This window comes from Streptomyces doebereineriae, from assembly GCF_031845645.1.
GTDB classification, from domain to species: domain Bacteria; phylum Actinomycetota; class Actinomycetes; order Streptomycetales; family Streptomycetaceae; genus Streptomyces; species Streptomyces canus.
On the sequence record NZ_JAVREZ010000001.1, the window covers coordinates 111,321 to 335,427 of the forward strand.

The following is a 224,107-nucleotide window of genomic DNA, read 5'->3' on the forward strand; positions in this document are numbered from 1 at the left end:
CTCGGCGCGCGCGGCACGGTGGTCGTCGTGGGCGCACCGCCGTTCGGCACCGAGGTTGCCCTCGACGTCAACGGGCTCCTCGGCGGCAAGCGGGTCGTCGGCCTCACCCTCGGCGACGCCGAGACCCAGAGCTTCATCCCCGCGCTGGTCCGTCTGGTGAAGGAGGGGCGCCTCCCGCTGCACCGCCTGATCAGCACCTATCCGTTCGCGGACATCGACCAGGCGGTGCGGGACATGGGCGCGGGCAAGGCGATCAAGCCCGTGCTGACGTTCTGACGGGTCAGTCGACCACCAGAACCAGCTTCCCCTTCGTACGGCCGGTGTCGCCCAGCGCATGCGCCTCGGCGGCATCGGCCAGCGGGAAGGTCCCCGCGATCGTGGCCCGCAGCTCGCCCTTCTCCACCAGCTCCGCGATCGCGTTCATCCCGGCGCGGTCGGCGTCCACGAGCATCCGCACGGCCCTGACGCCCAGCCGCTCGGCCTCCTTGCCGAACTCGTCCGAGCCGACCGGGAGGATCGACACCACGATCCCGCCCGGCCGCAGCACCCGCAGCGAGCGCACGGACGTGTCGCCGCCCAGCGTGTCCAGCACCACGTCGACGTCCTGCACCGCCTCGGTGAAGTCCGTGTCCCGGTAGTCGATCACCTCGTCCGCGCCCAGCTCGCGCAGGAAGTGGTGCTTGCCCGCGCTCGCGGTCCCGATCACATACGCGCCCCGCGCCTTGGCGATCTGCACGGCCACATGACCCACCCCGCCGGCCGCCGCGTGGATCAGCACCCGCTGGCCCGGCCGGAGTTCCGCGTTCTCGACCAGCGCCTGCCACGCGGTCAGGGACACCAGCGGCAGCGCGCCGGCCTGCGTGTGGTCGATCGACGACGGCTTGTGCGTGAGGGCCCGCACCGGCGCGACGACGTACTCGGCGTGCGAACCGTGGCCCCACGGGTACGGCAGCATGCCGAACACCTCGTCACCGGGCTGGAAGGTGGCGACCCCGATGCCGACCGCCTCGACCACGCCGGAGACGTCCCAGCCGAGGACGAACGGCGGCTCGCCGAGGAAGCCGCCGGTGGCGCGGTGCTTCCAGTCGGTGGGGTTCAGGCCGGCCGCCCGCACCCGGACCAGTACCTGGTTGGGACGCGGCGCGGGGCGCTCGACCTCGATCTCCTCGAGGACCTCGGGACCGCCGAGGGTGGTCTGGCTGATGGCTCGCATGGTGTTCACAGTGCTCATGGTCGTCCAGCCTGCCCGGCCCCGCCCGTCCGGGAAATGGCATGATTGCCAAGCTTCGATAGGATCGTGCCATGCGACATGTGGAGCGGACCGAGCGGGTCGTGGTGCTGGCCCTGGACGGCGTGTACCCCTTCGAGCTGGGCATCCCCAGCCGGATCCTCGGCGCCGCCGACGGCCGGTACGAGGTGCTGACCTGTTCGGTCGACGGCCGACCGGTGCGCAGCAACGCCGACTTCACCATCGGCGTCGAGCACGGGCCCGAGATCCTGGCCGGCGCCGGCACCGTGGTGATCACCCCCGTCTCGCCGGAGCGGATGCCCGCCGAGCTCCCGGAGGAGGTGCGCGAGGCCCTCGCGTACGTCCGCCCCGAGGCCCGGATCGTCTCCATCTGCACCGGCGCCTTCGTCCTCGCCGCGGCCGGTCTCCTGGACGGCCGCCGGGCGACCACCCACTGGCAGCTCGCCGGCCGCTTCCGGAGCATGTTCCCGCACATCGACCTCGACCCCGATGTGCTCTTCGTCGACGACGACCGCATTCTCACCTCGGCCGGAGCCGCCTCCGGCGTGGACGTCTGCCTGCACCTCGTCCGCAAGGACCACGGCAGCGAACTCGCCAACGCCGTCGCCCGCCGCTGTGTGGTCCCGCCGTTCCGGGACGGTGGCCAGGCCCAGTACATCGAGCAGCCGGTCCCGGAACAGGGCGCCGCGAGTACCGCCGGGACCCGCGCCTGGGCGCTGGAGCGCCTCGACGAGCCCCTGACCCTGGCCGACCTCGCCGCGCACGCCCGGATGAGCCTGCGCACCTTCGCCCGCCGCTTCAACGACGAGGTGGGCATGAGCCCCGGCCGCTGGCTCATCCAGCAGCGCGTCGCCCGGGCCCGGCACCTCCTGGAGTCCAGCGACCTGGCGGTCGACCAGATCGCCGGCCGCGTCGGTTTCGCCACGGGCGCCTCCCTGCGACAGCACCTGCACGCGGCGATCGGGGTGTCACCGCAGGTGTACCGGCGGACGTTCCAGACGGCGGCGCGCTGAACGTTCCGGTGCCCCGCGGCGTCGAAGGATCATGAGAGCGGGCGGAGCAACGGGGGTCGGGATGCGCAGAAGGCTGTCGGCGGCGCTGGGGGCGGCGCTGGTCATGGTGGTCGTGGGGTGTGACTCCGGGGACGACGTGGTCGTCGACGGTACGGCGCCGAGCTCGCCCTACGGCGGGCCGCTGAACGTCCCCACGAAGGAACTGGACGAGTACACCCCGCAGGCGCTGCGGCTCGCCTCAGGGGCCGCGGGCCGGGCCCTGGAGTGCGCCGGGGAGATCTACCTCGGCAACGGCCCCGACGGCTGGAACAGGGACGACGGCGGGGACAGCCCGGAGGAAGGACTGAAGCTGTACTTCCACCTGTTCGACCCGGGCGACCCCCGGTCCGGCTACCGAGTCGAGCGCCGCGAGACGGACCGCGTGCTGTACTCGTACGACGTCGACGGGCGGACCAAGGTGGCGGTCGTCGTCGCCAAGGACCAGCAGGACAGGCCCGGTTGGGGCCCGGAGTCCAGCGCGTCCTGCGATCCGTCCGAACTCCCGGCCGACTGGACCGACTCCCACGGCTACGAGATCTGGACCGACCGCGCGGGAGAGCGGGTGCCCACCACCGAGGTGAGCAGCGGTCCCGGGGACGACCACTGCGACTGGGATGAGGTGCACTTCCTGGACCTCGGAGAACGGAGGTACGCCCGCGACCCCGAGGGCCTGCTCGAACCCGGCATGCTCACCGCGGCCTACGACGGTTCGACCGACCTGCCGGCGGACGCACGCGACACCGGATACCGGTACGAGGACAGGCAGTTGTGGCTGACCGACGACCGACGCACGGCGTACGTCCGCACAGCCGACGGCGTGGAGGCCTGGCCCCTGCTCAGGGAACACCTGGCCTGCAAGTGATCCGGCCTCACCGGCTCGCGTGCAGCGCGACCAGCAACTGCCAGACCTGGTCGGCGATGTCGGCCGCGGTGGCGTCGAGCAGGCCGTGCAGCCAGTCGGCCAGTACACCGGCGAAGGTGGCCGCGACCGCCGAGGCGACCAGAGGGGCGTCCGCCGCGCCCGCGAGCTCGCGCTCCCGCAGGCTGTAGGCCCTCAGGTCCCGGTGCAGGACCCTGCCGAGGGGGCCGCCGCCGCCCGGTGCGAGCAGGGACCGGTACAGGGCGGTGTGCGGGGTGAGCGAGCCGAAGAACTCCGCGAGCGCGGGCGGCGCGTGCACCGGGTCGGGCCGCCCGCGCCAGGCGTGCAGCGCCTCCACGGCGTCCCGTACGACGTCCGCGCAGGCATCGACGGCGAGCGCCTCCAGACCGTCGTAGTGCACGTAGAAGGTCGCCCGGCCGACCCCGGCCCGCCGCACCAGCGCGGCCACGCCGACCTCCTCCAGCGGCCGCTCGGCGCACTCCGCGAGCAGCGCCTCCCGCAGCCGCGTCCGGGTGCGGGCCGCCCGCGGGTCCTCGGGTGCGGCGCGGGTCACCGCGCTGCGAGCACGGCCGCCAGGGCGAGCGCGCCGGGCAGGGCCTGGGCGGCGAGGATCCGGACGTTGGCGGTGACAGCGCCGTACACACCCGCGACGATCACGCACACCAGGAAGAACACCTGCGCCCGGAACCCGGTCGGATCCCCTGCCACGAGCCCCCACACCAGCCCCGCCGCGAGGAAGCCGTTGTACAGGCCCTGGTTGCCGGCCATGGCGGCGGTGGCCCGGGCCATCTCCCGGTCGAAGCCGTGAAAGGACATCCCCGGCTTCTTCTGCCACAGGAACATCTCCATCACCAGGATGTACACGTGCAGCGCCGCCACCAGGGCGACGAGCACATTGGCCAGGATCTCCATCAGCTTCCCCTACTTTTGGACGTGTGTCCACTATAGCTGGACAACCGTCCAGGAAGTCCACTGTCAGTGTCGGCGGCTAGCGTGAGCGCCATGACCACCGAGGAAGACCTGACCGTGCGCCGTGCCCGCCCCGACGACATCCCGGGGCTCGTCGCCTCCAGCGCGGGCCTGTTCGCCGAGGACGCCGGAACCAGGGACCCGAGCGTCGACGTCGGCTGGCCGCGCGAGCACGGAGCCGCCTCGTTCACGGCGGCCCTGGCGGACTCGGCACGGCTCGTCCTGGTGGTGGCGTACGACGGTGAGGTGGTCGGGCACCTGTCCGGATCCCTGGCCGAACCCTCGGCCGTGCGACCCGTGAAGTCGGCCACGCTGAACGGCCTGTACGTCCGCCCGGCCCATCGGCGCGCGCGGGTCGGCGCCCGCTTGGTGGAGGAGTTCCTGGCCTGGGCCGGGGCGCAGGGGGCCGTGCAGGCGGAGGTCGCCGCCTACGCGGCCAACCCGGAGGCGATCCGTTTCTACGAGCGCCAGGGATTCGGGGCCCACGCCGTGACGCTGCGACACGTCCTAGGCCGAAAGGCGGAGGTGGAAGCCGGTCCGAACGGCCAGACTGATGCCGTCACTTGATGATCCAGCAGGAGGACGCACGCCGATGGCCCCGCAGCCGCCACGCCCCGCGAAGCAGCGTAAACAGGACACCCTGAACCGACTGGAGCACGACGAGGACGTCTGGGTCGCCACGGCCCCGGACGACGGCTCGGGTGTGCCGTACCTCGTCCCGCTCTCATTCCTCTGGGACGGCTCCACCATCCTCCTGGCCACCCCGGCCAACAGCCCCACCGGGCGGAACCTCAAGACGACCGGCAGAGTGCGCCTCGGCCTCGGGCCCACCCGGGACGTCGTGATGATCGAGGGCACCGTCGACACCCTCACCCAGGCCCAGCTGACCGGCGAGGAGGGGGACCGCTTCGCCGCGGTGACCGGCTTCGACCCCCGCCAACTCACCACGCCCTACCTGTACTTCAGGGTCCACCCGCAGCGGGTGCAGGCCTGGCGGGAGGCCAATGAGCTCACCGGGCGTGAACTGATGCGGGACGGACAGTGGCTGGTCGCCGACTGAATCGGCCGTGCCGGGATATCCGCAAGGTAGAAGGCCGCGGGGCGCCAACACCCCGTGGCCGAACCCTTCGGAGGAGACATGGCACTGGTGAAAGCGGGGGTCGTCGTGCTCGACTGTGCCGAGCCCGAGAAGCTCGCCGTGTTCTACAAGGACCTGCTGGACGCCGAGGAGACGGACGCGACCGCCAACCGCGTGGAGATCAGGGGCGCCGACGGCTTCCGGCTGGCGTTCCGCCGTGATGTGAACGCCACGCCGCCGAGCTGGCCCCGCCCCGAGAACTCCCTCCAGGCCCACATCGACTTCGTGGTGGAGGACCTGGACGCGGTCGAGCGCAAGGTGGTGGAGCTCGGCGGCCGCCCGCTGGAGGCGAAGGACGTCGCCGGGCCGTTCGAGGAGCGCGGCTACGCCGACCCCGCCGGCCACTCCTTCACCCTGCGCATGGTCACCCCGACCGCGCCCAAACAGGGCTGAGTCAGTCGCGGCCGCCCTTCTCGTCGGTCGGCCAGACTCCGGTGGAGCGTTCGATGGCTGTGGCGCCCGCGCGGTCCACCGCGCTGCGAACCACGGCGAAGATGGCGCCCTGGACCGCCGCAGCCAGCAGGATCTCTCCCCAGCGGCGGTCACGGTCCAGGGCGTCGGGCGCGTCGTCCTCGTGCCGGATGGCCTTCCAGGTCTTCTGGAAGGCCAGTCCCGCCAGCGTTCCGCTCGTCCAGCCGAGTACGAAGCCGAGGGGCTTGTAGGCGAGGGGCAGCTTCTTCTTCTTTGCCACGTCAATCTCCTTGCTCAGTGGTGGGTCGGTGGTGCGCCGGGACCGCCTCGGCCGTCGGCACCGGCCCCGGCGGGGTCCCGTCGCCGAACGGGCGGCCGCCGAGCTCCGCACGGTGATGCGGCGTCAGCCAGCCCGCCAGGTCCGGCCCGAGCGGGACGATGCCGGTCGGATTGACGCCGGTGTGCACCTGGTAGTAGTGCCGCTTGATGTGGTCGAAGTCGACGGTGTCACCGAAGCCCGGTGTCTGGTAGAGGTCGCGGACGTACGCCCACAGCACCTCGTTCTCCGCCAGCTTCCAGCGGTTGCACTTGAAGTGACCGTGGTAGACGGCGTCGAAACGCACCAGTGTGGTGAACAGCCGGATGTCCGCCTCGGTGAGGGTGTCCCCGACGAGATACCGCTGCCGGGCTAGGCGCGAGGTCAGCAGGTCGAGCCGGCGGAACACGCCCGCGCAGGCCTCCTCGTACTCCTCCTGGCCGGTGGCGAAACCCGCCCGGTACACACCGTTGTTGACGTCCTCATACACCTCCGCCATCACCGTGTCGATCTCGTCGCGCAGCGCCCGCGGATACAGATCGGGCGCGCCCTGACGGTGCAGGGCCGTCCACTCGGTGGCCAGGTCCAGGGTGAGCTGCTGGTAGTCGTTGGTGACGAGCTTCCCGCTGGGCACGTCCACGAGCGCGGGCACGCTCACCCCGCCCGGATAGTCGCGCTCCCGCTTGTCGTAGGCCTCGCTGAGGTAGCGGATGCCGAGCACCGGGTCGCGGTCGTCCGGGTCCAGGGTGAAACGCCAGCTGCGGTCGTCCTGGATCGGGTCGGCGATCGCCATGGACAGCGCGTCCTCCAGTCCGAGCAGCCGTCGCGAGATCACCGCCCGGCTCGCCCAGGGACACGCACGGCTGACCACCAGCCGGTAGCGGCCGGCCTCCACCGGCCAGCCGTCCCGGCCGTCGGCGGTGACCCGGTCCGCGAAATGGCTCTTGGACCGCTTGAACGCCTTCTGGCCGTACGAGCTGTTGCCGTCGTCGGCGCTGTCCATGGTTCCTCCCGGAGTACACCTGTCCTGGTGGACGCGTTCCCCGTTTTCGGGAGTCGGCACGGTGTGAGTGCCGGGGAGCCGGGCAGTCGGCGAAGGTGAGCGGGACATCGACGAACAACACAGCGGACCGGAAAACACGCGTCACCGTGCTGGTGGCGCTCGCGGCGAACCTGGTGATCGCGGTCGCCAAGGCCGTCGGAGGCCTCCTCGCGGGCTCTCCCGCGCTGCTGTCGGAGGCGGCGCACTCCGTCGCGGACAGCCTCAACGAGGTCTTCCTGCTGGCCGCGCTGCGCCGCAGCCGTCGCCCCGCCGACCAACGACATCCCTTCGGCTACGGCAAGGAGCGGTTCTTCTGGTCGCTCATCGCGGCCGTCGGGATCTTCGTGATGGGCGGCTGCTTCTCCGTCTTCCAGGGTATCGAGGCGCTGCGCAACGGAGCCGAGGAAAAGCTCAGCGGCTATGTGGCGGGCCTGATCGTGCTGGGCGTGGCCTTCGTCGCCGAGGGGATCTCGCTCGTGCGGGCGCTGCACCAGGTGCACAAGCAGGGCGGGGCCGCCCAGGGCATGCGCGACCCCGCCCTGCGCACGGTCGTCGCCGAGGACGGCACGGCGGTGCTCGGTGTGACCCTCGCCATGGCCGGAATGGCGCTGCACATGGTCACCGGGCAGGTCGTCTGGGAGGCGTCGGCCTCACTGGCCATCGGTGCGCTGCTCGTCTACGTGGCCTACCGGCTCGGACGCGAGGCCAAGGGACAGCTGATCGGTGAGGCCGCCGACCCGGAGGCCAGTGCCCGGATCCGGGCACTGCTGGACGCACAGCCCGAGATCGACAGCGTGGAGGCGCTGTTCACCATGAAGATGGGGCTGGACTCGGTCCTGGTGGCCGCCCGTGTGGACCTGGTGCCGGGCCTGGACAGCGAACGGGTCGAGGAGGTCGCCGTACGCATCAAGCGGTCCGTCGCCCGGACCGTGTCCGAGGCGGACCAGATCTTCCTCGACGTGACCGACCGGCCGGCCGAGGAGGCACGAGAAAGCCCCGCCGCGACGGGGGAACGCGGCGGGGCCTGAGGCACGGGTGCCCGGCCGAAATCGGTTCATGCGTCTTCGGCGGAAGAATTTCTCGAAGTCGCTCAGTCCTCTTCGGCGGGCTCCAGGACGAAGACCGGGATCACCCGGTCCGTCTTCTTCTGGTAGTCGGCGTACGGCGGGTACGCGGCGACGGCCCGCTCCCACCACTCGTCCTTCTCCGCGCCGGTGATCTCGCGGGCCGTGAAGTCCCGCTTGACCGAGCCGTCCTGGAGCTCGACATGCGGGTCGGCCTTGACATTGTGGTACCAGACCGGGTGCTTGGGCGCGCCGCCCAGCGACGCCACCGCCGCGTAACGCCCGTCGTGCTCCACACGCATCAGCGGTGTCTTGCGGATGTTGCCGCTCTTCGCGCCCCGGGTGGTCAGCACGATGACCGGCATCCCCGTGTCCATGAGCGTGTTCCCCTTGGTGCCGCCGGAGCTCTCGTACAGCTCCACCTGCTCACGCACCCACTGGGTCGGGCTGGGCTCGTACTCGCCCTCAAGAGGCATGGTTTCCGTCTCCTCGTCGTCTGCTACGGGGTTCTCGTACGGACTGCAACACCGTCCTGAACGGTAATCATCCCCCCGCACATGGTGGTACACCCGGGACCGCCACGGCGTCGATCTCCGGCCAGATTGCCCCCGCCACCGATCTGGCCGAACTTCTCGTCGCCCTATAGATGCCCCGAGCATCTAATGAAGATCTGCACGACGCACCCTTCGTCTGCGAGGTCTTCCATGACGGAAACGGAACCTGTCGCCTTCCCCCAGGACCGGACCTGCCCCTACCACCCGCCCACCGGCTACGAACCCCTGCGCGCCGCCCGCCCGCTGTCCCGGATCACGCTCTTCGACGGCCGTCCGGCCTGGCTGGTGACCGGACACGAGACCGCTCGCGCCCTGCTCGCCGACCCCCGGCTCTCCACCGACCGCACCCGCGACGGCTTTCCCGCGCCCACGGCACGCTTCGCGGCGATCAAGAACCGGAGGGCCGCACTGCTGGGCGTCGACGACCCGGAACACCGGGTCCAGCGACGCATGATGGTCCCCAGCTTCACGCTCCGGCGGGCCACCGAACTGCGTCCCCGCATCCAGCGGATCGTCGACGAACGCATCGACGCCATGATCGCCCAGGGACCGCCCGCCGAGCTGGTGAGCGCCTTCGCGCTGCCCGTCCCGTCGACGGTGATCTGCGCCCTGCTCGGCGTGCCCTACACCGACCACGACTTCTTCGAAGGGCAGTCCCGACGGCTGCTGCGCGGCCCCGCGGCCGCGGACGTCATGGACGCCCGCGATCAACTGAAGGAGTACTTCGACGAGTTGATCGACCGTAAGCAGAAACAGCCGAAGCCCGGCGACGGCGTACTCGACGAACTCGTCCACCGGCAGCTGCGGGACGGAGAGCTGACCCGCGAGGAACTGATCGCGCTGGCGATCATCCTGCTGGTCGCCGGCCACGAGACGACCGCCAACATGATCTCGCTCGGCACCTACACCCTCCTCCAACACCCCGACCGGCTGGCCGAGTTGCGCACCGATCCCGGGCTGATCCCGAACGCCGTCGAGGAACTGATGCGCATGCTGTCGATCGCCGACGGACTGCTGCGGATGGCCCTGGAGGACATCGACGTGGCCGGGGCGACGATCCGGGCGGGCGAGGGAGTCGTCTTCGCGACCTCGGTCGTCAACCGCGACGAGGACGTCTACGCCGATCCGGACAGCCTGGACTGGCACCGCCCCGCCCGGCACCACATCGCGTTCGGCTTCGGCATTCACCAGTGCCTCGGCCAGAACCTCGCCCGCGCCGAACTGGAGATCGCCCTGCGCACCCTCTTCGACCGGCTGCCCACCCTCCGCCTCGCCGCCCCCGCCGACGAGATCCCCTTCAAACCCGGCGACACGATCCAGGGGATGCTGGAACTCCCCGTGACCTGGTAAGAGGCCCGCCCATGCACATCGACATCGACAAGGACGCCTGTATCGGGGCGGGCCAGTGCGCTCTGGCCGCACCGGGCGTCTTCACCCAGGACGACGACGGCTTCAGCACACTCCTGCCCGGCCGGGAGGACGGCGGCGGCGACCCGATGGTCCGGGAGGCGGCCCGGGCATGCCCCGTCGCCGCCATCACCGTGTCGGAGACGGTGAGCTGATCCGGCCAGGCGGGTCGAGCACCCCCAGCTCGACCCGCCGCAGCCGGGCGGGCTCGATGACGACGTCGTGCGAAGTGATCCGCCCACCCTCGACCGTGACGGTGAGCGCGAACAGCAGCCGCCCGCGCGGGGCGACGACGAGGCCGACGGTCGCGAACCGGGACCGCTCGCGCAGCGCCACGGTCCCTTCGGCCACCGTGCGGGCGCCCCGCAGCTCCACCGGCACCCCGGGCGGCAGCGCGGCCGGGTCCGCCCGGCGCACCACGTACGGGGCCGGCATGTCCAGCAGCCCGCCCGGGTCACCACCGCGCGCGGTGCGATCAGGAACGCCGACGGCACTTGCCGCCGCCTGACCTCAGCGCGGCTCCAGCAGCATCCGGGCCGCCTCCCGCGCCTGCGCCGCGGGCCGTGTGCTGCGCGTGATGCCCGCGGTCACCATGGCCCCCTCGGCGAGCAGGAAGAGCGGCCCGGCCAGCGCCGCGGGCCGCCCGGCGGCGGCCACCAGTGAGGCGAGGTAGTCCCCGAACGCCCCCTTGTGGGCGCGGACCTGGGCCGCCACCCGGTCCGAGGTCGCGCCCAGTTCGCCGTACGAGTTGATCCACGCGCACCCGCGGAAGCCCTCCTCGCCGAACCACTGCTCCAGCCAGTCGAAGACGGCGAGGATCCGTCCCTCAGGGGCCGACCGGAGTGCCACGAACTCGGCCAGCCGCCCCCGCCACCGGCCGTCCCGCCGCTCCAGATAGGCCTCCACCAGTTGCTCCTTCGCCGGGAACAGCTGGTAGAGCCGCTTGAGGGAAACGCCGGACGCGCCCCGTATGTCGTCCATGCCGACGGATTGGATGCCCCGCCCGTAGAACAGCTCCTCGGCGGCGTCCAGCACCCGCTCGCGGGCCACTGCGCTGTCCATGGACGACCACTCCTTGACGTGAGAACGAGCGTTCTCCTACGGTAGCAGCACCCTGGAGAACGCACGTTCTCCCCTGTCCCGGCCGCCTCGGCCACGGAGGATGACATGACCGATCGCCCGCCCCTGCCGCCCTTCACCCGCGAGAGTGCCGCCCAGAAGGTGCAGGCCGCCGAGGACGCCTGGAACACCCGCGATCCACAGCGGGTGGCCCTCGCCTACTCCGAGGACTCCGTGTGGCGCAACCGCGGGACCTTCGTCACCGGGCGCGCCGAGATCGTCGAGTTCCTCACCGCGAAGTGGGCGCGCGAGCGGGAGTACGCGCTGCGCAAGGACCTGTGGGCCTACGACGGCAACCGCATCGCGGTCCGCTTCCAGTACGAGTGCCAGGACACCGAAGGGCAGTGGTGGCGGTCGTACGGCAACGAGCTGTGGGAGTTCGGCGAGCACGGGCTGATGACCCGGCGCGAGGCGAGCATCAACGACGTGCCGATCGAGGAGAAGGAGCGCCGGATCCACGGGCCCCGCCCCGAAACCGAGCGGGGGCTGTCCTTCCCGCTTCAGTAGGGTTCCGCCGTGACCGAACAGGACGAGATACCGCCCTTCTTGTACGTCGTCGTGTGCGCCGCCGGTATCGCGGCGGATGTCGGCAAGCTGATCACCGCCGCGCAGGAGCGGGAGTGGCAGGTCGGCGTCATCGCCACGCCCACCGCGATGAACGGCTTCTTCGACACGGCGGCCGTCGAGGCGGCCACCGGCCACCCGATCCGCTTCGCGTGGCGTCGGCCGGGGGAGCCGCGGCCCTTCCCGGACCCGGACGCGGTCGTGGTGGCCCCGGCCACCTTCAACACGATCAACAAGTGGGCGGCCGGTATCGCCGACACCCTCGCGGTGGGCACGCTGTGCGAGGTGGCCGGCCGGGGCGTCCCGATCGGCGTCCTGACCTGTGTCTCCGACGACCTCGCCGGTCACCCCGCCTACCAGGACAGCCTGATCCGGCTGCGGGGGATGGGCGTGCGCTTCGGGCACCCCTACCAGGGCGCCGAGGGCGAGGAGTTCGGATGGGAACGGGCGCTGGATCTGGTCGAGCCGGGAAGACGCTGAAGCGCGAAGTCGTACGCTCCACTTCGGACCTCTCTCGACGTCAGGAGCAGCAACGATGCAGTACGTGAAGCTCGGTTCGACGGGCCTGGACGTCTCGCGGATCTGTCTGGGCTGCATGTCCTACGGCCTGCCGGACCGCGGCGTGCACGAGTGGACCCTCGACGAGGAGGCGTCGCGGCCACTGATCCGGCAGGCCCTGGACGCGGGCATCAACTTCTTCGACACGGCGAACGTCTACTCCGACGGCACCAGTGAGGAGATCGTCGGCAAGGCCCTCACGGACTTCGCGAACCGCGACGAGATCGTGCTCGCGACCAAGGTGAACGGCCCGATGCGGTCCGGGCAGAACGCCGCCGGACTGTCCCGCAAGGCGATCATGACGGAGATCGACCACAGCCTGCGGCGCCTCGGCACCGACTACGTCGACCTCTACCAGATCCACCGCTTCGACCCGCACACCCCGGTCGAGGAGACGATGGAGGCGCTGCACGACCTGGTGAAGGCGGGCAAGGTGCGTTATATCGGGGCCAGTTCGATGTACGCCTGGCAGTTCTCCAAGATGCAGTACACGGCCGAGCGGCACGGCTGGACGAAGTTCGTGTCCATGCAGAACCACTACAACCTCCTCTACCGCGAGGAGGAGCGCGAGATGCTGCCCCTCTGCGCCGACCAGGGCGTCAGCGCGCTGCCGTGGAGCCCGCTGGCCCGCGGCCGCCTGACCCGGGACTGGGGCACGGTCACCGACCGCAGCTCCACCGACAACTTCGGCAGCCGCCTCTACCAGGAGGGCGACCGCACCATCGTCGAGGCCGTCACCCGTATCGCCGGTGACCGGGGCGTCCCGCGCGCCCAGGTGGCCCTGGCCTGGCTCCTGGCCCAGGACACGGTGGCCGCCCCGATCGTGGGAGCGGGCAAGCCGCACCACATCGAGGACGCCGTGGCGGCGGCCGAACTGGAGCTCAGCGAGAAGGAGATCGAGGAACTGGAGGGGCCGTACACGACCCGTCCGATCGTCGGCCACAGCTGACTAGTGCGGCCCGTGCGGTGCGAACTCCGTGCCGCACGGCCCCGCCCCCTCGCTCTCCGGCAACGGCACCCGCGCACCGCTCATCGACAACGTCCGGTAGTAGTGCCCGATCCGCTCGGTGGAAGCCCCCACGTAGTGCCCGATGAACGACCGACGGAACCGGTCGGCCGTGCGGTTCGGCTGCGAGCCGTGCACCAGGCTTCCGTTGAAGAACAGGACATCCCCCGGCGCCATGTCGACGGGAACCGCGGCGAGCCCCGGTGGCGGTGCCACGTACTCCCGCGCGAACGACACCTCGGAGTCCGCGAGTTCCGGGCAGAACAGGTCCATCCGGTGCGTGCCCGGGACGACCTCCAGCCCTCCGTTGTCCCGGTCGATCACATCGCAGGCCACCCAGGCCGCGACACAGGTGCCCGGTTCGACCCGCAGATAGAAGTTGTCCTGGTGCAGCGCCTGCCCCCGCGCTCCTGGCGGCTTGAAGTAGAACATGCTCTGCGCGGCCAGCGCCTCCTCCCCGAGCAGCGTCTCCAGCACCTCCCGCAGCCGGGCGTCCAGCAGGAAGCGCAGTGCGAGGTCGTTGATCTCGTGCGGCTGCATCACCCGCGGATACCTCCGCAGCGGATCCGTCGACTCGCTCGGCGCACTCGGCTCGAAATGCCCCGGCACCGGGCCGCCGGAGTGCAGTGCCGTGAACTCGCCGCACAGCCGGTCGATCTCGTCGCGTGCGAACAGCCCGCGAACGACCATGAAGCCGTTCTCCTGGAACTGCCGGAGCCCCGTCTCGATGCCTGTGACTGTCATCCGTCCCCTCCTTCGTGCGATGTGTTCCACTCGTCACGCTAGGCCGCAGCCCGCCCGAGGAGGATGCCCGTGACCGCCGACGGATTGCCCGAGACTGCCGCCCACGGCGACCCCGGCCCGCCACCCGGTCTCGTGGTCGTCGGCCGCTACGACGAACTCCCGGGCTACGCCGTCCAGCGACCGCGGGGCGCCGACAGCTGGCTGCTCACCTGGACGGTGGGCGGCCGGGGCACCCTGCGCCAGGGACGGACCGAGACCGGGGCGGGTGCCGGGGACCTGGTGGTGCTCGCCCCCGGCACCCCGCACCGCTACGGCGTCCAACAGGGCGCCGACCACTGGCGGTTCTGGTGGGCGCACTGCGGAGCCAGGCCGTCCTGGACCGCCTGGCTCGGGCCGCACGGCAGGGGCGACGGCATGTACGTCGTCACCCCGGGCCCCGGAGGCGACGGCCCGCACGCCCGCATCGAGGCGGCCTTCCACCGGATGCTCGCCGACGCCCGCTGGACCGGCACCGGCACCCCGCCCGTAACCGCCCCGCCCGCGTCCGCACCGGCCGACGACCGGGTCGCCGTCGCCGTGGCCCACGGCACCACCGCCCGCGAACTCGCCCTGTGCGCGCTGGAGGAGGTCGTCCTGCTCACCGCGGGCGCCGCGCTCGGGGCCCGGACCGGGGCCGGCGTCGACCCCCGGGTGCGGCGCGCCCAGGAGCTGATCGCGGCCGATCCCGGCGCCCCGCACACCGTGCGGTCGCTCGCCGCCGAAGTGTCGCTGTCGCCCTCCCGGTTCGCCCACCTCTTCACCCGGCAGCTGGGCCGGTCACCGATGCGGGAGCTGCGCGAGGCGCGCCTGAACCATGCCGCCCGACTGCTGGAGAGCACCGACCTGTCCGTGGAACGCGTCGCCGCCGCTTCCGGTTTCGCCAGCCCTTTCCACTTCAACCGGGTCTTCCGTGCCCGCTACGGGACTCCGCCCGGGGCATACCGGGCCGCAGGCCCAATGGTTGAGGCATGACATCATGGGGCCACTCGGATGCGCTGTGTAGTGGAGGTTCAATGGTTTCCTGGAACTCTTCGCGGAGTTAACTGAATCCTGTTTCCAATTGCGAAATCAGGAGAACGGCAATCCTTGAGGCGCCGGTGCTGACGAATCGTCTATCTGTGCCGGGCGAACGGGATGCGCAAAACCGTGGGATCACTTGTTGGGCGTCCCTGACCTGTGTAAAGGTGTGCCTTGTCAGCGCACGGACAATGGATATTTCCCCCGTGTGCTCTTGACCCCCTCTGTACGCCTTTCACGCTTCAAAAGAGCTGTCCCAGGCGGACGTACCCATTGGTATGGACTTTATGCAACGCAGCATGCCCTCGGGAGGAAATGCCGCCGTGAGTGACGCAGGCCTGTCGAATTCCCCGTCTCCGGTTCGCCCGTACGACGTCACGGACGAGCAGCTGAGCGCCGAGCTCAAGAAGTGGAGCGGCACGACGCCGGCCCTGCAGCCCGTCGGTGAACTCCTCGACCGGCACTGGGAAGCCGCCTTCGCCTACGCGCGGCTGTGCACCGACGGTCCCCGCCCCGCGGGCATGCTCACCACGGCCGCGTTCACGCGCCTGTTCGGCGAATCTCTGCGCCACACGGGTCCGACCGCCGCCTGGCGGCCCCATCTGCTCGTCACCGTCCGCCGGATCGCGGCCGAGTGGGACTCCGACGGCCGACGGGAGATGCTCCACCCCGCGCTGAGAACCGAGGCGGGCGGCGACAGAGCCGCGGCCCGCCTGTTGCCCCCCGCCGAGCGGCGTCTGCTGTCCGGTGCCTTCCAGCGGCTGCAGCAGTCGGCCCGCTGTCTGCTGTGGCACACCGAGGTCGAGGCCGAGCCGCTCGGCGTCCCCGCGGCCCTCCTCGGCCTGGACGAGGAGGACGCCGGCGTCGAACTCCGCCGGGCCCGCGAGCGGCTGCGCGAGGAGTGCCTCCAGGTTCACCGCGAACTCGCCCCCGAGCAGGAGTGCCGGCACTATCTGCGGCTGCTCGACGTGACGTTCCGGCGCGGCGGTGCCGAGCTCGACCCCGATCTGCGTGAGCACCTGCAGCGGTGCCGGCACTGCATGCACACCGCCGACCAGCTGCACCAGTTCAACGGGCAGCTCGGCCTCGCCCTCGCCGAGGCCGTGCTCGGCTGGGGCGCCGCCGCCTACGTGGAATCACGGATGAGCGTCGACGACGCGGGAGCCGCAGAGGAGGCGCAGCGACACGCGCCGAGCGGACCGTTCGCGGGTGAGGCCTTCGGCGTTCCGATGCCGCCCGCCGCCCCGGGCCAGGGCCCCGCCCCCACGGGTACGGCGCCCGCCGCCCCCGGCCCCCGTGGCCGTGCGCGCTCCGCCTCCCGTCACTCCGCCCGCAGGGCCCCTCGCCGTACCTCCCGCCGCAACCTCACCGCGGCCGTCCTGACGGTGAGCGGGCTCGTCGTCCTCCCCCTGGTCATGTGGTCCTCGTTCCACTCGGACGGCAGCGGCCCGGCCGAGGCGGCCCCCTCCGAGGCGCCCGGCGCCGACACGGCCTCCTCGACCACGGACCCGTCCCGGGCCGGGGCGAGCGAGGCGCGCCAGGGCGACCTGCGCGGACGCCTGCACAACGTCGAGTCCGGGCTGTGCGTCGGCGTCGTCGGCAAGAAGATCGCCCAGGGCGTCGAGACCGGGCTCGCCGAGTGCTCCGGGGCCGAGGGCCAGCAGTGGACGTACGAAACGGACGGACTGCTGCGCAGCGCCGCCGACCCCGACCTGTGCCTGGACTCCCACCTCGGCTTCTCGGTGCGGCTCGCGCCCTGCACGGGCGCCTCCGCGTCCGGCGCCAAGAACGTCCGCTACGACTTCACCCTCCAGGGCACGCTCGTACCGCGCTGGGACCAGGACCTCGCGCTGACCCCGGCCGCCACCGACGGGTCCGGCGCGCTGGTCCTGAAGAACCGCGACGACGGCCCCGCCCAGCGCTGGGTCTTCGACACCTCGAAACCCGACCCTCAGATGGAGGCGGTCAACTGGGACGCGGACAGCAGTCCCACGCCGACCCCGAAGTCCGCCCCCGCGCCCTCCAGGACGCCCACACCGACCCCGACGGCGTCCGCCACGCCGACGGCCACGCCGACACCGCCGAGCAGCCCGTCCCCCGGTGACAACTGCTCCACCAATCCGTACTACTGCAACTGGGGCGGCCAGCCCGGCGGCTACGGCGGTGGCTACGGCTACGGCGGCGGCTATGGGTACGGCGGTGGCTACGGGTACGGAGGCGGGCGCTGACCCCGCTCAGGCTCCCACGAGCTGCAGCGAGCCCCACAGGGCCACCACCGCGGCGGCGAGCGCGGTCGGCACGGTCAGCAGGCCGAGCCGCGTGAACTCCCCGAGCTCCACCTCGTGGTCGTCCCGGTGCAGGATGCGCCGCCACAGCAGCGTGGCCAGGGACCCTGCGTAGGTGAGGTTCGGGCCGATGTTCACCCCGAGCAGCACCGCGAGGACCGCCCCGGGCCCGGCCGCGGCGGTGAGCGGCAGCAGGACCAGGACCGCGGGCAGATTGTTGATGAGGTTCGCCAGTACGGCGGCCAGCGCGGCGATCCCGAGCAGCGCGACGAGTCCCGTCCCGTCGGGCAGGACGTGGTGCAGGGCGTCGGCGAGCCCGTTGTCGACGACCGCGCGCACCACGACGCCGAGCGCGAGCACGAACGCCAGGAAGGCCGGTGCCGCCGCTCGCACCACGGTGACGGGGCTGGCCTTCCCGCGGGCGAGAGCGCGGCCCGCCAGGACGAGCGCGCCCGCGCAGGCGACCCAGGCGGGATCGACGCCGAACGCGGAGGCCACCACGAACCCGGCCAGCGTGCAGCCGACCGTGACCAGCGCGAACAGCGGCAGCGCGGGCTCCTCGGACGGCTCGGGGGAGTGGTCCACGACGGTGAGGTCGGCGTCGAAGAAACGCCGGAACACCGCGTACTCGACGGTGATCGCGGCCAGCCAGGGCAGCGCCATCAGCAGCGCGAACCGGGTGAAGCTCACCCCGCTCGCCTCGAACGCCAGCAGGTTGGTGAGGTTCGACACCGGCAGCAGCAGCGAGGCCGTGTTCGACAGATGCGCGCACGCGTAGACGTGCGGCTTCGCGCGGGCCCCCATCCGGGAGGCGGTGACGAGTACCACCGGCGTCAGCAGCACCACGGTGGCGTCCAGGCTGAGCACCGCCGTGATCGCCGACGCCAGCCCGAACACACCGGTCAGCAGCCTTCCGGGCGAGCCCGCCGCCCGCCGGGCCAGCCAGGCCCCGCAGGCCTGGAACAGCCCCTCCACGTCACAGAAGTGCGCGAGCACCAGCACCGCCGCCAGGAACCCGACCACCGGTCCCAACCTCTCGGCCTCCGCCCAGGCATGGTTCGGGGAGATCGCCCCGGTGAGGACCGCGAGCCCCGCCGCCGGGACCGCGACCACGGCCTCCGGCCAGCCGAAGGGGCGCAGGACCGCCCACACGAGTACGGCGACGAGCAGGGCGACGGACAGGGCTTCGGCGAGCGGGGTGTTCAGGGCAAATCCTTCGGGACGCGAGCAGATCGTGCCCGGTCATGAAATCAGGCCGGGGTAAGAACCCGGTCAGTGCCCCCGACCGCGGCCGCGCCCGCTCAGGCTCCGGTGCCGGGGCTGAAGGGGATCAGCCGCACCGACGACTCGTTGCCGGACACCGGGACCTCCCCGGACTTCCATGCCACCTTCAGCGGGTCCTCCTCGTCCGGCGGGGTCACCACAAGAGCGGCAGGGGTGGCCGTTCCCGCCCCGCTGACCTCGGGGTTGGCGAAGGACAATCCGGCCCAGGCGCTCTGACCCGGCGCCAGCTTCACCGTCTCGGGCTCGGCGGAGGAGCGCTTCGGGTCCGGTCCCAGCTGCTTGCCGGACGCGTCGACGAAGGCGGTGCCCGGATAGCCGTACAGAGTGCAGGTGCGGCTCGACTCGTTCGTCAGCACGACCGGGAAGTTCTCCTGCCCGGCCCCCGGGTTGTTGCGGCCGACGGAGGCGCTCAGTTCGGAGGTGTGGCAGCGGGTTCCGCCGGCCGGGGACTGCGGTGCGGACGGGGTGAGGGAGTTGCTCACCGCGTCGGTCGGCACACCACTCGGCGCGCTGCTGGTGCCGTCGGACGGTGACGTGGTGCCGGACTCCGTGCGCGGGGCGCTCGCCGTGTCGTCGCCGCTGCCGCAGCCCGCCGACAGACAGACCATCGCGGCCGAACTCGCGAGCAGGGCCGCCCGCCGCACACCCAGGGACCTGATCGTCATGTCTCCACACTCCCGGAGAATTCACGCAACACGCGCGTACGGCGCCTTGTGCCCCGTCATGAAGGCCCGATGCGGAACGGCCCGGAAAAGTTCGCTCACTCCTCGTCGAGGAGTCCGATCTCCGCCCAGATCGTCTTGCCCTCGGCCGTGTGCCGGCTGCCCCAGCGCTGGGTGAGCTGCGCGACCAGGAGCAGACCCCGGCCGCCCTCGTCCCAGGTCTTGGCGCGCCGCAGGTGCGGGGCGGTGTGGTTGGTGTCGGAGACCTCGCAGATCAGCGTGGTCTCGTCATGGATGAGCCGCAGCCGGATGGGACGGGCGCCGTACCGGATCGCGTTCGTCACCAGCTCGCTCACCACCAGCTCCGCCGTGAACGACGCCTCGCTCAGGTCCCAGCGATCCAGCTGCTGGACGACCTGCTTGCGGACGGGCGCCACCAGCGCCGGGTCGGCCGGGATGTCCCAGGTCGCCACCTGGGAGGCGGGCAGGCCCAGCGTGCGGGCCAGCAGCAGGGCCACGTCGTCCGAGGAGCCGCCCGGCGGGAGCAGCGCGTGCAGCAGCCGGTCGCAGGTCTCGTCCAGGGAGTCGGAGGGAACGGCCAGGGCCTCGCACAGCAGCGCGTGACTGGCGTCCACGTCCCGCTCCCGGGACTCGATCAGACCGTCCGTGAACAGGGAGAGCACGCTGCCCTCGGGCAGTGCCAGCTCGGCGGACTCGAACGGCAGCCCGCCCAGGCCCAGCGGCGGCCCCGCGGGCAGATCCACCTCGCGTGCCGTCCCTCCCGGCGTCAGCATCACGGGCGCCGGATGCCCGGCCCGGGCCAGCGTGCAGCGCCTCGACACCGGGTCGTAGACCGCGTAGAGACAGGTGGCCCCGACCTCGCCGGGGCTGCCCTCGTTGCCGGCCTCCGCGGACAGCCGTACGACGAGGTCGTCGAGGTGGGTGAGGAGTTCGTCCGGGGCCAGGTCGATGTCGGCGAGGGTGCGGACGGCGGTGCGCAGCCGGCCCATCGTCGCCGAGGCCTGGATGCCGTGCCCGACCACGTCCCCGACGACCATCGCGACCCGCATCCCGGACAGCGGGATCACGTCGAACCAGTCGCCGCCCACCCCGGCCCGCGCCGCCGGAAGATAACGCGACGCCGCCTCCACGGCGGCCGTGCGCGGCAGGGAGCGGGGCAGCAGACTGCGCTGCAGGGCGAGGGCGGTCTCGCGCTCGCGGGAGAACCGACGGGCGTTGTCGATGCAGACCGCGGCCCGCGCGGTGATCTCCTCGGCCAGCAGCACATCGTCCGGGGTGAAGGGGTCGGGCCGCCGGTAGCGGGTGAGGACCGCGACCCCGAGGGTCTGGCCGCGGGCCTGGATCGGTACGGACATCGTGGAGTGGACGCCGAACTCCTTGACCCGCTCGCCGCGGGTTCTGTTCCAGTTGAGCCACTGGTCCAGGCGCCCGGACGCCACCGTGGCGACGATGGTGCGGCCCGCCACCAGAGAGTCGGCCTGCGGTGAGGTGGCGGGATACACCTCGGTGTGCCCGGGCTTCATCACGGCCATCGGATTGCCGGGGTCCACGGAATGGTGGGCGGCGCGCCGCAGTTCGACCGGCGCCGCGAGCTCGGTCGGGGCCTCGCCGCTCTCCTGCGGGTCCAGCAGGTCGACGCTCACGAAGTCGGCGAGCGACGGAATGCACACGTCCGCCAGCTCCTGGGCCGTACGGGTGACGTCGAGGGTGGTGCCGATACGCACGCTCGCCTCGTTGACCAGCTGGAGCCGCTCCCGGGCGAGGTAGTGCTCGGTGAAGTCGTGTCCGGTCAGACAGGCTCCCCGCACCCGTCCCGAGCCGTCGGTGAGCGGCGCGATCCGGGTCAGCATCCCGGCCCCGCGGTCGAGGCCGCTGGGACGGACGTACCCCTCGATGTCGCGTGCCCGCCCGGTGGCGAGCACATCGGCGAGGAGTTCCTCGACCTCCGTGTTCTCCCGGCGGACGCCGATGTCCGTGATCCTCAGTCCCCTGACCTCGTGGTCGGGCAGATCGATCAGTTCGGCCATCCGGCCGTTGATCCACCGCAGGCGCAGCCGCTCGTCGCAGACCAGCATGGGACAGGGAGACTGGTCCAACGCGGCCGCGGTCACCACGTCGTCCGGCGGGTCGAGCTCCGCGTGGTCGGGCCGGACGACGACCCGCCAGTCGGCCCGGTCCCCTCGCGGCGGCCTGCGGAGGGCGAGCAGGTGGACAGGGACCGTGCGACCGTCCCGGTGCAGCAGAGCGAGATCGCCACTCCAGCGCGGGCCGACGAGAGCGGCCAGGGCATCCGGCTCGGCCAGCAGGGCCGCCGCGGGGCGGCCCAGCACCTCGTGGGCCTCGTACCCCAGCAGCCGCCGGGCACCGACGCCCCATCTGGCCACGGCGCCCCGGTCGTCGATGACGGCCCGCGCGGTCGAGGCATCGTCGAACGGATCCACCGGCCTCATCGTCGCCACTCCATCGCGCCTACGCACAGTGAACAAGTGCGTAAATCGAGTCCCAGCCTAGTGCGTCCCGCCCGCCGGTGAACGCCGATCCGACCGGTACGGGGCGGCGGCCCGCGGCGGCGAATGGACCGTCCGAGAGGACGGCCGGGGCAGAAGGCGCTTTCCGCACCCTTGACGGACCTGAGTGGCGCGTCGTCAGATTCTGTGTGTTCACGATCAGTTGTGAGTACTTCTGGGCCCTGATGAGGGAGAGCCGCCATGACCGTCACTCGCAGATCGGTTCTGCTCGCGTCCACGGCCGCCCCGGCCGCGGGCGCGCTCCTGGCCGCCCCGGTGGCCCAGGCCGCCGAGTCCGCCGGGAACGCGTCCGGCCGCCGTACCGTCGCGCTGCGCGACGGCTGGCGCTTCGCGCTGGTCGACCCGGGCGGGATCACCGACCCGACGGGGGAGTACACGGACGCCGCGGCCCCGGGGTACGACGACTCGGGGTGGCGCGAGGTCGCGGTGCCGCACGACTGGAGCATCGAGCTCGCCCCGACCACGGAGAACGGCACCACCAGCGGCACCGGCTTCTTCCCCGGCGGCCTGGGCTGGTACCGCCTCGCCTTCACCCTGCCACCCGCCTTCGCCGGCAAGCGGATCTCGGTGGAGTTCGACGGCGTCTACATGGACTCGTACGTCTACTGCAACGGCACCGAGGCCGGCCGTCACCCCTACGGCTACACCGGCTTCGCCCTCGACCTCACCGACCTGCTCCACACCGACGGCACCACCGAGAACGTGATCGCGGTCAAGGTGCAGAACCGGCTCCCCAGCAGCCGCTGGTACTCGGGCAGCGGAATCTACCGCGAGGCCCGCCTGGTCGTCACCGATCCGGTGCACGTGGAGCGCTGGGGCACCTATGTCACCACGCCGGAGATCACCGCCGAGCGTGCCCGCGTCAGGGTGCGGACCTCGGTGGTCGACGAGTCCGGCACGGCGGGGCCGGTCGAGATCCGCTCGCGGATCAAGGACCCCCGGGGCCGGACCGTGGCCCGCACGGCCACCACGATCACCGTCGGCACGAAGGCGACGGAGACCCATGAACTCACCGTCCCCGAACCCCGGTTGTGGGACATCTCGGCGCCCCACCGCTACACCCTGGAGACCGAACTCCGCCGCGGCGGCAAGCTCGTCGACACCTACCGCACCCCGTTCGGCCTGCGCACCTTCCGCTTCGACCCGGACGAGGGCTTCCATCTCAACGGCACCCACCACAAGATCAAGGGCGTCGACCTCCACCACGACCTGGGCGCCCTCGGCGCGGCCGTCAGCATCGACGCGATCCGCAGACAGATGACCATCATGAAGTCGATGGGCGTCAACGCCTTCCGCACCTCCCACAACCCGCCCTCCCCGGAGATGATCCAGGTCTGTGAGGAACTGGGCATCGTGATGCTGGTGGAGGCGTTCGACTGCTGGCGCACCGGCAAGACGCGCTACGACTACGGCCGGTTCTTCGACGAGTGGTGCGAGAGGGACGCGACCGAGATGGTCCTCGCGGCCCGCAACTCGCCCGCGGTGCTGCTGTGGTCGATCGGCAACGAGATCCCCGACTCGACGTCCAGTGCCGGACTCGCCATGGCCGACCGGATCATCGCCGCGATCAGGGCCGTCGACGACACCCGCCCGCTGATCATCGGCTCCGACAAGTACCGCCGCCTGCCCGCCAAGGGCTCGGCGGCCGACCTGATGCTGGCCAAACTGGACGGGCTCGGACTCAACTACAACACGGCCAAGTCGGTGGACCAGCTGCACGCCGCCTACCCGCACCTCTTCCTCTTCGAGTCCGAGTCGTCCTCCGAGACCTCGACCCGCGGCACCTACCAGGAACCCGAGCACCTCAACACCGGCGAGAACCACACGCCGGGCAGGCGGGACACCTCGTCGTACGACAACAACCTCGCCTCCTGGACCATGAGCGGCGAGTACGGGCACAAGAAGGACCGGGACCGGAAGTGGTTCGCCGGGCAGTTCCTCTGGTCCGGCATCGACTACATCGGGGAGCCCACGCCGTACGACGTCTTCCCGGTGAAGGCGTCCTTCTTCGGCGCGGTCGACACCGCCGGGTTCCCGAAGGACATGTACCACCTCTTCCGCAGTCAGTGGGTCGACGAACCGATGGTCCATCTCGTCCCGATGACCTGGAACCACGCGGAGGGCGACACGGTCGAGGTGTGGGCGTACGCCAACGTCGCCACCGTCGAGCTGTTCCTCAACGGCACATCCCTCGGCACCCGGGCCTTCGACACCAAGAAGACCACCGACGGCCGGGTGTACCTGGAGACCACGGAAGCCACCGGCGACGACAAGACCTTCACCGACGGCCCCTATCCCGGCAGCTACACCAGTCCGAACGGCAGCGCGGGCAAGCTCCACCTGACCTGGAAAGTGCCCTACCTGCCAGGTGAGTTGAAGGCCGTGGCCCGCAGGAACGGCACGGTGGTCGCCACCGACGTGCTGCGCACGGCCGGCAAGCCCCATGCCGTACGCCTCACCGCCGACCGCACCTCGCTCGCCGCGGACGGCCGTTCGCTCGTCTTCGTCACGGCGGACGTCGTCGACTCCCGGGGTGTGGTGGTGCCGGACGCCGAGCACCTGATCTCCTTCGCGGTGAGAGGCGGCTCCCTCGCCGGTCTCGACAACGGCCGCGAGGAGAGCGCCGAGCGCTACCAGGCCACCACCCGGACCGCCTTCCACGGAAAGGCCCTCGCGATCGTGCGCTCCGGTACCGAGCCGGGGGTCCTGAAGGTCACGGCGAGCGCGGAGGGCCTTCGGGCGGGCAGCGCGAAGGTGCGTACCACGCCGTCCCGGTCGGTCGCCGTCACCGAGCCGGCCGTCTTCACCCCCGACCATCCGGCGCCCCCGAACTACCCGCAGGCGGACGCGAGTTACTCCGGCCGACCGGACACCCTTCCGGCCGCCATGCTGGACGGGGACCCGGCCACCGGCTGGTCCAACGCCTTCAGCAAGGCCGCCACCGCGCTGCTGCCCGCCTTCAGCGGGGCGAGGGCGAAGGACTGGGTCTCCGTGGACTTCGGGCGGACCAGGACCTTCGAGCGGGCGGAGGTCTCCTTCACGCTGAGCGCGACCCACGGTCTGCCCGCCTCCGTCGAGCCCGAGGTGTGGGACGGCAAGCGATATGTGCCCGCCGACGGTGTCTCCGTGGCGTGGGCCACCGCCTCCGACGAGCCGACGGTGATCACCTTCGCCTCCGTGCGGGGCTCACGTGTCCGGCTGACGATGACCAGTGCCTCGCCGGGCGGGCCCAAGGGGGCCGTGCGGATCAGCAAGTTGGAGATACCGGCCGTCTGAGAGAACGGTCCGGGCGGGATTCCGTCCCGTCCGGACCGTTGACGGAGTGTCATGCCTGCAACAAGCATGGCTGCGTCCGCATCTGGGAGCGCTCCCATCGCGAGCGTCACCCGCACCTCACTGGAGGAGCCCAGGCGTGAAACGACGCAGAACCACCTTGCTGTGCCTGACGGCCTTACTGGGAACGGCACTTGTGGCCACACCCTCGTCCCCGGCCGCCGCCGACGAGGTCGAGCAGCTCAAGAACGGCACCTTCGACACCACCACCGAGCCCTGGTGGACGACCAGCAACGTCACCGCGGGCCTGTCCGGCGGACAGCTGTGCGCGGACGTGCCGGGCGGCACCGCCAACCGCTGGGACGCCGCTGTCGGCCAGAACGACGTCACCCTCGTGAAGGGGCAGTCGTACAAGTTCTCCTTCACCGCGAACGGTTCGCCCGAAGGGCACGTCCTGCGGGCGATCGTGGGGCTGCAAGTGGCGCCCTACGACACCTACTTCGAGGTGAGCCCCCAGCTGAGCGTCTCGGGGAACTCCTACTCCTACACGTTCACCTCGCCCGTCGACACCGCCCAGGGCCAGGTCGGCCTCCAACTCGGCGGCAGCGCCGACCCGTTCCGCTTCTGCATGGACGACGTGTCCCTGCTGGGCGGGGTCCCGCCCGAGGTGTACGAGCCCGACACCGGCCCGCGCGTGCGCGTCAACCAGGTCGCCTATCTGCCCGCCGGGCCGAAGAACGCCACCCTGGTCACCGACGCCACGGCGAAGCTGCCCTGGCAGCTGAAGAGCGCCTCCGGCACCATCGTCGCCCACGGCTGGACCGTCCCGCGCGGCACCGACGTCTCCTCCGGGCAGAACGTCCACTCCATCGACTTCGGCGCCTACAAGAAGCGCGGCGCGGGCCTCACCCTGGTCGCGGACGGCGAGGCCAGCCGGCCCTTCGACATCGGCACGGGCGCCTACGAACAGCTCCGGCTCGACGCGGCGAAGTACTACTACACCCAGCGCAGCGGCATCGCGATCCGCGACGACCTGCGCCCGGGCTACGGACGCGCCGCCGGGCACGTGAACACGGCCCCCAACCAGGGCGACAAGGACGTGCCCTGTCAGCCGGGGGTGTGCGACTACACCCTCGACGTCACCGGCGGCTGGTACGACGCAGGCGACCACGGCAAGTACGTGGTGAACGGCGGCATCTCCACCTGGGAGGTGCTGAGCACGTACGAACGCGAGCTGCTGGCCCGTACCGGTCAGCCCGCGAAGCTCGGCGACGGCAGCCTCGCCATCCCCGAGAGCGGCAACAAGGTGCCCGACATCCTCGACGAGGCCCGCTGGGAGCTGGAGTTCCTGCTCAAGATGCAGGTACCGGACGGGCAGCCGCTGGCCGGGATGGCCCACCACAAGATCCACGACGAGCAGTGGACCGGCCTGCCGCTCATGCCGAGCGACGACCCGCAGAAGCGTGAACTGCACCCGGCGTCCACCGCGGCGACCCTGAACCTGGCCGCGACCGCCGCGCAGGCCGCCCGCCTGTACAAGCCGTACGACAAGGCGTTCGCGGCGAAGGCCCTGGCGGCCGCCCGCAAGGCCTGGACCGCGGCACTCGCCCACCCCGACCTGTATGCCTCGGAGAGCGACGGCACCGGAGGCGGCACCTACGCCGACAACAACGTCACCGACGAGTTCTACTGGGCGGCGGCCGAGCTGTATCTCACCACGGGGGAGAAGGCGTTCCAGGACCACGTGCTCGCCTCGCCGGTCCACACCGCCGACATCTTCACCCCCGTCGGCTACGACTGGGCGCGCACCGCCGCGGCGGCCCGCCTGGACCTGGCGACGGTGCCGAGCAGGCTGCCCGGCCGGGACAAGGTGCGGCAGTCGGTCGTCAAGGGCGCCGACCGCTACCTGGCCACGCTGACGGCCCACCCGTACGGCATGCCGTACGCCCCGGAAGGCAACCTCTACGACTGGGGCTCCAACCACCAGATCCTGCACAACGGGATCGTCATCGCCACCGCCTACGACATCACCGGCGCCACGAAGTACCGTGACGGCGCTCTCCAGGGCATCGACTACATCTTCGGGCGCAACGCGCTGAACATCTCGTACGTGACCGGCTACGGCGAGGTCAACTCCCACAACCAGCACGCCCGTTGGTACGCCCACCAGCTGGACCCGAGCATGCCGAACCCGCCGAAGGGCACCCTCGCCGGCGGGCCGAACTCGGGCATCCAGGACCCCTACGCACAGAGCAAACTCCAGGGCTGCGTCGGCCAGTTCTGCTACATCGACGACATCCAGTCCTGGTCGACCAACGAGCACACCATCAACTGGAACTCCGCTCTGACCCGGATGGCGTCCTTCGTGGCGGATCAAGGCTGACGTTCGCGTGCTCCACCAGCTCACCGGGCCGCTCGTGCGCGGTGAGCGTGTGGAGCCGGGCCTGATCGAGCGGCTGGTGCACCTCGACGTACTCACCGTGCGGCAGCCGCTTGATCACACCGGTCTCCCGGCCGTGCAACACCAGCTCCCGGTCCCGGAGCTGAAGACCCAGGCAGATCCGCCGGGTGGCGACGAAGACGACCACCGGGACGACGAACATCCCGATCCGCACGGCCCAGGTGACCGTGTTGATCGACAGGTGCAGCCGGGTCGCCACGATGTCGTTGCCGCCGCCCGCCAGCAGGATCAGGTACAGGCTGATCCAGGACGCGCCGATCGCCGTACGGACCGGCCTGTTGCGCGGGCGGTCGAGGAGGTGGTGTTCCCGCTTGTCCTTGGTGAACCGGGCCTCCAGGAACGGGTAGACGCCGATGAAGACCAGCAGCAGCGGGAAGATCACGACCGGGATCAGGACTCCGAGGATCAGCGTGTGCCCCCACAGGGTGACCTCCCAGCCAGGCATCACCCGCACCAGTCCCTCCGCGAACCCCAGGTACCAGTCGGGCTGGGCGCCCGTGGAGACCTGGTCGGCGCGGTAGGGGCCGTACGACCAGACCGGATTGATGCTCGCCACCGCCGCGATGAGCGTGAGCGCCCCGAACACCAGGAAGAAGAACCCGCCCGCCTTCGCCAGGTACACCGGGAAGAACGGCGTCCCGACCACGTTGCGTTCGGTCTTTCCGGGGCCCGCGAACTGGGTGTGCTTGTGGTAGACGACCAGGATCAGATGGGCCACCACGAGCGCCGCCATGATGCCGGGGATGACCAGGATGTGCAGCGAGTAGAAGCGGGCCACGATGTCATGGCCGGGGAACTCGCCGCCGAACAGGAACATCGCCAGATACGTCCCGACGATCGGCACCGACAGGGTGGCGCCGTAGACGAACCTCAGGCCCGTGCCCGACAGCAGGTCGTCCGGCAGCGAGTAGCCGAAGAGGCCCTCGAACAGGCCCAGGAACAGCAGTGACCAGCCGAACAGCCAGTTGACCTCGCGCGGCTTGCGGAACGAGCCCGTGAAGAAGTGCCGCATCATGTGCGTGAGCATCGCGGCGACGAAGATCAGGGCCGACCAGTGGTGCAGCTGCCGGATCAGCAGCCCGCCGCGCACGTCGAAGCTGATGTCCAGCGTCGACGCGTACGCCTCCGACATGCGCACGCCGTTCAGCGGCGTGTAACTGCCGTGGTACGTCACCTCGTTCATCGACGGATGGAAGAACAGGGTCAGCCACACCCCGGTCAGGATCAGTACGACGAAGCTGTACAGACAGATCTCGCCGAGCAGGAAGGACCAGTGGTCCGGGAAGACCTTGCGCAGGTACTTCGCGCCGAGTGTGCGGGTGCCGAGCCGTCCGTCGAGCCAGCCGGACAGCCGCTCGCCCTTCCCCGGCTCCGCCGGGCGTTCCACGGCAGTCACGCCTCCTCCTTCCGCACATGCGTGAGCTTGTCGGGATTGGTGACGACGAAGAGGTTCGAGACCCGGTCGCCCTCCGGTGTGAGGTCCAGGACGATCACCGCGTACGGCGAGTCGTGCTCGAACAGCACGGCCGCGTCGTCGCCGTTGACGCGCCGGTAGCGCAACTCCAGGCCCAGGGCCCGCGCCCCGCCCCGCTTCGCGTACCCGTTGAGCAGCCGGGCCGCCTTCTCCCGGCCGTGCACCGGACGAAGGGCCTGCTTGCGCATGCCGCCGCCGTCCGTCCACACCGTCACGTCGGGCGCGAGGATCTCCATCAGCTCCGCTATGTCCCCGCCGACGGCGGCCCGCACGAACCGCTCGGTCGCCTCCCGGCGGACCCGGGGATGCGCCTCGTACAGCGGGCGGCGGGCGTGCACATGGGCCCGCGCGCGGTGCGCCAACTGCCGTACGGCGGCCGGGGTGCGGTCGATGATCTCCGCGATCTCGGTGTGGGCGTAACCGAACACCTCGTGCAGCACGAACACCGCGCGTTCCAGCGGGGACAGCGACTCCAGGACCACCAGCATCGCCAGCGACACGGACTCGGTGCGCAGCGCGGGGTCGTCGGCGCTCGCCTCGTCGGTCACCAGGGGCTCGGGCAGCCATGGGCCGACATACGTCTCGCGGCGGCGGTTGACCACGGCCCGCCGCTGGAGCGCGTGGTTGACGGCGATCCGGACCAGATAGGCACGTGGGTTGTCGATCCCGCCGGCGCCCCGGCGTGACCACGACAGCCAGGTGTCCTGGAGCACGTCCTCGGTGTCGGTGACGCTGCCCAGCATGTTGTAGACGACGCCGAACAACAGCTCCCGCTGCTCGACGAAGACACCGGTCGCCTGTTCGGTGTCGGGAACGGAGATCTCGGACATCTCGTGTGGCCTCCCAGTAGCGCGCTCACTACTGCGAGGCCTTCGGGGCGCCGGAATGTGACATCCGACGGCCGGAATGTGACCCACGCCTCACTGAGGCCGGGGCGGGCCTGGCGGCTAGGACGCGTCGTGGAAGACGATCCCGAGTGCGTGCCGCCGGCCGGAGCGCACGACGCTCACCCCGTGCCGCATCGCCCCGGCCGACCAGCCACGCTTGCCGCGCACCGGCCGGTCCCGGGTCGTGAAGACCACGCCGTGGCCCCGGGGGAGGATGGTCGCCGTGCCCCGGGACTGGGCCCGGGGACGCTGCTCGACCATCAGGAACTCGCCGCCGGTGTAGTCGGTGCCGTACTCGTCGAGGCCGACCACCACCTGCAGCGGGAAGACCAGGTCGCCGAAGACGTCCCGGTGCAGCGCGTTCCAGTCGCCCTGCGTGTAGTGCAGCAGGATCTGCGCCGAACGGTCCTGCCCGGCCGCGTGACAGCGCTCCAGCCACTCCTCCAGGGAGTCCGGCCAGGGTGCCGGGCGTCCGAGCCGGGCCGCCCAGTCACGGGCGACGGGCAGCAGGCGGGGGTAGAGCGCGGCGCGCAGGGCGGACACCGGGGCGGGCAGGTCGTGGGTGAAGTAGCGGTACTCGCCCGATCCGAAGCGGTGGCGTGCCATGTCCACGGTGGTCCGGAAGAGCTCCGGCTTCTCGTAGAGCGCTGTCAGGTCCCGGCACTCGGCGGGCGTCAGCAGCGGTGCCGTCGGGGCGCAGCCGTGCGCGTCCAACTCGGCGGCGAGGGCGGCCCACTCGGTCTCGGCGACCCGGGCGGCGGCCAGGTCGGGGGTGACGGTCATGTCGTTTCCTCCTCGCCTTCGAGTGTGGGACGCCCGTCGTCGTGCGTCCGGCGGGAATCGGACACCGTGCTCGCACCCTTTCGGTACCGCTCGGCGGGTCACTTGAGCTGCGGATATTTACGATTGAGTACCCGCGCGGTACCGTGAAGGCATGCCAGCTCTCAACGTGGAGTTCAGCGATCGCGAGCTAGAGGACCTGCGGCAGATCGCCAAGGAGCGCGGTACGTCGATGAAGGCCCTCGTGCGGGAGGCCGCCGCGGCCGACATCGCCCGGCACCGGGCCCTGAAGGAAGGCGCGGAAGCGTTCCGGCGGTTCTTCTCCGCCCACGCCGACGAGTTCGCCGCCGCCTTCCCGGAGGACGAACCGGCTGCCAGGGGCGCGGGGCGGGTCGGCTGACCGATGGCTTCCGTCGTTCACATCGACGTGCCCTGGCTGCTTCAGCGGCACGAAGAGGTCCTGCCCGACCAGCCCACGATCAACGACTTCTCGGCCCTCGTCGCCGCCGTCGCCCGGCATCGCGTCGACCCGCCCCGACTGGGCGTCGACTCCGACCCGGCCTGGCGCGCCGCCGCCCTTCTGCACACCCTGGCCCTGCTCAAGCCCTTACCGTCGGCCAACGCCCGCTTCGCCTGTGCCACCGCCGTGGCCTACATGTTCGTCAGCGGAGTCGGTATCGACCCGCCCTACGGCGCCCTCGTCGACCTTGCCCGCGATCTGATCTCCGGCAAGACCGATGTGTACGGGGCGGCGGACCGGCTGCGCTCCTGGCAGATCTGAGGCCGCCCGGCCGTCCCGCCCCCGGGGCCGCCGACCGAGGGCGGGAGGAACGGGGTCGGCGGCCGGGGTTTCGCGCGGGAGAGCCGCCGTCCTGCGCGGGGCCTCCGAGAAGGGCCGCCTCCAGTGGACTACTGGTCGCCGCCCGGGGGGAGCGTGCGTCGCGCTCCGGCGCGTGCGCGTGTTTCACACGGGGCGCATGGAATGTCGAAAGCCGGTGCGAGCGCACGCAGTTGCGAGTCCATCTGACTATCTTTCAATTGGCGCGGATGTTGCTCAGGTGCCCTTGTTGGCCGTGAGTGACTTGTGCAAGGGTGAACCACCTGTGTGGGGGGCAAGGGCCGGGTCGCATTCGTCCCGTGGGGAACCGGGGTGGAGGGGCGTCGGCGAATTCGTGCTTCCCACGCCCGCGCCCAAAAGGGATGCCCCGTTCGGCACTTCTTTTCGGCAACGAGAACTTCTGTGAGTCCCATGTCCGTGGGAAGGAATCCGCTCAGTGCCAACCCCCCACCCACCGCTCCCTCCTTACCCGCCGCCCGGCGGTGCCTCCGGAGAATCCGACGAGGATCTCGCCGCCCGGCTCAGGGGCCGTCCCGACGGCGAGGCCGCCCAGTCCGTCGCCCTCCTCATGGCGCGCCACTGGAAACCGGCGCACGAGTACGCGGTCATCTGTCTCGCCTCCCCGTCCGAGACCGCCTCCATGGTGGCCGCGGCCGCCTTCCACCAGGTCCTGGACCGGCTGGCGCTCGGCGAACCGGCTCTCGCGCTGCGCCCCAGAACCCTCGTGGCCGTGCGGGACACGGTCAGGGAGTGGACGGCCGAGGACCGGATCCCCGATGTTCTGCCGGACCTGGTGAAACCGAACGGCGGCCGCGGTATGCGGGCCGCGAAGTCCATGACCCCCGAAAACCGCAAGCTCGCCGAGCGGTCATTCCAGTCCCTTCCCGGACTCGCCCGCTGCCTGCTGTGGCACACCGAGGTGGAGGCGGAGTCGATTGTCGTGCCCGCCGCACTCCTCGGCATGGCCACCGACACCGCGTCGGCGGCGCTCGAACAGGCGCGTGAAAAATTCCGGGAAGGATGTGTACATGCCCATCGGGAACTCGCGCCGACGAAGGATTGCCGCTTCTACAACCGGCTCCTCGACGTTCCGATTCGCCGCGGCGGAGCCCTGCTGCCGGATGTCCAGCAGCATCTCGCGGAGTGCCGCTACTGCCGTTCCGCCGCGGAACAGCTGAGTCATTTCGAGGGCGGTTTGGGCGTGCTGATCGCCGAGGCGGTGCTCGGCTGGGGTGCCCGTCGCTATCTCGAACTGCGCGCCGGGCGTACGCCCCGGACGGAGGCCCGCAGCCGAGGCACCGGCCGGCACGGCGCGGAACGCCGCCGCATCCTGGCGCGCATACCCACCCCCGGCCGCCGCGCTCCCGGCGAGGGCGGGGGCCTGCGGTCCTCACGGACGCTGCTCACCGGAGTGGGCCTCACCTCCGCCGGGCTCCTCGCGGCCATGCTCGCCGCCGGGCTGTGGTCGTACGACGGTGGCGCCGACCCGGCCGCCTCCACCAGCGCCACCGGCGGCAACTCGGCCCCGGGCGCCGACACGCAGACGCCGGGCACCGCCCAGCTGCCCACCGCACCGGCGGTGACCCGGCTGCGCAACGCCGCCGCCGACCTCTGCCTGGACGTCCGGGGCACGGTGAAGGAGGGCGCCGGCACCGTACTGGCGGCCTGCTCGACCGAGCGGACCCAGCAGTGGTCGTACGAGAAGGACGGTCTGCTGCGCAGCGAGGCGGATCCGGAGCTGTGCCTGGACTCGCGCGGGGACGCGGGCGTGGTCATCCTCGGCACCTGCGCGGGGGAGAAGACGAAGCGGGCCGACGACGTGCGCTACGACCTCACCGTGCAGGGGGAGTTACTGCCCCGCTGGGACGAGCAGCTCGCCCTCGCCTCCACCACCGAGGATCCGGGCGCCGACGTCGTCGTCAAGGTTCGCGACCACTCGGACCAGCAGCGCTGGCTGACCGACCCGACCTCCAGCGCCGGCCCCGGCTCGCTGTCGGTCACCGGGAGCGAGGCCCCGCAGGCCCGGCCCGCGGAGCTCACGGACCGGATCTAGGAACCAGGGGGCCTCCGCTCACGGAGGCCTCCTGCCTCCCTCAGGCGGGGCCCTCCAAGAGGTCGTCGGGGCCGACCGTCGCCGGTGTCGCGTGTCCGCAGAGCGCGAGCGTGAGGTCCAGCTCCGCGAGCAGACAGCGGATCACGTGCTCGACGCCCGGCTGTCCGTCCAGGCCGAGGCCGTAGACGTACGGCCGCCCGAGGAGCACCGCGCGGGCCCCGAGTGCGAGGGCCTTGAAGACGTCGTCCCCGGTGCGGATTCCGCTGTCGAAGAGCACCGCGAGCCGGTCACCGACCGCCTCCACCACCCGCGGCAGCGCGTCGGCCGCCGCGACCGACCCGGCCACCTGGCGGCCGCCGTGGTTGGACACCACGACCCCGTCCATCCCGGCGTCGGCGGCGAGGCGGGCGTCGTCCGGGTGCAGTACGCCCTTGAGGACGATCGGCCCCTCCCAGTTCTCCCGCAGGAACGCGAGGTCGGGCCAGGTCTTGCCGGGATCCGCGAACATGCCGACGAAGTGCAGCACGGCCGCGTTGGGATCCTCGTGCACCGGCTTGGCCAGGCCCGCCTGGAAGGCCGGGTCGGAGAAGTAGTTGGCGGTGCCCACGCCGTGCAGGAACGGCAGATACGCCTGGTCGAGATCGCGGGGCCGCCAGGACAGCAGCGGCGTGTCCAGGGTGACGACCAGGGCCGTGAACCCGGCGGCCTTGGCCCGGTTCAGGAAGCTCAGCGCCACCTGCGGGTCCTTCGGCCAGTACAGCTGGAACCAGCGCTCGGCGTCCCCCATCGCCTCGGCGACCTGCTCCATCGGCGTGCTGGAGGCGGACGACAGGATGTACGGCACGCCCTGGGCCGCCGCTGCCCGGGCCGCCGCCGACTCCGCGTCCGGGTGCATGATCGACAGGACGCCGACCGGGGCCAGGGCCAGCGGGGCGGGCAGGGCACGCCCCAACACCTCGACGGACAGGTCGCGTTCGTGGACGTCCCGCAACATGCGCGGGACGATCCGGCGCCGCTCCAGCGCCGCCCGGTTCGCCCGCGCCGTACTGCCGTCGCCCGCACTGCCCGCCACATAGCCCACCGGCCCGGGACCGAGGCGCTGCTCGGTGAGTTCCTCCAGCCGGGTCAGGTCGGTGGGCAACCGGGGCACCGCACCCGACATCCCGCTCAGATAGATCTCGTACTGGAAGTCCGCCCAGTGCTTGGCCATCCGTCCGAACCGCCTCTCGTCGTCGGGTGCGCTGACGATATCCGCGGGCGGGCGCCGGTCAGGAGGGGAGGGCCGAGGTCGCAACGGACTCGGCGAGGATCCGGGCCAGTTCGCGCGGCTGGGAGAACATCGGCCAGTGGCCGGTGTCCATCTCGACCAGTTCCCAGCTCTCGCTCTTGAGCAGCTCGGCCACGACGGGCATCGGCTCCTCGTCGTCGAGGAGGCACTTGATGTACGTCGCCGGAAGCTCGCCCAGGGGACGCGTGAGGACGGCGGGCTCGGTGAGCGTAGCGCCCGGGTGCGGGGACGAGAGGTCGATGATCCGGGCGATCTGCTCGTCCGTCAGGCCCTGCCCTGCGTAGTGCTCCGGGCCCACCGGCCGCCAGAAGCCGTCGTTCTCCTCGATCGCCTTGCGGACATGTCCGCTCGGCCATCCCGACAGGAACGACTCCCCGTCGACGGGCACGCTCGAGTCCACGAACACCACCCGCGCGAGCCGGTCGCCGATCCTCTCGGCGGCCTGACCCACGGGTATGCCGGAGTAGCTGTGCCCGACCAGCACCACCTCGCGCAGGTCCAGCCGCTCCACCTCGTCGACGATGTCCCGCACATGTGTCTGCTGTCCCGCGGCCACGCCCCGCATCTCGGCGAGGCCCGACAACGTCAGCGGACGGGGTTCGTGCCCGGCCGCTCGCAGCTCGGCCGCGACCTCGTCCCACGCCGACGCTCCGAGCCTCGCGCCCGCCACCAGTACGAAGTTGGTCATGCCCGCAATGTAGCCGAGGCCACCGAAAGGCCCGCAGCAGCGTCGGGAACAGCACCGCGGACACCCACCACGCGGTCATGCCCCGCCGGTTCCAGCCGTGCGGTCATCCATCTTCCGGGTCCCGGGTGGAGGAATCGGCCACCTCCTCGCTGTCCGGACCCCGCTCCCGCACCCGCTGGACGTGTTCCAGGGAGTCCCGCAGCTCGGCGAGCCAGTCGTCGGTGTGCCGCTGGACCAGCCGGACGCACCAGGCGAGGGCGTCGCTGCGGCTGCGGGCGACGCCGCCGGCGATCAGGGTGTCCAGGACCTGGCGTTCGGGCTGGCGCAGCCGGGTCATGACGGGCGCGGCCACATGCGTGAACAGGACGCGTTCGCCGTCGCACTCCACGCCCCAGGACACCTTCCGGCGGAACTTGTGCTCGGCCTCGCGGGCGACCTCGATCCGGTCCTCCCGGGTGCGCTCCCGGAACTCCTGGATCCTGCCCTGCACGGCCGCCTCCCGCTCGGCCGCCGAGACGTCCTCGGTGAGCCGGGGGCCGGGGATGCGGCCGATCACGGTGATCTCCTCGCGGTCGACGACCACCTCGGCCAGGGCCTCGAAGAGGTCGTCGGGCAACCGGCCGGTGAACCAGCCGCGCAGCTTCTCTCGTTGCTCGTCAGTAATCATGTAATGACGATTACTCCGTTGCTCCAGGAACGCAAGAGGCTGTGACGGTGTGCGCTGACGGCTGAAGCGGAATGTTTCAGGCCTATTGCCCAGGCGGGGTATTCAGGCCATCCGGCCGGATCGGGCGATCAAGAACCGCCCGGTTGCGGGGCTCGACTGTTCGGATGATGTGACTTCGCGCCACTGATTCAACACGCAAGGTTACTGAAAGTTGTGGGGTCGATGTGAAGTTCGGGCCAGGACTCGGCAGACTCGCGCTCGCCGCTCCGGCACCGACCGAGTCGGAGGGCACACCCTCGAATCCAGCGGAAGGATGCACACAATGCGGAACACCGCGCGCTGGGCAGCGACCCTCGGCCTCACGGCCACCGCCGTCTGCGGACCCCTGACCGGGGCCGCTCTCGCGGAACCGGCCGCCGCCTCGGGCCTCTACGCTCCCTCGGCCCTCGTGCTCACCCTCGGCCACGGCGACAGTGCCGCCACCGTCACCCCGGAACGTGCCGTGACCCTGACCTGCGCCCCGACCTCCTCGGGCACCCATCCGGCAGCGCCCCAGGCCTGCGCCGAACTGCGGGCCACGGGAGGGGACTTCGATGCTCTCGGGGCCAGATCCGACGCCCTGTGCACCAGGGAGTACGACCCCGTGGTGGTCACGGTCGACGGCGTATGGCGGGGCAAGCGGGTCTCCTATGAGCGCACCTTCGCCAACGAGTGCGTGAAGAGCTCCTACGGGACGAGCGTCTTCGCGTTCTGAGAGACCGGGGTCGCGTGGTGCCCGTGACCTGCCCGAGGGGCCCGCAGTTGGGGAGTGCCGCCCCTCTCGCGGGAACCCCGTGATCCCGCACCGAGGGCCGGCGGACGGAGTGGGGCCGTCCGCCGGACCCTCGGGTCACGCCTTCTCCGGGAATCCCGGGCACTCCGGGGACTCGAGGAGTGGTGGGAAGCGGCGCCACAGGCCGCAGGCCCGCAGCAGCCGGTGCAGGCGCGGTGCGTCGGTGACCACGCGCAGCCGCCCGCCCCGCTCCCGCGCCCGGGACTCGGCGCGGCACAGCACCCGCAGGCCAGAGCAGTCGAAGAACTCCACCTGCCGCAGGTCGACCAGTACATCGGGCCGATCGGCCGCGGTCGCCGCATCCAGATGCTCCGCGAGGAAGCCCGCCGTCGCGAGGTCGATCTCGCCGACCGCCTCCACCACCGTGAACCCGGCGTTCAACCGGGTGCGGGCGTACGGGTTCGCCGCGGGCCTTTGGGGGGCGCGGTCGTCGGACTCCGGCGTCATGGCCGCTCCACCTCGGCGAGGGACGCATTCGATCTCGGTAGGTACCCCGCAGTGGCCTGGAACATCCATGCAGCGGGGTCCGCAAGATCTGGTTCACTCAACCCGGTGAATTTCTGTCAATTACATTGACTTCTTGTCTAAGAGCGGGTCCGCTCCCGATGACTGGTGTCGCACCACGGATAGCGGCGACTGCGTCGACAGGTGCACAGGGCCACCCGGAAGCGGTCGGAGGCGACGGTGCTGCCGTCCTCCAGTTCCACTTCCACGGGGCCCTCCACGAGCAGTGGGCCCCGGTGCTGGACCCGGATGCGGCGCGGTCGGTCGGAGTCAGAGGGGGAGTTCGGCACGGACGACCACCAGCTCTTCCTTTTCGTCGTGGGCGGCGCCGGCGGGCAGCAGACCGCGCTCGCGCAGCCATGCCTCCCGGGTACGCAGCACCGGTCCGAACGCGATGCGGCGACGGCGGGTCACGGCGGCCTTGAGGCCCGCCTCGCGCAGATGCCCCACCGTCCGCCCGGAGTCGCTCAGTTCGGAGTGCACGATCAGCAGCACCCCTCCGGGGCGCAGCAGGGCGGGCGCCTCACGGCAGACGCGGTCCAGCACGAACCGTCCGTCGTGGCCCGCGTCCCAGGCCCGCGCCCTTCCGCGCGGCGGCCGGACGTCCAGGGGTGCCGGCACATACGGCGGATTGGTCAGGATGAGGTCGAACGACTGGTCCCGCACGGGGTGGAAGAGGTTCCCGCGCCGGACCCGGACCCGCGCGCCGGTCAGCCAGGCGTTCGCCCGGGCCGTGCACACCGCCCGCCACGACACGTCGACCGCGGTCACCCGGCTGCCCCGGCGCGCCGCCTGGAGAGCGAGGGCACCGGTCCCGGTGCCCACGTCCAGGACGTCCGCGCCCGGCGGCAGCGGTTCTTCGTACAGAGCCCCGGCCAGCAGCGCGGTGTCTTCCTGAGGAGTGTAGACACCGGGAAGAGTCAGAGGGGGAATCAGTGATCTCACGCTGCCCAAGTACCCCGACATTCAGGAAATATGGTGAATTTCGGAAAGCGCGGGCGTACGCAGCGACGAGCGTCCGTCCGTCCAGTGGCGCAGAAGGCGCTCGGCGAGGCGGTCCTCGACGAGTCCGGTGACGTCGATACCGAAGGCGACGTCGGGGGCGAGGTGCGGTTCCTCGGCCAGCAGACCGCCGATGACCTCGTGGCGTACGACCTGTTCGTGGACGGCGTCGGCCTCGACGTGCTCGTCGTAGAAGTGCTCGGCGGCCGGTCCCGCGCCGGTGCGGCGCATCGCCTCGGCGAGTCGCCGGGAGCCGGGCGAGGAGGTGATCTCGACCGCGGCGAAGTGGCCCACGAGAGCGCCGCGCAGGCTGCGGTGCAGGCCCAGCAGGGACATGAGGTTCACCGTCGCGAGCATCTCCGCGCAGGCCGCCTCCAGGTAGTACCCGTACGTCGTGTCCAGGCCCAGGTCCGTCATCAGGTCGGCGAACAGCCGGGCGTGGACGCGGTCGGGGCGGCCGCCGCCGAACTCGTCGAACTCCACCGCCGCCATGCCCGCCTTGGCCCGGCCCCACAGCCGCGGCAGCACCCACGCGTGCGGGTCGGCCTCCTTGAGGTGGTAGAGCGAGCGCTGGGCGGCGTATTCGCGCACGTGCCACAGTTCGCCCTCCTTGCTCAGGAAATGGCTGAGTCCCGTGCCGTCGACCGGCTCCACGAGGAGCCCGGCGAGCGCGTCCTCGACGCTGTCGTGGACCGGGGTGTCCGTGCGCAGGGCCGACAGGAAGCGGTGTTCCAGGACCGCCCTGGTGCGCAGCAGCCCGGGGTCCCACTCATGCTCGGAGGAGACGCCCGAGAAGCCGCGGTAGTGCAGTTCGTAGCAGATGTAGAGGGCGAGCTGGAGGTCGTCGCCGTACACGTCCGCGCCCGCGACGGTCTCGTGACGCGGCAGCGGTCCCGCACCGAGCAGATACTCCTGGACGGCGGCGGAGACCGGGCCCCGGGCCGGCGGCAGCGGCGGTTCTCGGCGGTCGTGATCCATGCGCCCCGGGTACCCGTGAAGTGGGAGGTCACCCGCCTGCCGGGAGTGGGGCCGGGGGTGTCGTCGCCGGCGGCACGCCCGCCGGGCGCGCCGCCGGTGGGTCACTCGCCCTCGGACTCCTCCTGGGCCCGGGTGTTGGGGGTGGTGGCGTCAGCGGCCTCACCCTTGTGCCCGCGCTTCCCGTCGGGTTCCTGGACTCGCTTCTCGGCGTCCTCGAACTCGCGCAGGACCTCGTCCAGGGCGGTGTCCGGCTTCTGCTTCTTCTCCGGCACGGCTGTCTCCTCCTTCTTCCTTCTCTTCGTTCAGGTCGTGGCCGTGGCGATGCGCAGGGGGACCGGCTCCGGGGGAGAGGTGTGCTCCTCGTTGCGGCGGGCGATCTCGGCCCACCAGGAGGCGCCGTCCTCGATGTGCCGCAGCAGGACTCCCTCTCGGATCGCCCAGGGGCAGATGGTGACGGTCCTGACGCCGGTGAGTTTCATCGCCGTGTGCCCGACCACCGCACCGGCCAGGCTCTGCGCGGAGCGCGGCGCGGAGATGCCGGGGAGTTCGGCCCGCCGCGCGGCCGGGAGGGCGGCCAGAGCCTCGATGGCCTCCCGCAGGTCGGCGCGGTGCATCCGCCGCTCCACGAACGGGCCGCGCCGGCCGGGCGGGGTTCCGCACAGCCGCCCCAGCTGCTCGAAGGTGCGCGAGGTGGCCACCGCGGTGCGCGGTCCCTCCCAGCGGATCCTCGACGCCACGTCCCGCAGCTGGTGGCGGACCTTGCGGCGCAGTGCCCGCACCGCCTCCGGGGGCGGCGGGTCCTGCCCCTCGAAGAACTCATGGGTCAGCCGGCCGGCGCCCAACGGCAGCGAGGCCACGTAGTCCGGCAACCGGCCGCGTCCGAAGGCGACTTCGAGCGACCCGCCGCCGATGTCGAACAGCGCGAGCGGCCCCGAGCGCCAGCCCATCCAGCGCCGCGCCCCGAGGAAGGTGAGCTCCGCCTCCACCTCGCCCGGCAGGGTGTACAGCCCGACGCCGGTCCGGGTACGGACGGTGCGCAGCACCTCCTGCCGGTTCGGCGCGGACCGCACGACGGCGGTCGCGAAGGCCAGCGGCCCGGCCGCACCCCACTTGGCGGCGGTCCGGCTCGCCCCTTCCACCGCCTCCACCAGCCGCTCCACGGCTTCCTCGGGCACCGGGCCGCCCGGCCGTACATGATCGGAGAGTCTCAGCCGCCACTTCGCCGTGTGCACCGGCAGTGGCACCCCGCCCTCGGCGTCCGCCACCACCAGCCGAACCGTGTTCGATCCCACATCCACCACGCTTATCCGCATGGACCCGTGGGTACCCACGGACGACCGCCTCCAACGCCGGCCGTCCGGTCGGGGCGTCGCTCTCGGCCACCGGCCCAGCACACCGCGTCGCTGTCGCCTGGCTGAGAACGCGAGAGGGGCCGCCGTCTCCCTGCTGACGGCGGCCCCTCGGACCAAGCGGCTCCTGCTGCGGTTGCTACATGTGTACGACCGGTGCGGCGTCCGCGTCCTGCTCCGGCACCCCGCGCCGGAAGAGCAGGAAGGTGATCAGCGCGCCGACGGCGAAGAGGCCGGCCGACCACCAGAAGGCGGTGGTGTAGCTCTCGATCGTGGCCCCGGCCTGGACCAGCTTGTTCGTCGGGTCCTTGCCGACCAGGTAGTCGGTGGCGGCGCTCGCAGCCAGGGTGTTCAGCAGCGCGGTGCCGATCGAACCGCCCACCTGCTGCATGGCGTTGACGGTGGCCGAGGCGACTCCGGCGTCCTCGGCCGCGACCCCGCCGGTGGCCAGCTGCATGGCCGGCGGCATGACCAGGCCGAGGCCGAATCCGGTCACGATCAGCTGCGGCAGTACGGCGGACAGGTAGCTGGAGCCGACGCCGATCCCGGTCAGCCAGGCCATGCCGACCGCGGCGACCGCGAAGCCCAGCGGGATGACCACCTTCGGTCCGATCCGCGGGACCAGTGTCGTGGTGCTGACCTGCGCCGCCACCATCAGCGCGGCGACCATCGGCAGGAAGGCCACACCCGTCTTGGTCGGGCTGAAGCTCAGGTTCAGCTGGAGGTAGTAGGTGAGGAAGAGGAAGACACCGAACATGCCGCCGCCGGAGATCAGCACGGCCAGGAAGGAGGCCGCCCGGTTGCGGTCCAGCAGGATGCGCAGGGGCAGCAGCGGGTGCGCGGCACGGGTCTGCCACCAGGTGAAGGCGGCCAGCAGCGCACCGCCCGCGACCAGGAAGCCCCAGGTCTCGGGAGAACTCCAGTCGTGCGTCTCGGCGTTGGAGAAGCCGTACACCAGGGAGAAGAGACCGGCGGCGACCAGCAGCGTGCCGGGCACGTCCAGCTTGGAGTTCGCCGCGTCACGGTGGTTGTGCAGCAGCAGCCAGCCGCCCGCGAAGGCGACAACGGCGATGACGACGTTGACGTACAGCGTCCAGCGCCAGTCGAGCGCGTCGGTCAGGACGCCGCCGAGCAGCAGACCGACCGCACCGCCGGCACCGGCGATGGCGCCGTACACGCTGAACGCCCGGGCCCGCTCGCGGGCGTCGGTGAACGTCGTGTTGAGCAGGGACAGCGCGGCCGGCGCGAGGAGTGCGCCGAAGGCGCCCTGCAGCGCGCGGGCGGTGACCAGCATCTCGAAGTTGGTGGCGGCACCGCCGAGCGCCGAGACGGCCGCGAAGCCGACGACACCGATGAGGAAGGCCGTCTTGCGGCCGAAGAGGTCGGCTATCCGTCCGCCGAGCAGGAGCAGGGAGGCGAACGCCAGCGCGTAGGCCGTGACGATCCACTGCCGGTTGCCGTCGGAGAAACCGAGGTCGGCCTGTGCCGACGGCAGGGCGATGTTCACGATGGTGGCGTCCAGGACCACCATCAGCTGGGCGAGCGCGACGACGGCGAGAATCCACCACCGCTTGGCCGAAGCGGCGGCAGGCGCCTCGACGGCGCCCTCCTGTCCGCTCTCGGTCAGAGTCTTCTGGGACATGGCACAACTCCAGGGAAAGTCGGCTGGGCTCTTCCGGCTCATAAACGAAACCGTTTCGTACACGTAGAGGTTAGACCACTGCGAGCGAAACGGCAACGTTTCGCTGAGGAGGGGAGGCCGGGCATGCGTAATCTGGGTTCCAGGTACGGCAGGACGCGCGACGAAACCGCTCCGAAGGACTGATCCACCATGGCCGCAGACCTCACCGGCACCTATCTGACCCTGGACGACGCCCGCCCGGCCGTCCGCTTCAGCCGCACCTACGACCACCCCGTCGCGCGCGTGTGGCAGTTCGTGACCGATGCCGACGAACTCGCCCACTGGTTCCCGTCCCGCGCCGAGATCGAGCTGCGGCCCGGCGGCACGATCAAGTTCAGCGGCGACCCCCACATGGAGGACTCCACGGGCCGGGTCATCGACCTCGACGAGCCCCGGCGCCTCTCCTTCGAGTGGGGCGGCGACGAGCTGCACTTCGACCTGGAGCCGCTCGACGAGAAGCGGACACGCCTCACGCTCACCAACGTGCTGAGCGCCGCCGACACCGCTGCCCGCAACGGCGCCGGCTGGGACGTGTGCCTCGCCGCCCTCGACGCGCGGGCCCACGGCCTGCGCCCCGAGGCGCCGCAGTGGAAGGAGCTCTACCAGGCGTACGTCGACGCCGGCGTCCCCTCCGGCGCACCGGTCCCCGGCATGGACTGACCGGGGACGGACCGACCCTTACGCCATCTGCCGCCGCACCAGCTCGTGCAGCCGGCCGCCCGTGTCCGCGAGGAGCTGCGCGGGCGGCCCCTGCTGGGCGACCTTGCCGTTCTCCATCACGATCACCCGGTCGGCGTCCAGCACCGTCGACAGCCGGTGGGCGATGACGATGCGGGTGGCGTTGAGGGCCTTGGTGGACTCGATGACCGTGCGCTGGGTGTCGTTGTCCAGGGCGCTGGTCGCCTCGTCGAAGAAGAGGATCCGCGGCCGCCGGATCAACGCCTGGGCGATCATGAGCCGTTGACGCTGGCCGCCGGAGATCGCCCCGCTGCCCGAGACGATGGTGTGCAGCCCCATCGGCATCCGCTGGATGTCCTCCGCGAGCCCCGCCATCGCGGCCGCCGCCAGCGCCTCCTCGGGCGTGTAGGGCTCGGTGCCGCAGATGACGTCCAGGATGGAGCCGGTGAACGGCTGGGCGTGCTGGAGGACGACACCGCACTGCCGGCGCACCGCCGACTGGTCGAGGGCGGCTAGGTCCTGGCCGTCGTAGAGGACACTCCCGGAGAGCGGCCGGTCGAAGCCGATCAGCAGCCGGAGCAGGGTCGACTTGCCGCAGCCGCTCGGGCCGACGATCGCCACGAACTCACCCGGCCGGATCTCGAAGGACACGTCGTCCAGGATCAGGGGACCGTCCTCGGAGTAGCGGAAGGAGAGCCGGCGGGCCTCCATCGCGCCGGTGAGCGGCCCCGGCCGGGTGCTCGCGGTGCGCACCTCCGGCTGCGCCTCCAGGACCGGCTTGATCTCCTCGAACAACGGCAGCGCGGCCACCGCCGAGACGAAGGCGCCGGTGAGCTGGGTGACCGCGGTCAGCAGCATCGTCACCGAGGTGTTGAAGGTGAGGAACTCGGCCGCCGACATCGACCCGCGCGCCGGGCCCGCGAGCAGCATGAACATCAGCAGGGTGCACAGCGGGAGATAGACCGAGCCCATCACCGACGTGAGGTTCTTGATCCGGCCGACCTTCTGCTGGAGCTCGCGGCTGCGGGCGAACTCCGAGGCCCAGGCCGCGTACGCGTAGTTCTCCGCGGCCGCCACCCTCAGCTTGGGCAGACCGCGCAGGGTCTGGAAGGCCTGGTTGTTCAGTTTGTTGCTCAGCACGACCAGTCGCCGCTGCCAGCGCACCTGCCAGAGCCCGAGGCCGAGGAAGCCGGCGGCGATGACGACCAGCATGCCGATCGCCGCCATCGCCATCGGGGCGCTGTACCAGAACAGCAGGCCCAGGTTCATCGCGCCGATGGTCACCGACTGGGCGACGGTGGGGCCGATGCCCGCCATCATCCGGCGGATCGAGCTGATGCCCATCGCCTGGCTGGCCAGTTCGCCGGTCGAGCGCTCGGTGAAGAACTTCGTCGGCAGCCTCAGCAGCCGGTCCCAGACGGCCGGTTGGAGGGTCGCCTCGATACGGCCCTCCAGACGGAGCATGGTGAGGTTCTGCAACAGCATGAAGGCCGCCGTCACCACCCCGCTGACCATCACGGCCAGACACACCTGCACGATCAGAGCGGTCTGGGCCTTCGGCACGAACTCGCCGAGCACCTTGCCGGTGGCGATCGGGACCAGCGCGCCGATCGCCACCGTCACCAGACCGCTGAGCAGCAGGTTCGTGACATCGCCGCCCGTGCCGCGCATGCTGAACCGCAGCAGCCCGAGCGGGCTGAGCCCCCGGTCGGGCAGCGGGCGGTAGAACATCACCGCGCGCGGCTCGAACTCCTCCGCGTTGTCCTTCTCGATCGGCGTCTCGCGTCCCGTCGCCGGATGCACGGCCACATAGCCGCCGCGCCGCCACAGCAGCGCGACCGGCGCACCCGACAGTGCCCGATGGCCCACCAGCGGACCGACGTTGTCGCGCCACCAGCTGCCGTCCAGGCGCACCGACCTGATCCGGACGCGGGAGGCCAGGGCGATCCGCTCGACCGGGTCGAGACGGTCGCTCTCGGTGCCGCTGTGCGCGTTCTCGGCGAGCGGGATCCCGGCGGCGTCGGCGGCCAGCTTGCAGGCCGCGTAACTCGCGTCGGCGTCGGCCGTCGTCGTGCGCTGCTTCGACTTGCCGATGGACGCCAGCAAGGTCCGGTCGGCCTGGGCGCGCACGGCCTCACCCGCCTTGATACCGGCGGCCGTCCGGGTCTCGTGGGTGCGCTCCAGCTGCTCGATCCAGCGGTCCAGCGTGGTCAGCAGCCGGTACTGCTGGTCGACCATGGACTGCCAGACCGCCGGGTCCATCAGCAGATCGGCGGCCGCCTCGGCGCCGTAGAGCGAGCCGTACTGCACGCTGCCCGGCGGCACCTGCATCCAGAACACGTCGTCGTCGGTCGGGGCGGCGGCCCGCTCGTCGGCCATCGGCGCCTGGAAGAGGATGGACAGGCTCCGGCCCACACCGAGCGCGAGGGCGTACTCCAGCGGGCTCGTCGTCGGCGGCACGTACTGGGGGTTGCCGTACTCGTCGTACGACCACGTCTGGGTGTTCGCGGGCTCGTACAGCTCGCGCAGGCCGATGCGGTGCACCACGCAGTCCCTGAGGGGCCGCGCCACCAGGGTGTGTTGCGGCCCCGCCACCGGCCCGAGCAGCAGCGCGCCCGGCTCCAGACGGCCCAGGTGGTGCCAGTGGCCCTGCTGTCCGGCGTCGACCGCGAACAGGTCCACCGCGCCCGACACGACCAGCCAGAGCACCTGCGGCCCCTCGAGGTCGATACGGCTGAAACCGGCGCAGTCGACCCGCGTGCCCATCTGCCCGAGCGCGTTGAGGACGAGGTCACCGTCCTGGGGGGAGGCGATGTCTGGGGAGGTCATGTCACCGTTCCTTGACCAGCGCCGCGTACGCGCCACCGCGCGCCACCAGCTCCTCGTGCCGCCCGCGTTCCACGATCGTGCCGTGTTGCAGTACGACGATCTCGTCGCTGTCGCGCACGGTGCTCAGCCGGTGCGCGATCACCACACAGGCGCAGCCGCGCTTGCGCAGGTTGTCCATGACGACCAGCTCGGTCTCCGCGTCCAGCGCGCTGGTCACCTCGTCGAGGACCAGGATGCTGGGCCGGCGCACCAACGCCCGTGCGATCTCCAGGCGTTGGCGCTGCCCGCCGGAGAAGTTGCGGCCGTCCTGCTCGACCCTGCTGTGGATGCCGCCCGGGCGGCGCATCACCACGTCGTACAGGGCCGCGTCCCGCAGCGCGTCCACCACGGCGTCGTCCGGGATCGACGGGTCCCACAGCGCCACGTTGTCGCGGACCGAGCCCTCGAAGAGGAAGACGTCCTGGTCGACGAAGGACACCGAGGACGCGAGCGCGCCGCGCGGAATGTCGTCCAGGCGCTGTCCGTCGATGCGGATCACGCCCTCCCAGGGCGCGTACAGCCCCGAGATCAGCCGGGAGACGGTCGACTTGCCGCTGCCGGAGCCGCCGACCAGCGCCACCTGCTGGCCGGGGCCGACGGTCAGGTCGAAGCCGGTCAGCAGGGGCTTGTCGAGCGGGTTGTAGCCGAAGGTGATGTTCTGCAGCTCGACATGGCCGTGCAGCCTGCGCGTCGAGTCGCCGGCGCCGGGGCGGCCGTAGAGCGGGTCGGCCTTGAAGTTCTCCACGTCCTTCAGCCGGGCCACGTCCGCCGCGAAGTCCTGGATGCGGCCGGCCACGCCGTTCAGGCGGGTGATCGGCGCGGTGAACCGGGTGACCAGTGCCTGGAAGGCGACCAGCAGACCGACGGAGATACCGCCCTCGATCGCCCGCATGCCGCCGATCCAGAGGATGAGGGCGCTGTTGAAGGTGGCCAGCATCGGGGCGACCACGCCCAGCCAGGCGCTCGGCACACCGAGCCTTTGCTGCTCCTCCAGCGTGGTGGCGTGCTGCCCGGCCCACTTGCGGAAGTAGCCGTCCTCGCCGCCGGTCGCCTTCATCGTCTCGATCAACTGCAGGCCGGTATAGGCGGTGTTGGTGAGCCGGGCGCTGTCGGCGCGCAGCTTGGCCGTACGCGTGGCGCGCAGTCGGATGACGACCCGCATGGCCACCACGTTCAGCAGGGCCACGCCGATGCCGACGTAGGTGAGCTGGGGGTCGTAGGTGTAGAGCAGGATCGCGTAGAGGACGACGACCACGGCGTCGACGCCCGCCGCCGCGAGGTCACGGGCCAGGGTCTCGGCCACCTGGTCGTTGGACTGCAGGCGCTGCACCAGGTCGGCCGGGCTGCGCTGGGAGAAGAACGTCACCGGAAGGCGCAGCAGATGGCGCAGGAAGCGGGCGCTGGACAGCGTCGAGGAGATGATGCGGCCGTGCAGCAGGTTCGCCTGCTGGAGCCAGGTCAGGGCCAGGGTGAGGGCCACACAGGCGCCCATCGACGCGAACAGCACGCCGAGCAGCGAGGTCTGCCCCCCGATCAGGAACATGTCGATGTAGGTGCGGCTCAGCGCGGGAGTGGCCGCGCCGACCAGCACCAGCAGCAGGCTCGCCAGCACCGCCGTCGGCATGGTGCCCGCGGTGCCGCGCAGCCGGGCCGGCATCGCGCCGAGAACACCCGGCTTGCGGCCGCCCCTGGTGAAGCCCTCGCCGGGCTCCATCACCAGCACGACGCCGGTGAAGCTGCCGTCGAAGTCCTCCATCGGGACGAAACGGCGGCCCTTGCCGGGGTCGTTGATGTAGACACCGCGGCGGCCGAAGCGGCGGCCCATGCCGTCGTAGACGACGTAGTGGTTGAACTCCCAGAACAGCACCGCCGGCGTCTTCACCTCGGCGAGTGCGGCCGTGTCCATCTGCATGCCCTTGGCCGTCAGGCCGTAACTGCGGGCCGCCTTGAGGAGGTTGCTGGCGCGTGAGCCGTCCCGGGAGACACCGCAGGCGATGCGCAGCTCCTCGAGCGGGACGTGCTTGCCGTAGTGGCCGAGCACCATCGCGAGGGAGGCCGCGCCGCATTCCACGGCCTCCATCTGGAGGACGGTGGGCGTACGGACCGTCTTCGCCTTCCCCTTGGGGACCGGGCGTCTGGGCGGGGCGGAGCGGCGCCTGCTCCGGGTGTCCTGTGCGGTGCTCACGGCAGCAGCCAATCGACGGGACGCTGATCGGCCAGCCGGATCGAACCCGAGGCCACGGTCATGGAGGTGAGGGTGAAGGGCGGGCCCTCGGCGGAGGACCACCGGTAACCGCTCTTCGTGCCCTTGGACTTGTCCAGCCTCACGAGCACGGCGACCGGCCGGCCGTCCTTGGTGAACTGCTCGCCGAGCTGGCTGTCCCCGAGGAACGCGGCGATCTGCTGCGCCGACTGGGCCGAGCGGTCCACCGACTTCACATGGCCGCGCAGCACGCCGTACTCCTGGGTGGGCACCGAGGAGACGGTCAGGTCCACGGCGGCGTTCTCGGGGATGGCGGCCGCGTTCTCGGCGGGTACGTAGACCGTGGCGTACATCGGATCGGAGGTGTGGGCGACCTTCTCCACGGCGGCGACGTTCGCGCCGGTCGAGATGATCTGCCCGATGGTGGCCGCCAGGGCGGTGAGCCGGCCCGCGGCGACCGTGCGGACGACGGTGTCGCCGTCGGGCGTACGGACCTTCAGTACGGGGGAGTTGGCGGGCAGCTGGGTGCCCTCCTTGGCGATCACCTGCGTGACCTGTCCGGCGACCGGGCTCTGCAGGATGTAACTGCCCTGCCCGTGCGTGAGGATGGCGGGCGCGCTCACGGTGGAGGCCACCGAGCCGGTCACCGCCCACACGGAGGCGGCGGCCATCACGACCACCGTCACGGACATCACCAGCCAGCCCTGCGGACGGGCGAAGCGCACCGGAAGGTCGAGCTCCTCCGGTGACTGGAGCTTGGCGAGGGCCTGTTGGCGGAACTGCACGGGTCTTCCCTCACCTGCGAAAGCTGAATGCTGCCAATGAGAAAGGACCGACTCGCGCGAGCCGGCCGGATTACGGCACCCAAGAGTCCCGGAACCGCCGGTTTGCGGCTCCGGGACGGGTCGACCACAAAATAGTGATCAGATCACAAAGAATGTGATCAGAGGCCGGCGACCAGGCCGGTGACCGCGCCGGTGTTCAGGCCGGTCGCACCCTCGACCGTGCCGACGACCGTGTTGACCAGGCCGGAAACCGGGGCAACGCCGTCCACCAGGCCGGTGACGGTGCCGAGGGCGTTCAGCTGCAGGCCGCCGGAGACGTTGTCGAGGTCGGCGTCCGAGATCTCGACGGTCTCAACCTGGGGGGTGGAGTTCATGATGGAACTTCCCTTCGTATGGGTATTTCGCAAGGGGGGAGCGGCCCCCTCTGGGGACAGATGACGGCCGCAATCGCATGGCGCCGGATCCCGTTTCCGGGAACCCCAGCTGCCCTGCGGTGCGATGGATCAAAGCACGCGGCAGCTCCGCCCTTCCAATTAACCACCCGTCTCACCAGGGAACTTGAGTCACAGAAGCCTCCATCCGTGCAGGCTTGCGCACGCCTTGGTGCCGAGTTCTTCACAGGTGATGTTGCGGTGGCGTGAAGGGGCCCTTGCCGTCGTAGTGGCGAAAGCGACACTCCTCGCCAATGACATGCGCGCCGGTCCGCGCTTGTGCAGAACTTCCGCTCGCGGTGACTTGGTTGCGCATTCGATGTGCAGATTCATGGGAGAGGGGATTCGGGGCGCTCTTCACAACGGACCGTCGCTGACCGTTCGCTGAGCGTGTCAGCCCAGAAGTGCGTAGACCGTGCTCGCGCGGGCCGCGAGATCACCCGATGCGGAGTCGGTCATCGTGATGTCGGCGAACGCCATGCGGCGGCCCAGCTTGGTGACGACCGCCTTGATCAGGACATCCGAACCGGACACCGCCCGCTGGAAGCTGGTCGACTGCTGCACCGTCGTCATCGGTCCGTAGGCGCCTCTGGCCGCCGAGACGGCGATCACGGTGGCGGTGTCCGCGGCGGCCATCAGGGCCTGGCCCGACAATGCGCCGCCCTCCCGCGCCAACCGCTGTGACCAGGGAAGTCGCAGGACCGCATGGTCGTCGCCGAGCGTCTCGACCGACAGGCCGAGGTCGAGGACCCAAGGGGCGAAGTTGTCGGCGAGGATCTTGTCGGCTTCGGCGGGCGTCATCGTCATATGGGGGATTGTTCCCGCCCGCGGCCCGCCCGGCACGGCCCGTGGCCGAATCGGCGTGGCAATCGGGGCGTAAAGAAACGGCATTGAACGCACCGCGTGCACCGTGCGTACCCATGGCCATCCAGGCGCCCCGAACAACCAACTGCCATACGGCGGTTACAGACTCCGGTCCCCCAGGAGGTCGAGAAGTTTGAGTCACAAGCGAATTCCGAAGCGCAAGGCCGCGTTCGCGGCAGGCACCGTGGTGGCGCTCGGAGCTGCCGCGATTCTGCTGCCCAACGCCAACGCGTCCCAGGACGGTTCGTCGAATGACGCGGCGGCCATCGCGCCGAAGACTCTGAAGGCGACGGACGCCTCGGACCTCGCCTCGCAGCTCGAGGAGTTGCTCGGCGACGCCTTCGCCGGGTCCTACTACGACTCCGACAGCCAGCAGCTCGTCGTGAACGTCATATCCGGTGACAACAACAACGTCGTCGTGCAGGCGAAGAAGGCCGGTGCGAAGGTCCGCGAGGTCGACAACAGCCTCACCGAGCTGGCGGCCGGCGCGAAGACCCTGAAGGAGGAGGCGACCATCCCGGGCACGTCCTGGGCGGTCGACCCGCGCACCAACAAGATTCTCGTGACCGCCGACAGCACGGTCACCGGCGACAAGTGGAACACCATCGAGTCGACCGTGAAGAGCCTCGGCTCCGACATGGCGACCATCAAGAAGTCGGCCGGCACCTTCAAGACCTTCGTGTCCGGCGGTGACGCGATCTTCGGCGGCGGCGCCCGCTGCTCGCTCGGCTTCAACGTCACCGCGGGCGACGGCAGCCCCGCCTTCCTGACCGCAGGTCACTGCGGGGTCGCGGCCGAGCAGTGGGCGGACGCCGAGGACGGTCAGCCGATCGCCACCGTCGACCAGGCCACCTTCCCCGGTGACGGCGACTTCGCCCTGGTCAAGTACGACGACCCGGCGACCGAGGCACCCAGCGAGGTCAACGTCGGCGGCGGCCAGACCGTCGCGATCAGCCAGGCCGCGGACGCCGAGGTCGGCGCCCAGGTCTTCCGGATGGGCTCCACCACGGGCCTCGCCGACGGCCAGGTCCTCGGACTCGACGCCACCGTCAACTACCCGGAGGGCACCGTCACCGGGCTCATCCAGACCGACGTCTGCGCCGAACCCGGCGACAGCGGCGGTTCGCTGTTCACCCAGGACGGCTCGGCGATCGGTCTGACCTCCGGCGGCAGCGGCGACTGCACCGTCGGCGGCGAGACCTTCTTCCAGCCGGTGACCACCGCCCTGACGGCGGTCGGCGCCACGCTCGGCGCGGGTGACGCGGCCGGCGGCGCGGGCGCGGGCGACGACCAGGCCGGCGGCGAGGAGGCTGGTGCCGGCGCCGGTGACGAGGCGGGCGCCGGTGGCGACGCCGGGGCCGGTGCGGGCGAAGAGGCCGGTGCGGGCGAGGAGGCCGGTGCCGGTGGCGACGCGAGCGCGAGCCCCGGTGAGGAGGTCGGCGCCGGTCAGGAAGTCGGCGGCGAGGAGGCCGGCGGTGACGTGATCGGCGGCGAGGAGACCGGCAACGGCGCGGGCGATGCGGCGGGCGATGCCGCGGGCCAGACGCACAACTGACCCGTCGGTCCGAAGCCACACCGTGAACCGGCCGCGTCGGCAGCGGCCCATCCCCCCACCCTCCGCTGCCGACGCCGGCCCGCACGACCACCTCCCGGCCACACCGCGGTTCCGGCCCGGGAGGTGCAACGGTCCGGCCCTCCGGCGGGAGGGCCGGACCGGCGTGTTTCCACCGGGTGGGCCGTCGGCTCTCCGCCCGGGTCAGTCGCGGGCCCGTAGCAACAGCAACGCCACGTCGTCGATCCGCTCCCTCGCGGCGGCGCTGCGCCGGACGAGTTCGTCGGCCAGCTCGTCGAGCGGACGGTCACCGGCCTCGGCGAGTTGCCGTCCCAGATCGGTGAGCGCGTCCTCGATGTCGACACCGGGGGACTCGATCAGGCCGTCGGTGTAAAGGGCGAGGACGGAACCGGGCGCGAGGTCCACCTCCGTCGTCGGGTAGACGGCCGAGCCGTCGATGCCCAGCAGCGGGCCCCCGGCCAGGTCCAGCACCCGCACCCGGCCGTCCGGCCGCCGGAGCAGCGGGGGCGGATGCCCGGCCCGGGCCATGACGGCCCGACCCCGCCGCGGATCGAGCCGCAGGTACAGGCAACTCGCGAACAGCTCGGCGCCGAGATCGATCAGCAGCCGGTTCGTCGAGCGCATGACCTCCGCCGGTGTCTGGCCGACGGTCGTGTACGCCCGTACCGCCGTCCGGATCTGCCCCATCAGCCCGGCCGCCGTCACGTTGTGTCCCTGCACGTCCCCGATCACCGCCGCCGCCATCCCGTCCACCGGCACCAGGTCGTAGAAGTCGCCGCCGATGTCCATGCCCTGCGTGGCCGGCAGATAGCGGGCCGCCGCGTCGATGCCGGGCAGCGAAGGCAGGCTGTGCGGCAGCAGGGCCGCCTGCAGGCCGTGCGCCAACTGGTGCTTGGCGTCGTACAGGACGGCCCGCTCCAGGGCCTGCGCGATCAGCCCGCCGAGACTCGTCAGCACCGCCCGCTCGTCCGCGGGGAAGGGATGCCGTTCGGTGTAGGCCAGCACACAGGTGCCCACCGGGCGCCCGGAGGCGATCAGCGGCAGATAGGCCCAGGCCTCGAACCCGTCGGGGGTGGCGTGCCGCCTCGGATACAGGCGCTCCAACTGCTCCCGGGAGTCGAAGAACGCCGGCACCCCGGTGGTCAGGGCATGCGTACCCGGCGTCGGTTCCGACAGCGGCAGCCCGTCGAACCGCTCCACGACGTGCGCGTCCGCATACCCGCGATGCCCGAGCACGCGCAGCCGCCCCGCCCGGGAACCGAGCACCACCAGTGCCTGGCTCCCCACCGCGGGGGCGATCTCGTCCGCCACCAGCTGCACCACGTCCTGCACGCCCACCGCCTCGGTCAGAGCCCCGGCCAGGCTCAGCAGCTGCGAGATCGTGACCAGCCGGGGCGGCGAGTCGCCGGGCTGCGGACCGGACCGGTTCATGTCCGTCACCGCCCGGGCCCGGCTGACCCGGACGCTCAGCCCGCTCGTGCTCGGGTACAGCCGGAACGACAGCCAGTCCACGGGCGGCCGCAGCGCCACGAACGACGTGCTGTGCTGGCTGAGCAGCGCGGCCCGGTAGCGGTCCTCGTAGACCGGGTCGTTGAGCCAGGGCACCGCCGCCCACAGCTGCGAGCCCAGCAACTGGGAGACCGGTACACCGATCAGCTCGGCCGCCGCGGCGTTGGCGAAGGAGATCCGGCCGTGCAGATCGAGCGAACACAGTCCGTACGGCAGCCTCGCCACCATCCGCGCCGCCTCCACCGTGCCCAGCGTCCCGGCCGGGCTTCCGACCTGGGCCGCGCCCAGCAGATCCGGTTCGGCGTGCGGTGACACGTTGTCCTCCACCGCCCGCTCCAGCCGCACCGCGAGCCGCCCGCAGGCCGCGATCAGGTGCTCCCGCTCCCGGTCGGACAGGTCCGGGGGGTGCGAACCGGGCCAGGTCACGAAGACGGCGCCGTACACCTTGGACGAGGTCGCCACCGGCACCGCGGCCAGCGCGAAGGGATACGGCAGCACCACGGCGATCCGCGGAAAGCGGCGCGCCATCTCGTGCTCGCCGCCCACCCACACCAGCCGCCGCTCCCGCGCCGCCTCCGCGACCGGGATCGGCGCGCTCAGTCCCACCCGCTCCCAGGGCGCCGCGAACGCCCGTGGCAGGCCCGCCATCACCGCCATCTCCAGCACGGGTTCGTCGGCGGCCACGAGATACACCGCGCCGGAGTGGGCGTGCACCTCGTCCATCATCGACGCCAGGGCGAGGGACAGCAGCGGCCGTCCCACCCGGGTCCGTGCGCTCGCCGGCGCCTGGGCGGACCTATGCCCGTCGGACACGCCGACCACCTCCTCGCACGGGCGCGTCCCGGAAGGGGCGCGGGCCGCTGTCGCGTGCCGGGCCCCAGGGATCAAATCTGCCCCCTCTCGGCAGGTCCCGCACGGCGAGCGTTCCCCTGCGCGGGCACACGGGTGCCCGCGCGACGGCGAGAGCGACCGCGTACCCCCTCGGCCCCGGGCCATGCCCCCACAGTGGAAGCGCGCGACGGCACACGGGCGCCCTCTGTGCGCCCCCGCGCACCTTGATGGCCAGTTCTTCGCGCCCGAGGGCGGTCCAGGACCCGAACAATGGGGCACGCGTTCATGCCACGGAAACAAGTGCAGTGAGTCGAGGGGGACGAGCGGTGATCCGGGTGCTTCTGGTGCACGACGCGTGTCTGGTGAGATCGGCCCTGGCGGAGTGGCTCAGCCGGGAACCGGACCTCGGGGTGTTCGACACCCCTTGGCACAGCGCGCCCGGCCGTCTGCGAGCCGTACGTCCCGACGTCTGCGCGGCCGACCTCGACTGCTCCGACGCGTACGGCATCCCGCCGCTGGGGGAGTTGTCCGTGCGCGAGCCGGACCGGAGTCCGCCGCGCCTTCTCGTGATGGCCAGCGCCAACCGGCCGGGACTGCTGAAGCGGGCCGTCGAGGCGGGAGCGCTCGGGTACGTCGACAAGGAGGGGGCGGCACCGGAGCGGCTCGCGCGCGGGATCCGGAGGGTCGCCGAAGGGAAACGTTTCGTCGACGACTCGCTGGGCTTCGGCTTCCTCCAGGCCGCCGAGATGCCGCTGACCAGACGGGAGCTGAGCGTGTTATCCCTCGCGGCCGAGGGGGCCTCCATCGCGGAGATCGCGGGAAGCCTGTGCCTGTCCCACGGGACCGTGCGCAACTACATGGCCGCGATCACCCGAAAGACCGGGGCCCGCAACCGCATCGACGCGATCCGGATCTCCCAGGGACAGGGCTGGCTCTGACCGCTTCGGGACCACGGCCGTCCAGCCGCCCACCAGTTCGCGGTACGCCCGCGAGTCGCGCACCAGCTCCTCGTGGGTGCCGTACGCCGTGCGCGGGCCGTCCATCAGCAGCACGCGCCCGGCGCGGCGGGCGGAGCTGATCCGGTGGGCGACGACGACCAGCGTGGTGCCCGGCCGGCTCGCGAAGGCCCGCTCGGCGCGTTCCTCGGCCTGCGGGTCGAGGTGGCAGGTGGCCTCGTCGAGCAGGACGAGGGGGGCGTACGACAGATACGCCCGGGTCAGCGCGACGAGTTGCCGCTCACCGGCGGAGAGTGCGGCCGGGTCGACGGTCGCCCGGGATCCGCCGAGGGCTTCGAGCAGCGGGGTGAGACCGACCGCCTCGGCAGCCGCGAGCAGCTCCGGCTCGGGCACCGGGTCCGGCCGCAGATGCCCGAGGTTCTCGGCGAGGGTGCCGGTGTGGACGTAGGCCTCCTGCGGAATGAGCACGCGCAGCGCGGCCGCGTCGGGGGAGGGGACGGGGAGCCCGCAGAGCCGGATTCTGCCGCCCGTGGGGTGGAGGAGCCCTGCGATCAGGGCCGTGAGCGTGGACTTCCCGATCCCGCTGGGGCCTACGACGGCCAGATGGGCGCCGGGTGGGAGGTCGAGGTCGAGTCGGTCGACGACGGGGGTGGCGGCGGGGCCGTAGGCGAAGGAGACGGAGGCGAGGGAGAGGACGGCGGCGCGCGTGGAGTTGCGGTCTGTCGTGTGCGGTGCGGTGCTGTGCGGGGTGTCGGCTTTGGTGGGGCTGGTGCCGGGGTCGTGCGGTGCCTCGCGTGCGGGGGTGTGTGCGGTGGCGGCCTCGGTGGGGCTGCTGTCGCACTCGTGGTCCGCCGCCCGTGCCCCGGCGTGCGGGGCGAGGCGGTGGCCCGGCTCGGCGTGCCGGTCGGCGGGCCTCGCCTCGGTGAGGTCGTCGTCGCGCGCGTCCGACTCCGCGGGAGCGCCCGCGGCCACAGCGAGGTCGTGGGCCACGGGACGCCTCCCGGGCAGCGGATTCGCGCCGTGTGACCCCGTCCGCACGACCGACTGCTCGGCGCCCGGTTCGGCTGCGGGCTCCCGGACCAGTCGCCGCAGGACCACCACCAGCCGGGAGCCGCTCGTCCCCAGCCCGTGGACCAGGTTGCGCAGGGCGGGGAGCAGCGACTGGGTGACGTAGGCGAGGGCGCCGACCAGGGCGCCCGTGGTGACGCCCCGGGCCAGGAGCCAGGGCGCGCAGGCGAGGAGGAGGACGATCGGGAGCTGGCCGCCGAGGGCCAGGGAGACCACGCGCAGGACGGACCAGCGGGCGAGGGAGTACGCGGCCCGCTGCTCGGTGTCGACAAGTCGGCCCGTGTCGGCGGCGACCCGGTCCTCCGCACCGGCCGCCGTGATGTCCCGCAGCCCCGGGCAGACCCTGCCGAGACCCTCGGCCAGCGCCTCGTCGGCGACGAGGAACTCCTCCTGACGGCGGGCCAGCGGACCCAGCGTGGCCGCGAACAGGCCGAGGCCCGCGACGAGCGGCGGCACCACGACCAGCAGGAGCAGCGGGTCGAGCGAGGCCAGTCCGGCGACGGCGCCGACGGCCGTGAACACGAACGAACGCGACACCATGACCAGCCCGGCGAACGTGTCCCGCGCGATCTCCACCTGCTGGGTCAGCCCGGACAGCGCCCCCGCGTCCGCCTCCCGCACCCCGCGCTCGACCACCCGCCCGACCAGGACGTCCCGGAGCGGCTCGACCAACGCGGCGACGGCGGCGTACACCCGTACCGTCCCCCAGGCGCCCACGAGCACCCCGATCCCGGCCACCCCGAGCCACGCGAGTCCGACGCCGGGCCGCCCGGCCAGAAACCCCTCGTCCAGGGCACGTGCGGGCGCGTACCCGGTGAGGAAGGTCTGCCCGGTCTCCAGCACGGACCAGCCACCGAGCCGGACGAGAACCCGCCACCGGGCCCCCAGGAACCGGAGACCGCGCGCGTAGATCCCGTCGGTCACGGTGCCCTGGCTCATGACGGCCCCCCGTCCCAGCTGTCCGCCCCCTCCGGCCCGCTCCCGAACACCGCCCGGTACTCCGCCGCCCGCCACAGCTCCTCGTGCGGCCCCACCGCCCGCACCCGCCCCCCGTCCAGCCAGGCCACCGCATCCGCGCGGGCCGCCGTCGCGGTGCGGTGGGCGACGAGCAGGCGGGTGCCGCCGGCCCCGCCGTTCACCAGGGCCTCGGCGATGCGGGCCTCCGTCACCGTGTCGAGGCTGGAGAGGGCGTCGTCGAGGATGAGCAGGCGGCCGCCGTGCGCGAACGCCCGGGCGAGACCGAGCCGTTGGGACTCCCCGCCGGAGCGTGGGGCGTCGGCGACGAGGGTGTCGTAACCGTCGGGCAGCCGGCGCACGAAGTCGTCCGCGTGGGCCGTACGGGCGGCCTCCCGGACACGGGCGGGGGAGGGGGAGCCGAGGGCGAGGCCGATCTCCTCCTCGACGGTGCCGCCCAGCAGAGCGGGGCGCTCGAAGGCGTACCCGATCGCACGGCGCAGTTCGTCGTGGGTGAGCTCGCGCAGCGGCACCCCGTCGAGCAGCACCTCCCCGGCGTCCGGTTCGGCGAGCCGCCCGGCGACCGCGGCGAGCAGTGACTTGCCCGCCCCCGACCGGCCCACCACCGCGAGCGTCGTCCCGCCCGGTACGACGAGGTCGACCCCGTCGAGCACGGCACGTCCGCCGCGCAGGGCGGTGACGCCGCGCAGTTCCAGCCGCCCCGGACCGGGCGGCAGCCGGCGCTCGCCGTGTCCGACGGGGGACTCCGCCAGGACCTCGTCCAGCCGTCCCGCCGCGGCCCGGGCCCTGGCCAGGCCGGCGAGTTGTCCCACCAGCACGCCGATCCCGGTGGCGAGGACCGCGTACCGGGAGGCGGCGAGGACCTCGCCCACCGTGACCCGGTGCCGGGCGAGCAGCACTCCGGCCACGGCGACGACACCGAGCTGCAGCAGCGGGGCCACGGCGACGGACTGGCCCGAGGCCCGGCCCTGCACCTGCCACATGCGGTGACCGGCCTCGGACAGCTCGGGCAGCGGGCGCAGAACGCGGGCCGTCTCCCGGTCCTCCGTGCCCGCGGCCCGGATGGTGCGGTGTCCGCCGACGGCCTCCGAGAGCGCCTGCGCGATCCGGCCCTGCACCTCCTGGTAGCGCGTCACGCATTCCCGGGTGTCGCGCGCGAAGGCGCGCAGCAGCAGGGCGAGCACCGGCGCTCCGGCCAGGAACACGGCCGCGAGCCAGGGGGAGACGAGGCCGAGGGCCACCACGGCGCCGACCGGTCCGGCGAGCGCGGCGAGCAGTGCCGCGCGGGCGGTCGGTGCCGTGCCGGCCTGCGCGGCGTTGCCGACGAGGCGGGCGACGAGGTCACCGGGCCCGAAACGGGCGGTGGCGCGCGGGCCGACGGCCAGGACGTGTCCGGTGAGGCGGCGGCGCAGCCAGGCGGTGGTGCGGGCGTCGACGGTGCCGCCGAGAACGGTCTCCGCCGCGTCGAGCAGGGCGATGAGGAGGACCAGCGCGGCGCAGTACAGCACCCAGCGGGCCGCCGGCGCCTGCGCCAGCAGCAGGTCCAGGGTGCGGCCGAGCGCGGCCGGCAGCAGCAGTCCGGCGCCGGTGGCGGCCGTGCTCACCAGGCACAGGACCAGACAACGGGCGGGGGCCGGACCCAGGAGGCCGTGCGTGGCGGGCGGCGAGGTGCGAGTCGTCATACGGCGCCTTCCGGAGCTGTGCAGAACCCCGGGCGGCCCCTCCCTCGCGGGAGTGGACCGCCCGGAGTCATGGGCGCACGATGCCTGTCAGAGACAGAGCGTGACGCTCGCCGCGCTGACGCAGGACAGCAGGCTCAGGGTGCTGTTGCCGCCGCCGGTGTGCTCGTCGGACTCCATCGTCTGCAGGTCGAGAAGTGCCATCTCGGTTTCCTTTCTTCGGTGTCGTCCACCCGTGGGGACGGGGTTGGGTCACGGCTCCGTCAGGTCGCGGAACCGCGTATGGGGGGCCGCCGGAGTGGCGGCAGGAACGGCAGGTGCGCGGTGACCGGATCGCCGGGGGCCGTGTGGGCCGCGCCGAGCGCGAGCAGGCACCCTGCCGTTCCGGTGCCCAGGTCCATCGACAGGCGCATCATCTGGTGACCGGGGAAGGCCAGTTGGCCCTGGTAGTCCATCGAGAACCAGCCGAGCCCGTCGATCTGTTCGGCGAGCCGCTCGCGGGTCGCGCCGGGGGTGTCCGTGCGCGCCAGGTGCAGGATCATCCCGGCGCGGCCCTGGAAGAGACCGGGCTGTACGTAGAAGCGGCTGGTGGCGGCGGTCAGGACCCCGGCGCGCGCCCGCTCGAACTCCCCCTCGGTGTCGGCGCCCAGGGCGAGGTAGTCGTCCAGGACCATCCCGATGCCGGCGCTTCCCTCACCGAGGTAGGGCAGGGTCCGCCAGCCCTCGTCGACCTCCAGCGAGCCCCTCGGGTGCGTCACGCAGCACTCCAGGTCCCGCCGCAGCGCCACCTCCGCCGCCCTCAGCAGCAGCGGCTCACCGGTGCGTTCGTACTGCCGCAGAAGGAAGAGCGCGGGCCCGGTCCATCCCCGCAGCAGCCCGGCCCGGCGCCGCTTGGCAGTGTCGGCGAGGGGCTGCGCGAGTCGTCGTACGAGGATGTCGGCGGCCTCGGCGGCCCGCTCCCGCAGCTCCGACTCACCTGTGGTGCCGGCCAGTTCACCGAGAACCAGACCGAGACCGGCGAGGCCGCCGTGCAGGTCGGAGGACAGGTTCTGCCAGCGTTCCGCGAGGACGCGCTCGACCAGGTCGAGGGCACGCTGCCGGTGGCCGAGCCGGTCCAGGACGTGGGCGATGCCCGCGAGACCGTCGCAGAGCCCGAGCGGTGTGCCCGTCGGCGGTGGCGCGGTGCGGGCCAGGAGCCAGCGCTCGCCCTCCTCGTACCGCTGGGCGCCGACCGCGCCCAGGGCGTACAGGACCCCGGCCGTGCCGTGTGCGAGCCCGAGGCCGCCGCCGTCGTTGAACTGCGTGATGTCACCGGGGAAAAGCCGGTCCTCGCGCTCCGGAGTGGCCGAGGCGAGGAGCGCCTTCACCATGGAGTCACGGCTGTAGGGCCAGTCGCCCGGCTCGACGAAGGACGGCGCGATCCCGGCGTGGACGGCCGCACGCTCGCCGCCGATGTCCCCCGGGCCCCGCGTGGCGGTGTCCCGGGTGATCTCCGCGACCGCCTCGTCGAGGAACTCCTTCGGTACGTCCGGGAACTGACGCAGGATCACCTCGGCCAGATGGGCCGCCTTGCCCCGGTCGACCACGAACAGCGTGGTCACCGGCAGGAACAGGGCGAGCCTGAGACAGGCCAGGGCGTAGCGGTCGACGTCGATGCCCGTGCGGTCCGGCGGGGCGAAGAAGCCGGGGTGGGCGACCACCTGGCGGCCGTTCTCCTCGACCGGCGCCGCCGCCTCGAAGTCGAGCAGGGAGACCGACTCCTCGTCGGGGCCGACCATGATGTTGAAGACGTGCAGGTCGTTGAAGACGATCCCGCGCGCGTGCACCGCCTCCACCGCCCGTTCCACCGCCCCGTGGATCCGCACCGCCCACGCCGTGTAGTCGGCCACGGCCCGCGGATCGGGGTCCGGGGTGAGCAGCGGATGCCGCTCGGCGAAGAACGAGTTCAGCGGGCGCCCCTCCAGGAAGTCCATGACCAGGAAGCGGTGGTCGCCGAGCGCGAACCAGTCCCGCACCTCGGGCACCACGCCGGTCCCCGCGACCTGCTCCAGGGCGGCCTTCTCCCGCTCCAGCCGGGCGATCGCGTCCGCCCCGTCGGCGGCCAGGCCCGCGTGCGGCCGGCCCTCCTTGAGGACGACCTTGCGCCCGTTGCGGGTGTCGGTGCCCGTGTAGACCCCGCCGCCGTTGGAGAAGTGCAGAGCCTTCTCGATGCGATACGGCAGCTCGCCGACCGTGGTGGTGTTGCGCGCCTCCAGGTGGGGCTCCAGGAAGGCGGGCAGCGTCACCCACTCGGGCACCTGGAAGGACGGCGCCCGGCGATCCGGCACCAGCTTGCCCTCGCCGTCCCGTACCGCCGGCACCAGCGAGCCCCGGTCGTCGACGACGAAGGTGCGCGCGAACGCGCCGTAGCGGACGTACAGCGGGCCCTCGGACCAGCGCAGATCGGTGAGGATGTACGGCCCCTCGAAGCCCTCCAGGAGCTCGCCCAGCTCCCGCAGCACGTCGTGCAGCTGCTTCTCGTCGGAGGGGTAGACGGTGACGAACTTGCCACTGGTGTCGCGGGCCGCGTACTTGGTGTTGCGCAGGTGCAGCAGATGCGGACCCGGCACGAACTTGAACGAGATGCGCCGGGGCACGCAGTAGTCCCACACGATCGCGGCGATCTGTTCCGCGTCCGCCCGGGTGGCCGAGGCGTGGATCTTCCAGCCCTGGGACGGGCCCGGCACCGGCTTCCCGTCCGGGCCGAGCGGCGTGAGCGTCAGCCAGTCGCCGATGCGTGCCGCGTCCCAGCCGTCCGGCACCGCGCGGCGCGCCGTCTCGTAGAGGGGCGCCTCGCCGGCCGAGATCCGGTCGGGCGTCTCGTAGAAGTGCCTGTCGGCGAGCGCGTACACCTCGTACCGCTTGTCCATGCGTCCCCTTCCGTGGCCCGCCGACGAGCCTTCCAGCGGGGCGGTGGCCACGGACAGTCACGGCTGTCACGAGATCACCGTGCGGAACGCATGCGTCAAGAAGTGTTCGAAGGGTTTCGAGCGCGTCTGCGCGCAGAGGCTCCACGGAACGCTCACAGGGGCTGCGCACGTGCCGTATAAGCGCTGTAATGGCGAAGTGGTGAGTGAGGGCGCTGCGGGACGCAGAACGGGAGCGTTGCGTGCCGAAAATGCCCTGACATCGGTCACGGACGGTCCCGGATCGCCCGAAAGGCTGCGCCGTGTCCTCGAACAGGCGCTCGTCTTCGCCGGGGCCACCCTCGCCGCCGTGTACACCCCCGGCGAGGACGGGGACCTGCTGGGTCTCGTCGAGTCGGCCGGCGTCCCCCGAACGGTCTACGGGCTGCGCGACAGCTATCCGAGCTCCGGCGACTCCCCGCCCGCCGACGCGCACCGCTCGGGCCGGCCGGTCTTCCTCGGCCCGGAGGGAGTCGCCGCCTGCTCGGAGCCCCGCAGGGCGGGCCGGCGCGACTTCCACCTGGCCGTCCTGCCCGCGCACGGCGACGACGGCCGAGCCTGTCTCGTCGCCGTCAGCGAGGACCCGCACGGTTTCGACGACGAGGACCGCAAAGCCCTCGAACTGATCGCCGACGCGATCGTCTGCCCCGCCCCCGTGGTCGCCACGGACGGCGCGGAACTGCAACCCAACGCCTTCAGCCTCGCCATGGACACCGGCCGCATCGAGGTCGGCGACGGGATCCTGGAGCTGTTCGGCATGAGCCGGGCCGCCTTCGACGGCAAGGTCGAGACCCTGCTCGGCCTGACCGTCCCCGAGGACCTGCCCTCGCTGATGTCGCTGTTCGAGGCCGGCCACATGTCCATCGGCGACCGTGAGCTGGAGTTCCGCATCCTCCAGCTGTCGGGGCCACCCAAGTGGCTCAGGCTGCGCGGCCGCATGCTGCCCGGCGGCGAGGGCAGTCCCTCCCAGCTCGTGGGCACCGTCGCCGACGCCTCCACCCTGCGCTCCGACGTCACCGACGTGTCCCGCGTGCAACGCCTGGCCGCCGCCCTCTCCATGGCCGGCACCGTCCGCGACGTCAGCCAGGCCGTCGTCTCCGCCCTCCGCGCCCCGCTGAGGGCCGACCGGATCGCCCTCGCCGAGCTGGAGAACGACCGGCTCGTCGTCACCGTTCTCGACCCGCCCGAACCGGAGTCCTGGCCCGAGCTGTGGCGCCTGGAGTGGCGCAGCGAGTGGCCCGAGGCGCCGGTGCGGGCCATGCCCACCCTGGCCACGGCCCTGCGTGAGGGCCGCGCCCAGATCTGGCCCGCCGGCACCGTCCTCGAACCCGCCCTCGCCGACGTCGGCCCCGGCGGCCTCGCGGTCCTTCCGCTGCCCGCCGCGGGCCGCATGGCCGGGGCCTGCCTCATCGGCTGGGACACCCCGCACCACTTCGGCCCCGACGAACGCGCCCTGCTCACGGCCTCCGCAGGCCTCGCCGGACAGGCCCTGATGCGCGCCCACGCCCTCGACGCCGAGCACGAACTCGTCGGCATGCTCCAGCGCCAGCTGCTGCCCCGCCGCCTGCCCAAACTGCCCGGCGCGATCGCCGTCGCCCGCTATCTGCCCAGCACCGCGGGCCTGGAGCTGGGCGGCGACTGGTACGACGTGATCCCGCTGCTCGACAACCACGTCGCCCTGGTCATCGGGGATGTCCAGGGCCACAGCGCCGCCGCCGCGACCCTCATGGGCCAGATGCGCACCGCCCTGCGCGCCTACGCCGTCGAGGGTCACTCCCCGGACGTCGTCGTCGCCCGCGCCAACCGCCTCCTGATGGACCTGGAGACCGACCTCTTCGTCACCTGCGTCTATCTGGACCTCGACCTGGAGGAGGGCACCGCCTGGTGCGTGCGCGCCGGACATCTGCCGCCGGTGCTGCGCCACCCCGACGGCACCACGGAGATCGCCGAGGCGGACGGCGGCCCCCCGCTCGGCGTGGTGGCCCAGGCCGACTTCCCGATGACCCCGCTGCGGCTGCGGCCCGGCACCCTGATCGCCCTGACCACCGACGGCCTGGTCGAATCCACCGAGGCCGACATCGACGAGGGCATGAACCGCCTCGCCCACGGGCTGGCCGTCTCCGACCCCGACCACCTCGGCCTCGTCGCCGACGCCCTGCTCGGAGGCGCCCGCCGCAGCGACGACGTCGCCCTGCTCCTGCTGCGCTACGACGGCATGGCCACCCATCCGCTCCGGGAGAGCTGGACCGTCTGGCGGGTCCCCGAGGCCGCCCGGCACGCCCGCCGCTTCACCCGGCGCACGCTGCGCGTCTGGGGCGTCCCGGAGGACGCGATGGACACCGCCCTGCTCGTCGTCTCCGAGCTCGTCACCAACGCCCTCGTGCACACCGGCGGCCAGGTCCGCCTCGCCCTCACCCTCGTCGGCCGCCGGCTGCGCGTCTCCGTCGCCGACGCCTCGCCCCGCACCCCCGTCAAGCCCACCAACATCGGCTGGGAGGCCACCGGCGGCCGCGGCATCCTCCTCGTGGAGGCCGTGTCGGCGGCCTGGGGGAGCGTCCCCGTCAGCGGCGGCAAGCAGGTGTGGAGCGAAATCGCACTGGACGCCTGAGGAGGGGTACCCGGAGCGCACCACCCGCAGAAGAGAGGTACGTCATGACTCAGCACGTCAGCGACATCATGACCAGCGCCCCGGTCACCGTGGAACCGCAGACCTCCGTGACAGCCGTCGCCAGGATCATGCGCGACCAGGACCTCGGCGCCGTCCTGGTCACCGACGGCGACGAACTGCGCGGTCTGGTCACCGACCGTGACCTCGTGGTGCGCTCGCTCGCCGGCGGCGGCGATCCGGAGCAGACCACCGTGGCCGGCGCGTGCAGTGACGATCTGGTGACCGTCACGCCCGAGGACGACCTGGACCACGCCATCGAGCTCATGCGCGAACACGCCGTGCGCCGGATCCCGGTCGTCGACCACGGCCACCCCATCGGCATCGTCGCCCTCGGCGACGCGGCCATGGAACGCGATCCGGGATCGGCCCTCGGCGACATCAGCGTCGCTCGGCCCAACACCTGAGCCGGGCAGGCCGGTTCGGCCCGGCCGTCAAGTTCCGGTGCGCCCGATCCCCGGCGAATGTGTGTGCGGCGGCGAGGGGCTGACGGGTCTCCCGGCCCGTTTGTCCCGAGCCTCCCGGGGGACCCGGAGGGGCAGCATGGAAGGACGGTGAACCGCCGTGATCTCGCAGACCGTTGAGAAACCCGTCGCACGCCGGCCCGAGACGGGCTGGTCCAGGACCCGCCGCCTGCACGGCAAGGGAGACCTGCGGACCTGCCTGCCCGCGATCGAGGACCGGGGCGCGACCACCACGGCGAGCACCGGGGAGGGCAACATCTTCCGCGGCGAGGACTGAGCGTCCACGCCGCACTCCCGAGTCAGCCCTCGGCCTGGACCGGTTCCTCCGGATTCGGGCTAGGGTGACGCAAATGAAGGCTCTCGTGCTGTCCGGCGGGGCCGGTACACGGTTACGGCCGATCACGCACACCTCGGCCGTACAACTGGTGCCCGTCGCCGACAAGGCCGTCCTGTTCCACGGCCTCGAATCCATCGCCGACGCGGGGCGCTGGCTCGGCGACCACGACTTCGTCGACGACGTCGACATGTCGGCGGTCAACGACTCCTCCGTCGGCCCCGTCACCTCCGTCGCGGAGAACTGCCGGATCGTGGACACCGAGGTGGAGTTCCCCATCGAGCTGCGGGACACCTCCCTCGGGGACCACAGCAAGGTGCAGATCCATTCATGAGGCTCCTCGCCGCCGATCACGTCCGCTCGGGCGAGTTGAGCACCGCGTTCCCGTTCCGGCACCTCGGTCGGCCCCTGCCGGGCCGACCCCACCAGCAGCGTGGCCCTCGACGGGCCCGCACCACGCCCCACCATCGTCGCCCTCGGGGCACGACTGGTGGACGGGGGCCCGCGCCGGCCTTGCGCCGGGACCGGCGGTCCGCCCTGCATGAAGCACTGCCACACATCCGCAAGGAGATTTCCCAGTGAAACGTCACGAGTTCCTGCGGGGGCTCCACAAAGCCAGCGCGAACCGCAACTACCTGGAGATCGGCGTCAACGACGGCCGCAGCCTGACGTTCTCCCGGGTACCGAGCATCGCGATCGACCCGGCGTTCAAGGTGGTCTCCGAGATCCGCTGCGACGTCCATCTGGCCAAGGCCACCAGCGACGACTTCTTCGCGCGCGACAACCCGCTGCAGCACCTGAAGGGCGGCCGTCACCCGCTGCGCAACATCGTGCGCAACCGCAGCCCGTTCGGCTACTGGCAGGACGTCACGCTCGACCTGTCGTTCATCGACGGCATGCACCTGTTCGAGTACGCGCTCCGCGACTTCATCAACGTCGAGAAGCACTCGGACTGGGCCAGCGTGATCGTCTTCGACGACATGCTGCCGCGCAACGTGGACGAGGCGGCCCGCGACCGGCACACCAACGCCTGGACCGGTGACGTCTACAAGATGATCGAGGTTCTCAACCGCTACCGGCCCGACCTGGAGACGGTCCTCGTCGACACCGAGCCCACCGGCCAGCTCGTGGTCTTCGGCGCGGACCCGAGCAACACGGTGCTCAAGGACAAGTACGACGAGATCATCGCGGAGTACGTGGTCCCCGACCCGCAGAAGGTGCCGGAGACGGTCCTGGAGCGGACCGTGGCGATCCAGCCGGAGACGCTGATCGACGCGGCCTTCTGGAAGCCCCTGGTGAACGCCCGCAACCGCGGCAGCAGGCGTGACCGCAGCTGGGAGCGCCTGCGCACCAGCCTGAAGCAGCTCAGCGACGCCGGCTGAGCGACTGGCGGTGATCCGGGGAGGACGCGTCGGCGTCCTCCCCGGATCTGTTTCTACCTGCCGCGTGCCCGGAGCCTGGCGACCAGCCTCCCGGCCAGCCGCCGCGCCCTGCGGACCAGTCGCTTCCCGGCAGTGGGCCGGGGCGGGCGCACGGTCACGACCTGAACCCTGCCCGCCTTCACCCGCAGCGCGAACGGCAGCGGATGGAAGCGGGGCTCCGGCGCGTCGGGCGCCGGGCTCAGCGCGACCCGCCAGGGCCCTCCGGCCAGGTCGGCGACCGGCAAGTCAGCCTCCAGGAGGGCCGCGGAGCCCCGGGGACGCAGGGTGCCGGGCACCTTCGCGGGCGCGGCGCCGGAACCACGGGTGAGCTCGAGCAGCAGCGGCGTGTCACAGGGCACGTGGAACGGTACCGGCACCTCGACACGGTCACCGGTGATCGTCACCTCGCCGCACGTGACCCGGCCGAGGTTCAGGCGCTTGCTCGCGGTGTCCACATCCAGGGCGAGGGTGCCCTCCTTCGTGGTCCAGTACGGCAGTACGACCCGGCCGCCCGCCACACCGGCGTCCGCGGCGGTACGCCCCTTGAGGGGGACCGGGCCCAGCCGGGACTCCTTGGTCCAGCCGGAGAGCTTGACGCGGACGAACACGTCCCACAGCCCGGCGCCGAGCGGGCTGCCGTCGGCCGCGGTGGCCGGGTCCAGGGCTGCCGTGCCCCGCAGCACCAGCCGCACCCGGCCGTCCTCACCCGGGACGGTCTCCCGGGAGAACTCCACCGGCTGGAAGTACTGGGCGGAGCTGGCGCGCTCCCGCAGCAGCAGATCGACCGTGGCGCGCTGGAAGCCGGCCACGCTTTGGGCGCCGACCCAGTCCACGGCTTCCTCGACGGAGGCCGGCGGCTCGGTGAGCGGGGCGGCGCTGCCCTCGGCGGGGAAGGTCATCGGCGTACCGCGGGAGGCGAGTTCGGCGGACAGGCCGACCCGCAGCACACCGCCGTCCCACTCGACGCCGTCCGGCTCGGCTCGCGAGGCGATGGAGGCCTCCCACTCGGCGAACGCGACCAGGTCGTCCAGCCGGCCGTCGGCGATCAGGGCGGCGACGACCTGCTGGGTGGGCTGGAGGCCGGCCGCGACACCGGGCCCGAAGCGCTCGAGGACCACCCCGCGGATCTCGGTGAAGAGCTCCTTGCGGTAGTCCTCGGGCGCGGCGAGCAGCCGCCTGCCGCGCATCCGCTCGACCATCTCGTTGCGCAGCCAGCGACGGAACAACCGGTCGCGGGTCGGCCCCGGCTCGGTGTACTTCTCGACGACGTCGAGCGCCTCACGCAGGTTCTGGAAGTAGCCCACCGGGTCGAAGCGCTGGAAGCCCGCGTTGGTCCCGTCGTCGCGCTTGAGGTGGTAGTAGCAGACGTAGTCGCTGAGCACGGAGACGTTGTCCGCGCGCAGATACGCCTCCGTGACGAAGACGTGGTCCTCCAGCCGGCGCCTGCCCTCGGGGAAGCGCAGGCCGATCCGGTCCAGGAAGGCCCGCCGGAACATCTTGTGCGGTGTCAGGCTGTCGATCAGCGGGGCGTTGTCGACGGTGGCACGGGGGTGGTTGCGGCGGAACAGCTCCACCGGCACACCTCGCCCCTTGCCGGCCATCTTGCCCACCACCACGTCGGCGCCGTTGGCGACCGCGTAGTCGTACATGCGCTCCAGGGCCTCGTCGCCGAGGTAGTCGTCGTTGTCGACGAACATGACGAACTCGCCCTGGGAGGCGGCCATTCCGACGTTGCGGGGCTTGCCCGACCAGCCCGAGGCGTCCTGGTGGATGACCGTCACGTTGGCGACCTCGGCGGCCAGCGCGTCGAGCCGGGCCGGCGTGTCGTCGGTCGAACCGTCGTCGACGAAGATCGCCTCGAACTCCTCCGGGGGCAGGGACTGCCTGCGCAGCGAGGCGATGCAGTCCTCGATGTGGTTCCCCGGGTTGTAGACGGGGATGACGACGCTGACCTTGACCGGCATCGGTGTCCGGACTCCTTGGGTGGTTTGTGGCTTGCGTCACGGATCGACGCTTTGTGGCGCGATGTTAACTCCGCTGAGTGAGTGAAAAGTCACAGACCGTCGCGGCGGGTGGATCAAGGAGTCGGCCGCCCAACCGAGACGCCGGACCACAGCAGGTGAGGGGCGCGGAAGGCCCCGGTGGAACGGTCCTGCTGAAGAACGTGTGCGGAGGGGCACAGCGTGGACGCCGGCTGACGGACGGCGGGGCCGCAAGCTCCTCTAGGGTGATCCTGTGCGCCTGCTGCTGACGTCCGACACCCACCTGCCCAAGCGCGCCAAGCAGCTTCCGTCCCCGCTGCTTGCCGAGCTCCCGCGCGCCGACGTCGTCTTCCACGCCGGCGACTGGGTGGACACCGCCACCCTCGACCTGCTGGAGAGCCGCAGTGCACGGCTCGTCGGGGTCTACGGCAACAACGACGGACCCGAACTGCGCGCACGGCTGCCCGAGGTGGCGTACGCCGACCTCGGCGGCCTGCGCTTCGCCGTCGTCCACGAGACCGGCGCCGCCCAGGGCCGCGAGGCCCGCTGCGCCGCCCGCTACCCCGACGCCGACGTCCTGGTCTTCGGCCACAGCCACATCCCCTGGGACACCACCGCCCCCGGCGGACTGCGACTGCTCAACCCCGGCTCGCCGACCGACCGCCGCCGCCAGCCCCACTGCACCTACATGACGGCGACCGTGGCCGACGGCCGCCTCACGGACGTCACGCTGCACCGCCTGCCGCCGCGGATCGTTTCGCCGTAGGACTCACAGGCACCCGGGGCTGTCAGTGCCGCCTGATACACCGGCACTCATGAAGGTCCGGGCCGCTCCGAATGCAGGGGAGCGGCCCGGACGCTGCGAGTGTGCGTTCTCACGGACCTCCTTCCCGATCGGAGGTGGGGCGAGGGTTTCGGACGCCCTCTCCCGTTGTTCGTCGCCTACCCCTTCGAGGGCGGCTCACACCCGTCGATTCCACATTCGCCGTATCCGGATGGTCGCGATCACCGCGACGGCAGCCGCCACCAGTGCCGCCGCGGCCCGCTTGGCGACCGGTACGCCGATCGCACGCAGCAGGTCGAGCGGCTCGTCGTCGGGCTCCTGGGCGGGGCGGACCGGCTCCGGAGCCGTCTCCGGCTCGCCCACCGGGCCCGGAACCCTCTCCGGCCCGCCCAGCCGCTCCGCCAGACACCGGGCGAACTGGCCGACCAGCCGGTCGCCGACCTCCGCCATCACACCTCGCCCGAACTGCGCCGGCCGCCCGGTCACCGCCAGATCCGTCCGCACCGACACGGCCGTACCGCCGTCCTGCCCGGTGAGCGTGCCGGTCACCGTGGCCCGTGCGGTGCCCTGGCCGCGGGTCTCCCGGCCGCCGGCGATCAGCACCATGCGGTGCGCGGACTCGTCCTGCTCCTCGAAGACGGCGGTTCCCCGGTACGTCACGGTGATCGGTCCGACCTTGACCTTCACGGAGCCGGTCACGGTCTTGCCGTCGTAGTCCTCGACGCTCGCCCCGGGCATGCAGGGCGCGACCCGCTCGATGTCGAGGAGCGCACGCCAGGCCTCGTCGACCGGGACCGGCACGGTGAACTCGTGGTGCAGTTCCATGACTTCCTCCAGGCAGGCTTCACGAAGACGGATGGATCGCCCCCGCCGTCGCCGTCAGCGGGGCACCGCTGCCGCCCCAGCGCAGCGCGACGATCTCGGCGGCCACGGACACGGCGACCTCCTCCGGTGTACGGGCACCGAGGTCGAGGCCGACCGGGGAGCGCAGCCGGGACAACTCGGCCTCGGTCAGCCCCGATTCGGTCAGCCGCTTCATCCGGTCGTCGTGGGTGCGCCGGCTGCCCATCGCCCCGATGTACGCCGCAGGCCGGCGCAGCGCCTCCTCCAGCAGGGGCACGTCGAACTTCGGGTCGTGGGTCAGGACGCAGATCACGGTGCGTTCGTCGGTGTCGGTGCCGCCGAGGTAGCGGTGCGGCCAGTCCACGACGACCTCCACGCCCTCCGGGAAGCGCTTCGGCGTGGCAAAGACCGGGCGGGCGTCGCAGACCGTGACCCGGTAGCCCAGGAAGGCGCCGATCCGGGCGACCGCGGCCGCGTAGTCGATCGCGCCGAAGACCAGCATGCGGGGCGGCGGGGCGAAGGAGTGCAGGAAGACGGTGACTGCGTCCTCGCGCCGCTCACCGTGCGGGCCGTAGTGCCTCAACCCCGTCGCGCCCAGGGCGAGTTCGCCGCGCGCGTCGGCGGTGACCGCCACGTCGAGGCCGGTGGTGCCGAGGGTGCCCGCGACCCGGTCCGGCCACACGGCGAGCGTGGCACCGCGGGGTGCCGGGCCGTCGGTCACCGTCGCCACGGTCACCGGGCGGGCCGCCACGACCGACTCCGCGATCTCGCCGAACGCGGGATCGAGGGCGGCGGACACGGGACGTACGAGAAGCGTGAGCTCCCCGCCGCAGGTGAGGCCCACCGCGAACGCGTCCTCGTCGCTGTACCCGAAGGTCTCCAGGCGGGCCTCGCCGCTCGCCACGACCTCCTGGGCCAGCTCGAACACGGCCCCCTCGACACAGCCGCCGGACACACTGCCGACGACCTCGTCGTCCGGGCCCACGGCCATGGCCGCGCCCGGATCGCGCGGCGCGCTGCGGCTCGTCGAGACCACCGTGGCCAGTCCGAACGGCACCCCTGCCGTGTACCAGCCGTTCAGCACCGGGAGGATGTCACGCATCGTCGGCTCCTTTCACCACCGCCGCCAGACGCTCCAGCGCGGCCAGGCTGTGCCCCTCGACGAACGCGTCCACGCTCGGCAGAGCGGCCGCCATCCCGGCGGCCAGGGGCGCGTAACCGGGACGCGCCTTGCGCGGATTGGCCCAGATCACCCGGTGCGCCAGCCGCTGCAAGCGTCGCATCTGCGCCGCGAGCAGCTCCGGATCGCCACGCTCCCAGCCGTCCGACAGCACCACCACGACCGCCCCGCGTGCCGTGCCCCGCTGCCCCCAGCGGTTGAGGAACTCCCGCAGCAGCTCACCGAGCCGGGTACCCCCGCGCCAGTCCGGCACGGCGGCGGCCAGGGCGGCCATCGCCAGGTTCGGGTCGCGGTGCGAGAGCTCGCGGGTGACGCGGGTCAGCCGGGTGGCGATCGTGAACACGTCGGTGCGGGTACCGCGGGCGCCATGGGCCGCCGCGTGGGCGAAGCGCAGCAGCGCGTCGGCGTACGGCGCCATCGAGCCGCTGACGTCCACGAGCAGCACGACCCGGCGGGGCCGCTCGGCCCGTGCACGGTGCCGGAGGCGGGCCGGTTCCCCACCCTGCCGCAACAGCTCCCGCACGGTCCGGCGCGGATCCACGGCACCGCGCCTCGCCGGGCGGCGACGGGCCGTACGCCGTGCCTGGCCGTGCAGGGCGAAGGCGGCCAGCAGGCGACGCAGGGCCGCGCGTTCGGCGGCGTCCAGATCGGCGATGTCGCGGTGGCGCAGGACTTCGGCGGAACCGGCGAGGGCGGCCGAGGGTGGGAGTGCGGGTTCGTCGGGTGCCCGGGTGCGGGGCTCGGCCTGCGTGTCCCGTACGGCGAGCCACTGCCCGGGAGGGGCCGCCCGCCGACCGGCCTCGGCCGACTCGCCGCCGAAGCGAGCCGCGAACACCTGGTCGTAGAGCTCCAGGTCCTCGTGGCTCCCGCACAGGGTCAGCCGCCCCGCCCAGTACACCTGCGCCGGCCCCAGCTCGGCCACCGCCCGCAGAAAGGCGTGCACCCGCTCGGCGCTCGCGTCCACTCCTGCCACGCGAAGGGCGCGGGCAAAGGCGAGGAAGACACCATCGGCCGTCCCGGACATGGTGATCACGCACCTCGCAGAGCCGCCGGAAGCAACCCCCGCGCCCGTTCCGCGTCCTCCCGGTACTTCAGCACCGACCCCAGCGTGGCCAGCCCCAGCTCCGCGTCCACCTCGCGCGCCCCCAGCGCGTCGAGTGCCTCGGCCCAGTCGATCGTCTCGGCCACGCCCGGCGGCTTGAGCAGGTCCGCGGAGCGCAGTGTCTGCACCAGCGAGGTCACCTGCTCGGCCAGCTTTTCCGACACACCGGGCAACCGCCGCCGCACGATGGCGAGTTCCCGGGCGAAGTCGGGATGGTCGAACCAGTGGTAGAGGCAGCGCCGCTTCAGGGCGTCGTGCACCTCGCGGGTCCGGTTGGAGGTGAGGACGACCACCGGCGGCACCTGCGCCCGCACCGTGCCCAGCTCCGGGACCGTCACCGAGAACTCGGACAGCAGTTCCAGCAGGAACGCCTCGAACTCGTCGTCGGCGCGGTCGATCTCGTCGATCAGCAGCACTGACGGGCAGGTCTCCAGGGCGCGCAGCAGCGGCCGGGCGATCAGGAACCGGCGGTCGTACAGCTCGCTCTCCAGCCGGTCGGCGTCCACGGTGCCGGCCGCCTCGACGGCCCGCAGATGCAGCAGTTGACGTGGGAAGTCCCAGTCGTACAGGGCCTGCGAGGCGTCGATGCCCTCGTGGCACTGGAGCCGGATCAGCGGGGCGCCGAGCGCCTCGGCGAGGGCGGCCGCGAGCGCGGTCTTGCCGACGCCCGCGTCGCCCTCGCAGAACAGCGGCCGGTGCAGCCGGAGGGCCAGGAAGCAGGCGACGGCCAGCCCGTCGTCGACGAGATACCCCGTCTCCTCCAGGCGGGCCCGCACCTCTTCCGGGCCGTTCACGGTCCCGCTCGCCCCATCCCGGCGGCGGCCAGCACCGCCCGCCTGGTCAGCACCCGCGCCAGATGCGCCCGGTACTCGGGCGACCCGGACAGGTCCCGGGAGGGCTGGGTCCCCTCCGCCGCCGACTCCGCGGCCCGCGCCACGGCCCGCTCGTCCGCGCTGCCGGCCAGAGCCTCCTCGGCCGCCGGGGCGCGCAGCGGAGTGGACCCCATGTTGGTCAGCCCGACCCTGGCCTCGGCGATGTGCCCGTCGTCCCGTCGCACCAGCGCGGCCACGCCGACGATCGCCCAGGACTGGGCCACCCGGTGGAACTTCTCGTAGTGGAAACCCCAGCCGTCTGTCTTCGGTATCCGGATCTCCACCAGGAGTTCGTCGGGCTCCAGCGCGGTCTGGAGATAGTCGACGAAGAACTCCCGCGCGGGAATCGCGCGCCTGCCGCCCGGCCCGGTGGCGATCAGCTCCGCGTCCAGGGCGAGCACCACGGCGGGCAGGTCACCGGCCGGGTCGGCGTGCGCGAGCGAGCCGCCGAGGGTGCCCCGGTGCCGTACGGCGGGATCCCCGACCCCGGCCGTGGCGGCGGCCAGGAGACCCGCGTGCCGGCGGACCAGCGGGTCGCGGATCACGTCGTGGTGGGTGGTCAGCGCGCCGACGACGAGGGTCTCGCCCTCCTCGCGCACCCCGGTCAGTCCCGGGACGCGCCCGACGTCCACCACCAGTTCGGGAAAGGCCAGCCGAAGCCTCAGCAGCGGCAGCAGACTCTGCCCGCCGGCCAGCACCTTGGCGTCCTCGCCGCCCTCGGAGAGCGCGCGCACCGCCTCCTCGACGCTGCTCGGGCGGCTGTAGTCGAAGCTGGGAGGAATCATGCCGAGGCCTCCTTCAGGGCCTGCCAGACCCGCTCGGGCGTACAGGGCATCCGCAGGTCGCGCACACCGAGCGGCCGCAGCGCGTCCACGATCGCCCCCACCACGGCCGGTGTGGAGGCGATGGTGCCCGCCTCGCCGACTCCCTTGACGCCCAGCGGATTCGTGGTCGCGGGCGTCTCCGTCCGGTCCGTCACGAACTCGGGCAGGTCCGGCGCCGAGGGCACCAGATAGTCGGCCATCGTGCCGGAGACCAGGTTGCCCTGGTCGTCGTAGACCGCCTCCTCGTACAGGGCCTGCGCGATGCCCTGCGCGAGCCCGCCGTGCACCTGGCCCTCGACGATCATCGGGTTGATCACCCGGCCGACGTCGTCCACGGCGACGTACGACCTGATCCGCGTCCGCCCGGTCTCGGTGTCGACCTCCACCGCGCACAGGTGCGTGCCGTGCGGATAGGAGAAGTTGTCCGGGTCGGTCAGGTGACCGGCGTTGATGCTGGGCTCCACGCCGTCGGGCAGGTCGTGCGAGGTGAACGTCTCGAAGGCGATCTCCTGGATCGTCCTGCGGGCGTCCGGCGACCCCTTCACGGAGAAGACGCCGTCGGTGAACTCCAGGTCCTGCTCGCTCGCTTCGAGCAGATGCGCGGCGACCCTCCGGGCCTTGTCCACCACCTTGGTCGCGGCGTGAAGCACGGCCGTGCCGCCGACCACCAGCGACCGCGAGCCGTAGGTGTCCATCCCTTGCGGAGCCGCCTTGGTGTCCCCGTGCACCACCTGGACATCGTCGAAGGGCACCCCGAGCACATCGGCGGCGATCTGGCTCCAACTGGTCACGTGCCCCTGTCCGTGCGGGCTGGTCCCCGTGACGACCTCGACCTTGCCGGTCGGCAGCATGCGCACGCTCGCCGCCTCCCAGCCGCCGGCCGCATACCGCAGATCCCTCAGCACCCGGCTCGGCGCGAGCCCGCACATCTCGGTGTACGTCGACACCCCGATCCCGAGACGTACGGTGTCGCCGCGCTGGTTGCGGTCCGCCTGCTCGGCGCGCAGCTTGTCGTAGTCGAACAGCGCGAGCGCCTTGTCGGTCGCGGCCTCGTAGTTGCCGCTGTCGTATGTGAGGCCCGCGATCGTCGTGTAGGGGAACTCGTCGTGCCGGATCCAGTTCCGGCGCCTCAACTCCACCGGATCCAGGCCGAGTTCGTCGGCCAGCTCGTCCATGATCCGTTCGATGGCGTACGTCGCCTCCGGCCGACCGGCGCCGCGGTAGGCGTCCGTCGGCGTCCTGGTCGTGAAGACGCCGGTGACGTTGAGTTCGTAGGAGCCCATCTTGTAGATGCCCGGGTACATGAACGCGCCCAGGATCGGGATGCCCGGGGTGACCAGCATCAGATAGGCGCCCATGTCGACCAGCAGGTCCGCCTTGAGGCCGAGCAGGGTGCCGTCGCGGTTCGCGGCGATCTCGACGTCCTGGATCATGCCCCGGCCGTGATGGGTGGCGAGGTATCCCTCGGAGCGGGACTCGGTCCACTTCACGGGCCGTCCGAGGCGGCGTGCGACCGCGAGGGTGAGCGCCTCCTCGCCGTAGACCTGGAGCTTGGAGCCGAAGCCGCCGCCCACGTCCGGGGCGACCACCCGCAGCTTGTGCTCGGGGACGCCGGTGACCACGGCGAGCATGACCCGCAGGATGTGCGGGATCTGGGTGGAGGAGTAGACCGTGTACTCGCCGGACGAGGCGATCGGGGTGACGACGACCGCGCGCGGCTCCATGGCGTTGGGGATCAGCCGCTGCTGGTGGTAGCGGCGCTTGAGGGTCACGTCGGCGCGTTGGCGTACGGCGGCGAAGTCCTCGCCGGTGCGCAGCGGCCAGTCGTAGCAGCGGTTGGTGCCCTTGTCGGAGTGGACGAGGGGGGCCTCCGGCTCCAGTGCGGCCTCCAGGTCGAGGACCGGGGGCAGCGGTGCGTAGTCGACCTCGATCGCTTCCAGTGCGTCGGCGGCCGTGTACCGGTCGCGGGCCACCACCACCGCCACCGGGTCCCCCGCGTAGCGCACCTCGGCGGTCGCGATCGGCGGGTGGTCGGGCAGCACGATGTCCTCGGTCACGGGCCAGGCGCAGGGGAGGGAGCCCATGCCCTCCGCGAGATCGGCGCCGCTGAACGCAGCGACCACGCCCGGGCGTTCGAGCGCGGGGGAGACGTCGACCCGGTCGATCCGGGCGTGCGCCATGGGGCTGCGCAGGACCGCCAGGTGCAGCATCCCCGTGGCGTCGATGTTGTCGGTCCAACGGGTCTGTCCGGTGAGCAGCCGGGCGTCCTCCTTGCGGAGCCGGGCGATGCCGACCTCGGTCATGTCGTCACCCCCTGCTCGGCGGATTCGGCGGCGTCCAGCACGGCCCGCACGATGTTCTGGTAGCCCGTGCAGCGGCAGAGGTTGCCCTCCAGGGCGTGACGCACCTCGTCCGAGGTCGGGTGCGGGTTCTCGCGCAGCAGATCGCGCGACGCCATGAGCATGCCCGGGGTGCAGTAGCCGCACTGGAGCGCGTGCCGCTCGTGGAAGGCACGCTGGAGGCCGGTCCACTCCCCGTTCCGGGCCAGTCCCTCCACCGTGGTCACTTCGCTCCCGTCCGCCTGGACGGCGAGCACCGAGCAGCTCTTGACGCTCGCACCGTCGAGGTCGACGGTGCAGGCCCCGCAGTTGGAGGTGTCGCAGCCGATCGGGGTGCCGGTCAGGCCCAGCCGGTCACGCAGGTAGTGGATCAGCAGAAGACGAGGCTCCACCTCGTCCTGATACACCGTGCCGTCCACCTTCACCGAGATACGGGTCATGTGCCCTCCCAGGACCACGGACGTGATGTGCGTCACTCTAGGACCGCTCCGGGGAGGGGGCGAGGGTCGGGACACGACTGGTTGAGCGTTAATCCGTTGCCGCAGGGGGCTCGCGCCTGCTGCACTTCTCGGGTCTTTGCCGTCGCACGATCCAGGAGCCGTAATGCGCACTGCGTCCATGTCCAACCCGGAAGGAATCTCCCTCTCTCCAAAGGACATGACGCTTCGTGCACTTGCTCAATCTCGGGATCCTCGCCCACGTCGACGCCGGTAAGACCAGCCTGACCGAGCGGCTCCTCCACTCGATCGGAGTCATCGACGAGATCGGCAGCGTCGACGCCGGCAGCACACAGACCGACACGCTGGCCCTCGAGCGCCGGCGCGGCATCACCATCAAGTCCGCCGTCGTCTCCTTCGCGGTCGACGACGTGACCGTCAACCTCATCGACACCCCCGGCCACCCCGACTTCATCGCCGAGGTGGAGCGCGTCCTCGGCGTGCTCGACGGCGCCGTGCTCGTCGTCTCGGCCGTCGAGGGCGTCCAGGCGCAGACCCGCGTCCTGATGCGGACCCTGCAGCGGCTGCGCATCCCGACCCTCGTCTTCGTCAACAAGATCGACCGGAGGGGCGCCCGCTACGACGGTGTCCTGCGGGCCATCGCCGAGCGACTCACCCCGGCGGTCGTGCCGATGGGAACGGTGGGCGGACTCGGCGGCCGGGAGGCCCGCTTCCTCCCCGAGATCGGTGCCTACGACGTTCTCGCCGACCATGACGACGACCTGCTGTCGGCCTATGTCGAGGGGCGGGTCGGTGCGGACCTGCTGCGCAGGGCACTGGTCGCGCAGACCCGGCAGGCCCTGGTGCACCCGGTGTACTTCGGGTCGGCGGTCACCGGTGCGGGAGTGCCCGAACTGATCACCGGCATCAAGGAGTTGCTGCCCGCCGCCGACGGCGACCCCGACGGGCCCGTCTCCGGCACGGTGTTCAAGGTCGACCGGGGTCCGGCGGGGGAGAAGGTCGCGTACGCGCGCCTGTTCTCCGGCACGCTCGGCATCCGCGACCGGGTGCCGTTCGGTGAGGCGCGCACCGAGGGCCGTATCACCGCGATCAGTGTTTTCGACGGCGGCACCGAGACCCGTCGGGAGGCGGTCCCGGCGAACCGGATCGCCAAGCTCTGGGGCCTGGCCGACATCCGCATCGGCGACGCCCTCGGCGAACCCCGCAAGGCCCACGGCCACTTCTTCGCCCCGCCATCCCTCGAGACGGTCGTCGTCCCGGGCCCGGACACGGACGCCAGGTCCCTCCATCTCGCCCTCACCCAGCTCGCCGAGCAGGACCCGCTGATCGACCTGCGCCACGACGAGGTCCGCCAGGAGACCTCGGTCTCCCTCTACGGGGAGGTCCAGAAGGAGGTCGTCCAGGCCACGCTCGCCGAGGAGTTCGGTCTCGACGTCACCTTCCGCGAGACCACCCCCCTGTGCATCGAGCGCCCGGCCGGGTCGGGCACCGCCGCCGAGTTCATCAAGAAGGACGCAAACCCCTTCCTCGCCACCGTCGGTCTGCGCGTCGACCCGGCACCGGTCGGCTCAGGCGTGGCGTTCCGGCTGGAGGTGGAGCTCGGCGCCATGCCGTACGCCTTCTTCAAGGCCGTCGAGGACACCGTGCGCGAAACCCTCCACCAGGGGCTGGAGGGCTGGCAGGTCACCGACTGCACGGTCACCATGACCCACTCCGGCTACTGGCCCCGCCAGAGCCATGCCCACCAGGGCTTCGACAAGAGCATGTCCACCACCGGCGCCGACTTCCGGGGCCTGACCCCGCTGGTCCTCGTCGAGGCGCTGCGCCGGGCGGGCACCCAGGTGTACGAACCGATGCACCGGTTCCGCATCGAGGCCCCGGCCGACACCCTAGGGGCCCTGCTGCCGGTGCTGGCCGCGCTGCGGGCCGTACCGCAGACCACCGAGACGCGCGGCGACCGCTGTGTCCTGGAGGGTGCGGTGCCGGCCGCCCGGGTGCACGGACTGGAGCAGCGGCTGCCCGGACTCACCCGTGGCGAGGGGGAGTTGGAGAGCGGCTTCGACCACTACGCGCCGGTCTCCCACGGAACCGTTCCGCGTCGCCCACGCAGTGATCACAACCCCCTCAACCGGAAGGAGTATCTGTTGAACGTGACGCGTCGGGTCGGCGGGTGAGGCGTCAGATGCGACGAAAGTGAAACTTACTCATCAGTCAGATGGTGTTGACGTTGTCCCGAAATGGTCGGACTGTAATGGACATGCCGAATAAACGCGCACGTCTGCTCGTTGTTCTGGTTGTCCTCTGTGGATTCCTGACGGTTGCGGGCGTCCGACCCGCCCCCGCCGACGCCCTGACCGGTTCCCTCTCCTTCGACGACACCCCCCTGACCGTCCAGAACGGACGGTTCGTCGACGGCAACGGCCGCGAGGTCGTGCTGCGTGGCTACAACGTCTCCGGCGAGACCAAGCTCGCCGAGAACAAGGGCCTGCCCTTCGCCTCGGTCGCCGACGCCAAGAAGTCGGCGACCGCGCTGAGAGCCCTCGGCGGCGGCAACTCCGTCCGCTTCCTGCTGTCCTGGGCCTACGCGGAACCGGTGAAGGGCCAGGTCGACACCACGTATCTGGCGAACGCCACCGCGCAGATGCGCGCGTTCCTCGACGCTGGCATCCGGGTCTACCCCGACTTCCACCAGGACCTGTACTCCCGCTGGCTGTTCAACTCGGGCAGCTGGTACACCGGCGACGGCGCCCCCGCGTGGGCCGTGGCGCTCGGCAACTACCCCGCCGAGTCCTGCGGCATCTGCTTGCTGTGGGGCCAGAACATCACGCAGAACGGCGCGGTCAAGGCCGCCCAGTACGACTTCTGGCACAACAATTACGGCCTCCAGGACTCCTTCCTGGCCACGGCCCAGAAGACCATGGCGTACCTCAAGGCGAACCTCGCCACCGAGGAGTTCGCCGGCGTGGTCGGCTTCGACCCCTACAACGAGCCCTACGCCGGCACCTACGACTCCGGCCAGAACAGCCGCACCTGGGAACGCGACCTGCTCTGGCCCTTCTACGTGAAGTTCCGGGCCCGGATGGACGCGGCGGGCTGGACGGACAAGCCCGCCATGGTCGAGCCGAACCTCTTCTGGAACGGCAACGTCAGCAAGGAGGAGGGCGGCCTTCTCGACGCGGGCACGCTCGGCTCCCGGTATGTCTTCAACACCCATTTCTACGATCAGAAGGCCATCTCCGGCATCCTGATGTGGGGCAACGCCTCCGACGGCCAGTACGTCACCGACTTCGGCACGGTGCGGGACCGCGCGGCGGCCGCCGGGACGACGGCCGTGGTCAGCGAGTTCGGGCACCCGCTGAACGGCTCGACCGCCGGCAAGGCGCCGACCGTCCTCAAGGCCATGTACCAGGCCCTCGACTCCCGGGTGAAGGGCGCCAACTGGTGGTCCGCGCCCGCCGGTTCGGGGCCGGTCCTCTCCGGCACCCAATGGCAGTGGGACATCTACAACGGCCGCCACCACGAGTTGATGAACGACAACCCCGACAAGGTCCTCACCTCGGGCGACGCCTGGAACGACGAGGACCTGTCGGCCGTGAAGCTCGACGACTCGGGCACGGCGGTGCTCCGCCAGGACGCCCGGCTCCTCGACCGGATCTACCCGAGCGCCACCGCGGGGACGACCCTCGCCTTCACCTACGAGGACCGCTCACGCGACGGCTCCACGACCCTGACCTGGAACCCGGTGCCGAGCAGCCTGCCGAACGTGTCGTCGCTGGTCGGGTCGGGCCAGTACTCGGTGCTGGTCTGGCGCTCGGGAAGCGGCTCCGCACCCACCGAACTCCACCTGCCCGTGTCCTTCCCGAACTCGACGACCGCGGTGGTCTCCGACCTCGGCACGGTCTACGGCCCTCCGGCATACAGCTCGTCGACCCCGGTCGGGGCGGCCCCCGAACCGGGCGGCACGGGGAGCCGACGGCTGCTGCTCACCGACTCGGACTCCGGTGTCCTGCACTACGCGCTGGTGACGAACCGGGCGACCGCGCCCTCCGCGTCACTGCTGAGCGCGGCCAAGTCGGAGCTCGCGACCTGGGTGGCGCAGAAGTTCGGCTGACACCGCTCAGCTCGGACAGCCGGCCCGGCCTCCAGAAGGAGGCCGGGCCGGCTGCATCATCCGTCAGGACCGCGCGGGTCGCGTTCCGGCTATGAGGAGGGGCTCGTCCAGTCGGCGGCCACATGCCCGAGGCGCACCCGCTGCGGATGGTCGCCCACCGGCACCGACACCGTCTTCTGCCCGGTCGCGAAGTCGATCGCGGTGACCTGGTCGGCACCGCTCTCCGAGACGACACAGCTCTTGCCGTCACCGCTGACGGTGGCCCAGTAGGGCTTCGAGGCGGGGACGAGCGGGCCCTCCTGGAGGGTGGTGCGGTTCACGACGGTCGCGTAGTCGTCCATCGTGCCCGCCACGCACAGCTTGCTGCCGTCCGGGCTCATCGAGATGCCGTGGTGGCGCGAGTCGTTGACCATGGTGGTGCGGTCGTCGCTGGTCGCGGGGTTCTTCGGCAGGGTCTTCGTCCGGGTGATCTTGTCGGTGGCGACGTCGTACTCGAAGAAGCCGTTGAAGAACGACACCTGGAAGTACAGCTTGGACTCGTCCGGCGAGAACACGGCGGGCCGGACGGCGTCGGAGTAGTCCGTGAGGCCGATCGCGTTCAGCTTGTCCCGCATGTCGATCGTCTTGACCTGCTTGTAGGTGGTCGCGTCCACCACCGTGATGTGCCGGTCGCCCTTCGTCCAGTCCAGCCAGGGCGCGTCGGAGTCGGTGTTCACGTCACCGATCCCCATGTTCCAGATGTACTTGCCGTCCTTGGTGAAGATGTTCTCGTGCGGCTTGTCGCCGGTCGCGAACGAGCCGAGTTGCTTGCCCGTGTTGATGTTCAGCACGTGCACGGTGTTCGCGGTGGAGGCCGACACCGCGACCCGGGTGCCGTCGGGGGAGACCGCCATGTGGTCCGCGCGGTAACCCGACACCGGGAAGCGCCAGTTGACGCTCCCGGTGGCCAGGTCGATCGACACCACGTCCGCGAAGCTGGGCCGTGAGACGACCACCGACTTGCCGTCCGGCGTGGAGTACATGTCGTCGGCGAACTGGTCGTGGCCTTCGCCGACGCTGTTGCGGATCGCCATGAAGTAGATCCACTTGATCGGATCGGCGTTGATCGCCGCCATCCGGGCGTCCTTGTCGGGGATGACGTTGACCCGGCCGATCTTCGCCAGGTCGCCGGAGGACTTGATGACGTCGGCCGTGCCGTCCCAGTTGTTGGCCACGAACAGCACCTCGCGCAGGGCGGCGGCGTCCGCGGCGGAGGCGCTGGTCGCGGGGGCGGTGACGGTCAGGACGACGGCTGCGGCCATGGCCCACAGGTGTCTGGTTCTCAGAACAGGCATGACGGGTCTCCCTCGGGCGGCTCGTGACGGGGGCATGCCAAGGTGGCAAAACTGAAGATGTGTGCTTTCAGATTGAACTTACTGCAAAGTAAGGAAGGGGGGCCCTTCTCCACAAGACTGCGTACGCGACAAAATTGGTGCTCATACGGGAGGCCGGACGCTCCGGCCCGGGTGGGAGGTGCGGTGACGGGCAGGCTCAGGGCCCCGACCGGTCGCTACGGCGGCAAGACAGCCGAGGAGCGGCAGGCCGAGCGGCGCCGCCGTTTCCTGGACGCGGCACTCCAGCTCTTCGGGGACACCCCCGGCTACCGGGCCACGACCGTCGCGGCTCTCAGTGAGGCCGCGGGCCTTTCCACCCGCCAGTTCTACGAGGAGTTCCGCACCCTCGAGGACGTCCTGGCGGAGCTGCACCTCGAGGTCAACGACTGGGCGACGGGTGCCGTGCTGGCCGCGGTGGCCGACGCGGACCATCTGCCGCTCGCGGAGCGCGCGGCCGCGATCTTCCGCGCCTACGCGGCGAACGTCACCTCCGATCCGCGGCGAGTGCGGATCACGTTCGTGGAGATCATCGGCGTCAGCGCGCGATTGGAGGAGCAGCGGCTGGCCCGTCGGGCGCTCTGGGTCGATCTGGTGTGCGCCGAGGCGAACCGGGCCGTGGTCAGGGGGGAGGCGGCGCTGCGGGACTATCGGCTCGCGGCGACCGGGTTCATCGGCAGTGTGAACGGGCTGCTGCACGACTGGAGTGCGGGGTGGGTGGACGCGACCCTGGACGAGGTCGTGGAGGAGTTGGTGCGGCAGTTGCTGGGGATTCTGCAGCCGCCCGGGTGGGAGTCCGCTCGAGGGTGAGAACGGCGTCGCAACGCGCCTCCGCAGGCGCGCGGTCGTCAGCTTCCCAGCCGGTTCACCGCCTCCACCACGGGGGCAGCGCCGTCCTCCGCTCGGATGTGCGCGCCCACCGTCCGCGCCCGCTCCCGGCACCCGGCGTCCCTTGTCGCCCGGATGAGGGCCGCCCCCAGCGTGTCGGCGGTCAGGCGCCGCAACGGCAGGGCGCGCGGGGCCACGCCCAGCGCGACCAGCCTGGCCGCCCAGAAACTCTCGTCGAACTGGATCGGGACCGGTACCGCCGGCACCCCGGCGCGCAGGCCGGCCGCCGTCGTGCCCGCGCCCGCGTGGTGGACCACGGCCGCCATGTGGGGGAAGAGTGCGGAGTGCGGCACCTCGTCGATGGTCAGCATGTCGTCGCCGGTCGCCGTCAGGCCCGCCCAGCCGCGCTGGATCACACCGCGCAGCCCGGCCCGGCGCAGAGCGCGCACGATCTCGGCGCTGACCCGGGCGGGGTCGGGCACGGTCGCACTGCCCAGGCCCACGAAGACCGGGGGCGGGCCGGCCTCGAGGAAGTCCCGTAGGTCGTCGGGGAGCGGTGCGTCGCCGTCGTACGGCCACCAGTAGCCCGCCACGTCGAGCCCGGACCGCCAGTCGCGAGGCCGGGCGACCACGCGCGGGCTGAATCCGTGCAGCACCGGCCAGCCCTGCCGTTCGCGGGCGCGCAGTGCCGCGGCCGTGCCCGTCGGAGGCAGGCCCAGCCGGGCCCGGACCGGCGGGAGGGCCGCGGCGAAGACCTGTTCCACCGCCAGGTTCAGGCCCACCCCGGCGATCCGGTTGCCGAGGGTGCCCCACGAGCCGACGCCCAGCATGGGCGGTGCGAACTCCCTGGTGGCCGCGAGGGGTTGGAGGTTGAGTCCCAGGCTGGGCAGGCTCAGGCCCTCGGCGATGGCGTGGCCCAGTGGGGCCACCGACCCGGAGAGGAGGAGCGCGTCGCTCGCCCGGGCGGCGGCCACGAGGTCGTCGGTCATCTCCACGGCCAGCGTCCGCGCCATCGCGATCACGCGCGCCAGCTTGCCCACGCCGGTCGTACTGCGGTGCAGGGCCCGCCCGCGCGAGGACTCCAGCTCTGCCCGGGGGTCGACCGGCAGTGCGTGGAAGCCGATGCCGGCCCGCGCCGCCAGCGGTTCGAAGCGGCCGTGGGTCACCAGGGTGACCTCGTGTCCGGCCCGCGCCAGGCCGTGCCCCAGGCCGGTGAACGGAGCCACATCGCCCCGGGAACCCGCTGTCATGATCGCTACCCGCACGACGGACAGTATGGCGCCGGGGCCGTCGTCCCGCGCGAACGACCAGTGCACACCGGCCAGTTCACCCCTGTCGCAGCCGTTGACTTCACCCTCTGGGGACTCTAACTTCGGCGCGCACGATGTTCGAATCGCCGATCCTTGTTCGACATTTCGATCATCTTCGGTGCCCCCCCGCCAGAAGGAGCCGCATGTATCCCCCACCGCGAACGACCCGCAGAGGTCTCGCAGGACGTTGCAGAGCCGCCGCCGTCCGTGCCCTCGTCCTCGCCCTGACCGCCACCGCCGCGCTGCTCTTCGCCCAGCCGACCCCCGCACAGGCTGCGACCACCCGGCAGACAGCGGTCCCCTCGGCGCCGATGGGCTGGGCGTCCTGGAACAGCTTCGCCGCGAAGATCGACTACACCGTGATCAAGGCGCAGGTCGACGCGTTCGTCGCGTCCGGTCTCCCAGCGGCGGGATACAAGTACATCAACATCGACGAGGGCTGGTGGCAGGGCACTCGCGACAGCGCCGGGAACATCACCGTCGACGAGTCCGAGTGGCCCGGCGGCATGAAGGCCATCGCCGACTACATCCACAGCAAGGGCCTCAAGGCCGGCATCTACACCGACGCGGGCAAGGACGGCTGCGGCTACTACTACCCGACGGGCCGGCCCGCCGCCCCCGGCTCCGGCAGCGAGGGCCACTACGACCAGGACATGCTCCAGTTCTCCCAGTGGGGCTTCGACTTCGTGAAGGTCGACTGGTGCGGCGGTGACGCGGAGGGACTCGACGCGAAGACGACGTACCAGTCGATCAGCGACGCGATCGGAAGGGCCACCGCCACCACGGGCCGTCCGATGACCCTGTCGCTGTGCAACTGGGGCAGGCAGAACCCGTGGAACTGGGCCCCGGGGCAGGGCGCGATGTGGCGGACCAACGACGACATCATCCTCTACGGCAACAAGCCGTCGATGACGAACCTGCTGACCAACTTCGACCGCAACCTCCACCCCACGGCCCAGCACACCGGCTACTACAACGACCCGGACATGCTGATGGTCGGCATGGACGGCTTCAGCGCCGCACAGAACCGCACCCACATGAACCTGTGGGCCATCTCCGGAGCCCCGCTGCTGGCCGGCAACAACCTGGCCACCATGACCACCGAGACCGCGAACATCCTCAAGAACCCCGAGGTCATCGGCGTCGACCAGGACCCACGCGGGCTCCAGGGCGTCAAGGTCGCCGAGGACACCACAGGACTTCAGGTCTACGGCAAGGTCCTGTCCGGCAACGGAAACCGTGCCGTCGCCCTCCTCAACCGCACCTCCTCCGCCCAGAACATCACCGTCCGCTGGTCCGACCTCGGTCTGACCAACGCCAACGCGACCGTCCGTGACCTGTGGGCGCGCTCCGACGTCGGCTCGTACGGCACGGGTTACACCACGAGCGTCCCGGCCGGCGGTTCGGTGATGCTCACGGTCACCGGCGGCACGGAGGCGGCGAGCAGCACGTACACAGGCACCTCGAGCTTCACCGGCGTGGTCGCCGGAAACACCGGGATCAAGACCGTCGACGTCGCCTACACCAACAACACCTCGACGGCCCGCACCGCGACCCTCAAGGTCAACGGCCAGGGCCCGACCACGGTCTCCTTCCCGCCCACCGGCTCCTCCCAGGGCACCGTCTCGGTCCAGGTCGGCCTGTCCAAGGGCTCCTCGAACACGCTGACCTTCACCGGCGCACCGACCCTGGCCGACATCACGGTCCGCCCGCTGCCCGGCACCAACGGCACCCTCGCCGTCGGCACCCAGTCCGGTCGCTGCCTGGACATCTACGACAACACCCTCACCAACGGCACCCAGGCCGAGCTGTGGGACTGCAACGGCGGCCAGAACCAGCAGTGGACGCACACCTCGCGCAAGGAACTCGTGGTGTACGGCAACAAGTGTCTGGACGCCTACAACCTCGGCACGACCAACGGCACCAAGGTCGTGATCTGGGACTGCAACGGCCAGAACAACCAGAAGTGGAACGTGAACAGCGACGGCACGATCACCAACGTCAACGCCGGTCTCTGCCTGGACGCCTACGGTGCGGGCACGGCCAACGGCACCCAGATGGTCCTGTGGTCGTGCGGCGGCCAGGCCAACCAGAAGTGGACGCTGAACTGATCTAGCTCTGCCGGGCGGCGGTCACCGCCGCGTCGACGGTCTGCTCCAGCAGCGTGGCGATGGTCATCGGACCGACCCCGCCCGGCACCGGCGTGATCAGCGAGGCCCGCTCCACCGCGGAGTCGAAGTCGACGTCACCGACGTTCCCGGCGTTGTACCCGGCGTCGACGACGACCGCGCCGGGCTTGATGTCCTGGCCCCGGATCAGCCGGGACCGGCCCACCGCGGCGACCACGATGTCCGCCTCCCGTACGGCCGCCGACAGGTCCGCCGTACGGGAGTGGCAGTAGGTGACCGTGGCGTCCCGGGCGAGCAGCAGCATGCCGGCCGGCTTGCCGAGGATCGCGCTGCGGCCGACGACCACCGCCCGCTTGCCTGCCGGGTCGACGTCGTACTCGTCGAGCAGCCGCATGATGCCGCCGGGTGTGCACGACACGAAGCCCGGAAGTCCGAAGCTCATCGTCGCGAAGGACGAGAAGGTGACGCCGTCGACGTCCTTCTCCGGAGCGATCGCCTCGAACGCAGCCCGCTCGTCGATGTGCGGGCCCATCGGGTGCTGGAGCAGGATGCCGTGCACGGTGGGGTCGGCCGACAACTCCCGCAGTGTGCCGACGAGTTCCTCGGTGGTCGTGGCCGCGGGCAGCTCCACGTGCCGCGATTCGATACCCGCCTTGCGGCAGCGGTTCCGCTTCATCCGGACGTAGGTGACGGAGGCGGGATCCTCGCCGACCAGCACCGTCGCGAGACAGGGCGCCTGTCCGGTGCGCTCGGTGAGGTCGGCCGCCCGCTTGGCGGTCTCCTCGAGAATGCGCCCGGCGAGCGCGGTGCCGTCCATGAGCCGTGCCTGAGACATGATCCACTCCTGAGTCGATCGAAGGAATCGCCCAGGCGCACGGCATCGAGTGTGCAGACCGCTCCCCGGTGGTGCTCCACCTCAGCGCCAGTCACGGTCCGTACCTCAGATTAGCCGACGCGCTACGGCGGTCACGCCCCGCTCTCCTGCGGTGGAGCCGTCGGATCGGCCCCCGCGAGGAAGCCGGCCGCCTGGGCATGGACGTGGTCGGCGCCGATCGCCCCGGCCCAGCGGGCGATCTCCCGTGCCAGCGCGGTCGCCCCGGCTTCGTCACCCATGCCGCGGGCGAGGACCGCGAGGAGCATCTGCTGGGTGAGCACACCGGGGACCATCCCGGCCCGGGCGCCCAGGGCGGTGGCCCGCCGCCAGCGCTCCAGGGCGCCCTCGTGATCGCCGGCGTCGTGGTCGTGGTCGCCGAGATGCCGCAGCGCCTCCCGGACCAGCAGATCGTCGCCGCCCGACTCACCGGCGCTCAGGGCGGCCTCGTAGTGGGCGGGGGCGGCCGTGCGCTCGGCGAAGAGGTTGTCGGCGATCAGCCCCAGGTACATCGAGGCCCAGCCGCGCCGCACCTCGTCCGGGGCGCCCTCGCGCAGGTCGTGCGCGTCGCGCCGGAGGCCGGCGAGTGCCTCGGGGTCCTTGCCCTCGGGGCCGGGCCGGAAAGTGCCCTCGCTGCGCAGCAGCCGGAAGTAGTCGTGCCGCACCCGGACGAAGGCCAGATCCCAGTCGGCGCCCGACGACATCTTCTCCGCCTGCTCGGTACGGCCGGCCGTGAGGTCCGTACCGCCGAACCAGTCGCTCTGAAGGGCGACTTCGGCCGCCGCGAGAGCGAGCCGTGAGCGGTCCCCGGCGGTGTCACAGATCGTCGCGTCCAGGAGGCGCAGTGCCCGGTCCCACCGTCCCGCCAGCGACAACTCGCGTGCGGAGGCGAGGAGTTCGTCGAATTCGACGGTTGTGCCCGTGGTGTTCGTCATGACAGGGGAAGGTAGTCAGACGAAAAACCATCCACAAGAAAACCATTGCAGGGGGCGGGTAATGCGGGACTCGGTCGACCGGCACGTCGAGGTGTGGGCGAAGGAACTCGACTGGATGGACCCCGTGAAGGAGGCGATCTTCGCGCGGCTGGCCATCCTCGCCCGGTACGCCTCCCAGGCCCGCCGCGACACCCTCGACTCCGACGGACTGCGGAACTGGCAGTACAAGGTGCTGCTGACCCTGCGCCGGCTCGGCCCGCCGTACACCGGGAGCCCCTCGCTCCTCGCCGACCATCTCGGACTGACCCGGGGAGCCCTGTCGGCCCGGCTGGCGCCGCTGGAGGACGCCGGGCTGATCGTCCGGACGCACGAGGACGACGACCGGCGACGGGTGCGGGTCCGGCTCACCGAAGCCGGGCACGCCGCGTTCGAACAGCAGGTCGCCTCGGAGGAAGCCGGTGAGCTCGCGCTGCTCTCGGCGCTCACCCCGGCCGAGCGGCGAACACTCGCGGACCTGCTGCGGAAACTGGTCGTGGCCGCCGAGTCCTGACCCAACGAGCCGAGAAGGCCCAGGTCAGCAGTGATGTGACGGGGGCCTCTCGGCTCTGGTTCCTACTCGTCCCATGCCTCGACGATGATCTGCTCGGAGATCTTGCCGTCGCGCAGGGTGACCATCGACTCCGACAGGACGCGCATGCCGTCCGAGTACTGGCAGGACTCGCTGTAGGCCGCGCGATCGCCCTGGACCACGCACCCTTCCAGCTTGTGGGTCATGTCGCGGCTGTAGACGTCGCTCAGCATCGCGCCGATCTCGTCATGGCCGTGCAGGACCTTGGGGTTGCTGGGTGTGGCGTTCCGGTTGACGAGGCGTATTTCCGCGTCGTCCGCGTACAGAGACAGAAGCGTCTCCGGGGTCTGTCCTTCGATGCCCTGGCGCAGGATGTCGGTGTCGAAGCCGGGTCGTGCCGCGGTGCCCATGATGACCTCCTTCGAAGGCCCCGGCCGACAAGGAGCGGGCCGTAGGGCCTCTTTCTTCGAGACTCCTCCGCCCCGGCGGCCACGGCAAGCGCAGGCGGGCGCTCCGCCTGACGGGTGAGCGGCGCTGGGCGGCCGTGTCGGCGAGGACCTCGCCCGCGTTGCTGCAGACATGATCTCAACTCGACGTATCGTCGCCGCCGTCGGTCTCGCCGTCGGCGTCACCGGCCTCACCGCCCCCCTCGCGAACGCGGCCGGCGCGGGCGCCCCGGACGCCGGGCAGCTCAGCCCGATCGCCGTGATCGACTCGCTCGCGGTGAGTGACATCCCCGCGGAGCACCAGGACGAGATCCCGCGCGTCTCCGAGCAGCTGGCGGCGCTCAACCAGGTCAAGAAGCTCAACGAGCTGCACCAGGTCACCGACCTCGTCGCCCCCGTCACCGGGCTGCTGCCGGGTATCGGGGGCTGACTCTCCCGCACGGACACCGAGGGCCGCCCGGACGACCAGGGCGGCCCTCGACGCGTGCGCCTGGCCGCGGCGCCGCGGACGTCTCTCAGCCGGCGGTCGCCAGGAACTGGGTAGCGGCCAGCTCCGCGTACAACGGATCTCCGGCGACCAGTTCCCGGTGCGTCCCCACCGCGCGGACGCGTCCCGCGTCCATGACCACGATCCGGTCCGCCATGGTCACCGTGGACAGCCGATGCGCGACCACCAGCACCGTGGTCGTACGCGCCACGTCCGCCACGGTGTCCCGCAGCGCCGCCTCGTTCACCGCGTCCAACTGGGACGTGGCCTCGTCGAGCAGCAACAGCCGAGGCCGCCGCAGCAACGCCCGAGCGATCGCCACCCGCTGCCGCTCCCCACCCGACAACTTGGTCCCCCGATGCCCGACCAGCGTCTCCAACCCCTTGGGCAGCCTGGCCACCAGACCGTCGAGCCGGGTCGTCTTCAGCACGCGGCCCACCGCATCCTCGTCCGCCTCGGGATTCCCGAGCAGCAGATTCTCCCGCAGCGACCCCGACAGCACGGGCGCGTCCTGCTCCACGTAGCCGATCGCGGACCGGAGTTGCGGAAGATCCCACTCCGAGAGGTCCCGTCCGTCCAGCGTGACGGCCCCGGCCTCGGGATCGTAGAACCGCTCGATCAACGAGAACACCGTCGTCTTCCCCGCCCCTGACGGCCCGACGAACGCCGTCATCCCCCGCGCGGGCACATCGAAGGTCACCCCGTGGTGGACGTACGGCAGATCGTCGGCATACCGGAACCGGACGTCCGAGAAGGCGACGGAAGCCGGCTCCGCCCCGTCGGTGGGCAACGGCGCGGGCTGAGCGGCCGGTTCGGCGGGCAACCGTAGCGCCTCCTGGATACGGGCGAGAGCCGCGGCCCCCGTCTGGTACTGCGTGATCGCCCCGACGACCTGCTGGATCGGCGACATCAGATAGAAGACGTACAGCAGGAACGCGACCAGCGTGCCGACGTCGATCGCCCCGGTCGCGACCCGTGCCCCGCCCACCGCGAGCACCGTGATGAACGCGATCTGCATCGCGAGCCCGGCCGTATTGCCCGCCGCCGCCGACCACTTGGCGGCCCGCACGCTCTGCCGCCACGACTCCTCGGCCGCCGCGTGCAGAGTCCGTTCCTCGCGGTGCTCGGCGCCGGACGCCTTGACCGTGCGCAGCGCGCCGAGGATGCGTTCCAGCGAGGCACCCATCACACCGACCGCGTCCTGCGCCTGCCGGCTCGCCCGGTTGATGCGGGGCACGATCACCCCGAGGACCGTGCCCGCGGCCAGGATCACCGCCAGCGTGACGCCCAGCAGCACCGGATCGACGAGGCCCATCATCACGACGGTCGCGACCAGCGTGAGCCCGCCGGTGCCCAGGCCCACGAGCGAGTCGGTGGTGACCTCGCGCAGCAGGGTGGTGTCCGAGGTGATCCGGGCCATCAGGTCGCCGGGTTCGGTGCGGTCCACGGCCGCGATGCGCAGTCGCAGCAGATACGACGACAGCGCGCGTCGCGCGCCGAGCACCACGGACTCCGCGGTGCGCCGCAGCACGTACGAACCCAGTCCGCCCACCGCCGCGTTGGTGATCACCAGTCCCGACATGACGAACAACGCGCCGGTGATCGTGCGGTCGTGGGACAGGTCGTCGATCAACTCCCTGGCCACCAGCGGCAGCAGCAGACCGGTGGCCCCCGTCAGCAGCGAGAGAACGGCACCCGCCAGCAGGGTCCACCGGTGCGGCCGTACGTATCCGAGGAGCAGCCGCCAGGTCGGCGGGCCGGTCTCCGTCTCGGTGATGCTCACGGTGCTCCTTCGGGGCCCGACGGCGTGCGGAGAGTTCAGGCTACGTCGGTGAGTGCGGCCAGGGTCGCGTCGAGGTCGGTGGCCTGTGGCCGGTGGTGCGGCCGTTTCTCCGACAGGGTGGCCATGCCGCAGGAGTTGGTGAGTGCCGAGAAGACCAGGCCCGCCCGCGATTCTGGTCACGGAGGTGAGGATGACGACGACGAGCGTGGGCACGGCGGGGATGCTGCCACCACCACCGCCGATCGCGCCGAGCGCCAGACGGGGTGCCGGGTGCCACGGGGCGCGGCGCGGGGGAGGGGCCGCCGGGGGGCGGAGCCGTTCGCCGAGGAGTGGGCGCGAGACGTACCCGGCGAGCCGTCCGCCCCGGTATGCCTGTCGGAGTCGCTCTCAGCGGCGGGCGAGCCGTCCGTCGCCCCAAGTGTGCCGTGGCCGCCGTGCTCCTCTCCCCGCGAGAAACCCGAGGTCAATTACCCCCGGGGCGTATTTGCGCCTTGGGAATCGCTGCCGTTACTGATCAGTCGCGCGTAGGGTCGGAGGGACGTACACCGGGCGACAGAAGGGGTCAGGCCATGGCGCAGGAGGTACGCGGAGTGATCGCACCCGGCAAGGACGAGCCGGTGCGGGTGGAGACGATCGTGGTGCCCGACCCGGGGCCGGGCGAGGCCGTCGTCCAGGTGCAGGCCTGCGGGGTCTGTCACACCGACCTGCACTACAAGCAGGGCGGGATCAACGACGACTTCCCCTTCCTGCTGGGCCACGAGGCCGCCGGTGTGGTGGAGTCGGTCGGCGAGGGGGTGACCGATGTCGCGCCCGGCGACTTCGTGATCCTCAACTGGCGTGCCGTGTGCGGCAACTGCCGCGCCTGTCTGCGCGGGCGGCCCTGGTACTGCTTCAACACGCACAACGCCGGGCAGAAGATGACCCTCACCGACGGCACCGAGCTCTCGCCCGCCCTCGGCATCGGCGCCTTCGCGGAGAAGACGCTGGTCGCCGCGGGACAGTGCACCAAGGTCGACCCCTCCGTCTCGGCGGCGGTCGCGGGGCTGCTGGGCTGCGGAGTGATGGCCGGTATCGGTGCCGCGATCAACACCGGGCAGGTCGGCCGGGGCGACACCGTCGCCGTCATCGGCTGCGGTGGCGTCGGCGACGCGGCGATCGCCGGATCGAACCTCGCGGGCGCGGCGAAGATCATCGCCGTCGACATCGACGACCGGAAGCTGGAGAAGGCCCGCACGATGGGCGCGACCCACACCGTCAACTCGAAGGACGCGGATCCGGTCGAGGCGATCCGTGAACTGACCGGCGGCTTCGGCGCCGACGTCGTCATCGAGGCGGTCGGCCGCCCCGAGACGTACAAGCAGGCCTTCTACGCCCGCGACCTCGCCGGCACTGTCGTCCTCGTCGGAGTGCCCACCCCCGAGATGAAGCTGGAACTGCCGCTCCTCGACGTCTTCGGCCGCGGTGGCTCGCTCAAGTCTTCCTGGTACGGCGACTGCCTGCCCTCCCGCGACTTCCCCATGCTGATCGACCTGCATCTGCAAGGCCGCCTGGACCTGGAGGCGTTCGTGACCGAGACCATCCAACTCGACGAGGTGGAGAAGGCGTTCGAGCGCATGCACCACGGCGACGTCCTGCGCTCGGTGGTGGTGCTCTGATGGCCGTCCGCATCGAACGCCTCGTCACCTCCGGGCAGTTCAGCCTCGACGGCGGCACCTGGGACGTCGACAACAACGTCTGGATCGTCGGCGACGACCACGAGGCGATCGTCATCGACGCCGCCCACGACGCCGACGCCATCGTCGAAGCCGTGGGCGACCGCAGGCTGACCGCGATCGTCTGCACCCACGCCCACAACGACCACATCGACGCCGCTCCCGCCCTCGCCGACCGCACCGGCGCAACGATCTGGCTGCACCCCGACGACCTGCCGCTGTGGAAGCAGACCCACCCCGACCGCGACCCCGACGCCCACCTGCGCGACGGCCAGGTCATCGAGGCCGCGGGCGCCGACCTCCGGGTGCTGCACACCCCCGGGCACGCACCGGGCGCGGTCTGCCTCTACGACCCGGGCCTCGCCACCGTCTTCACCGGCGACACCCTCTTCCAGGGCGGCCCCGGCGCCACCGGCCGCTCCTACTCCCACTTCCCGACGATCATCGACTCGATCCGCGACCGCCTGCTGGCCCTGCCACCCGAGACGAAGGTCCTCACCGGCCACGGAGACCCCACGACGATCGGCGCCGAGGCCCCGCACCTCCAGGAATGGATCGACCGCGGCCACTGACGCCGAACGGGTGACCCGCCCGTAAATCACGACAGAGGTTGTCCGGCTTCCCGGTCATGCTCGAAGAGACATCGGGCACAACGAGAGGTCGGACATGTCACAGCCGCTGCAGGGCAAGGTCGCGCTGGTCGCCGGAGCGACCCGGGGAGCGGGACGCGGGATCGCCGTGGAACTCGGAGCGGCGGGCGCCACCGTGTACGTCACCGGACGCAGCACCCGCGCCCGCCGCTCCGAGTACGACCGCCCCGAGACCGTCGAGGACACCGCCGACCTCGTCACCGCGGCCGGCGGCCAGGGCATCGCCGTACCCACCGACCACCTGGACCCGTCGCAGGTCCGCACGCTCGTCGACCGGATCGCCGACGAGCAGGGCCGTCTCGACATCCTCGTCAACGACATCTGGGGCGGCGAGCACCTCTTCGAGTGGGACAGCCCGGTGTGGGAGCACGACCTCAACAACGGCCTGCGCCTGCTCAGGCTCGCGATCGAGACCCACGCGATCACCAGCCATCACGCCCTGCCCCTGCTGCTGCGCCGGCCCGGCGGCCTGGTCGTCGAGATGACCGACGGAACCGACGCCTACAACCGCGTGAACTACCGCCTCTCCTTCTTCTACGACCTCGCCAAGACGTCCGTCATCCGCATGGCCTTCGCCCTGGGACACGAACTCGGCCCGCGCGGCGCGACGGCCGTCGCGCTCACTCCGGGCTGGCTGCGCTCGGAGATGATGCTCGACAACTTCGGGGTGCGGGAGGACAACTGGCGCGACGCCCTCGACCGCGTCCCCCACTTCGCCATCTCGGAGACCCCGCACTACGTGGGCCGGGCCGTCGCCGCGCTGGCCGCCGACCCCGACGTCGCCCGCTGGAACGGCGCGTCCCTCGACAGCGGCTCGCTCGCCCGGACGTACGGTTTCACCGACCTCGACGGCAGCCGTCCCGACGCCTGGCGGTACATGGTCGACGTCCAGGACGCGGGGAAGCCGGCGGACGTGACCGGCTACCGCTGATCCGGCAGCGCCAGATCCTCCCGTACAGGTTGCTGCATGAACTCCGCGATGGGCGCCCGGTATCTGCCCTGTTGATCAGTGAGGGACTACCTTCGGCCTCATGACGCACACCAAGCGCTTTGAGGGACACGGGGTTCTCGTCACGGGCGCCGCCCGCGGCATCGGTGCGGCGACGGCCCGTCGTCTCGCCGAGGAGGGAGCCGCGGTCCTGCTGACCGACCGGGACGGGACGGTCGTCGAGAGGACGGCCGCGCGCCTGCGTGGAGAGGGTCTTCCCGCGCAGGCCCTGGAGTGCGACGTGGCGGATCGCCCGGCCGTCGAGGCGGCCGTCGCCCACGCCGTCGACGCGTTCGGCTCGCTCGATGTCCTGGTCAACTGTGCCGCCCGCTGCACCCCGGAGACCCCGCTCTTCGAGGACGACTCCGACGAGGAGTGGGCGCGTGACCTTGACATCACGCTGAGTGGTCCCTACCGCTGCTCGCGTGCCGCACTGCCGCATCTGGTCGCCTCCGGGCGCGGCGCGATCGTCAACATCGGCTCCGTCAACGGCCTGCAGGACTTCGGCAACCACGCCTACAGCGCCGCGAAGGCGGGCCTCGGCTCCCTGACCCGCACCCTCGCCGGGCACGCGGCCGGCCGCGGGGTGCGCGTCAACCTGGTCGTCCCGGGCACGGTCCGCACCTCCGCATGGGAAGGGCGCGAGGCCGAGCTCACCGAGATGCAACGGCTGTATCCCCTCGGCCGGGTCGGTGACCCCCAGGACATCGCGGCAGCCGTCGCCTTCCTCGCCTCCCGCGACGCGGCGTGGATCACCGGCACCACGCTGGTCGTCGACGGCGGCCTCACCGCGGTCAACACCGGCTTCCACGCGGCGATCCACCCGGACCGGGGCACTCCGTCGTGAGCTTTGTCACCGTTTCGTCCCAGCGCGCCACGCGGTACAACGGTCAGGCGCGCACACCCGTCTAGATGGCAGGGATCGCAGGACCTATGAAGGGGACAGGACCATGGGGGACATACGCAGACGGGGTGCCGTCGCACTCGGGATCACCGGCCTCGTCGCGCCGCTGACCATCGCGCTGGGCGCCGCGCCCGCGCAGGCGGCGAGCTGCACCACACAGGCGGGGCCGTACCAGAAGAAGGTGGAGAAGTTCCTGGGCCGCCCGGTCGACGGCAGGCAGTCCGCCGCCGACTGCAAGGCGATCAAGGCCTTCCAGACCAAGCACGGCATCTCGCCGAACATCGGCTACGCCGGATCCGTCACCTGGGGCGTGATGGACCTGATGAACAAGCAGAAGGCCGTCGGCTCGGACCCCAACAAGGACGGCAAGTGCCCGGTGAACAAGGGCCGGATCGCCTGCGTGAACCTCACCCTCCAGCTGAGCTGGATCCAGGACGGCGACACGCTCGTCTACGGTCCCGTCCCGGTCCGCACCGGCCGCAACGGCTACGAGACCCGCACCGGCCTGAAGAAGATCTACTGGCGCGACAAGAACCACGTTTCGTCGATCTACAACGTCCCCATGCCCTACAGCCAGTTCTTCGACGGCGGCCAGGCCTTCCACTCGGTGAACCTCAGCATGTGGAACCCGCCGGGCTCCCACGGCTGCACCAACATGACCCCCAAGGACGCCAAGAAGTACTGGTCCCTGCTGAAGAAGGGCGACGACGTCTTCGTGTACGGCCGCAAGCCGGGCACCTGAGACACCAGGCGCCCGGCGCGGCGACAGCGTCACGCGTCAGGCGCGTCCCCGAAGTCCGGGATCTCCAGCCTGGCCCCGCCCTGCCGCGCGGAGTCGTGCGCGATGACGCCCGGCAGGGTGTAACGGGCCGCCACCCAGGCGTTCACCGACGGCAGGGTGCGGGTGTTCACGGCGGTCACGAAGTCGTCCACCAGGAAGTGGTGGCTGCCCTCGTGGCCGTTGTGCAGGTTGTCGAACTCCCGCGGCAGCCGCGCCCGGTCGTGCACCGGCGCCGACCCGGACGTGAACGCGGCCCGGAGGTCCGGCGCGATGTGCTGGAGTGACGGATCGTCAGGAGCCATGGTCGGCTTGGGCTCCAAGAGCTCGCTGATGTCCTGCACGCCCTTCTTGTCCTGCCAGAGGGCGACCGTGGCGAGCTGCTCCATGCTCGCCTCGGTCCCGAAGAACCGGAAACGCGACTCCCGGATGTGGGAGGGGTAGCCCACCCGCCGGAACTCGTTCGTACGGAACGACCCGCCGCCCGCCACCTCGAACAGCGCGCTCGCGTTGGAGAAGTCGTTGCCGAACTGACTGACCTCCTTGTCGAACACCCCGTCCCCGCGGTCGTCGACGACACCGATCGCCGACACGCTCACCGCGTGCGTCTGCCAGGCACCGAGCACCCCGCCCACCGCGTGCGTCGGGTAGAGCAGCGGGGGATAGCTGGCGGTCTCCTTCCACTTCTCGCCACCGCTGTACTGGTACGCCTCGTAGAACCCGAGGTCCATGTCGTGGACGTAGTCGCCCTCGGCGTAGAAGAGCCGCCCGAAGGCGCCCTCGGCTATCTGGTTGCGGGCGTGCACGGTCGCCGGGTTGTACTGGCTGGTCTCGCCCATCATGTACGTCAGCCCGGTCGCCCGGACCGCTTCGATGATCGCCGAGATCTCCTCGGTGGTGATGGCCATGGGCACCGCGGAGTACACGTGCTTGCCGGCGTTCAGGCCCTGGAGCACCAGGGGGCCGTGCGTCCAGCGCTGGGTGAAGATCGCGACCGCGTCGACCTCCTTCGACTCCAGCATGGCCTCGTACGTGGGGAAGGTGCCGGCCAGTCCCTGCGCCGTGGCGAGCTGCTCGGCCCGTTCGGGCAGCAGATCGGTGACGTAGACGTCGCCGACACCGGGGTGGGCCTGGAACAGCGTGGCGAACTGGCCGGAGAACTGGCCGGCGCCGACGATGCCGAGGGAGAACGTCATGAAGTGCGTGCCCTTCACTGGTCGCGGTATCACTGCGAGAGGATCAGGTTGATCTGGTCATTGGTCTGGTCGAGACTGGTCACGGACTTGCCGTTGCCGAAGATGTCCTGCATGGCGGGATGCATCAACGCGAACACGTCCGCGGCGTAGTTGGTGATGGGGTAGGAGAAGGTCGTGAAGTCCTTCTTGTCGGCGACCGGCTCGGTGAAGGCCGAGACGTCGATCCCCTTCTTCTTGTAGGCGGCCACGGCGGCCGCTGTACCGTCAGGGGTGGCGGGGAACACGATGCCGTAACTGCCCACTGTCTTCTGGCACTCGTTCGAGGACAGGTACTTCACCCACTTGCGGGCGCCGTCCTTGTTGCGGGCGTTCTTGGTGATGGAGTCGGCGAGGCCGTTCATCATGGTGGCGCGCTTGCCGGTGGGGCCCTCGGGGGTGACGGCGGTGCGCATGTCGAGGCCCTTGAACCCGGCGTACGTCGAGATCATCCAGGCCCCGTCGAAGGCCGTGGCCGCCTTTCCTGCCGCGACCTGGGTGTTGGCCTGGTTGGACTGGGAGTTGTAGTCGGTGAAGGGCGCCATGTAGCCCTTCTTCGCCAGTCCGAAGTACCACTTGATGGCGGACTGGAAGGCGGGGCTGTCGTACCGGTACTTCGTGCCCCACCGCTTCTTGTCGGTGTAGCTCCAGCCGGCGGAGGCGGTGAAGTTGCTCCACTGGGTCTGGCCGTCGCCGTCTCCGCCGCCGTTGGTGGCGAGGCCGTACACCTTGACGTTGTTCTTGTCGAAGCCCGGCTCGTCGCCCCGCTTGCCGTTCTTGTCGACGGTGAGGTGGGCGACGGCCTTCTCGAAGGTGCCGCCGTCCTTGGGGTTCCAGGCCAGCTCGTTCAGCTGGGCCGGTGTGAGCCCGGCCGCGTCGGTCATCTTCTTGTTGTAGAAGAGGGCGACGGTGTCCCAGTCCTTGGGGGCGCCGTAGCGGTGGCCGTCCTGGCCCATCCAGTTGGCCGCGAGCCCGGGCTGGTAGGCGGAATCGTCGACGCCCAGGTCGTCGAGGGGTTCGAGGACCTTCAGATCGGCGAACTGGCCGAACTTCTGGATGTGGTCGGTGAACACGTCCGGCTCGGTGCCCGCGATGAAGCTCGCGGTGAGCTTGGTCCAGTAGTCGTCCCAGCCCAACTGGGTGATCTTCACGTGCAGTCCGGGGTTCTGCTGCTCGAAGTCCTTGGCGCAGGCCTGGTAGGCGGGCTGCTGGTTGGAGTCCCACAGCCAGTACGTCACCGTCTTCGAGGAGGACCCGGCGGAGCCGCCCTCCGCGCACCCCGTCAGACAGAGGGCCAGTGCGCCGGCCAGCGCGGTCAGCGTACGAAGTCGCATCACGAGTCCCTCACTTGATCCCGGTGAAGCTGATGGTGGACACGATGCGGCGCGCGAAGAAGCCGAACAGCAGCAGCATCGGCAGCGCGGCGATGAGCGTCGCCGCCATGAGACCCGACCAGTCGACGCCGGACTGCGGGGTCTGCGCGCGGAAGATGGCCAGTGCGACGGTCAGCACGCGGGAGTTGTCGCTGTAGGACACCATCAGCGGCCAGAAGTAGTCGTTCCAGGACGTGATGTATGTCAGCACGGCCAGGGTGAGGACCGGTGTGGAGGCCATCGGAAGCAGCACCCGGAAGAAGATCCGCACCTTCCCGGCGCCGTCCAGCAGGGCCGCCTCCTCGACCTCACGGGGCACGTTCATGAAGAACTGCCGGAGGAAGAACACCGCGAACGGCGTCATGAACATCGTCGGCAGCGCGATGCCCAACAGGTTGTCGATCAGGCCGAGTTCCTTGATGAGCACGAAGTTCGGCAGCAGCGTGAAGATGGTGGGCACCATCAGCCCGGCCAGGAACAGCGCGAACACCTTGTCGCGACCCCGCCAGCGCAGTCGGGCGAAGGCGTACGCGGCCATCGCGGAGAAGAAGATCTGGCAGACGGTCACCAGGGTGGAGACGATCACCGAGTTGAGCAGATAGCGCCAGAACTTCAGTCCGCCGCCCGCGCCGCCCTGCGCGATGGCGTCCTTCGTGGACTCCAGGCCCAAGGCGCGAGCGAACCCGGTGCCGGTCGGGTTCACCGGCAGGGGGTCGGACGCGTGGGCGGCGAGGCCGGAGTTGGTGGACAGCGCGGTGCGCAGGATCCAGTAGAACGGCAGCAGGGTCACGAGCACGATCGCGCCCATCGCCGTCCAGGCCAGGATGCGGCCGGGGGAGAGGGGGCGGCGCCCGGTGGGCCGTACGCGTGTCGTCGTGGTGGTGGTCACGGCAGCCATGTCGACTCCTTCCGGGTCAGCCGAGATCGGTCTGGCCGGCCCTGGTGAGCCGGTACTGCAGGACGGTGATCGCGCTCAGCACCACCAGGAGGGCGACGGACATCGCGGACGCGTAGCCGAACTGGAAGCGGCCGAAGGCCGATTGGTAGATGTAGAACTGGAGCACGTTCGTCGCGTTCGCCGGGCCGCCCCCGGTCGTCACGGCGACCGTGTCGAACACCTGGAACGAACCGATCACCGTCATGATCAGAACCACCGCCAGGACCGGCCGCAGCAACGGCATGGTGATCCGCCAGAACATCCGCCACTCGCTCGCGCCGTCCACCTTCGCCGCCTCGTACATGTCGTTCGGGATGGCCATGAGCCCCGCGAACAGCAGCAGCGCGGTGTAGCCGACGTGCCGCCACACGTTGATGAGGGCGATCGTCGGGATCGCCCAGGTCTCGTCCGCGAGGAAGGGGATGCGGTCGAAGCCGAGCCCGGCGATGATCTCGTTGCCGATGCCGAGCTGGTTGTCGAGGATCCACAGCCAGACCAGGCCCGCGACGACGTTCGACATCAGATACGGCGTGAGCACGATGCCGCGCAGCACCGCCGACTGGGTCAGACGCTGCAACAGGACGGCGATGGCGAGGGCCGACACCGTCTGGACCCCGATGTTGATGACCACGTACTCGACGGTGACCTTCAGCGACTCCCAGAAGATGGGGTCGTGGATCATCCGGTCGTAGTTGGCGAGGCCCACCCACTCCGCCGGGGTCAGCAGGTTGAAGCGGGTGAAGCTCAGATAGATGCCCCGCAGCGTCGGCCAGAGCAGGAAGACGACGAAGCCCACCAGGGCCGGGGCGATGAACACCGCGGCCAGGCGCCCGTCGCCCCCGCTCGACCCGCCTGAAGCCCGTTTCGTGGCCGGTTTGGTCCGTGCCCCCTCGGCGCCGCTGAGCGGCAGACGCGACGGAGGGCTGCTGGAGGCGATGGTCATCGGGAGACTCCCTCGTCTTCGGTGGCTCGTCCTCGGCCACTTACTTTTGTCGCGGAATAATCCATGCGTCAAGGGGCCTGCAAACATCTTTTCAGGGCCCTCATGGACGCCCTAACATGGTCATGTTGCTTTTATGGTGAAAGAAATCATGTGGGAGTCTGACCTTCATGACCGCAGTTGCCGCCAGCTGGCTACCCCTGAGCACCGGCGAGCGCTCGGTGGCGATCGAGGTGCTCGTCCACGGCCCGCTGTCGCGCACCGAACTCGCCCGCCGCCTCGACCTCTCCGCGGGCAGCCTCACCCGGCTGACCAAACCGCTCATCGAGTCGGGCCTGCTGATCGAGGTCCCCGAGGCGGGCACCCCGGCCGAAGTGCGCCAGGGGCGCCCCTCGCAACCCCTCGACGTGGTCGCGGAGTCCCGGTCCTTCATCGGATTCAAGATCACCGAGGACATGGTCTACGGCGTCGTCACCACCCTCAGGAGTGAGATCGTCGCCCGCCACGACCGGCCCCTGGCCAGCCACGACCCCGCCGAAGTCGCCGACCTGCTCGCGGAGATGACCACCGAACTGGCCCGCGGGTACCCGAGTCTCGCCGGCATCGGCATCGGGGTCGGCGGCTTCGTCCAGGAGCGTGCCGTGGTCGGCGAGTCCCCGTTCCTGCACTGGCGGGACGTCCCCCTCGGCGAACTCGTCGAGGACCGCACGGGGTTGCCGGTGGTCGTCGAGAACGACGTCGCCGCCCTCGTCGAGGCCGAGACCTGGTTCGGCGCCGGCCGCGGCCTCGACCGCTTCGTCGTCCTCACCATCGGTGCCGGTATCGGCTACGGCCTGGTCCTGGGCGGCCGGCGCGTCCCCTACGCCGAGGAGGACCGGGGCTTCGGGCGGCACTGGATCATCGACCCCAACGGGCCCCTCACGCCCGACGGCCACCGCGGCAGCGCCGTGTCCCTGCTCACCATCCCCAACATCCGCTACCAAGTGCATGCCGCCACCGGCCGCGACCACACCTACGAGGAGATCCTCGCCCTCGCCGCGGCCGGCGACCCCATGCCCGCCCGCGTCATCGACGAGGCCGGGCGCGCCCTCGGTGTCCTGGTCGCCCAGATCGCCAACTTCGCCATGCCGCAGAAGATCATGCTCGCCGGAGAGGGCGTCGGCCTGATGGACGTGGCGGGCAAGACCGTGGAGGACACGATCCGCGCCCACCGCCACCCCCTGGCAAGCCCGGTCGGCCTGGAGACCAGGGTGTCCGACTTCCACGACTGGGCCCGCGGAGCCGCTGTGCTGGCGATCCAGGTGCTGGTCCTGGGTGTGGCCGAAGTGTGAACCGGGTCACGCCCCTTGACAGCGCGGGCCTTGACAGATGGACGTGATCAGTAACACGGTCCGCTATGCCCGTTTCTGATGCGATTACTCACGGCGCCTTCACTTCCGCGGCCGTATGCTTCACACCATGTCCACCACTGTTGAACCCGTGACCGATCGATCGGCCGACGAGGTCAACGAGGAGATCCGGGCCCTGTGGCGCCGGGCGGGCGGGACACTGAGCGGCGAGCAGCGTGAGGAGTATCAGCGCCTCGTCCTGGAGTGGGCCGCCGCCGCTCCGCAGCCGGTCCGGGCGGCCTGACCCCGACGATCGACGCGGGGCATCACCGCCCCGTCCCTGGGCACCCCTGACGGGATGGGCCCTCTCCTCGCACTGGCCTCAGCGGTCTGCTACGGCATCGTCGACTTCACCGGCGGTCTGCTGTCCCGCCGCGCCCACTTCGCCGCCGTCACCTTCCTCGGGCAGGTCGGCGGCCTGCTCCTGGCCACCTCTGCCGCGCTCTTCCTCTCCGCCGACGCCGTACGCCCCGTCGACCTCCTGTGGGGCGCGCTCTCCGGTGTCGGAAGCGGCGCCGCCATGCACTTCCTCAACCGCGGCCTCAGCCACGGCGCGATGAGCGTGGTCGTGCCCGTCAGCGCCGTCACCGGGGTCGGCCTCTCCGTCGTGTGCGGAGTGCTGCTCGGTGACCGGCCGACCGCCGTGGCCTGGCTGGGGATCGTCCTGTCGGTGCCCGCCCTCTGGATGGTCTGCGGCGGCGGTACGGACGACGGCGCAGGAGTCCCCGACGGGTTGCTGGCCAGTGCCGGCGTCGCGCTCCAGTACATCGCCCTCGCCCAGGCCGGTGCCGCCGGCGGACTGTGGCCGGTGGCCGCGGGACGGGTGGCGGCCGTACTCGTCCTGCTGCCCGCGGCGGCACGAAACCCTCGACGCCTGCGTCTGCCTCCTGTGCGAGCGCTTCAAGCGGTGCTGGTCGGAGCGGGCGCCGCCCTCGGACTCATCCTCTATCTGCTCGCCGCCCAGCGGCAGTTGCTGGCCGTCGCCGTCGTCCTGGCCTCCCTCTATCCGGCCCTCCCCGTGATCCTCGGACTCGCCCTGCTGCACGAGCGGCTGAGCCGGAAGCAGGTGGTGGGCCTCGCCGGGGCGGGGGTCGCCACGGTTTTACTGAGTCTGGGATGAAGAACCCGGCGGCTCAGCCCCAAGTCGCCGAGTAGTACCGCTGATACGCCTTGCGGTCCTGCTCCGAGCGGATGTACCGCGTCGCCACCAGCGCGATCAGACTCCCCCCGACGACCAGCAGACCGGGCCCGACGTTCCGGGTGTCCGTGAGCCGGCTCAGCAAGGGCGTGCCCTGGGCACCCTCCACCGCCGCCGAGGAACCGGGAGAGGCCGCACCGGGAGCGATCGAGCCCTGCGCCTGCGACGAGGTGGCCGACGGAGAAGGAGACGCCCCTCCGGCGGCGGCCGGGTTCGACACGATCAACTGCATACCGAGGTCCGTCAGCGCCTTCGTCACCGGCTGGAAGAACGTCGTGCCGCCCTGGGTGCAGTCACCGCTGCCACCCGAGGTGATGCCGAGTGCGATCCCCTCGGAGAACATCGGACCGCCGCTGTCCCCGGGCTCGGCGCACACGTTCGTCTCGATCAGCCCGGTGACCGTCCCCTCCGGGTAGTTCACCGTCGCGTTGACCGCCGTCACCTGACCGTCGCGCAGCCCGCTCGTGCTGCCGCTGCGGAACACCCGCTGCCCGATGGACGGATCGCCCGCGCCGGTGATCTGCACGCCCTTGCCGTTGCCGATGAACACGACACCGGCTCCGTCGCCCGCCTTCCCGTCGGCGTACTGCACCAGCGAGAAGTCGTTGCCCGGGAAGCTCTGGGTGACCGTCTTGCCGAGCTGGTTGTTGCCCCCGGTGTCCGCGAACCAGATCGAACCGGTGGGACCGCAGTGGCCGGCCGTGAGGATGAAGTCGCTCTGACCGTTGGTCACGTTGAAGCCCGCCGAACAGCGTCCACCGGTCGACAGGATCGGCTGCGCCCCGTTCAGGCGGGGAGTGAAGGTGCCCTCGGTGCGCTCCATGCGGACGAAGCCGCCGATACCGTCCGCGACCTCGGTCATGTCGGACCAGTCGGACGCCGAGACCGTGCTGTCCCCCTGCACCACCACCTCGTTGGTCCGGTAGTCCATGGACCAGGCGGTCCCGGCGACCCGGGGCGCGGAACGCAGCGTCTTCGTCGCCGACTTGAGCTCGTCCATGCTGTGCCCGACGACCTTCGCCCTGGCGCCCGCCGCGCGCACCTCGGCGGCCGCCTGCTCGTCGGTGACCGCGACGACCGGCTTGCCGTCGGTGCCGATCCAGGTGCCGGCCGTACGGGAGGAGCCGAGCCGCGACACCAGATCCGCCCCCGTCTGCCCGGCCTCCATGGCGTAGGTGTGCGGCACGGCGGTGAGGGGGGGAGTCTCGCTCGCGACGGCGCGCGTGACCATCGCACCTCCCAGGAGGAGTCCGCCGACTGCCGCCAGCCGTGTCACTCGCCGGACGACCCGTCGTCGTGCGTGCCTCATGCATGGCTCCCGAACCCGAAAAAGCGGTGTCTGCACCGCAGGGCCCTCCGGTCGTTGAGTGCCCTCCTTGCATACGTGGCCGGGGCCGGGCGCGTTCACGACAGCCGGTGATCCTGTGCCGCAGGATCCTCCTGAGGGGTCTCAACCAGCCACGCGCAGAGCCGTGTTGGCCGCATTCCCACGCATCCGAGCCCAGCTGGGCGCGTCGCCCCACACCGATTCCGTGTCGATGTACGGGCGCAGCAGCGCGGTGAGCCGTGCGTCGCCGCAGCCGTTGAGCTCGTCGGAGGCCACCTTCCTGGCGATTCCGGCGAGGATGTCGGCCGACTGCACCCGCACGTCCAGCCTGGCCTCCACCAGCCGCCACTCGACCCGGCCCGCACCGGCCGGCCAGACCGACTTCGCGACCCAGGCCATGCGCTGTGGCGTCAGCATGTTCTGCCGGTCGTGCACCAGCCGGACCGGCCCCGGACCGCCCGCACTCCAGTGCCGGACCGTGGCGACCACCGCGGGCAGCAGCGGATCGAGCAGGGGAACCAGCGGCGGGCCCGTGGCCGCGATCCGCGCCCGGTAGTCCTCCGCCGCGGGTCGGGCCGCCGCGAGCCGGTCGAGGACCGCCGATACGGTCGTACGGCCGGCTGCGCGTCGTAGCCCGTCGACCACTCGGAAGAACGCGTCCACGGGGGCCGAAGGACCGTGGTCGGTCCTGACGCGCAGCAGCTGGTGGGCCGCCGTGAGGAAGTCCTGCCACTCTTCGTCGCCGAAGGCGTGCGGCCCCGCGCGGTACAGGGTGACGGCGCCGAGCGCGCGGTGGCCGTCGCCGCCGTCGAGCAGCAGGCCGACGGTACGGTCCACGACGAAGAACGCCTTGTCGATGAGATGGACGTGGGCATGCCCGTGGACCGGCCCGCCGGGCGCCAGCAGCCACTCCAGCACCGCCCGGTGCTTCTCCCGCAGCAGATGGTTCGCCTTGTACTCCTCGGCGGGGGAGCGGATCCGATGCCGCAGCTCCCGGAAGCATTCCGCGGCGACGTCCGTCGGCAGCCGTACGCTCCCGTGTGCGAACACGTCCGTGTTCCCGGCCAGGAGGTTCTCGCCGTCCGAGCCGGACTCGTCGCACGCGATCTCTTCGTCGCCACGGCTGCAGGTCACGCCCCAGGCCCCCTGTCTCGTGCTCCACGACCAGCATCGCGTACCGCGTCTGCGCGGGTCGAACGCGTTTTGCCTAGACTTCCGTCATGGACGACAAGCAGCTGGAGCGGCTCGGCGCGGGCAAGTACCTGCTGCTCACCAGCTTTCGCAAGAACGGCACCCCGGTCGCCACTCCCGTGTGGGTGGTCCGCGACGAGGACACACTCGGCGTGTGGTCGGCCGCCGACGCCTGGAAGGTGAAGCGGATCCGGGCCCGCGCGGACGTCCTCGTCGGCCCCTGCGACCTGCGCGGCAACCCGACCGGCGACCAGATCCCGGCCACGGCGGAGATCTGCGACGCGGCGACCACCGCCCGCTACCGGCAGCTCCTGGCCCGGAAGTACGGCATCGTCGGCCGGCTCTCCCTCTTCGGCAGCAGGCTGCGCCGCGGGGTGGACGGGACGGTCGGGATCCGCGTGGCCTTGTGAAGTGCGGGGCCCGGACAGACCGGACCCCGCACAAGATCACGAACCCTCGTACATCGTGCTTACGGCTTGTCGAGCACCGTCCCCGTCAGCACCGGCTTGTCGGGCAGCGGCTCGGCGTTGTTGTCGGTCAGCGCGAGGCGCATCGACTCGGTCGGCTCGGCCACCTGGTCCTGGACGGTCGGCACGACGAAGTCCACGCTGGTGCTCCCGGGCGGGATGTTCAGCCACACCCACAGGTTAGCGTCGGACAGCGGCCGCTCCGGGTCGGGCACGTCACCGGACCAGTCCTGGAGCCACTGCGGGTCCACGTCCTTGGTGGACAGCTCGGTGCCCTCGGTGACCGGAAGCACCCGCACCGGCTGCCAGATGTCCACGGCCAAGGGCGCTTCCACGGACATCCGCCAGGTCAGCGTCTCTCCCTCGGTCACCCGGTCCGCGACCGGCGTCAGGGTGATCACCGGCTCGGGGTCGTCGTTCGCGACGGTGACCCCGCCCCGGTGCTTGCCGACGACGGCGTTGTGGACGGCCTTGACGGCGATGTCGTGCTCCACGTCGTAGCCGTACTCCGTGTCGCCCTTCACCTCGACCGGTACGTCGATCGCGTGGCTGCCCGGTCGTACGGTCACGAGCCTGTTCTCGGCCCGGCCGCTGTCCGGGTCGAGGACGTACACGCGGACCTGGCCGCTGCCGTGCCCGGAGATCTCGACCGGGATCCGGTAGGTGCGGGTGCCCGAGTCGCCCTCCTTGACGATCGTGCGGCCGACGTCGACACGCGGCAGTGCGGCCGCCTTCACCGCCGAAGTGCCGGGCGCCCAGCCCCAGGCGTCCATCAGCCAGGCCCGCCCGGACGGCGAACGGGGTGTCAGCTCAAGGGACTTGACGTGCCGGAGATCGAGCCCGGCCCGGGTCGCCGCCGTCAGCGGGACGCGCAGCTCCTGAGCCCAGTAGGAGGCGGTGTTCTCGGAGCCCGGGAGCCCGTCCACATTGACCGAGCCCAGCGTCACCCGGCGGTCGGAGGAGTCGGTGACGGACACGTCGAACTTGGTGCCGGTGGTGTTCGGCGGCACGAAGACCCGGAGCGCCAGTTTCTGGGAGTCGCGGAGGGAGAGCGGCTTGGCCGGCGTGATACGCGCGGCCGTGCCCGGTGCGGACCACTTCAGGTCCACCGCGCTGCGGCCGGTCTCCTGTTCCGTCTCCCACCACGCGAAGTGCGGTGACGAGCCGGGGGTCTCCGGATCCAGACAGGCCACGGCAGGGTCCGGATCGATCGCCGAACACACCCGTGCGCCGGTCACCTCGGCCCCGGCGTCCGGCAGGAAGCCGCCGCTGCGGCGGCCGCCGACCGCGTGGGTCAGCACCCGGGCCGGGTCCGCGGACGGGGCCCGCTTGCCGGAACCGTCGAGCAGCGGACGCACCCGGTCGTCCCCGGCGAGGAAGAGCCGGGCCGCGGCGGCGATGTACGTGGCGCCCGCCTTGTGCTGCTGGGCGGCGGTCAGCCGGGTCGCGGCACCCGGGGAGCACACGGGGTCCGGCTGCTCGGGGTCGGTCCAGAAGTCGTCCGAGGCCGGCGCCTCGGCCTCACCCGGGGTCCACTCGCTGTTGAAGTAGTTGTGGTTGGCGCCGACCATGTAGACCGCGCTGTGCAGCGCGGTGCCCCGGCTGATCCCACGGGTCCCGTCGACGAAGTCCTCGCCCTGGAGGTCCGACACATCGCCGTCGCAGCCAGGCAGGAGCGTCACGTTCGGCACGTCGGCGACCGGATTCTGGCCGAAGATCGTCGGTCCGACGAGCACGGTCCCTCGCACCTTCCAGCGCACCGGGCCCTGGTAGCCGTCCTCGGCGGCGGGCGGCGGGTAGAGGCTGTCCATGGCGGCACGGTTGACGCCCTCGCCGCCGCGCGAGTGGCCGACGAGCAGGACCCGGGAGAGGTCGGCCTTCGCGGCCTCGCGTACCACGGCCGGGGCGGTGGAGCGGTGGGCGGTCCAGTCGGCCCAGCGGGCGAGGTGCTGCCGTACCAGCGAGGAACGCGCCTGCGCGCCGGCGTCCTCGGCTTGCCAGTCCTGGGCGTTGATGCCGTTCGCCGAGATCGACACCGTCACATATCCCTGGGAGGCCAGCAGTTGCTGGTCGCGCAGATAGCCCAGGTAGCTCGGGATCGGCTTGTAGCCGTCCGCGCAGGGCCAGTCGCCGGTGATGTCGTCCTCGGTGCCCGGCTTGTAGCAGGTGCTGTGGCGCCCGTGCAGGAACAGCGCGAGCGGCCGGCTGCCGGTGGCACCCTTCGGCGCCACCACCTCGGCGGTCATCTCCACCGGGGTGTCGAACCCGGGCAGGCGCACCGGGTCGAGGTCGTACTCCCCGGTGACCGTGCGGTACGAGCCGGGTCTGCCCGGATCGACGTCGTTCGCCGGAGCCTGTGCGGGCACCCGTGCCCCGCGCGAGCCGGACGTGTGCGTGTCATCGGCCGCGTCCAACCGGCGCCCCGCGGCCATCACTTGAAGATCCGACAGCTGTGCGGGCCGCGCCTCGTCGAGGGTCAGGCGGAAGGTCCGCCCGTCCTTCGCCGGCTTCGGCACCCCGAGCAGCCGGTCCCCGGTACGGAACTCGACCCGAGCATCCCCCATGGGCACGGTCTTCGGCGCACGCCAGACCAGCTCACGCGCCCCGCTCTTCCCATCGATCCGCCACCCAGGCGGAAGTGAGTTGTCGTCCGTCGCGCTCAACAGCCCCGAGTCGGGCGGCTGTTCAGCCTGTGCCAGTCCGGGCGAGCCCGCCAGGGCCGCCAGCACCGCCACGGCGGTCACACATATTCGCCGGGCACGGATCAATGGTTCTCTCCTCAAAACCCCGTGCGCAGACGTCCCGTCGGTCCCGGGCGCCTCTCGCGTCACCTAGGACGGGAGAGGGGCGTCTGTGGGTTGACTGTGAGGAGACACCGATCGCGGGCGAGCGACGTGATCAAGCCAGTGCGGCCGTGGGGACTAGCGGATCACCGGACGGGGGAAGCGCTTTCCATGAGCCGAACTCCCCACCTCCGCGCAGCCGTCGTCGGCACCGGCCACCGGGCGCAGCTGTTCACCCGGGCCCTCGCCGCCCGCCCCGGCCACCGCGTCGCCGCCCTGTGCGATCCCAGCCCGACCCGTATGGCCTTCCACAACCGGCTGCTCGCCGAGGCCGGCGAACCCGCCGCCGCCCAGTGGAAACCCGAACACTTCGCCGACCTGCTCGCCAAGGAGGGCGTCGACGAGGTCGTTGTCACCACCGTCGACGCCGAACACGACCGCTACATCGTCCCGGCCCTGGAGGCGGGCTGCCGGGTGGTCACCGAGAAGCCGATGACCGTCGACGCGGACCGCTGTGCCCGCATCCTGGACACGGTCGGGTCCACCGGCAACTCCCTCACCGTCGCCTTCAACTACCGCTTCAACCCCGTGCACGAGAAGGTCCGCGCCCTGATCGCCGACGGCGCGATCGGCGAGGTCCTCTCCGTCCACTTCGAATGGCTCCTCGACACCCGGCACGGCGCGGACTACTTCCGCCGCTGGCACCGCGAGAAGCACCTGAGCGGCGGCCTCATGGTCCACAAGTCGAGCCACCACTTCGACCTGGTCAACTGGTGGCTCGCCGACGAGCCGCAGGACGTCTTCGGCTACGGGCGGCTCGGCTTCTACGGCCGTGAGGCGGGCGAACGCCACGGCCTGCGCCGCGACTACACCCGGGCCCACGGGGCGGATCCTGCCACCGACGACCCCTTCGCCCTCGATCTCGGTGCCGATGACACCCTGCGGGCCCTGTACCTGGACGCCGAGGGGGACGACGGATACGTCCGCGACCGCAACGTCTTCGACGGACCCGTCACCATCGAGGACGACATGGCGCTCCTCGTCCGCCACAGCCGGGGCGCGACGATGACGTACCACCTCACCGCCTACTCCCCGTGGGAGGGCTACCGGGTCATGTTCAACGGCAGCGGGGGCCGTCTCGAACTGGAGGTGGAGGAGAGCCGCTGGCAGGCGCCCCTGGCCGGTGTCACCTCGGCGAGCGGCGCGGTGCACGGCGACACCGCGGCCGACCACGCGGGCGGCACGCGTCTGACCCTGCGGCCCCTGTGGCAGCCCCCGGTCGACGTCCCGCTCGTCACGGCCCACGAGGCGCACGGCGGGGGAGACCCGCGCATGCTCGACGCGCTCTTCGGGCCCGCGGACCCCGGTGCGGGGCCGGTGAGTGCGGACGCCGGCGCCGCGACTCACCCGACGGCCACCGAACGGGACGGCGCCCTGGCGCTGGGGGTGGGGCTCGCCGCCAACCGGTGCTTCGAGACGGGGCGGCCCGTGCGGGTGCGGGATCTGATCCCGGGGGCCTGGTGAGGCCCGAAGTCCCGCTATTCCGCGCAGGGCTGACGTCTCGTCAGTGCCAGGCGCGGTAGGGCTCGTCGAGCAGCTGGAAGACCGGCTCGCCGCGGACCGGGTCCTTGACCGTCGACATCCGTACCCGGTCACCGCTGTGGATCGCGGCGGGCGGACCCATGACCCGGCCCCGGACGACGAAGCCCTCGGTCAGCTCGATCAGCGACACATTGCGCGCGACGGGGGTGTTGCGGTGGACCACCGTGGAGTGGCGGACCGTGCCCACGCCCTCGCTGCGCTCCGTGCGCAGGTCGCCGCACTGGCAGACCGGACACAGCAGGCGGTGGTACATCGCCGTGCCGCACCAGGTGCAGCGCTGGAAGAGGATCGCGTCGGTGGCCGGGGCGGCGGGCTCGAGTAGGCCCGTCGCGGAACCGGCTGTCTGACGAGCCATGATTCCTGAGTGGTGGTACACGCTGGTCAACTCCCTGCGCTCGGCCGGAATCCCACGTGCTCGGGTAACCGTGCACGGACGTGCGCGGCTCCCTGTGCCACCGTGCACGGCCTCAGCGTATGGCACTGAGTGTCAGCCGTAAAGGTACTGCGTACCCTCATCTTCCGTTGGAGTGAAGAACTCCAAGATCCGCTCCTCTCCACGCCTCGACCCGTCATGGTTCCTCTGAGGCAATCAGGGTTGAAGGGAGCAGGATGGTGCATGTCAGGCGTATCGGAGCGGTCCTGAGCGCGGTCGCGCTCACCGTGCTGGCCGTTCCGGCGAACGCTCATGCCGCGGCTGTCGCCTGCGGCGGTGGGGTGTCGACCGGCCGGGTGGCCGTCAACGGCTGCATCAGTGCCCAACGCGGCAAGGAAGGCCGCATTTACACGCGGGAGATCACGGCGTACGTCAAGGCGCGCAACACGGGGCCGAGGGCGGTGAACGTCGCCTACGAGGCGTTCTTCCGTGTCGTCGACGGTGGTCACTGGGTGAAGCTGGGCAGCGGTCGCACCTATGTTCCGGCAGGGGGGACCGTCGAGCCCACGGAGGTGGGAAGCTCGACCCGGGTGTGCGGGCCCGTGAAGGTCGAGATCCGGGTACACGCCCGCGCCGACGGGGGCGTCTGGAGCGGGTGGTCCACCGCCGGCACGGCGCAGTGCCAGACCTGAGCGGCCGGTGAGCGGGCGGCACACTTCCCCGTGCCGTCCGCCCGGTCCGGCTCAGTCCCGCTCGAGCGTGGACTCGATCTCCTGGACCACGCGCCACAGCGGGGCGCCGCGGCGGGAGACGATCACCACCACGTCCTCCGGCGGCTCGTCGGCGGACGGCGCGCCAGGTGCCCCGAACGCGGCCTGCACATAGCCGAGTGCGTGCTCCACCGCCTGCTCGGCGTCACCGTGCCCGTCCGAGCGCAGCCAGGAACGCAGGGCGTTGTTGTGCGCCGCGGCCACGGCGGCGGCGATCACATCGGCCCGGAGTGTGCCGTCGTGCAGCCCCTTCAGACGCCCGCGCAGATACTCCGCGAAGGCGCGCTCGTAGCGCCACACCACGGACAGCTCATAGGCGCGCAGGCCGGGCACCTGCTTGGTGAGGCGGTAGCGCTGCACGGAGAAGGTCGGGTTCTCGGTGTACATGCGCAGGACCAGCCGCACCGCCTCGCAGACCCGCTCGAGCGGGTCGCACCCGGGGTCGCTCGCGGCCAGGAAGGCCGTCATGTCGGTCAGGCACCGCTCGTGGTCGGGGAAGACCACGTCCTCCTTGGACGGGAAGTACCGGAAGAACGAACGGCGGCCGACTCCGGCGAGCGTGACGATGTCGTCGACGGTGGTCTGCTCGTAACCCCGTTCAAGGAACAGCTGGAAGGCGGCCGCGACCAGCGCGTCCCGCATGGCGGGCTTGGTGGAGCTCATGGTCGCGAACGTAGCACCTGAACCGGTCATATGGCACTGGGTGCAGTCCTGTGAGGGAACTGAGTGCTGTTGTGTGTGTTGTCCGGGTGGACTGCCGCCGCATACGATCGGCTCCCGTCCGCCGAGGAGTCCCGTATGCCCCGCCCCACCCTCCTGTACGTCACCGATCTGGCCTACCGGGCCCGCGGGCGCCGCTACTGCGACGAGGACATCTTCCTCACCTCGCGTCTCAGGGAGGACTTCGACCTCGCCCTGTGCCATCCCCGGGACGCCGCCGCGCTGGCGGACGGCTTCGACGCCGTCGTCGTCCGCAACAGCGGGCCGGTCCTGGCCTACCAGGAGGCGTACGACGCCTTCCGCGAGCGGGCGCTGCGCAACGGCACGCGCGTGTACAATCCCCTGTCCGGCAAGGCCGACATGGCAGGCAAGCAGTACCTGCTCGACCTCACGGCCGAGGGGTACCCCGTCATCCCGACCGTCGACCGCGCGGAGGATCTGGACCGGCTGCCCGCGACGGACCGATACGTCGTCAAACCCAGGCTCGGCGCCGACTCCATAGGCCTGCGGATCGTCCCCGCCGACGAGGTGCGCGAGCACATCGACGGGCACGTCCTCGTCCAGCCGTGCGTCGACTTCTCCTACGAGGTGTCCTTCTACTTCGTCGACCATGACTTCCAGTACGCCCTGTACGCCCCGCACACCGACCGGCGCTGGGCGCTGGAGCCGTACCGGCCCACTCCCGAGGACCTGGAGTTCGCCGGGCGCTTCATCCGCTGGAACGCCCTCGGTCACGGCATCCAGCGCGTGGACGCCTGCCGGGCCCCGGACGGCGCACTCCTGCTGGTCGAGCTGGAGGACCTCAATCCGTACTTGTCCTTGGACGCCCTCGACGACGAGGGCAGGGATGCCTTCGTCGCGGCGATGAAAGCATCCCTGCACGGCTTCCTCGGCCCCGCTTCCAGTTGAGCGGACGCCCGGGCGAACAAAGCGCAAGCCGCTGAACTCCCGGCTCCGCGGCGCCGTATCTCTCCCTGGGGGACGGCCCAGACCCGTATGCACGGGACGGAAGGAGACCAGGATGCCGACACCGTCCGACCGAGGGGCGCCGCCGGACGGGCAGCCCATCGAACCCATCCGTGTGCTGCGCCCGCGCCGCACCGACGCGCTCGCGGAACTGCTCAAGGACCTGCCGCCCAGAGGGGCCGTCGGATACGAGTCCATCGCGCTGCCCGGCCCACCGTCGGAAGCCGAGGACGCGACCCAGGAACTGCCGCCCGTCAGGGATCACGACCGCACCCGCCGCTCCCGTGACACCCCCCGCGGGCGGGTGCCCGGACTGCGCCGCACGGCGATCGCGGCGGCCGTGATCGCGGCCGCGGTGATCGGCTTCGGCTGCGCGCTCCTGCTGGCCGGCCGCGGAGAGAGCACCGCGGCGGAGGCCCCGCAGCCCACCGCGACCGCCTCCGCGACCCCCACACCCACCTCGACCGCCGCCGGAGCCACCGACCCCGACGGGCCCGGCACCCTCCGCGAGGGAGACAACGGCCCCGAAGTCACCGATCTTCAGGAGCGCCTGCTGCGTATCCCGAACGTCTACGACAACGGCTCCACCGACGGCACCTACGACTCGACCCTGACCGCCGCCGTGGCCCGCTTCCAGCTCTGGTACGGCATCCGCGGCGACGAGGACGGGGTGTACGGCGACGACACCCGGCGCGACCTGGAGTCCCGCACGAGCGGCGGCTGATCGAAGAGGATGGCGGTCATGGACGCCTTCATCGACAGGCTCAACCCCGACATGTGCGTCGTGACCGCCGCGACGGACGTCGACCGCGCGGGCTGTCTCGTCGGATTCGCCTCCCAGTGCTCGATCGAGCCCGTGCGGTACGTGGTGTGGCTGTCGAAGGCCAACCGCACCTATCGGGTGGCCCGCACCGCGAGCCGCCTCACCGTCCATCTCCTCACCCGCGAACAGCGTGGCCTCGCCGAGCTGTTCGGCGGGGAGACCGGGGACCGGACGGACAAGTTCGCCCGGGTCCGCTGGCGGGAGGAGGCCGACGGGGCCGTCGTACTGGAGGACGCGGCGGCCTGGTTCGTCGGCACGGTCGTGCTGCGCGCCGACGGCGGTGACCACGTCGGGTTCGTCCTGGAGCCACAGGTGTGGGGCGACCGTGAGGACACCCGGGGAGCGAAGCCGCTGCGGCTCTCCGACACGACCTCCATCTCGCCCGGCCACCCGGCGGACTGAGCCGGGACCGAAGCACCGCGCGCGTCCCGGGTGCTCATTCCGTCCCGGACGGCACCCGGATGTCCACGACGCAGACGTCGTCGCGACGCTCGCCCTCCAGCACCGAGGTCAGCAGCGGTGCCAGGGAACCGGGCTCGTCCGCGTGGTGTGCCGCGACCGCCGCGGCGAGCCGGTCCAGGCCCCGGTCGATGCCCTCCGTGGGGCGCTCGACCAGGCCGTCCGTGTAAAGGAGGACCCGGTCACCCGGCTCCAGGACGCAGCGCGCCTCCTCGAAGTTCGGATCGGAGCACGCCCCCAGCAGTATCCCGGGCGGGCGCTGGAGGTAGCGCACCTCTCCGTCGCGCACCAGCAGCGGCGGCGGATGGCCGGCCTGTGCCCACACCAGGCAGTGCTCAGCGGGGTCGTAGCGGGCCAGGACCATGGTCGCGGTGCCGTGGGAGTCGCGCGAGTGCAGCAGCAGGGTGTTGAGACGGGCGAGCGCTCCGGTCAGCGACGAGCCCGTGATGACCATGCCCTTGGCGGTGAAGCGCAGTTGGGCCATCGTGGCCACGGCGTCGATGCCGTGCCCGGCCACGTCACCGACGACGAACAGGGCGTCGCCGTCGGGCAGTTCGATGGCGCTGAACCAGTCGCCGCCGACGTGGATCCCCGACTGGGCGGGCAGATAGGCCACTTCGACCCGCAGCCCGGCGAGGCGGACCGGCCGGGTCGGCAGCGGCAGCAGCGCGTGCTGGAGGCGGGCGGCCAGGGTCCGCTCGGCGCGCAGCACGCCGTGCTGCGTCACGATGGCCTGCTCACTCTCGACCAGGGCGAGCTCGGCGCTGCGCTGCGCGGTGAGGTCCTGGACGAAGCCGTGCACCTCGGCGGGCTTGTTGTCGGTGTCCGCCACCACCTCGGCGACCATCCGCAGATGGCGGACCTCATCGCCCGTCCGGACCCGGAACGGGACGTCGAACTGCCGCCCGGTGCGCACGAGGTCGCGCACGGCCCGGGCCAGCAGGGGGGCGTCCTCGGGCAGCGCGAGCTCCGGCAGGTCGGCGAGCCGGACCGGTCCGAGGGCCGGATCCCGGTTCAGGACGAGGAAGGCCTGGGAGGACCAGCTCCCCTCGTCGGTGACCAGGTTCCAGTTGGCCCAGCCCAGGTTCCCCAGCCGCTGCACGTCCGCCAGCCGCTGTTCCTGCCGGTCGGAGGAGTCGTGCCGGACCCAGGTGACGACCAGGGCGCCGCCGAGGCGGGCCGAGTGCACCGCGTACGTGGCCAGTGCGGCGGCGCCGTCCACGACCTCCTGGTAGGCGAACGGCTCGCCCTCGAACGGTTCGCCGGTGGTCAGCGTGCGCAGGCAGCCGTGCCACACCGCCTCCTCCGCCATGCTCGGGAAGCACTCCAGGATCCGTCGGCCGAGCAGTTGCCTGCCGGTGCGGCCCGCGACGTCGACCGCCTCCGCCGTGGCGGCGTCGATGCGGTAGTCCTCGACTTCTCCGGAGGGGCCGCGCAGTGGCGTGAGCAGCATTGCCGAGCCCGGCAGCGAGTCGAACACCGGCTGGGCGGCGGCGGCCGAGGCGGCGGCACTGTGCTCCGACCGGGGGCCGAAGGAGCGCAGCCACCCGGCACACAGCCGGGCGACCGCCCGCAGCAGCTGCCGGGCCTGCGGTGAGAACGGACCGCTGCGCGCGCGCAGGATCCCGATGCAGACCTCGGCACCGTCGCCCGTCGGCACCGGCAGCCAGGCCCGGGACAGCCAGCGCTCGGGCGGATCCCCTATGAGCAGGTGCTGCTCCTGGTCCCTCGCGAAGTCCTCCAGCCAGCGGGGCTCCCGCGCCCGGAGCGCGTCGAGCGCGGGGATGCCGCTCAGCGGGGGAACCTGGGCCCACTGGGTGGCCAGGGTGGCTTCGACGCCGGCATGGCCGATCATTTCCAGCCCGCCGGCCGGCAGCGCCCGGAAGAGCAGGAGAGCGTCGGCGTCGACGTCCGCAGCGAGTTCCTCCAGGAGACAGCCGGCCAGGTCCTGGGGGGTGGCGACATGGACGAGGGCCTTGCCGAGGCGGCCGAGCGCGGAGAAGCCGTCGTCCAGGTCGCAGGTGTCCCGCGCGGTGGGGACGGCGGCGCCCGGCCGAGCGGCCCGCGGACCGGCCTGTCCGGGAACGGCGGCCAGGGGTATGCCGGTGAAGCCGTGGCCGGGGCGGGCTTCCTGAGCGGCGCCGGGCAGCGGGGGCACCAGGGCGCCGAGGGTGATCCAGCATTCCGCCAGCAAGGTGCGGTTGCCGGCCTTGGCGCGCTGGAGCAGCTCCTCGCCGGCCGCGTCCGGAGTGCACCCGGTCAGCGCCATGAGCGCGCCCTTGGTCCGTTCCAGCACCGCCGAGGTGGCGGCCTGGGCCCGCAACCGGTCCATTTCCGCGCGTTGTCTGGCCACGACCTTGGCCAGCGCGGCAATGTCGGGCGCGGTACCGGCGTGTGAAGGGTCGGTGGACTCGCTCATCACGCGTTGAGCATCGCACATGCGCCACCTGCCGTTCGCGCTCTTGTCAACAGACATCCCACGCACCGGTGAGCCCGCCGGTTGACGGAACCGGCCGCGCGCCCCGGTTCGCCGCGGGGTCAGTGACCGGGCGGCGGGTACAGCCACCTTCGCAGCAGCCGGCTCAGAAGCGGCATCACCAGGTACGTGAGGAGCGGCAGCAGCACCACCGGGAACACCGCGGCCCGCAGCGGCAGGGGCCAGGCGGCCGTGCGGGGCGTCACCAGCCACTGGATCAGCAGCGTGCACGGGAAGGCGCCGAGGAACGTGGTCAGCACCATCTTCCAGCGGACCGGGGGCCGCACCGTGGTGCCGGGCAGGCTGAACCAGGTCTCCAGCCCGGTGGTCGACTGCCGTTCGCTGCCGAGTTCGATGGCGACGTCGTCGATCCGCGCGTGCCAGGCCGCCCGCTCGTCCGACTCCAGCCAGGCGGTGAGTCGGCGCGCGTCGGACCAGCGCAGCACGGCGTGGAAGCGGTGACCGTCCTCGGGACGCAGCCAGGAGACGCCCTCATTGCCCGGGAACCGTCTGGCGCAGCGGGTGATCCCGCGCGTCCAGCGCTCGAACTCCTGCTCTCGGCCGGGGCGCACCTCCCAGGTGAGGACCGTGGTGACCGGGTCCCCGCGCCGTACTTCGGTGGTGCTCATGGTGACCACGGGTCCCACGTACGGCGTGGGTCATGCCCTCGGGGAGGGTCAGCGCCCGTGGTGGTGGTCGACCAGGGCCTGGGTGACCGCGCGGATGCTGCGGGCGATGTGCTGGAGCTGCAGGACCTCGGCGGCGTAGAGCTTGATCGTGTGCTCGATGACCGACTCCGGCAGCCCGAGCGACGGCAGGTCCGCGCGGGCGGTCTGCAGCGCGGTGCGGGCGACCCGGATCTCGTGCTGGACCTGGATCTGCGCGTGCCGGGCGAGGAGAACGGTGTGCCGCATCAGGGCCGGGTAGCTCGCGTACCGCGCCGGCACGAGCTCGCGCAGCCACTTGGCCGCGGAGCGCTCCCAGTCGTAGCTGCCGGGCGTCTTGACCTGGCACGGCCAGTCCGGGCCGGTAAGGGTGGTGGTCCGCGTGGTCGTCAGGGGCATGGTGATCGCTTCCGGGTGTACGGCGTCGTGCGGGTGGTCCGAGGGGTTGTGCGGCCCCGGTCTAGGGGATGACCGGGGCCGCCAAGGGCTCGCGTGCAGGCGAGGCCCATCGAACATCCCGGGCGCCGACGCGGGTAGGTGACGACGGCTCGGGATGCCCGTACAGGAGCCCTCTCGGGCGGTGTGGGGGGTGCAGACGGGGACAGGGGTGCGGACGGGTCCCGGAGTGGTCCCGGGGGTGATCCGTGAGAAGTATTTATATATGCCGTCCACTTGGCAAGGAGTATGAAAACATTCATGCTCGATTTATTACGGATGGTCCCCTTGTGAAGCCGTATGACCGGGGGTGGAGGGGTCAGTCCCTGAGGAAGAACTGGTGCTGGTCGGAGATCTGTTCGTACTCCTCGAGCCGTGCCTGGGTGCGCTCGGGGTCGGCGTCGGTCATGGCCTGGAGCAGGGCGGCGGCGATCACACCGGGTGCCGCGTAGGAGTCGAAGACCAGCCGGGAGCCCGTGCCGGTGGTGAAGAGGACGTCCGCCTCGTCGGCCACGTGCCCGAGCGCCAGGTCCGTGACGAGGGCGACCTTCAGTCCGGCGCTGCGGGCGACCCGCAGCGCGGTGAGGGTCTCCTGGGCGTGCCGCGGCATCGAGAACGCGAGCACCCAGGTGCCGCCCGCCTCACGAGACTGCAGGAGAGCGTCGTAGGCGACGCTGCCGCCGCGGGTGACCACCCGCACGTCGGGATGGATACGGCGGGCCGCGTAGGCGAAGTACTCGGCCAGGGACGCCGAGATGCGCAGACCCAGGAGGGTCAGCGGCGTCGACTCGGACAGCTTGCGGCCGAGCTCGATCATCCGGTCGGGGTCGGCGAAGTCGCGGCGCAGGTTCTCCAGGTTCTCGATCTCCGCGTCGACCGCGGCCTGCAGTTCGTTGCCGCGGGACTCGTCATCGGCGACCGGGCCGCCGGCGAGCGTGCTGAGCGCGATCGACTGGAGCTTCTCCCGCAGGGCGGGGTAGCCGCTGAAGCCCACGGCCGCGGCGAACCGCGTCACCGAGGGCTGGCTCACGCCGACACGCTCGGCGAGATCGGTGATGGAGAGGAACGCCGCTTCGGTGATGTGCTCGATCAGGTACTGCGCGATGCGCCGCTGCCCCGGGGAGAGCCGGGGCCGGTCGAAGAGGGACCTGAGCTGGGAGGCCGGGGCGGCCTCCGCTTCCGGTGCGGTCTTGCCCGAGGTGATCGCGGATGCCTGTGCGCGTGCCTGCTGCGGCGATGACACCGAGGCGCCTCCTTTGTCTGCCACGGGGAGTCAACATAGCTCACACCCCTCGGTGACCAGCGTTTGTGCGAAAGGATCCGGCGACCGCCGGGAGGGACGGATATGTGGCCGCCGGACGGGAACCCGCCCCTGCGCACACCCTTCGACGACATCCGAGGAGCAGTCCCGTATGACCGTCCCCGAGAAGGACCGGCCCGAGCTGCGGACCGGCGACGAGGACACACCCCAGGCCCCCGGCGGAAGCGGCCGCACCCTGCGCGAGGCGTTCGAGGAGGCGCGGGTGGAGCCCGACGACTTCGCCCAGGAATGACGCCGCACGCGAAACCAGAGCTTTCGGCAGGAGAGACGCAATGGGTGCGCTGAGCACGCTGGAACAGGCCATGGAGCACGGATGGGAGGCACTGTGGGCGCGGGTCCTCGACCGCGAGCCCGTCGAACTCCTCGAGGCGCTGCGGCGCGAGTGCGACAGCCACGTGGTCGTGTGCAGTGAGAGCCGGGTGGTGGTCCCGAACGCCTACGACGTGGAGCTCGCGGACTTCGCCTACGACGAACTGGTGCGCCGGGGCAGCAGTGTGGGCCAGGAGCTCACGGACAGCCTGGCCCGGCACGGCGAGCGGCAGGGCTATGAATGGGCGGGCCCGCTGACCGTGCACATCTCCAGGTCCGACCATGTGCCCAACGGCCGTTACCGCGTGACGAGCGGGGCGATGCCGCATGTGAGCGCCGAGGGATTCCAGCAGGCGATCCGCTGAGCGGACGGGTCCCACCCCCGGTGCGGTGATCATCGGCGATAGATCGTGATCGAGTGACCGACCTCGTCGACCGGACGGCTGCTGTCGATCAGCTCGGCCAGCCGCCCCTTCGCCTTGGCCACCGAGGAGTCCGACACGACCAGCAGTCCGCGCACGTCGTCCACCGGCACCTCGCGCGGATCGGACGCCTCGATGCCGTAGGCGGACGGCAGCCCGCTGCCCTTGTAGACGAGCCAGATCCGTTCGTCCGGATAGCGCTCGCGCAGCCGGTCGGCGAGCCGGCCGAGATCCTGTCCCCAGTCGACGTTGGAGTCGTGCAGCCGCAGATGGGTGCGGTCCGGTCCGCCGAACGCCTCGTTGGAGTACGGCAGATAGAAGGGGAAAGTCAGCAGCGAGCTGACCGCGACGAACAGCACCAGCGCCCCGGTCGAGACCCTCGCCAGGCGTCGGCGCACCGCCACCACACACCCGGCGGCCACCGTCAGGAACATGGGCAGGAAGAGCGCGTACCGGGTGCCGAAGTCGCGTGACCCCGTCATGGCCGAGGCGAGCAGCACCCCGGAGGGCACGAGCAGATACGGCGCGGCGGGCCGCAGCCGCCGTACCGCGACCAGCACCAAGGCACCGGCGGCCCACAGGGCGAGCAGGCCCAGCGGGGTCTTCACCAGGAGCGCCGCCGGCAGGTAGTACCAGAGGTGCCCCGTGTACATCCGCCCGAACAGGAAGCCCTCCCACGGGTGGTTCTCGAAGCGGAACTGGAGGCGCATCCCGTCCGCGTAGGCCTGGGGGAACGGCAGCAGATCGACGAGGGTCCCCCGCAGCCCGTGCACCACCGGCACCTGGTCCTGGGACGTCCACCGCAGCCGCGGATCGACCACCAGATACGAGACCCATACGACGGCGACGGCGGCCAGAGCCACAACGGCGGCACCCGCGAGGACGTGCAGCAGCCGTCGGCGCGTCTCGTCACCGCGACCCGCGCTCCACACCGAGAGGGCGGCCAGGGCCAGCAGGACCGGCACGGCCGGCAGCGCGCTCATCTTCGTCGCCAGTGCCGCGCCGAGCGCCAGACCGGCGAGCGGCACGTACCGCCGTGGCCGCAGGCGGGCCCGCCACAGCAGCCATACCGAGGTGAGCAGGAACCCGGCCGTCGGCACGTCGAGCGTGGCCAGGGAACCGTGGGCGACGACGTCGGGGGAGAACGCGTACAGGGCGAGCGCCGTGAGGCCCGCCGCCCTTCCGGCGAGTTCCCGGGCGAAGGCGAACACGACCAGCCCGAACAGCAGCGTCAGCACGATCACCGGGAGCCTGGCCCAGAACATCAGCTGCCAGGGGTCGTTGCCCGACTCGTACAGCAGGTGGGGGCCCAGATCGATCTGGGGCCCGTCGAACGCCGTGTCCACGTGCGGGTCGGCGATCGCCACCCCGACGGCGACGACGAGCTTGCCGAGCGGCGGATGCTCGGGGTTGTAGCGGATGCCCTGACCGTGGAGGTACTCGGCCGCCGTGGCCACGTAGACGGGTTCGTCGATCGTCGGGGTCTGCTGAACGGCGGTCGTCACCATGACGGCGGCCATCTGGGCGAGCAGCACGACGACGAGGAGCGGCACCAGCCACCGCCGGGCCGGGCGCGGCCGCCGCACCTCGTCGTCGCGGGCCCCGGACCCGGGGACCGGGTCCAGGACCGTCTGCTGCTCGCTCGCCATCATCCGCCCCGCGGTGCGACCGGCCGGGCGGTGGCGGGAGCGATCCGGAGGCCCCTCATGAGGGCCACTCTCGCATCAGCTCCCGCCCGCGCGGGCGTCACCGCTTCAGGAGTCGTACCGACAGACCTTCCGCCGTGTAGACGGGTACGGCCCGCAGGGTGTCGGAGTTCAGTTCGACGCGGTCGAACTGGCCGCGCAGCCCCTGGCAGCCCAGGACACGGACCGTGCGCCCGGCCGTCGGCGGCTTGTCCGCGTCCAGCTTCAGCGACAGGACGCTGCCAGCCCCGAGCACCGCGCGCCGCGTCACCTCCAGGGCCGGTTCCTGACCCGACCGCAGGGTCACCTCCAGCGCGCCGCCCTCCTGGCTGTACGTCCCGTGGACCTGCAGCGACTTGCCGCCCACCGTCAGCTTCCCGCCCTGCACCCGTACGTCGCCGTGGCCGAGCGCGTGCGCCGTACCGGCGACCAGCGCACCCTCCTTGAGCACCGTTCCGCCGGTGTACCGGTTGTGGCCCGTCAGCGTGAGCGTGCCGCTGCCCCGCTTGGTCAGACCGCCACACCCGTCGATGTCGTTGCGCCAGGCGTCCGCCGCGTGGAAGCCGCCCGAGGCCGCGTCCAGCGTGACGGTCACGTCGGAGTCGAAGGAGCCGTACCCGTCCGCCGCGGCGAACAGGTTGAGCCGGCCCCACTGCTCGAAGCCGTCCAGCAGGACATAGCCCGAGGGCAGCCCGGTGGTCCGCAGGACCTCACGCCGCTGCGCCGCGTCCAGGTACGGCAGCCGCGTCTCCAGCAGCACCTCCGCGCCCTTGGGCACGGTGAACGGCGTGTTGCCGCCGTCCCGGTTCAGCACATAGGTCAGCCGGGGCTTTACGGAACGGGCGTTGGTGTCCCGGTCCGCGTACGCGTCGGCGGCGTCCGAGTGGGCGTAGGAGAACAGGGTGTCGGCCGTGGTGCCGGTCTGCTCGGTGAAGTACTTCAGCGCCTGCGCCCGCGCCGCGGCCTTGAGGTCGGCGTTCGCGGCGTCGGCCAGGGTGGCGGCGGCCAGTGCGGTGGCCATGATGCGACCGCCCATGACGTCGACCGTCGAGTGCATGCCGGACATGATCCGGGTGTGGCTCAGCTCGAAGGCGCGGGTGACCAGTTCCTGGAAGCGCTCCGGTACGGCGTACGCGAAGGCCAGGCCTGCCAGGTGGAAGGCGTTGGTGTGGCCGCTGGGGAAGCCTCCGTCGTCCACCGGCGAGGTGCTGCGCTGGCGCAGCAGCTGGGTGGCGACGACCACCTCCGAGTCGTAGACCGGGAAGCCGAGCGCGTCCTTCGCGCCCGTGTCGACGACCTCGCTGTTCTCGTTCATGCGCCACGGGCGCGGGTACTGGAAGGCGTACTTGCCGGGGTTGCCCGAGGCGTACGGCCCGCGCACGGTGTCGACCAGCTTGGCCACCTGGCCGAGCGAGGAGTCGTAGGAGCCCGCGCCGATCGCCGAACCCGCGGGGGCGTCGGCCGGCACGGCGTCACTGATCGTGGTCGGCGGGGTGGTGTCGGGCGCGCTGGTGATCGAGGTGACCGCCTTGGCGCCGGACCGGTAGAGGCCGGCGAGCGGGCCGAGGCCGCCGATCATGGCGTAGCTCTGGTGCTGGCGGTCGTAGAGGAAGGCCTCCTTCGCCTGCGCCTCGGTGCGCGCCTGGGTGAGGCGGGCGCAGTAACGCATGTTGGCGCGCAGCACCTCGGGCCGCAGCGGGGTGCCGGTGTTCCAGGCGTCGCCGGTCTTCCATATGCGGGCGAAGCCGCCGAGGACCCGCACCACCGCGTTGGTCTCGGGCGTCAGGTTCGCCATGACGTTGGACTTGTAGTCGTCCACGAAGGCGGCGGGGGCGGTGGCGGCCTTGGCGTCCGCGGCGCCCAGCCAGGAGGCGAACGTGGGCGCGGCCAGGATGCCGGCCGAGGCGCCCAGGGACGTCTTGAGGAATCCCCTTCGCTTCACGGCGCGTTCGGTGAGCGACGCGGGGGAGTGCTGCCCGGCGGATGACGGCATGGGTCTGCCTCTCTGGAGTTCTGCGGCCGAACGGCCGGGGGCGGTGGTGCGGATGCGACTCATGATGCGTCAGGCGACGTGTGCGCCGAATGCGCTTTCTGAAGTCGTACGAGCGAAGATCTACGGGCGAGTCATGTCGGACCGGAGGAGACTCGGCGTCCGGCGGATGTCACAGAAGTGAACGGGCCATCGCCACCGCGCCGTCCACCGGCGGCGCCCGCAGGGGCCGCGGCCGTGCCGACGGCACGCCGTCGGCCAGCGCCGACTCGAAGGCGTCGTACAGCGAGGGCTGGGCGAGGACGGTACTGCCCGCGACCACGACATCGTCGACCACCACTCCGCGGGCGGCGAGCCGTTCGACGAGCCCGGCCAGGGCGCGGCCCGCCTCGGCGATCACGGTGCGGGCGAGCGGGGATCCGGCCTCGGCGGCGGCGAAGACGGCCGGGGCGTGCCGGCCCCACTCGGCGGAGGCGGCCGTGGCGTGCTCCAACGCGGCGCCGAGCGCGGGTACTTCGGGGACGTCGAACCCGGACAGCAGACCGCGCGCCAGCGGGTCGGGCTCCTCCCCGCGGTCGTGCGCCGCCCATACGGCGCGTACGGCCTCGCGGACGAGGCCGGCGGCTCCGCCCTCGTCGCCCAGGAGCGCGCCCCAGCCGCCGACCTGGACCGGTGTGCCGTCGGCGAACCGGCCCACGGCCACGGACCCGGTGCCGGCGACCAGGCCGACGCCCTTGTCCAGTCCCGCCGCGGGAACGAGCAGTTCGGCGTCGCCCATGACCAGCGCGGGGGCGTCGAAGTGCAGTTGCAGAGCGGTGCGGATCTGTGCGCACTGGCGCGGGGTCTCGCAGGCGTGCCCGCCGACGGCGAGGGCGGACGGGCGTGCGCCCGCGGGAAGAGCGTCCGCGGCCAGTGCGGCCAGCCATCCGGCGGCGGCCACCGGGTCGTGGGGCCGCCAGCCGCTGCTGGACCGGACGCGATCGGCGACAAGGGTGTCGCCCGCGAACGCGCGGAGCTGTGTCTTGGTGCCGCCCACGTCGATGCCGACAACCAGGGGTGCGGTGTCCTGCACGGAACCTCTTTCGTCGTTGCGCTGTGTGCTGCGACGGTGGGCGAACCGTGCCGGAGGGCAAGGCAGTTGGAGGGCTTTGGAGAGCTAGGGAAGCCCCGGGACGGGCCTCTGACGGACCACGGCAGGCGAGTACCGTGACGTTCGTTAGGAAGTTAACTAACGAAGTACAGTGCGTGTCAATAGGCGTCACGCACTCGACTTCCCGGGCCCTTTGTCCCGGGCGGGAACGCAAGACGCCGGAGCAACCCATCGCCGCCTCCCGCCGAGCCGCTCGGCCCGGGGGAGTGGCCTGTGACCTGGGGGAAGTGTGGAACACGACGTGGCTAGAGCCCCCCGTCTGACCGAGAGCGCCAGCGCCGTATTCGCCGTGCTGGCCCAGGCCGGCACCGCGACCCGGCCGCAGCTGGCGAGCCTTGCGCGGCTGTCCAAGCCGACGGTCTCCTCCGCCGTCGCCGAACTGGAGGGCGTCCACCTCGCCGCCCACTCCGGCACCTCCTCCGGCGGTACCGGCCGCAGCGCCGCCGTATACCGCCTCGGCCCGGCCGCGGGTGCCGTGCTCGCCGTCGACCTCGGCCCCGCCGTCACCCGGGTCCGCGCCTGCGCCCTGGACGGCACCCTCCTCGCCGAGGCCACGGGCCCCCGGGAGGAGGCCGCCGACGTGGTGCGCGACGCCCTGTCCGCGCTGCCCGCCGACGCTCCGCTGCGCGCCATCGTCGTGGCCGTCGGTGACGTCACCGCCCGGGCCGAAGAGGGCACCGTGCGCCCGGCGACCGCCAAGGCCGGCCCCGTCTACGACGCGGTGGCCGTCGCGCTGCCGCCAGGAGTGCCCGTCCACCTCGAGAACAACGTCAACTGCGCCGCGCTCGCGGAACTGCACGAGGGCGCGGCCCGTGGCCGTCACACCTTCGGCTATCTTCGGATCGGCGTCGGTATCGGTCTGGGCATCGTCGTGGGAGGACAGGTGCTGGCCGGGGCCAACGGCGCGGCCGGAGAGGTCGCCCGGCTGCCCTACCCCTGGGACGACGGCCTGGAGCCCCGCCACGAGGCCCTGGAGGAATACATCGGGTCCCGGTCACTGCTGCGCCGGGCCGCCGAGGCCTGGCCCGAATCCGACGGCGCATGCCCCCGCACCGCCGAGCGGCTCTTCGCCCTCGCCGGACAGGGCAGTGCCACGGCCCGCGCGGTCGTCGACAGACACGCCGTGGACGTGGGCCGGCTCGCCGCCGCCGTGACCGCCGTACTGGACCCGGGACTGCTCGTCCTGGGCGGCAGCACCGGCGCGTATCCGCAGCTCCTGCCCGGTGTGCGGGCCGAGCTGGAGCGGCTCAGCTGGCCCACCGAGGTGGTCAGCAGCCAGGTCGGTGATCTCGGTACCGTCGTGGGCGCCGCCCGGCTCGCGGTCGCCCGAGGAGTCCAAACCGTGACCGAGGTGGCGCGGACGAAGGATTGACGGTTTCGGACTCGGTCTGCCAATGTCCGGACAAGCGCTTTCTAAGTCGGCCGGGACGCCGGCTTGGAGCGAGCGTCCCGCCCGTACTCGACGTACGGCAACCGCACCAGGGCGTGCTTGTGCGGCAGCGGCCACGACGGCCGGGGACCCCGCTCTTCAGGATGACGCGGCCGGGCGAGGCCGCGCCCTCGGAAAGCAGACCCTCCTGCACAATGCACCCGTGCCGCCTCCGTCGGCGCCGTGCTCCGTCCCCTACGACGAAAAAGGGATCGAAGATGACCACTGTAGGTGCGCGGCGCTCCCGCCGACTCGGCCGCGGCGGCATGCGCCGTCTGGCTCCTATCGCTGCCGTAGCCACGGCCGGTGTCATGCTGCTCTCCGCCTGCGGCGGGGGTTCCGACTCGGGTGGCACCTCCAAGTCCCTGACGTTCTGGATCTCCACGGTTCCGGGGCAGGACGCGGGCTGGAAGAAGATGGTGGCGCAGTACAAGAAGGAAACCGGCGTCAACGTCAAGCTCGTCAACATTCCCTACGACGGCTACACGACGAAGCTGCACAACGCCGCGCAGGCGAACTCCCTGCCCGACGTGGCGGCCGTGCCGGCGCTGGACCCGATCTGGTCGAGCAAGCTGGTCGATCTGAGCTCCATCGCCAACAAGAAGAGCAACAACATCAACCCCAACTTCCTCGCGAAGGACTCGTCCGGGAAGGTGCTGTCCATCCCCTCGGACGTCACGGCGTCCGGTCTGTTCATCAACAAGTCGCTGTTCGAGAAGGCGGGCGTCTCCTTCCCGGCCTCGCCGTCCAAGACCTGGACCTGGACCGACTTCATCGCCGCGGCGAACAAGGTCCGCGAGAAGACCGGCGCCAAGTACTCCCTGACCTTCGACCAGTCGCCGTCCCGGCTGCGCGCCATGGTGTACGAGATGGGCGGGAAGTACGTCCACGCGGACTCCTCCGGCAAGTTCTCGGTGGACGCGGCGACCAAGAAGGCCGTGAACACCTTCGTCGGATGGAACGACGACAAGACCATGCCGAAGTCGGTGTGGACCAGCGGCGCCGACCCGGCGGCCATGTTCCAGAGCGGTGACGTCGTCGCCTACTGGTCCGGCGTGTGGCAGGTTCCCGCCTTCGCGGACAGCATCACGAAGTTCGAGTGGGCGAGCGTTCCGACCCCCGCCCAGCCGGTGCAGGCCAGCGACGTCAACAGCGGCGGCATGACGGTGGGCTTCAACAACAACGGCGACGCGGCCACCGCCGCGACGAAGTTCCTGTCCTGGCTGTACGAGCCGGCCCACTACCAGGCGCTGTGCGAGGCGTCCGGGTTCCTGCCGGTCGAGAGCGGTCTGAGCCCGAAGTACCCCTTCAAGTCCGAGGCGGCGCAGGCGGCGTTCAAGCTGTACAACGAGGAGATCCCGCTCTACGCCCCGATCTCCGGCTACTTCAACAGCGCGCAGACGAACTGGGTGCTGAAGGGCAAGAGCCTCACCGAGGACCCGACCAAGACGGAGCTCGGCAAGGCGATCAACGGCCAGCAGTCGGCCGACAAGGCCCTGCAGAACATCGTGGACGGCTACAACCAGCAGGTCGGCGGCTGAGCGCAGGCCGGCAGGCCCGGGCGGCGGGATCAAGACACCGCCGCCCGGCCTCAGGCCCCGCGTGACGCCGGGCTCATGGCTGAGCCCACAGCAACCCATTCCACCAGCACGGAGTCAGGAAGATGACAAAACGCGCCTCGGACGTGTCCGTGAGCCCGCCCAGGAGACGCAGTAAGTACACACTTGCGCCGCTCGTCCTGATCACGGCCAATGTCGTGCTCTTCTCACTGTTCTTCGTCTGGCCGGCGGTGATCGGGCTCGTCTACTCCTTCACGAACTACACGGGCGTAGGGGCGTTCCAGTTCGTCGGACTGGACAACTACAAGAACCTGTTCGGCGACTCCATCTTCTACGACGCGCTGGGCCGGACGCTGCTGTACGCCGTGCTCGTCGTCCCGCTGAACTTCGCGCTCTCGCTGCTCATCGCGAACCTGGTGGTGAGCAAGCAGGCCAAGGGCGCGTCGATCGCCCGTGTCGTCTTCTTCATCCCGTGGCTCATCTCGCCCATCGTCGTGGGTGTCCTGTGGCGGTGGCTGTTCGGTGAGAACTTCGGACTGATCAACTACGTCATCGAGAAGCTCGGCGGGAACGCGATCGCGTGGCAGTCGAACGCGGACCTGTCGCTGGGCGTGGTGGTGATGGCGGGCGCCTGGTGGGGAACGGCCTTCTCGATGCTGCTGTTCATCGCGGCGATCAAGAACGTGCCCACCTCGTACTACGAGGCGGCCTCGCTGGATGGCGCGGGCCCCTGGCGCCAGTTCGTCAGCATCACGCTGCCGAGCATCGCGCCCACCTCGTTCATCGTCATCCTGCTCAACACGATCAACGCGATGAAGGAATACCCGCTCTTCTTGGCCCTCAACAACGGCGGACCGGGAACGTCCAACAACCTGCTCGTCCAGTACATCTACCAAACCGGCTTCAAAACGGGCCAGATCGGCTACGCGAGCGCCGCGTCGTTCGTGCTCATGCTCATCCTGATGGCCGTCGCGATCATCCAGCTGATCGTCAACCGGCGGATGGAGAACCGATGACAACCACCGACACGCCGCGTCCGGTCAAAGCCGATTCCGCACGGGCCCTTTCCAGGAAGCGGCCCCGCAACGGGGGCAGCGGCGGGCTTCGGCGCGCGGTGCCCGCGACGACACTGCTGTGGATCCTGGCGGGCCTCTACGGGCTGCCGGTGCTGTGGTTCGTCCTCAGCTCCTTCAAACCGGCCGGCGACCTGTTCTCCCTTCCGCTGACGGTGCTTCCGCACGACCCCACCCTGTCGGGTTACAAGGCAGCGTGGGACAGCGCCAATTTCTCCCAGTACTTCATCAACACGGCCCTCGTGTGCGTGATCACGACGATCCTCACGGTGGGAGCCAGCTGCTGCACCGGGTACGCGCTGGCCAAGTACGACAACAAGTGGCTCAAGGTCTTCTTCCTCTGCATCCTGGCCACCACGATGCTGCCGTCCGAGGTCATGCTCGCCCCGGAGTTCCTGGTGGTCCGCGACCTCGGCCTCTACAACTCCTTCGGCGGCATCATCCTCCCGGCCGTGCTCACGGCGACCGGATGCTTCATGTTCCGCCAGTTCTTCCTGACGGTGCCCGACGAGCTCATCGAGGCCGCCCGCATCGACGGGGCGCGTGAGCTGTCGATCTTCCTGAGGATCATGGTGCCGATCTCCCGGCCCATCATGCTGACGCTCGCCATCCTGTCGTTCCAGTGGCGGTGGAACGACTACATCTGGCCGCTGCTGATGCTCAACGACCCCGACAAGTTCACCGTGCAGATCGGCATCCAGAGCCTCGTCGGGGCCCAGAACATCAACTGGTCGGTGCTGCTCGGCGGATCGGTCATCTCCATGATCCCGCTGATCCTCGTCTTCCTGGTCTTCCAGCGCTACGTCATGAGCGCCGACATCAACGCCGGACTGAAGGACTGACCTTGCCCACCCCGCTCGACCACGAGTTCGTCCGCGCGGTGGCCCGCGCCGCCGACCGGTCGGCCGCCCCGCTGGCGGCCGGCCCCGACGAGGAACCCGCCGGTGTGCCGCACCGTGGTCTGGCGCGGCGGGTGAAGACCCTGGTCGCGGCATACCGTTCCCCGGACTCGGCACTGCACGGCAGCGGGCAGGCCGTCGCCGCCGCGATGACCCACCTCCGCGCCTTGCGGGCCACGCAGACACCCACCGGCCTCTTCGCCGGCGGCGACAACGTGCAGTCACCGCCCGACTCCGCCTTCACCGTCAACGACGTGTGCGACGCGCACGTCCTCGCGGCCGGCGCGGGGCCGGAACTGAGTGAGGTCACGGCCGCGCTCGCCGAGATCGCCGGCGCCGCCACCGGCAGTCTCCTGACCGGTGGGGTGCACACCCCGAACCACCGCTGGGAGCTGTGCGCGGCGCTGGCCCGGCTGCACCGGTCGTTCCCAGACGACCGGCTGCTCGACCGCATCGAGGAGTGGCTCGCCGAGGGCGTCGACATCGACGCGGAGGGCCTGTACTCGGAACGGAGCGCCAACTACGCGGCCCATGTGTCCAACCCGTCGCTGCTGCTGCTGGCCGAAGTGCTCGGCCGCGCCGACCTGCTGTACGCCGTCGAACGCAATCTCGCCACGACCCTGGACCTGCTCGGGCCGGACGGCACGGTGGAGACCGTCCACTCGCGACGGCAGGACCAGAACCGCCCGTTCCCGCTGGCGCCCTACCTGCCGCACTACCGGCTGCTGGCGATCCGCACCGGCCGGGGCGACTTCGCCCGGGTGGCGCGGCTGGCGGCCGCCGGCGGAATCGATGACCCCGACCTGCTCGCCGAGACCCTCCTCACCCCGGACCTGTGCCGTGCCCTGCCGGCCCCGACTGCGGAGGCCCTTCCGCGCGACCGGTACCTCACCACCGCACGCCTCGCCGCCCGCGCCTCGGCCACCGCGCACACGGTGGTGTACGGCGGCTCCGACGTGCCCGAGCACCGGCGTATCCGCTCGGGCCTCGCCTGCAACCCCACCTTCCTGCGCCTGTTCGCCGGCGACGCCGTCCTCGACGCGGTCCGGCTCTCGCGGGGGTTCTTCGACCTGGGCCCGTTCCGTGCCGCCGGCATGGAACAGCTCGCCGACAACCGCTATCGGCTCACCGAAACCCTCACGGCCGCCTACTACCAGCCGCTCCCGCCGGACCGGCGACGGGGCGGCGGCGTCTACCGGATGACGGACGAGGGCCGCTTCTCGGCCGCGATGGCCTTCCCGGACCGGCCTCGGGACGAGGTCTCGCACACGACCCGCGTAGAGGTGGACCTGCGGGAGGACGGTGCCGACCTGCGGATCGACATCAGCGGACCACGGGTGCCCTGGGCCCTCGAACTGACCTTCCGGCCGGGCGGCGTGGTGGAGGGCGCCGTACCGATCGGCGACGGACGCTGGTGTCTGACGACCGGGCCGATGACCTACCGGGTCGGCGACGACGAGATCCGCGTCGAGGCCGGCGTCGAGGCGGGCGAACCACTCGCCGGGCCGGACCGGAGCGACGTACTGCGCTACGACCCGGGTCAGGACTACACCGTGGTGGGCGGCACCGACGCGACGACCGGGAACCGTGTCTACCTCGGGGGACAGGGCCCGCAAACCCTGACCGTCGCCCTGCACGCCCGCCGGCCCACACCTGACGTGTGACACCTCCGCCAAGAAGGACTGACCCTCTCGTGCACCTGCTTCACCAGCGCGGCCCGCTGCACGACCTCCCGGACACCCCGGAGGCGTACGACACCGTCCTCGCCGATGTCGTCGAGCAGGCCCTCGCCCGGCTGACGCCCGAGGGCAACCTCGAACACCCCGACTGTCTGGACGACATCGGCGTCACCTGATCGATGTCCGCCTGGCGGGCCACCAGCTCCTCGGAGCGCGTCTGCAGAACAGCCGCCAGCAGCGCTGCAGCGAGTGACGCTGCGCGGTCTCCAGAAGGGCCGCGCGGTTGCGCTGAACGTCCGCTCGCAGCTTGCTTCCCCGCACCTCACCGGCGCTCATGCGCCCTCCCGCGCTGAGCGCGGAGCCCGGGACACCACAGGGGGCCGACATGTTTGGCCGTAGAGCGCAGGGCAAAAGGCGTGCCGGCTGCACCATTCCAGGGTGCCCTTGTCCGGCCCCTTCCGCGCCGAGCCCGCCCCGGTCCAGGACGTCAGGGGGTGAGCTGTTGGTGTCCGATGACGGAGAGCAGTTCGAGTTTGCTGTGGCTCTCCGTGCCGGGGCGAGTGGTCAGCACCACCAGGGTCTGGGCGCGGTTCTCGGTGTACAGGAGCTGGGCGTCGACGTCGATGCGAGTTCGGGATGGAGGATGGTCTTGCAGTCGCCGTAGCGGGCGACTTCCTGAAGTTCCCACATGCGGACGAACTCGGGGCTGTGTTCCTGGAGTTCGGCGAGGATCCGGGCGGCTCGGGGGGTGTCGCTGCCGGCTGTCAGTGCGGCCCGCAGGCGTGCTGCCTGGGCGCGGCCGTGGCGTTCGTGGGTCTCCTAGGTACTCAGGTGGCTGCCAGAAGGATGGCGGTGTAGTGCGCGGTGAAGGCGGCGATGGTCAGGGCGTGGAAGACCTCGTGGAAGCCGAACCAGGCCGGTGAGGGGTCGGGGCGCTTGAGGGCGTAGACGATGGCTCCTGCGGTGTAGAGCAGACCGCCGGCGATGACGAGTACGACGACCGCTGTGTTGCCGGTGCGCGCGAAGTCGGGCAGGTAGAAGACGGCCACCCAGCCCAGCGCGATGTAGCACGGGGTGTACAGCCACCGGGGAGCCCCGATCCACAGGATGCGGAAGGCGATGCCGGCCAGGGCGCCCGCCCACACAGCCGCCAGGAGCACCCGCTGCTGTCCCGTGGGCAGCAGCAGTACCGCCAGCGGGGTGTAGGTGCCTGCGATGATCAGGAAGATGTTCGCGTGGTCCAGCCGCCGCAGGACCGCCTCGCCGCGCGGGCCCCAGGTTCCGCGATGGTAGACCGCGCTGGTACCGAACAGCAGGCAGGCCGACGCTGCGTACACCGAGCAGGCCGCCACTGCTGCAGCCGAGCGCGAAACGGCGATCAGTACGATGCCGCCGACCAGCGCCAGGGGGAACACGCCGGCGTGCAGCCAGCCTCGCATCCGCGGCTTCAGCGCAGCCGCCGCGCGCTGTACCCCGTCTTCCAGTGCGCTGGCTGTCTGCCGGCCGGTTGCGTCGGCAGGAGCGTCGAGTGCCGGGGTGCCCAGGGTCTTGGGCGTGGTGCCAGTGCCGGGCTGCGACTGTCGTCCGTGTGTCAGCGGCTGAGGTTCTTCGGCGATCATGCGCTCATGTTCTGGAATCGAGGGGGTATTGCGGCCGGGCACATCGCTGTGGACCACGGGTCAGGTGTCGGCTGTGTGCAGGGATGCGGTGCGGCGGTGTTCGGCGTTGATGCGTTGGGCTTCTTCGAGCTGGTCTTCGAGGATGATGATGCGGCAGGCGGCCTCGATGGGGGTGCCGTGGTCGACGAGTTCGCGGGCGCGGGCGGCGATTCGCAGCTGGTAGCGGGAGTAGCGGCGGTGTCCGCCCGCGGAGCGGAGCGGGGTGATGAGGCGGGCTTCGCCGATGGCGCGGAGGAAGTTCTGCGTGGTGCCGAGCATCTCGGCGGCCCGGCCCATGGTGTAGGCGGGGTAGTTGTCGTCTTCGAGACGGTCATATGAATCGTCTGCGGTCATTGCACCTCTCTGTGGAACGCATGGAGGGGCCCTGGCGCCGTACGGCGCCAGGGCCCGAAGGAACTGCTACACCATCTGCCGGCCCTACTACTGCGCCGGCCTTCTGCCTCCACATACCCGACCGAGATGCTGCCGGGGATGCTGGGATCGCGGTTGCTTGACCGGAGACCACCTCACTGTCGATGTCCTGCGGTACCCAGACTTCACAAGCCGTCTGGGCGATCCTGATGGCGTTCAATTCCTCCGTTCTTCCCTCACTGCTGGTACTGCTCTACTGCGTACTGCTGTGATGCGACCTGCTCAGTGACCTGTCACAGCGCCACACTGCTCGCGGCGGCCCCTGATCACTGCGGGCCACCCGGTCCGGCCGTCAGTCCCGTCGCCGTCCTGCATCAACCCTGGCTTCGAAACCACCACCGCACCGTCCTGCAAACTGCAACTGCGGTACTGCTGCCCGGCAGTTCATGTCTGCCGGGCCCTTCCGTCTGTCTGGGCTACGAGAGAAACCATAACCACATCACTGACCAATGTCTACTCTGACAAAGATAGATTTTCATGTGTGGGTGGTGATGCATGGTTTTGAGTGCCGATGGTGGGGCGGCGACGGCAGAGCCCTCAGGAGGCAGCGCACAGCTGCGCGCATCGCCCCAGATCGGTCCGGATTTCACGCGGACGGACATCCTCCGGCCGGGCTGACGCGGCTGTGGATGCGGAAGCCGACGGTCATGTCACTGAGTGCGGGGTGCAGGTCGACGGCGACCGGGCCGACGAAGATATAGCCCTGCTCGGCAGCGTGACGGCGCACCTCGTTGGCGAGGGCGGGCGCCACCGGCGGATTGCTGGCCAGCAGCTGCTGGTGGATGGCCGGGAACACGTCCACGACGTAGGCGTTGGGCACTACGATGCGCTGCCGGCCGACGATCAGCGTGTTGTTGTCGCACTGCCGCAGCAGTATCGCCACCCTCGCCCCGCTCCTGCTTCGCGGGAAGCCGCAGGCCCCACAGACGGGTGGTCCATCGTTCCGTGACGTGTTCGCCGGCTTGGAGGAATCCCATCGCCTGCGCCTGCACCTGCACCTGCCCCCGCCACCGGTCCGGCAGGCTCGCCCATTGGGATACGGCGCCGCCCGTGAACGCACGGCGGCGCAAACAGGCCCGATCGTGCCGTCCGCCTGCACCCGCGGCCACGCCGACATTCCCCTGGGCGTCGAGGGCGACGCATCACCGACCGGCACGAGCAGGCAACTTCACCGAAGCGGTCTGACCTGAACCTCGCCGGTTTCAGGGTCAACGCCCGACGCTTTCCTCGGGCCGGGTCCGCGCGAGGGATCCCTCCGGCGTCGGCCCAGCGGGAGTGACTCGCTGCCGGAGGGCGGAGGCTGGAGCCGCGTTGCCGGCGATGCGGCTCCAGCCGGCCGGCGGTGTCAGTGGGACAGCGCCAGCAGTGCGGACACGGTCTTCCCACCCGGCCGGGTGCTGACCTCCACGTCTTCGGACAGCTCCCGCACCAGTTGCCAGCCGAACCCGCCCGGCTCGCCTACGCTGCTCCGTCGCAGCGTGGGGGCGGTTGAACTGGCGTCTTCCACTGTCACCGTCACCGTTCCCGGACCGGCCACCAGGCGGAGCTGGGTCACTCCGCCGGCATGCCGCACCGCATTGGTGACCAGCTCCGACACCACCAACAGCACCGCATCCGTACCGTCTCCGGCAGGTGCGGCCACTGCGGTCAAGAACCCGCGTGTTACATCCCTCGCCCGCTCCGCGGTCTGCGGGCTGGCCCCGTGCAGGGCGGGTCGGTGAGGCTGGTCACCGGGACACCGGAACGCTGGGAGATCGGTCCGGCGAACTCACGTACGTCGCTGTAGGTGGTGTTGAACCACCACACAGCTTCGTGGCCGGTCACCCGCGACGTGGAAGCCACCTTGTAGGCGAAGGCGCTGCCTGCTGGAAGCGAGTTAATGGCGAACTGCGTCTTCTGGCCCTCGGTCGACCGGATTTCCGATGCGGCCTCGTGGGACATCAGGTGCTGCCTCGCTTCGCGTGGCGTCGGGTTCATTGGCCATGGCGCTTTGCCTCGGCCGTCGGGGCGGATGGTCGGGACGGGCTGACCGGCTGCTCGGTGACCAGTGCTTCGAAGAGGCTTCGGGCATCGACCATCATCTCCCGCATGTCCTCGGTACCGCTCGGCTCGTGGGCCGCCGTGTGCATGCTGCGGTAGCCCTGGACGTAGTGGGCGTGGTGGACGGAGAGGGCGGCGATCTGGTCCTCGAACTGCTCACCGCCGGGGAAGCCGCGGTCCTTTGCCAGGCGGGCCAGCAGCGCGTCCGCTTCGATGACGCCCTGCTGCGGTGATTCGACGAACTGCTCCTGGACGGCGGCCCATCGCGTCATGTAGCGCTCGCGGGCCGCGGGCGTCAGCGGCTGCTGTGTGAGGAGGCCGTGCTCCTTCACACGCTTGCCGAGTTCCTGTTCGGCGGCCCTGGTGTCGCCGTCGTGGTCGGCGACTACGCGGGCGTACTCGGGGCCGAATCGGCGCTTCAGCCCCTGCCCGCCACGGTCCTGGGTTCGTCCACGTCCGGGGTAGAGGAGGATGGCCAGGCCGATGAAGGCCACGGCGATGATCACGGTGATGATCATGATTGGCTTTACCGGCTCTCGGTTCGCACGCTGGTCTGCTTCATTGGCGTCGATTCCTGTCGGCTGATCGGGCGTTCGGGCATGCCGGGTGGTGTCCGCAAGACGTGGGCACCACCCGGGGCGCCGGTGGTCAGGGCTTGAAGGCGTCCTTGGCCTCGTCGCCGGACTGCTTCAAGTTTCCCGAGACCTGGTCGGTCCTGCCTTCGCGCCGCAGTCGCCTGGTGCGGGTGGTCCGGCCGATGCGTTCGGTGACCCTGCCCTTGAACGCCTGTGTCTTGTGCTTGATGGTCTGTCCGACACTCATGGCCGGCCTCCTGCTTGTCTGGTGAGTGGGTTCCTGCGGGCAGCGCCGAACTCCGGAACGGACTACCGGCGGCGGCCACGGCCGCGCCCGCTCATCGCGAAGCCGGCGATCCAGACGACCAGTAGAACAGCGGCGACCCACCACAGGATCTGCATCGTGAAGCCGAACCCGAAGACCACCAGGATCAGCAGAAGGAGAAGAATCCAGATCATCGCCGGGGCCTCCAGATCGCGGGAATTTCCTTGATTCCGCGGGGTCCGGGCGAAGCGGGGAGGTGGAATGCCGTGCCCCGATGTTCCGGAGCGGCATGGCCCTACGCCGTGTTGCCAGTCAACGCCCGGCAACCTCCCCTGTCAACGTGGTGTCGACATGGGCGAGTTCTGGGAGCTGCGCCGGGGAGAGTGGAGCCTCGGCGGGGGATTCGGCCGGCTCGGTCGGCGCGGCGGCGGCAGGATGTGGTCTTCCCACGACGCGGCGGGCGGCAGGTCGTTGCCCGCGTGAGGCGCATCGGGCTTCGCCGGGATCTCGTGACGAGGCGCGTGCGGGAACGGCCTTGCTCGTGACGCGGCGGGTCCGGCACCGATGCGCGGGGTGCGCCCTCTGGGGAGCGCGTTGGCGGTGCGACGCTGCCGGGGGCCGGGGCGGCACGTCGCACGCCAGCCCTCCTGGCAGTTTCCCGACAGGTGTCAAGTAGCCATCCGTGCCGGGCAGGACGCACTCACGTCGCGCCATATCCGAAGCCGCTGGGCAGGACTAAGCTGTGGGGTGAGGCCCCAGTCCCCGGTATCGATGCCGTGTCCCGCTCTCGGGGAGGCCCACCGTGTTCGTCCTGCTTCTCATGCTCTTCGCCGTTCTGTTCGGCTTCGGCTTCCTCCATCCCATCTGGTGGGTGGCCGCGGCGGTGCTGGCCTACGGTGCCACCCGGCACGGCCGCGGTAATGGTGGAGGCCGGAGCCGTGGCGGCGGTTCCGATCTTGGGGACTATCGAGGCCCCCGGGACTACCAGGACTACCGGGAGCGCCGGGATCGTCAGGACCGCTGGGACCGCCGTTACACCCGCCAGAATCGGGCGCGCCGACGGCGCGAGGAGCGTCGGGAACATGAACACCACAGGTGACCCGTGCGGTGGGCAGACAGCCACGATCCGGGGCCGCTCCCTTCCAGACCTGAGAGGCCGAACGCGAGAACGCGAGAAGAGGTACAGGCCATGCAACGCACAACCGTCCTCCAAGAGGACTGGTGGAACCTGCGGGCCGAGGCCACGTGGGGGAACGCATCGGCGGGGCAGCATCTCGTCGTACTGCGCGCCGAGAACGATCAGCTGCGGCGGGCGCTGGCCGGGCGTGCGGTCATCGACCAGGCTCGCGGCATGGTGATGGTTCTGACACCCTGCAGCCGCGGAGCTGCCAGGAACCTGCTGGTCGACATCTCGCGGCAGTGCGACACCAAACTCCCGGTGGTGGCCGCGGCCCTGGTGGCCGCCTGGGAGGGCAAGCCGCTTCCGGAGCGGATGCAGCGGGCGCTACGTCGTACGGTGCGGCGATTTCACGTGGAGGACCAGGGGCGCGACTCACAACAACCAGGCAAGTCGTCCAGGTAGGGAGAGGTCATGATTCACGCAGCTGACGTCCGGGAATGGCGCAACCGCGATGTCGTCGACGCCGAGTCGCACAAGATCGGTGTCCTGGAGGCGATCTATGTGGACACCACCACCGACGAGCCTGCCATGGCCACGGTACGGACCGGACTGCCCACCCGGCACCGTCTGGTCTTCGTCCCCATTGAGAACGCGATCGTCGGGCCGGACTATGTCAGGGTCGGTTATGTCAGAACGCTGGTGAAGCAGGCCCCTTCGATCGGCACCGACGACGTGTTGCCCGCCGAGCAGGAGGAAGCGGTGTTCAAGCACTACGGACTGCCCTACCAGTCCGGCGCGGCAGGCGAACGGCAACTGGCGCGCCGCTGACCTCCCTCGGAGGCAAGGGGTGCCGTGTTCGCCGAGCCCGACATCGTCGATGGCTGCCGTCCGCTTCGAACACAGACACCGGCGGGGCCGTGACTCATGGTCGCCGTCGGCCTCGGGCCGAGGCCACCCGAGCCCGTTCGGACTCCGCTGGCAGGGCTAGTCGTTGGAGATGTCCAGCAGCAACGGCGGAAGCCCCGCGGAGACGGTCATCTCCGACATCGTGGACATCGTGATTCTGATCCTGTGGATCGCCCTCTACCTGTTCGACGCCAACACCGCCAGCTCTCGGGCTGGTCGCACAACCTGTTCACCATCCAGTCGGACAACTGGCGCACCGTGGTCAACTACGGCCTGCCCGCTGCCGTCTACCTGCTGATCGGTCACGCGGTGGCCGGCCGGGTCAACCGGACCTGACCGCTTCGCCGACGCGCGGCCACGCGCAGGGCATCGAGGCGGGACGGCCGCCCGTGGGCCCCCTCGATGCCCATGCACCGGAGCCTCTGCGCGGCACTGACGGTCCGTGACACGGTCCCCAGTGTCCGGAGACCGCCCCGGGCAGCCGCGTCGCGCCCGTGTCGCCCGGCCAAGGCACTACTGCAGCCGGGCCTCGCGGACCTCCTGCGTGTCCTCGTCCGGCAGGTGCACGTCGTTGACCGCGATGTTCACCTCGACGACTTCCAGACCCGTCATCCGTTCCACCGCCGCGATCACGTTGTCACGGACCTCCGCGGCGAGGTCGGTGATGCTCACCCCGTATTCGACGACGACCTGGAGGTCGATGGCAGTCTGCTTCTCGCCGACCTCGACCTCGACGCCACGCCCCGCGCTCGTATGCCCGCCCGGGACCCGGTCGCGCATCGCGCCCATGGTGCGGACGAACCCGCCGCCCAGCGCGTGGATTCCCGGGACCTCCCGTGCGGCGATGCCGGCGATCTTCTCCACCACCCCGTCGGCGATGGTCGTACGGCCGCGGGTCTCCGGTGGTTCCTGGAGCCGGGGGCGTGCGGCGTGCCGTGTCGTGCCCAGGTTGGTGCGGGGTTCTCCCGGCTCAGGTTTGGGCAGGGTCGAACCGTTCGGTTCCGTCATGCGAAGCCACCTCCTCGGGTGGTGCACGGACTGACGTGCCCGGCGGCCGTCGGCCGCCGCGTTTCGCGTCTCTGGCCCGGTACCGCGCTACGCGTCGGACATGCCCGAGTACGGCGTCACATCGCGGCCACGGTCCGGGCGCCGGGAACAGGCGGGTTACCGCCCCCATCGGACCGCGCCGGGGACTATGCTGCCGTACAGACGTCCCAGACCCCGGCGGCTTGTCGTTGCGCGACACAGATGGCGCGGGGAGCGGGCTCGTGGTCCGTCACCCGGCGCATCCCTGGAGGGAACCGGGTGGTCCTCTGGCCTGCTGTGCGGGCTGTCGGACCGGCCTTGCTCTGCCTCCGCCGAACGTACGCCCTGCCGGGAGCGCCCGCAGGTGGCCGGAACTCCGGCGCCACCGGGCCCGCTGCCGGATGGTCTTCTGAACCGAGGCGTCATGCCCCTGCCGCAGCTCACTGTCTACCGCCATGACCGAAGGACACGGACGCTGATCACCCTGGTCGGTGAGATCGACCTGGAATCGGCGCCCCTGGTGCGTGCGTCCCTGGAGTGGTGCCTGCGCGACGGCATCCGCACCATCGACGTCGACCTCACCCTCGTTACCTTCTGCGACTGCAGCGGACTCAACGCGTTGCTCCACGCTGCGCAGCAGACCAGAGCTGCGGGTGGGACCCTGCGACTGCACCACCCGCCGCCGATACTCGCGCGTATCGTCCGCCTCGCCGATTGCGGGTTCCTGTTCCCCGGTTCTCAGTTCGTCCCCCTGCCACCTTCTGGCAGCGGCACCCCGGTCGCGCCCCTTCCCGCCCCGCCGCACCGGTCTGCCCCCCTTGCGCCTGTCCTCTCGGGTGATGTCCGATGACGGCCGGGCCCAGGCGGGGACTGTCACGGAAGCCGGGGGACGGCGAGCGCTGCGCCGAAACTCCGGTGCGGTTGCGTCAGTTGGACCGTCGGATGGTGGACGGCATGCGTGAGGATCTGGCGGATCTGTACGTGGACTCCCGTGCAACGGCGCCAGGTGACGCGTACCGCCGTCCCGGCCGCCAGGACTTCCTGAACCGTGTCACCGCGGACATGGGCCGGCCGGGATTCGCCATGGTGATCGCCGAGTCGGACGGCCTGATGGGATGCGCCTTCGGATTCCCGGTGCGGGGCGACGGCTCGTGGTGGCTCGGCTTTGACGGAGTAATGCCGCGCAGCGTCGGGCAACTCACGGTGTCCGGCAGGGCCTTCGCGTTCAGCGACATCCTGATCCGCCCCCACCCACAGGACCGGCGCCTGGCCCGTCGCGTGCAGGAGCGGCTGCTGACCGACCACCAGGCCTCGCTCGGTGCCACCTTGGTGGACGGGGCCGATCACGCTGCTCTCGCCGCGCTCCGCTCCTGGGGGTGGCTGGACGTCGGAGAGCTTCGCAGGCCACTGGGCGCCGCCACGTTCCGCGCGCTGGTGTTTCCCGCCGGGGAACATACCGCGGCGAGTCTGGAGGGCCTTGTCACGATGCCGGCAGGCGGTGGTCCGGGTGGGCCCTGAGAACCGGTCGGCGCGGATTCGGATGCTGGTGGCGGAGCAGGCGGCACGACGCGGTGCCCGAGTCGGTGTGGTGGATGTGTGCACTGCGGCCGTGGCCGCGCTGCCGGTCGTCGGGGCCGGTGTGTCGGCGATGTCCAGGACCGCGCCGAGCCATCCGCTGTGCAGCACCGACAGCGTCAGCGAGCAACTGGAAGAGCTCCAGCTCACGCTGGGCGAGGGGCCCTGCGTGGACGCCTTCCTGCACGGCTCGGCCGTGCTGGCACCCGATCTGCTCACCTGTGACCTGCAGGACCGCTGGATGGTGTTTGCCGAGGCGGCCCTGGAAGCCGGGGCCCGCGCGGTGTTCGCGCTCCCTCTGCAGATGGGGGCGATCAGCCCGGGAGTCCTGGACCTGTACGCCCGCGTTCCGGTCCGGTTGAACGCGGAGGAACTGGCGGACGCGCTGGCGTTCGCCGATCTCGCGACGCTGGTGCTGCTCGATGCGCGAATCGACGAGACGGGCGGACCGCGTGATGGCCCCGTCGAGGACCTGGGTGCGTACCGGGCGGAGATCGACCAGGCCAGCGGGATGATCACGGTCCAGCTCGGTGTCGGCATCGAAGAAGCCTTCGTCCGGCTCCGCTCCCACGCCTACGCGCAGGGACGCCGATTGGGCGACGTGGCCGCGGACGTGGTGGCCCGTCGCCTGCGTTTCCCGCCGGACGCGGAGCCGGACGCGGAGCCGGACCAGGCCGGGGAGGACCCCTGACGCATTGGTGCCGATCGAGGAACGCGCCGTACTTCCCGCCCCTTCGGGCCGGGACTAGTCTCAATCGAGGGTGCCCACGATGGATGAACAGCTCCTGTCCAAGACTTTCGTCGAGCTGGCCGACAACCTGGTCGCCGACTTCGACCTCATCGACTTCCTGCGCCTGCTGACCGACCGCTGCGTCGGCATGCTCGACGCGAGCGCCGCCGGGGTGCTGCTCGCCGACCGGGACGGCAAACTCCGCGTCATGGCCGCCTCCGACGAACAGGTGCGTGTGCTGGAGCTCTTCCAGCTCCAGAACGACGAGGGCCCCTGCCTCACGTGTTTCCGCACCGGCGCACCGGTGATCGTCCCCGACCTGACCCGGGAGATCGACCGCTGGCCGCGCTTCGTCACGGCTGCTCACCGCGGGGGATTCGGCGCCGTCCAGGCCCTGCCCATGCGCCTGCGGGAGGAGACCGTGGGCGCCCTGAACCTCTTCCGGGCCGCGCCCGGCCCCTTCGACCCGCCCGCCACCCTCGTCGCCCAGGCGCTGGCCGACGTCGCCACCATCAGCCTGCTGCAACAACGCACCACCGAGCGCAGCACCGTGCTGAACGAACAGTTGCAGGCCGCCCTGAACAGCCGGGTACTGATCGAACAGGCCAAGGGGAAGCTCGCCGAACGCCAGGGCATCGACATGGAGCGGGCGTTCACCGCGCTGCGCGGCTACGCCCGCTCCCACAACCGTCGCCTGGCCGACGTGGCCCGCGCCTTCATCGACGACTCCGAACCCCTCGCCGGTCTAGGAGCCTGACCCGCTCCCCGGTGGGGCCCCGTTACTGCTCTGCCCGTCCTCGATCAGACGGCGGTGCAGCTCCGTGGTCATGAGGTGGATCGCTCGCGTCAGCTCGGTGTTGGTCCTGAGCTCCAACTCCTGCTCGACGAAATCGTGGTCGGCCTTGATCTGCTGGAAGGCCGCCTGCCGGTTCTGACCGATCATGACGAACGTGGAGAGGAAGATCGCCTCCAGCGACACGACGAGCGTCAACGTGGGCCAGGGGCTGCTCTCGACCGAAAGCATCCAGACCGCGAACGCGACGGCGTGGAGGTAGACGAACGGCATCGAACCGGCGAACTTGGTGATGGCGTCGGCGATCCGCAACTGGACATCCCCGGCACGGCTGTTGCGGTGCGCAACCACTGCGGGGTGATGCATGACCCGGCTGTCCTGCTCGCTCATCGCGGCGCGCCTCTCGCGTCTCGGGGCTCGCGGGGCACCGCCGACCACGGGCTACGGCCCCCGCGCGTCCCTGGAGCCTAACCGCAAGCCTCCGCCATCACCGGGTCGCGTAGGCGCGCACAGGTGCGGCGATCAGCCGGGAGACCTGCATCTGCCAGAGACTGAGCTGCAGGCCGATGCGGTTCTGCGTCATCGCGCAGATGAACCGCGTGTAGCAGAAGAACCGCATGCAGAGGATCCGCCGTTCGCGTTCGGGCAGGGCCCGCAGCAGCGGGCGGAGCGCCTCACGGTTGCCCTGGGCAGAGGGCGGAGGCGCAGCACTGGTCTTCAGGGCGCAGACAGTGGACGCACCACCCGTCGTCCCAGACCGAACTCCTCGGCCCCGTCGTTACTGACGACCGCAACGCTTCCCGCAGGGACCCCAGGCAGCGTGGCCACGCGGGACGCCAACGCCAGCAGATCCCCTTCGCCGGCTCCGGTGACGACGAAGACGTAGACGTCCCCGTCTTCCTCTCCCTCATCGAAGACTTCCACGTCACCTTGGTCTTCGAGATTGGACTGGGAGTCCTCGACCTCCTCGATCCAGGGAAAAGGGGTAGGAGCCGTCCGGCAGGTCGGGCGTCGGCAGCAACGGCAGGTGGATCAGGGCGGCGCCGTGCGGCCCAGGGGCACGTGATGTCCGCGGGCACCCTGCGGCTGACGCACCCCGAGGCGCAGGGCGTGGACCACTTCGACGCCCGCTCGGAGACGACCCAGGAGCAGGCGGCGTTCGCGCTGGCCGCCGACCCCCGCGGGTACGGCAACCCCGACGAGGGCTGGCGCCACCTGGTCAGCTCCACCGCGCTGGAGGCCGGCCCCGTCCCGGACGCCCCGGACGACCTGCACGCCTTCGCCGTGCGCTACGGACCCGGGGGCACCTTCGCGGCCACCTTCGAGCGCGAGGGCGCCGGCCTCACGGTGCACACCGAAGCGTTCACCGCACGCATCGGCGACCGGGCGGGCGACGCTCACGGTGAGCCGGAACTGACGCTGTCCGCCTGCTGAAAGGCCTACGCCCGGGTGTCGACGCGCGGCAGCGTCGCCACCGGCACCACCAGGTCGGCCCGGTCCCGGGTCGCCGCCACCAGCTCCGCGTTGCGCTGGTCCGAGCGCAGCACCCACGCCGACGCCTCCTCGTGGGTCTTGCCGAACTCCTCGTGCCGGGCGACCAGCCGGCGCAGCCGCTCGTCCTCGTCCAGCGCGCAGAACCACACCTCGTCCAGAGCAGGCCGGACCCGCGTCCAGGCACCGGTGCCGAGCAACAGGTAGTTCCCCTCGGTCACGATCAGACGGGCCGTCGGAGGCACCGGGATCGCCCCGGCGATCGGCTGCTCCAGCACCCGCTCGAAACCCGGCGCGTACACCACCTCGCCGCCTGTCTCCTCACGCAACCGCCGCAGCAGGGCCGCGTACCCGCCCGCGTCGAAGGTCTCGGGCGCGCCCTTGCGGTCACGCAGACCGAGCCGGTCCAGCTCCACGTCGGCGAGGTGGAAGCCGTCCATGGGGACGTGCGCCACCCAGGGCTCCCCGGAGCCGTTCAGCGCCCGCACCAGATGCTCGGCGAGGGTCGTCTTGCCCGAGCCGGGGGGACCGGCGATACCCAGGATGGCCCGCCCCTCGGGTCCGGCGAGGGAACGGGCGCGGGTCAGGAGGTCGTCGAAGGTCAGCGGCACATGCCGAGTGTGTCATTCGTCGACCACAGGTCGGCCAGGCACCCTGGAGGGCGGAAGGTGAGAAAGGAGGCCCAGCCGTGCCCCAGGACTTCGACGACCTCTACGCCTCCGACGCCTCCGACGACGAGGCGCAGATCCGCGCCCTGATCACCGGGTGGGCCGCGGCCGTCCACCGCGGCGACCTCGCCGGCGTGATCGCCGACCACGCCCAGGACCTCGTGATGTTCGACGTGCCACCGCCCCACCACGGCATTCGGGGCCTCGCCGCCTACCGTGCGGCCTGGCCGCCCTTTTTCGCGTGGCAGGCACAGGGGGCCTGCTTCGACATCGAGTCCCTCGACATCACCGCCGGCTCCGACGTGGCCTACGCCCACGCCCTGGTGCGCTGCGCCACTCCGGAGGAACTCGCCGAACATCCCGGATTCCGGCTCAGGCTCACCTTCGGTCTGCGCAAGGAGCGCGGTCGCTGGCTGGTGGCCCACGAGCACCACTCCTTCCCGCACGACTGAATCCGCCTGTTGGCGCAGCGCCTCGCAGGGAACCGGGTTCTGTATGACGGAGCTCGGTCTGCCAGAAGAGATCAAGGCCTGCCTGTTCGACCTCGACGGGGTCGTCACCAGGACGGCCGTCGTGCACGCGGCTGCCTGGAAGGAGATGTTCGACGCGTTCCTGCGTGAACGCGAGGGCGAGGACTTCCGGCCCTTCGACGACCACGACTACGACGAGTACGTCGACGGTCTGCCGCGGGCGGACGGCGTGCGTACCTTCCTCGCCTCCCGCGGCATCGAACTGCCGGACGGGAATCCGGACGATCCGCCGGGCGCGGAGACGGTCCAAGGCCTCGGCAACCGCAAGAACGCCCTCGTCCTGGAGAAGATCCGCACCGACGGAGTCGAGGCCTACGACGACACCCTGACCTACATCCGGGCGGCCCGCGCACAAGGTCTGCGCACCGCGATCGTCTCCTCCAGCGCCAACTGCCGTGACGTGCTGCGCGCGATCGACGCCGAGGACCTCTTCGACGTACGTATCGACGGCGTGGTCGCGGCCGAGCGGCACCTGCCCGGCAAGCCGCACCCCGACACCTTCCTCGCCGCCGCCCAGGACCTGGGCCTGGACGCACCCCGGTCCGCCGTCTTCGAGGATGCCCTCGCCGGCATGGACGCGGGCCGCGCGGGCGGCTTCGGATACGTCGTCGGCCTGGACCGCGTGGGACAGACCGACGCCCTCTACGAGCACGGCGCCGACGTCGTCGTGAAGGGCCTCGCCGAACTGGGAGGCCCCGCGTGATCACCCACCGCTCCTACAGCGTCGAGCCCTGGGCCGTCCGCGAGACCTCCCTCAACCTCGACGTCCTGGCGCAGAGCGAGTCCGTGTTCGCCCTGTCCAACGGCCATGTCGGCTGGCGTGGCAACCTCGACGAGGGCGAACCGCACGGCCTGCCCGGCTCCTACCTCAACGGCGTCCACGAACTGCATCCGCTGCCGTACGCCGAGGCCGGATACGGCTATCCGGAGTCCGGCCAGACCGTCATCGACGTCACCAACGGCAAGATCGTGCGGCTCCTCGTCGACGACGAGCCCTTCGACCTGCGCTACGGCCGTCTCGTCGCCCACGAACGCACCCTCGACCTGCGCCGGGGCGTCCTCGAGCGGTCCTGCGAGTGGATCTCACCGGCGGGATCGCGGATACGGGTGCGTTCGACCCGGCTCGTCTCGCTCACCCAGCGGGCGGTCGCCGCCGTGGCCTACGAGGTGGAGCCCGTCGACAGCCGCACCCGCGTGGTGATCCAGTCCGAGCTCGTCACCAACGAGAGCCTGCCCGGGGCGAACGGCGACCCGCGCGCCGCCAAGGCCCTGAAATCGCCGCTGGAACACGAGGAGGGCTTCGCCGACGGCACCCGTCTGCGGCTGGTGCACCGCACCCGGCACAGCGGGCTGAGGGTCGCCGTGGCCGCCGACCACGTCGTCGAAGGACCCGAACGCACCACCACGAACAGCGAGGAGACGGTGGACCTGGCCCGGCTGACCGTCACCTCCGTCCTGGAGCCGGGACAGCGGCTGCGGCTGGAGAAGCTCGTCGCCCACGGCTGGTCCGGGGCCCGCTCCCGGCCCGCGATGAGCGACCAGGTCGACGCGGCCCTGGCGGCCGCGGCCCACAGCGGCTGGGACGGACTCCTGGACGAACAGCGCGGCTACCTCGACGACTTCTGGGCCCGCGCCGACGTCGAGGTCGACGGCGACGAGGAGATCCAGCAGGCCGTCCGCTTCGCCCTCTTCCATGTGCTCCAGGCAGGCGCCCGCGCGGAGCAACGGGCCATTCCCGCCAAGGGACTGACCGGGTCCGGCTACGACGGCCACGCCTTCTGGGACACCGAGACCTTCGTCCTGCCCCTGCTCACCTACACCGAGCCCGGCGCCGTCTCCGAGGCCCTGCGCTGGCGGCAGCACACCCTGCCGGCCGCCCGCGACCGCGCCGCCCAGCTCGGCCTGAACGGCGCCGCGTTCCCCTGGCGGACCATCGAGGGCTCGGAGGGATCGGCCTACTGGCCCGCCGGTACCGCCGCCTTCCACGTCAACGCCGCCGTCGCGGACGCCGTGGTGCGCTACACCGAGGCCACCGGGGACACGGACTTCGAACGCGACACCGGCGTCGAACTCCTCGTGGAGACGGCCCGGCTGTGGCGCTCGCTCGGTCACCACGACCACCACGGCGTCTTCCACATCGACGGCGTCACGGGCCCCGACGAGTACAGCGCGATCGCCGACGACAACACGTACACCAACCTCATGGCCCGCGCGAACCTCCTCGCGGCCGCCGACGCCTGCGCCCGCCATCCGGAACAGGCCGCCGCACTCGGCGTGGACGACGAGGAGAGCGCCGCCTGGCGGGACGCGGCCGAGGCCGTGCACATCCCCTACAACGACGAACTGGGTGTGCACGAGCAGCACGCGGGCTTCACCCGGTACCAGCAGTGGGACTTCGACGGCACCCGCGCCGACCAGTACCCGCTGATGTTGCACTTCCCCTACTTCGACATCTACCGCAAACAGGTCGTCAAGCAGGCGGACCTGGTGCTGGCGATGTACCTGTGCAGCGGCTGGTTCGAGGAGTTCCACGACGAGGAGCAGATCGCCCGCAACTTCGCCTACTACGAGCCCCTGACCGTACGGGACTCCTCGCTGTCGGCCTGCGTCCAGGCGGTCGTCGCCGCCCGCGCCGGACACCTGTCCCTCGCGTACGCCTACACGGCGGAGGCGGCGCTGATGGATCTCGCCGACCTGGAGAACAACACCCGCGACGGACTCCACATCGCCTCCCTCGCCGGCACCTGGACGGCCCTCGTCGCCGGATTCGGCGGTCTGCGCCGTGACCGCGACTCCCTCCGCTTCGCGCCCCGGCTGCCCGAGCGGTTCAGCCGCCTCGCCTTCAACCTTCAGCTCCTCGGGCGCTGTCTGCGGGTGGAGATCGGCCCGGACAAAGCGACGTACACCCTGATGGCGGGCGCTCCTTTGACGATCCGCCACCACGGCGCCGCCCTGACCGTCAACGGCGACGGCCCGGTCGTGCGCCCCGTCCCACCACCGCGGGACCGCCCGGCTCCGGGCCAGCCGGCACATCGCAGCCCGCACGCCCGCTGACCCCGAGGGCGTGATCCGGACACGCGCCACTTGGCCGAACTCCACCCTGCACCCCCTGCTGCCGCGGGTTACTTTGTCCATGTTTTGTCATGGATCGGGTGCCCGCGGCACACGGGAGTGAGGGGTGGCGGATGGCGCACGGCGACAGCGCCCTGCTTGTCGGCCGGCGACGGCGTACGTCATCGCTCGCCTTCGGCGCGTCCCGGCGGGACGGAGGCGCCCGGCCGATCGCCGCGGTGGCCGCCGCCTTCACCCTGGCCCAACTCGTTCTCGTCCGCCCCGGCATGGGCCTCGGCTGGGACGAGACCGTCTACGTCAGCCAGGTCGGCGTGCAGGCCCCGGCCGCCTTCTTCAGCGCCCCGCGCGCCCGCGGCGTCTCGCTGCTGGTGGCGCCGATCGCGAGCTGGTCGACCTCGACCGAACTCCTGCGCGTCTACCTCGCCGTGCTGTCCGGCCTCGGCCTCTACCTGGCCTTACGCGCCTGGCGCGGCCTCTTCCCGGTCCGCGTCCTCGCCGTCGGCGGCGCTCTGTTCGCCTCCCTGTGGATCACTCTGTTCTACGGTCCCCAGGCCATGCCCAACTACTGGGTCGCCGTCGGCGCTCTGGGCGCGGTCGGCTGTTTCTTGCGGGCCCGTCAGAACCCGAGGGCACTGTGGGGCGTCGTGGCGGGCGCCGCGCTCATGGCGTGGATGCGGCCCACCGACGCCGTCTGGGTCACCCTCCCGCTGCTCGTCGCCGCAGCCGTCGGCCGCCGTCCGCGGTCCGCCCTCGCCCTCGTGGCCGGACTGGTGGCGGGCGGTGCGCAGTGGGTGATCGAGGCGTACGTCAGCTACGGCGGCCTGGCCGAGCGTCTGCACGAGGGCTCCCGCATCCAGGGCGGCCTCGGCCCGCAGTTGGCCGTCGACGACCAGCTGCGCAGCCTGGGCGGCCGGAGCCTGTGCCGCCCGTGCACCGGGCCGCTGCCGGACCCCGCCGTCATGGCCTGGTGGGCCGTACTCCCGCTGCTGGCCGCCGTCGGGCTCGCGGTCGCGGTCCGGGCAGGCCGCACGCGAGGCTCCCTCGTCCCGCTGTCCTGTGCCGCGACAGCCGCCGTGCCCTACCTCTTCCTGATCGGATACGCGGCTCCCCGTTTCCTGCTGCCCGCCTACGCCCTGCTCGCGATCCCGGTCGCCGACGCGCTGTTCCATCTGGCGACCACCCCGTCGGGCCGGTGGCGTCCGGTCGCGGCGGCGCTGCTCGGGATCGGACTGACGGGGCATCTGGCGGTGCAGTACGCCGTGCTGGAGCGCGCGGTGCACCGCACCACGCGCGACCACCGCGACTGGGCTCGTACCGCGACCGAGCTGAACCGCCTCGGGGTGCGCCCGCCCTGTCTGCTCACCGGCCATCTGTCGATCCCCGTCGCGTACTACGCCGGGTGCACCTCGGCGGCCGCGTTCGGCCCCAACACCAACAGCACCGAGTCCGGGATCGTCGGGGCGTCCCGCCGTATGCCGGTCGCCGTCCTCACCCGCCCCGGCGGTTCGCCACCCGCCTACGCCCGCGACTGGCACACCCTGCCCGCCGCCGGGATGGACATCCACGTCGCGCCGAAGGTGAGCGGGCACGGCCCGGCATGACGTCCGAGCAGATCGGCGTCGCCCCTCACCAAGCCAAGGGCAACCAACGTTTCCGGCCCCCGTGTCTCTGGTAGGACTTCGGGTGTCTGCCCGAGGCGAGGGGGAGTGCCATGACGTGGAACGAGAACGGCGGACGGTTAGGAGAGGAGTTCTTCACTCCGGGCTCCTCGTCCTTCACCGAGTTCCTGGCGGCCCACCGCCCCGAACTGCTCAGCACCCGCCATGTCCTGCCCGACGGTGTGCGGGCGGCAGCGGATCAAGTGCCGCACGGCACCACCGTGCTGGCCCTCTCCTACCGCGACGGCGTCCTTATCGCCGGTGACCGCAGGGCCACCATGGGCAACCTCATCGCCCAGCGCGACCTGGAGAAGGTGCACCCCGCCGACGACCACACGGCGGTCGCCTTCGCCGGCACCGTCGGACTCGCCCTCGACATGGTCAAGCTGTACCAGGTCGAACTGACGCACTTCGAGAAGATCGAGGGTGTCGCCATGACCCTCGACGGCAAGGCACGGCGGTTGGCCGGCATGATCCGGCAGAACCTCGGCCAGGCCATGCAGGGCCTCGCCGTGGTCCCCCTCCTCACCGGCTACGACCCCTCCGCGCCCGAGGGCGAACGCGGCCGCATCTTCAGCTTCGACATCGCCGGCGGACTCTACGAGAAGACCGGCTTCCACGCCGAGGGCTCCGGATCGCCGTACGCCAGAGGCGCCCTGAAGAAACTGTTCCGCAAGGGACTCGACCGCCGCGAGGCCGCCCTCGCCGCGCTCCAGGCGCTGTGGGACGCGGCCGACGACGACTCCGCGACCGGCGGCCCCGACATCAACCGCCGGATCTTCCCCATCGTCTCCGTCATCACCGAGGACGGCTTCGAGCGACTGTCCGAGCCGGAGACCGAGGCCCTGAGCCGCGAGATGGTCGAGCAGCGCAGCAACCGGCCGGACGGGCCGAACGCGACGCCCTGACAAGGCACTTTCCCCAGTCGTGGGGAAGACCTGTCACGGGCTTTACTGCACATGACTTGCAGGTGCCGGAGGATGGCACAAGGCTGCTGATCGCGGCCGTGCCCACCGAAGAAGGATCCTCCGCCCGATGACGGCCGCCCCTGACTCCGCTCCGTCCCTCCTCCCCGCCGCCGGGCCCGCGAGGGGTTCGGTATGGCACCGCGTCCGTGGCTCCATGACGCGGCAGGAGTGGGTCAGGGCGGGCGGCATGGCCGCGGTCGTGGTGGCACTGCACGTGATCGGCTGGTTCACCCTCGTCGCCATCGTCGCCCCGCACCACTACGGCGTCGGCGAGAAGTCCTTCGGTATCGGCATCGGCGTGACCGCCTACACGCTCGGGATGCGGCACGCCTTCGACGCCGACCACATCGCGGCGATCGACAACACCACCCGCAAACTGATGGGGGAGGGGCAGCGGCCGCTGTCCGTCGGCTTCTGGTTCTCGCTCGGCCACTCCAGCGTCGTCTTCGTCCTGGCGCTGCTGCTCTCGCTCGGCGTGAAAGCCCTCGCGGGACCCGTCCGCGACGACGACTCCCGCCTCCACGACATGACCACGCTGATCGGTACGACTGTCTCGGGCGTGTTCCTCTATCTGATCGCAGCGGTCAACCTGGTCGTCCTGGTGGGCATCTGGAAGGTGTTCCGACGGATGCGCTCCGGCCGCTACGACGAGGCCGCGCTGGAGGAGCAGCTGAACAACCGCGGCTTCATGAACCGCCTGCTCGGCCGCGTCATGAAGTCGATCACCAAGCCCTGGCAGATGTACCCCCTCGGCCTCCTGTTCGGCCTGGGCTTCGACACGGCGACGGAGATCGCCCTGCTGGTCCTGGCCGGGTCGGGCGCGGCCTCCGGACTGCCCTGGTACGCGATCCTCACCCTGCCGGTCCTCTTCGCCGCCGGCATGTCCCTCCTCGACACGATCGACGGCTCCTTCATGAACTTCGCCTACGGCTGGGCGTTTTCGCAGCCGGTCCGCAAGGTCTACTACAACCTCACGGTCACCGGCCTGTCCGTCGCGGTGGCCCTCCTCATCGGCACGGTCGAACTCCTGGGCCTGCTCGCCGGGAAACTCGGTCTGCACGGCCCCTTCTGGGACTGGATCAGCGGCCTCGACCTCAACCTCCTGGGTTTCGTCATCGTGGGGTTGTTCTTCGCCACGTGGGTCGTCGCGCTGGTGGTGTGGAAGGTCGGCCGGATCGAGGAGAAGTGGACGGCGGGGTTGGCGGGGGAACGGGCCGGCGGCTGACCCGTCTGGTGGTGCGCGCCTCGTCGGACACGCTCAGACCCGCACCTTGAACTCCTTGCGCCACTTCGTGAACTCGCGCTCCGGGTCCCCGGTGTAGGACCACGGCGTACGGGTGCCCCGGCGGTCCAGCATCTCCAGGAGTGGCAGGGCGATCTCATGGAGCCCCGCGTGGCAGGCCGCGTGGGTCAGATAGTTGAGGTCGCGCAGCTCACCCGGGGCCACCGTGTGGTCGGTGCGGCCCACGATCCAGCGCTGCCAGGTGCGCCGTACGTCGCTGACGGCCCCGTCGTTCTTCCAGTGCTGCCCCAGCCCCACGGACGTCCGCCTGTCCTCGGCCGCGTCCGCCGCGGCCCGGTACTCCTCGACCCGCGCGTACTGCACCAGCACGGGCAGCGCGCATCCCGGTGGTGCCACCCCGGCCGCGTCGCGGGCGAAGTCGTACATCAGGCCGTGCGAGCCGTGCCAGCGGGACGAGTAGTAGTGCAGCACCTGGAGGTGGCCCTCGACGCTGTACGGGTCACGTCCGTGCAACTCGTCCCACCAGCGCCCCAGCTCCTGCCGCCGCACCCCGGCCGGGTACAGCCGCGCCACCGAGATCAGGGAGATCCACGGCGTCGGATCGTCCACGAAAGCCTCGGCAGCCTGCAGACAGGCCATCACCGCGGCGTCGATGCGGCGCTGGTCGATCGGCGCACCCCGGCCCGCGGCGATGGCCAGGTTGAACGCCCTGGCCGTCTCCGTGGCCGCCCGCAGCACCAGCGCGTCACCGTTGTGCGGCTCGGCCGCCAGCCATGACTCCACCGTCGAACTGCCCGCGCAGGCCTGGGCGAGCGTCCGCACCCGGTGCCCCCGCGAGAGCCACTCGGGCCCGGTGGCGCGCAACAGCTCCCGCAGGCCCTGCCAGCGGCCGATGACGATGTCCTGGCGGGCGGTGGTCAGCGGGACGTCCCCGCAGTCGGGGTCGAACTCGGGGGCGAAACGGTCTCTCGCCATCGCACAAACCCCTCAGAAGTCGGTGGGGAGACCGTCGTGGACGAGCGAAGGCCCGGATGCCCCGCCGTCGGGAACGTAGTCCGCCTCGACAGTACGGCTCGCGTCAAGCCTCGCGGGCCGGTAGTAGTCGCTGCCCCGCCTCCAGTACCAGAGCATCGGGATCAGGCCCACCGCGAGCCCGCCGACGCCGATCGTGATCGCGGCCGTGCTCAGCTCGCCCAGCGACTCGACGAATATCCAGAACATGAACAGGGAGCCCAGCAACGGCCACAGCCCGCCGAGCAGGAAGTCGGCCGGGGACTTCAGCAGCATCTTGCGGTACGCGACCACGACCGCGAGGCCGCTCAGGCCGTAGTAGACGGCGATCTGCAGCCCGATCGCCGAGATCGCGTCGGAGAGGATGTCGCCCACCGAGCCCAGGGCGTTGGAGGCGATGAACATCATCAGCGCCACCGCGCCGACCACCACGATCGCCACCCACGGCGTGTTCCAGCGGCGGTGCACCCGGCCCAGCGCGGACGGCATCGTGCGGTCCCGGCCCATCGCGAACAGCGAGCGCGTGACCTGGATCAGCGTGGTCTCCAGCGTGGCGATGGTCGACAGCATCACCGCGACGATCAGCAGCTTGCCGCCCCAGCCGGGCCAGACCTCCTCACCGAGCACGGCGAGCACGTTGGCGTCGTTGTCCTCGATCTGCTTCGAGGTGAGGATGACGTTCACCGCGATGGTGAACACCTCGAAGAGCAGGAAGACGATGCCGACCCCGATGAGTCCCGCGAGTCCCGTCGTGCGGCGGCTGTTGCGGGTCTCCTCGCTCAGGTTGCTGGTGACGTCCCAGCCCCAGTAGTAGAACGCGGCGATCAGCGCCCCCGAGGCGAAGCCCTGCATGCCGTCGAAGTGGCCGAAGCCGAGCCAGGACCATTCGAAGGCGCGCGCGTTGCCCGTGTGGAAGAACGCGAGCACCGCGAACAGGGCCAGTATCGCGAGCTCCACACCGGACATGACGAGCTGGGCGCGCACGGTCAGCCGGGCACCGCCGAGCACCACGAGCAGCATCAGCACGAACCAGGCCGCGCCCACGACGGTCGACAGCGCGGTGTTGTCCGCGAGGTCCTGGTCGAAGAGGGCCAGCGTCATCGAACCGGCGGGCAGCGAGCCGGCCACCATGAAGATGGTCGCCGAGATCACCAGCGCCCAGCCGCTGACGAAGCCGAGAAAGGGGTGGAGCGTGCGGCCCACCCAGGAGTAACTGGCGCCCGCGTTGACGTCGATCCGGCCGAGATAGCTGAACGCGAGCGCGATGCCCAGCATGGGTATCGCGCAGTACAGCAGAGCCGCCGGACTGGCCAGGCCCACCGAGCCGACCAGGACCGCGGTGGTCGCGGCGATCGAGTACGCCGGCGCGCTGCCTGCGACGGCCATCACCACGGTGTCGAAGGTACCGAGGGCATTGGCCTGCAGCCCTCTGCCCCTGCTGATGCTCATGGTTGCGCTGCTTTCCGTAGGGCACGACGCACGGCGAAGGGGGACCGTACGGCGCAAAGAGGGGTGGGGGGTGGCTCCGCCCCGGGCACTGAGAGGGATGGCCTCGGGCAGGGGCGGTGAAGAGAGGAACCGAAGGGGGTGCGCGGGGGACCGTACGGCCGCTGCGTGGACGGCCGGTCACTCCGTGTATGCGAGTGATGATAGCCGTATTCCTTGACCCTTCAAGATTAACTGGGGGGTAACCTTCCGGCCGTGGAATGCCTTACTCCGGCAGTCTTTTGAGGTTGGAGAGCCCATACGGGGAAACGCGGATCAGGACACCGCATCGAACCGCACGCGACGCGCGAGGGAGGCAGCCCATGGGCACCGAACCGACACCCGCCGAGCCGCTGGCCGACGACGCCTACCAGCCCACCGGAACCAACGAGGAGCAGGAGGACGCGGCGCCGCTCGACCTCCAGGACGCCGTCGACGAACGGACCTACGACGACACCCTCGACGAGGGCTACTCGCCACCGGAGAAGCCCCTCGGCGTCACCCGGCACGGCACCACCGCGGCCGAACAGCACGACGGGGAGAGCCTCGACGAACGCCTCGCCCAGGAGGTCCCCGAGGCGGCCGCGCCCCTCGGCGACGAGATCGGCGACCTGCCCGGCGGCGAGGGCGAGCCGGTAGACCCTGAGGCCGGTGCCGACCGGGCCGGACGCCTGGTCGCCCCCGACGAGGGCGCCCACCCCACCACCACGAAGGACGAGGTCGCCACCGACGTCGGCATCGACGCGGGCGCGGCAGGCGCGGAGGAGGCCGCCGTGCACATCGTCGAGGACCCCTCCGAGGAACCCTGACGGAAGTTCAGCCCCCGATCCGGTCGATCTGGCGGAGTTTGTTCGTGGCGTCCAGGGCCGCGACCTTGTAGGACTCGGCGAGTGTCGGGTAGTTGAACACGGCGTCGACCAGATAGTCGACCGTGCCGCCACAGCCCATCACGGCCTGCCCGATGTGGATCAGTTCGGTGGCCCCGGTACCGAAGCAGTGCACCCCCAGCAGAGTCCGGTCCCCCGGGGAGACCAGCAGCTTCAGCATGCCGTGGGAGTCCCCGATGATCTGGCCGCGGGCGAGCTCGCGGTACCGGGAGATGCCGACCTCGAAGGGCACGCTGTCCTCGGTGAGTTGATCCTCGGTACGTCCGACGAAGCTGATCTCCGGGATGGTGTAGATGCCGATGGGCTGGAGATGGTGCATCTGTCCGACCGGCTCGCCGAAGGCGTGGTAGGCGGCCGACCTGCCCTGTTCCATGGACGTCGCCGCCAGCGCCGGGAAGCCGATCACGTCTCCCACGGCGTAGATGTGCGGCACCTCGGTGCGGTAGAACTCGTCGACCGTGATCCGGCCGCGCCTGTCGGCGGCCAACCCCGCCTTGTCCAGGTCGAGTTCGTCGGTCAGGCCCTGTCGGCCGGCCGAGTACATCACGGCGTCGGCGGGTATCTTCTTGCCGCTCTCCAGGATGGTCAGCGTGCCGCGGGGATGACGCTCGACCGCGGCGACGGTCTCACCGAAGCGGAACGTCACGGCCAGGTCGCGCAGATGGTACTTCAGCGCCTCGATGACCTCGACGTCGCAGATGTCGAGCATCCCGGCCCGCTTCTCGACGACCGTCACCTTGCTGCCGAGCGCGGCGAACATGGAGGCGTACTCCATCCCGATGACCCCGGCGCCGACGATGACCATGGAGCGCGGGACGCGTTCGAGGGCGAGCACGTTGTCGGAGTCCATGATCGTGCGGCCGTCGAACTCGACCGTGTCCGGCCGCGCCGGGCGCGTGCCCGTGGCGATGACGATGTTCTCCGCGCTGAGCAGGCGCTCGTGTCCGGTGACCTCGCGCAGGGCGACGGTGTGCGGGTCGACGAAGCGGCCGGTGCCGGCGTAGAGGGCGATGTGGTTGCGGGAGAGCTGACTGCGGATCACGTCGACCTCGCGACCGACCACGTGCTGGGTGCGCGCGGTCAGATCGGAGACGGTGATGTCCTCCTTGAGCCGGTAGCTCTGTCCGTACAGGTCGCGCTGGGTGAGGCCGGTCAGGTACAGCACCGCCTCGCGCAGGGTCTTGGAGGGGATGGTGCCGGTGTGGATGGAGACCCCGCCGACCATGTCGGGGCGGTCGACGACGGCGACCCGGTGGCCCAGCTTGGCCGCGGCGATGGCGGCCTTCTGGCCACCCGGACCGGATCCGATGACGAGCATGTCGAAGTCGGGCACCCTCGGGAGTCTGACAGCCGCAGGGCCCCTTTCGAAAGGGTGAGCAGTAAACCGGTCGCTCACGGGAAAGCCGCCCCCGGGCTTCCGGAGAAATGGCGCGGACCGCGACAACTCGGGCGGACCGCGGGACAATACGGCCATGGGCCACCGACTCGCCGACACGAGCACCCCCGCCCGGCTCGCCGCCCCCGACGAGGGCATAGGCCGGGACGAACTGGCGCTCGCCACCCGCAACCACGGTCTGCCGCTCGAGGCCATGCGCCACGACCTCACGCCGCCCGGCCTGCACTACGTCCTCACGCACTACGACATACCGTACGTCCCCGAGGACACCCCCTGGCAGCTCCGGGTCGGAGGCAGGGTCCGCCGCCCGCTCACCCTGACCCCGGCCGAGCTGCGCTCCCTGCCTCGGGCCACCACCAGGGTGACGATGGAGTGCGCGGGCAACGGCCGGGCCCTGCTCACGCCCCGCCCGGTCAGCCAGCCCTGGCTGGTCGAGGCCGTCGGCACCGCCGAATGGACCGGCGTACCGCTGCGGCTGCTGCTCGCCGAGGCCGGAGTGGAGGCCGACGCCGTGGATGTGGTGTGCACCGGCGCCGACCACGGAGTGGAGCGCGGCGTCGAACAGGACTACCAGCGGGCCCTGCCCGTCGGCGTGGCCACCGGTACCGAGCCCGAAGTTCTGGTCGCCTACGAGATGAACGGCACCCCGCTGCCCCCGCAGCACGGTCACCCGCTCCGACTCGTCGTGCCCGGCTGGTACGGCATGGCCCATGTGAAGTGGCTGCGCGAGATCACCGTCACCGACACGCCGTTCACCGGGTTCCAGCAGACCGTCGCCTACCGGCTCCGGCAGCACCCCGAAGACGAAGGCGAACCGGTCACCCGGATCGCGCCGCGCGCCCTGCTCGTCCCGCCGGGATTCCCGGACTTCATGTCCCGGACCCGCGTGGTCCGGCCGGGGGCCGTGACACTGGAGGGGCGCGCCTGGTCGGGGCGGGCCCCGGTGACCCGGGCCGAGGTCAGCACGGACGCGGGACAGTCCTGGCACGAGGCGGAACTCGAACCGGACGCCGGTCACCGCTGGGCGTGGCGGCGCTGGCGCTTCAACTGGCGCGCGGAGCCGGGCGCGTACGTACTCAGCGCACGGGCCACCGACGCCGAGGGGCACACCCAGCCGCTGGAACAGCCCTGGAACCGGGGCGGCTTCGTCAACAACCTCGTGCAGCGGGTCGAAGTGCTGTGCCTGGACGAGGAGTCCGGGGGCTGACGCCCTCGGGGCAGGGGGCGAGTCAGGGCAGCAGCTTGTCGAGCGCCGCCGGGCCCTCCGCCTCCAGCTTGCGCCGGGCCCATTCGAGGCTGCGCGGGGTGATGTCCTTGCCCGAGGCAAGAACGAGGTCCTCCGGCGACACCTCGGTGCCGGTACGGGTGTGGAGCAGGTCGTCCGGGGTGGTGCGGTCCTCGGACGACCGGGACGCGTCGGGCTGTGACGTCGGCATGATGTCTGCTCCTCGGATCCGGATCGCTGTGCGGTCCCGGTGGTGTCAACGGGTCCGCTATCACCATTCAACGCCTGGGCCGACCCTGCATCCGGAAGCATCCGGACCGGGCCCCGTCCGCGGCCGTCGCCGGGACGGATGCCGGGATGCCCGGATGATCCGGCTGGCGTGTAATGGGAGTAATGATCGCTCGGGGCCGGCAGGGAAGACGACGCCATGTCCACTACCCGAAACAGGCCCAAGGGCGCCCTGCGCAGGCTGGGCGAGTGGTGCGCCCGGCACTTCGTGATCGTCCTGGTGGCCTGGCTCGTGGCCCTGGTCGCCCTGCAGACCCTGAACCGGTCCTTCGGCGGGGACTACTCCGACAACTTCTCCCTGCCCGGCGTGCAGTCGCAGGAGGGCCAGGACGTCCTGAAGAAGCACGACCCTGCGGCCGGGGGTTACGGCAGCCAGATCGTTCTCCACGACAGTGACAAGGCGCTCACCTCGCTCGGCTCGCAGGTCTCCACGACCGTCACCGATCTCCAGAAGCTGCCGCACGTCCTGTCGGTGCAGAACCCGCTGTCCGCGCCCGCCTCGAAGGTCGGGCCGCTGTCGTCGGACGCGAAGACGGCCTACATCACCGTCCGCTTCGACGTGCAGCCCTCGACGCTGGGCGACGGCTACCTCCACGGTGTCGACAACGCCGTACAGCCCCTGCGGGCGGCCGGCGTCGACGTCGAGTACGGCGGACAGCTCGGCGAACTCGCGCGCCCCGCCGCCGACGACCGGGTGAGCGAGTTGATCGGATTCGCCGTCGCGATCGTCGTCCTGCTCGTCGGCTTCGGCAGTGTGATCGCCGCCGGAATCCCCCTGGTGACCGCCTTGATCAGTGTGATCGGGGGGCTCGCCTGCCTCGGCCTGCTGGCCTCGGCGTTCACGTTCGCGACCGTTTCGCCCACCCTGGCCACGATGATCGGCCTGGGCGTCGGCATCGACTACGCGCTCTTCCAGCTCACCCGCCACCGCCAGAGCCTGATGGACGGGAAGGATCCGGTGCGCGCGGCCGGCGGGGCCACCGCCACCAGCGGACGGGCCGTCCTGGTCTCCGGCTGCACGGTGATCATCGCCCTGGCGGGGCTGTCCGTGTCCGGGGTCTCGTTCATCGCGAAACTCGGGCTCGCCGCCGCCGTCACGGTCGTCTCCGCCGTCCTGGGCGCCCTGACCCTGGTCCCGGCCCTTCTGGGACTGATCGGCACCCGGATCGACCGCTACCGGGTGCGCCGTCCGGTCGCCGAGACGAACGCCGCCGAGGGCGAGACGGCGCAGGGGACGTGGCACCGCTATGCCCAGCGGGTCGAGCGGCGGCCGTGGCGTTACCTGGCCGCGGGCGTGACAGCCGTCGTCGTCCTCGCCATCCCGGTGTTCTCCCTCCAGCTCGGTCACATCGGCGACGGCGCCGACCCCACCTCCTTCACCGACCGGCGCGCCTACGACCGGATGACCGACGCCTTCGGCCCCGGCTCCAACGGCCCCCTCACCGTCGTCATCGACCAGACCTCCGTACCGTCGTCCCAGCGCTCGTCTCTGTCCTCCCAGGCGCAGAAAACCCTCGACGGCGTGTCCGGCGCAGCCACGGTCACCCAGCTGACCCCCACCCAGGACGGGGACGTCCTGCTCGCCACCGTCTACTCCAAGCAGTCCCCGCAGAGCGCCTCCACCACCGACCTCACCAACCGTCTGGTCGACACCACCCTGCCCGCCGCGGTCACCGGCACCGACGCCAAGGGATACGTCACCGGCACGACCGCCGCCCAGGTCGACTTCCGCGACATCGTCTCCAGCCGGCTGCCGCTGATCATCGGTGTGGTCGTCGCCCTCGCCTTCCTGATCATCCTCGCCGTCTTCCGCGGACTGCTCGTCGCCCTCAAAGCGGCCGTCCTCAACGTCCTGTCCATCGCCGCCTCCTACGGCGTCGTCGTCGCCGTCTTCCAGTGGGGTTGGGGCGGTCCTGCACTCGGCGTCTCCGGCAAGGTGCCCATCGAGAGCTATGTGCCGATGATGATGTTCGCGATCATCTTCGGGCTGAGCATGGACTACGAGATCTTCCTGCTCTCCCGGATCCACGAGGCCTGGCTGCGCACCGGGGACGCCAAGGCCTCCGTCGCGCACGCGCTGGAGATCACCGCCCGGGTCATCACCTGTGCGGCCCTGATCATGGTGAGCGTCTTCGCGGCCTTCATCGTCAGCGACAACATCGTGGTCAAGATGCTCGGACTGGGCCTCGCGGTGAGTGTGCTGATCGACGCGACCGTCGTACGGCTGCTCATGGTCCCCGCCGTCATGACCCTGCTGGGACGGCACGCCTGGTGGACGCCCCACTGGCTCGACCGGATGCTCCCGCACATCGACGCCGAGGGCGGCGGGGCGGTCAGCGGGGCTCCGGGTTCCCCGGCGCGAGAACGAGCATCGTGACGTCGTCCTGGAGCGCCGGGGCGTAGCGCACGAGGTCGGCCCAGACCCCCTCGACGAGATCCGGGAGGTCACCCGTGAACCCGGTGATCCGGTCGAGCAACGGGTAGAACACTCCGGTGGTGTCCCGCGCCTCCCAGACCCCGTCCGACGCCAGGAAGAGCTGGTCGCCGGGCCGCAGCGGGACCGTGACCCCGGTCGGCGGCGAGGCGCCGGACAGGCTCATGCCGAGCGGGATACCCACCGGCACGTCGAGCTCCACGGCCCGCCCGTCGCGCAGCAGAACCGGGCCGGGCTGCCCGCACGCCACGATCCGCACGGCCGTTCCTTCGACGCCGAAGTCCAGCACCACCGCCGTCGCGAACAGCTCCGAGTTCGGTACGCCCGCGGAGTCCACCGCCAGCCTGCGGTCCAGCCGCGCGGCCACCGACTCGGGATCCGGCCGGTCCAGCACCGCCTCCCGGAAGGCCCCCAGCAGCGAGGCGACGGTCGAGACGGCCGACAGCCCGTGCCCCTGCACATCGCCCATGACCACCCGCACCCCGCAGGGCCCCTCCCGAACGTCGAAGAAGTCACCCCCGACCAGCGTCCCGCGCTGCGCGGCCCGGTACAGCCCCGCACACCGCACGCCTCCGACCCGCTCCGGCAGCGGCGGCACGACGGCCCGCTGCGCGGCCTCCGCGACCGCACGCTCGGTGACCAGCTGGGCGTCCCGCCGACTCCGTACGAACGACACGATCACACTGAGCGCCGCGACGAAGCCCACGGTCAGCACATCCGTGCTGCCCGGATCGTTCAGCCGGAAGGCCGGCACATTCAGCACGACCAGGACGGACACGCCGAGCACCGCGGTCGCCGCCGGTCCGTACGACAGCACGGCCAGCGGTGGGATGGCGCCCAGCAGGAACCCGATGTCGAGCGGATCGGGGCTGACGAGCGTCGCCACGCACACCCCCACCAGCAGCACGGCGGGCAGCACCCGCACCCAGCCCGGCGGCGGCGCGCCCCGCAGCCAGCTCCGCCGGTCCCGGTCGCGCACTCCGCTCACACCACCACGCTGCTACGACCCGCCCGGCCCCGCACCCCGAACCGCTCGCCCGGCCGCCTCTAGAACGGCGTGAGCGTCAGCCGGATCCCCGTCGGCGCCGTGTCCTGGACGTAGGAGGCGAAGTCGGCCACGTCGTCGAAGGCGAAGCCATACGCCTTGCCGTCCTCCGTCGCCGCGTGCATGGCCTTGGCGTAGTGGTTGGTGAGCGCGGTCCGGTAGAAGGAGGCGGGGTCGGTGGTCGGCTGGGCGGCGGTGCTCACCAGAGTCGACCGGTTGAACCCGGCACCGAGCACCGCGGCGACCGGGCCGGTCGTGCCGTCGTTGGGAGCGGCGAGCGCGCCGTCGCAGAAGAGCACGTCCCGTGTCGACGGCCGGGCGAAGGACACCTGCGCGGGCCCGTCGAACACGAGCTGCCCGCCACGCACCCGGCCGGTGAAGGTGCCCGCGTTCGTGCTGACGGTCAGGTCCCTGCCGGTGTACGTGCTCCACACCTCGTCGATGTACGGCGCGAAGTAGTCCGCCGGGAACAGGCCGGCGTCCAGACCGTGACCCGGCGCGATGACCCGCGTGTCGTCCACCACGAGCGGCGCGAACTCCTCGACCCCGCGTACGGCGTCGAAGGCAGCGGCCCGCCCGGAGGCGCGCAGGGTGCCCGTCGTCTGGTCCCGCGCCCCGGTCAGCCGGATACTCAGCGGCACGCTGAACATGTCCACCATGGTCGTGTTGCAGAACATGCCCGCCGAGTTGTACGTGAACTCGGCGCAGTCGTGCAGCACCGGGTAGTTGGGGTCCGAGGTCACCCAGCCGGCCGGGTACTGGAGGGCGGGGTTGCCGTTGCCGTCGGTGACGACCTTGAACTTCAGCTTCGCGCCCAGGGACACGTAGATACGGCCGGACAGGTAGGGCAGGGACAGGCTGGTCCCGCCGCTGCCCGCCAGGCCTATCGCGTAGTCGGTGTAGCCGTCGGCGCCGTTGTCGGAGAGGGCGACCGGGGCGAGGGTGCCGTCCGGGGTGACGCGGACCTGCCTGCCGTCCTGGTTGCCCACGATGTAGACGTGGACGTTCGCGTTGTCGAAGGCGCCGGTGCTGTTGACGACGGTCAGCGGCAGGGCTCCGGCCGCCGTGGTGCGGTTGCCCTCGGCGAGGGCGTGGGGGGCCAGTGCGGCGACGGCGGGTGCGGCCGCCATCACCCCACCGAGGGCGAAGAGGACTTTGCGGCGGCCGAGGTCGCGCTGGTGACGAGGCGTCATGTGGGGGATCTCCTCGAAGAATTGAGAGCGCTCTCACGATGTGGACGAGGCCCGATGGTAGGGACGGCGGGCCGTTCGGCATACAGAGCGGACAGCGTTTAATCCGGCCTTAAGGGCCGTTTAAGCGGCGGCCGGGAGACCGGACCGGCGCCGCGAAAACCGCTGGACTCCCGTCCCGAAGATCCCGTAACGTGAGCCGCCACGCCCGGAGACCAGCGGAAGGAGGCGAGTGCCGTGCAGTTCACCATCCTTCAGCGCTCCCTCTCCGTCGCCCCGGCGTGCCTCGTCTGACCGGGAGCGCTCCACGCAGTACGCATCCCGGAGGAATCCACCCATGACCGATCTGGTCATCCGCGCGCTCGACGAGCGCGAAGCCCCTCTCTTCGACGCTCTGCCCGACCCTCTCGGCGCCCGTGAGTCCCACCGGCTCACCCGGCACCGCCCCGACTGGAAGCGCGTCGCCCTGCGTGACGGCAAGGTCGTGGCACGCGGAGCCTGGTGGGGCGGTCCCGACGACACCGCACCCGTCAACGTCAACTGGTTCGACGTGGCCGAAGGCGAGGAGGAGGCCGGCGCCGAACTCCTGCGCACCGCCGCCTGGCAGGTCGAGCTCGAGATGAACCTGCCCGCGGGCTGGCGCGAGGATCCGGAGCTGCGGGCGGCCGCCAAGGCCCGCTTCACCGCCGTACAGAAGGCCGGATACGAGCTCCTGGTCGAGCGGTTCCTCTACCGGTGGACGCCGGAGCACGGGCTGCCCGAGCGGCCCGGACGTCTCGAGTTCCGGCCCGAACCGGACGACGCGGTCTTCTTCGACCTGCTGCGGCGCATCCATTCCGCCACCCTCGACGCACACGCCCTCAAGGCCATCGACGAGGACGGACTCGACCGGGCCGCCCAGGAGGAACTCGACTTCTTCCACTGGTGTCCCTCGCCGCGCGAGTGGTGGCAGATCGCCCACACCCCGCAGGGGGACGTGGCCGGGATCCACATTCCCGCGCACAACCCGTCGGGGCCCTGCATCGCGTTCATCGGGGTGGTGCCGGAACAGCGGGGTCAGGGCTATGCCTACGACCTGCTCGCCGAGTGCACCCACTATCTGGTCGAGCGGGGCGCCGAGTTCGTCTCCGCCGCGACGGACCGGGGGAACTTCCCCATGGCCGCCAACTTCGCCAAGGCGGGCTATCCCGTCGTACGGGAACGTCTGAACTACCGTCCCGTGCACACCGGCTGAGCCCTTGTCCGGCACTGACGGCCAGCCCGGTCCGGCTGTCGGTGCCGGGTGCCATGCTGGTCGTCGTGGTGATCGTCGGCTCGGTGCGGGGAGGCGTGGTGGGGTTCGAGGGCGCGGTCTGGAAGATATGCGGCGGTGACGAACCGGTCGGGGACATCCTGATCGACGAAGCCGACTTCCCGTGGCTGTCGGGCCGTTTCACGGCGGGACCCGGATTCGCCGGTGTGCGCGAACTGTTCGCGCGCGAACTCGCCCTCGTCGAAGAGGACGACGAGGAGCGACGGCTGGAGTGGGAGGACGCCTACGACGAGGTCCGGCGACGTGTGTCGCTGCACGCGCCGGACGGTCCCGTGCCCGAGTTCCTGCTGCACATCGAGGGTGACCGGGCCTGGTTCCGGTGGAGCGACGAGCCGTTCGACGAGGACGCCGCGCCCGGAGACTGAGCCGCCGGTCTACGCCGTGGGCCCGGCGTCCAGCAGGGCCTCCGCCGCCACGAGGATCTCGGTGACCCGCAGACCGAACGCGGCGTCGCACGGGTGTGCCTGTCCGGTGCGGGCGGCGGCGAGCAGTCCGTCGGCGGCCCTGAGCACGGCGGCCTCGACGCCCTCGGACGACTCCGGGAGCTGGGCCACTCCGCCCGCGCCCCGCAGTTCGAGTCCGACTCCCGCGGCCGCCGGCGGAGCCGTGAGACTCAGTGTCAGGGTGCTCGACGCGCCGCCGGTGTGGCTCAGGACCAGATGGACGGTGTCCCCGGGTCCGTGCGCGGCCGCCGCCACCTCACGCACCTCGCCCAGCACCGGCAGCAGCACCGACAGAGCATGGGGACCCACGTCCCACAGGGCGCCCTTCTCCTGCCGCCACGGTGAGTCGGCGAAGGGGCTGTTCTCGGTGAACACCGACCCCAGCCATTCCGCCCGCCCCGTGAACCAGCCGTCCACGCCCGCCTGTTCACCGATCCACGCCTCGGTCTCGGTGAGGAAGCGCGAGGTGAAGAACACCACCGAGGCGACCTTGGTCTCGCGGACGGCCTCGACCACCGCCTGCCCCTGCTCGACCGTCGTCGCCAGGGGCTTGTCCAGCAGCAGATGGCACCCTGCCCGCGCGGCCCGCGCCGCGAGCTCGGCCTGCACGGCGGGCGGCAGGGCGACCGCCACGGCGTCCACGTCGGCGAGCAGTGCGTCGACATCGGCGTACGCGCGTGTGCCGTACTCGGCGGCCAGCTCCTCGGCGGCCTCCGTGCGACGGCCCCACACCCCGGCGAAGTCCAGCTCCGGATGCGCGCCGAGCGCGGGAGCGTGGGCCATCCTGGCCCAGGGACCGGTGCCGAGCAGTCCGATACGCATGCCGCCGCCTCTCGCCGTACTGCGGAACCTCACGACGACCGGACTGGATCATCCGCCGGTCGAGGCGAGGGTGTCACACGGACACGGCGGACACGCAACCGCGTCTCGCCACCCGGTCGGCTCGAGAGCGCCACGGCCCGGCATTCAGCACCCCCGTCGCTGAATGCGTTCTCATTCTTCTATTGGACCTTCGACGTGTGCGGCAGCAGGCTGATGAGAGCCCAGATCCGCGTGACAGGCGAAAGAGGTCCAAGGCCATGCACACCCGCCGCATCGGTGATGTCGAAGTGAGCTCGATCGGTCTGGGCGCCATGCCCATGTCCATCGAGGGACGGCCGGACGAGGAACGCTCCATCGCCACCATCCACGCCGCGCTCGACGCGGGCGTGACCCTGATCGACACCGCCGACGCCTACCACCGGGACGCCGACGATGTCGGCCACAACGAGACCCTGATCGCCAAGGCCCTCGCCTCCCACGACCTCGGCGGTGACGTCCTCGTCGCCACGAAGGGCGGGCATCTGCGCCCCGGGGACGGCAGCTGGACGCTCGACGGCAGCCCCCGGCATCTGAAGGAGGCCTGCGAGGCCTCACTGAGCCGGCTGGATGTGGAGGCGATCGGGCTCTACCAGTTCCACCGCCCCGACCCCCGGGTCCCCTACGAGGAGTCCGTCGGCGCCGTGCGCGACCTCCTCGACGAGGGCAAGATCCTCAACGCGGGCATCTCCAACGCGAACCCCGACCAGATCCGGCTGGCCAACGAGATCCTCGGCGGCCGACTGGTCTCCGTGCAGAACCAGTTCTCCCCGGCCTTCCGCTCCAGCGAACCGGAACTGCGGCTGTGCGACGAACTGGGCATCGCCTTCCTGCCCTGGAGCCCCCTGGGCGGCATCTCCCGGGCGGGTGAACTTGGCTCGGCGCACGCCCCGTTCGCGCGGATCGCCGAGAAGTACGGGGTCAGCCCGCAGCGGGTCTGCCTGGCCTGGATGCTCGCCAAGTCGCCGGTGGTCGTGCCGATCCCGGGCGCGAGCCGCCCCGATACCATCCGCGACTCGCTCGCCGCCACCGACCTCGTGCTCGGCGCGGATGAACTCGCGGAGCTGGACGCCGCCTGAACCCACGCCCGCCCGGCCCCGTAGGTACCTTCCGCCGCTTCCGCCACATCGCTCTTTCGTGGCCCGGCCCGCGTGCGGACTGGCACCGGCGATCGTGGTGTCTCTAGGATGGACTCCCTGTCCTGCCAGGCCAGTTGGCGGCACAAGCTGGGGGAAAGATGAGCACCGGTAAGAAGCTGTCCACGGAGATCGACGCCTCCGTACCCACGGCCGCGCGCATGTACGACCACTATCTGGGCGGCAAGGACAACTACGCGGCAGACCGGGCGGCCTGCGAGGAACTCGACAAGGTCGTCCCCAGTACCCGCAGGCTCGCCGTGAACAACCGGCGTTTCCTCCAGCGGGTGGTGCGGACCCTCTCGACGGAGTACGGCATCCGGCAGTACCTGGACCACGGCTCCGGCCTGCCCACCCAGGACAACGTCCACCAGGTCGCCCAGCGCATCGACCCCACCACGCACGTGGTCTACGTCGACAACGACCCGATGGTCCTCGTCCACGGCCGGGCGCTGCTCGAGCAGGACGAGCGCACCGCCGTCATCCACGCGGACATGCGGGAGACCGATGCGATCTTCGACCACGAGGACACCCGGCGGCTGATCGACTTCTCGCAGCCCGTCGCCGTGCTGTTCAACTCCGTCATGCACTGCATCCCCGACAGCGAGACGGACGGGCCGGCCGCCGTGGCCCGCCGGGTCCGCGAGCGGCTCGCGCCCGGCAGCTTCATGGTGATGTGCCAGCTTGTCAGCGAGGACCCCGAAGTCCGCGACTTCGTCACCGACTTCATGGACAAGGCGACCCAGGGTCACTGGGGCCGGGTGCGTGAGGAGAAGGACGTCGCCGAGTGGTTCGAGGGACTGGAGATCCTCGACCCGGGTCTCGTGGAGGTCTCCACCTGGCGCCCCGACTCCGAGGTGGCCCCCCGCCAGCTCACCCACGAGTGGATCGAGTTCGGCGGCGTCGCCCGACTCGTCCGACCCTGACCCGAGCGTCCCTGGCACGACCGGGTAGGGGAGGGAATGGACCGCACCGTACGCACGGTGGAGGACGTCCTCCAACTCCTCGACGGCCTGTTCGCTCCCCAGGCCGATCGCTGGAGCGCGGACGCCGGTTCCTGGTGGGACGGCTTCTACGCGGACCGCTCCAAACCCGTTCCCTTCTTCGTGCCGAAGCCGGACGAGAACCTGGTGTCGTACCTCGACCGCGGCCTCGTCACCCCGGGCCGCGCCCTCGATCTGGGCTGCGGGCCGGGCCGCAACGCGCTGCACCTCGCCTCACTCGGCTTCGAGGTCGACGCCGTCGATCTCTCACCTGCCGCCATCGCCTGGGCCAGGGAACGCGCGCACGAGACGGCGGCCGACGTCCGCTTCGTGTGCGGCGATGCCTTCTCACTGCCGGACACCGGACTGGGCGGCCCCTACGACCTGATCTACGACTCCGGCTGCTTCCACCATCTGCCGCCCCACCGTCGCGTCAGCTACCTCGCGCTCCTGGAACGGCACCTCGCACCCGGCGGCCGCTTCGGCATCGTCTGCTTCGCCGACGGGGCCATGGGGTCGGAGCTGCCGGACGCGGAGTTGTATCGCCAGGGCGGACTCGACGGCGGTCTCGCCTACTCGGCCCGGTCCCTGCGCCGGATCTTCCGCGACCTGACCGAGATTGAACTGCGGCGCATGCGCGACGAGCCACCCGACTCCTCCCGCTTCGGCGAACCCTTCCTCTGGGCAGGCCTGTTCGGCCGTGACCACTGAGAGAACCGGCGTCCGCGCCGGTTCTCAGCCGCCGTAACGCTGCTCCATCCTCTGCTGCAACAGCTTCAGCGAGGCCCGGGGTTCGAGCGCGTCGTCCGCCAGCCGGTCGAGGGCGAGCCGGTACTCCTCCGTCTCGTCCCGGTCCTCCAGGAAGTTCGCGCTCTTGATGTGCTCCAGATAGACGACGTCCGGCAGATCGAGACCGCCGAAGCGGAGGTAGGTGATCGGGATGGCCGGGGCGGACGCGTTGGTCACGTCCAAGGGGACGACCTGCACCGTCACATGGGGGCGCTGGGCCATGTCGACGAGGTGTGCCAGCTGTGCCCGCATGACCTCCCGGCTGCCCAGCACCCGCAGCAGCACAGACTCGTCGATCACCGCCCACAGCTGCGGTGGGTCCGCGCGCTGCAGCAACTGCGCACGCCGCGTGCGCAGCTCGACGCGTCGCGCCACCTCGCCGGCCGCCGCGGTCGGCAGGCCGCGTTCCACCACCGCCCGTGTGTAGTCCGGGGTCTGCAGCAGGCCGGGGACGTACTGGATCTCGAAGGTACGGATCGCCGCGGCCGCCTCCTGGAGCCCGACCAGCCGGTCGAACCACTCGGGCATCAGCCGCTTGTCGTACCGCTGCCACCAGCCCGGATCACCGGCCCGCTGCAACAGCTTGAGCAGCACCGAGGCCTCGTAGTCGTCGGTGCCGTACAGCTCGAGGAGGGCGCGGACGTCGCTCTCCGACGGGGGCCTGCGGCCCTTGCCCGACTCGATGCGGGACAGCTTCGCCGGGCTGAACCCGAGGGCCCGCGCCGCCTGGTCCTGGGCGAGCCCGGCATCCTCGCGGAATCCCGCCAACTGGACGCCTACCAGCATCTTCAGCAGGGTGGGAGCCGGTTCCGACCGGTCCAGATACGGTTCCAGGCGGGAGGTGCGATGGGACGCGGCAGACATCCTGACTCCCAGTAAACCGGCACAGAGACGACTCACACTATCGCACGCAGGGTGGCCGTTCCGCATCATTCTGTAGGTGCCGGTGGCGGTACGGGAGTTGGAGCCCGCCACCGGCACCTCGGGTCCCGCACCTCACAGGAGGTGGTCGAACTCACCGTCCTTCGCGCCGGCGAGGAACGCCGCGACCTCGGCCGGTGTGTAGACCAGCGCGGGACCGTCGGGATCACGGGAGTTGCGCAGCGCGACGCCGCCGTCGAAGAGTGTGGCCACTTCGACGCAGTTGCCCTCGGCGTTGCTGTGCCGGCTCTTGACCCAGCGGGCGTCGAGCGAACTCGCCCGCACTCCGTTCTGCACTGGTGGCACTGCAGTCTCCTTGCTGTTCACGTTCTTCGCCGGGCGTCGTGCCCGGCCGTGCGGGGTGGGACAGGGGTGCGCAACGGCAACCTCCGTGGCCCCACCCAATCTTCGCGCAATTTCTCGTGCAATTGCACGCGGGCGCCTTCAGCGTGGATAATAGCTCCAGCGTCAACCCCTGCGGTTGCGCCCCGTTTTGACGTCGCATCAAGGAGATGCCGTGTCGTCACCTGCGAACCATGCGATCCGGCCGCCGAGCCAGGCTGTGCCGGAGGCGGGTGATGCGGGCCCGGCCGGTGAGACCCTGGGGCGCCCGGGCCCCCTCGGCACCGCCGCGTTGCTCGTCAACTGCAGCGGGGAGGGTTTCGCCCGGGCCCGCGCCTTCACCCGCGAGACGCTGAGCTGCTGGTCCCTCGACCACCGCAGCGACGACGCCACCCTCGTGATCACCGAACTCGCGGCCAACGCCGTGGCGCACGCGGTGCTCCGGCCCGCGGCGGGCGGTGCGACCGAGGTGTGGCTGGGCTTGTCCCTGGACCCCGCTCATCTGCTGGTGACCGTCTCCGACCCCGCTGACGAGCCGCCCGCGTACGCGCCCGCCGACGTCACCGCCCTGCGGGAGCACGGCCGTGGCCTGTACATCGTCGACGCGCTGGCCGAGGAATGGGGCTGGACCTCGCGGCCCCCGGCCGGCAAGTCCGTCTGGGCCAAGCTGTCGACCGCCCCTCCTCCCTGACATGACTGCCGTGGAAAGGTCTCACGCCATGCGCACCGCTCCGGACCAGCCGAGCAACGAGCGCACCAGCCGCCCCGTGCCCCCGACCGGGGTGGCGTCGACCACGCCCCTCGCGGCGCTGAGCCGGGTCCCCTGGGCCGAGATCCAGGACTCCACCGGCTGCGCCGCGGCCATCCCCCTGCTCCTCAACAGCGTGGCCTGGGGTGATCCCGACACCGCCGGCGCCGCACTCGTCGATCTGCGCAAGCGCATCTGCCAGTACGGCTTCGTCGTGGAGCAGGCCACCGCCGCCACGGTGCCCTTCCTCTGGGAACTCGCCCAACTGCCCCAGGTGACCTGCCGGGCGGAGATCATCCAGCTGCTTCGGAGCATCGCCGGCGCCCGCCAGTGGGAGAGCACGGCGGCCGTCTACCCCAAGCTGCTCAACCACCGTGAGAACCCTGTGGTGTGGGAGCGCCGGGCCCGTCAGGCCGTCCGCGCCAAGAGCGGCGCCCTCGGCCTGCTGATGGCCGACGACGACTCCGAGATCGCCCACGCCACCACGGAACTCGCCCGCACTCTGGACGAGTAGGAGTCCTCTCCAGCACCTGGTGTATCCCTTGCCGACGAGGGGGAGAAAGCGCTTGCCCTCACATCGGCAACCTGGGAGGACCGCCGACGATGGCCTCGTCGCTGGAGAAACCGCTCGACCACCGCTATCGGGGCGAACACCCGATACGCACACTCGCCTACCTGTTCCGCGCCGACCGCCGCCGACTGGCCGCGGCCGCAACGGTGTTCACCGTCAAGCACAGCCCGGTGTGGCTGTTGCCCCTCATCACCGCGTCCATCATCGACACCGTCGTCCAGCACCAGCCGATCTCCCGGCTCTGGACGAGTACCGGCGTCATCCTGTTCATCCTGCTGGTCAACTATCCCCTGCACCTCCTCTACGTCCGTCTCCTGTACGGCAGCGTCCGCCGCATGGGCACCGGCCTGCGCTCCGCCCTGTGCACCCGCATGCAGCAGTTGTCCATCGGCTACCACTCACGGGTCAGCGCCGGTGTGCTGCAGGCGAAGGTGGTGCGGGACGTCGAGACCGTCGAACAGATGGTGCAGCAGACCGCGGAGACCGGCCTCGGCGCGACGACCGTGCTCGTGGGCGGCCTCGTCATCATCGCCGTACGGACACCGGAGTTCGTGCCGGTCTTCCTCGTCGTCGTGCCCGCCGCCGCCCTCGTCGTGGCCCGTCTCAGGGCCCGGCTGCGCACCCACAACGAACACTTCCGGCACGAGGTCGAGACCCTGTCGTCCCGCGTCACGGAGATGACCCGCCTCATCCCCGTCACCCGTGCCCACGGCCTGGAGGGCAAGGCACTGCGCCGCATGGACGGCACCCTGCGCCGCCTGCTGACCTCCGGGATGCGTCTCGACCTGGTCAACGGCCGCTTCGGCTCGCTGGCCTGGGTCGTCCTCAACGTGGTCGGCGTGCTCGTTCTCGCGGCGGCCGCGCTGGTGTCGTACTACGGCGTCTGGGGCGTCACCCCCGGCGACGTCGTGATGCTCAGCGCGTTCCTGACCACGCTCACCAACTCCACGACAACGTTGGCAGGACTCGCCCCGGTCATCACCAAGGGCCTGGAGTCCGTCCGTTCCGTCGGCGAGGTGCTCCAGGCGCCCGAACTGGAGGACAACGAGGGCAAGGCGCACGTCGACTCGGTGCGCGGGGCCGTCGAATTCCAGGGCGTGGGCCATGCGTACGACCACGGGCGGCCCGCCGTGCGGGACTTCACCCTCTCCGTCACCTCTGGCGAGACCGTCGCCCTGGTCGGCGCGTCCGGCGCGGGCAAGTCCACTGTCCTCAACCTCGTCATCGGTTTCATCCGGCCCACCTCGGGACGGCTGTTGCTCGACGGGACCGACATGAACACCCTCGACCTGCGCACCTACCGGCGCTTCCTGTCCGTCGTACCGCAGGAGTCGATTCTCTTCGACGGCACGATCCGGGAGAACGTCGCCTACGGCATGGACGACGCCGACGAGGAGACGGTACGGACGGCGCTGCGCGACGCGAACGCACTGGAGTTCGTGGACCGGCTGCCGCAGGGCCTGGACACCCTGGTCGGCGAGCGCGGGGCCCGGCTGTCCGGCGGGCAGCGCCAGCGCCTGGCCATCGCCCGGGCCCTGATCCGCGATCCGCGGGTGCTGGTCCTCGACGAGGCGACCTCGGCCCTGGACACCCGCTCCGAGGCGCTCGTCCAGCAGGCGCTCGCCCGACTGCTGCACGGACGCACGACCTTCGTGGTCGCACACCGGCTGTCGACCGTGCGGGGCGCCGACCGCATCGTGGTGATGGGGGAGGGCCGGATCCTGGAGACCGGCACCCACGAGGAACTCCTGCGCCGCGGCGGGGCCTACACCGCGCTGCACGCCGGACAGGTCGCCTGAGGCCGGGCCCGCCTGCCGGGCGTCACGCCGCGCTGCTCCGGGGCACTCGGCGGGGGCACGCCGAGTCGTGGTCGGTGCCGCAGCTCGTCCACCAGCGTTCACAGCACGCGGTGTCGAGCTCGGCGCGGACGATGTCGTCGGCGGCCCCCGCACCGGGCCCGCCGGGACCCGCCGCCCGCCTCCACATTTCGGCCAGGGCACGTCGTTGGTCGCAGAGCACGCTCTCGCGTACGACCGCGATGACCGGGACCAGGCTCGCGGCGGCGAACAGGCATACGGCCCACGGGGGACCGTGACGCAGCGCGAGGACCGCGGTCCAGGCCAGTCCGGTGCTCGTCGCGAGGTAGAGGGCGCTGAGGATGCCTGCGGAGCGGTTCATGGGCGTATACCGTTCATGTGCGAGGGATGCCCCTTGTTCAACGGTTTGCGGCGCTTGGGGAAGCGGGTCCGGCCGCACGGTATTGCGCCAATCGCGTGCCGGGCGGCAGCGGATGGGATTGAGCCGGTGCAGATGGGGCATACGCAGCGAAAAAATCGAGAGAGGGGCGCTTCGTGCTCGTTCCGGACCCGAAGGCCGTCAGGACCCTGCTGACCCGGTATGCGTCATTGAGGATCGCTCAGGCGGAGAGGGAGAGACCGGCGACGGCTCGTGAGCTGGAGGACGTCAGTTACACACTGTGCGTGATGATGGGCACCACCGACGTCCGTGAAGCGGTCGCCAGGGCCGACGCCCTGCTGCCGGCCGCCGGACGTGCGGAACCGGAGGGCGAGAACAGCCTGCCTCTGGCCGGGTGACACCACGCCGGACCCGGCGGGCGGTCAGGAGCGCGCCCCCGCCGGGACGGCGTCCTTCGCGTGAAAGGCCGCGCGGTACGCCTGCGGAGTGGTGCCGACGACCCGGCGGAAGCGTTCCCTGAACGCCGTGGGGGAGCCGAACCCCGCCTGCCGCGCGATCCGTTCGACCGGGTGGCCGGTGTTCTCCAGCAGGTACTGGGCGCGCCGCACCCGGGCCCGCAGCAGCCACTGCAGGGGCGTGCTGCCCGTCTGTTCGCGGAATCGGCGGCTGAAGGTGCGCTCGCTCATCCCCGAACGGGCGGCCATCGCCCCGAGGGTGATCTCGTGGGCCAGGTTGTCCTCGACCCACTCCAGGAGCGGCTCCAGCGTCGACCCGCGGGGTACCGGCGGGTGGTCGTGGACGATGAACTGAGCCTGCCCGCCCTCCCGTTCGAGGGGCATCACCGACATCCGGGCGGCGTGCGCGGCGACCGCCGAGCCCAGGTCCCGGCGGATCATGTGCAGACACATGTCGAGGGCCGCCGCCGCGCCCGCGGACGTCAGGATCTGACCGTTGTCGACGTACAGCACGTCCGGCTGGACCTCGACGGCGGGGAAGCGCTGCGCAAGGTCGTCCGCGGCCACCCAGTGCGTGGTGGCGCGCAGCCCGTCCAGGAGCCCGGCCTCCGCCAGCACGAACGCGCCCACGCACACGGACGCGATCCGGGTGCCGGCCGCCGCGGCCTCCCGCAATGCGGTCAGCGCGCGCGGGGAGGGCGGCCCGGCGGTGGGGGAGCAGCCCGGCACGATGACCGTGTCCGCCTCCGCGAGAGCGTCGAGTCCGTGCTCGACCCGCAGGGTGAAACCGCCGTCCGCACGCACCTCCGGGGACTCGGCGCACAGCCGGACGCGATAGGCGGGGCGGCCGTCGGGCAGCTGTGTCCAGTCGAACACCTGCATGGGTGCCGCCATGTCGAACGGCACCACATCGTCGAGAACCAGGATCACCACGGAGTGCATGACCGCCACGATAGGCGGATTCCCGCCAGAGCCACGACCACGGGATCTGACGGGAATTCCCCACTGGGGGCGTTGGCGGGAACCCGTTGGAACCTGTCGTTTCAGCCCCTGTGTGATCACCCGGCGGGTTCCTAGGGTGGGCGGGCACCGCCGACCGCACCGGAGAAGGACACGCCACCCCATGACCAAGTTCCTGCTGACCCTGCACGTCCTCGTCGCCATCGTCGCCGTGGGGCCGGTGACCGTCGCGGCCAGCATGTTCCCACCGGCGGCCCGCCGCGCCCACGCGGAGGAGGCCGGGGTCGGCACGGTACGGCTGCTGCACCGGATCTGCCGGGTCTACGCCGGCATCGGCATCGCGGTCCCCGTCCTCGGCATCGCCACCGGAGCCGCGATGGGCGTCCTGGGCGACGCATGGCTGACCACGTCCATGGCCCTGACCGCCGCGGCCGCCGGAGTCCTCGCCGCCTTCGTCCTGCCCCGGCAGGGCGAACTGCTCGAGGAGCTGACCGGACAGGGGAGCGTCGAACACGGCAGCACCGTCCAACTGGCCATGTTCACGGGCATCTTCAACCTTCTGTGGGCGACCGTGACCGTCCTGATGATCGTCCGTCCGGGGTCCACCACCGGCGCATGACCGCCCGCGAGCCGTCAAGCCCGACAGGGGAATTCGTACGTCGGTGCGTGGAGGCGCCTAGACTCGTCAACCGTGCCCATGCGCGTGGGCCCGCGAAAACGAAAGGCGCGTTGACGGGTGTTCCAGGATTCCCCCATCTACGACCGACTCGTCGCCGAGCGCGGCGACGTCCCCGCTCTAGCCCGCAGGGAGGCCGAGCGCGTACGCAGGGAACTGGAGTACGTCATGCGGCCACTGCAGTCCCTCATGCCCCCGCCCGTCCCCGAACGCCCGGCCTCGCCCGGTCAGGGATGGGTGCCGGCCCTTCCGCCCGCCGCCCCGCGGCCCTACTGACCCGGCCTCAGGGCACCGTGGTGTTCGCCCCGTTGGCGCGGGAGCGCGGGTCCGGACCGGGCCGGGCCAGCCACTCGGCGATGCTGCGCGCGATCGGCTGGCCCGTCTCCACCTCGACGAAGCCGAACTGTCCCGACTGGTTGCACTCAAGGAACCACCAGGTCCCGTCCCCGTCCTCGGCGAAGTCGAAGGCGCCGTATGCCAGTTCGGCCGCCCGGAGATAGTCCCGGACGGCGGCGGCCACCCGCGGCGGGACATCGGTGGGCTGCCAGGAGGAGGTCGGCGGGGCAAAACGGACGTCCACCTCGTCATCGGCGCCGGTGGGCTTCCGGGCGGCCAGCATGGTCTCGCCCACGACGGTCAGGCGTATGTCGGCCCGTTTGGCGACCCGCCGTTGCAGCAGCGTGGGGCCGAACGCGACGGCCGAGAAGTCGGCGTCCGGTGCGACCCGGCTGGTCGGTACCGCCCGCGGCGGGTCCTGCGGGTGCGCGCCGGAGACCGGCTTGACCACCAGGTCGGGATAGCGCTCGGCGAACTCCCGGGCGGCCTGCGGGAACGTCGTCACGATCGTGGCCGGGACGGGCAGTCCGCAGCGCTGGGCGAGCCGTAGCTGCCAGGGCTTGTGACGGGCCCGGCGGGCCGCGTCGGGGTGGTTCATCCAGCGGGCGTCGCTGCCCCGGAGCATGCCGTACAGCGCCTGCGCCGACTCCTCGGTCAGCCACTCGGAGGGCGCGGCCGCCCGCGCCGCGGGGGTGCCCGGGCGGCGCACCCAGATGGAGCGCAGCCCGGAGATGCCCACCAGCCGGCCGCCGGCCGACAGGTGGCCGCGGAAGCTGCCGTGCACGTACTCCCCGGACAGTGCGACACCGTCGGTCAGGTCGGCCGGGTCGAGCCGGACCACCGGTACCCCCGTGGCGTTGAGGTGCACGACGACCATGTCGGCCGTCACGTCCTCTTCGCAGGTAAGAATCAAAACGGTCATCGGTCGGCGACCTGTGTTCAGTCGTCGAAGTGAGTCTTGGAGCCCGCCGTGGAGGTGGTGGTCCCCAGTTCCCTCATCAGCGCGTGGTCGCGGGCCGCGACCCGGCCGTCCATGAGCACGTTCAACTGCAGCCCGGAGTCGTAGACGTACGGAGTGGTCGCCTCCAACGTCGCTGCCGGACGTGCGTAGTTGAGCGCGAACGGTTGCATCGTCTCTCCCTCGCCGGTACTGCCTCTCGCAGACGGCCTCTCCCCACGAGGCCGTCAGGTCAGCCGACTTCCTTCGGCTTCCAGAGACTTATACGAATCGAACGAGTGATTGGTTTCCTTACACTGCGTAATCACGGTCGGCGGGACGTCTCCCGGTCCCGCCCGTCGAGCCGCAGCGCCGCCCGGTCGGCGGGGGAGCCACGCAGGGTGCGCAGGGCGAGCAGCAGGACACCGATGTCGTCGAGGTACACCGGGTCGGGCACCAGATCGGTGGGCAGCACGAAGTACAACAGGGCGCCCCAGAAGACCCAGCGAGGCCCGGTGGGAAGTCCCGCCCGTCGCAGACCGCGCCGGGTTCTCACGAGCCGCACCAGCAGTCCCACGGCCACCGCCAGCGCCAGCGCCGCGAGCACAGCGACGACGACGATCAGTGCTGTGGTCGAATCCACGGGCCGACCTCCTCCTCCGGGCGCCGTGCGGCGCGCTGTCTGACGGATTCCCGCATCCGGACCCGCTAAGGCTTGCCGAAGAGCGGCACTCACACCCATGGCTCATCCGAGTGGCACGCCGTCGTGTACCCGCTTACGAATGGGTCATCTCAGCGTCGCGGTCGCACGACGGGGGCGCGTGGGAGCGACCGCACTCTTTGTCTGGTGTCTGGAGCAGAACATGACCACCGGCCCGTCAGCAGCTAACCCGAACGATTCCGCCATAGCGATGGACGGGTCGTACGGCGATCCCGTCGGCGACCTGGTGCGTGCCGCCGTGGCCGACCGTCCCCTGGAGGAGGTCGTCCACCTCATCACCCTGCTGGAAGAGTCGCCCGAGTACGCGCAGGCCACGGGTGCGGCCCTGCGTGCCGTCGGGGTGGACCGGTCCGTGGAGGACGTCACCCGGCTCGTCGCCCTGCTGACCCGGCCGCCACGGGACGCGGACAGCGCCGACGAGGCGATCCGGGCCGCCGTCGAGTCCCGTCCCGTGGAGGAGGTGACCCGTCTGGTGGCCCTGCTGAGCCGGTCCGAACTGCAGCCCCACTGCGGTCAGGAGGCGTTGCGCGCGGCGGCGACCGGCCGGCCCGTGGAGGAACTCGTCGAGCTCATCGGGCGGCTGGCGACGGAAAGGCCCCCGCAGCCCCCGCAGCCGTCGTACGAGGCGTACGACGGGGAGGGACGACCCGGAACGGAGCTGCCCTGGATGCCGGGTTTGAGCGTGTTCCCGGCCCCGCCGCCGCATCCCCCCGCGTCGAGGTGGCCCCGAAAGGCACCGGAGTGGCCGGGCAGGCTCGCCGCCCTGGCACTGCTGGTCTGCGGTGTCCTGTGCTTCCCTGTCCAGCAGGACGGGGCGTCCCTGCAGGTGTACGGATTCGCGCTCGGGGTGTCGTTCCTGTGCGTCCTGCTCGCCGTGCTGATGATCCGGCCCACCCTCCCGGTTCTGGTCTTCGCGGTCGTCGTGCCGGCCGGGGTGGCCGCGGGCCAGTTGCTCTACGGGCGGTTCCGCTCCGAGGGGCTCGCCCGGGCCCTGGAGTTGCCGCTCGCGCCGGCCTGGCTCGCGGGGACGGTGGCCGCGTGCGCTGCGCTGGCCGCGCTGACCGCTTTGGTGGTGCACCTCGCGTCGCCGACACCGCCGAACGGCGTCCTGACGGAGCGGCGGACGGCGGAGCCGGTCCGCGAGGCGGCCGACGCTCCGCTGGCCCCCTAGCTCGCTGAAGAGCCGTCCCACTCCCGGATGCCGCTCAGCACGCGGTCCGGTGTGAGGGGCAGCTCGCGCAGGCGCACGCCGGTGGCGTGGAAGACGGCGTTGCCGATCGCGGCCGCCGTCCCCACGATGCCGATCTCGCCGATGCCCTTGCTGCCCATGGGGTTGAGGCGGGTGTCGTCCTCGTCGATCCAGTGCGCCTCGATGTCGGGCACGTCGGCGTGCGTGGGCACGTGGTACGCGGCCAGATCGGCCTCGGCGAAGTCACCGAACGCGGCGTCCACCGTGCTGCCCTCGGTCAGTGCCATGCCGAGCCCCATGGTCATGCCGCCGACGAACTGGGAGCGGGCGGTACGGGAGTTGAGAATGTGCCCGGCGGCATACACCCCCAGGAGCCGGCGGACCCGGGTCTCGCCGGTGACCGTGTCGACGGCGACCTCCGCGAAGTGGGCGCCGAAGGCGTGCCGGGCGAAGGGGCTGTCGGCGTCCGCCCGGCCGGCCGTGTCGGCACGGACCTCGATCCCCTCGGCCGGCGGCGGCCCTTCGGCCAGGCGCTCCGCGAGCCGGGTGCACGCCTCGTGCACCGCCCAGCCCCAGGAGGCGGTGCCCGACGAGCCACCGGCCAGCGACGCGGCGGGCAGCTCGCTGCTGCCCACCTCGGTCCGCACGCGCGCCACCGGCACGGCGAGCGCGTCCGCGGCGATCTGCGCGAGCACGGTCCGGGCGCCCGTGCCGATGTCGGTGGCGTTGATCCGTACGAGGTAGGTCCCGTCGGGCAGCGCCCGTGCCGCCGCCGTGGACGGCTGCACCAGAACGGGATACATGGCGGCCGCGACCCCCGACCCCACCAGCAGCGGGCCCTCGGCGCGGGAGCGCGGCCGTGGGTCCCGCTCGGCCCAGTCGAAGCGCCGGGCGCCCTCGCGCAGACACTCGACCAGGTGCCTGCTGCTGAAGGGCTTGCCGCTGTCGGGCTCGGTGCCCGGCTCGTTGACGATCCTCAACTCCACCGGATCCATGCCGAGTTCGGCGGCGAGTTCGTCCATGGCCGACTCCAGGGCGTACATGCCGGGAGCCTCGCCGGGGGCCCGCATCCAGGACGGGGTGGGCACGTCGAGCGGCGCCACGCGGTGCGTCGTACGGGAGTCGGGGGCGGCGTACATCACGCGTGCGGGCACGGCGGCCTGCTCCACGAACTCCTTGATCCGCGAGGTGTGGGTGGTGACCTCGTGGATCAGGGAGGTGAGCCGCCCGTCGGGGTGGGCCCCGAGACGCAGTCGGTGCAGGGTGGGGGCCCGGTGTCCGACGACGGCGGGCAGAAAGCGCCGGGGGAGCGCCAGGGTGACCGGCCGTCCGGTGTGCCGGGCCGCCATGGCGGCGAGCACCACGTCCGGACGGGGGGTGCCCTTGGACCCGAAACCGCCGCCCACGTGCTCGGCGAGGACGGTGACGTGTTCCTCCGGGAGGCCGAACAGGCCGGCCAGGACGGCGCGTACGGCCGTGGAGCCCTGTGTGGAGGTGTGCACCGTGAGCCGGCCGTCGTGCCACTCGGCCGTCGTGGCGTGCGGTTCCATCGGGTGGTTGTGCAGCGGGGGCACCCGGTAGTCGACGTCGACCCGGACCTCGGCGGACGCGAACACGCCATCCGGATCGCCGTGTTCACGGCTTCCCGGGTATCCGCCGTTGGCCTGCTCGGGGGCGTACGCGTCCGGGTGCGTGGCGGTGAGGGTGACGTCGTGGTCCTCCACGGCGTAGTCGACGCGCACGGCGGCGGCACCGGCGCGGGCGGCCTCCAGGGTCTCGCCCACCACCAGGGCGACGAACCAACCGCGGTGCGGGACACGGGAGTCGCGCAGGACGCCGAGCGTGGGGTCCTCCGGCTCGGCCAGCCTCGGCGCGTTCTGGTGGGTGAGCACCGCCAGGACCCCGGGCACGGCCAGAGCGGCCGCGGTGTCGATGCCGGTGACCCGGCCCCGGGCGATCGAGGCCGGCACGGGCCAGGCGTGGGCCCGGCCCGGGCAGGGCTGTTCGGCGGCGTAGCGGGCGGTGCCGGTGACCTTCTCGCGGCCTTCGCGGCGCTCGACGGGAGCGCCCAGAGCGGTGGCGGAAGCAGGGGCGGTCGTGGCGTCCACGGCGTCCTCCTCAGGTCCGGGCGGCGGCGCTGAGCCGGGTCATGACGTCCAGGGCGAGCGAGCGCGCCAGGGGCAGCTTGTAGGCGTTGTCCCGCAACGGCTCGGCGGCGGAGAGTTCCAGGTCGACCGCGTGCTCGAACGCGGCCGCCGTGGGCGCGGCGCCCACCAGCGCCTGCTCGGCCCGTCGCGCCCGCCACGGCCGGTGCGCCAGCGCGCCGAAGGCGATCCCGGCATGGTCGACCACCCCGTCCGTCACCCGCAGCACGGCGGCCACCGAGGCGAGGGCGAAGGCGTACGACGCCCGGTCCCTGGCCTTGCGATAGGCGGACGGCAGTCCGGCTGAGGCCGCCGGCAGCAGCACTCCGGTGACGAGTTCGCCGGTGCGGATCTCGGTGTCCCGCTCCGGGTGTTCCCCCGGCAGGCGGTGGAATTCGGCCACGGGCATGCTCCGGGCGCCCTCGGTGCCGTACAACTCGACGCGGGCGTCCAGCGCGGCGAGCGCGACGGCCATGTCCGAGGGGTGGGTGGCGATGCAGTGCGGGGAGTGCCCGAGCACCGCGTGGTCCCGGTGCACACCCTCCCGAGCGCCGCAACCACTGCCCGGCGACCGCTTGTTGCAGGGTTTGGAGACGTCCTGGAAGTAGGGGCAGCGGGTGCGCTGGAGCAGGTTGCCGCCCGTGGTGGCCGCGTTGCGCAGCTGCCCCGAGGCGCCCGCGAGCAGGGCCTGGGAGAGTGCGGGGTAACGGGCGCGGACGGCCGGATGGGCCGCCAGGTCGCTGTTGCGGACCGTGGCGCCGACGCGCAGCGAACCGTCCTGGAGCTCCTGGACCTCGTCGAGGGGGAGGCGGCTGACGTCGACGAGCAGGTCAGGCCGTTCGACGCCGAGCTTCATCAGGTCGACCAGGTTGGTGCCGCCGCCGAGGTAGCGGGCGCCGGGGCGGCCGGCGAAGAGCTCGGCCGCCTCTTCGGGGGTGGTGGCCCGTACGTAGTCGAAGGTTTTCACCGGATCACGTCCTCGACCGCGTCGACGATGCGTGGATACGCGCCGCAGCGGCACAGGTTGCCGCTGAGCCGCTCGCTGATCTCGTCCCGGTCCAGCGGTACGGGACCTCCGGCCGGCGTCTCGCCGGTGACGCGCGAGGGATGGCCCGCCGCGGCCTCGTCGATCATGCCGAGCGCCGAGCAGAGCTGGCCGGGGGTGCAGTAGCCGCACTGGAAGGCGTCGCGGTCGAGGAAGGCCTGTTGCAGGGGGTGCAGTTCCTCCCCGTCGCCGCCGAGGCCCTCGACGGTCCGGACCTCGCTGCCGTCCAGGGCGACCGCGAGCAGCAGACAGCTGTTGACCCGGCGCCCGTCCACCAGGACCGTGCAGGCGCCGCACTGTCCGTGGTCGCAGCCCTTCCTGGCACCCCACAGGTCCAGATCCTCGCGCAGGACGTCGAGCAGGACGCGCCGGTGGTCCACGAGGAGGGTGTGGGGTTTGCCGTTGACCGTGAGCGTCGTCTCCGAGCAGGTGGCGTTGTCGCTGTTCTCGCCGCTCATGTTGACGGTGACCTTCCGGACGGGCCGAGGTGCTGTCCCCACCGCGTATCCACAGCGGGCCCTCCGACACCTCCCGGCACCCAGGGAATTGGGCCCGCCTAGGCTGGCGCCATGAACGCAGACGTCTTGCGCGCCGCCTACGAGGCCTTCGCGGTCGTCGTACGCCCCCTCGGGGACGAGGAGTCCTGGCGGCCCACCGGCTGCGCGGGCTGGGCGGTGCGCGACCTGGTCTTCCACTGTGCCGGGGACGCCCAGCGGGCCCTGGTCGCCCTGCACACGCCCGCGGCCGGACCGCCCGACCGGGACGCCGTGACCTACTGGCGGGACTGGGCGCCGGACCCCGCCGGCGCGGCGAACGGACGGCGCTGGAACCGGGTGAGCGCGAGCATGTTCCTCGACTTCCGCCAGCTGCGCGACCTGTACCTGGAGACCACAGCGGCCACCGTGAACGCCGCCGCGGACGCCCGGCCGGATCTGCGGGTCGCCACTCAGGGCCGTGTGCTGAAGGCCGGGGACCTCATGCTCACCCTCGCCGTCGAGGCCACCGTCCACCACCTAGACCTCGTCACCGACCTGCCGGAGGCCGTCGGACCGTCCCCGGCGGGCCTGGCCGCGGTGCGCGCCACCCTCGACGGTCTCCTCGGCCGGCCTGTTCCGCTCGACTGGAGCGACGAGCACTACGCCCGTGCCGCCACCGGACGCACGCCGCTCACGGACCGTGAACGCCTCGTCCTCGGGGCCGACGCGGACCGCTTCCCGCTGTTCAGCTGAGCTGTCTCTTCAGCCGATCTGCTGGTCCGAGTCCTCGTCGCGGGCCGCGGGCTTCAAGGTGCCCTTCCAGCGCCCGAACGTCCGTGACAGCTGCTGCAACGGCGAGGTGGCCTCCGGATCCGTACGGGGCTCCGGTGCCGGGGCGTTCTCGCGGTAGATGGCCAGTGCCTCGTTCGCCCGCTCGGCGGCCTCCCGGTACAGGTCCCGGGACTTCGTCATGGCCTCCAGTGCGTCGGCGTACATCGTCACGAGCGCCCGCTCGCGTGCGAGTTCTTCCTCCAGCGTCAGCAGCTGCCACTGCTCCCGCAGGGCGGTCACGGCCGCCCAGGCGTCGTCCGGCAGCGGCTTGGGCATCATGGCGTAGCGCGTCACGGTCGCGATGAGCTCGGTGGGCTCCGAGCCGTCGAGGAACACACTGCGTACGGAGAAGTCCTGGCCGTCGTAGCCGGGCGGCAGCGGCGTCCCGGGCAGCACCACGGCACCGCCGCGCGGCACCTCCACGCCGAATTCCTTCACTGCCCAGTTGAGGACCCGCAGCTGGTGCGGCTGCGCCCGGTGCTCGACCACGCGGTGGCGCAGACCGGGCGGCACCATGTCCGCCAGCGGGCGCCGGCCCCGCTGGTCGGTGGTCATGGCCTCGTGGACGACGACATGCACGGCCCAGCTGCCCCGCACGGCCTGCCGGAGCAGTCGCCGTACGTCCTTGTCCTCCTCGGGCAGCACACTCAGGTCCCTCAGGCGCAGCCCCGTGGCGGCGTCACGGTCCCAGAAGACGTCCCCGCCGTCGGGCCAGAACATGGTCGCGGGCGACGGCCACCGCAGATCCCACGGCTGCTCCGCCTCGGCCGCCAGCACCCACTCCTGTCCGCCGCTCGACACGGGGGCGAGGGAGAGCCGGGCCCGGACGGTCACGTCGTCGGCGACCCGCCAGCGGGCCTCGAAGATCCGCTGCGGGTCGTCCCCGGTCCCGGACGGCTCCTGGAAGTCGTCGAGGGCCGCGCTCTCCTTCAGTCGCTCCAGGTTGTGGCGCAGGCCGTCGGCCGCGTCGGATCCGAGATGGCGGCCGCGGGCCAGCCAGACGGTGGAAGGTGCCGTGGGGTCTGCCGTGCGAGTGCTTGACATGGGTCCATCTGTGAGAAGGAGTGGTGCGTGCCGGGGCCAAGTATCGTCGCCGCCGACCCGTACGGACCAGGCGGGTCCGGCAGGCGGACGTGTTTGGTGTGCGGTGTCCCGCCGACACATGATCTGCCCCGCGCACACGGGGCGCACACGCTCCACACCGAGCAACCGCGCTTCACTCGTGCCCGGTTCGGGACCCCGCACGCCAAAATGACCTCCCGAACAGGGCCCGCCCACCATCCGCATTGGGGCGGGCCCTGTTCGCCGCTCCCACCCGATCGTGCGTTTCGGCTCGCTGAATATATCGGGAGCCGATATATTCATGTTCCATGGCATCGAGGAACATGACACAGGCGGCGTTCTTCGTTCTGACCGCCCTCGCCGATCAGCCGCGGCACGGCTACGGCATCCTGCGCGAGGTCGAGGAACTGTCCGAGGGGGCCGTACAGATGCGCGTCGGCACCCTCTACGGCGTACTGGACCGGCTCACCGCCGACGCACTGATCGTGCTGGACCGCGAGGAGGTGCAGCAGGGCCGGCTCCGGCGCTACTACCGCCTCACCGACGAGGGCACCGCGGCCCTGGACGCCGAGGCGGAGCGGCTGGCCGCCGGAGCGAGCGCCGCGAAGAAGCGCATCGCCGAGGGACGGCGTACCCCCGGCAGTGCTCCTGGAACGACCGGCACGCCCGCCACGGGCCACGGACTCGCCGGAGGTCTGGCATGACGACGCTGCTCGAGGCCCGTTACCGCGCCGTCCTGCGCCTGCTGCCCGCCTACTACCGGCGCGAGCGTGAGGAGGAGATGGTCGAGACCTACCTCTGGGACGTCGACCAGGAGACCCAGGACCAGAGCCGGCCCACCCTCGGCGAGGTGGCGAGCATCGTCGCGCTGGCCGTGCGCAGCAGGCTCGGCGCGGGCGGCGTGCCCCGCCGCTACGCCGTGCTCGGTTCGGCCGTCCGTCTCTTCGCGCTCTTCGCCGTCCTGCTGCAGGCGGCGTCCGCCGTGGTCGACCGGGTTCTGGGACTGACCTGGGCGTCGACCCGTGGCGGGAGCCAATGGGACATGTTCACGGACGGCTTCACCGGTCACGGCGTGTGGGCCGGTACCGTCGCGGCCGCCCAGTGGTTCCTGCCGCTGATGTGGACGGTCGCCTACTTCGCCCTTCTGTGCGACCGCCGCCGTCTCGCCCAGGCCTCCGCGCTCGTGGCGGCCCTGCCGGCGCTCTTGCCGCTGGTCGATCTCTGGGCCCGCGATTTCGCCCCCTCGGACTCCGCCTACGTCGCCGCGGCCGCCGTGCTGGCCTGGTCGTCGGCGCTGGCACTCTGCGCGGCCCATCACCGCGACGCGCCCCCGGCGGCTCTTCCCGCGGGCGCGCCCGGCATGGTCTTCGCCGCCTGCTGTGTGCTGATGGGCGGCTCCGTGGTGGCCCTGCCCGGCGGGGTCGACACGGTCTGGGCGCTCGTCACGTGCTACCTCGTGACGGCCCTGGCCTGGCTGCTGTACCGCGCGCGGGGCGAGAGCCGCGTCCCCGCCGAAGAGGCCGCCGCCCTCGCGGCACTGGGTCTGCTCCTCCTGGCGGTCCGGATCACCGCGGTCTACCCGTGGCTCGACGTCCTGCCCGGGGCGCTGCGCGTGGGTGTCCTGACCCAGGCGGCGGCGCTGGTCGCACTGACCGCCGCGCTGGGCGTGGTGAGCGGACGCGACCTGCTCAGCCGTGGTACGTGATGTACCCGTTGCCGTCCCGGTCGTTGGCGCTCTTGGTGTACGCGTGGGTGTCGGCGTGCGCCCCCGAGGGCTTGTACAGGTAGATCGTGTCCTTGTCGTTGTTCCAGATGAAGTTGCAGTTGTTGCGGTAGACAACGTTGTTCGCGTCGGAGTCGGTACCGCGGCCGCCGCGCAGCTTCACGTAGTCGCCGGGCTGGAGCGTGTGGTTCTTCATGAACGTGAACTTGTTGCTGCTGGTGGAGTCCCTGACGACGTACCCCTTGAGGTTCACCGTCGCGGTCCGCGAGTAGTTCTTGATCGTCAGGTACTCCTCGTCGGTGTTGCCGGTGGCGCAGTTGTTGGAGTCCCTGCCGGGGGCGTCGTACTGGACGCCCTTGATCTTCAGTGCCGACGAGTACTCGGCGGCGTGGGCCGGGACCGCGGCCAGCATGGTCAGCGCACCTGCGGCCGCGACCACGGCTATGTGTCCTCTGCGCATGGAAAAGCCCCCCTGTGAAGGTCTCGTGAAGAAGACCTGGAGCGTATACAACGCTGAGCACCAAGGGGGGCTTTTCGGTTGAATCAGTAACCTACTCGGAATGTGGCGTCCTGCTTCTCGGTGGTGGTGGAGACGGGGTCGATGCGCAGGACGTAGTTGGAGTGGCGGATGTAGCGGGTCGGGTTGTTGTACGACCGGAAGGAGGCCCAGCTCGTGTCCGCGAGGCCCGCCGTGCGGTAGAAGGTCGCGTCACCGGCGAACGTCGACGTGCCGTCGTTGACGTCGAGTCGGAGGGCGTAGTCGTAGTGCCGCAGGTAGCGGTCGGGGTAGTTGACCGACCGGAACGAGACGCCGGAGCTGTCGGCGAGGCCCGGGACGAGGGTCCACAGGGAGTCCTTGTACGGCTCGACCGGGTACTCGTCGATGCGGCCCACGTAGTCGGAGTGGCGGACGTAACGGGCCGGGTAGTTGTAGGACTTGAGCCGGTTCCAGGCCGGGGCGCCCCACTTGGTGAGCAGGTTGTTGTACTCGGCCGTGGTGATCGTCGCGATGCCGCAGTGCTTGGAGTTGACCGGCTGGGTGTAGGTCTTCTGGTCGAGGGCGGTCCAGGTGCCGGAGGCGAGACTGCTCGACTGCCAGGCGTAGAAGACGCCGTTGGGCGTGTAGGTGTCTCCCCAGAGCCACCAGGTGCCGGAACTGAGGGACTTGACCACGGTGGGGGCTTCGGTGCCGCCGTGGGCCACACCCGCGCTGTACTCGGTGAAGCTGCCGGGGTTCAGGGTGGTGGATCTGGCGCTCACCAGGGTCTGGCTCTTCTTGAAGAAGAGGTAGTTGTAGCCGTTCACGCCCACGGCCATGTCGCCGTCGATGACGTCGTAGCCGGGGTCGAAGAAGACCTGCGGGGCCGAGGCGGTGACGAAGTCGCTGGTGTAGTTGACCATGATCACGTTGTGGCCGCTGGAGTTGACCGAGGAGTAGATCACCGCGTACTGGCCGCGCCCCGCGTCCCAGAACGCCTCGGGCGCCCAGCTGTGGGTCGTCATGTCGTGCAGCTTCAGGCGCCGGTAGCCGGTGAAGGTGCGCAGGTCGGCGGAGTCCCAGACGTGGATGTACTGGCTGTTGTAGCTCCAGTCGGTGCCCTTGAGGTCGGTGGCGAGCACCACGAACGTGCCGTCCTGCTTGCGCATGAGGAACGGGTCGCGCAGGCCCAGGGCGCCAGCGGTGGGGGTGACCAGGGGGTTGTTCTGGTTGAGCGGCGTCCAGTTCAGCCCGTCGGGGCTGACGGCGAGGTGCAGGCCGTAGTCGGTGCCGTCGCCGAGGTTGGTCGACTCGGTGAAGTACACCATCGCGTACGCCGAGTCGGCGGCGTGCGCGGTGCCCGCGCCGAGCGTCAGGGCGAGCGGCACGGCGGCCGTCATGCCCAGGAGGCCGCGGCGGGACAGGTGGGGGTTTGCGCTCATCTTGCTCTCCAAGGTGGCGTGCGGGGGCACCTCAATGACCGGTATTTCGAACGGAGTTCGGCAAATCGATCAGAAAGTAGGGCCTGGCCATGAGCGCGTCAATCGTCCTGCCACTCTTTTGTGATTCCTGTGCACCCGGGGCGCGGGAGCGCCCCGGGTGAGTGGGGTCAGCGTTGGGTGTAGATGAAGCCGACCTTGTCGACCTCGTCGCCGCCACGGCCGTGGAACCCGGCGATCTGCCAGCCGGTCGGCGCGGTGCGGGTCACGCAGTCGGAGGTGGTGGTGCCGCCGGTCAGGGTGCGGCCGAGGTTGGTGGTGAACCTGGCGTAGAAGATCCGTGTGTGGCCGTCCTTCTCGGCCTGGCACAGGTTCGCCGTGGTCACGTACTCGCCGCTGCCGAGCGTGAGGGAGGACGCGGTGCCGCCGGTGCCACCGTGGGTGAGGGTGGTGCCGTTCGACAGGGTCAGGCTCAGCTGGTCGATGCGGGAGCCCGCCCGCAGGGCGAGGGTGGTGGCGCGGGCGCCGGCGGGGACGCTGTTGATGTCGTTGTAGTAGTCGCCGTGCGGACCGCCGTACTGGTCGCTGAGCTGGTAGGCGGCGTTGCGTGACCAACTGAAGCCCACGCTGATCGGGTCGTGGTCGGAGAGCATCAGCCCGGCGTCCGTGAGGAACTTGGCGTGCTCGTTGTTGTACGAGGTGGCATTCAGCGAGACGAGTTTGCTGCTGCGGTAGAGGACCTTGTCGACGACCTCGCAGGTGTTGGGGACGGTGGTGCCCGTCTGGTCGCAGACCAGGGCGTCGCTGCCCTTGGCGGGCGGGGTGCCGCCGCGGATGAGCTGGACCCAGGGGTCGGTGAGGCCGTTGGCGGCGGCGAACTCGGCGATGGTGTCGCCGGAGCGCGTGTAGCGGGTGTTGGTGTCGCCCATGACGACGACCGCGTTGCCGGCGGAGTGGGTCTGGATGAAGGCGGTCAGCTGGCTGAGGTTGTCGGCGCGGGAGGCGAGGTCGCCGTCGTTGGTGCCCGCGTTGGTGTGCAGGTTGTAGAAGTCGACGTAGATGCCCTCGGCGAGGCGCTCGCGCATGAAGGTGAAGCCCTTGGGGGTCAGGCAGTCGCCCGAGTCCACCTGGCAGGAGTTCCAGCGCACCCGCTCGAAGTCGTCCCCGTCGTACGGGATCTTCGAGAGGGTGTTGAGGCCGCTGCCGATGCCGGCGCCGCCGCTGGTGGGGGTGCGGTAGGCGTGGTTCGTGTCGCCCGCGTAGAGGTAGGCGTGATAGTTGAAGTCCTCTTCCACGTGGACGATGTCGTAGGGCGCTATGCGCTGGCCGATCGCCGTCGTGCTCGACTCGCGGGGTGTCGACGCGCTGGAGATGGCCTCGGGCAGGCCGGCCACGTTGTAGCTGAGGACGCTGAAGCTGCCCGAGTCGGCGGCCGTGGCGGAGGGGGCGGCCGCGGTGAGTCCACCGAGGACGGCGGTGGTCGCCGCCAGAGCAGCGAAGAGTCTGCGCATGGGGAGTGTCTCCTGACGGAGTGGCGCGGGTGAATGGAGCGAGCGGGACAGAAGTTACCGCCGGTTACCCCATGTTGTCGCGGTCTCGCGTGCCTCTTTGCCGCCAAGTCCTTGGCTCCTGACCGGCTGTTGGGGCCCTGTGCCCGCCATCGTTCATCTCGCCTTCACGCGCGATGGCTGAATCTCGGCCCTGCGGATGCCGTGGCTCCAGATCGATAGGAGTTGTGGAATTTCCGCATGGCATATCTGTCTACGATATGAAGATCGTAGGGAGAGGGAACGCGCGTGAGTGAACCACCAGTCCTCGTCTGCCCGGAGTGCGGGGCGCCCAGGGCGGCGGACGGCACTCCCTCCTGCACCTGCGCGCACCGCGCCTCTGAGGCCCACCTCGAATCCCGTACGGCCGAGGCGGCAGCAGCGGAGGACTTCGACCCGGTGCGCATACGGCCCTTCGTGGAGGTCGGCGAGGAACCGGCGGACCCGGCCGGCCAGCTGCAACCGACAGGCCTGACAGGGGACTTGAGTGAGGTCACCGAGGCCGGGACGGACCCGGGACACGAGCCTCTTCGGCAGCCGTCCGTGGAGCCCCCGGCCGATGGCACGCCGGACCGTCGGAGGCGGCGGACGGTCATCGTCGCCGGGGCGGGAGCGGCCGCCGCCGTCCTGGTCACGGGTGGCTTCGTCGGCGGGTTCTTCACCTACGACGGCCCTTCACGGAACGGTTCCGTGGCCGGCGGCGTGCGCGCGGGTGTACCGGAGTCGCAGCCCTCGTCGAGCGGCCCGTCCGCCACCCCTTCTTCTCCTACGGCCACCTCGGCGCAGTCGTCCCGGCCGCCCTCCTCCTCGCCGAGCGCGGAGGCCGGCGACAGCGCGTCCCCGACGGGCACCGCCACCCCGACCGGGATCCCGTCGAGCGCGGCCGCCACCGCCACGGTGGCCCCGGGCCCGACCGCGTCGAGCGGCCGGCCCCCTGTCCTCGGCCTCGGCGACCAGGGGCCCGAGGTCGTCGAACTCCAGCTCCGCCTCCGGCAGGTCGGCATGTACGACGGGGAAGCCGACGGCGACTTCGACGAGCAGGTCGAGAGTGCGGTGCGCACCTACCAGGTCACCCGCTTCGTCCTTCAGGACGAGTCCGGCGTGTACGGCAAGGCGACGCGCGCTTCACTCGAGTCCGAGACCTCGGAGCCGTGACCGCCGACGGCTAGTTCCGGCGGCCGTCGGAAGGGTGCGCCCGGTCGTAGGGGCGGGGGTAACTGGCGGGGGAGTAGGGGAGATAGCGGGCCGGAGACCCCGGATCGGCTTCGGTGGCACGTGAGTTGAGTGCGGCAGGGTCGCTGCCTGCCCAGTGGCCGGTCGTGATCCGGTCCTCCAGCGCGTGCAGGGCGGCGATCTGCTCGCCGGGGCTGAAGGTGCAGTGGCCCGCGTTGTCGACATAGCGCTGGCGCAGCAGGGGTGCCGAGCCTGCGGTCGTGGCGGCCCGGCGGTAGGCGCTCTCGGACTGCACCGGGATCAGCGCGTCGCCAGTGGTGTGGATGTTGAGCTGGGGCTTGCTGAGACGGCCGGTGAAGGAGCTGGTACGGCGCATCCAGTCGACGGCGTTCGCGTCGGCGCGGGTGCGCGGAGCCTTGTCGAGAGTGTTGAGGTCGGACTTCAGGGAGAGGCCGGCCTTCGCATACAGCTCCTTGACCTCTTTGAGGTAGGGGGAGTTGCGGAGCATCGCGTGGTGGTCGACCCCGGTGTTCCACGACATGTTGCCGCCCGCCCGGGACTCGGCCTCCTGGCGCCAGACGAAGGCGGGGAACTTCACCAGCCCGACGACGGCCTGGTACTGGCCGGACTGCTGGGCGTCCCAGTCGGTGGGCACGGGCCGTGGCTGTGAGGGGTCGTTCCAGCCGGGGATGTTGTGCAGGGCCGCGGCGAGCGCGATGCGGGCCCGGCCGTCGGCGGTCTGCTGCGCCTCGGTGAGGACGGCGGCCATGGCGTCGGAAGCCTGGGTCGCGGCGGCCGGGCTCGGCAGTCCGGTCAGCCGGATCCCGGAGCCGGGTGCGAGGAGCGTCTTCAGTGCGAAGACCGGGTCCAGCGTGCTGTTCCAGTTGGCGACGCCGCCCTGGACGAGCCCGCACATCGACAGCGAACCGGCGAGACGGTGCGCGTGGCGCTCCGCGAGGGCGGTCGTGACGAGGCCGCCGTAGGACGTGCCCCAGGCGATGGTGCGCCCGGCGCGTCCGAAGCGGGCGGTGAAGGTGTCGAGGGTGGCGAGCTGGTCGGGCACGGCCTCGGTCACGGCCCAGCCGGTGGTGGCGTACGAGGACCCGATGAGGGCGTAACCCTGGTTCAGCAGCAGCGCCTTCGTGGTGTCGTCGGGTGCGTTGCGTGCCGCGTTGGGGACGCCGGACGGCGTGTAGCCGTGGCTGTAGAGGAGGACTGTGCCGTTCCAGCCGGCCGGCACATCCATGAGGTAGGTCGCGCCGGACGGCAGGCGGCCCTCGACATGGACGTCCTCGGCGGCGTGGGCGGTCGGGGTGAGGGGGGCGGCGAGCAGCAGTGCTGCGACGGCGACGAGCGTACGGGTGCGGATGCGGTGCATCACGAGACGTGGGCTCCTTGGGGGCAGTCCGTATTTTTCCTGCGGTCGGGGGGACTGACACCGGCGAAACTAGGCGTGTACATTGCGGGCGTCAATGATGTGCACAACATCAGTCGACGGGTCGTGAGGCGTTCTGTCGCCTCGTCAGGAGGGCCCCATGCAAAGGCGTGTGCTCGGACTTGCCGTTGCGGTGGTGACCCTCGCGGGTGCCGCCGGATGCGGATCGTCGGACTCCGGAAGCGGCGGCACGTCGTCCGCGGGCGGAGCGAAGAAGACCCAGGTCACAGTCGGTGTCATCCCCATCGTCGACGTGGCGCCGCTCTATCTCGGGCAGAAGAAGGGGTTCTTCGCCAGTCGCGGGATCGAGCTGAAGATGGTGACCGCGCAGGGCGGTGCGGCGATCATTCCCGGAGTGGTGAGCGGCCAGTTCCAGTTCGGCTTCAGCAACACCACGTCCCTGATGCTCGCGCAGACCAAGGGCGTCCCCGTGAAGTCCGTGGTCAACGGGGCTGCTTCCAACGGCAAGGTGGGGGCCGACGTCACCGGTGTCCTGGTGAAGAAGGACAGCCCGGTGAAGTCCGCGAAGGACCTGGCCGGACGCTCGGTCGCCGTGAACACCCTCCAGAACATCGGGGACACCACGGTCCGTGAGTCGGTGCGCGAGGACGGCGGCGACCCCGCGAAGGTGAAGTTCGTCGAGATCCCCTTCGACCAGATGCCGGCCGCGCTGGACGGCGGTCGTGTGGACGCCGCGTGGATGGGCGAGCCGGCCCAGACGGTCGCCAAGGCGCAGGGCGCCCGGGTCATCGCCTCGCCCTTCGCCGAGACCGACCCGAAGCTCACGGTCGCGACCTGGTTCACCTCGTCGAAGATCGCGCAGCAGAACCCCGACCTGGTGAGGAAGTTCACCGAGGCCATGACGGAGTCGCTGAAGTACGCCACCGGCCACCCGGAGGAGGCCCGGCAGATCCTCACCGTCTACACCAAGATCAGCGGCGACGTGCTGACCAAGCTCATCCTCCCGAGCTGGCCGCCCCAGGTCGACACGGCCTCACTGGAGAAGCTCGCCGCCCTCGGTGAGGAGGACGGCATCTTCGGCGGCAAGAAGCCGGACATCCAGGCGCTGTTCTCCTGAGGGTGGTCAGGCCTTGGGGCACCGCCCGCTCCGCCGCGGAGCGGGCTCGGCGCCGCCCAGCAGTTCGCGGCGACGCTCCTCGCCCTCATCGGTGAGCCTGAGCAGGACGAGCCGCCCGTCGGTGGGGTGCCCGGCCCGGCTCAGCAGCCCACGCGACTCCAGGGTCCGCGAGACTCCGGTGAGCGTGCCCTTGGAGATCCCGGCCTCCTCCGCCACGTGCCGGGTCTCCGACTCGCCCCACACCCGGACGACCCACAGCACGACGAACGCGGTCCAGGTCAGGTCGGAACCGCGCAGCACGGAGTTCTCCAGGTGCTGGCGCACCGCGGACGCGGCCCGGTAGATGTTCGGCACGGCCGCCAGTCGGGCACAGGTCGTTCGGGCTCAAATTCCAGAGGGGTCGGCCGCGGGCAGGGGTGCCGTGTCCCGGGGACGTCGGCCCCTCGCAATCGCTAGCCCCTCTCCACCTGCCGCTCGGCCCAGAGGTCCCCACCCCATTCCAGGAGCCGGGCGAGGTCCTCGTCGGAGGGGCGGGCGGCGGCCGAGGGGGTGGGGGTGCCCCGGGAGATGCTGCCGCTGACGGTGATGTTGTGCTCCACGCGCGGGCGGCGGAGCGTCTCGTAGAGGGTGAGTGCGGCGTCCGTGTCCGGCGCGTCCCGCAGGGACTTGGCGAGGACCACGGCGTCCTCCAGGGCCATCGAGGCGCCCTGGCCGGTCGCGGGGGAGGCCGCGTGGGCGGCGTCGCCGATGAGCAGGGTCCGCCCGGAGCGCCACGGGGTGCCGGTGGGGATCTCGGTGGCATGGGTGACCATGAGGTCGTCGCCGGTGGCCGCGACGAGGTCGGCGGCCGGGGTGGTGTCCTTGCGCAGCAGCGGCAGCAGCACGTCGCGCCAGTGTGCGGGCGTGCCCTGCGCCAACTCCTCGGCGGGCAGCGGGTCTCCGGTCACCCGGGCGAACCAGTACGTCTCCCCGTCGGGCGACACCGCGTAGCCGAAGGCGGCCACGCTGCCGCGGACCATGGTGATGCACGCGTCCGGGCCGGGAGGAGACGCGGCGCGTGTGTAGCCGTAGAAGACGTACTGGCCGGCGTAGAAGGGCTGCGTCCCGGGTGAGATCGATTGTCGTACGGCGGAGTTCAGGCCGTCGGCGCCGATCAGCAGGTCGCCGGTCGCGGTGGTGCCGTCGGTGAAATGCGCCGTGACGCCGTCGGTACCGTCCTCGACGGAGGCGAGCCGTGCGCCGTGCCGGACGGTGATGCCCCGGCGCGCGGCCTCGGCCTGGAGCGCGGTGTTGAGGTCGCCGCGGCGCAGGCACCGGTAGCGCAGAAGTGGGTCGGAGGCCTCGCCCATGGGCGCGTGCGCCAACTCGGTGCCTGTGTCGTCCATGACCCGCAGCGAGGTCAGCGGGAAGCCGACCGCCGTCACCGCCGCGGAGGCGTCCAACTGGGCCAGGGCGCGCATGCCGTTGCTCGCCAGGGTGAGGAACGCGCCGATGTCCTCGGCCGAGTCCGGATGGGCCTCGTGCACGGCGGCCTCGAAGCCCGCCTTGTGCAGCGCCAGAGCCGCCGCCGTACCGGCGATGCCGCCGCCGATGACCAGTACGCGTGCCACACCCGCCCCGTTCGTCCCGCGTCAGCCCGCACGGTGGTACGGACACGGAAGGAACGACCGGACGGCGGCGAGGGTTCCGTGAACAGCACGACGCCGGTCGTTCCGCAGCCTCGCAGGCTGCGGAACGACCGGCGTCGCGTGCGAATCAGGCGCCGCTCTCGCGCAGCATGTCCTCGCGCTCGACGAGCTTCACGCGCGCGCGGCCCTGCGGCTCGCCCAGCGCCTTCTCGGCGGCGTCCAGCTTGTACCAGCCCTCCCAGGTGGTGAAGCGCACGCCACGCTCACCGAGGAACGCGTCCACGGCCTCCGGCTCGGGCGAACCCGGGGTCTGCAGACGGTGGTTCGCGAAGTCGTCCAGGAGGTTCGAGACCGTCTCGTTGGCGTCGCCCTTGGTGTGGCCGATCAGGCCCACCGGGCCGCGCCGGATCCAGCCGGTGACGTACGTCGACTGCAGGTGCTCGCCGCTCTCCTGCATGACCCGGCCGCCCTCGTCCGGAACCGTGCCCGAGTCGATGTCCCAGGGCAGCTTGGGCAGCTTGTCGGAGAGGTAGCCGACGGCGCGGTAGACCGCGGTGACGTCCCAGTCCTTGAACTCGCCGGTGCCCTTGACGTTTCCGGTGCCGTCGAGGGCGGTGCGCTCGGTGCGCAGACCGACGACCTTGCCGTCCGCACCGAGGATCTCGGTGGGCGACTCGAAGAAGTGCAGGAACAGCTTGTGCGGACGGTCGCCGACGTCGCGGATCGCCCAGTTCTCCAGGGTCTTGGCGACCATGTCGGCCTGCTTGTTGCCGCGCCGGGTCTCGATCGAGCCCTCGTCGTAGTCGATGTCCTCGGGGTCGACGATGACCTCGATGTTGGGGGAGTGGTCCAGCTCGCGCAGTTCCATCGGGGAGAACTTCGCCTGCGCCGGGCCACGGCGGCCGAAGACGTGGACCTCCAGCGCCTTGTTGGCCTTGAGGCCTTCGTGGACGTTCGGCGGGATCTCCGTCGGGAGCAGCTCCTCCGCCGTCTTGGCCAGAACGCGTGCCACGTCGAGCGCGACGTTGCCGACGCCGAGGACGGCGACCTTCTCGGCCTCCAGGGGCCAGGTGCGCGGTACGTCCGGGTGGCCGTCGTACCAGGAGACGAAGTCGGCGGCGCCGTACGAGCCGTCGAGCTCGATGCCCGGTATGCGCAGCTCGCGGTCGGCGGTCGCGCCCGTGGAGAAGATCACGGCGTCGTAGAACGCGCGCAGGTCGTCCAGGTTGATGTCGGTCGGGTAGTCGACGTTGCCGAAGAGGCGGATCTGCGGCTTGTCGAGCACCTGGTGCAGGGCCGTGATGATGCCCTTGATCCGGGGGTGGTCGGGCGCCACTCCGTAACGGATCAGTCCGAACGGGGCCGGCATCCGCTCGAAGAGGTCGATGGAGACACCGGGTCCGGTGGCCACATCGGACTTGAGCAGCGCGTCGGCGGCGTAGATCCCGGCGGGGCCGGCTCCGACGATGGCTACCCGCAGGGGGCGGGGCATGATCAGGTTCCCTTCGAGCGGTGACAGATCAACTCGAGGGAAGCCTAAGCTAAGGCAAGCCTAAGTCGGTACGCGGGTCCGGTCTATGGGCTCATAAGATCACCTTATGAGTGGCGAAGGCCCTCAAACCGGTTCAGGGCAGCGGCTGTTCGGCCCAGATGACCTTGCCCGCCGGGGTGTACCGGGTGCCCCAGCGGTCGCTGAGCTGGGCGACGAGGAACAGACCGCGGCCGCCCTCGTCGGTCATCGCCGCGTACCGCAGATGCGGTGACGTGCTGCTGCTGTCGAAGACCTCGCAGATCAGGGTGCGGTCGTACAGCACGCGCACATGGATGGGGTCGCCGCCGTAGCGGATGGCGTTGGTGACGAGCTCGCTCAGGATCAGCTCCGTGGTGAACGCCAGCTCGTCCAGGTCCCAGCGGGCGAGCTGCCGGGACACCGCCGCCCGGACGTCCGAGACGGCCGCCGGGTCGGCCGGGACCTGCCACTCGGCGATCCGGTCGGCGGCGAGCGCCTGGGTGCGGGCCACGATCAGCGCGACGTCGTCGCTGGCGCGGGCCGGCGGCCGCGCGTCCAGTACCGCCCGGCAGGTGTCCTCGGGCGAGGGTCCCGCCTGCTCCAAGGCCGTGCGGAGCAGCTCCAGGCCGACGTCGATGTCGCGCTCGCGGTCCTCCACGAGTCCGTCCGTGTAGAGCACCAGCCGGCTGCCCTCGGCGAGCTCCAGATCGGCCGTCTCGAACGGCAGGCCGCCGAGGCCGAGCGGAGGACCGGCGGGCACGTCGGGGTACTCGACGCTGCCGTCGGGATGGATGAGGGCGGGCGGCGGATGGCCGGCCCGGGCGATCGTGCACAGCCGGGAGACCGGGTCGTAGACGGCGTACAGACAGGTCGCGCCGGTGACGGGGGAGTTGCCGCTCTCCTCCGCCTCGTCCTGGTCGATCCGGGCGACCAACTCGTCGAGCAGCGCGAGCAGTTCGTCGGGCGGCAGGTCGAGCGCGGAGAAGTTGTGCACCGCCGTGCGCAGCCGCCCCATCGTGGCCGCGGCGTGCAGCCCGTGCCCCACGACGTCGCCGACCACGAGCGCGACCCGCGCACCGGACAGCGGCAGTACGTCGAACCAGTCGCCGCCCACCCCGGCCTGCGCGGGCAGGTACTTGTAGGCGATGTCCAGGGCGTCCTGCTCGGGCAGCCGGCGCGGCAGCAGACTGCGCTGGAGGGTCACCGCCATGGTGTGCTCGCGGGTGTAGCGGCGGGCGTTGTCGATGGAGACCGCGGCCCGGGTGACGAGCTCCTCGGCGAGGGCGACCTCGTCGGTGTCGAAGGGCTGGGGCTTGTCCGAGCGCCAGAAGCTGACGGTGCCCAGGACGAGATCGCCGACCCGCAGGGGGACGGCGATCAGCGAGTGGACGCCGTACTCGATGACCTGGGCGGAGCGCTCCAGGTCCTGCGCGCGCCACCCGGTGGCCTCGGCGAGACGCGGTTCCAGGACGGCTCGGCCGCTGCTGATACCGCGGGCCTGGGGGGCGGAGTCGACCAGGGGAATCCGCTCGCCGACCTTGTACAGCGGGGCGTCCTCACGGATCCCGCTGAGCGCGGTGCGGCGCAGGGCGGTCGCCGCCTCCGGCTGGCCGCCGCTGAGCACCGCGTCGAACAGGTCGACGGTGGCGAAGTCCGCGAACCGCGGCACGGAGAGCTCGGCCAGTTCCTCGGCGGTGCGGGTGACGTCCAGGCTCGTCCCGATGCCCACCGTGGCGTCGTACAGCAGGTCGAGGCGCTCGCGGGCCGCCTCGGCGCGCCCGGACAGGGCGCGCAGCTCGGTCGAGTCGCGCAGGGTGGCGACGCTGCCCGGTGGGCCGCCCTGGATGTCGGTGGAGCGCTGATTGACCGCCAGCAACCGGTCCTTGACCCGGTGCACCTCGTCGGTGGCGACCCGCCCGGAGGCCAGCAGCCCGGCGGTGTCGGCCGGCAGAGAGAGGTCCAGGACATGCCGGCCCTCGGCGTCGGCGGGCAGGTCGAGCAACCGGTGGGCCTCGTCGTTGGCGAGCAGCAGCCGCCCCTCGCCGCCGACGATGAGCACGCCCTCCCGTACGGCGTGCAGGACCGCGTCGTGATGTTCGTACATGCGGGTCATCTCGTGCGGACCCAGACCGTGCGTCTGGCGCAGCAGCCGTCTGCTGACCAGCGCGGTGCCGCCGGTGGCGAGGGCGAGTCCCACGGCGGCGGCCATCAGGAGCAGCGGCAACTGCTGGTTCGCGGTGCCGCCCACCTTCGCCGTGGTGATGCCGGCCGACACCAGGCCGACGACCTTCCCGTCGTCCGCCTTGACGGGGACGACGGCCTGCACGAGCGGTCCGATGGTTCCGGTGATGTCCTCGGTCACGACGCGCCCGGCCAGAGCGGGCTCGATGTTCCCGACGAACTTCTTCCCGATGCGGTCCTTCTTGGGGTGCGTGTAGCGGATGCCGTCGGTGTCCATGACGACGATGAAGTCCACGTCGGTCGCCCGGCGGGCCGCCTCGGCGCGCGGCTGGAGCACCGCCGACGGGTCGGGGGAGCTGAGGGCCTCCGCGGTGCCCGGTGCGTTGGCGAAGGCCTCGGCCACGGCCACGGATCGGTTGCGGGCCTCCACCGTGCTGTCGTGCCGCACCTGGAGCACCAGCGCCACCACCGCGGCCACGACCAGCAGCAGGACGATCACGACCTGCAGGACGAACACCTGTCCGGCCACGCTGCGTCCGCCGACCGCCGCCCGCATGGCTCCCGGCCGCCTCCGCGTCCGGGCCCCGTCGCGCTCCACCCGCGTGGGCGAACTGCCCCTGGGCGGGCCCTCGTGCCGGTCGTGAGCGCCGTCGGGTGTCTGCGGGGAGCGGGGGCCGCCGGGGCGACGGGCCGACCCGCCCCCGGAGCGGCCCAGGAGTCGGACCATGTGCCCATGTCTACACTGCCGCGCCCCAGGAGGCGAGGGGCGTCACACGGTGTGACAAAACAGCCACAGACCCTCCTCAGTGCGGTCCGGTCGGGGGTGCGGTGCGCCGGGTGGCGAGCAGTAGGGCGATGTCGTCCGGCGGTTGGGGGCGTGCCGGGTGGTTGCCGCTGCCGCGTTCCGGTAGGCGGGGGCGTCACGTGGTGTGACGGGACGGCGATGGGCTCTTCTCAGTTTGGTCCGGTCGGGGGTGCGGTGCGGCGGGTGGCGAGCAGCAGGGCGATGTCGTCCGGGCGGTCGAGGGCGTGCCGGGCGGTCGCCGTGAGCTTGTCCGCCACGCCTGCCAGGAACCGCCCGCCCGGCCGGGCCGCCGGAGCGCCGGCCTTCGCCAGGGCCACCCGCAGTGCGGTGATCCCCTCGTCGATGTCGCTGCCGGGCCGTTCCACCAGCCCGTCCGTGTAGAGCGCCAGGATCGCGCCGGGTTCCATCTGGAGCTCGGTCACCGGATAGCGGGCCCTCGGGTCCACGCCGAGGACGACGCCGCCGGGCAGGTCCAGGACCCGGGTGCGGCCGTCGGGGCTGCGCAGCAGGGGCGGCGGATGGCCGGCGCGGGCGGCCCTGGCCACCCCGGTGGCGGGGTCGAGCCGGATGTAGCAGCAGCTGGCGAACAGACCGGGATCGAGGTCGGTGAGGAGATGGTTGGTGCTGCTCATGACCTCGTCCGGCGGCCGGTCACCGAGCGCGAACGCCCTGACCGCGCTGCGCAGCTGGCCCATGGTGGCCGCCGCCTGCACGCCATGCCCCTGGACGTCCCCGATGACCAGGGCCAGGCCGTCACCGGACTCGACGACGTCGTACCAGTCCCCGCCGACCTCCATCCCCGCGGTGCCCGGCAGATAGCGCCCGGTGGTCTCCAGCTGCGGGTGTGCCGCGAGGCGGCGGGGGAGGAGCGCCTGCTGCAGCCCCCGGGCGAGCGCGGTCTCCGACTCGTAGCGCTGTGCCTTCTCCATGGCGTGGGCGATGAGTCCGGCCAGCGCGGTGAGCACCGTGCGCTCCTCGGTGCTGAAGCTGCGCGGCCGGTCGAAGCCGAGGATGCAGGAGCCGACGGCCCGCCCGGAGGCGATCAGCGGCAGGAAGGCCCGGGCGCCCTCGGTCGCGTCCAGGGGGATCCCGGGGTAGGCGGCCGTCAGCTGCTCCATCGAGTCGAAGAACAGCGGGCGGCCGGTGGTGAGGGTCTCCACGCCGGGCAGGTGGGTGCTCAGGTCCACTCCGTCGAAGGGCGTCAGGAAGCCCTTGGGGAAGCCTGTCTCCCATTCCAGGTGGAGGTGCCGTTCCTGGAGGAGATAGATCGCGAGCCGACGGCCGCCGAACGCGGGCAGCAGCTCCCGCATCACCACCGCGGACACCTGCCGGGCGGTGCCCGCCTCGGTCAGGGCGATGGCCAGCGCGATCGGACGGTACAGGGGCGCGAGCGCGCTCATGCCCGTCTCCGGCAACTCGGCGGTCTCCTGCCCCTCGGGACTGTCCTTCACCCGGCTCGCCGGCCGGATCGTGCAGGTCAGCCGGTCCGGGCCGGGGTGCACGGACAGCGCGAGCCAGTCGCCTTCGTACGGCCGCTGGGCGGACTCGGCGTCCTGGGCCGACGGCGGTGGTCTGGTGTTCCGGGCGGACTGTGGGGGTTTGGTGTTCTGGGCGGGCAGGGGTGGCTCGGCGTCCTGAGCGGACTGCGGTGGCTCGGCGTCCCGAGCGGACCGCGGTGACCCGGCGCCCTGAGCAGGCGGCCCTGTCTCGGACTCCCCCGCGGACGGGCGTACGAGATGGAAGTGGACCGGGTCGGGTGTGAGCAGCGCCGCCCGCAGGTGGTCCTCGAAGTCGGGGCGGCGCAGCCAGGGCACGGACTCCCACAGGTCGCGGCCGACGAGCTCGGCGCGGGGACGGCCGAGGAGCTGGGCGGCGCGCGGATTGGCGTAGACGACCAGGCCCAGCCGGTCCACGCAGAACACACCGTCGGGCAGCAGGTCGGCCGCCGAGTCCGCGGTGGGGCCGGGGCCCGGGGCCACGACGACGCCCCGGACCGCGGGTGCGGCGGGCGGCTCGTAGGCGTTCCACAGGTCCAGCAGGCGCAGCGCGCCGTCCTCGGCCCGCAGATAGAGGGGCAGAGCGGGAGGGCGGCCGACGGCGGTGTCCCGCAGGGTGGCCAGAATGCGATGCGCATCGGTGGGGGCCACGGCCTCGGCGAACGCCTCGACGGTGCCGGGGAACTCACTGGGCGGCATGCCCAGGAGGGTGTGCAGGTCCTCGTCCAGGGTGATGGCGGCCGTCTCGGGGTCCCAGGTGAAGCGCCCGGCGCGTCCCAAGGACGTGGAGGCGGTCGGCGGCCGCAGACAGACGGGCTCGCCGTCCCAGGCGACCTGGTCCGGGTTCGCGACCTCCAGGCCCCGCAGCGCCGCGCCGAGTTCCTGGGCGAGGCGCACCACGCGGTCGTGCTCGGCCAGTACCTCGGCGGCGTCCGTGACGGCCGGGCGCAGCACGGTCAGCACACCGTAGGTCGTGGAACCGCCGACGACGGGCACATAGAGCGAGCCGAACTGGAACGGCAGTCCGGCGGCGAACTGCGGATAGCGGCGCATGGTCTCGGTGGCGTTCGGCAGGACCACCTGGACGCCGAGCCGGTAGGCGTCGGCGACGGGGAAGGGGCGATCGGCGTGCAGCCGCCACCAGGGGCGGAACAGCGGTCCGGGCAGCCCCGACAGGACGGCGAGCCGCAGCAGTCCGGGCGTGCGGGAGCGCAGATAGACCCCTCCGGCGTGGCCGCCGGCCGCACTGATCGCCTCCGTCGAAGCGTCGATCAGCAGCGCCGTCAGCCGCCCGGCCGTCGGGTGTGCGTCCTCGACGCTCCCAGTCATCGGCCCTACCTCGTCCGTGCGCCGTCCCGCGGGCGACACAGCAAGAATGCGCCACAGGGACACCGGCCCGCACCCGGGCGGCCCATATGTATACCTCGGTCACCCTGCTGGACACCATGGTGGTCGCCGGCGCCGGCCACTGCTGCGGTTCCCGCGGAACGGCAAGGCAGACCGGATGGGTCCTCGACCCTCGGGTATGTCACCGGACCGTTCGCCTCGCCTGCGGCGCACCTCCGTGGTGCGATGGAAAAGGGTGTCGGAGGGAGAGAGTGATGGTCCCACCAGCAGCGGAGCGCAAGAGTGACGCGGCCCCGGTATCAGTCCGCCCGCTGGGTGAGGCGGACCTGGATCGGGCCGACGAGATCTGCAGGGTCGCCTTCGGGACCTTCCTGGGGGCACCTGATCCGTTCGGGACCGTCGACTACGTCCGCACCCGCTGGGCGGCCGATCCACAGGCGGCGTTCGCGGCGACGGTCGAGGGCGAAGTGGTGGGATCGAACTTCGCCGCCAACTGGGGCAGCGTCGGGTTTTTCGGACCGCTGACCGTGCGTCCGGATCTGTGGGACCAGGGCATCGGCAGGCGTCTGATGGAGCCGGTCATGGACTGCTTCGACGCCTGGGGGAACCGCCACCTGGGCCTGTTCACCTTCTCGCACAGTCCCAAGCATCTTGAGCTCTACCGCCGCTACGGTTTCTGGCCCCGATTCCTCACAGCCATCATGAAGAAGCATGTCGCCGACGGTGCCGCAGTCCCCGGCCGGATGCTCTACGGCGACCTGCCCGCCGCCGAGCGGCCCGACGCACTGAGCCTCTGTCGCGCACTGACCGGAGCGGTGCACGAGGGCCTGAGCCTGGAACGCGAGATCGTGGCCGCGCACACGCAGGGACTCGGTGACACCATCCTGCTCCATGGCGCCGGCTCCGAGCTCGATGGCCTGGCCGTCTGTCACTGCGGAGCCGGGTCGGAGGCCGGCGAGGACGTGTGCTTCGTCAAATTCGGCGCCGTACGTCCTGGCCCGGAGGCCGGCGACCGGTTCGAGCGACTGCTCGACGCGTGCGAGTGGCTGGCCGCCGAGCGCGGGCTGGGGCAGCTGGACGCCGGCATGAACCTGGGCCGCCCGGATGCCTACCGGCGCATGATCGACCGCGGTTTCCGCACCTGGTTGCAGGGCGTGACCATGCACAGGCCCAACGAACCCGCGTACAGCCACCCCGACGCGTATGTGATCGACGACTGGCGCTGAGACCACCGCCGCGCTCGGCCTGCCAGGCCACGAGGTCGTTCCGCCTCGGATGGCTCTGGGGACCTTCAGGACCAACTTCGACGGCAGCCTTCTGATCTTTCGTCAGTGGTTGCTGCGGGCTCGCCGGTCAAGACGGGCCCAACCTCGTGGCTTTGATTGCCGCCGCAGTGACTGATGGGTCCGGCCCGGCCGCTGGGCCCACAACCAGACCACGAAGCCGAAGACCCCGGCTGTGCCGGGCCGGGAGGAGGCGCAATCTGCCGATCGGCACCCGCCTGCGCATCCTGCCCGACCACGCCTGCGCCACAGCGGCCCAACACCACGGCCACCACGTCGTCGACGGCGCGCCGAGGTGCCGGAGCGCGCTTCGCCCCGTCGCCCCCGCCATCTCCGTCAATTGCGGGGATTTCGCAGGGCATTTGGGGGAGCGACGGGTCAAGGCTGCTTGCAACGGCGGCGGTTGGAGTCGCCCTTGCGCCGGCCCGCTGGCCTTTCGTCGGCCGTGTCCGCCATGGCGACACGCCGAGGGGGTAACCGGAGTTGCTCCGATGCGCAGGCGTAAAGTGCGGCGTGGGAGGGGAATCACCCTTGTGTAGATTGAGGCTTCTGGTATTAGAGAGGCCGTTTAAGGGGTAACTACCACCACGCGCGGGTGTTCAATCGTGGTGATGATCATGATGTGATCAGGGGGCGCCTGGGGCTACGTTGCCGCTGTGATCACCTCTCAACTCCCCGTAACGTCACCCCCGCTGACCGACACCCTCGCACTGCGGCATCTGCTCTTCGGTACGCAGGCCGAGATCCATGAGCCGTGGCGCCGCCTGTTCAGCTCCGACGTCTTCGCCTACCACGAGGGGCTGACGCATCAGGAGCGCACGGAACTTTCCTATCAACGCCTGCGGGTGGTGAACGCGGCGGTGCCCGACGCGCAGGCGCTGGCCCGTGACCCGGTCGCCCTGAGCGCCCTGCACGAATGGGCCGGGGTGGTGGACGCCGGCATGACGACGATCGCCAGCATCCACTACAACCTGTTCCTCGGCAGTCTGCTCGAACATGACCACGAGGGACGGGACTTGGGGCCGTACCTGCGGATGGAACGCATCGGCACCTTCCTGTGCACCGAGCAGGCGCACGGCAACGACGCCCCCCAGTTGGAGACCACGGCGACTCTGGACCGGGACACGGGCGGATTCGTGCTCACCACACCGACCCGGGGGGCACGCAAGTGGATGCCCAACACCTCCGTGGCCGGCGGTCCCAAGGACGCCCTGGTCGCCGCCCGTCTGGTGATCGACGGCAAGGACCAGGGCGTCTTTCTCTTCCTGACCTCGCTGACCGACGCCAACGGCCGTCATCTGCCGGGCGTGGAGGTGGAGTTGCTGCCCCAGACGGCCAGCAGCCCGGTCGACCACTGCGCCACCTCCTTCCACGGGGTGCGGCTGCCGCGGACGGCCATGCTCCAGGGCGAACACGGGCGACTGACCGCCGAGGGGGAACTCGTCTCCTCCCTCGGGAGTCCGCGCAAGCGGTTCCTGCGCTCCATCGGCCGCGTCACCATGGGCAAGCTGTGCATGAGCGCCTACAGCCTCGGGGTGACACGGCACGCCCTGGCCGTCGCGATACGCCACGCCCACCAGCGGGTCACCTCGGGCATGACCAGCGGACAGCGCGTGCCGCTGTTCACCCATCGCACCCACCACGCTCCGCTCGTGGAGGCGCTCGCCACGACCTACGCCGCCACCTTGCTGCAGCGCGGGGTCGTACGGCGGTGGGCGCAGGCGGCGGAAGGTGAGCGCGAGGAGGCCGAGCGGCTCGTGGCCATCGCCAAGGGCTGGATCACCTGGCAGGCCCGGGCCGTGATGACCGAGTGCCGGGAACGCTGCGGCGCACAGGGCCTGTTGCTCTCCAACGGGATCGCGGGTCAGCTCGCGGCCAACGAGGGCACGATCACCGCGGAGGGCGACAACACCGTCATCTGGGTCAAGGCGGCGGGGGAGATGCTGCTGGGCGGCTTCACCCCGCTACCCCTCAGTGAGGTGCCTCCGGCCACCCGGTCCCTGCACGATCCGGCCCATTTGCACGACCTGATGGGGGACCTGGAGCGAATACGTCACGAGCGGGCCCGTGTGCGACTGCGCGCGAAACGGGCCGGCTCGCCCCTCGACCGCTGGAACGGCGCCTCCGGCGCGGCGCTGTCCCTGGTCGACGCCCACGTCCACCGGCTGGCCGCCCAGGAACTCCTCGCCGCGGCCGCGCAGGCCGCCGACCCGCAGGTGGGCCTCCTGCTGGACCACCTCCACCGGCTGTTCGCCCTGCGTTACGTGGCCGCGCACAGCGGTGAACTGCTCGCTCACGAGCGGATGACCGCCGAGCAGGTCCGCTATCTGCCGGAGGTGCTGGAGGCCACCGTCGCGGCGCTGGTGCCGCACGCGCTGACGCTCACCGATGCCTTCGCCGTGCCCGAGGAGGTCGCGGTGCACCATCCCATGCTGCGATCCGAGGGGGTGCCCGCGTGACCCTCTCCGGCACGTCCTGACCCGCCGACAGACGTCCGGGGCCGCGGAACACTCCGCGGCCCCGGACGTCTTTTTAAGCCTTGGCTTATATAAGTGGTGGGTGGCATAGTGGGTCGCGTGCACGCGTTCGACGTACTCGGGGATCCGGTCAGGCGCCGGATATTGGAGCTGCTCGCCGCCGGGGAGCAGGCGTCGGGCGAGGTCAGTGCCGTGATCCGGGACGAGTTCGGGATCTCCCAGCCGGCCGTCTCACAGCATCTGAAGGTGCTGCGGGAGAGCGGCTTCGCCTCCGTCCGCGCCGACGGCACCCGGCGGTTGTACGCCGTCGAGACCGCGCCGCTCAGGCAGGTGGACGCCTGGCTGGAGCGCTTCCGCGGTTTCTGGGACCAGCGGCTCGACGCGCTCGGAACGGAGCTCGCGCGCGGAAAGCGCGAGCGCAGGACACAAGGAGAGGTGAGCGAGGATGAGTGAGATCGCCGACGAGATCAACCGTATGCACCGGCGGGTAGCCACCCGGCAGGTCGAGACCGGCGAGGCCCGGACGGTCCTGCTGCGCCGTACGTACGACGCCGAGATCGCCGACGTATGGGACGCGGTGACCTCTCCTGAACGGATCGCGCGCTGGTTCATGCCGGTCAGCGGCGAGCTCAAGGTCGGTGGCCGATACCAGCTGGAGGGCAACGCCGGCGGCGAGATCCTCGAGTGCGTGGAACCGGAGCGGCTGCGGGTGAGCTGGCTGTACGGCCCCGACCCCGGCTTCAGCGAGGTCGAAGTGCGCCTCACGCCCGAGAGCGGGGAGCGCACGGTCCTCGAACTCGAGCACGTGGCCGTCGTACCGGACGAATTCTGGGACCAGTTCGGACCCGGTGCCGTCGGAGTCGGCTGGGACCTGGGGCTCTACGGACTCGCCCTGCACCTCGCGGGCGGCGGTCTCGGCAAGGAGGAGGCCGCGACCTGGCACACCACGCCCGAGGGCAGCGCGTTCATCACCGGCTCGAGCGAAGGGTGGGGCGAGGCGTACGCCGCCTCCGGCGCCGACCAGGAGACGGCGACGAGGACGACGGCCGCGACGCTCGCCTTCTACACGGGCACGGAGGCCTGACGCCGCGGCCCTCGCTCAGGCGGTGCGCAGGGTGCGGCGCGCGAGCTCGTACGCCGGGAGCATCTCCTCGTGCTCCTCGGTGTCGAGCCCGCCGAGGTGCACCACCACCGGCCCGTCCGCGGTGGTGACGGCGAAGGCGCTCTCCTTCTTCGTCTCCCCGAGGAGCTCGCTGGAGTACAGGTACTCGACCTCCACACCCGAGACACCGCCGGCCGTGAAGGTGCCGTACTTCTCCTTGGTCACCCCGTCCTCGGCCGCGATGAACGCCTCCAGCACGGCCCGTGTGCCGGCGTCACCGGATTTCCCGGCCCATACGCGCAGGAAGCCGATGTTGCCCGCAGGCTTCGCGTCGATCTCGCAGGCCAAGGAGACGGGCCCCTGGCTCAGAGGCGCCTCCACGGCCTCCGCCTTCCAGCTCTTGGCGATGTCGAAGGTGACCGGCAGCTCGCACGCCGAGCCGGCGGCGCCGATCGTGCCGCCGCTGGTCGCGGCGGCCGTGCCGTCCGGACCGGGGGTCTCAGCCGTCGCCGACGGGCGCGCGGACGCCTTCGAGTCGTCCCCCTCAGCGGCCTCCGAACAGCCCGTCAGCACCCCCGCCAGCAACGCCACATGGGCCATCCGAAGCCATGTGTTCCCCGCCCCGACCAGCATGGCCGTGTCTCCCTCTGTTCAGTGGTGGTACTGGAAGGTGTCAGGTTAGGTGGCAGGAATAACGAATCGTGCAGCGAGGGGGGAAGCGTTGTTGAGCTTCGAGGACTACTGCGAGGCGATCGTCAGCCAGACCGACCTGCTCGCCCGCCACGCCAAGGGCACGGATCCGACCGCTCCGGTGCCCACCTGCCCCGGCTGGGACCTCGGCAGGCTGCTGCGGCACGTGGGCGGTGACCACCGGTGGGCGGAGGACATCGTACGGACCCGGGCCACCGGGCCGATCGACGACGGCATGGTCAACGACCCGGCCACCTACGCCCACCTGGACGACTCCGCCCTCGGCGGCTGGCTCGTCGAGGGCGCCGCGCGGCTGGCCGGAACCCTCCGTGCGGCCGGACCCGACGTGCCGGTGTGGACACCCGCCGACGAGCGGCTCGTCGAGCAATCCGCGATGTTCTGGGCCCGGCGCATGACGTACGAGACCCTGCTGCACCGCGCCGACGCGGCACTTGTGACCGGCGGGGAGTTCGAGGTCGAGGAGTCTCTCGCGGTGGACGCCGTGGAGGAGTGGCTGGAGTTCGCGACCGTCCCCGAGGCCTACGCTCCCCTGCCGGGCGTACCGGAGCTGCTCGGTCCCGGGCGTGCCCTGCGCTTCGACGCGGGATCGGCCGGGGAGTGGCTGCTCGACCTCTCCGAGGGGCGGCCGGTGTGGCGGCGCGGGTCCGGCGAGGCGTCGGTGAGTGTGCGCGGGCCGGTGACGGACCTGCTCCTGTTCCTCTACGCCCGCCCGGCGCCCGGGGTCGAGACGCGAGGGGACTCGGAGCTGCTGGACCTGTGGCTCGGCCGCACCCGGTTCTGGCTGGAGGCGTAGGGGCGCGAAGGGGCCGGTGTGGCCGAAGCCACGTGCCGGGGGAGGCCGGAGCCATGTCGTCCCGGCGGGACCGCGGCTACCGTTTCGCGCAGTCCCCCTCTCCCACCAGCACCTCGGGCGGCCCGGCAGTGCAAGCAGATCTCTCCCCGGTCATCGCGGCGACCACCCACTGGCTGACCCGCGCCTTTCCACCGTCGGGCGGCGCACTGGCCGCCGCGCTGTGCGAGGTGCAGGCGCGGCAGGCCGTGACGGTCGCCGCGTGGCTGCGCTATCCGACGGCGATGGACGCCGCGCTCGTCGGCATGGCGGGCCCGGGAGGCTCGGCCCGCCTCGACTGGGTCACCGGCGCGGACAGTGCCGACGACCGGGACGCAGCGGAGCATGCCTGGCGCAGCTGGGTGGACGAGGTCGTGACCAGCTGGGCGGCCTGTCTGCTCACCGACCCCGACCTGGCCGAGCTGGCGGTGGCCGGGATAGCGGAGGGCGAGCACACGACGGGCACACCGACCGTCTTCCGCCGCCTGCTCGCCCCGGACGCGACGGACCGCCATGCCGCCGCCCTGCTCCGCCACCCCGACCTGCTCGCCTCGGTGGCCGGGCTGCACCGGGGCGAGCTGCTGGACCGACTGGGGTCGGACGAGGCGCTCGTCGCCTGAGGGCGGGCGCGGCGCGGCCCGGCAGGGTCTGACCGGGCGGAGTCGCGTCGGTTGTGCGGACCGTCCGCCCGAGCTCCCGGACAGGCCGTTTCGTGCCGGCGCCTTCTGACGAGACCAAGGTCGGCTGCGTCCTGCCGGTGCCGTTGGTGACGTCCGAGGCGGCTGTGTCCTGCGGGTGTCCTGTGACGAGACTGAGGTCAGCCGTGGCTGGCCGGTGCCCTCTGGTGACGTCCGAGGTCAGCCGTGCCTGCGGGTGCCTTCTGGCGAGATCGAGGTCGACTGTGTCCTGCGGGTGCCTGTGGTGACGTTCGAGGTCGGCTGTGTCCTGCCGGTGTCCTGTGACGAGACTGAGGTCCGTCGTGCCTGGCCGGTGCCCTCTGGTGACGTCCGAGGTCAGCCGTGCCTGCGGGCGCCTTCTGGCGAGATCGAAGTCGGCCGTGTCCTGCCGGTGCCTTTGGTGACGGTCAGAGGGCCCCAGCTGTGACATGCCGGGGCCCTCTGATGACGTTCGAGGGTCGACTGCGCCCTGCCGAAGGCCTCTGGTGGCGTTCCGAGTGTCAGCCGGGCCCTGCCGAAGTTCTTCCGCCGTATCCCGAAGCTCAGTCTTCTTTGCCCCGGCCCGACATGGCGTCCCTCAGCCGGTCGACCAGGCCGGCCCCGGGAGCGAGCAGCTTGTTCGCCGGAGGAGTGTCCGGGGCCGACGGGTGCGGGCGGGTCGGTGCCATCTTCTTGGCGCGGCGCACCTTCTCGCCCAGCTCGTTCAGCTCCTTGTCCGAGCACGCGACACGCAGCTGCGGGAAGAGGGTCTGCTCCTCCTCGGCGATGTGGGAGCGGACCTCGCTCATCAACTCGCCCACGATCCGGTCGAACTCGGGATCGTCCGCCTCGCACCCCTCCAGGTCCTTCATGAGCTGCTCGGCCTTGGAGTGGTCCTCGATCTCCCGGTCGGCCATGGTGTTCCCGTTGACCAAGTGCTCCCGCACCGCCGGGTAGAGGTACTCCTCCTCCGCGACCGAGTGCCGGATCAGCTCCATGGTGGCCTGATCGGCGTACACCTTCCGGTTCTTCTCACCGGGCGCCAGCGCCTCGATCTTCCCGAACAGCTCCTCGACCTCGCGGTGATCGGTCACCAGCTCGTCGATGACGTTTCCTCCGTGTCCCATGTTTGTTCACCTCCGTCCCTCGGGTGCCCTCGGCCGCACTCCCTATGCCTGGTCAGAGGCTTGTGAGGACCTGCGGCGACAATTGTTTGATCAACGTGTTGGTCCAGCGCATCTGCCGCAGCGTCTGCGGATGACACGCCGACGCCAGCTCCAGCAGCCGTTCGTCCCGGGTCGCCTGGGCGGTCTGCGCGAGCATCTCCCAGTGCAGGGAGTTCTCCGTGGCGGCCAGGTGCAGGGCCCGCAGATCGCGCAGGAGTACCAGTCCCTCCGGTCCCTCGCCCTCGCCGGAAGCGGGCTCGGGCGTGTCGTCGTCGAGGCGCAGCCCTTCGCCCGCTGCGTACTCGGCCAGCCGGTCGGCATGTTCGCGGGACCAGCCGGCGAGGTCCGTGGCCACGTGGTGGACCTCGTGCTCCTCGGCGTGCCGCTCGGCCACGGCCACGAGCTCCCGCGCCAGCTGCCGCTCCCCATGGTGCAGGGCGCACAGCGTATGGGCGACGCCGTCCTTCATGACGTCCCTCCCGGCTCACTGTTCTGTGTCGCGTACGCCTGCTGCCCGCCGGCCGTGGCCGGCACGGAATCGGGGTCCGACGGGGCCGAGGCCGTGGTGGTCGGCGCCGGCGCGTACCGTCCGTCCGCGCGGGCGACGAGGGTGAGCGCCGCGGCCGCGGTCTTGAACAGGGGCTGCTTGGAGGCGGGATCCCAGTCGGTGATCGTCGTCTCGTTCGCGGCGCGCCCCGGACCGCCCCCGTCCGGACCGTCGCCCTCCTTCGTGTCCCAGTAGCCGTAGTGGAAGGGCACGAACAGCAGCCCCGGCCGGATGTCCGTGACCCGCAGCCTCGCCTCCAGGGCGCCGCGCGGAGTGGCCACCCGCACGAGATCGCCCTCGCCCAGGCCGAGACGCACCGCGTCGGCCGCGCAGGCCTCCACCCACACCTCGGGCGCGGCCTCGTCCAGTTGGGCCACCCGGCCGGTCTTGGTCCGGGTGTGGAAGTGGTAGAGCGTACGGCCCGTCGAGAGCTGGAACGGATACCGCTCGTCGGGCATCTCGTGCGGCTCCACGTAAGCGGAAGCCTTGAGTACGGCCTTGCCGTCCGGGTTGAGCGAGCGGTACTCCACCGGGTCCACGGCGGCCCCGGTCTCCAGGTCCTTGCCGTAGCTCTCGCAGTCGTCGGGGTGTGCCCAGGTGATGCCGTCCGTGTAGAGCCGCTCGGTGCCCCGCGGGTTCGCTTCGGTGCACGGCCACTGGATGCCACCGGCGTCGCGCAGCCGGTCGTAGGAGAGGCCCGTGTAGTCGCAGGGCCGGCCCGCGCTGCACCGCTTCCAGGCCTCGAACGCCTCCTCGGGCTCCCGCCAGCCGATGAGCGGCCCGCCGTCCTTGTCCCGGAAGTCCATGCGGCGCGCGAAGTCGAGGAAGATGTCCAGGTCGGGCCTGGCCTCGCCGGGCGGCTCGACCGCCTTCTCGCACAGGTGGACGGTCCGGTCGGCGTTGGTGAGCGTGCCGGTCTTCTCGCCCCAGGTGGCGGCGGGCAGAACGACGTCGGCGAGCCGGGCCGTCTCCGTCAGGAACAGATCCTGTACGACGGTGAAGAGCCGTTCCTGCGCCAGCAGCGCCCGGATCCGGGCCAGTTCCGGCAGCGACACGGCCGGGTTGGTGCCGCTGATCCAGAGCATCCCGATCGAGCCCTGCTCGGCATAGCGGAACATCTGCATGGCGTGCGTGGGCGGTGCGAAGTGCGGGATCGTGGACGGCTCCACGTTCCACACCTTCGCCAGGTCGGCCACATGGCTGTCGTTCTGCCAGTTGCGGAAGCCCGGCAGATCGCCGTCGGCGCCGCACTCACGGGTGTTCTCCGCGCTGGGCTGACCGTTCATCTGGAGCACGCCCGCGCCCGGACGGCCCAGCATCCCGCGGATCAGGTGCAGGTTGTTGACCTGCACGGCCGCGGCGGTGGCCTGGTGTGCCTGGTAGACGCCCTGGAGGACCGTGGACAGCAGGGCGTCCGTCGTGCCGACGAGTTCGGCCGCCTCGGTGATCCGCGTGGCCGGTACGTCGCAGATGTCCGCGGCCCACTCGGGCGTGCAGGACGCGACCCGCTCGGCCAGCTCCTCGAAGCCGACGGTGTGCGCCTCGACGAAGTCGTGGTCGACCCGGTCGTGCCGGATCGTCTCGTGCAGCAGGGCGTTCAGCAGCGCAACGTTGGTGCCGACACGCGGTGCCAGGTGCACGGTCGCGTGCCGGGCCACCTGGGTCGGGCGGGGATCCACGCACAGCAGCCGCGGCGGATCGCCGCCCGCCAGCCGGTCCAGCACCCGCGTCCACTGCACGGTCTGCGTCTCGGCCATGTTGTGGCCGAACAGCGCGATCACGTCGGCGTGGTCGAGGTCGTCGAAGCTGCCCGGCTGGCCGTCGCAGCCGAACGACTCCTTCAACGCCTCGGCCGCCGTCGCCGTGCACAGCCGCGTGTTGCCGTCGAGATGGTTCGTGCCGATACCCGCCCGGGCCAGCACCGCGAGCGCGTAGTACTCCTCCAGGAACAGCTGCCCGCTGGTGTAGAAGCCGATCGAGCCGGGCCCGCGCTCGTCGAGCAGCTCACGGGTGCGGGCGGCCACCAGCTCCATCGCGGTGGCCCAGTCCGTCTCCACGAGATGCCCGTCGCGCCGTACGAGCGGCCTGGTCAGCCGGTCCGACGAGCCGTTCGCCTGCCAGCCGAACAGGTCCTTCGGCCCGAGCCTGCCCCGGCTGACGCGGTCCGCCGCCCGTCCCCGCACGCCCGCCAGACGGCCGTCGACGACGGCGATGTCCATGGCGTCCCCGCCCGAGTGCAGGAGCGACGCCGCTCCCATCCAGCTCTGCACCGCGCCGGGCTCCACGCCCTCCGCGAGATACGAGTCCACCCTGGACGGCCAGGCCTCGTGGCGCCGGTACGGCACCCGGCCACCCCATGGGTCCGCGATCCGGTCCGCCTTCATGAAGGCCTCCATGGCAACGCCGCTGATCGCTCCTGAGTACCCGGACGCCGGTACCGGTAACGGTGGGTGTAAGGCGGGCCGCTCGATGGAACCCGCTCCAGGACGCAGGCGTACGACGCTCCCAGGAGGCCGATGTGACCGACGCCGTGGACGAGGTGCTCGCGCGAGTGCGCGGAGAGGTGGCCGCACGGGCGGATCGGCTGTGGGACATGGCGCGGATGCTGCACTCCGACCCGGAGTACGCCTTCGAGGAACACCGGGCGGCGGCGCTGCTGTGCGGGGAGCTCGAATGGGCGGGGTTCAAAGTGCAGCGGGACGTGGCCGGGCTGCCCACCGCGTTCACCGCACGCTCCGGTACGAGGCCTCGCCCCGCGGTGGCCCTGATGCTGGAGTACGACGCCCTGCCCGGCCTCGGCCACGCCTGCGGCCACAACCTGATCGCCGCGGCGGGCCTGGGCGCCGCCCTGGCCGCCCGGGCCGTACTCGACCGGGACGCGGGCACCGTGTGGGCCGTCGGCACGCCCGCGGAGGAAGGCGGCGGAGGCAAGGTCGCCGAGACCGACGCCGGGGTGTTCGACGACCTCGACGCGGCGCTGATGTTCCATCCCGGCGTGCACAGCTGGCAGTGGGCGCCGCTGACCGCGCAGGCCCAGTACAGGGTCGGGTTCCACGGGCGCTCCGCCCACCCCACCGGGAACCCCACCGAGGGGATCGACGCCCTCGCCGCGCTCATCCAGCTGTTCAACACCCTGGCCGTGATCGGGCGCAGGCTGCCCAAGGGCTCGCATGTGCAGGGCATCGTCACGGACGGCGGCAGGGCGACCAACATCGTCCCCGAGTACGCGGAGGGCCTGTTCGGCCTGCGCTCGGTGACGACGGCCGCCCTGGAGGACCTGGCGGGGGAGCTGCTGACCTGCGCCCAGGGGGTGGCGCGAGCGACGGGGACCACGGTCACCGTGGAACGCGCGACACCGCGGTACGAGCACTTCCGGAACAGCACGGTCCTGTCCGCTCGGTTCGCCCGGCACCTGGCAGCGACGGGCATCTCGGTGACACCGCCGGAACCGGGCGTCTATCTGGGTTCCTCCGATGTCGGGAACGTCAGCGGTCGGGTGCCCGCCATCCATCCGTTCGTGGCGATCATGGAGGAGGACGGCTCCGACCACACACCCGAGTTCGCCGTCGCCGCCGGTTCCGAACGGGGCCGGCAGGTGATGCTCGCCGCCGCGGAGGCACTGGCCTGCACCGCGGTGGAGGTCCTGCTTCGCCCGGAACTGCGGGACGAGGCGTGGGAGCACCACGACCGGGCGACCGTCCGCAGTTGAGACACCGTCAGGCGACGTGGTCAGTCGACGTTCAGGTGGTACACGTTGAACGCCCGCCGGATCACCGGCTGGGCCACGTTGCGCACCCGCACCCCGCCGGCCGTCATCCCGTGCTCCGTGCCGGCGTGGGCGTGTCCGTGCACGCTCAGGTCGGCTCCGGCGGTGTCGATCGCCTCGGCGAGCAGATAGGTGCCGAGGAACGGATAGATCTCCGGCGGCTCACCGGCGAGGGTGTCGGCGACGGGGGAGAAGTGGGTGAGCGCGACCCGGGTCGCGCAGCCCTGCCGGTCCAGTTCCTCCAGCGCGGTGCGCAGTCCGTCCGCACAGCGCCGTGAATACCGTACGAACTCCTTCATCAGCGGCTCGCCGAACTCCCCGGCGCTGCGGCCCACGAACCCGCCGCCGAACCCCTTGGTCCCGGCGACCCCCACGCGCGTGTCGCCGCACTCGACGACCGTCCCCTCGCCCTCCAGCACCCGCACACCGGCGTCCTCCAGGAGGGCGGCGACCTTCTCGGGCTGCTCGTCGTGGTGGTCGTGATTGCCGAGGACCGCCACGACGGGCACCGCGAGACCGCGCACTTCCTGGGCCACCACCCGGGCCTCCTCCGGCGTGCCGTGCCGGGTGAGGTCGCCGGCCAGCAGGAGCAGGTCGGCGCACTCGGGCAGGGTGTCGAAGGCGGGGCGCAGCAGGCCCTGGCTCTCGAGGCCCATGTGGATGTCCCCCACGGCGGCGACGCGGATCATGGCAGCTCCTCCGCATGGTCGGGCGTGACGTTCTCCGCCACCACCACATCGGTGTGCACGGCGAGGCCGTCGAGCTCCTCGTGGACGGTCCGCAGCACGGTCTCCCGGCACTGCGCGGAGGGCACCGTGCCGCTGACCACGACCGCCCCGGCCCTTACCTCGGCGCGGACTCCCAGCTCGCCGAGTTCCTCGGCGGCCAGCCGGTCACGCAGGTGGGCGACGCGGTACTCGACGTTCTCCTCGGGGTGTTGCGCCAGAGGCTCGCTCATGACCGTCCCTCCCTCGTCCTCGGTTCGATGACCTCCAGGCGTTCCAGGAAGTAGAAGAACGCGTCCGGCATCGGCGCGTCCGCGCAGTCCCTGCGTACGGCCTCCCAGTCGACCTTCTCCCGCAGTGTGCGGGCGATCGGCAGGACCGCCCCGAAGTCGCAGTGGTGCTCGGAGAAAGCGGACAGCAGGCTGTGCAGCAGGTCGGTCGGGGACAGCACCGGCATGAACACCGAGTCCACCGAGAGTTCGTCGGCCCGCGCCAGCAGTTCCGTGGTGACCGGCTGGTGCGCGAGCTCGAAGATCAGGTCGACCTGCTGGCCCATGCAGTCGGCCTTCAGCAGCCAGTCCTCCGGAGGCGTCCGCACCTCCAGACCCGCCCCGCGAAGGGTCTCGGCCACGGACTGCGCGTCCTCGGGGAGGATGGCGAAATCGACGTCGTGCTGGAGGTTCTGAGCGCCGCCATGGGCGTACACGGCGACGCTGCCCGCGAGCGCGAACGGGTGCTCTTCCCGTTTCAGAATCGCGCCGACCTGCTTGGCCGCCTCCAGGATCGCCTGGTTGCGGTCGACCGGCAGCGTCGAGGCGAGCGCGTCGGCGCTCTCCGTCGCCAGTCGCAGTCCGGCGACGCCCCGGTGGCGGTCGACGTCGTCGTCGGCGTGCTGCGTCATCAGTGCCCCCTTCCTGACCGGCCCGCACCCGAGGGGCCGTGACGGCGAGCCCCGAGTACCCGGGGCACGGCCTTCGACACAGCAGGTCAGCCTGCGGCCGGTGGAGGTGTCGGCCTCCGGCCGGGGGCAGGTTGGTTTCCGGCGGTGGATGGATCTGCGTTCCGGCCGGGGAGGCGTCCAACCTCGGCGGATGGCTGCGTCGGTCTCCGGCCGGGGGGCAGGTCGGCTTCCGGTGGTGGATGTGTCAGCCTTCCGGCCGGGGCACAGGCCGGCCTCCGGGGGGTGGATGGGGCGGCTTCCGGCTGGGGAGCAGGTCGGCTTTCGGCCCCGGCGAAAGCGTTGGCCGACGGCCGTAATGGCGTCGGCCTTCGGCCAGGGGACTGGTCGGCCTCCCGGCAGGGGACACGTCAGGCTCCGGCCGTGGATGCGTCGACTCCGGCCAAGCGATACCGCAGGTTCCGGCCGGGCGGGACCTCGGTCCAGCAGCCCCCGGGAGCTCAGTCGAGCAGACTCCGGGACCTCAGGAGGGGCAGGACGTGGTCGCGTACGGCGGGGGCCAATGTCAGGTCGGGCTCCTGGCTGGTGATCCAGCGCATCGCGGACAGTTCGGCGGCGGGGCGGGGCAGGTCGGTGATCGTGGTGTCGTAGACCGTCATCGTCATCGGGATCCGCTCCAGCGCCGCGAGCGCCCGGACCTCCTGGAGGGGGCTGAAGGCCACGGGGACGACACCGAGCTCCTCCCGCAGCTCGCGCAGGAGTGCCGTCTCCAGGTCCTCGCCCGGATCGGGCTTGCCGCCCGGCAGGTAGAAGACATCGGGTGCCGCGGTCTTGCTGACGACGAGAAGGCGTCCGGATCGGATGATCACGGCGGCGGCCACGACGAGGGAGCCGTCGTCGGACTCGGTGACGTGCTCGCTCATTCCGCGGGCCAGCCGTCCCGCCCCGCCAGATGCAACACCAGCGCGGCGATGTTCCAGGCGTCGTCCTCGCCGCGATGATGCCGTCCTTCGAGCGGCAGCCCGGCAAGGCCGAGGGCCTGTGCCATCCCGGGGCGCTTGCGCAGACCGTGTACCTCGGTGAAGACCGCCTTGGCGTTGGTGTGACGGCGGCCGAAGGGATACGGCGTCCTCGTCGCCCCGCACTGCCGGGTGAACTGGTGACGGTCGTAGTCGCCCCAACTCGCCCACGGCCGCGCGCCGGAGGCGTGTTCGGCGGCCAGCAGCCGGCAGGCCTCCCCGAACGGCAGTCCCCCGTCGACCTCGTCCTGGGTGAGACCGGTCAACTCCGTGCAGAAGCCGCTGACTACGGACCGGGCGGGCCGCACCAGAATCCGGTGCCGTTCGACCCGCTCGGCTGTCGACAGGTCTACGACGGTCAGTCCGATCTCGATGATCTCGCTGACCGCGCCCGGGGGAGGGGAGCCGGGCCAGCACGTGGCTTCGACGTCCACGACGTTCAGGAGGCGCTCGGAGCTCGCGCTGTTCATGACGAGAACCGTAGGGGCGCAGTTGTGTACGAGTCACCTCGTTTTCCCTGCACAGAGGTTCGGGAGGGGGTGGTGGAACCCCGTGCTCCGTATGAGAGTGCTGTGAATTTCCGAGACGCTTGAACGCAGGGGGCCCACCGTCCGTATGGGGCGAGGGATTTGCATGCCCGGAGAGCCGACACGCGCAGGAGTACTTCCGTGGGACGCAGCAATCGCAGACGACCGACCGGCGCACGACGTGCGACCTTCGCCGCAGTGGCCCTGATGCTGGGGGGTGGTGGCCTGGTCGCGGCGAATGTGTACGCCTCCGCCACGGAGAGCGGCACGCCGCAGCAGACGTCGTGGGGAGCCGTCACGATCGACTGCCCGGACGTCGGGGACACGCTCACCAGCGTCCCGGACGGGTCGAGGGCGGACGTAGACAAGGAACTCGCCCTGCTGGACCAGCAGATAGCCGAGGCCTACCAGCAACTACAGGACCCGTCGGTGCAGGACCGCGAGTCCGCGCAGAGCCGTATCGTCGACCCGCTCCAGGAGAACCGCGCCGCCACGATCGAGCGCATCAGCGCCGCTCTCCAAGCCGCGGGAGAGCAGCCGGACGGCCTCGGCGACATGGCCGGCTGCACCCTGCGCGAGACCGAGAACGAGAACGGCGACGGTCAGGACCAGCAGCAGGGCGACGGTCAGGACCAGGGAGACCAGCAGGGCGACGGTCAGAACCAGGACGGTCAGCAGGGCGATGACCAGCAGGGCGACGGCCAGGACCAGGGCGGTCAGCAGGGCAACGGCGGGCAGGCGGGCAACGGCCCCGTCGCCGCGGACTACGCCGACATCAACAGCGCTCCATCCTCCGCGCAGGCGCCGCAGGCTCAGGGCGACGCCTCCCGTGGCACCTTCGTGACCAGCTGCGGTGTAAACGCGAACGGCCTGTTCAACTCGGACAACGTCATCGTCGCCCCGGGTGTCTCCAACGGCGCCCACCACTTCCACGACTACATCGGCAACCAGTCCAACACCGCCTTCGCGAGCGACCAGGACCTGGCGAACGCCGAGACGAGCTGTGTCGACCAGGGCGACAAGTCGACGTACTACTGGCCCGTGATCCGGCTCCAGAACGGAACGCAGGAACAGGACGCCAACTCGCCCGGCGGCGGCGTCGAAGGCAACGCCGGCGAGATCGTCACCCCCAAGGAAGTGACGCTGACGTTCGTGGGCAACCCCCGCAGCAAGGTCACCGCGATGCCGCGGCTGCTGCGCATCATCACCGGTGACGCCAAGGCGTTCGTCAACGGCCCCGCCAACGCCAACGCGTCCTGGAGCTGCACCGGGCTCGAGGACCGGCAGCTGAAGGACAAGTACCCGCTGTGCCCGCAGGGCAGCGACGTGGTGCGCACCTTCAAGTTCCAGAGCTGCTGGGACGGCCGCAACATCGACAGCGCCAACCACCGCACCCACGTGGCGTTCGCCCAGAACGACGGCACCTGCCCGGACGGCTTCGAGGCCATCCCGCAGCTGGTCCAGCGGATCGTCTACGACGTCGACGCGCCGAGCCTGGGCGACGGCGGCCGCACGACCCCGCTGTTCGCGGTCGACTCCTTCCCGGAGCAGCTGCACAAGCCCGTCACCGACCACGGCGACTTCATCAACGTCTTCGACGAGAACCTGATGAACGAGATGGTCGGCTGCATCAACGACGGCCGTGAGTGTGGTGCGGGCACAGGCCAGGACGACCCGGGCAACGGCGACAACGGCAACGGCAACGGAAACAACGACGACGGCAACGGCGAGAACGGTGGCGACGACGGCAACGGCTCCACCCCGGACCCCGGCGCCAGTCAGGACCCCGGTAACGGGAACGGCAACGACAACGGCTCCGAGGACAACCCCGGAAACGACGACGAGCCGCAGCAGCAGCCCACGCCGACCACCGAAGCCCCCGCCGGCGACCAGACGACTGCCCCCGCCGCCGACCAGCCGAAGACCTACAGCTCACCCACCGCCCACAGCACCACCGCGCCTTCGCCCGAGGCCGCGAACGGCACCGGCAACGGCCAGGCGGACCAGCCCGCCCCCCAGGACGACACCGCGACCGACGACCCCGGGACCGGCACCACCGGAGCCGTCGCCCAGCCCCCGGTCGCCGCACAGCCCGAGCCTCAGGGCAGTCAGAGCAGTCTCGCCGAGACCGGCACCCAGCTGTGGCCGGCCGCACTGGGCGCGATCCTCCTGATCTCCGGCTTCGTTCTCCTACGACGCACCAGCCGCCGCTCGATGTGACACCGGCCGGCACGCACGAGTAGCAGGGGTGGCTGTCCGCCGCGCAGCTCCACCGGCGGACAGCCACCCCAGCGCACCCCTCGGCCCGGCGCCCCCCCCCGCGCGCCACCCCACCCCTGCTCAGCGCTCGGCCGGGCGCCGCGCCCGGACTGGGCAGGGTGCTGAGCATGCGGTGGGTCAGGATCACACCGAAGACCGCCGGCCCCGGTCGGCTGACGCGGCAGGCTGCCCTTTGCGATGGTGGTCGTGAGAGTGACCGGTGACGAGCAGCAGCCCGGGCGTGGTCCGGTTCCTCGGCCGGCAGACGAGCGGGGACCGCCATGACGAGCGCGGCGCCGGGGAACGCCGGCGACGTGGGAAGCCGCCTGTCCGGCATGGGGCAGCGCGGCGGCCGTCACGAGGAAGGCGGTCACCACCCCGGCAGACTCCCATCCGTCCCCACGGCCGCCAGGATCTGAGTCCGTAAGGGCGCCCGCACCGACCACGAGCGTGACCACGCCCAGCGCAGGGAGGGCAGAAAGATCCACCGCCGGCTCGCGTGCTCCAGGATCACCCCGCCCTCGAAAATCACCGTGAGCCATTCTCGGTCCGGGAAACCGAATCGGACCGCACCCCCGCGGTCGCCCCGGGAGATGCCGTTGTACCCGCAAACTAAGCTGAACAAGGGCGACCGCTGATCCCGACGGGGCGAATTCACAGCACCACTCCGTGCCCCCGCCACTGGTCCGTATGCAGCAGCACGGGAAGCACGAGACCGTGGCTGCCGGTGAGGCTTGACGGGTCATGACGTTCCACCCCCCCGGGAGCCTCCATGCCTCTACGCCGATCCCGCCTGCGAGCGGCGTCCGCCCTCGCGGCCTGCCTCGCCGCGCTGTCCCCGGCGATGGGCTGTACCGCCGCCGACGCCTCGGGCAACCAGACGCTTCAGCGTCAGCTCGAGGACTTCGTGCGCCGCCCCGGCGGCCCGCCCGGAGCCATCGCCGTCCTGCGGACCGAGAAGGGGACCCGAATCGTGCGCGCCGGCGTCGCCGACGTCCGCACCCGCCGCTCGCCCCGCCCCGACGACCACATGCGTATCGCGAGCACGGCCAAGGCCTTCAGCGGGGCGGTCGCCCTCACCCTGGTCGACCACCGGACCCTGCGCCTGGACGACACCCTGCGCAAGCGCCTGCCCCAACTCCCCCGAGCCTGGGGATCAGTGACGCTTCGTCAACTCCTGAACCACACCAGCGGTCTGCCGGACTACTCCCGAAGCGCCGGGTTCCTCGACGAACTACAGGCCGACCCGCGCCACCACTTCGACTCCCGGCATCTGCTCGACTACATCGCCGACCAGCCCCTGCTCTTCAAGCCGGGCACGCAGTACCGCTACTCGAACTCGGACAACATCGCCGTCGCACTCATGGCGGAGGCGGCGACCCGTACACCGTACGAAGAACTCCTGCGCCAACGCGTCTACGCGCCGCTGAGCCTGCACTCCACCAGCCTCCCGCAGGGGTACCGGATGCCGAAGCCCTACCTGCACGGCTATGACGTGAGCCAGTCGGCGTCCCCTGCCGACGTCAGCGAGGTCATCGGCATGTCGGGCGTCTGGGCCTCCGGAGGCATCGTCTCCACGCCGGACGACATGACCCGCTTCATCCGGGGTTACGCGGGCGGACGGCTCTACGGCAGGAAGGTCGTCGAGCAGCAGCGGCGGTGGGTCAAGGGCGCGTCCGAGCCCGCCGGGCCGGGCCGCAACTCCGCGGGTCTTGCCGTCTTCCGCTACGAGACGCGATGCGGTGTCGTCCTGGGCCACACCGGCAACACGCTCGGTTATACCCAGTTGATCGCGGCCACCCCCGACGGCCGTCGTTCACTGACGTTCTCGATCACCGCCCAGATCACCCAATCTGCCGACGCGGGAGGGCTGCGGAAAATGCGCGGACTTCAGGAGAACTTTGTCTGCGAATTGTTGCGTGGAAAAGACCGATAGCGGTCTCCCGCCGCCGCAGGAATTCAACTCACCACGATTTCCCAGGTATCGACGGCGTAATGGACCGTCATTCCGTTGCGTGCGTACAACTCGGGGGCGCCGGTGGTGTTTTCGGTGTCCACACCGAGACCCACGGTGTCCCGCCCCCGGGCCGCGAACGCCGCGAAGGCCTGGCGCAGCAGCAGTCCGCCGAGGCCACGGCCGCGGGCCTCGCGGACGACGCCGAGGCTGCGGATCCACCCCATGGCCTCGCGGTCGTCGCGGGCGATCAGGAAGCCGACGTCCCCGAGGTCCTCGGTGGAGACGAGCCACACCAGGGACCAGTCGAGCCGGTCGGCGTGGATGTCGTGCAGCCACCGCTCGTACTCGCGCGGCTGGAAGTCGAAGTGCTCGGCGAACGTGGCCTGGTAGAGGGCGTGGGTCTGCTTCCGGTCCGCCTCGTCGGCGCAGGCCCGCACCCGCACGCCCGCGGGCGGCTCGGGCGGCAGGTCCTCGCTCTTGCGCAGCGGCCGCTCCAGTACGTGATAGCGCCGTACGACCGACCAGCCTCGCGCCCGTATCAGCGCGAGGTCGGTCGTGGGCGCCGAGTTGAGGTGCAGATGGATCAGGGCCTTCGAGGCGCCGTTCGCCCGGGCCTTCTCCAGTGCCCTGGTCTCGATCGCCTCCAGGAGGAGTACACCGGCCTGCTGGTGCTCGGGCAGCACATAGTGGTCGGC

The 224,107-nt window shown here is 71.1% G+C and carries 214 protein-coding genes, 6 pseudogenes and 1 riboswitch (2 of these 221 only partly in view); of the genes and pseudogenes, 103 read left to right on the plus strand and 117 right to left on the minus strand.

Translation table 11 applies throughout. The features are described 5' to 3' along the window. A protein-coding gene (locus tag RNB18_RS00530; protein WP_311712121.1) for an NAD(P)-dependent alcohol dehydrogenase crosses the window boundary here: on the plus strand, positions 1-276 show its final stretch. Its footprint begins 831 nt before the window's first position; only the last 276 of its 1,107 coding nucleotides appear in the window; the start codon falls outside the window, past its left edge; the stop codon is at positions 274-276. 4 nt (positions 277-280) lie between these two features. Here the strand turns inward: RNB18_RS00530 and RNB18_RS00535 are convergent, their stop codons facing one another. Continuing rightward, positions 281-1,231, minus strand: a complete 951-nt coding sequence (locus RNB18_RS00535) for an NADP-dependent oxidoreductase (RefSeq protein ID WP_311712122.1) — start codon at positions 1,229-1,231, stop codon at positions 281-283. 71 nt (positions 1,232-1,302) lie between these two features. Between RNB18_RS00535 and RNB18_RS00540 the strand changes: the two genes are divergently transcribed. Together RNB18_RS00540 and RNB18_RS00545 are read left to right on the plus strand one after the other, a co-directional pair. After that, positions 1,303-2,262, plus strand: coding sequence for a GlxA family transcriptional regulator (locus tag RNB18_RS00540; RefSeq protein WP_311712123.1), 960 nt, complete (start codon positions 1,303-1,305; stop codon positions 2,260-2,262). A gap of 61 nt (positions 2,263-2,323) precedes the next feature. Further along, positions 2,324-3,163: a hypothetical protein gene (locus RNB18_RS00545; RefSeq protein ID WP_311712124.1), complete on the plus strand. Its 840-nt coding sequence runs from the start codon at positions 2,324-2,326 to the stop codon at positions 3,161-3,163. A gap of 7 nt (positions 3,164-3,170) precedes the next feature. On the opposite strand, the gene RNB18_RS00550 is transcribed toward RNB18_RS00545, so the two are convergent. Both RNB18_RS00550 and RNB18_RS00555 read right to left on the minus strand, forming a co-directional pair. After that, positions 3,171-3,734, minus strand: a complete 564-nt coding sequence (locus tag RNB18_RS00550) for a TetR/AcrR family transcriptional regulator (protein WP_311712125.1) — start codon at positions 3,732-3,734, stop codon at positions 3,171-3,173. Further along, the gene (locus RNB18_RS00555) at positions 3,731-4,093 is read right to left on the minus strand and encodes a DUF1304 domain-containing protein (RefSeq protein WP_311712126.1); all 363 of its coding nucleotides are present in this window, start codon (positions 4,091-4,093) and stop codon (positions 3,731-3,733) included. Before RNB18_RS00555 ends, RNB18_RS00550 begins: the two co-directional genes overlap by 4 nt. 90 nt (positions 4,094-4,183) lie before the next feature. Between RNB18_RS00555 and RNB18_RS00560 the strand changes: the two genes are divergently transcribed. The 3 genes from RNB18_RS00560 (at position 4,184) to RNB18_RS00570 (ending at position 5,681) form a co-directional block, all read left to right on the plus strand. After that, positions 4,184-4,717 carry a GNAT family N-acetyltransferase gene (locus tag RNB18_RS00560; RefSeq protein ID WP_311712127.1) on the plus strand — a complete coding sequence of 178 codons (534 nt, stop codon included), beginning with the start codon at positions 4,184-4,186 and terminating at the stop codon, positions 4,715-4,717. 25 nt (positions 4,718-4,742) lie between these two features. Continuing rightward, positions 4,743-5,210 carry a pyridoxamine 5'-phosphate oxidase family protein gene (locus RNB18_RS00565; protein ID WP_311712128.1) on the plus strand — a complete coding sequence of 156 codons (468 nt, stop codon included), beginning with the start codon at positions 4,743-4,745 and terminating at the stop codon, positions 5,208-5,210. A 78-nt stretch (positions 5,211-5,288) separates the two neighbouring features. Then, positions 5,289-5,681: a VOC family protein gene (locus RNB18_RS00570; protein ID WP_311712129.1), complete on the plus strand. Its 393-nt coding sequence runs from the start codon at positions 5,289-5,291 to the stop codon at positions 5,679-5,681. 1 nt (position 5,682) lies between these two features. On the opposite strand, the gene RNB18_RS00575 is transcribed toward RNB18_RS00570, so the two are convergent. Both RNB18_RS00575 and RNB18_RS00580 read right to left on the minus strand, forming a co-directional pair. Continuing rightward, positions 5,683-5,979 (minus strand): DUF4235 domain-containing protein, encoded by a 297-nt coding sequence (locus RNB18_RS00575; RefSeq protein ID WP_311712130.1) that lies wholly within the window; start codon positions 5,977-5,979, stop codon positions 5,683-5,685. A gap of 1 nt (position 5,980) precedes the next feature. Beyond that, a complete protein-coding gene (locus RNB18_RS00580) occupies positions 5,981-7,018 on the minus strand; it encodes a glutathione S-transferase family protein (protein WP_311712131.1) in 1,038 nt (345 codons plus the stop codon). 95 nt (positions 7,019-7,113) lie between these two features. On the opposite strand from RNB18_RS00580, the gene RNB18_RS00585 reads away from it, so the two are divergent. Beyond that, positions 7,114-8,085: a cation diffusion facilitator family transporter gene (locus RNB18_RS00585; protein WP_311712132.1), complete on the plus strand. Its 972-nt coding sequence runs from the start codon at positions 7,114-7,116 to the stop codon at positions 8,083-8,085. 62 nt (positions 8,086-8,147) lie between these two features. Here RNB18_RS00585 and RNB18_RS00590 read toward each other — a convergent pair whose 3' ends face one another. Then, positions 8,148-8,597 carry a nitroreductase family deazaflavin-dependent oxidoreductase gene (locus tag RNB18_RS00590; RefSeq protein WP_311712133.1) on the minus strand — a complete coding sequence of 150 codons (450 nt, stop codon included), beginning with the start codon at positions 8,595-8,597 and terminating at the stop codon, positions 8,148-8,150. Positions 8,598-8,825: 228 nt separating this feature from the next. On the opposite strand from RNB18_RS00590, the gene RNB18_RS00595 reads away from it, so the two are divergent. Both RNB18_RS00595 and RNB18_RS00600 read left to right on the plus strand, forming a co-directional pair. Next, a complete protein-coding gene (locus RNB18_RS00595; RefSeq protein ID WP_311712134.1) occupies positions 8,826-10,025 on the plus strand; it encodes a cytochrome P450 in 1,200 nt (399 codons plus the stop codon). Between the two features lie 11 nt (positions 10,026-10,036). Continuing rightward, the gene (locus RNB18_RS00600) at positions 10,037-10,237 is read left to right on the plus strand and encodes a ferredoxin (RefSeq protein WP_311712135.1); all 201 of its coding nucleotides are present in this window, start codon (positions 10,037-10,039) and stop codon (positions 10,235-10,237) included. On the opposite strand, the gene RNB18_RS00605 is transcribed toward RNB18_RS00600, so the two are convergent. Together RNB18_RS00605 and RNB18_RS00610 are read right to left on the minus strand one after the other, a co-directional pair. After that, on the minus strand, positions 10,212-10,517 hold the full coding sequence (locus tag RNB18_RS00605; RefSeq protein ID WP_311712136.1) for a hypothetical protein: 306 nt from the start codon (positions 10,515-10,517) through the stop codon (positions 10,212-10,214). The genes RNB18_RS00600 and RNB18_RS00605 overlap by 26 nt on opposite strands. Before the next feature lie 75 nt (positions 10,518-10,592). Continuing rightward, positions 10,593-11,144 (minus strand): TetR/AcrR family transcriptional regulator, encoded by a 552-nt coding sequence (locus tag RNB18_RS00610; protein WP_311712137.1) that lies wholly within the window; start codon positions 11,142-11,144, stop codon positions 10,593-10,595. 105 nt (positions 11,145-11,249) lie between these two features. Between RNB18_RS00610 and RNB18_RS00615 the strand changes: the two genes are divergently transcribed. From RNB18_RS00615 to RNB18_RS00625, 3 genes are read left to right on the plus strand one after another with little or no spacing between them, the layout of a single operon-like run. Continuing rightward, positions 11,250-11,708, plus strand: a complete 459-nt coding sequence (locus tag RNB18_RS00615) for a nuclear transport factor 2 family protein (protein ID WP_311712138.1) — start codon at positions 11,250-11,252, stop codon at positions 11,706-11,708. Positions 11,709-11,717: 9 nt separating this feature from the next. Next, entirely contained in the window at positions 11,718-12,245 is a 528-nt protein-coding gene (locus tag RNB18_RS00620) for a flavoprotein (protein WP_311712139.1), read from the plus strand. A gap of 55 nt (positions 12,246-12,300) precedes the next feature. After that, entirely contained in the window at positions 12,301-13,272 is a 972-nt protein-coding gene (locus tag RNB18_RS00625) for an aldo/keto reductase (protein WP_311712140.1), read from the plus strand. On the opposite strand, the gene RNB18_RS00630 is transcribed toward RNB18_RS00625, so the two are convergent. Next, the gene (locus RNB18_RS00630) at positions 13,273-14,073 is read right to left on the minus strand and encodes a phytanoyl-CoA dioxygenase family protein (RefSeq protein ID WP_311712141.1); all 801 of its coding nucleotides are present in this window, start codon (positions 14,071-14,073) and stop codon (positions 13,273-13,275) included. Positions 14,074-14,136: 63 nt separating this feature from the next. Between RNB18_RS00630 and RNB18_RS00635 the strand changes: the two genes are divergently transcribed. After that, the gene (locus RNB18_RS00635; protein WP_311712142.1) at positions 14,137-15,084 is read left to right on the plus strand and encodes a helix-turn-helix domain-containing protein; all 948 of its coding nucleotides are present in this window, start codon (positions 14,137-14,139) and stop codon (positions 15,082-15,084) included. Between the two features lie 368 nt (positions 15,085-15,452). Further along, positions 15,453-17,357 carry an RICIN domain-containing protein gene (locus tag RNB18_RS00640; RefSeq protein WP_311712143.1) on the plus strand — a complete coding sequence of 635 codons (1,905 nt, stop codon included), beginning with the start codon at positions 15,453-15,455 and terminating at the stop codon, positions 17,355-17,357. Positions 17,358-17,363: 6 nt separating this feature from the next. On the opposite strand, the gene RNB18_RS00645 is transcribed toward RNB18_RS00640, so the two are convergent. The 3 genes from RNB18_RS00645 to RNB18_RS00655 form a co-directional block, all read right to left on the minus strand. Beyond that, the gene (locus RNB18_RS00645; protein WP_311712982.1) at positions 17,364-18,620 is read right to left on the minus strand and encodes an SLC13 family permease; all 1,257 of its coding nucleotides are present in this window, start codon (positions 18,618-18,620) and stop codon (positions 17,364-17,366) included. A 95-nt stretch (positions 18,621-18,715) separates the two neighbouring features. After that, positions 18,716-19,363 carry a DUF4232 domain-containing protein gene (locus RNB18_RS00650; RefSeq protein WP_311712144.1) on the minus strand — a complete coding sequence of 216 codons (648 nt, stop codon included), beginning with the start codon at positions 19,361-19,363 and terminating at the stop codon, positions 18,716-18,718. A gap of 95 nt (positions 19,364-19,458) precedes the next feature. Further along, entirely contained in the window at positions 19,459-21,831 is a 2,373-nt protein-coding gene (locus tag RNB18_RS00655; RefSeq protein WP_311712146.1) for a SpoIIE family protein phosphatase, read from the minus strand. 258 nt (positions 21,832-22,089) lie between these two features. Here RNB18_RS00655 and RNB18_RS00660 point away from each other — a divergent pair, with 258 nt between their 5' ends. Together RNB18_RS00660 and RNB18_RS00665 are read left to right on the plus strand one after the other, a co-directional pair. Continuing rightward, entirely contained in the window at positions 22,090-25,185 is a 3,096-nt protein-coding gene (locus RNB18_RS00660) for a glycoside hydrolase family 2 TIM barrel-domain containing protein (protein ID WP_311712147.1), read from the plus strand. A 136-nt stretch (positions 25,186-25,321) separates the two neighbouring features. Continuing rightward, positions 25,322-27,565 (plus strand): glycoside hydrolase family 9 protein, encoded by a 2,244-nt coding sequence (locus tag RNB18_RS00665; RefSeq protein WP_311712148.1) that lies wholly within the window; start codon positions 25,322-25,324, stop codon positions 27,563-27,565. Here RNB18_RS00665 and qcrB read toward each other — a convergent pair. The 3 genes from qcrB to RNB18_RS00680 all read right to left on the minus strand — a co-directional run bounded on the left by qcrB (position 27,510) and on the right by RNB18_RS00680 (position 30,787). Next, positions 27,510-29,039, minus strand: a complete 1,530-nt coding sequence (qcrB, locus tag RNB18_RS00670) for a cytochrome bc1 complex cytochrome b subunit (protein WP_311712149.1) — start codon at positions 29,037-29,039, stop codon at positions 27,510-27,512. The two genes, RNB18_RS00665 and qcrB, sit on opposite strands and share 56 nt — an antisense overlap. Beyond that, on the minus strand, positions 29,036-29,947 hold the full coding sequence (sigJ, locus tag RNB18_RS00675; protein WP_311712150.1) for an RNA polymerase sigma factor SigJ: 912 nt from the start codon (positions 29,945-29,947) through the stop codon (positions 29,036-29,038). Before sigJ ends, qcrB begins: the two co-directional genes overlap by 4 nt. Positions 29,948-30,064: 117 nt before the next feature. Continuing rightward, positions 30,065-30,787 (minus strand): 2OG-Fe(II) oxygenase, encoded by a 723-nt coding sequence (locus tag RNB18_RS00680; protein ID WP_311712151.1) that lies wholly within the window; start codon positions 30,785-30,787, stop codon positions 30,065-30,067. 151 nt (positions 30,788-30,938) lie between these two features. On the opposite strand from RNB18_RS00680, the gene RNB18_RS00685 reads away from it, so the two are divergent. The 3 genes from RNB18_RS00685 (at position 30,939) to RNB18_RS00695 (ending at position 33,675) form a co-directional block, all read left to right on the plus strand. Further along, positions 30,939-31,184: a hypothetical protein gene (locus RNB18_RS00685; protein ID WP_057612978.1), complete on the plus strand. Its 246-nt coding sequence runs from the start codon at positions 30,939-30,941 to the stop codon at positions 31,182-31,184. A gap of 3 nt (positions 31,185-31,187) precedes the next feature. Continuing rightward, positions 31,188-31,565, plus strand: coding sequence for a hypothetical protein (locus RNB18_RS00690; RefSeq protein WP_007386606.1), 378 nt, complete (start codon positions 31,188-31,190; stop codon positions 31,563-31,565). 493 nt (positions 31,566-32,058) lie between these two features. Beyond that, a complete protein-coding gene (locus RNB18_RS00695) occupies positions 32,059-33,675 on the plus strand; it encodes an RICIN domain-containing protein (RefSeq protein WP_311712153.1) in 1,617 nt (538 codons plus the stop codon). A 40-nt stretch (positions 33,676-33,715) separates the two neighbouring features. Here the strand turns inward: RNB18_RS00695 and RNB18_RS00700 are convergent, their stop codons facing one another. The 3 genes from RNB18_RS00700 to RNB18_RS00710 form a co-directional block, all read right to left on the minus strand. Next, complete coding sequence (locus tag RNB18_RS00700) at positions 33,716-34,885, minus strand: lactate 2-monooxygenase (RefSeq protein ID WP_311712154.1); 1,170 nt, start codon at positions 34,883-34,885, stop codon at positions 33,716-33,718. A gap of 58 nt (positions 34,886-34,943) precedes the next feature. Beyond that, positions 34,944-35,651, minus strand: a complete 708-nt coding sequence (locus tag RNB18_RS00705) for an alpha/beta fold hydrolase (protein WP_311712155.1) — start codon at positions 35,649-35,651, stop codon at positions 34,944-34,946. 103 nt (positions 35,652-35,754) lie between these two features. Next, a complete protein-coding gene (locus RNB18_RS00710; protein ID WP_311712156.1) occupies positions 35,755-36,318 on the minus strand; it encodes a hypothetical protein in 564 nt (187 codons plus the stop codon). Between the two features lie 322 nt (positions 36,319-36,640). Between RNB18_RS00710 and RNB18_RS00715 the strand changes: the two genes are divergently transcribed. Further along, positions 36,641-37,072 (plus strand): protease inhibitor, encoded by a 432-nt coding sequence (locus tag RNB18_RS00715; protein ID WP_311712157.1) that lies wholly within the window; start codon positions 36,641-36,643, stop codon positions 37,070-37,072. A 135-nt stretch (positions 37,073-37,207) separates the two neighbouring features. Here RNB18_RS00715 and RNB18_RS00720 read toward each other — a convergent pair whose 3' ends face one another. The 7 genes from RNB18_RS00720 to RNB18_RS00750 form a co-directional block, all read right to left on the minus strand. Continuing rightward, a complete protein-coding gene (locus RNB18_RS00720) occupies positions 37,208-37,597 on the minus strand; it encodes an STAS domain-containing protein (protein ID WP_311712158.1) in 390 nt (129 codons plus the stop codon). Between the two features lie 137 nt (positions 37,598-37,734). Then, positions 37,735-37,944, minus strand: a complete 210-nt coding sequence (locus tag RNB18_RS00725; protein WP_311712159.1) for a CDGSH iron-sulfur domain-containing protein — start codon at positions 37,942-37,944, stop codon at positions 37,735-37,737. Further along, complete coding sequence (locus RNB18_RS00730) at positions 37,925-38,620, minus strand: HemK2/MTQ2 family protein methyltransferase (protein WP_311712160.1); 696 nt, start codon at positions 38,618-38,620, stop codon at positions 37,925-37,927. Before RNB18_RS00730 ends, RNB18_RS00725 begins: the two co-directional genes overlap by 20 nt. Beyond that, the gene (locus RNB18_RS00735; protein WP_311712161.1) at positions 38,621-39,634 is read right to left on the minus strand and encodes an iron-containing redox enzyme family protein; all 1,014 of its coding nucleotides are present in this window, start codon (positions 39,632-39,634) and stop codon (positions 38,621-38,623) included. Between the two features lie 101 nt (positions 39,635-39,735). Then, positions 39,736-39,906: a hypothetical protein gene (locus tag RNB18_RS00740; RefSeq protein ID WP_311712162.1), complete on the minus strand. Its 171-nt coding sequence runs from the start codon at positions 39,904-39,906 to the stop codon at positions 39,736-39,738. 30 nt (positions 39,907-39,936) lie between these two features. After that, positions 39,937-40,947 (minus strand): Ppx/GppA phosphatase family protein, encoded by a 1,011-nt coding sequence (locus RNB18_RS00745; RefSeq protein ID WP_311712163.1) that lies wholly within the window; start codon positions 40,945-40,947, stop codon positions 39,937-39,939. A 175-nt stretch (positions 40,948-41,122) separates the two neighbouring features. Then, positions 41,123-42,625, minus strand: a complete 1,503-nt coding sequence (locus RNB18_RS00750; protein ID WP_311712164.1) for an MFS transporter — start codon at positions 42,623-42,625, stop codon at positions 41,123-41,125. A gap of 189 nt (positions 42,626-42,814) precedes the next feature. Between RNB18_RS00750 and RNB18_RS00755 the strand changes: the two genes are divergently transcribed. Continuing rightward, positions 42,815-43,324: an SRPBCC family protein gene (locus RNB18_RS00755; RefSeq protein WP_311712165.1), complete on the plus strand. Its 510-nt coding sequence runs from the start codon at positions 42,815-42,817 to the stop codon at positions 43,322-43,324. A gap of 18 nt (positions 43,325-43,342) precedes the next feature. Here RNB18_RS00755 and RNB18_RS00760 read toward each other — a convergent pair whose 3' ends face one another. The 5 genes from RNB18_RS00760 to RNB18_RS00780 form a co-directional block, all read right to left on the minus strand. Then, positions 43,343-46,171 (minus strand): NHLP bacteriocin export ABC transporter permease/ATPase subunit, encoded by a 2,829-nt coding sequence (locus RNB18_RS00760; protein WP_394817563.1) that lies wholly within the window; start codon positions 46,169-46,171, stop codon positions 43,343-43,345. Between the two features lies 1 nt (position 46,172). Continuing rightward, on the minus strand, positions 46,173-48,395 hold the full coding sequence (locus tag RNB18_RS00765; protein WP_311712166.1) for an NHLP family bacteriocin export ABC transporter peptidase/permease/ATPase subunit: 2,223 nt from the start codon (positions 48,393-48,395) through the stop codon (positions 46,173-46,175). Then, a complete protein-coding gene (locus RNB18_RS00770; protein ID WP_311712167.1) occupies positions 48,392-49,198 on the minus strand; it encodes an HlyD family efflux transporter periplasmic adaptor subunit in 807 nt (268 codons plus the stop codon). Before RNB18_RS00770 ends, RNB18_RS00765 begins: the two co-directional genes overlap by 4 nt. 158 nt (positions 49,199-49,356) lie before the next feature. Continuing rightward, positions 49,357-49,572, minus strand: coding sequence for a hypothetical protein (locus RNB18_RS00775; protein WP_057612991.1), 216 nt, complete (start codon positions 49,570-49,572; stop codon positions 49,357-49,359). A gap of 450 nt (positions 49,573-50,022) precedes the next feature. Next, positions 50,023-50,436, minus strand: a complete 414-nt coding sequence (locus RNB18_RS00780) for a PaaI family thioesterase (protein WP_059204222.1) — start codon at positions 50,434-50,436, stop codon at positions 50,023-50,025. Positions 50,437-50,626: 190 nt separating this feature from the next. On the opposite strand from RNB18_RS00780, the gene RNB18_RS00785 reads away from it, so the two are divergent. Next, positions 50,627-52,048, plus strand: a complete 1,422-nt coding sequence (locus tag RNB18_RS00785; protein ID WP_311712168.1) for a S1 family peptidase — start codon at positions 50,627-50,629, stop codon at positions 52,046-52,048. 201 nt (positions 52,049-52,249) lie between these two features. Here RNB18_RS00785 and RNB18_RS00790 read toward each other — a convergent pair whose 3' ends face one another. Continuing rightward, positions 52,250-54,397, minus strand: a complete 2,148-nt coding sequence (locus RNB18_RS00790) for a SpoIIE family protein phosphatase (RefSeq protein WP_311712169.1) — start codon at positions 54,395-54,397, stop codon at positions 52,250-52,252. A 578-nt stretch (positions 54,398-54,975) separates the two neighbouring features. On the opposite strand from RNB18_RS00790, the pseudogene RNB18_RS00795 reads away from it, so the two are divergent. After that, positions 54,976-55,260 (plus strand): annotated as a pseudogene (locus RNB18_RS00795) (LuxR C-terminal-related transcriptional regulator); the annotation flags it as partial. Here the strand turns inward: RNB18_RS00795 and RNB18_RS00800 are convergent. From RNB18_RS00800 to lanKC, 4 genes are all read right to left on the minus strand, one after another. Then, positions 55,183-57,369: an ABC transporter ATP-binding protein gene (locus RNB18_RS00800; protein WP_311712170.1), complete on the minus strand. Its 2,187-nt coding sequence runs from the start codon at positions 57,367-57,369 to the stop codon at positions 55,183-55,185. The pseudogene RNB18_RS00795 and the gene RNB18_RS00800 sit on opposite strands and share 78 nt — an antisense overlap. After that, a complete protein-coding gene (locus RNB18_RS00805; protein ID WP_311712171.1) occupies positions 57,366-59,087 on the minus strand; it encodes an ABC transporter ATP-binding protein in 1,722 nt (573 codons plus the stop codon). The genes RNB18_RS00800 and RNB18_RS00805 overlap by 4 nt, the downstream gene beginning before the upstream one ends. Before the next feature lie 87 nt (positions 59,088-59,174). Further along, positions 59,175-59,288 (minus strand): SapB/AmfS family lanthipeptide, encoded by a 114-nt coding sequence (locus RNB18_RS00810; RefSeq protein WP_057612996.1) that lies wholly within the window; start codon positions 59,286-59,288, stop codon positions 59,175-59,177. Positions 59,289-59,347: 59 nt separating this feature from the next. After that, positions 59,348-61,993, minus strand: a complete 2,646-nt coding sequence (gene lanKC, locus RNB18_RS00815) for a class III lanthionine synthetase LanKC (protein WP_311712172.1) — start codon at positions 61,991-61,993, stop codon at positions 59,348-59,350. A gap of 196 nt (positions 61,994-62,189) precedes the next feature. On the opposite strand from lanKC, the gene RNB18_RS00820 reads away from it, so the two are divergent. The 5 genes and pseudogenes from RNB18_RS00820 to RNB18_RS00840 all read left to right on the plus strand — a co-directional run bounded on the left by RNB18_RS00820 (position 62,190) and on the right by RNB18_RS00840 (position 66,874). Beyond that, entirely contained in the window at positions 62,190-64,637 is a 2,448-nt protein-coding gene (locus tag RNB18_RS00820) for a SpoIIE family protein phosphatase (RefSeq protein WP_311712173.1), read from the plus strand. A gap of 44 nt (positions 64,638-64,681) precedes the next feature. Further along, positions 64,682-65,101, plus strand: a complete 420-nt coding sequence (locus RNB18_RS00825; protein ID WP_311712174.1) for a CBS domain-containing protein — start codon at positions 64,682-64,684, stop codon at positions 65,099-65,101. A 157-nt stretch (positions 65,102-65,258) separates the two neighbouring features. Continuing rightward, positions 65,259-65,435: a hypothetical protein gene (locus RNB18_RS00830; RefSeq protein WP_311712175.1), complete on the plus strand. Its 177-nt coding sequence runs from the start codon at positions 65,259-65,261 to the stop codon at positions 65,433-65,435. Between the two features lie 73 nt (positions 65,436-65,508). After that, positions 65,509-65,643, plus strand: a pseudogene (locus RNB18_RS00835) (sugar phosphate nucleotidyltransferase); the annotation flags it as partial. Positions 65,644-66,070: 427 nt separating this feature from the next. After that, entirely contained in the window at positions 66,071-66,874 is an 804-nt protein-coding gene (locus RNB18_RS00840) for a class I SAM-dependent methyltransferase (RefSeq protein ID WP_311712176.1), read from the plus strand. A 53-nt stretch (positions 66,875-66,927) separates the two neighbouring features. Here the strand turns inward: RNB18_RS00840 and RNB18_RS00845 are convergent, their stop codons facing one another. Continuing rightward, positions 66,928-68,877, minus strand: a complete 1,950-nt coding sequence (locus RNB18_RS00845; RefSeq protein WP_311712177.1) for a glycosyltransferase family 2 protein — start codon at positions 68,875-68,877, stop codon at positions 66,928-66,930. Between the two features lie 271 nt (positions 68,878-69,148). Here RNB18_RS00845 and RNB18_RS00850 point away from each other — a divergent pair, with 271 nt between their 5' ends. Continuing rightward, positions 69,149-69,661: a metallophosphoesterase family protein gene (locus RNB18_RS00850; protein WP_311712178.1), complete on the plus strand. Its 513-nt coding sequence runs from the start codon at positions 69,149-69,151 to the stop codon at positions 69,659-69,661. 195 nt (positions 69,662-69,856) lie between these two features. On the opposite strand, the gene RNB18_RS00855 is transcribed toward RNB18_RS00850, so the two are convergent. From RNB18_RS00855 to RNB18_RS00885, 7 genes are read right to left on the minus strand one after another with little or no spacing between them, the layout of a single operon-like run. Continuing rightward, entirely contained in the window at positions 69,857-70,504 is a 648-nt protein-coding gene (locus RNB18_RS00855) for an SRPBCC family protein (RefSeq protein WP_311712179.1), read from the minus strand. 19 nt (positions 70,505-70,523) lie between these two features. Next, a complete protein-coding gene (locus RNB18_RS00860) occupies positions 70,524-71,624 on the minus strand; it encodes an XdhC/CoxI family protein (protein ID WP_311712180.1) in 1,101 nt (366 codons plus the stop codon). Next, complete coding sequence (locus RNB18_RS00865; protein ID WP_311712181.1) at positions 71,617-72,726, minus strand: vWA domain-containing protein; 1,110 nt, start codon at positions 72,724-72,726, stop codon at positions 71,617-71,619. Before RNB18_RS00865 ends, RNB18_RS00860 begins: the two co-directional genes overlap by 8 nt. Positions 72,727-72,731: 5 nt before the next feature. Next, positions 72,732-73,598, minus strand: coding sequence for an AAA family ATPase (locus tag RNB18_RS00870; RefSeq protein ID WP_311712182.1), 867 nt, complete (start codon positions 73,596-73,598; stop codon positions 72,732-72,734). Continuing rightward, the gene (locus RNB18_RS00875; protein WP_311712183.1) at positions 73,595-74,461 is read right to left on the minus strand and encodes an FAD binding domain-containing protein; all 867 of its coding nucleotides are present in this window, start codon (positions 74,459-74,461) and stop codon (positions 73,595-73,597) included. The genes RNB18_RS00870 and RNB18_RS00875 overlap by 4 nt, the downstream gene beginning before the upstream one ends. Further along, positions 74,458-76,803: a xanthine dehydrogenase family protein molybdopterin-binding subunit gene (locus RNB18_RS00880; RefSeq protein WP_311712184.1), complete on the minus strand. Its 2,346-nt coding sequence runs from the start codon at positions 76,801-76,803 to the stop codon at positions 74,458-74,460. The genes RNB18_RS00875 and RNB18_RS00880 overlap by 4 nt, the downstream gene beginning before the upstream one ends. Continuing rightward, positions 76,800-77,279, minus strand: coding sequence for a (2Fe-2S)-binding protein (locus RNB18_RS00885; protein ID WP_311712185.1), 480 nt, complete (start codon positions 77,277-77,279; stop codon positions 76,800-76,802). The genes RNB18_RS00880 and RNB18_RS00885 overlap by 4 nt, the downstream gene beginning before the upstream one ends. Positions 77,280-77,506: 227 nt before the next feature. On the opposite strand from RNB18_RS00885, the gene RNB18_RS00890 reads away from it, so the two are divergent. Both RNB18_RS00890 and RNB18_RS00895 read left to right on the plus strand, forming a co-directional pair. After that, positions 77,507-79,471 carry a TetM/TetW/TetO/TetS family tetracycline resistance ribosomal protection protein gene (locus RNB18_RS00890; RefSeq protein WP_311712186.1) on the plus strand — a complete coding sequence of 655 codons (1,965 nt, stop codon included), beginning with the start codon at positions 77,507-77,509 and terminating at the stop codon, positions 79,469-79,471. A 77-nt stretch (positions 79,472-79,548) separates the two neighbouring features. Further along, complete coding sequence (locus tag RNB18_RS00895) at positions 79,549-81,408, plus strand: cellulase family glycosylhydrolase (RefSeq protein ID WP_311712187.1); 1,860 nt, start codon at positions 79,549-79,551, stop codon at positions 81,406-81,408. Between the two features lie 89 nt (positions 81,409-81,497). On the opposite strand, the gene RNB18_RS00900 is transcribed toward RNB18_RS00895, so the two are convergent. Further along, positions 81,498-82,742, minus strand: a complete 1,245-nt coding sequence (locus tag RNB18_RS00900) for a YncE family protein (protein WP_311712188.1) — start codon at positions 82,740-82,742, stop codon at positions 81,498-81,500. Positions 82,743-82,925: 183 nt separating this feature from the next. Here RNB18_RS00900 and RNB18_RS00905 point away from each other — a divergent pair, with 183 nt between their 5' ends. Next, complete coding sequence (locus RNB18_RS00905; RefSeq protein WP_311712189.1) at positions 82,926-83,588, plus strand: TetR/AcrR family transcriptional regulator; 663 nt, start codon at positions 82,926-82,928, stop codon at positions 83,586-83,588. A gap of 38 nt (positions 83,589-83,626) precedes the next feature. Here the strand turns inward: RNB18_RS00905 and RNB18_RS00910 are convergent, their stop codons facing one another. Then, positions 83,627-84,856, minus strand: a complete 1,230-nt coding sequence (locus RNB18_RS00910) for a glycosyltransferase (protein ID WP_311712984.1) — start codon at positions 84,854-84,856, stop codon at positions 83,627-83,629. A 203-nt stretch (positions 84,857-85,059) separates the two neighbouring features. Between RNB18_RS00910 and RNB18_RS00915 the strand changes: the two genes are divergently transcribed. After that, positions 85,060-87,027: an RICIN domain-containing protein gene (locus RNB18_RS00915; RefSeq protein ID WP_311712190.1), complete on the plus strand. Its 1,968-nt coding sequence runs from the start codon at positions 85,060-85,062 to the stop codon at positions 87,025-87,027. A gap of 1 nt (position 87,028) precedes the next feature. On the opposite strand, the gene RNB18_RS00920 is transcribed toward RNB18_RS00915, so the two are convergent. Both RNB18_RS00920 and RNB18_RS00925 read right to left on the minus strand, forming a co-directional pair. Then, a complete protein-coding gene (locus RNB18_RS00920) occupies positions 87,029-87,880 on the minus strand; it encodes a bifunctional 5,10-methylenetetrahydrofolate dehydrogenase/5,10-methenyltetrahydrofolate cyclohydrolase (RefSeq protein WP_311712191.1) in 852 nt (283 codons plus the stop codon). Positions 87,881-87,902: 22 nt separating this feature from the next. Continuing rightward, positions 87,903-87,985: riboswitch (ZMP/ZTP riboswitch) on the minus strand. A 26-nt stretch (positions 87,986-88,011) separates the two neighbouring features. Continuing rightward, on the minus strand, positions 88,012-88,851 hold the full coding sequence (locus RNB18_RS00925; RefSeq protein ID WP_311712192.1) for a hypothetical protein: 840 nt from the start codon (positions 88,849-88,851) through the stop codon (positions 88,012-88,014). 61 nt (positions 88,852-88,912) lie between these two features. Here RNB18_RS00925 and RNB18_RS00930 point away from each other — a divergent pair, with 61 nt between their 5' ends. Next, entirely contained in the window at positions 88,913-89,401 is a 489-nt protein-coding gene (locus tag RNB18_RS00930) for a MarR family winged helix-turn-helix transcriptional regulator (RefSeq protein WP_311712193.1), read from the plus strand. Positions 89,402-89,463: 62 nt separating this feature from the next. Here the strand turns inward: RNB18_RS00930 and RNB18_RS00935 are convergent, their stop codons facing one another. Beyond that, positions 89,464-89,829, minus strand: a complete 366-nt coding sequence (locus tag RNB18_RS00935; RefSeq protein WP_311712194.1) for a nuclear transport factor 2 family protein — start codon at positions 89,827-89,829, stop codon at positions 89,464-89,466. Positions 89,830-89,998: 169 nt separating this feature from the next. Between RNB18_RS00935 and RNB18_RS00940 the strand changes: the two genes are divergently transcribed. After that, a complete protein-coding gene (locus RNB18_RS00940) occupies positions 89,999-90,295 on the plus strand; it encodes a hypothetical protein (RefSeq protein ID WP_311712195.1) in 297 nt (98 codons plus the stop codon). Positions 90,296-90,380: 85 nt separating this feature from the next. On the opposite strand, the gene RNB18_RS00945 is transcribed toward RNB18_RS00940, so the two are convergent. Next, complete coding sequence (locus tag RNB18_RS00945; RefSeq protein WP_311712196.1) at positions 90,381-92,135, minus strand: ABC transporter ATP-binding protein; 1,755 nt, start codon at positions 92,133-92,135, stop codon at positions 90,381-90,383. Between the two features lie 35 nt (positions 92,136-92,170). Beyond that, positions 92,171-92,296: pseudogene (locus RNB18_RS00950) on the minus strand (rhodanese-like domain-containing protein); the annotation flags it as partial. Positions 92,297-92,704: 408 nt separating this feature from the next. Here RNB18_RS00950 and RNB18_RS00955 point away from each other — a divergent pair. The 5 genes from RNB18_RS00955 (at position 92,705) to RNB18_RS00975 (ending at position 97,131) form a co-directional block, all read left to right on the plus strand. Beyond that, positions 92,705-93,790, plus strand: coding sequence for an S-(hydroxymethyl)mycothiol dehydrogenase (locus RNB18_RS00955; protein ID WP_311712197.1), 1,086 nt, complete (start codon positions 92,705-92,707; stop codon positions 93,788-93,790). Continuing rightward, a complete protein-coding gene (locus RNB18_RS00960) occupies positions 93,790-94,419 on the plus strand; it encodes an MBL fold metallo-hydrolase (RefSeq protein WP_311712198.1) in 630 nt (209 codons plus the stop codon). The genes RNB18_RS00955 and RNB18_RS00960 overlap by 1 nt, the downstream gene beginning before the upstream one ends. 94 nt (positions 94,420-94,513) lie before the next feature. Next, positions 94,514-95,428, plus strand: coding sequence for an SDR family oxidoreductase (locus RNB18_RS00965; protein ID WP_311712199.1), 915 nt, complete (start codon positions 94,514-94,516; stop codon positions 95,426-95,428). A gap of 100 nt (positions 95,429-95,528) precedes the next feature. Further along, complete coding sequence (locus RNB18_RS00970; protein WP_311712200.1) at positions 95,529-96,332, plus strand: SDR family NAD(P)-dependent oxidoreductase; 804 nt, start codon at positions 95,529-95,531, stop codon at positions 96,330-96,332. A 103-nt stretch (positions 96,333-96,435) separates the two neighbouring features. Continuing rightward, positions 96,436-97,131, plus strand: a complete 696-nt coding sequence (locus RNB18_RS00975) for a L,D-transpeptidase family protein (RefSeq protein WP_311712201.1) — start codon at positions 96,436-96,438, stop codon at positions 97,129-97,131. Between the two features lie 29 nt (positions 97,132-97,160). Here RNB18_RS00975 and RNB18_RS00980 read toward each other — a convergent pair whose 3' ends face one another. From RNB18_RS00980 to RNB18_RS00995, 4 genes are read right to left on the minus strand one after another with little or no spacing between them, the layout of a single operon-like run. Next, positions 97,161-98,363: a Gfo/Idh/MocA family protein gene (locus tag RNB18_RS00980; protein WP_311712202.1), complete on the minus strand. Its 1,203-nt coding sequence runs from the start codon at positions 98,361-98,363 to the stop codon at positions 97,161-97,163. Between the two features lie 29 nt (positions 98,364-98,392). Next, the gene (locus RNB18_RS00985) at positions 98,393-99,733 is read right to left on the minus strand and encodes an ABC transporter substrate-binding protein (RefSeq protein ID WP_311712203.1); all 1,341 of its coding nucleotides are present in this window, start codon (positions 99,731-99,733) and stop codon (positions 98,393-98,395) included. Between the two features lie 10 nt (positions 99,734-99,743). After that, positions 99,744-100,670 (minus strand): carbohydrate ABC transporter permease, encoded by a 927-nt coding sequence (locus RNB18_RS00990; protein WP_062039988.1) that lies wholly within the window; start codon positions 100,668-100,670, stop codon positions 99,744-99,746. A 16-nt stretch (positions 100,671-100,686) separates the two neighbouring features. Beyond that, positions 100,687-101,652 carry a carbohydrate ABC transporter permease gene (locus RNB18_RS00995; protein WP_311712205.1) on the minus strand — a complete coding sequence of 322 codons (966 nt, stop codon included), beginning with the start codon at positions 101,650-101,652 and terminating at the stop codon, positions 100,687-100,689. Between the two features lie 167 nt (positions 101,653-101,819). On the opposite strand from RNB18_RS00995, the gene RNB18_RS01000 reads away from it, so the two are divergent. From RNB18_RS01000 to RNB18_RS01010, 3 genes are all read left to right on the plus strand, one after another. Beyond that, positions 101,820-102,980: an ROK family transcriptional regulator gene (locus tag RNB18_RS01000; protein WP_311712206.1), complete on the plus strand. Its 1,161-nt coding sequence runs from the start codon at positions 101,820-101,822 to the stop codon at positions 102,978-102,980. A gap of 115 nt (positions 102,981-103,095) precedes the next feature. Then, on the plus strand, positions 103,096-103,281 hold the full coding sequence (locus tag RNB18_RS01005) for a hypothetical protein (RefSeq protein ID WP_007386663.1): 186 nt from the start codon (positions 103,096-103,098) through the stop codon (positions 103,279-103,281). A 54-nt stretch (positions 103,282-103,335) separates the two neighbouring features. Continuing rightward, the gene (locus RNB18_RS01010; RefSeq protein WP_311712207.1) at positions 103,336-104,157 is read left to right on the plus strand and encodes a DMT family transporter; all 822 of its coding nucleotides are present in this window, start codon (positions 103,336-103,338) and stop codon (positions 104,155-104,157) included. 13 nt (positions 104,158-104,170) lie between these two features. Here the strand turns inward: RNB18_RS01010 and RNB18_RS01015 are convergent, their stop codons facing one another. Next, positions 104,171-105,544: a S1 family peptidase gene (locus RNB18_RS01015; protein ID WP_311712208.1), complete on the minus strand. Its 1,374-nt coding sequence runs from the start codon at positions 105,542-105,544 to the stop codon at positions 104,171-104,173. A gap of 141 nt (positions 105,545-105,685) precedes the next feature. Next, positions 105,686-106,696 (minus strand): hypothetical protein, encoded by a 1,011-nt coding sequence (locus RNB18_RS01020; RefSeq protein WP_311712209.1) that lies wholly within the window; start codon positions 106,694-106,696, stop codon positions 105,686-105,688. Positions 106,697-106,782: 86 nt separating this feature from the next. On the opposite strand from RNB18_RS01020, the gene RNB18_RS01025 reads away from it, so the two are divergent. Then, entirely contained in the window at positions 106,783-107,163 is a 381-nt protein-coding gene (locus RNB18_RS01025) for a PPOX class F420-dependent oxidoreductase (protein ID WP_311712211.1), read from the plus strand. A 59-nt stretch (positions 107,164-107,222) separates the two neighbouring features. On the opposite strand, the gene RNB18_RS01030 is transcribed toward RNB18_RS01025, so the two are convergent. Further along, positions 107,223-109,964 (minus strand): alpha/beta hydrolase, encoded by a 2,742-nt coding sequence (locus RNB18_RS01030; protein ID WP_311712212.1) that lies wholly within the window; start codon positions 109,962-109,964, stop codon positions 107,223-107,225. Between the two features lie 210 nt (positions 109,965-110,174). Between RNB18_RS01030 and RNB18_RS01035 the strand changes: the two genes are divergently transcribed. Further along, positions 110,175-111,527 carry a Gfo/Idh/MocA family protein gene (locus RNB18_RS01035; RefSeq protein ID WP_311712213.1) on the plus strand — a complete coding sequence of 451 codons (1,353 nt, stop codon included), beginning with the start codon at positions 110,175-110,177 and terminating at the stop codon, positions 111,525-111,527. A gap of 40 nt (positions 111,528-111,567) precedes the next feature. Here RNB18_RS01035 and RNB18_RS01040 read toward each other — a convergent pair whose 3' ends face one another. Then, entirely contained in the window at positions 111,568-111,981 is a 414-nt protein-coding gene (locus RNB18_RS01040; RefSeq protein WP_311712214.1) for a Zn-ribbon domain-containing OB-fold protein, read from the minus strand. Between the two features lie 233 nt (positions 111,982-112,214). Between RNB18_RS01040 and RNB18_RS01045 the strand changes: the two genes are divergently transcribed. After that, positions 112,215-112,670 (plus strand): hypothetical protein, encoded by a 456-nt coding sequence (locus RNB18_RS01045; protein WP_311712215.1) that lies wholly within the window; start codon positions 112,215-112,217, stop codon positions 112,668-112,670. 51 nt (positions 112,671-112,721) lie between these two features. On the opposite strand, the gene RNB18_RS01050 is transcribed toward RNB18_RS01045, so the two are convergent. Beyond that, positions 112,722-113,411 carry a TetR family transcriptional regulator gene (locus RNB18_RS01050; protein WP_242435953.1) on the minus strand — a complete coding sequence of 230 codons (690 nt, stop codon included), beginning with the start codon at positions 113,409-113,411 and terminating at the stop codon, positions 112,722-112,724. 135 nt (positions 113,412-113,546) lie between these two features. Between RNB18_RS01050 and RNB18_RS01055 the strand changes: the two genes are divergently transcribed. From RNB18_RS01055 to RNB18_RS01065, 3 genes are all read left to right on the plus strand, one after another. Further along, on the plus strand, positions 113,547-114,377 hold the full coding sequence (locus RNB18_RS01055; RefSeq protein ID WP_311712216.1) for an ATP-grasp domain-containing protein: 831 nt from the start codon (positions 113,547-113,549) through the stop codon (positions 114,375-114,377). A 112-nt stretch (positions 114,378-114,489) separates the two neighbouring features. Next, positions 114,490-115,158, plus strand: coding sequence for a peptidoglycan-binding domain-containing protein (locus tag RNB18_RS01060; RefSeq protein ID WP_311712217.1), 669 nt, complete (start codon positions 114,490-114,492; stop codon positions 115,156-115,158). 9 nt (positions 115,159-115,167) lie between these two features. After that, positions 115,168-115,659: a flavin reductase family protein gene (locus RNB18_RS01065; protein ID WP_311712218.1), complete on the plus strand. Its 492-nt coding sequence runs from the start codon at positions 115,168-115,170 to the stop codon at positions 115,657-115,659. Between the two features lie 34 nt (positions 115,660-115,693). Here RNB18_RS01065 and RNB18_RS01070 read toward each other — a convergent pair whose 3' ends face one another. The 4 genes from RNB18_RS01070 to RNB18_RS01085 all read right to left on the minus strand — a co-directional run bounded on the left by RNB18_RS01070 (position 115,694) and on the right by RNB18_RS01085 (position 120,535). Then, positions 115,694-118,135, minus strand: coding sequence for a SpoIIE family protein phosphatase (locus tag RNB18_RS01070; protein ID WP_311712985.1), 2,442 nt, complete (start codon positions 118,133-118,135; stop codon positions 115,694-115,696). 119 nt (positions 118,136-118,254) lie between these two features. Further along, complete coding sequence (locus RNB18_RS01075; RefSeq protein ID WP_311712219.1) at positions 118,255-118,821, minus strand: antibiotic biosynthesis monooxygenase; 567 nt, start codon at positions 118,819-118,821, stop codon at positions 118,255-118,257. Positions 118,822-118,869: 48 nt separating this feature from the next. Next, complete coding sequence (locus tag RNB18_RS01080; RefSeq protein WP_057613037.1) at positions 118,870-119,256, minus strand: hypothetical protein; 387 nt, start codon at positions 119,254-119,256, stop codon at positions 118,870-118,872. A 355-nt stretch (positions 119,257-119,611) separates the two neighbouring features. Then, positions 119,612-120,535, minus strand: coding sequence for a MurR/RpiR family transcriptional regulator (locus RNB18_RS01085; protein WP_311712220.1), 924 nt, complete (start codon positions 120,533-120,535; stop codon positions 119,612-119,614). A gap of 169 nt (positions 120,536-120,704) precedes the next feature. Here RNB18_RS01085 and RNB18_RS01090 point away from each other — a divergent pair, with 169 nt between their 5' ends. Next, positions 120,705-120,845 (plus strand): hypothetical protein, encoded by a 141-nt coding sequence (locus RNB18_RS01090; RefSeq protein WP_311712221.1) that lies wholly within the window; start codon positions 120,705-120,707, stop codon positions 120,843-120,845. A gap of 40 nt (positions 120,846-120,885) precedes the next feature. After that, a complete protein-coding gene (locus tag RNB18_RS01095; protein WP_311712222.1) occupies positions 120,886-121,287 on the plus strand; it encodes a DUF3662 domain-containing protein in 402 nt (133 codons plus the stop codon). Between the two features lie 29 nt (positions 121,288-121,316). Here RNB18_RS01095 and RNB18_RS01100 read toward each other — a convergent pair whose 3' ends face one another. The 3 genes from RNB18_RS01100 to RNB18_RS01110 form a co-directional block, all read right to left on the minus strand. Further along, a complete protein-coding gene (locus tag RNB18_RS01100; RefSeq protein WP_311712223.1) occupies positions 121,317-122,996 on the minus strand; it encodes an ArnT family glycosyltransferase in 1,680 nt (559 codons plus the stop codon). A gap of 94 nt (positions 122,997-123,090) precedes the next feature. Beyond that, complete coding sequence (locus RNB18_RS01105; protein WP_311712224.1) at positions 123,091-125,022, minus strand: phosphatase PAP2 family protein; 1,932 nt, start codon at positions 125,020-125,022, stop codon at positions 123,091-123,093. Between the two features lie 169 nt (positions 125,023-125,191). Continuing rightward, positions 125,192-126,091 (minus strand): N-acetylglucosamine kinase, encoded by a 900-nt coding sequence (locus tag RNB18_RS01110; RefSeq protein WP_311712225.1) that lies wholly within the window; start codon positions 126,089-126,091, stop codon positions 125,192-125,194. Between the two features lie 319 nt (positions 126,092-126,410). Here RNB18_RS01110 and RNB18_RS01115 point away from each other — a divergent pair, with 319 nt between their 5' ends. From RNB18_RS01115 to RNB18_RS01140, 6 genes are all read left to right on the plus strand, one after another. After that, positions 126,411-127,541 carry an ROK family protein gene (locus RNB18_RS01115; RefSeq protein ID WP_311712226.1) on the plus strand — a complete coding sequence of 377 codons (1,131 nt, stop codon included), beginning with the start codon at positions 126,411-126,413 and terminating at the stop codon, positions 127,539-127,541. A gap of 275 nt (positions 127,542-127,816) precedes the next feature. Continuing rightward, complete coding sequence (locus RNB18_RS01120; RefSeq protein ID WP_311712227.1) at positions 127,817-129,139, plus strand: extracellular solute-binding protein; 1,323 nt, start codon at positions 127,817-127,819, stop codon at positions 129,137-129,139. Positions 129,140-129,261: 122 nt separating this feature from the next. After that, on the plus strand, positions 129,262-130,173 hold the full coding sequence (locus RNB18_RS01125) for a carbohydrate ABC transporter permease (RefSeq protein WP_311712228.1): 912 nt from the start codon (positions 129,262-129,264) through the stop codon (positions 130,171-130,173). After that, the gene (locus tag RNB18_RS01130; RefSeq protein ID WP_311712229.1) at positions 130,170-131,072 is read left to right on the plus strand and encodes a carbohydrate ABC transporter permease; all 903 of its coding nucleotides are present in this window, start codon (positions 130,170-130,172) and stop codon (positions 131,070-131,072) included. Before RNB18_RS01125 ends, RNB18_RS01130 begins: the two co-directional genes overlap by 4 nt. Before the next feature lie 2 nt (positions 131,073-131,074). After that, positions 131,075-132,793 (plus strand): hypothetical protein, encoded by a 1,719-nt coding sequence (locus RNB18_RS01135; protein WP_311712230.1) that lies wholly within the window; start codon positions 131,075-131,077, stop codon positions 132,791-132,793. 29 nt (positions 132,794-132,822) lie between these two features. Beyond that, on the plus strand, positions 132,823-132,984 hold the full coding sequence (locus RNB18_RS01140) for a hypothetical protein (protein ID WP_311713034.1): 162 nt from the start codon (positions 132,823-132,825) through the stop codon (positions 132,982-132,984). A 311-nt stretch (positions 132,985-133,295) separates the two neighbouring features. Here the strand turns inward: RNB18_RS01140 and RNB18_RS53575 are convergent, their stop codons facing one another. The 9 genes and pseudogenes from RNB18_RS53575 to RNB18_RS01180 all read right to left on the minus strand — a co-directional run bounded on the left by RNB18_RS53575 (position 133,296) and on the right by RNB18_RS01180 (position 137,972). Next, on the minus strand, positions 133,296-133,496 hold the full coding sequence (locus RNB18_RS53575) for a hypothetical protein (RefSeq protein ID WP_394817564.1): 201 nt from the start codon (positions 133,494-133,496) through the stop codon (positions 133,296-133,298). Then, positions 133,496-133,588 (minus strand): annotated as a pseudogene (locus tag RNB18_RS53580) (transcriptional regulator); the annotation flags it as partial. The gene RNB18_RS53575 and the pseudogene RNB18_RS53580, both read right to left, overlap by 1 nt. Before the next feature lie 47 nt (positions 133,589-133,635). After that, positions 133,636-134,427: a PAQR family membrane homeostasis protein TrhA gene (gene trhA, locus RNB18_RS01150; protein WP_311712231.1), complete on the minus strand. Its 792-nt coding sequence runs from the start codon at positions 134,425-134,427 to the stop codon at positions 133,636-133,638. Between the two features lie 60 nt (positions 134,428-134,487). Then, positions 134,488-134,820 carry a helix-turn-helix domain-containing protein gene (locus RNB18_RS01155; RefSeq protein ID WP_311712232.1) on the minus strand — a complete coding sequence of 111 codons (333 nt, stop codon included), beginning with the start codon at positions 134,818-134,820 and terminating at the stop codon, positions 134,488-134,490. Between the two features lie 664 nt (positions 134,821-135,484). After that, entirely contained in the window at positions 135,485-135,781 is a 297-nt protein-coding gene (locus RNB18_RS01160; RefSeq protein WP_311712233.1) for an FhaA domain-containing protein, read from the minus strand. A 462-nt stretch (positions 135,782-136,243) separates the two neighbouring features. Further along, entirely contained in the window at positions 136,244-136,606 is a 363-nt protein-coding gene (locus RNB18_RS01165; protein ID WP_311712987.1) for an ATP-binding protein, read from the minus strand. A 265-nt stretch (positions 136,607-136,871) separates the two neighbouring features. Continuing rightward, positions 136,872-137,456, minus strand: a complete 585-nt coding sequence (locus RNB18_RS01170) for a hypothetical protein (protein WP_311712234.1) — start codon at positions 137,454-137,456, stop codon at positions 136,872-136,874. 130 nt (positions 137,457-137,586) lie between these two features. After that, positions 137,587-137,760 (minus strand): CsbD family protein, encoded by a 174-nt coding sequence (locus RNB18_RS01175; protein ID WP_311712235.1) that lies wholly within the window; start codon positions 137,758-137,760, stop codon positions 137,587-137,589. A 62-nt stretch (positions 137,761-137,822) separates the two neighbouring features. Continuing rightward, positions 137,823-137,972, minus strand: a complete 150-nt coding sequence (locus RNB18_RS01180; RefSeq protein ID WP_057613049.1) for a hypothetical protein — start codon at positions 137,970-137,972, stop codon at positions 137,823-137,825. 157 nt (positions 137,973-138,129) lie between these two features. Between RNB18_RS01180 and RNB18_RS01185 the strand changes: the two genes are divergently transcribed. From RNB18_RS01185 to RNB18_RS01205, 5 genes are all read left to right on the plus strand, one after another. Next, positions 138,130-138,261: a hypothetical protein gene (locus tag RNB18_RS01185; protein ID WP_311712236.1), complete on the plus strand. Its 132-nt coding sequence runs from the start codon at positions 138,130-138,132 to the stop codon at positions 138,259-138,261. Between the two features lie 319 nt (positions 138,262-138,580). Continuing rightward, entirely contained in the window at positions 138,581-138,877 is a 297-nt protein-coding gene (locus RNB18_RS01190) for a hypothetical protein (RefSeq protein ID WP_311712237.1), read from the plus strand. A 90-nt stretch (positions 138,878-138,967) separates the two neighbouring features. Further along, the gene (locus RNB18_RS01195) at positions 138,968-139,360 is read left to right on the plus strand and encodes an ANTAR domain-containing protein (RefSeq protein WP_311712238.1); all 393 of its coding nucleotides are present in this window, start codon (positions 138,968-138,970) and stop codon (positions 139,358-139,360) included. A gap of 9 nt (positions 139,361-139,369) precedes the next feature. Continuing rightward, the gene (locus RNB18_RS01200; RefSeq protein ID WP_311712239.1) at positions 139,370-139,726 is read left to right on the plus strand and encodes a PRC-barrel domain-containing protein; all 357 of its coding nucleotides are present in this window, start codon (positions 139,370-139,372) and stop codon (positions 139,724-139,726) included. Between the two features lie 243 nt (positions 139,727-139,969). Continuing rightward, a complete protein-coding gene (locus RNB18_RS01205; RefSeq protein ID WP_394817565.1) occupies positions 139,970-140,140 on the plus strand; it encodes a hypothetical protein in 171 nt (56 codons plus the stop codon). Positions 140,141-140,317: 177 nt separating this feature from the next. Here the strand turns inward: RNB18_RS01205 and RNB18_RS01210 are convergent, their stop codons facing one another. Then, positions 140,318-140,812, minus strand: coding sequence for an Asp23/Gls24 family envelope stress response protein (locus RNB18_RS01210; protein WP_311712240.1), 495 nt, complete (start codon positions 140,810-140,812; stop codon positions 140,318-140,320). A gap of 442 nt (positions 140,813-141,254) precedes the next feature. Here RNB18_RS01210 and RNB18_RS01215 point away from each other — a divergent pair, with 442 nt between their 5' ends. The 4 genes from RNB18_RS01215 to RNB18_RS01230 all read left to right on the plus strand — a co-directional run bounded on the left by RNB18_RS01215 (position 141,255) and on the right by RNB18_RS01230 (position 143,892). Next, positions 141,255-141,680, plus strand: coding sequence for an STAS domain-containing protein (locus RNB18_RS01215; RefSeq protein WP_311712241.1), 426 nt, complete (start codon positions 141,255-141,257; stop codon positions 141,678-141,680). A 104-nt stretch (positions 141,681-141,784) separates the two neighbouring features. Next, positions 141,785-142,348: a hypothetical protein gene (locus RNB18_RS01220; protein ID WP_311712242.1), complete on the plus strand. Its 564-nt coding sequence runs from the start codon at positions 141,785-141,787 to the stop codon at positions 142,346-142,348. A gap of 91 nt (positions 142,349-142,439) precedes the next feature. Further along, positions 142,440-143,096 carry an ANTAR domain-containing protein gene (locus RNB18_RS01225; RefSeq protein WP_311712243.1) on the plus strand — a complete coding sequence of 219 codons (657 nt, stop codon included), beginning with the start codon at positions 142,440-142,442 and terminating at the stop codon, positions 143,094-143,096. Positions 143,097-143,175: 79 nt separating this feature from the next. Continuing rightward, on the plus strand, positions 143,176-143,892 hold the full coding sequence (locus tag RNB18_RS01230) for a GAF and ANTAR domain-containing protein (protein ID WP_311712244.1): 717 nt from the start codon (positions 143,176-143,178) through the stop codon (positions 143,890-143,892). On the opposite strand, the gene RNB18_RS01235 is transcribed toward RNB18_RS01230, so the two are convergent. The 3 genes from RNB18_RS01235 to RNB18_RS01245 all read right to left on the minus strand — a co-directional run bounded on the left by RNB18_RS01235 (position 143,881) and on the right by RNB18_RS01245 (position 144,852). Continuing rightward, a complete protein-coding gene (locus RNB18_RS01235) occupies positions 143,881-144,318 on the minus strand; it encodes a DUF1003 domain-containing protein (RefSeq protein WP_311712245.1) in 438 nt (145 codons plus the stop codon). The genes RNB18_RS01230 and RNB18_RS01235 overlap by 12 nt on opposite strands. Before the next feature lie 97 nt (positions 144,319-144,415). Next, positions 144,416-144,547, minus strand: a complete 132-nt coding sequence (locus tag RNB18_RS53585) for a hypothetical protein (RefSeq protein ID WP_394817566.1) — start codon at positions 144,545-144,547, stop codon at positions 144,416-144,418. Between the two features lie 98 nt (positions 144,548-144,645). Then, entirely contained in the window at positions 144,646-144,852 is a 207-nt protein-coding gene (locus tag RNB18_RS01245; protein ID WP_311712246.1) for a hypothetical protein, read from the minus strand. A 105-nt stretch (positions 144,853-144,957) separates the two neighbouring features. On the opposite strand from RNB18_RS01245, the pseudogene RNB18_RS01250 reads away from it, so the two are divergent. Continuing rightward, positions 144,958-145,362 (plus strand): annotated as a pseudogene (locus tag RNB18_RS01250) (hypothetical protein); the annotation flags it as partial. A 5-nt stretch (positions 145,363-145,367) separates the two neighbouring features. On the opposite strand, the gene RNB18_RS01255 reads toward RNB18_RS01250, so the two are convergent. Continuing rightward, positions 145,368-146,030, minus strand: a complete 663-nt coding sequence (locus tag RNB18_RS01255) for a nucleoside/nucleotide kinase family protein (RefSeq protein ID WP_311712247.1) — start codon at positions 146,028-146,030, stop codon at positions 145,368-145,370. Positions 146,031-146,107: 77 nt separating this feature from the next. On the opposite strand from RNB18_RS01255, the gene RNB18_RS01260 reads away from it, so the two are divergent. The 6 genes from RNB18_RS01260 (at position 146,108) to RNB18_RS01285 (ending at position 153,540) form a co-directional block, all read left to right on the plus strand. Further along, the gene (locus tag RNB18_RS01260) at positions 146,108-146,539 is read left to right on the plus strand and encodes a YybH family protein (protein WP_311712248.1); all 432 of its coding nucleotides are present in this window, start codon (positions 146,108-146,110) and stop codon (positions 146,537-146,539) included. 43 nt (positions 146,540-146,582) lie between these two features. Further along, positions 146,583-147,320 carry a beta-phosphoglucomutase family hydrolase gene (locus RNB18_RS01265; protein WP_311712249.1) on the plus strand — a complete coding sequence of 246 codons (738 nt, stop codon included), beginning with the start codon at positions 146,583-146,585 and terminating at the stop codon, positions 147,318-147,320. Beyond that, positions 147,317-149,671 (plus strand): glycoside hydrolase family 65 protein, encoded by a 2,355-nt coding sequence (locus tag RNB18_RS01270; protein WP_311712250.1) that lies wholly within the window; start codon positions 147,317-147,319, stop codon positions 149,669-149,671. The genes RNB18_RS01265 and RNB18_RS01270 overlap by 4 nt, the downstream gene beginning before the upstream one ends. 131 nt (positions 149,672-149,802) lie before the next feature. Then, complete coding sequence (locus RNB18_RS01275; RefSeq protein WP_311712251.1) at positions 149,803-151,290, plus strand: hypothetical protein; 1,488 nt, start codon at positions 149,803-149,805, stop codon at positions 151,288-151,290. 110 nt (positions 151,291-151,400) lie between these two features. Beyond that, positions 151,401-152,255 (plus strand): proteasome subunit beta, encoded by an 855-nt coding sequence (gene prcB / locus RNB18_RS01280; protein WP_311712252.1) that lies wholly within the window; start codon positions 151,401-151,403, stop codon positions 152,253-152,255. A gap of 127 nt (positions 152,256-152,382) precedes the next feature. After that, positions 152,383-153,540, plus strand: coding sequence for a Nickel transporter NicT (locus tag RNB18_RS01285; protein WP_394817567.1), 1,158 nt, complete (start codon positions 152,383-152,385; stop codon positions 153,538-153,540). Between the two features lie 33 nt (positions 153,541-153,573). Here the strand turns inward: RNB18_RS01285 and RNB18_RS01290 are convergent, their stop codons facing one another. Continuing rightward, positions 153,574-154,533: a hypothetical protein gene (locus RNB18_RS01290; protein ID WP_311712254.1), complete on the minus strand. Its 960-nt coding sequence runs from the start codon at positions 154,531-154,533 to the stop codon at positions 153,574-153,576. A 12-nt stretch (positions 154,534-154,545) separates the two neighbouring features. Next, the gene (locus RNB18_RS01295; RefSeq protein WP_311712255.1) at positions 154,546-156,018 is read right to left on the minus strand and encodes an APC family permease; all 1,473 of its coding nucleotides are present in this window, start codon (positions 156,016-156,018) and stop codon (positions 154,546-154,548) included. A 359-nt stretch (positions 156,019-156,377) separates the two neighbouring features. On the opposite strand from RNB18_RS01295, the gene RNB18_RS01300 reads away from it, so the two are divergent. Then, positions 156,378-156,863 carry a DUF5709 domain-containing protein gene (locus tag RNB18_RS01300; RefSeq protein WP_311712256.1) on the plus strand — a complete coding sequence of 162 codons (486 nt, stop codon included), beginning with the start codon at positions 156,378-156,380 and terminating at the stop codon, positions 156,861-156,863. A gap of 7 nt (positions 156,864-156,870) precedes the next feature. Here the strand turns inward: RNB18_RS01300 and sthA are convergent, their stop codons facing one another. Continuing rightward, a complete protein-coding gene (gene sthA / locus RNB18_RS01305) occupies positions 156,871-158,274 on the minus strand; it encodes a Si-specific NAD(P)(+) transhydrogenase (RefSeq protein WP_311712257.1) in 1,404 nt (467 codons plus the stop codon). Positions 158,275-158,413: 139 nt separating this feature from the next. Between sthA and RNB18_RS01310 the strand changes: the two genes are divergently transcribed. After that, complete coding sequence (locus RNB18_RS01310; protein ID WP_311712258.1) at positions 158,414-159,544, plus strand: sulfite oxidase; 1,131 nt, start codon at positions 158,414-158,416, stop codon at positions 159,542-159,544. Between the two features lie 22 nt (positions 159,545-159,566). Here the strand turns inward: RNB18_RS01310 and RNB18_RS01315 are convergent, their stop codons facing one another. After that, positions 159,567-159,773, minus strand: coding sequence for a hypothetical protein (locus RNB18_RS01315; RefSeq protein WP_266512282.1), 207 nt, complete (start codon positions 159,771-159,773; stop codon positions 159,567-159,569). 216 nt (positions 159,774-159,989) lie between these two features. Between RNB18_RS01315 and RNB18_RS01320 the strand changes: the two genes are divergently transcribed. Next, a complete protein-coding gene (locus RNB18_RS01320) occupies positions 159,990-162,227 on the plus strand; it encodes an MMPL family transporter (protein WP_311712259.1) in 2,238 nt (745 codons plus the stop codon). Here RNB18_RS01320 and RNB18_RS01325 read toward each other — a convergent pair. Together RNB18_RS01325 and RNB18_RS01330 are read right to left on the minus strand one after the other, a co-directional pair. Continuing rightward, positions 162,184-163,263, minus strand: a complete 1,080-nt coding sequence (locus RNB18_RS01325) for a PP2C family protein-serine/threonine phosphatase (RefSeq protein WP_311712988.1) — start codon at positions 163,261-163,263, stop codon at positions 162,184-162,186. The genes RNB18_RS01320 and RNB18_RS01325 overlap by 44 nt on opposite strands. A gap of 68 nt (positions 163,264-163,331) precedes the next feature. Next, complete coding sequence (locus RNB18_RS01330) at positions 163,332-164,522, minus strand: glycoside hydrolase family 64 protein (RefSeq protein WP_311712260.1); 1,191 nt, start codon at positions 164,520-164,522, stop codon at positions 163,332-163,334. Between the two features lie 334 nt (positions 164,523-164,856). On the opposite strand from RNB18_RS01330, the gene RNB18_RS01335 reads away from it, so the two are divergent. Further along, complete coding sequence (locus RNB18_RS01335; protein ID WP_311712261.1) at positions 164,857-165,753, plus strand: GNAT family N-acetyltransferase; 897 nt, start codon at positions 164,857-164,859, stop codon at positions 165,751-165,753. 98 nt (positions 165,754-165,851) lie between these two features. Then, entirely contained in the window at positions 165,852-166,196 is a 345-nt protein-coding gene (locus tag RNB18_RS01340) for a hypothetical protein (protein ID WP_311712989.1), read from the plus strand. Between the two features lie 9 nt (positions 166,197-166,205). Here RNB18_RS01340 and RNB18_RS01345 read toward each other — a convergent pair whose 3' ends face one another. Next, positions 166,206-167,096, minus strand: a complete 891-nt coding sequence (locus RNB18_RS01345) for a Gfo/Idh/MocA family protein (RefSeq protein WP_311712262.1) — start codon at positions 167,094-167,096, stop codon at positions 166,206-166,208. Between the two features lie 257 nt (positions 167,097-167,353). On the opposite strand from RNB18_RS01345, the gene RNB18_RS01350 reads away from it, so the two are divergent. From RNB18_RS01350 to RNB18_RS01360, 3 genes are all read left to right on the plus strand, one after another. After that, complete coding sequence (locus RNB18_RS01350) at positions 167,354-168,211, plus strand: aldo/keto reductase (RefSeq protein WP_311712263.1); 858 nt, start codon at positions 167,354-167,356, stop codon at positions 168,209-168,211. Between the two features lie 158 nt (positions 168,212-168,369). Next, on the plus strand, positions 168,370-169,194 hold the full coding sequence (locus RNB18_RS01355) for an SAM-dependent methyltransferase (RefSeq protein ID WP_311712264.1): 825 nt from the start codon (positions 168,370-168,372) through the stop codon (positions 169,192-169,194). Between the two features lie 36 nt (positions 169,195-169,230). Further along, positions 169,231-169,962, plus strand: coding sequence for a class I SAM-dependent methyltransferase (locus tag RNB18_RS01360; protein ID WP_311712265.1), 732 nt, complete (start codon positions 169,231-169,233; stop codon positions 169,960-169,962). Positions 169,963-169,986: 24 nt separating this feature from the next. Here the strand turns inward: RNB18_RS01360 and RNB18_RS01365 are convergent, their stop codons facing one another. Then, the gene (locus RNB18_RS01365) at positions 169,987-170,904 is read right to left on the minus strand and encodes a helix-turn-helix domain-containing protein (protein WP_311712266.1); all 918 of its coding nucleotides are present in this window, start codon (positions 170,902-170,904) and stop codon (positions 169,987-169,989) included. Between the two features lie 132 nt (positions 170,905-171,036). Then, on the minus strand, positions 171,037-171,267 hold the full coding sequence (locus RNB18_RS01370) for a DUF397 domain-containing protein (protein WP_057613080.1): 231 nt from the start codon (positions 171,265-171,267) through the stop codon (positions 171,037-171,039). 211 nt (positions 171,268-171,478) lie between these two features. On the opposite strand from RNB18_RS01370, the gene RNB18_RS01375 reads away from it, so the two are divergent. The 3 genes from RNB18_RS01375 to RNB18_RS01385 all read left to right on the plus strand — a co-directional run bounded on the left by RNB18_RS01375 (position 171,479) and on the right by RNB18_RS01385 (position 174,421). After that, positions 171,479-171,994, plus strand: a complete 516-nt coding sequence (locus RNB18_RS01375; protein WP_311712267.1) for an ATP-binding protein — start codon at positions 171,479-171,481, stop codon at positions 171,992-171,994. A gap of 28 nt (positions 171,995-172,022) precedes the next feature. Next, positions 172,023-172,565 carry a hypothetical protein gene (locus RNB18_RS01380; protein WP_311712268.1) on the plus strand — a complete coding sequence of 181 codons (543 nt, stop codon included), beginning with the start codon at positions 172,023-172,025 and terminating at the stop codon, positions 172,563-172,565. Between the two features lie 89 nt (positions 172,566-172,654). Continuing rightward, positions 172,655-174,421 (plus strand): ABC transporter ATP-binding protein, encoded by a 1,767-nt coding sequence (locus RNB18_RS01385; RefSeq protein WP_311712269.1) that lies wholly within the window; start codon positions 172,655-172,657, stop codon positions 174,419-174,421. 22 nt (positions 174,422-174,443) lie between these two features. Here the strand turns inward: RNB18_RS01385 and RNB18_RS01390 are convergent, their stop codons facing one another. Further along, positions 174,444-174,800: a hypothetical protein gene (locus tag RNB18_RS01390; protein ID WP_311712270.1), complete on the minus strand. Its 357-nt coding sequence runs from the start codon at positions 174,798-174,800 to the stop codon at positions 174,444-174,446. 173 nt (positions 174,801-174,973) lie between these two features. On the opposite strand from RNB18_RS01390, the gene RNB18_RS01395 reads away from it, so the two are divergent. Continuing rightward, positions 174,974-175,216, plus strand: coding sequence for a DUF5133 domain-containing protein (locus RNB18_RS01395; protein WP_311712271.1), 243 nt, complete (start codon positions 174,974-174,976; stop codon positions 175,214-175,216). 24 nt (positions 175,217-175,240) lie between these two features. Here RNB18_RS01395 and RNB18_RS01400 read toward each other — a convergent pair whose 3' ends face one another. Beyond that, positions 175,241-176,215, minus strand: coding sequence for a GlxA family transcriptional regulator (locus RNB18_RS01400; RefSeq protein ID WP_311712272.1), 975 nt, complete (start codon positions 176,213-176,215; stop codon positions 175,241-175,243). Positions 176,216-176,396: 181 nt separating this feature from the next. On the opposite strand from RNB18_RS01400, the gene RNB18_RS01405 reads away from it, so the two are divergent. Together RNB18_RS01405 and RNB18_RS01410 are read left to right on the plus strand one after the other, a co-directional pair. Continuing rightward, positions 176,397-176,852 (plus strand): hypothetical protein, encoded by a 456-nt coding sequence (locus RNB18_RS01405; protein WP_311712273.1) that lies wholly within the window; start codon positions 176,397-176,399, stop codon positions 176,850-176,852. Between the two features lie 117 nt (positions 176,853-176,969). Beyond that, positions 176,970-177,185, plus strand: coding sequence for a hypothetical protein (locus RNB18_RS01410; RefSeq protein ID WP_057613087.1), 216 nt, complete (start codon positions 176,970-176,972; stop codon positions 177,183-177,185). A 7-nt stretch (positions 177,186-177,192) separates the two neighbouring features. On the opposite strand, the gene tgmB is transcribed toward RNB18_RS01410, so the two are convergent. The 3 genes from tgmB to RNB18_RS01425 all read right to left on the minus strand — a co-directional run bounded on the left by tgmB (position 177,193) and on the right by RNB18_RS01425 (position 178,825). Further along, complete coding sequence (gene tgmB / locus RNB18_RS01415; protein ID WP_311712274.1) at positions 177,193-178,167, minus strand: ATP-grasp ribosomal peptide maturase; 975 nt, start codon at positions 178,165-178,167, stop codon at positions 177,193-177,195. A gap of 17 nt (positions 178,168-178,184) precedes the next feature. Next, entirely contained in the window at positions 178,185-178,376 is a 192-nt protein-coding gene (gene tgmA, locus RNB18_RS01420) for a putative ATP-grasp-modified RiPP (RefSeq protein ID WP_031037338.1), read from the minus strand. Positions 178,377-178,507: 131 nt separating this feature from the next. Further along, a complete protein-coding gene (locus tag RNB18_RS01425) occupies positions 178,508-178,825 on the minus strand; it encodes a YkvA family protein (protein ID WP_057613089.1) in 318 nt (105 codons plus the stop codon). Between the two features lie 220 nt (positions 178,826-179,045). Between RNB18_RS01425 and RNB18_RS01430 the strand changes: the two genes are divergently transcribed. Further along, positions 179,046-180,074: a hypothetical protein gene (locus RNB18_RS01430; protein ID WP_311712275.1), complete on the plus strand. Its 1,029-nt coding sequence runs from the start codon at positions 179,046-179,048 to the stop codon at positions 180,072-180,074. On the opposite strand, the gene RNB18_RS01435 is transcribed toward RNB18_RS01430, so the two are convergent. From RNB18_RS01435 to RNB18_RS01445, 3 genes are read right to left on the minus strand one after another with little or no spacing between them, the layout of a single operon-like run. Beyond that, the gene (locus RNB18_RS01435) at positions 180,071-182,200 is read right to left on the minus strand and encodes a xanthine dehydrogenase family protein molybdopterin-binding subunit (RefSeq protein ID WP_311712276.1); all 2,130 of its coding nucleotides are present in this window, start codon (positions 182,198-182,200) and stop codon (positions 180,071-180,073) included. The genes RNB18_RS01430 and RNB18_RS01435 overlap by 4 nt on opposite strands. A 10-nt stretch (positions 182,201-182,210) precedes the next feature. Next, positions 182,211-183,203, minus strand: a complete 993-nt coding sequence (locus RNB18_RS01440) for an FAD binding domain-containing protein (protein WP_311712277.1) — start codon at positions 183,201-183,203, stop codon at positions 182,211-182,213. Further along, complete coding sequence (locus tag RNB18_RS01445; protein ID WP_311712990.1) at positions 183,200-183,739, minus strand: (2Fe-2S)-binding protein; 540 nt, start codon at positions 183,737-183,739, stop codon at positions 183,200-183,202. The genes RNB18_RS01440 and RNB18_RS01445 overlap by 4 nt, the downstream gene beginning before the upstream one ends. A gap of 111 nt (positions 183,740-183,850) precedes the next feature. Between RNB18_RS01445 and RNB18_RS01450 the strand changes: the two genes are divergently transcribed. Beyond that, positions 183,851-184,510, plus strand: coding sequence for a maleylpyruvate isomerase N-terminal domain-containing protein (locus tag RNB18_RS01450; RefSeq protein WP_311712278.1), 660 nt, complete (start codon positions 183,851-183,853; stop codon positions 184,508-184,510). A gap of 9 nt (positions 184,511-184,519) precedes the next feature. Here RNB18_RS01450 and RNB18_RS01455 read toward each other — a convergent pair whose 3' ends face one another. Continuing rightward, positions 184,520-185,632 carry a hypothetical protein gene (locus tag RNB18_RS01455; protein ID WP_311712279.1) on the minus strand — a complete coding sequence of 371 codons (1,113 nt, stop codon included), beginning with the start codon at positions 185,630-185,632 and terminating at the stop codon, positions 184,520-184,522. A gap of 341 nt (positions 185,633-185,973) precedes the next feature. Between RNB18_RS01455 and RNB18_RS01460 the strand changes: the two genes are divergently transcribed. Together RNB18_RS01460 and RNB18_RS01465 are read left to right on the plus strand one after the other, a co-directional pair. Further along, positions 185,974-186,354, plus strand: a complete 381-nt coding sequence (locus RNB18_RS01460; protein ID WP_311712991.1) for a PadR family transcriptional regulator — start codon at positions 185,974-185,976, stop codon at positions 186,352-186,354. Then, on the plus strand, positions 186,351-187,355 hold the full coding sequence (locus tag RNB18_RS01465; RefSeq protein ID WP_311712280.1) for a hypothetical protein: 1,005 nt from the start codon (positions 186,351-186,353) through the stop codon (positions 187,353-187,355). Before RNB18_RS01460 ends, RNB18_RS01465 begins: the two co-directional genes overlap by 4 nt. Here RNB18_RS01465 and RNB18_RS01470 read toward each other — a convergent pair. From RNB18_RS01470 to RNB18_RS01480, 3 genes are all read right to left on the minus strand, one after another. Next, the gene (locus RNB18_RS01470) at positions 187,339-187,833 is read right to left on the minus strand and encodes a lamin tail domain-containing protein (protein WP_311712281.1); all 495 of its coding nucleotides are present in this window, start codon (positions 187,831-187,833) and stop codon (positions 187,339-187,341) included. The two genes, RNB18_RS01465 and RNB18_RS01470, sit on opposite strands and share 17 nt — an antisense overlap. 83 nt (positions 187,834-187,916) lie before the next feature. Beyond that, positions 187,917-189,293: a glycoside hydrolase family 43 protein gene (locus tag RNB18_RS01475; RefSeq protein ID WP_311712282.1), complete on the minus strand. Its 1,377-nt coding sequence runs from the start codon at positions 189,291-189,293 to the stop codon at positions 187,917-187,919. Between the two features lie 167 nt (positions 189,294-189,460). Continuing rightward, complete coding sequence (locus tag RNB18_RS01480; protein ID WP_311712283.1) at positions 189,461-190,801, minus strand: jacalin-like lectin; 1,341 nt, start codon at positions 190,799-190,801, stop codon at positions 189,461-189,463. Between the two features lie 285 nt (positions 190,802-191,086). Here RNB18_RS01480 and RNB18_RS01485 point away from each other — a divergent pair, with 285 nt between their 5' ends. Further along, positions 191,087-191,992 carry a peptidoglycan-binding domain-containing protein gene (locus RNB18_RS01485; RefSeq protein WP_311712284.1) on the plus strand — a complete coding sequence of 302 codons (906 nt, stop codon included), beginning with the start codon at positions 191,087-191,089 and terminating at the stop codon, positions 191,990-191,992. A 10-nt stretch (positions 191,993-192,002) separates the two neighbouring features. On the opposite strand, the gene RNB18_RS01490 is transcribed toward RNB18_RS01485, so the two are convergent. Beyond that, on the minus strand, positions 192,003-193,388 hold the full coding sequence (locus RNB18_RS01490; RefSeq protein ID WP_311712992.1) for an alpha/beta hydrolase family protein: 1,386 nt from the start codon (positions 193,386-193,388) through the stop codon (positions 192,003-192,005). 157 nt (positions 193,389-193,545) lie between these two features. On the opposite strand from RNB18_RS01490, the gene RNB18_RS01495 reads away from it, so the two are divergent. Then, a complete protein-coding gene (locus RNB18_RS01495; protein ID WP_311712285.1) occupies positions 193,546-194,523 on the plus strand; it encodes an ABC transporter substrate-binding protein in 978 nt (325 codons plus the stop codon). 6 nt (positions 194,524-194,529) lie between these two features. On the opposite strand, the pseudogene RNB18_RS01500 reads toward RNB18_RS01495, so the two are convergent. The 5 genes and pseudogenes from RNB18_RS01500 to RNB18_RS01520 form a co-directional block, all read right to left on the minus strand. Continuing rightward, a pseudogene (locus RNB18_RS01500) lies at positions 194,530-194,889 on the minus strand (MarR family winged helix-turn-helix transcriptional regulator); the annotation flags it as partial. An 86-nt stretch (positions 194,890-194,975) separates the two neighbouring features. Further along, entirely contained in the window at positions 194,976-196,133 is a 1,158-nt protein-coding gene (locus RNB18_RS01505; protein WP_311712286.1) for an FAD-dependent oxidoreductase, read from the minus strand. Between the two features lie 145 nt (positions 196,134-196,278). Next, a complete protein-coding gene (locus RNB18_RS01510; protein WP_311712287.1) occupies positions 196,279-197,643 on the minus strand; it encodes an FAD-dependent oxidoreductase in 1,365 nt (454 codons plus the stop codon). 133 nt (positions 197,644-197,776) lie between these two features. Then, positions 197,777-200,569 carry a SpoIIE family protein phosphatase gene (locus RNB18_RS01515; protein ID WP_311712288.1) on the minus strand — a complete coding sequence of 931 codons (2,793 nt, stop codon included), beginning with the start codon at positions 200,567-200,569 and terminating at the stop codon, positions 197,777-197,779. A gap of 227 nt (positions 200,570-200,796) precedes the next feature. Continuing rightward, on the minus strand, positions 200,797-203,472 hold the full coding sequence (locus tag RNB18_RS01520) for a SpoIIE family protein phosphatase (RefSeq protein WP_311712289.1): 2,676 nt from the start codon (positions 203,470-203,472) through the stop codon (positions 200,797-200,799). A gap of 272 nt (positions 203,473-203,744) precedes the next feature. Between RNB18_RS01520 and RNB18_RS01525 the strand changes: the two genes are divergently transcribed. The 5 genes from RNB18_RS01525 (at position 203,745) to RNB18_RS01545 (ending at position 208,334) form a co-directional block, all read left to right on the plus strand. After that, a complete protein-coding gene (locus RNB18_RS01525; protein WP_311712290.1) occupies positions 203,745-204,716 on the plus strand; it encodes a GNAT family N-acetyltransferase in 972 nt (323 codons plus the stop codon). Positions 204,717-204,883: 167 nt separating this feature from the next. Further along, positions 204,884-205,312 carry a hypothetical protein gene (locus RNB18_RS53590; protein ID WP_394817587.1) on the plus strand — a complete coding sequence of 143 codons (429 nt, stop codon included), beginning with the start codon at positions 204,884-204,886 and terminating at the stop codon, positions 205,310-205,312. A gap of 117 nt (positions 205,313-205,429) precedes the next feature. Then, entirely contained in the window at positions 205,430-207,232 is a 1,803-nt protein-coding gene (locus tag RNB18_RS01535) for an acyl-CoA dehydrogenase family protein (protein ID WP_311712291.1), read from the plus strand. A gap of 108 nt (positions 207,233-207,340) precedes the next feature. Continuing rightward, a complete protein-coding gene (locus RNB18_RS01540; RefSeq protein WP_311712292.1) occupies positions 207,341-207,703 on the plus strand; it encodes an ArsR/SmtB family transcription factor in 363 nt (120 codons plus the stop codon). After that, positions 207,696-208,334, plus strand: coding sequence for an SRPBCC family protein (locus RNB18_RS01545; RefSeq protein ID WP_311712293.1), 639 nt, complete (start codon positions 207,696-207,698; stop codon positions 208,332-208,334). Before RNB18_RS01540 ends, RNB18_RS01545 begins: the two co-directional genes overlap by 8 nt. A gap of 15 nt (positions 208,335-208,349) precedes the next feature. On the opposite strand, the gene RNB18_RS01550 is transcribed toward RNB18_RS01545, so the two are convergent. Next, positions 208,350-208,985, minus strand: coding sequence for a lipoprotein (locus tag RNB18_RS01550; protein WP_311712294.1), 636 nt, complete (start codon positions 208,983-208,985; stop codon positions 208,350-208,352). Between the two features lie 91 nt (positions 208,986-209,076). On the opposite strand from RNB18_RS01550, the gene RNB18_RS01555 reads away from it, so the two are divergent. Together RNB18_RS01555 and RNB18_RS01560 are read left to right on the plus strand one after the other, a co-directional pair. Continuing rightward, the gene (locus RNB18_RS01555) at positions 209,077-209,856 is read left to right on the plus strand and encodes a maleylpyruvate isomerase family mycothiol-dependent enzyme (RefSeq protein WP_394817568.1); all 780 of its coding nucleotides are present in this window, start codon (positions 209,077-209,079) and stop codon (positions 209,854-209,856) included. Between the two features lie 128 nt (positions 209,857-209,984). After that, a complete protein-coding gene (locus tag RNB18_RS01560) occupies positions 209,985-210,512 on the plus strand; it encodes a hypothetical protein (protein ID WP_311712993.1) in 528 nt (175 codons plus the stop codon). A 599-nt stretch (positions 210,513-211,111) separates the two neighbouring features. Here the strand turns inward: RNB18_RS01560 and RNB18_RS01565 are convergent. The 3 genes from RNB18_RS01565 to RNB18_RS01575 are packed head-to-tail and all read right to left on the minus strand — an operon-like array spanning position 211,112 to position 214,645. After that, on the minus strand, positions 211,112-211,675 hold the full coding sequence (locus RNB18_RS01565) for a hemerythrin domain-containing protein (RefSeq protein WP_311712296.1): 564 nt from the start codon (positions 211,673-211,675) through the stop codon (positions 211,112-211,114). 52 nt (positions 211,676-211,727) lie between these two features. Beyond that, on the minus strand, positions 211,728-212,183 hold the full coding sequence (locus RNB18_RS01570; RefSeq protein WP_311712297.1) for a hypothetical protein: 456 nt from the start codon (positions 212,181-212,183) through the stop codon (positions 211,728-211,730). Further along, positions 212,180-214,645 (minus strand): molybdopterin oxidoreductase family protein, encoded by a 2,466-nt coding sequence (locus tag RNB18_RS01575; protein ID WP_311712298.1) that lies wholly within the window; start codon positions 214,643-214,645, stop codon positions 212,180-212,182. The genes RNB18_RS01570 and RNB18_RS01575 overlap by 4 nt, the downstream gene beginning before the upstream one ends. Before the next feature lie 134 nt (positions 214,646-214,779). On the opposite strand from RNB18_RS01575, the gene RNB18_RS01580 reads away from it, so the two are divergent. Then, entirely contained in the window at positions 214,780-215,970 is a 1,191-nt protein-coding gene (locus tag RNB18_RS01580) for an amidohydrolase (RefSeq protein WP_311712299.1), read from the plus strand. Between the two features lie 20 nt (positions 215,971-215,990). Here RNB18_RS01580 and RNB18_RS01585 read toward each other — a convergent pair whose 3' ends face one another. From RNB18_RS01585 to RNB18_RS01605, 5 genes are all read right to left on the minus strand, one after another. After that, positions 215,991-216,716: a metallophosphoesterase family protein gene (locus RNB18_RS01585; protein WP_311712300.1), complete on the minus strand. Its 726-nt coding sequence runs from the start codon at positions 216,714-216,716 to the stop codon at positions 215,991-215,993. After that, the gene (locus RNB18_RS01590) at positions 216,713-216,985 is read right to left on the minus strand and encodes a BON domain-containing protein (RefSeq protein ID WP_311712301.1); all 273 of its coding nucleotides are present in this window, start codon (positions 216,983-216,985) and stop codon (positions 216,713-216,715) included. The genes RNB18_RS01585 and RNB18_RS01590 overlap by 4 nt, the downstream gene beginning before the upstream one ends. Continuing rightward, positions 216,982-217,653, minus strand: coding sequence for a nucleotidyltransferase family protein (locus RNB18_RS01595; protein ID WP_311712302.1), 672 nt, complete (start codon positions 217,651-217,653; stop codon positions 216,982-216,984). The genes RNB18_RS01590 and RNB18_RS01595 overlap by 4 nt, the downstream gene beginning before the upstream one ends. 497 nt (positions 217,654-218,150) lie before the next feature. After that, a complete protein-coding gene (locus RNB18_RS01600) occupies positions 218,151-218,573 on the minus strand; it encodes an NUDIX hydrolase (protein ID WP_311712303.1) in 423 nt (140 codons plus the stop codon). Then, on the minus strand, positions 218,570-219,139 hold the full coding sequence (locus RNB18_RS01605; protein ID WP_311712304.1) for a 3'-5' exonuclease: 570 nt from the start codon (positions 219,137-219,139) through the stop codon (positions 218,570-218,572). Before RNB18_RS01605 ends, RNB18_RS01600 begins: the two co-directional genes overlap by 4 nt. 264 nt (positions 219,140-219,403) lie before the next feature. Between RNB18_RS01605 and RNB18_RS01610 the strand changes: the two genes are divergently transcribed. Together RNB18_RS01610 and RNB18_RS01615 are read left to right on the plus strand one after the other, a co-directional pair. Next, on the plus strand, positions 219,404-221,416 hold the full coding sequence (locus tag RNB18_RS01610; RefSeq protein WP_311712994.1) for a DUF1996 domain-containing protein: 2,013 nt from the start codon (positions 219,404-219,406) through the stop codon (positions 221,414-221,416). Between the two features lie 811 nt (positions 221,417-222,227). Further along, positions 222,228-223,391, plus strand: coding sequence for a serine hydrolase domain-containing protein (locus tag RNB18_RS01615; RefSeq protein ID WP_311712305.1), 1,164 nt, complete (start codon positions 222,228-222,230; stop codon positions 223,389-223,391). A gap of 23 nt (positions 223,392-223,414) precedes the next feature. Here the strand turns inward: RNB18_RS01615 and RNB18_RS01620 are convergent, their stop codons facing one another. Continuing rightward, positions 223,415-224,107 carry the 3' portion of a GNAT family N-acetyltransferase gene (locus RNB18_RS01620; RefSeq protein WP_311712306.1) on the minus strand. 234 nt of this gene lie beyond the right edge of the window, so the window shows 693 of its 927 coding nt (coding positions 235-927); its start codon lies off the right edge, out of view; the stop codon is at positions 223,415-223,417.

Bases quoted from the DNA above. Each gene is read 5' to 3' on its own strand.
- RNB18_RS00535 (WP_311712122.1), bottom strand. From the start codon at position 1,231: ATGAGCACTGTGAACACCATGCGAGCCATCAGCCAGACCACCCTCGGC.
- RNB18_RS00540 (WP_311712123.1), top strand. From the start codon at position 1,303: ATGCGACATGTGGAGCGGACCGAGCGGGTCGTGGTGCTGGCCCTGGAC.
- RNB18_RS00545 (WP_311712124.1), top strand. From the start codon at position 2,324: ATGCGCAGAAGGCTGTCGGCGGCGCTGGGGGCGGCGCTGGTCATGGTG.
- RNB18_RS00555 (WP_311712126.1), bottom strand. From the start codon at position 4,093: ATGGAGATCCTGGCCAATGTGCTCGTCGCCCTGGTGGCGGCGCTGCAC.
- RNB18_RS00560 (WP_311712127.1), top strand. From the start codon at position 4,184: ATGACCACCGAGGAAGACCTGACCGTGCGCCGTGCCCGCCCCGACGAC.
- RNB18_RS00565 (WP_311712128.1), top strand. From the start codon at position 4,743: ATGGCCCCGCAGCCGCCACGCCCCGCGAAGCAGCGTAAACAGGACACC.
- RNB18_RS00570 (WP_311712129.1), top strand. From the start codon at position 5,289: ATGGCACTGGTGAAAGCGGGGGTCGTCGTGCTCGACTGTGCCGAGCCC.
- RNB18_RS00580 (WP_311712131.1), bottom strand. From the start codon at position 7,018: ATGGACAGCGCCGACGACGGCAACAGCTCGTACGGCCAGAAGGCGTTC.
- RNB18_RS00590 (WP_311712133.1), bottom strand. From the start codon at position 8,597: ATGCCTCTTGAGGGCGAGTACGAGCCCAGCCCGACCCAGTGGGTGCGT.
- RNB18_RS00595 (WP_311712134.1), top strand. From the start codon at position 8,826: ATGACGGAAACGGAACCTGTCGCCTTCCCCCAGGACCGGACCTGCCCC.
- RNB18_RS00600 (WP_311712135.1), top strand. From the start codon at position 10,037: ATGCACATCGACATCGACAAGGACGCCTGTATCGGGGCGGGCCAGTGC.
- RNB18_RS00605 (WP_311712136.1), bottom strand. From the start codon at position 10,517: ATGCCGGCCCCGTACGTGGTGCGCCGGGCGGACCCGGCCGCGCTGCCG.
- RNB18_RS00610 (WP_311712137.1), bottom strand. From the start codon at position 11,144: ATGGACAGCGCAGTGGCCCGCGAGCGGGTGCTGGACGCCGCCGAGGAG.
- RNB18_RS00615 (WP_311712138.1), top strand. From the start codon at position 11,250: ATGACCGATCGCCCGCCCCTGCCGCCCTTCACCCGCGAGAGTGCCGCC.
- RNB18_RS00625 (WP_311712140.1), top strand. From the start codon at position 12,301: ATGCAGTACGTGAAGCTCGGTTCGACGGGCCTGGACGTCTCGCGGATC.
- RNB18_RS00630 (WP_311712141.1), bottom strand. From the start codon at position 14,073: ATGACAGTCACAGGCATCGAGACGGGGCTCCGGCAGTTCCAGGAGAAC.
- RNB18_RS00635 (WP_311712142.1), top strand. From the start codon at position 14,137: ATGCCCGTGACCGCCGACGGATTGCCCGAGACTGCCGCCCACGGCGAC.
- RNB18_RS00650 (WP_311712144.1), bottom strand. From the start codon at position 19,363: ATGACGATCAGGTCCCTGGGTGTGCGGCGGGCGGCCCTGCTCGCGAGT.
- RNB18_RS00655 (WP_311712146.1), bottom strand. From the start codon at position 21,831: ATGAGGCCGGTGGATCCGTTCGACGATGCCTCGACCGCGCGGGCCGTC.
- RNB18_RS00660 (WP_311712147.1), top strand. From the start codon at position 22,090: ATGACCGTCACTCGCAGATCGGTTCTGCTCGCGTCCACGGCCGCCCCG.
- sigJ (WP_311712150.1), bottom strand. From the start codon at position 29,947: ATGTCCGAGATCTCCGTTCCCGACACCGAACAGGCGACCGGTGTCTTC.
- RNB18_RS00680 (WP_311712151.1), bottom strand. From the start codon at position 30,787: ATGACCGTCACCCCCGACCTGGCCGCCGCCCGGGTCGCCGAGACCGAG.
- RNB18_RS00685 (WP_057612978.1), top strand. From the start codon at position 30,939: ATGCCAGCTCTCAACGTGGAGTTCAGCGATCGCGAGCTAGAGGACCTG.
- RNB18_RS00690 (WP_007386606.1), top strand. From the start codon at position 31,188: ATGGCTTCCGTCGTTCACATCGACGTGCCCTGGCTGCTTCAGCGGCAC.
- RNB18_RS00700 (WP_311712154.1), bottom strand. From the start codon at position 34,885: ATGGCCAAGCACTGGGCGGACTTCCAGTACGAGATCTATCTGAGCGGG.
- RNB18_RS00705 (WP_311712155.1), bottom strand. From the start codon at position 35,651: ATGACCAACTTCGTACTGGTGGCGGGCGCGAGGCTCGGAGCGTCGGCG.
- RNB18_RS00710 (WP_311712156.1), bottom strand. From the start codon at position 36,318: ATGATTACTGACGAGCAACGAGAGAAGCTGCGCGGCTGGTTCACCGGC.
- RNB18_RS00715 (WP_311712157.1), top strand. From the start codon at position 36,641: ATGCGGAACACCGCGCGCTGGGCAGCGACCCTCGGCCTCACGGCCACC.
- RNB18_RS00720 (WP_311712158.1), bottom strand. From the start codon at position 37,597: ATGACGCCGGAGTCCGACGACCGCGCCCCCCAAAGGCCCGCGGCGAAC.
- RNB18_RS00730 (WP_311712160.1), bottom strand. From the start codon at position 38,620: ATGTCGGGGTACTTGGGCAGCGTGAGATCACTGATTCCCCCTCTGACT.
- RNB18_RS00735 (WP_311712161.1), bottom strand. From the start codon at position 39,634: ATGGATCACGACCGCCGAGAACCGCCGCTGCCGCCGGCCCGGGGCCCG.
- RNB18_RS00745 (WP_311712163.1), bottom strand. From the start codon at position 40,947: ATGCGGATAAGCGTGGTGGATGTGGGATCGAACACGGTTCGGCTGGTG.
- RNB18_RS00750 (WP_311712164.1), bottom strand. From the start codon at position 42,625: ATGTCCCAGAAGACTCTGACCGAGAGCGGACAGGAGGGCGCCGTCGAG.
- RNB18_RS00755 (WP_311712165.1), top strand. From the start codon at position 42,815: ATGGCCGCAGACCTCACCGGCACCTATCTGACCCTGGACGACGCCCGC.
- RNB18_RS00760 (WP_394817563.1), bottom strand. From the start codon at position 46,171: ATGACCTCCCCAGACATCGCCTCCCCCCAGGACGGTGACCTCGTCCTC.
- RNB18_RS00775 (WP_057612991.1), bottom strand. From the start codon at position 49,572: ATGAACTCCACCCCCCAGGTTGAGACCGTCGAGATCTCGGACGCCGAC.
- RNB18_RS00780 (WP_059204222.1), bottom strand. From the start codon at position 50,436: ATGACGATGACGCCCGCCGAAGCCGACAAGATCCTCGCCGACAACTTC.
- RNB18_RS00800 (WP_311712170.1), bottom strand. From the start codon at position 57,369: ATGAGCCAGGGCACCGTGACCGACGGGATCTACGCGCGCGGTCTCCGG.
- RNB18_RS00805 (WP_311712171.1), bottom strand. From the start codon at position 59,087: ATGACGACTCGCACCTCGCCGCCCGCCACGCACGGCCTCCTGGGTCCG.
- RNB18_RS00810 (WP_057612996.1), bottom strand. From the start codon at position 59,288: ATGGCACTTCTCGACCTGCAGACGATGGAGTCCGACGAGCACACCGGC.
- lanKC (WP_311712172.1), bottom strand. From the start codon at position 61,993: ATGGACAAGCGGTACGAGGTGTACGCGCTCGCCGACAGGCACTTCTAC.
- RNB18_RS00825 (WP_311712174.1), top strand. From the start codon at position 64,682: ATGACTCAGCACGTCAGCGACATCATGACCAGCGCCCCGGTCACCGTG.
- RNB18_RS00845 (WP_311712177.1), bottom strand. From the start codon at position 68,877: ATGCCGGTCAAGGTCAGCGTCGTCATCCCCGTCTACAACCCGGGGAAC.
- RNB18_RS00855 (WP_311712179.1), bottom strand. From the start codon at position 70,504: ATGGAACTGCACCACGAGTTCACCGTGCCGGTCCCGGTCGACGAGGCC.
- RNB18_RS00860 (WP_311712180.1), bottom strand. From the start codon at position 71,624: ATGCGTGACATCCTCCCGGTGCTGAACGGCTGGTACACGGCAGGGGTG.
- RNB18_RS00865 (WP_311712181.1), bottom strand. From the start codon at position 72,726: ATGTCCGGGACGGCCGATGGTGTCTTCCTCGCCTTTGCCCGCGCCCTT.
- RNB18_RS00875 (WP_311712183.1), bottom strand. From the start codon at position 74,461: ATGATTCCTCCCAGCTTCGACTACAGCCGCCCGAGCAGCGTCGAGGAG.
- RNB18_RS00880 (WP_311712184.1), bottom strand. From the start codon at position 76,803: ATGACCGAGGTCGGCATCGCCCGGCTCCGCAAGGAGGACGCCCGGCTG.
- RNB18_RS00885 (WP_311712185.1), bottom strand. From the start codon at position 77,279: ATGACCCGTATCTCGGTGAAGGTGGACGGCACGGTGTATCAGGACGAG.
- RNB18_RS00895 (WP_311712187.1), top strand. From the start codon at position 79,549: ATGGACATGCCGAATAAACGCGCACGTCTGCTCGTTGTTCTGGTTGTC.
- RNB18_RS00900 (WP_311712188.1), bottom strand. From the start codon at position 82,742: ATGCCTGTTCTGAGAACCAGACACCTGTGGGCCATGGCCGCAGCCGTC.
- RNB18_RS00910 (WP_311712984.1), bottom strand. From the start codon at position 84,856: ATGACAGCGGGTTCCCGGGGCGATGTGGCTCCGTTCACCGGCCTGGGG.
- RNB18_RS00915 (WP_311712190.1), top strand. From the start codon at position 85,060: ATGTATCCCCCACCGCGAACGACCCGCAGAGGTCTCGCAGGACGTTGC.
- RNB18_RS00920 (WP_311712191.1), bottom strand. From the start codon at position 87,880: ATGTCTCAGGCACGGCTCATGGACGGCACCGCGCTCGCCGGGCGCATT.
- RNB18_RS00925 (WP_311712192.1), bottom strand. From the start codon at position 88,851: ATGACGAACACCACGGGCACAACCGTCGAATTCGACGAACTCCTCGCC.
- RNB18_RS00930 (WP_311712193.1), top strand. From the start codon at position 88,913: ATGCGGGACTCGGTCGACCGGCACGTCGAGGTGTGGGCGAAGGAACTC.
- RNB18_RS00935 (WP_311712194.1), bottom strand. From the start codon at position 89,829: ATGGGCACCGCGGCACGACCCGGCTTCGACACCGACATCCTGCGCCAG.
- RNB18_RS00940 (WP_311712195.1), top strand. From the start codon at position 89,999: ATGATCTCAACTCGACGTATCGTCGCCGCCGTCGGTCTCGCCGTCGGC.
- RNB18_RS00955 (WP_311712197.1), top strand. From the start codon at position 92,705: ATGGCGCAGGAGGTACGCGGAGTGATCGCACCCGGCAAGGACGAGCCG.
- RNB18_RS00960 (WP_311712198.1), top strand. From the start codon at position 93,790: ATGGCCGTCCGCATCGAACGCCTCGTCACCTCCGGGCAGTTCAGCCTC.
- RNB18_RS00965 (WP_311712199.1), top strand. From the start codon at position 94,514: ATGTCACAGCCGCTGCAGGGCAAGGTCGCGCTGGTCGCCGGAGCGACC.
- RNB18_RS00970 (WP_311712200.1), top strand. From the start codon at position 95,529: ATGACGCACACCAAGCGCTTTGAGGGACACGGGGTTCTCGTCACGGGC.
- RNB18_RS00975 (WP_311712201.1), top strand. From the start codon at position 96,436: ATGGGGGACATACGCAGACGGGGTGCCGTCGCACTCGGGATCACCGGC.
- RNB18_RS00980 (WP_311712202.1), bottom strand. From the start codon at position 98,363: ATGACGTTCTCCCTCGGCATCGTCGGCGCCGGCCAGTTCTCCGGCCAG.
- RNB18_RS00985 (WP_311712203.1), bottom strand. From the start codon at position 99,733: ATGCGACTTCGTACGCTGACCGCGCTGGCCGGCGCACTGGCCCTCTGT.
- RNB18_RS00990 (WP_062039988.1), bottom strand. From the start codon at position 100,670: ATGGCTGCCGTGACCACCACCACGACGACACGCGTACGGCCCACCGGG.
- RNB18_RS00995 (WP_311712205.1), bottom strand. From the start codon at position 101,652: ATGACCATCGCCTCCAGCAGCCCTCCGTCGCGTCTGCCGCTCAGCGGC.
- RNB18_RS01000 (WP_311712206.1), top strand. From the start codon at position 101,820: ATGACCGCAGTTGCCGCCAGCTGGCTACCCCTGAGCACCGGCGAGCGC.
- RNB18_RS01005 (WP_007386663.1), top strand. From the start codon at position 103,096: ATGCTTCACACCATGTCCACCACTGTTGAACCCGTGACCGATCGATCG.
- RNB18_RS01010 (WP_311712207.1), top strand. From the start codon at position 103,336: ATGGGCCCTCTCCTCGCACTGGCCTCAGCGGTCTGCTACGGCATCGTC.
- RNB18_RS01015 (WP_311712208.1), bottom strand. From the start codon at position 105,544: ATGAGGCACGCACGACGACGGGTCGTCCGGCGAGTGACACGGCTGGCG.
- RNB18_RS01025 (WP_311712211.1), top strand. From the start codon at position 106,783: ATGGACGACAAGCAGCTGGAGCGGCTCGGCGCGGGCAAGTACCTGCTG.
- RNB18_RS01035 (WP_311712213.1), top strand. From the start codon at position 110,175: ATGAGCCGAACTCCCCACCTCCGCGCAGCCGTCGTCGGCACCGGCCAC.
- RNB18_RS01045 (WP_311712215.1), top strand. From the start codon at position 112,215: ATGGTGCATGTCAGGCGTATCGGAGCGGTCCTGAGCGCGGTCGCGCTC.
- RNB18_RS01050 (WP_242435953.1), bottom strand. From the start codon at position 113,411: ATGAGCTCCACCAAGCCCGCCATGCGGGACGCGCTGGTCGCGGCCGCC.
- RNB18_RS01055 (WP_311712216.1), top strand. From the start codon at position 113,547: ATGCCCCGCCCCACCCTCCTGTACGTCACCGATCTGGCCTACCGGGCC.
- RNB18_RS01060 (WP_311712217.1), top strand. From the start codon at position 114,490: ATGCCGACACCGTCCGACCGAGGGGCGCCGCCGGACGGGCAGCCCATC.
- RNB18_RS01065 (WP_311712218.1), top strand. From the start codon at position 115,168: ATGGCGGTCATGGACGCCTTCATCGACAGGCTCAACCCCGACATGTGC.
- RNB18_RS01070 (WP_311712985.1), bottom strand. From the start codon at position 118,135: ATGAGCGAGTCCACCGACCCTTCACACGCCGGTACCGCGCCCGACATT.
- RNB18_RS01075 (WP_311712219.1), bottom strand. From the start codon at position 118,821: ATGAGCACCACCGAAGTACGGCGCGGGGACCCGGTCACCACGGTCCTC.
- RNB18_RS01080 (WP_057613037.1), bottom strand. From the start codon at position 119,256: ATGCCCCTGACGACCACGCGGACCACCACCCTTACCGGCCCGGACTGG.
- RNB18_RS01090 (WP_311712221.1), top strand. From the start codon at position 120,705: ATGACCGTCCCCGAGAAGGACCGGCCCGAGCTGCGGACCGGCGACGAG.
- RNB18_RS01095 (WP_311712222.1), top strand. From the start codon at position 120,886: ATGGGTGCGCTGAGCACGCTGGAACAGGCCATGGAGCACGGATGGGAG.
- RNB18_RS01100 (WP_311712223.1), bottom strand. From the start codon at position 122,996: ATGATGGCGAGCGAGCAGCAGACGGTCCTGGACCCGGTCCCCGGGTCC.
- RNB18_RS01105 (WP_311712224.1), bottom strand. From the start codon at position 125,022: ATGCCGTCATCCGCCGGGCAGCACTCCCCCGCGTCGCTCACCGAACGC.
- RNB18_RS01120 (WP_311712227.1), top strand. From the start codon at position 127,817: ATGACCACTGTAGGTGCGCGGCGCTCCCGCCGACTCGGCCGCGGCGGC.
- RNB18_RS01125 (WP_311712228.1), top strand. From the start codon at position 129,262: ATGACAAAACGCGCCTCGGACGTGTCCGTGAGCCCGCCCAGGAGACGC.
- RNB18_RS01130 (WP_311712229.1), top strand. From the start codon at position 130,170: ATGACAACCACCGACACGCCGCGTCCGGTCAAAGCCGATTCCGCACGG.
- trhA (WP_311712231.1), bottom strand. From the start codon at position 134,427: ATGATCGCCGAAGAACCTCAGCCGCTGACACACGGACGACAGTCGCAG.
- RNB18_RS01155 (WP_311712232.1), bottom strand. From the start codon at position 134,820: ATGACCGCAGACGATTCATATGACCGTCTCGAAGACGACAACTACCCC.
- RNB18_RS01170 (WP_311712234.1), bottom strand. From the start codon at position 137,456: ATGATCATCACCGTGATCATCGCCGTGGCCTTCATCGGCCTGGCCATC.
- RNB18_RS01175 (WP_311712235.1), bottom strand. From the start codon at position 137,760: ATGAGTGTCGGACAGACCATCAAGCACAAGACACAGGCGTTCAAGGGC.
- RNB18_RS01180 (WP_057613049.1), bottom strand. From the start codon at position 137,972: ATGATCTGGATTCTTCTCCTTCTGCTGATCCTGGTGGTCTTCGGGTTC.
- RNB18_RS01185 (WP_311712236.1), top strand. From the start codon at position 138,130: ATGGGCGAGTTCTGGGAGCTGCGCCGGGGAGAGTGGAGCCTCGGCGGG.
- RNB18_RS01195 (WP_311712238.1), top strand. From the start codon at position 138,968: ATGCAACGCACAACCGTCCTCCAAGAGGACTGGTGGAACCTGCGGGCC.
- RNB18_RS01200 (WP_311712239.1), top strand. From the start codon at position 139,370: ATGATTCACGCAGCTGACGTCCGGGAATGGCGCAACCGCGATGTCGTC.
- RNB18_RS01210 (WP_311712240.1), bottom strand. From the start codon at position 140,812: ATGACGGAACCGAACGGTTCGACCCTGCCCAAACCTGAGCCGGGAGAA.
- RNB18_RS01215 (WP_311712241.1), top strand. From the start codon at position 141,255: ATGCCCCTGCCGCAGCTCACTGTCTACCGCCATGACCGAAGGACACGG.
- RNB18_RS01220 (WP_311712242.1), top strand. From the start codon at position 141,785: ATGCGTGAGGATCTGGCGGATCTGTACGTGGACTCCCGTGCAACGGCG.
- RNB18_RS01230 (WP_311712244.1), top strand. From the start codon at position 143,176: ATGGATGAACAGCTCCTGTCCAAGACTTTCGTCGAGCTGGCCGACAAC.
- RNB18_RS01235 (WP_311712245.1), bottom strand. From the start codon at position 144,318: ATGAGCGAGCAGGACAGCCGGGTCATGCATCACCCCGCAGTGGTTGCG.
- RNB18_RS53585 (WP_394817566.1), bottom strand. From the start codon at position 144,547: ATGCGGTTCTTCTGCTACACGCGGTTCATCTGCGCGATGACGCAGAAC.
- RNB18_RS01265 (WP_311712249.1), top strand. From the start codon at position 146,583: ATGACGGAGCTCGGTCTGCCAGAAGAGATCAAGGCCTGCCTGTTCGAC.
- RNB18_RS01275 (WP_311712251.1), top strand. From the start codon at position 149,803: ATGGCGCACGGCGACAGCGCCCTGCTTGTCGGCCGGCGACGGCGTACG.
- prcB (WP_311712252.1), top strand. From the start codon at position 151,401: ATGACGTGGAACGAGAACGGCGGACGGTTAGGAGAGGAGTTCTTCACT.
- RNB18_RS01285 (WP_394817567.1), top strand. From the start codon at position 152,383: ATGACGGCCGCCCCTGACTCCGCTCCGTCCCTCCTCCCCGCCGCCGGG.
- RNB18_RS01290 (WP_311712254.1), bottom strand. From the start codon at position 154,533: ATGGCGAGAGACCGTTTCGCCCCCGAGTTCGACCCCGACTGCGGGGAC.
- RNB18_RS01295 (WP_311712255.1), bottom strand. From the start codon at position 156,018: ATGAGCATCAGCAGGGGCAGAGGGCTGCAGGCCAATGCCCTCGGTACC.
- RNB18_RS01300 (WP_311712256.1), top strand. From the start codon at position 156,378: ATGGGCACCGAACCGACACCCGCCGAGCCGCTGGCCGACGACGCCTAC.
- RNB18_RS01310 (WP_311712258.1), top strand. From the start codon at position 158,414: ATGGGCCACCGACTCGCCGACACGAGCACCCCCGCCCGGCTCGCCGCC.
- RNB18_RS01315 (WP_266512282.1), bottom strand. From the start codon at position 159,773: ATGCCGACGTCACAGCCCGACGCGTCCCGGTCGTCCGAGGACCGCACC.
- RNB18_RS01320 (WP_311712259.1), top strand. From the start codon at position 159,990: ATGTCCACTACCCGAAACAGGCCCAAGGGCGCCCTGCGCAGGCTGGGC.
- RNB18_RS01330 (WP_311712260.1), bottom strand. From the start codon at position 164,522: ATGACGCCTCGTCACCAGCGCGACCTCGGCCGCCGCAAAGTCCTCTTC.
- RNB18_RS01335 (WP_311712261.1), top strand. From the start codon at position 164,857: ATGACCGATCTGGTCATCCGCGCGCTCGACGAGCGCGAAGCCCCTCTC.
- RNB18_RS01345 (WP_311712262.1), bottom strand. From the start codon at position 167,096: ATGCGTATCGGACTGCTCGGCACCGGTCCCTGGGCCAGGATGGCCCAC.
- RNB18_RS01350 (WP_311712263.1), top strand. From the start codon at position 167,354: ATGCACACCCGCCGCATCGGTGATGTCGAAGTGAGCTCGATCGGTCTG.
- RNB18_RS01355 (WP_311712264.1), top strand. From the start codon at position 168,370: ATGAGCACCGGTAAGAAGCTGTCCACGGAGATCGACGCCTCCGTACCC.
- RNB18_RS01360 (WP_311712265.1), top strand. From the start codon at position 169,231: ATGGACCGCACCGTACGCACGGTGGAGGACGTCCTCCAACTCCTCGAC.
- RNB18_RS01365 (WP_311712266.1), bottom strand. From the start codon at position 170,904: ATGTCTGCCGCGTCCCATCGCACCTCCCGCCTGGAACCGTATCTGGAC.
- RNB18_RS01380 (WP_311712268.1), top strand. From the start codon at position 172,023: ATGCGCACCGCTCCGGACCAGCCGAGCAACGAGCGCACCAGCCGCCCC.
- RNB18_RS01385 (WP_311712269.1), top strand. From the start codon at position 172,655: ATGGCCTCGTCGCTGGAGAAACCGCTCGACCACCGCTATCGGGGCGAA.
- RNB18_RS01390 (WP_311712270.1), bottom strand. From the start codon at position 174,800: ATGAACCGCTCCGCAGGCATCCTCAGCGCCCTCTACCTCGCGACGAGC.
- RNB18_RS01400 (WP_311712272.1), bottom strand. From the start codon at position 176,215: ATGCACTCCGTGGTGATCCTGGTTCTCGACGATGTGGTGCCGTTCGAC.
- RNB18_RS01405 (WP_311712273.1), top strand. From the start codon at position 176,397: ATGACCAAGTTCCTGCTGACCCTGCACGTCCTCGTCGCCATCGTCGCC.
- tgmB (WP_311712274.1), bottom strand. From the start codon at position 178,167: ATGACCGTTTTGATTCTTACCTGCGAAGAGGACGTGACGGCCGACATG.
- tgmA (WP_031037338.1), bottom strand. From the start codon at position 178,376: ATGCAACCGTTCGCGCTCAACTACGCACGTCCGGCAGCGACGTTGGAG.
- RNB18_RS01430 (WP_311712275.1), top strand. From the start codon at position 179,046: ATGACCACCGGCCCGTCAGCAGCTAACCCGAACGATTCCGCCATAGCG.
- RNB18_RS01445 (WP_311712990.1), bottom strand. From the start codon at position 183,739: ATGAGCGGCGAGAACAGCGACAACGCCACCTGCTCGGAGACGACGCTC.
- RNB18_RS01450 (WP_311712278.1), top strand. From the start codon at position 183,851: ATGAACGCAGACGTCTTGCGCGCCGCCTACGAGGCCTTCGCGGTCGTC.
- RNB18_RS01455 (WP_311712279.1), bottom strand. From the start codon at position 185,632: ATGTCAAGCACTCGCACGGCAGACCCCACGGCACCTTCCACCGTCTGG.
- RNB18_RS01460 (WP_311712991.1), top strand. From the start codon at position 185,974: ATGACACAGGCGGCGTTCTTCGTTCTGACCGCCCTCGCCGATCAGCCG.
- RNB18_RS01465 (WP_311712280.1), top strand. From the start codon at position 186,351: ATGACGACGCTGCTCGAGGCCCGTTACCGCGCCGTCCTGCGCCTGCTG.
- RNB18_RS01470 (WP_311712281.1), bottom strand. From the start codon at position 187,833: ATGCGCAGAGGACACATAGCCGTGGTCGCGGCCGCAGGTGCGCTGACC.
- RNB18_RS01475 (WP_311712282.1), bottom strand. From the start codon at position 189,293: ATGAGCGCAAACCCCCACCTGTCCCGCCGCGGCCTCCTGGGCATGACG.
- RNB18_RS01480 (WP_311712283.1), bottom strand. From the start codon at position 190,801: ATGCGCAGACTCTTCGCTGCTCTGGCGGCGACCACCGCCGTCCTCGGT.
- RNB18_RS01490 (WP_311712992.1), bottom strand. From the start codon at position 193,388: ATGCACCGCATCCGCACCCGTACGCTCGTCGCCGTCGCAGCACTGCTG.
- RNB18_RS01495 (WP_311712285.1), top strand. From the start codon at position 193,546: ATGCAAAGGCGTGTGCTCGGACTTGCCGTTGCGGTGGTGACCCTCGCG.
- RNB18_RS01510 (WP_311712287.1), bottom strand. From the start codon at position 197,643: ATGCCCCGCCCCCTGCGGGTAGCCATCGTCGGAGCCGGCCCCGCCGGG.
- RNB18_RS01515 (WP_311712288.1), bottom strand. From the start codon at position 200,569: ATGGTCCGACTCCTGGGCCGCTCCGGGGGCGGGTCGGCCCGTCGCCCC.
- RNB18_RS01520 (WP_311712289.1), bottom strand. From the start codon at position 203,472: ATGACTGGGAGCGTCGAGGACGCACACCCGACGGCCGGGCGGCTGACG.
- RNB18_RS01525 (WP_311712290.1), top strand. From the start codon at position 203,745: ATGGTCCCACCAGCAGCGGAGCGCAAGAGTGACGCGGCCCCGGTATCA.
- RNB18_RS01545 (WP_311712293.1), top strand. From the start codon at position 207,696: ATGAGTGAGATCGCCGACGAGATCAACCGTATGCACCGGCGGGTAGCC.
- RNB18_RS01550 (WP_311712294.1), bottom strand. From the start codon at position 208,985: ATGCTGGTCGGGGCGGGGAACACATGGCTTCGGATGGCCCATGTGGCG.
- RNB18_RS01565 (WP_311712296.1), bottom strand. From the start codon at position 211,675: ATGGGACACGGAGGAAACGTCATCGACGAGCTGGTGACCGATCACCGC.
- RNB18_RS01570 (WP_311712297.1), bottom strand. From the start codon at position 212,183: ATGAAGGACGGCGTCGCCCATACGCTGTGCGCCCTGCACCATGGGGAG.
- RNB18_RS01575 (WP_311712298.1), bottom strand. From the start codon at position 214,645: ATGAAGGCGGACCGGATCGCGGACCCATGGGGTGGCCGGGTGCCGTAC.
- RNB18_RS01585 (WP_311712300.1), bottom strand. From the start codon at position 216,716: ATGATCCGCGTCGCCGCCGTGGGGGACATCCACATGGGCCTCGAGAGC.
- RNB18_RS01590 (WP_311712301.1), bottom strand. From the start codon at position 216,985: ATGAGCGAGCCTCTGGCGCAACACCCCGAGGAGAACGTCGAGTACCGC.
- RNB18_RS01595 (WP_311712302.1), bottom strand. From the start codon at position 217,653: ATGACGCAGCACGCCGACGACGACGTCGACCGCCACCGGGGCGTCGCC.
- RNB18_RS01600 (WP_311712303.1), bottom strand. From the start codon at position 218,573: ATGAGCGAGCACGTCACCGAGTCCGACGACGGCTCCCTCGTCGTGGCC.
- RNB18_RS01605 (WP_311712304.1), bottom strand. From the start codon at position 219,139: ATGAACAGCGCGAGCTCCGAGCGCCTCCTGAACGTCGTGGACGTCGAA.
- RNB18_RS01610 (WP_311712994.1), top strand. From the start codon at position 219,404: ATGCTGGGGGGTGGTGGCCTGGTCGCGGCGAATGTGTACGCCTCCGCC.
- RNB18_RS01615 (WP_311712305.1), top strand. From the start codon at position 222,228: ATGCCTCTACGCCGATCCCGCCTGCGAGCGGCGTCCGCCCTCGCGGCC.